The sequence below is a fragment of the Microbacterium capsulatum genome, assembly GCF_030865425.1.
GTDB classification, from domain to species: Bacteria; Actinomycetota; Actinomycetes; order Actinomycetales; family Microbacteriaceae; genus Microbacterium; species Microbacterium capsulatum.
The window spans coordinates 228016-458701 of the sequence record NZ_JAVFCB010000001.1 but is presented as its reverse complement, the minus strand read 5'-3'; the positions used below and the strand labels follow the sequence as shown (position 1 = coordinate 458701).

Below are 230686 nucleotides of genomic sequence, written 5' to 3'. Positions count from 1 at the left end.
CAGCCGCCGCAGGTCCAGCGAGACGACGGCGCGATGGCCGCCGCGTTCGGGGTCGAGGCCGCCGACGACGCTCGTGCCGCCCCCGAACGGGATCACCGCCAGGTCGTGCGCCGCGGCGACGCGGAGCACCTCGCTCACCTGGGCGTGGTCCGCCGGCAGCAGCACGGCGTCCGGCACGGTCTGCTCGGCGAGCCTGCGTCGCAGCAGGTCGGGCGTCGACCGTCCGCCGGCATGCCGCAGACGGGCATCGGCGTCGGTGCGCACCGCTTCGGCGCCCACGATCTCGCGAAGGGCGATCGCCGCCGCGTCGTCCAGCCCGACCGGCGCCACCCTCACCTCGTCGATCCGCGGCGCCGGAGCGGGGCGGGGAACCCTCCCGAGCAGCGCGGGGAGGAGAGCCCGGACCGCGATCGGCAGCGTGCGGGCGCGGGAGGGATCCCCCCACGCGTTCCAGCTCATCTCGCGCCCGGCATCCTCGCCGACGCTGTCCTTCAGGTCGCTCACGCGTTACAGTGTTACACATTATGGCAATACGTCAACCACTTGCGCCGGACCTGGAGCCCGCTCTGCGCTGGGACGCGACGCAGCGGCGTCTCCTCGACGCCGCCGAGGAGCTGATCCGCACCCGCGGGGTCCACGGCCTCACGATCGCCGAGCTCGCGCGGACAGCCGGGCTCAGCCGTCCGACCGTCTACCGCAGCTGGTCCGGCGCGGACGAGGTCGTGCGCGCGACGCTGCTGCGTCGGGTGCTGGTCCTGCTCGCCGCGGGCGACCAGGCGGCGGCCACGCGAGCGGACATCGTCGCCGAGGTGATGCGCTTCGCCGCCGCGCTCGGGGCGGATCCGCTGTTCGCCGCGCTTCTGGAGCGGGAGCCCGAGGTCTTCACCCGGTACATGCTGCAGCGCTTCGGCACGAGTCAGCGCGTGATCCTCTCGCACCTGTCGTCCGCGATCGCCGTCGCCCAGGCCGGCGGCTCGGTGCGGCAAGGGGCGTCGGACGAGATCGCCGTGATGCTCCTGCTCATCGCCCAGTCGGCGATCCTCTCGCACGGCACGGTGAGCGACCTGCTCGACCGCGCCGCCTGGACGCGCGAGCTCGCCGCCGCACTCGACGGGCATCTGCGGCCGTGACCGTCGTCCCGCGCCTGCCCATCGCCGCGCAGCGCCGCGCAGCCCTCGAACGCCTCGCCGAGGACGCCGTCGACGTGCTCGTCGTCGGCGGCGGGATCACCGGCGCGGGGGTCGCCCTCGACGCGGCCTCGCGGGGCCTGCGGGTGGCACTGATCGAGGCGGAGGACCTGGCCTTCGGCACGAGCCGGTGGAGCTCGAAGCTCGTGCACGGCGGCCTGCGCTACCTCGCCACCGGCGACATCGCGACCGCGCGGGAGAGCGCCGAGGAGCGACACCTCCTGATGACCGTGATCGCGCCGCACCTGATCCGCCCGCTCCCCCAGCTGCTGCCGTTCGGGCGCGGCGTGGATCTGCGTCAACGCGTCGGCGGGGCCGTCGGGATGGGCCTCGGAGATCTGCTGCGCCTGCGCGCGGGCACGAAGCGCTCTGTGCTCGCGCCGCCCCGCCTCGTGTCCCGGGCGACGGCACAGCGCCTCGTCCCGGCGCTGGATCCGCACGGGCTCCGCGGCGGGGTCCTCGGTGCGGACGGCCAGCTGATCGACGACGCGCGCCTCGTCGTGGCGGTGTGCCGCACCGCAGCCGGTCTGGGCGCGGACATCCTCACCCGGGTGCGGGCGCGGCGTCTGCACGGCACCGGCGCCGACGTGGAGGACGCACTGACCGGCGAACGGTTCGCCCTGCGCGCCGGCGTGGTCGTGAACGCGACGGGCGTGTGGGCCGGTTCGCTCGACGACCGGCTCCGGGTGCGTCCCAGCCGCGGCACGCACATCGTGCTCGACGCCGCCGCGCTGAGCAGCCCGCACGTCGCCCTGACCGTCCCGCACCCCGGGTCGCTCAGCCGGTTCGTGTTCGCCCTGCCGCAGCAGCTCGGGCGGGTCGTGGTCGGACTGACCGACGAGGATGCGCCAGGCCCCATCCCGCCCGTGCCCACGCCGGAGGAGTCCGAGATCGCCTTCCTGCTGCAGACGATCAGCCGCGTGCTGGCGCAGCCGGTCGCCCGCGACGCGGTGATCGGCGCGTACTCGGGGCTCCGTCCGCTCGTCGACGCGGGAGACGGGAGCTCCTCCGCCGACGTGTCCCGCCGTCACCTCGTGGCGCTCGCCGACGACGGGTTCGTGAGCGTGCTCGGGGGCAAGCTCACCACCTACCGGCGCATGGCTCAGGACGCGGTGGATCTCGCGGCGGCCCGCCTCGGCCGTCCTGTTCCGCCGAGCCGCACCGCGCGGCTCGGCCTGGTCGGCGCGATCGGGCGCTCGGACGACGCACCTGCCGCGATGCTCGCCCGGTTCGGCGTCGAGGCGCGCACCGTGCTGGCCGAGGCGCGCTGCGAAGCGCCGGCAGAACTCATCGCCCCCGGCCTCGACGTGCGACGCGCCGAGATCGAATTCGCAGTCCGCGCCGAGGGAGCGCTCACCGTCGGCGACGTGCTGGATCGGCGCACCCGCATCGGACTCGTCCCGGCGGACCGCGACCGGGCGGTGGAGGCCGTGCACGGGATCGTCGAGGGAGCACTCGCGGATCCCCTGTGACCGCGCCCGCGTGCTTTCCCTCGTGCGTCTGTCGCGCTATTATTTGAACATGTTCAGTTCTGCGGACGCGAAGGATCCCACCCCGCTGACCTCGAAGGCGGAGAAGACCAGGGCGCGGATCCGCGATGCCGCGTTGGCATCGTTCGTCGAGCGCGGCTACCCCGACACGACGATCCGGCTGATCGCGAAGGAGGCGGGCGTCTCCGTCGGCAACGCGTACTACTACTTCCCCTCCAAGGAGCACCTCGTGCAGGAGCTCTACGAGCAGGTGCAGATCGACCACGCCCACCGCGCCCGCCCGCGGCTGCAGCAGACGACCGGCCTCGTCGAGCGCCTCCGCGTGTTCTTCGACACCGGCCTCGAGGCGGTGGGCGAGTACCGCCGCGTCGCCCCCGGCTTCCTCAGCGCGATGGTCTCCCCCGATTCGCCGATCAACCCGCTGTCGGCCGAATCCTCCCCCGCACGGGAGATGACCGTCGGGCTGCTGCGCGACGTCGTCGAGGGATCCGGGCACCGGCTTCCCGAGGACATCGCCGAGCGGCTGCCGGACGCCCTCTTCCCCGCCTACCTCGCCCTCGTCCTGCGCTGGACCTACGACGAGTCCCCGGGCCAGGCGAAGACCGCCCGCCTCCTCGACACGGGGCTGCGCCTGTTCGCCGTCGCACTGCCGTTCCTGCGGGTGCCAGGGGTCCGCGGCGTCACGCGCGACCTGCTCGACCAGATCGCGGATGTGCGGCCATGAGCAGTCCGACGAACGCATCGCCGCGCACGTCCAAGGAACCGATGGCGTTCACCGAAGGCGAGTTCTGGTTCGGTGCGCTCGTGGCTTGGATTCTGGTTTTCCTTCTGCTGCCCGTCTGCCTCATGATCTCCTTGAGCCTGGGAGAGGTGCTGCCTCAGGGGACCTATGTGTCGTTCGCCGGATCAGGCCTTCCCAGCCTGTGCACGGCCGCAATCGGTCTCACCGCCATCGGCGCCGTGGTCAGCATCCCCGTGTTCGCGGTCTTCGTCCTCCCTGCGTGGGCGATCAACAAAGCACTCAGCCGGGTCCGCAGCCACGCGGCGCTCCTCGCGGTGAACACGCTGTTCGGAGTCGCGGTCGGTGCCGCCGGCGCCGTGGCCGGGTTTGCGTCGTTCGGCGCCTTCCTCCTCGCCCCCTCGTACTCGCGGTAGTCGTCGGCAGTGCCATCGCTTCGGGAGTGGCTTTTGCGCTTGCGTGGCAACTCGCTGCCGCCCGAGCGTTGTCTTCAGACCGCGGCCGCACCAGGAAGTGCGTCTTTCGTCTGCCGCCGACGCCGGAACCCAAGGATGCGCGATGAGCGCCACGACGGCTCGTTCTCCGCGGACCCCTCAGGAGCCGATGGCGTTCACCCGCCAGGAACGCAATCTGGGCGGTCTGTGGACCTGGCTCATCTTCCTGATCCTGCTCGAGCTGGTGTTCCTCATACCGCTCACTGTCGATCTCGTCACCCACGCACTTGCCTTCGCGCGCTCGGATGCGCAGTGAGGGCGGCGCTTGGGCCGCCCTCACCGGCGGCAGCATCCTACTGCTGCTCTGTTTCGCGCTTTTCGTCGCGGTGATCGGCGGCGCCGTCGCCGGAGTCGTGACGCTCCTGATGCTTCCCCTCGCAGGCTGGATCGGGCGGTCGATGAGGCGTGTGCACTCGCGGTGGGCACACGCGACCGTCTATCTGCTCCTCGGCAGCATCATCGGAGGTCTTGTGGGGTCGCTCAGAGGCGTCCTCAGTATCGGGGGCGATGGAGCCGTCACCGTTCTCGACATCGGCCTCCCCGCAGCGCTCACCGGAACGGCCGCAGCTGCCGGTTGGGTGATCGCGATACACCGGGCCCTGCGAACGGACCGGAAGCTCGCAACCGTCCGAAGCTGATCCTCAGTCGATGTGCACGAACTGCGCGCCGCGATCATGGAGGGCAGCGATCGCGGCGATGACGCCGTCGGCGGTGCCCGACCCGGGCTGGTTCATGTGGGCAAGCACGATATCGCCGCCGACCGCCTTGCCCACTTCGCGTGCGACCACTCGCGCGGGGAAGGTCGCTCCCCCATCACCGTTCACGGTGAAGCCCAGCGGAGTCTCGCCGAGGTCGTGCACGATGGACACCGCGACGTCGTCGTAATGCGCCGTGCCCGGGCGGAACCAGCGCGGGGCCCTGCCTGTGAGCGAACGGATCCGCTCGTGGTTCACCCAGACCTCGTCGACCGCCTCGGCGGCGGAGGACGTTCCGGGTATCCCGTAGGCGGCGCGCCCGCGCACGGACAGTGGGCGGTGGAGCGTCCCGTGATTGCCGATCTCGAACAGCGGCTCGGCGAAGAGCTTCCGGGCCACGACCGGGTTCGCGTCGATCCAGCGGCCGTTGAGGAACAGGGTCGCGGGGATCCGCTGCGCGATCAAAGCGGTGACCAGCTTCTCGTCGAAACCGGAGCCCGCGGGGCCGCCGCACGCATCGAAAGTGAGCGCGACGCGCGGATGTCCGTCCGCACTCGTCGGCGCATCGAGCGAACTACGGATCCCGGGCAGCTGCATCCCCCAGGCCCTTGGGTTCTGCGACGCATGTCGCTCGATCACGGCCTGGGCCGGCGACGAGGTCGCCGCCGCGCCGGTCGCGACCGGTGCGGCGGCCTCGGGGACGGACGCGACGGTGATCCGCGGCGTCGCAGTCGCAGTGGCGGTCGAGCCTGCCGGGCTGGCCGCGTCGGTCGACGATGCTCGCTCCGGCGACCTGGTTGCGCAGCCGCTCATCCCCACCGCCGCGGCCGCAAGCAGCAGTCCGCCGAAGGTGCGCCGCGTGAGGGGCCCGTCGGCTCGCGCCGAGTTCATCGTCGGCGGCGGTCTTCGATCTCGACGTCGTCCCGGCGTCCCGAGATGATGTCGATGGCTCCCGTGTGCAGCGGGGTCTCTCCGGCAGGACGCGCGATCGGCACGCGGGTGCCGAGCACCTGAGCAACGACGTCCTGCGCGATCTTGCCGGCGGTGAGTCCGGCGTCCTCGAGGATCTGCTCCCGCGTGGCGTGGTCGATGTACTCGTCCGGAAGGCCCAGCTCGTCGACGGCGGTGTCGATGCCCGCCTCGCGGAGCACCTGGCGCACCCGGGTGCCGACGCCGCCGACGCGGATCCCGTCTTCCAGGGTGATCACGAGGCGATGGCGGGCGGCGAGCTCCACGACCGACTCTTGCACCGGGATCACCCAGCGCGGATCGATCACGGTGGCGCCGATCCCCTGCGCCTTGAGCCGGTCGGCGACCTCGAGCGCGAGCGCCGCGAACGGGCCGATGCCGACGAGCAGCACGTCCTCGCCCTCCCCGCGGGAGAGCACATCCACGCCGTCCTGCAGCCTTTCGACCGCCGCGATCTCCGGCGTCACGCCCCCCTTGGGGAAGCGGATCACGGTGGGCGCGTCGTCGACGGCCACCGCCTCCTCCAGCTCCTCGCGCAGCCGCTCGCCGTCGCGGGGCGCGGCGATCCTGATGCCCGGAACGATCTGCAGCAGGGAGAGATCCCACAGGCCGTGGTGGCTCGGTCCATCCGGGCCGGTCACGCCGGCGCGGTCGAGCACGAAGGTCACGCCCGCCCGGTGCAGGCCGACGTCCATCAGCACCTGGTCGAACGCGCGCCCCATGAACGTGGCGTACAGCGCCACCACCGGGTGCAGGCCGCCGTAGGCGAGGCCCGCCGCCGCGGTCACGGCGTGCTGCTCCGCGATCCCGACGTCGTAGACCCGGTCCGGGAAGCGCTCCGCGAAGGGGGCGAGCCCGGTCGGCCGGAGCATCGCGGCGGTCATGGCGATGACGTTCGGCGTACGCGATCCCACGTCCAGCAGCGCGTCGGCGAACACGTCGGTCCAGCCCACACCCGCCGAGCCCAGGGCGCCGCCGGTCTTCGGGTCGATCTTTCCGACCGCGTGGAACTGGTCGGCCTCGTCGTCGAGCGCCGGCTGGTAGCCACGGCCCTTCTCGGTGATCACGTGCACGATCACGGGGGCGCCGAAGCCCTTCGCCAGCTGGAGCGTCTCGGTGAGCGCCTGGATGTCGTGTCCGTCGACCGGGCCGAGGTACTTGATGTCGAGGTTCGAGTACAGCTCCTCGTTGTTCGAGAAGCGCGAGAGGAACCCGTGCGTGCCGCCGCGGACGCCCCGGTAGAAGGCCCGTCCGACCGGGCCGAGCGCGCGGAAGAAGCGGTCCGAGGTCCGGTGCAGATCCCGGTAGACGCCCGCGGTGCGCACCCGGTTCATGTACCGGGCCATGCCGCCGATCGTCGGGGCGTAGGAGCGGCCGTTGTCGTTCACGACGATCACGAGGTTGCGCTCGTTGTCGTCGGAGATGTTGTTCAGCGCCTCCCAGGTCATGCCACCGGTGAGCGCACCGTCGCCGACGACGGCGACCACATGCCGGTCCGCGCGCCCGGTGGCGGTGAACGCCCGGGAGATGCCGTCCGCCCAGCTCAGCGAACTGGACGCGTGCGACGACTCCACGACGTCGTGCGCGCTCTCCTCGCGCTGCGGGTAGCCGGCGAGGCCCCCGCGCGAACGGAGCGCGGAGAAGTCCTGGCGCCCGGTGAGGAGCTTGTGCACGTAGGACTGATGGCCCGTGTCGAAGATGATCGGGTCGTCCGGCGAGGCGAACACCCGGTGCAGCGCGATCGTGAGTTCCACGACACCGAGGTTCGGGCCCAGGTGCCCGCCGGTGCGGGCGACGTTCTCGATCAGGAAGGCCCGGATCTCCGCGGCGAGCTGCGTGAGCTGCTCGGGCGAGAGCCGGTCGAGGTCGCGGGGACCCGAGATGCCGGGAAGGATCGCCACCGTGTCTGCCTCCTGAGGACGAATGGAGCGGCTGCGCCGAAAGCGCCACCGCATCGTTCCAGCGTACCCAGCATTGCCCTGGGGCCGCTGGAGATCCGCCGCATCTCGACCGATGCATGGCCGAGGTCTATGCTCGGGCTGCGCACCCACATGGTGAGCGGCGCCCGGCGTCCCGCATCTCACCATGAGCGAGAAGTCCCGCCCGCTCCTGACGCCTCCTGGGCGATCCTCCGCGATCGCCCGCGAGAGGACTGAAGTTGAACGCAGCAGCTCAGCCGTCCGGACCCTCCACGCGACGTCGCACGATCGGCATCGTCGCCGGCCTGGTGGTGGTCGTCTCCACCCTCGCCTGGTTCGCCCTGCGTCCGCCGAGCTCCTCCGCTCCTGCCCCCGCCGGGACCACGCCCGCGCCGGTCCGTGGTCCGCAGGCGGACGCCGTCGCCCGGGTCGTGCAGCAGGCGATGGCCTCGGATCATCTCAAGGCCGCGATCGTGCGTGTGACGATCGGCGGCAAGGTCGTGGCCATGCAGGCGTTCGGCGATTCGATGACCGGGGTCCCCGCGACCACCGACATGCACTTCCGCAACGGCGCCGTCGCGTTCGAGTACGTGTCGACCCTGCTGCTGGAGTACGTCGACGAGGGCAAGGTCCGCCTGGACGACACGGTCAACACGTGGATGCCGGATCTGCCGGAGGCGAAGACGGTCACGCTCAGGATGCTGACGAACCAGACCACGGGATACCCCGACTTCGAGACGGACCCCGGATGGACCGCGGCGTACAACGCCGACCCGTTCCACCAGTTCACGTTCGAGGAGCGTCTGAAGGACGCCTTCAACCGGCCGCTGCAGTTCGCTCCCGGCACGAACTGGAGCTACTCGCACACCAACTTCATGATCCTGGGCCACATCCTCTCCCAGATCGGCGGCGCCCCCCTCGATCGGCTGCTGCAGGAGAAGGTGCTCGGACCGATGGGGCTGACCCAGACCACCGCGTACGACACCGCGACCGTGCCGGAGCCCGCGCTGCACGCCTACAGCTCCGAGCGCCGGTCAGCGCTGGGGATCCCGCCCGGAATGTCCTTCACCGAGGAGTCCACGTACTGGAATCCGGTGTGGGGCACTCCGATCGGCGCGGCCGAGACCACCACGATCACCGACATGACCACCACGGCGGTGGCGGTCGGCACCGGCAAGCTGCTGTCCTCGAAGAGCTTCCATGCGATGACCGATTCCCACCTGATCGGGTTCGGCACGCGGATGCCGGCCTGCGGCGGCTCCTGCTTCCCCCAGTCGGACGCCTACAACTACGGGCTCGGTGTGGTGCTTTCCGGGTCCGGGCAGCTGCAGAACCCGCTGCTGAGCGGCTACAGCGCCACCGAGGCCTATCTGCCGTCCCAGAAGGTCGCGGTCGCGGTCGCCACCACCTTCCTTCCGGGCGCGTTCGATGTGAACGGCGACTACGACAACGCGAGCGACCGGCTGTTCCGTGAGATCGCCACCGCGCTCGTCCCCGATGACGCTCCCCCGTTCGGCCCGCCGAGGAAGAACTGAGCCGCGATCCCCATCGCATCGTCCGCGCGAGAATTCGCTCGAGTGCTGGTGCCCTCTGCGACACCTGCACGATTCGGCGACACCCGCACGAGCGGATCCGGGGTTCGATCCTTCAGGTGACGCACGGTCCTGCAGACGTCGCACCGGTCCGGCGTCGAACGCACGCCAAGGGGCCGGCTCCCCGAGGGAACCGGCCCCTGTAGGGCTGCGCGGGTCTCAGACCAGCGAACGCAGCACGTACTGCAGGATGCCGCCGTTGCGGTAGTAGTCGGCCTCTCCGGGGGTGTCGATGCGGACGACTGCGTCGAACTCGATCGGCTGCTTGCCCTCGGGCGAGAATTCGCTCGGGGTCGCGGTGACCTTGACCGTCTTCGGGGTGGTGCCGCTGTTCAGCTCCTCCAGGCCCGAGATCGAGACGATCTCGGTGCCGTCGAGGCCGAGCGACTCCCACGACTCGCCGGCCGGGAACTGCAGCGGGACGACGCCCATGCCGATGAGGTTCGAGCGGTGGATGCGCTCGAAGCTCTCGGTGATGACCGCCTTGACGCCGAGGAGGTTGGTGCCCTTCGCCGCCCAGTCGCGGGAGGATCCGGATCCGTACTCCTTGCCGCCGAAGATCACCAGCGGGGTGCCCTGCTCCTGGTAGTTCATCGACGCGTCGAAGATGTAGGCCTGCGGGCCGCCGGCCTGGGTGAAGTCGCGGGTGAAGCCGCCCTCGATCTGCTGCCCGTCGTTGACGGCCTTGACCAGCGTGTTCTTCAGGCGGATGTTCGCGAACGTGCCGCGGATCATGACCTCGTGGTTGCCGCGACGCGACCCGTAGGAGTTGAAGTCCTTCTGCGCGACGCCGTGATCGGTGAGGTACTGGGCGGCCGGGGTGCCCGCCTTGATGTTGCCTGCCGGGGAGATGTGGTCGGTGGTGACAGAGTCGCCCAGGGCCGCCAGCACGCGAGCGCCGGAGATGTCGGTGACGGGCGCCGGGGTGATCTCCATGCCGTCGAAGTACGGCGCCTTGCGCACGTAGGTCGAGTCGGCGTCCCACTCGAAGACCGGGCCGGTCGGGGTGGGCAGGCTCGTCCAGCGCTCGTCGCCGTCGAACACGGTGGCGTACTGCTTGATGAACTGGTCGCGCGAGATCGACGAGTCGACGATCTCCTGCACCTCGACCGGGTTCGGCCAGATGTCCTTCAGGAAGACGTCGTTGCCGTCCGCGTCCGTGCCGAGAGCGTCGGCGTCGAAGTCGAAGTTCATGGATCCGGCCAGCGCGTAGGCGACCACCAGCGGCGGGGAGGCCAGGTAGTTCATCTTCACGTCGGGGCTGATCCGGCCCTCGAAGTTGCGGTTGCCCGACAGCACCGCGGTGACGGCGAGGTCGTGCTCGTTGATCGCGGCGGAGACCTCGTCGATCAGCGGACCCGAGTTGCCGATGCAGATCGTGCAGCCGTAGCCGACCGTGAAGAAGCCGAGGTCCTCGAGATCCTTGTCCAGACCCGACTTCTCGTAGTAGTCGGTGACGACCTTGGATCCGGGGGCGAGCGTGGTCTTCACCCACGGCTTCTGCTTCAGGCCCTTGGCCAGCGCGTTGCGCGCGAGCAGGCCGGCGGCGATCATCACCGACGGGTTCGAGGTGTTGGTGCACGAGGTGATCGCGGCCAGGGTGACCGCGCCGTTGTCGAGCAGATACTTCTGCCCGTCCGGGGTCTTCACCTTGACCGGCTTGGACGCGACGTGCGGCGCACCGCTGGAGATGAGGATCTCCCCGGTGTGCGTGTGCTCGTCACCGGGCATGATGCCGGGGTCGGATGCCGGGAAGGATCCGAGCGCGTCGGCGTCGACGATGTCCTCCGAGGTGGACGGCGTCGCGTAGTTGACGATGTCCTTCTCGAACTGCGACTTCGCCTCGGACAGCAGGATACGGTCCTGCGGGCGCTTCGGGCCGGCGATCGACGGGACGACGGTGCCCAGGTCGAGCTCGAGGTACTCGCTGAAGCTCGGCTCGTTGTCGGCGTCGTGCCAGAGCGACTGCTGCTTGGCGTACGCCTCGACGAGGGCCACGGCCTGCTCGTCGCGGCCGGTCAGGCGCAGGTAGTCGAGGGTCACATCGTCGATCGGGAAGATCGCGGCGGTGGATCCGAACTCCGGCGACATGTTGCCGATGGTCGCGCGGTTGGCGAGCGGCACGGAGGCGACGCCGGCGCCGTAGAACTCGACGAACTTGCCGACCACGCCGTGCCGGCGGAGCATGTCGGTGATCGTGAGGACGACGTCGGTCGCGGTGACGCCGGCCGGGATCTCGCCGGTCAGCTTGAACCCGACGACGCGCGGGATGAGCATGGAGACGGGCTGGCCGAGCATGGCGGCCTCGGCCTCGATGCCGCCGACGCCCCAGCCCAGCACGCCCAGGCCGTTGACCATCGTGGTGTGCGAGTCGGTGCCGACGCAGGTGTCGGGGTAGGCGCGGAGCGTGCCGTCGACGGTGCGGTCGTAGATGACCTTCGCGAGGTGCTCGATGTTCACCTGGTGAACGATGCCGGTGCCCGGCGGGACGACCTTGAAGTCGTCGAACGCGGTCTGGCCCCAGCGCAGGAACTGGTAGCGCTCACCGTTGCGCTCGTACTCGATCTCGACGTTGCGCTCGATCGCGTCCGGGCGGCCGAACAGATCGGCGATGACGGAGTGGTCGATGACCATCTCGGCCGGGGACAGCGGGTTGATCTTGTTCGGGTCGCCGCCGAGGGCCGTCACGGCCTCGCGCATCGTGGCGAGGTCCACGATGCAGGGGACGCCGGTGAAGTCCTGCATGATCACGCGGGCCGGCGTGAACTGGATCTCCGTGTCGGGCTGCGCCGACGGATCCCAGGACCCGAGAGCCTCGATCTGCGCCTTCGTCACGTTCGCGCCGTCCTCGGTGCGAAGCAGGTTCTCCAGGAGGACCTTGAGACTGAAGGGGAGCTTCTCGTGACCGGCGACCGTGTCGATCCGGAAGATCTCGTAGTCGGTGCTGCCGACCGTCAGGGTGCTCTTGGCACCGAAGCTGTTCACCGTGGACACGAATCCGTCTCCTTCTGATCGGATGGAAGCGACAGGCGACTCCATCTTGCTCGGCCGCTCCTCGGTGCGGCCAGCAAGGCGAGCCTTACCAGTCTGCGCCACGGGAGGACCGAGCGAAAGGTGTCGATTTATCTTGATGTCGAGATAAATCTAGCACGGCTCAGGAGGCCGGATCGGCCTCCTCGGGGGGCGTGTCCTGTCGTGGATTCAGCCTCCGCGCGACGATCCAGGTGAGTGCGAGCAGAAGGGCGAAGAACGGAATCCCCATGAGCAGCTTGACCGTGCCGAGCGTCGTCACGTCACCGGCGAAGTAGAACGGGAGCTGCACGCCGAGTCGGGCGAGGAAGAGAGCCGCCCATGCGACCGAGAGCCAGAAATAGGTGCGGCGCTTATGCGGATCCTCGCGCCAAGCGAGTCCCTCGCCGGTCAAGAAGCCGACGACCACGCCGATCAGCGGCCAGCGCACGAGCGCCGAGATAAGGAAGGCAGCCCCGTAAGCGACGTTGGTGATGAAGCCGATGACGAATTGGTCCTCAGCGCGGCCTGTGAACAGTGGCAGTCCTGCGGCCACGACGGCGGCGATGAGACCCGACAGAGCCGCAACCGGAGGTGACTTCATCAGAAGCCGGATGAGGGTGAACACAGCAGCCAGCCCCACGGACAGCGCCAGGCCCAGCACGAGGTTCTTCGTCGCAGTGAACGTCACGATGAAGGCGAGCAGTGGAAGCGCAGTTTCGAGGATTCCTCGCCAGCCGCCGATGACCTTCCAGACCATCGCGCCCGTCGACAGCCCTGCGTCCGGGTCGATCCCCGCGCGCCGGGCCGCGGATCCCAGCGAGGCACCGATGGCTTCAGCGAATGTGGGAGTTGCCTCGTCCTGCGCAGCATCGGGAGCGGTTCCGGAGGCGGGCGGCGGAGCGTACTTCTCCGCCGGCGTCTCCCCCGGCAGGTCGGGAGCGCTCACGCGGTGCCGGGCGCCGCGGGCATCCGCAGCGGGATGAGGTCGCGCGGGGGCATCGGCGCGCCGCCACGGACGACCACGATCGACCGGAACAGGTCCTCGACCGCGGCGGCCGCCTCGGCGTTCGATGCCGCGGCTCCCCCGATCACGCCGCGCAGGAACCAGCGGGGCCCGTCCACGCCGACGAAGCGGGCCAGGCGCGTGACGGTGCCCTCCGCACCGGCGACGGCGGGGATCTCGGCGAGCAGCTCGGATCCGAGAGCGCCCTCGCGCTCCTCGACCCGGCCGCCCTGCTGGGTGATCTGCTCCTGGATCTGCGCGCGGGTCTCGTCCCAGAGGCCGGTCGAACGCGGGGCCGCGAACGGCTGCACCTGCAGCGTCGAGTCGGCGTAGTCGAGCCCGACCGCGACGATCCGCTGGGTCTGCTCCTCGACCTCGAGGCGCAGGTTGAGCCCCTCGCGGGGCAGGATCTTGATGGCGCCGAGGTCGATGTACGGGCGGACCGGGTTCGCCTCGCTCTCGTCGAACGGGCCGTCGGTCGCGCGGTCGTGGAGGCCCTCCTGGGTGTCTTCCTCGACGGCCTCGATCTCGGGCATGCTGTCGTCGCTCATGCGTTCTCCTCCGCGCCGACGGGTACGGCGCTCTGCGTCTGGTAGCCGGTGGATCCGAATCCGCCCGCACCCCGATCGCTCTCGTCGAGCGCGTCCACAGGGATGAACCGCGCTCGCGTGACGGGCATGACGATCAGCTGGGCGATCCGGTCACCGACCGCGACATCGTACGCCGCATTGCTGTCCGTGTTCAGAAGACTCACCTTGATCTCGCCGCGATAGCCGGCGTCGACCGTTCCCGGGGAGTTCACGATCGTGATGCCGTGCTTGGCTGCGAGGCCGCTGCGCGGGACGACGAACGCCGCGAAGCCGTCCGGGAGGGCGATCCGCACACCGGTGCCGACCAGCGCCCGCTGCCCGGGTTCCAGGCGCAGCGCCTCGGCGGAGACCAGGTCGGCCCCGGCGTCGCCGGGGTGGGCGTAGACGGGGATCTCGGGCGCGATAATGGGAACGTCCACGGATTCGGTCACGGAAAGAGGCTAATGCAGAACGCAGCAGGCGACAGCCGCCCCCGTTACCGTGAGCGGCTGGCTCCCAGCCTCTGGCTGTTCCTCGCGGCGGCCCTGGGCGGACCGATGCTGACGCTCGTGTTCGTGCCCGCCGGATCCGGCATCGCCCTCGTCATCGGCGCGGTCGCGACGATCGCGATCATCGCGCTGATGATCCTCGGGTCCCCGCGGGTGCAGGTCGACTCGCGAGTGCTGCGCGCCGGCCGCGCCTGGATCGATGCGTCCTGGCTCGGTGATCCCGAGGTGCGCACCGGCGACGACGCCCGTCAGGCGCGCGGACCGGGACTGCCCGCCCGCGGCTGGCATCTGATCCGTGGCGGCATCGACGGGATCGTGATCGTGCCGAACACGGATCCTGACGACCCGGCGCCCAGCTGGACCATCTCGTCCCGCACGCCGGACCGTCTCGCCGCAGCGATCAGCGCGGCCCGCGCCGAGGCGACCCGCGCCGCCTGATCCCGGCTGGTCCGAGTTCCGCCTACGAGACCGTGTCCCACTTTCTGCTGCCGAAACCCGGTTTCGGCAGCAGAAAGTGGGACACGGAGGCACGAGAAGTGGGACACGGTGGGGAGACCTGAGCACGACTCCGGTCGTCCCGGAGACGCAGAACGCGCCCGGAACCGTTCGGTCCGGGCGCGCGTCGCGCAAGGGGTCGTCAGGCCGCGCATTCCTTGCAGATCGGGCCTGCGGCGTCCTCGTGGTCGAGCTGCGAACGGTGCTTCACGAGGAAGCAGCTGACACAGGTGAACTCGTCCTCCTGCGGGGGCAGCACAACGACGTCGAGCTCGACGTCGGAGAGGTCGGCTCCCGGAAGGTCGAATCCGCCGGGGTTGTCCGAGTCCTCGACATCGATCGAGCCCGACATCTTGTCAGGGACGCGCTCCTTGAGAGCCTCGATGGACTCGCTCTCGTCTTCGCTCTTGCGCGGGGCGTCGTAATCGGTTGCCATGGGGTGGATCTCCACTTTCATCCTGCGAGTGGCGGGGCGCCGGGGGTGTTTCGGCGGGCGTTAGTTTGCACGACCCGCGTCCATTTCGCAAATGCCACTCGTTCGCGGTACCGAACTCACGGCACGCCCGCGCTATTCCCAGGTCAGCCTGCACGGCCGTGACACCATGATCGGACACCCATCTTGAGGGGCTGGAGCCATGGAACACGTCACGATCGTCGGCGCCGAAGACGACGTCCTCGTCCTCGCCACGGAGTCGGGAGCGCGCTTCGCGCTCCCGATCGACGAGGTGCTGCGCGCAGAACTGCGCCGTGCCAAGGCCAACCGCGAGGAGAAGTCGCCACCGCTGGCCGCGAGCCCGCGCGAGATCCAATCGCACATCCGTGCGGGCATGTCCGCCGCCGACGTCGCCGAGCTGCTCGGGGTCGGCCTCGAGGTCGTGCAGCGCTTCGAGAGCCCCGTGCTCGCCGAGCGCGAGCACGTCGTCGGGCAGGCGCTCGCCGTGCCCGTGCTCATCGGCAGCGAGGTCGAGCCCGACGCGCAGCCGACCTTCGGGGTCGCGATCCGCGCCAAGCTCGCGGACCTCGACGCGTCCGGGGAGCGCTGGGCGAGTTGGAAGGACGACTCCGGCTGGGTGATCAAGCTCGAGTTCTCGGCGAACGAGGTGGAGCACGACGCCCGCTGGAGCTTCGACCCGCGGCGCAGCGCTCTCGCCCCGGTCAACGCCGACGCCACGCAGCTGTCCCGGCAGGGGTCCCTCCCGGAGGGCCTGATCCCTCGGCTGCGCGCGCTCGACAAGGAGCGCCCCTCGCCGTACAAGGACGACACCCGCTTCGACTCGGGGGCGTTCGGCCCGCGTCTGGTGCCGCAGCCCGAGCCCGACGAGGACGACGGCGCCGCCGAGGCGGTCGAGCCGCGTTCCGCACGGCACCCGCAGTCGTCCTCGAACGCGCAGGAGGCGGCCACCCGCAGCGCCACGTTCGCCCCGACCACCCCGTCCGACACCGCCGACCTGCTCGAGGCGCTGCGCCGCCGGCGCGGTCAGCGCGAGGCCCGGCCGAGCGTCGAGGACGACTCCGACGAGTCGCGCCCGCTGGCGCTGTTCGAGGCGCTGGAGCCCGGTTACGAACCGGATCCGGCACCCGAGCCCGAAGACGCGCGTCCGTTCGCCGGCGAACAGGACGGCCCGACGCGCAAGCGCCGCCGGGAGATGCCGTCCTGGGACGAGATCGTCTTCGGCGCCCGCAGCGAGGACTGAGCGCCTCTCCCGGTCGTTGAGCGAGGACGCGCGCCAGCGCGACCGAGACGAAACGCGGTGAACTCGAGAGCAACCCCGGTTCCGTCTCGCCGAGACCCGCGCTGAGCGAGCGTCAGCGAGTCGAAGTGTCGCTCAACGACCGAGAGCCGCTCTCAGCGCGTGTACGCGCCGAACCGCAGCAGCGGCACGCGAAGCTCCTCCGGGGTGAGCGAGCCGTGCTGGCCGATCATGCCCTGGCTGCGCTGGTCATCGGCGGCGCCGTCGTACAGCGCCCAGACGCCGCGTGCCGGCACGATGAGGTCGCCGGCCCTCGCCGCCGCATCCGCGGTGACCTCGGTGCCGAACAGGCCGCCTCGCACGGCCTGATCCCGGGTGAGCACGTCGGCCGCGCCCTCGGTACCGCGGATCCACTCCGCCGCGACCTCGTCGACCCGCTCCGGCTCCTCGAGGTAGACGTGCAGCATGCGCGGCTCCCCCGCGATCGCCGAGACACCGCGCTGCATCGGACTGTTCTCGTCGACGATGAGGTGACGGGTCTTCGGCACGTCCACCATGCCGTGGTCGGCGGTGACGAGCATGCCGACGCCGGCCGGGAGCGACGACGGCATCGCCGCATCCACGTCCTCGAGCGCGGCGACCCAGTCGGCCGAGGCGACGCCGTGCTTGTGTCCCGCCTTGTCGGCCTCGGGCAGATAGCAGTAGATCAGGGCGCCCTCATGCTCCTCGGCGAGAGCGACGGCGAGGGCGACCCGGTCGGCGGCGGAGCGCGCCGAGTGGAACTCGGCGCCGCGCAGCGTCGCCGCGGAGAAGCCGCTGTGCGCGTACTCGGGCAGACCGACGGCGAAGGCCGGCCGCCCCTGCGCGATCGTGCGCTCGAACACCGTCGGCTCAGCCTGCCACGCGGAGGCGTCGACGCCCGCCTCCTCCCAGCCGGAGAGCTGGTTGACGAGCACCCCGCGCTGCGGATCACGGACGCGGTAGCCCACGAGGCCGTGCCGCCCCGGATCCGCCCCGGTGAGCAGGCTCGTGAGCGCCGACGCCGTCGTGGAGGGGAAGACGCTGGACAGCACGTCCCTCTTCGTCATCGCCGCGGACAGGCGCCGCGCGTGGCCGGCGTGCCCGCGGAGCTGGATCGCGCCGAGGCCGTCGACGACCGCGAGGATCGCCGAGCGGACCGGCGGCAGCGCCTCTCCCGTGCCGGCCAGAGAACCGAGCAGGTCGTGCGCCACCCCGGTGATGCTCCGGGAAGAGGGCGGGATCGCCGGTAGCATGAGGCTCACCGAGTCAGTCTCGCACAGGGACGGACCCGGATCCGGCGTCGAGAAACCCTCCGCCGCCTCCCGATGACCGCAGGAAGCCCATGCCCCGCACCACGCCGCCAGAGCCGATCGACGAGCGCATCCAGGACATCGATCTGTCGAGCGAGATGCAGGGCTCCTTCCTCGAGTACGCGTACTCGGTCATCTACTCGCGAGCCCTCCCGGACGCCCGCGACGGCCTGAAGCCGGTGCAGCGCCGGATCCTGTTCCAGATGGCGGAGATGGGCCTGCGCCCCGAGCGCGGGCACGTGAAGAGCGCCCGCGTGGTCGGCGATGTGATGGGCAAGCTGCACCCGCACGGCGATTCCGCGATCTACGACGCGCTCGTCCGCCTCGCGCAGCCGTTCTCGCTGCGCCTGCCCCTCGTCGACGGCCACGGCAACTTCGGCTCCCTCGACGACGGCCCGGCCGCCTCGCGATACACCGAGGCGCGGCTCGCCCCCGCCTCCCTCGCGCTCACGGAGAGCCTCGACGAGGACGTCGTCGACTTCGTGCCGAACTACGACGGCCAGTTCCAGCAGCCGTCCGTTCTGCCCGCCGCGTTCCCGAACCTGCTCGTGAACGGCGCGAGCGGCATCGCGGTCGGCATGGCCACGAACATGGCGCCGCACAACCTCATCGAGGTCGTCGCGGCGGCCACGCACCTGCTCGAGCACCCCGAGGCGACGACCGAGGAGCTGATGGAGTTCGTGCCCGGCCCCGACTTCCCCTCCGGCGGGATCGTGATGGGCCTGGACGGCGTGCGCGACGCGTACGCGAACGGACGCGGCGCGTTCAAGGTGCGCGGCAAGGTGTCCATCGAACCGCTCGGCCCCCGGCGCACCGGCATCGTCGTCACCGAACTGCCCTACATGGTGGGGCCGGAGCGCGTGATCGAGAAGATCCGCGACGCCGTGCAGGCGAAGAAGCTGCAGGGCATCAGCGACGTCAACGACCTCACCGACCGCAACCACGGCCTGCGGATCCAGATCGGCATCAAGAACGGCTTCGACCCGAACGCCGTGCTCGAGCAGCTGTACCGGCTCACCCCGCTGGAGGACTCCTTCAGCATCAACAACGTCGCCCTCGTCGACGGGCAGCCGCGCACGCTCGGGCTCAAGGAGCTGCTGAGCGTATACGTGCGGCACCGTCTCGAGGTCGTCACCCGGCGCAGCCGGTACCGCCTGGCCCGCCGCGAGGAGCGCCTGCACCTCGTCGAGGGCCTCCTCATCGCGATCCTCGACATCGACGAGGTCATCCAGGTCATCCGCTCCTCGGACGACTCCGAGCAGGCCCGCACCCGTCTGCAGAGCGTGTTCGACCTCAGCGAGCGGCAGGCCGAGTACATCCTCGAGCTGCGGCTGCGCCGCCTCACCAGATTCTCCCGGATCGAGCTCGAGACCGAGCGCGACCAGCTGCTCGCGGAGATCGCGAAGCTGCAGGAGCTGCTCGGCAGCGAGGCACTGCTGCGCGGCCAGGTGGCGAGCGAGCTCGACGCGGCGGCCGAGGCGTACGGCACGCCCCGCCGCACACTGCTGCTGAACGCGGCGCCGCCGAAGCCCCGCGCGACGAAGGGACCGGTCGACCTGCAGATCGCGGACGCGCCGACCGTGGTGGTGCTGTCCACCACCGGACGGGCCGTGCGCGTGGACCTGGAGCCGGGGCAGGAGCTCTCCCCCGCCGCCCGGCGCAGCAAGCACGACGCGATCCTGGCGACGCTCACGACGACGACGCGCACCGAGATCGGCGCGGTCACGTCCGCCGGCCGGGTGCTGCGGTTCACGGCGATGGATCTGCCGTCGGTGCCGTCCGCCTCGGTGCACCTCGCCGCCGGCGTGCCGCTGCGCGACTACATCGGCCTGCTCGACAAGAGCGAGCGGATCCTGACCCTGATCCGCTTCGACGACGACACCCCGGTCGCGCTCGGCACCCGCTCCGGCGTGGTCAAGCGCGTCGTGCCCTCGACGCTCGCCGTGCGCCCGGAGCTCGAGATCATCGGCATGAAGCCCGGCGACGCGGTCGTCGGCGCCGGCGCGGCCCCCGACGACGCCGAGCTCGTGTTCGTCACGAGCGACGCGCAGCTGCTGCACTTCGCCGCCTCCGGGGTGCGACCCCAGGGTGCGCCGGCCGGCGGCATGGCCGGCATCAAGCTCGGCGCCAAGGCCGAGGTCATCGCGTTCTCCGTGCTGGCCGCGGGCGACGACGCCATCGTCGTGACCGTCTCCGGTGCGACCGGGATGATCGCGGGGACCGACGCCGGCCGCGCCAAGGCCTCCCTGTTCACCGAGTTCCCCGGCAAGGGCCGCGCCACGGGCGGTGTGCGCGCGCACGCGTTCCTGAAGGGCGAGGATCGGCTGACGCTGGCCTGGGTCGGTGCGGAGCCGGCGCTCGCGGTCGGCCCCGACGGCTCGGCCAGGACCCTCCCCGAGACCGGTGCCAAGCGCGACGCCTCGGGCCAGCCGATCGACGGCGTGATCGGCTCCATCGGCGGCACGCTCGGGGCCTGACCCGGCCCGCCATCAGTCCTCGGTGCGGGCCGCCCCGAGGTCGGCGAGTCCCTCCGCCACGATGGCGGCCACGGTGCGGGCGTGCACGCCCTCGGGGTCCAGGTCGGGATCGAACACGGTGACCGCCGCTCCCCAGGCGTGCGGGGCGAGCGCGGCGAGCAGGCCCACGAGCTCGTCCGGGGCGAGGCCGCCCGGGTCGGGGCTGTCCACGGCCGGCATGTGGACCGGATCCAGCACATCCACGTCCACCTGGATCCAGTAGCCGCTCTCGAGTCCTTCGGTCGCACGCACCCGCGCGGCCGCCCGCGCCCCGCCGTGCAGGATCACGTCGTCGGCCGGCACCACGATCGGGATCAGCGCGCGCAGCTCCTCGACGTGCGGGTCGGCGTACCGGCAGCCGATGTGGGCCGTGCGCTCCGGCGCGAAGTACGGCGAGAGCCCGTCGATGTCCGACATCGCGGGCGAGTGCAGCCCGATCGCGGCCGCGAGGTCCTCACCGGCGACGCTGCCGATGCCGGCGCTGTTGCCGGGGTGACGGAAGTCGGTGTGCCCGTCGAGGTGCACCAGTCCCCCACCGCCGCTGACCCGCGTGGCGAGGCCGGCGCCGATCGCGAGACTGCAGTCGCCGCCGAGCACGAGCGGCACGTCGCCCGCGCGACGGATCTCCACCAGCCGGTGCGCGAGCCGCCGCGCGTGGTCGACGATCGCCGCCTCGTTGCGCACCCTGCCGGCCGGGCGGCGCCCGTCGTCGTCCACGTAGCGCCCCGGCAGCACGACGCCGCCGTCGAGGGCGCCGCGGGACTGCAGCAGGCGGTGCAGCCCTGCCTCGCGCAGGGCCTCCGGGGCCTTGCCCGCGCCGGGGACACCTCCGCGTACGGGCGGACGCAGGCCCAGGTTGGTCGGGGCGGAGACGACGGCGATCACCGTCTCAGTCTGTCAAGCGGCCGTGCCGTGCTCCGCAGACCCGCCCGGTGTGCGACGCATCCACACGTCGACGCCGTCCTCGTCCTCGGCCACGAAGCCGTGCCGCTCGTACAGCCGGCGCGCCGCCGATCCGACGAGCACCTGCAGCCGCAGCGGCCGCACCCCCTCGGCCTCGGCCAGCACGACCCGCAGCACGGCCGTGCCGATCCCGCGGCCCTGATGCACCGCGTCGAGGTAGAACATCTCGAGCCACAGCACCTCGTCGTCGGGACGCAGGGTGACGGTGCCGCCGACCACGCCGTCGATCAGGATCATCCGGGTGTGCGCGGTCGAGAAGTGCTCGATCACCCGCTCCCGGGACCGCTCCGGATCCCAGCCGACCAGCGGCTCCAGGTCCTGGCGCAGCACCCGCTCCTTGAGCGCGACGACCGCGTCGACGTCGTCCTCCGTCGCGGCGCGCAGCGCGATGCCCTCGGGGAGAGCGGTCATCACGCGTCGATGGCCTCGCGCGCGAGGCGGTCCGAGGAGTCGATGATGAACTCGCGACGCGGGGCGACCTCGTTGCCCATCAGCAGCTCGAACACCCGGCCCGCGGCCTCCGCGTCCTCCATCCGCACGCGGCGGAGCAGGCGGCCGGAGCGGTCCATGGTGGTGGAGGCGAGCTGCTCGGCGTCCATCTCGCCGAGGCCCTTGTAGCGCTGGATGGGCTCGTGCCAGCGCTTGTTCTGCTTGCGCAGCTTGGCCAGCAGCGCGTGCAGCTCCTGCTCGCTGTAGGTGTAGATGGTCTCGTTCGGCTTCGACCCGGGGTTCATCACGATGACGCGGTGCAGCGGCGGGACGGCGGCGAACACGCGCCCCTCCTCGATGAGCGGCCGCATGTACCGGAAGAACAGCGTCAGCAGCAGGGTGCGGATGTGCGCGCCGTCGACGTCGGCGTCGCTCATCAGGATGATCTTCCCGTAGCGCGCCGTGGAGATGTCGAAGGAGCGGCCGGATCCGGCGCCGATCACCTGGATGATCGACGCGCACTCGACGTTCGACAGCATGTCGCTGATCGACGCCTTCTGCACGTTGAGGATCTTGCCGCGGATCGGCAGGAGCGCCTGGTACTCGCTGACGCGGGCGTGCTTGGCCGTGCCGAGGGCCGAATCGCCCTCCACGATGAACAGCTCGGTCTGCGCGACGTCCGTGGACCGGCAGTCGACGAGCTTCGCGGGCAGCGACGACGACTCCAGCGCGTTCTTGCGGCGCTGGGTCTCCTTGTGCGCGCGGGCGGATACGCGTGCCTTCATCTCGGCGACGATCTTGTCGAGCAGCATCGACGCCTGGTTCTTGTCATCGCGCTTGGAGGATCCGAACCGCTCGGCGAGGGCCTTGCGGACCACCTGGGCGACGATCGTGCGCACGGCGGGCGTGCCGAGCACCTCCTTGGTCTGACCCTCGAACTGCGGCTCGGGCACGGTGACCGTGAGCACGGCGGTCAGGCCGGCGAGCACGTCGTCCTTCTCGAGCTTGTCGTTGCCCGCCTTGAGCCGGCGGGCGTTCTGCTCGACCTGGCTGCGCAGGGTCTTCAGCAGCTCCTGCTCGAAGCCCTGCTGATGGGTGCCGCCCTTGGGCGTGGAGATGATGTTGACGAACGAGCGCAACGAGGTCTCGTAGCCGGCGCCCCAGCGCAGCGCGATGTCGACCGCGCACTCGCGGTGCACCTCGGTGGCCTTCATGGATCCGTCCGCCTGCAGCACCGGCACGGTCTCGGTGAACCCGCCCGAGCCCTGCAGCCGCCACGTGTCGGTGACCGGCGCGTCGGTGGCGAGGTACTCGACGAACTCGCTGATCCCGCCCTCGTAGTGGTAGCTGGTCTCGTTCGCGGCCGGGGTGGCTCCGCCGTCGTCGCCCGCGAGCCCTGCCGGGCGCTCGTCGCGGACGAGGATCTCCAGGCCGGGGACGAGGAACGCCGTCTGCCGCGCCCGGGTCTCCAGGTCGGCGAGCTGGAACGCCGCGTCCTTGGTGAAGATCTGCCGGTCCGCCCAGTAGCGCACCCGCGTGCCGGTGACGCCCTTGGCGACCTTGCCGATGACGCGCAGCTCGCTGCGCTCCTCGAACGGGGTGAACGGCGCATCCGGCCGCGGAGTCCCCTTGTCGTCGAACAGGCCGGGCTCGCCGCGGTGGAAGGACATCGCGTAGGTTTTGCCGTCGCGGTCGACCTCGACGTCGAGACGCTCGGAGAGGGCGTTCACGACGGAGGCGCCGACGCCGTGCAGACCGCCCGACGCCGCGTAGGAGCCGCCGCCGAACTTCCCGCCGGCGTGCAGCTTGGTGTAGACCACCTCGACGCCGGTGAGCCCCGTGCGCGGCTCGACGTCGACGGGCACGCCGCGTCCGCGGTCGCGCACCTCGACGCTGCCGTCGACGTGCAGGACCACCTCGATGCGGGTGCCGTTGCCGGCCACGGCTTCGTCGACGGAGTTGTCGATGATCTCCCAGAGGCAGTGCATGAGGCCCGGCGATCCGTTCGAGCCGATGTACATGCCCGGGCGCTTGCGGACGGCTTCGAGCCCTTCGAGGACCTGGAGGTGATGGGCGGAGTACTCGGCTGTCACAATTCTCAATCGTATCGACGTCCGGATGCCGCCGATGGCCGACACTCCTAGCGCGGTCGGGACCTCCGGGCCCCGGATACGCGGTCAGCGAAACACGCGGAACTACGGGCATTACTCCCAGGTCCGCGTGGTTGTATAAAGCAGATGCAGTAAGCAAGAAACGAGCACTGGGGAGGCATCGAGATGAACGCGACGACTGAACGAGACAGCACCACCATCCCCCGCCTCACGGCGATGGATCGGTGCGACTCCTGCGGAGCCCAGGCGTACATCGCCGCCGTGGTCAACGGCTCCGAGCTGCTGTTCTGCGCGCACCACGGGCGCAAGTACGAGGAGAAGCTGCGCGCGGTGGCGACGAGCTGGCACGACGAGACGTCGCGACTCCTCGACTCCTGAGCACTTTCAGACAGGAACGCCCGGTGTCCTCGGACTCCGGGCGTTTTTCGTGGCCCGGGATCGCCGGACCGCGTGGGTGGGATACGGCCGTCAGACCTGCTCGCGGCGCACGTGCGCCGTGAGGCGGCAGAGGATCTCCTCGCCGACCGTTCCGATCGCCTCGGCCAGCGTCGTCGGCACGACATCGCCGGATCCGCCGCGGCCGAACAGCACGACCTCGTCGCCGACCGCCGCACCCTCCCAGGCCGCCACCCGGGCGGAGTCGGGATCGATCCGCCGCAGCGGACGAGCGCCGGCCGGAGTGCCGACCTCGACACGACCGGCGAGGATGCTGGGCAGGCCGTCGAAGGATCCGATGCCGACGACGACCTCGTCCCCCTCGATCCGCTCGACCATCGCCACGAGCTCGGCCGCCGGCGCGATCCCGGGCAGGTCGGGACCGTCGGCGGAGCGGATCCCGTAGCAGAACGCGCCGACCCGGACGAGAGTGCCGCGCAGCTCGGGCCGGGCCCAGGTCGCCGCCGACGCCGTGAGGTGCACGTACGGCAGTTCGGCGCCGAGCACCCGTGCCCGCTCCACCGCGGCGAGGAACCGGGCCTGCGCGTCGTCGTCCTCCGCGTCGCTGGCCTCGGCGAGGTGGCTCCAGGCACCGACCAGCACGACGCGCCCCTCGCCCTGCGCCCGGAGCGCGAGGGCGACGCCGTCGTCCCACTCGTCCGCGGCGAGGCCGTTGCGGTGCAGACCTGTGTCGACCTTCAGGTGGATCCGCGCGCGCACGCCCAAGGCTCCGGCGCGCTCGATGACGCGGCGGAGGTAATCCAGGGAGCCGACGCCCAGATCGACATCCGCGAGCAGCGCGTCGGCGATCTCCTCGTCGTCGGAGGTGACCCAGGCGAACAACCGGGTCTCGGCGCCGACCACCTCGCGCAGGCGCACGGCCGTGGGGATGTCGTAGGTGCCGATCCAGCCGACCCCCGCATCCGCGGCCACCTCCGCCGACCAGCGGGCGCCGAGCCCGTAGCCGTCGTCCTTCACGACCATCATCAGCTCGGCCGGTTCGACGCGCCGCGTCACGGCCGCGATGTTCGCGCGGAGCACGGCCTCATCGACCCGCAGCACGGGCCTCGTCATGCCTCCCATGCGCGCTCCGTCCGCCGGCCGACCACGGCGACGAGCTCCCCGACGCCCATCCCGGTGATCCGCGCCCAGTCCGCTGCCCCCGCCGCGAGCGGTCCCCGTCCGCCGAAGTAGGTGGCCTCGGCCCCCATCCGGACGTCCGCATCGCCGATGTCGACCACGCACACGTCCATGGCGATCCGACCCACGATCGGGTGCACGATCCCGTCGATCTCGACCGAGGCCGTGCTGCCGAGCGCCCGCACCACACCCTGCGCGTATCCGCCGGTGATCAGCGCGAGCCGGGAGTCCTCCGGGGCGCGGTGGATGTACCCGTACGAGACGCCGCCGCCGGCCGCGATGTCCTTCGTGGACAGCACTCGGCCGACCACCCGCATCACCGGGGCTCCGGGGAGGGATCCGTCGTCGTCGGGGAGGCCGTAGAGCAGGCGCGGATCCAGGTCGGGCTCGTCGGTCCAGGTCGCGGCGACGCCCTCGAGGGCGAGTGCCTGCGCCTCCGCGTCGCCGTCCACGCGCACGGCGCGCGCCCCGGCGGCCGTGACGGCCTGGGCGACCGCGAGCAGCCCATGGCCCCACGCGTCGCGGCGGAGATCGGCGATTCCGGCTCCACCCGCCTCGACCGCGCGGGCCGCACCCAGGGCGAGAGCCGACCGGGAGATGCACGAGCGCAGCATGGCGCTCCGCGTCCTCTCGCTCATGGTCTCCCCCGTCCTGCGTCGCTGGCGCCCGTCCGGCGCCGGCGGCGCCGAGAGCGGTCTCAGACCTTCATGTAGGTGAAGACCTCGTCGCCGACGCGGTCCTCGATCGCCTTGCGCGCTCCGGCCGCCAGCGCGTTCAGCGCGTCGTGCTCGGCGCCCGCGCGATAGGAGTGCCCGCGTCGCTCCGCCGCGATCCGGAGGATCTCGTCGCTCAGCTGCGGGTTCAGCGGAAGCACCGGGCCCTGCACGTTGGTCGCGAACACGTTGCGCACGCGGATGGTCTCGCCGGAGCCGGCGCCGCGAGGGAAGGATCCCTTGCCCGCGACGACGGTGCCGTAGACCTCCGCGCCCTCGCCGAGCGCCCACTCGGAGGCGTGGTCCTCGAAGCCGATGAGACGGCCGTGCACGGTGTCGGCGATGACGTAGCCGACGCGGCGCTCGCGCGTGCGCTCGACCCGCAGGGGCAGGATCCCGAGGCCGTCCAGCACCTCGCCGTCCAGCAGCGCGACACCGTCGGAGAGCAGCTCGGCGCCGGCGCCGACGGCCAGCACGGCCACCCCGGCGTCGATCGCGGCTGACAGCTCGTCGCGGCGGGCGCGCAGATCGTCCGCCACGATGCGCATCGCCGAGAGCGGCCCGTTGCCGAGGATCACGACATCCGCGTCGGCGGGAGTCGCGTCGCCGATGCCGACGTGCACGACCTCGACGGGGATGCCGGCGCGCTCGAGGCGGGTCTCCAGCGCGCGGACGTTGCCGCGGTCGCCGGTGACGCCGAGCTCCTGCGGGTACAACTGCACGATCTTGACGATCGCTCCCTGAGCCTGTCGAAGGGTCATCGGCGCGCCACCTCCTGATCGCCGTGGCCGAGGATCCGGCGGCCGATCATCATCAGCTCGTAGTTGACGAACCAGGTCTGCCGCCCCGTCGTGGTGTCGGGCAGGGAGCGCATGTACGCGACCGCCTTCTCCATGTCGGGCTCCACGAGTCCCATGGGGATGCCGGCGTGCTCGAGACGCAGGGCCAGCTGATAGGCCTTCTCCCCCGTCACGACGTCGACGTGGTCGATCCCGTCGAGATCCACGTCGTACAGCCAGGACACGTCCGGCGTTCCCTCGTCGATCGCCAGCAGCAGCCGCTCCGGGGCGCCGTCCAGGGCGTCCAGGTTCATCTGCATGCTGGGGGCGTTCTTGAACATGACGAACTCGACCTGCTCGCCCTGCGCGTCGTTCCGCAGCGGGATGACCTCGCCGCGACCGTACGCGGGCGCCATGTTCGCGAAGCCGCGTCCGGCGCTGGCCGCATCGAAGCCCGCGCCGAGCACCCGGGCCGCGACGGTCAGCGCCGCGGCGGCGTCGGCCGCGTAGTGCAGACCCTTGGCGGGCAGCGTGATCGGGACCGCGGATCCGTCCACCGTCACCGTGATCTCGCGCCCCGCGACCGCCACGACCTCGGCGAACGCGGGGTGCGCGATCGCGCCGGCCTCGCCGCTGCGGGTGTCGGTGGCGTTCGCGAGCCCGTGCGCGGACTCCGCGACGATCTCGGGGGCGACGCCGAAGAACGACACCGGCGCGATCATGCGTGACGCGTCGACCTTGCTCAGGTACGGGTCGTCCCGGTTGATTACGACGTGGTGGGTGGCGCGGGTGGAGGCCTCGAGCATCATGTCCGCGACGCGTTCGGTCTCGTAGAACCGGTACAGCTGGTCGACCTGCACGTTCAGCGACAGGATCACCGACGGCGAGAGCAGATCGGCGAGCTCGGACGCGTAGCCCTCGTCGACCTCGAGCACCGCCACATCGGCGCGCACCCGGCCGGTGAGGGTCGCGTCGGCCAGCAGCGCGCTGGTCACCCCCTGCGGCAGGTTCGCGCCGGTCGGGTTCGTGAACACGGTCAGCCCGTGCGCACGCAGCACCTCGCTGACCATGTGCGTGGTCGTGGTCTTGCCGTTCGAGCCGAGCACGAAGACCACGCCGTGGTCGAACTGACCGGCGAGCGTCGGCAGCAGCGAGGGCGAGAGCCTGTTGGTCAGGTATCCCGGGAACGCCGAGCCGCCGCCGCGGAGGCGCGTCGCGAAGCGCGCGAGCTTGCCCGCCGCCACGGGGAAGACGTACCGGAGACCTGCCTTGCGCGCCCGAGGAGTCCTCGGGTCACTCAAGATAGTCCCGCAGCGACTGCGAACGGCTCGGGTGCCGCAGCTTGGCCATGGTCTTCGACTCGATCTGGCGGATCCGCTCGCGGGTCACGCCGAAGGTGTCGCCGATCTGGTCCAGCGTCTTCGGCTGGCCGTCGCCGAGGCCGAAACGCATGCGGATCACGCCCGCCTCGCGCTCGGACAGGGAGTCCAGCAGCTGCTCGAGCTGACGCTGCAGCATCGTGAAGCCGACCGCGTCCGCGGGGACGACGGCCTCGGTGTCCTCGATCAGGTCGCCGAACTCGCTGTCGCCGTCCTCGCCGAGGGGGGTGTGCAGGGAGATCGGCTCACGGCCGTACTTCTGCACCTCGATGACCTTCTCGGGAGTCATGTCGAGCTCGCGGCTCAGCTCCTCCGGCGTGGGTTCGCGACCGAGGTCCTGCAGCATCTGCCGCTGCACGCGGGCGAGCTTGTTGATGACCTCGACCATGTGCACGGGGATGCGGATCGTGCGGGCCTGGTCGGCCATCGCGCGGGTGATCGCCTGACGGATCCACCACGTGGCGTACGTCGAGAACTTGAAGCCCTTGGTGTAGTCGAACTTCTCCACCGCGCGGATGAGACCGAGGTTGCCCTCCTGGATGAGGTCCAGGAACTGCATGCCGCGGCCGGTGTAGCGCTTGGCGAGGGAGACGACGAGGCGCAGGTTGGCGCCGAGCAGGTGGCTCTTGGCGCGCTGGCCGTCGCGGGCGACCCACTGCAGGTCGAGACCGAGCTGGCTGGTCTTCTCGGCCGCCGACATCGTGGACAGCTTCTCCTCGGCGAACAGACCGGCCTCGATCCGCATCGCGAGCTCGACCTCTTCGGCCGCGTTCAGCAGCGCGACCTTTCCGATCTGCTTCAGGTAGTCCTTGACCGGGTCGGCGGTGGCGCCGGTGATCTGGGTCGAGTAGACGGGGACGTCGTCCTCGTCGGTCGAGCTGATTCGGATCGCGCCGGTCGGCAGCGGCTCGGTGAAGACGGGCTTCGCGCCCTCCTCGTCGTCGGCGTCGTCGGCCGCGTCGGCCTCCTTCGCCGCCGCGTCCTCGGCGGCAGCCGCCTCGTCCTCGGGCTCTTCGTCCTTCTTGGCGCGGGACGAGGTCTTCTTCGCGGTGGCCTTGCTCGCCGCCGGCTTCTTCGCCGCGGGCTTCTTGGCGTCCTTCTCCTCGGCGGCGGCCGCCTCGGCGGCGACCTCCTCGGGTTCGGTCGCCGCGGTGTTCGTCCGGGTGTTCTTCTTCGTGGCAGTCGTCACGTCTCGCCTTTCAACGGGGAGCTGCGCGGGCCCCCCGGGACATTTCGGACACTAGTAAGACCCTTGTCAAGTCCGCATCCTCTCGGATGACCGCTTGACAACGGGTCGTGCAATAAGTATGTCACACTCCTGGGCTTCCGACTCCGAGGAAGCTGAACGACCCGATCCGGACGGAGGGGTCAGGTCAGACCGTTCTTGTCGTCGTCGCTGTTCGGGCGAGAGGCGAGGAACCGCTCCAGCTCGGCGGCGAGCTCGTCGGCGCTCGGCAGGGATCCCTCGTCGAACTGCCCCTGCTCGTCGCCCTCGACGTCGAGACCGGCCATGTACGCGTCATAGCGGTGCTCGAGCGTGCGCACCATCTGACCGAGCTCCTCATTGCCGGCGACCTGCTCGTCGACCCGCTCGAGGTAGCCGGCGCGCTGCTCGCGCAGCGAGTCGGTCAGCAGCACCAGGCCGGTGGCGGCCATCACCTTCTCCGCCGCGGTGAGCACGCCGTCCGGGTACTCCGTGTCGGCGAGGTAGTGCGGGATCAGCAGGACGAAGCTCGCGACGCTCCGCTCGCTCTGCACGAAGCGGAACTCGAGGAGGTGACCGGCGGTGCCGGGCACCTGCGTCCGCGGTCGCCACACCGAGTGCGCGGCGATGAGGTCGGCGCGGTTGCCGCTCACCGTGACCCCGATCGGGCGGGTGTGCGGCACCGGCATCGCGATCGAGTGCACCCAGGTGACCGTGGAGACCTCGTGCTCGGCCGCGAAGTCGAGGACCACGTCGGCGAAGGCGTTCCAGGCGAAGTCCGGCTCGTAGCCGGCCAGCAGCAGGAAGGGCCGGCCCAGCGCGTCGTGCGCCAGAGACAGCTCGAGCCGCGCGGGGCGCAGCTCGACGATGTGGTCCTGGTCGAAGGTGAGCACCGGGCGCCGGGCCCGATAGTCGAGGAGGACGTCGTTGTCGAAGACGATCAGCGGCTCCGGATCCGTCGTCTCCATGAGGTGGTCGATCAGACCGGACACCGCCGATCCCGCGTCGGTGAACCCGGTCAGCAGGATGACCAGTGGCAGGCCGGACGGCACGGCGCCGGTTCGGGCGACGTGTTCGTGGATCTCTCCGGAGATGGGCATACCCCCATGCTACGAGTCGGTCCCGCCGCACGGATCCGAAGAGCGCTGAAAGCGAACACGCGCCGCCGGGCGCGCCCCGCCGCGGATGCCCGCGAACCTAGGATGGGAGCCATGACGTCTCCTGCGCTCGAGCTCTCGACAGGCGCTCCGGCGGACGCGAACGCGGATGCGGTCGTGCTCGTCGTCGCCGGCTTCACCGACACCCCGGCCGATCTGGCTCCATTCCACTCCGTGCATACGGCGCTCACCGCGGTCGGCTTCACCGGCAAGGCCTGCGGCTTCTCGCGGATCCCGGCGCCCGAGGTCGCCGATGTCCCGGTCGCCGTGGTCAGCGCCGGATCCGCTCCGGATGCGGACGCGGTCCGCGAGGCGGTCGGCACCGCGCTGCGCACCCTCACCGGGTTCGAGCGCGTGTCGGTGCTCCTGGCCGACGCCGTCGCGCCGTTCGCCGCGGCCGCCGCGGAGGGAGCGCTGCTGGGCGGCTACCGCTTCGACGACTACCGCCTGTCGGAGCAGCCGCGCCGCGCCGCGACCGCGATCCTGCACGCCGAGATCTCCGACGCCGACGCGGAGCGCGCCCGCGTGCTGGCCGACGCCGTCGCCCTGACCCGCGACCTGGTGACCACCCCCGCCGAATGGCTCGGGCCGTCCGACCTCGCCGAGCAGGCGACCCGGGCCGTCGACGGCCTCGACGTCGCGGTCGAGATCCTCGACGAGAGCGCCCTCGCCGACGGCGGCTACGGCGGCATCCTCGGCGTCGGGCAGGGCTCGGCTCGTCCGCCGCGGCTCGTCCGCCTGGACTACTCCCCCGCTGACGCGGTCTCCCACGTCGCTCTGGTCGGCAAGGGCATCACCTTCGACACTGGTGGCCTCTCGCTCAAGCCGGCGGCGAGTATGGTCGGGATGAAGACCGACATGGCAGGCGCGGCGAGCATCCTCGCCGCCACCCGCGCGGTCGCCGCACTCGGTCTGCCGGTCCGGATGACGGCGTTCCTCTGCATCGCCGACAACATGCCGTCGGGCACCGCGATCCGGCCCGGCGACGTCCTCCGCCTGCTCGACGGCCAGACCGTCGAGGTCCTCAACACCGACGCGGAGGGCCGCCTGGTCCTCGGCGACGGCCTGGTCGCCGCGAGCCGGGAGAAGCCCGACGTCATCCTCGATGTGGCCACCCTGACCGGCGCGATCATCGTCGCCCTCGGCATGCGCCACACCGGCGTGTTCGGCGACGACGCGACCGTGCAGGAGGTGCTCGCAGCCGCCTCCGCGACCGGCGAGGCCGCGTGGCCGATGCCGCTTCCCGAGCACATGGAGGAGGAGCTGAAGTCCCCGATCGCCGACATGGTGAACGCGAAGATCGGCGACCCCGCGGGCGGATCGCTGTTCGCCGGCCTGTTCCTGCGCCGTTTCGTGGGCCGCACCTCGGACGAGAAGGACGCGCCGCGGATCCCCTGGGCGCACCTCGACATCGCCGGCTCGTCGGAGCACAAGGGCGCCCCCTACGGCTTCACCGACAAGGGCGCCACCGGTGCGATCGTGCGGACGCTGGTCGCGTTCGCCGAATCCCGCGCGAACGGATCCACCGCGAACGGAGTCCAGGCATGACCGCGCACACCTTCGACATCGTGATCCTCGGCGGCGGCAGCGGCGGCTATGCCGCGGCGCTGCGCGCGGCCGAGCTCGGCAAGACCGTCGCCCTGATCGAGAAGGACAAGGTCGGCGGCACCTGCCTGCACCGCGGCTGCATCCCGACCAAGGCGCTGCTGCACTCCGCCGAGGTCGCCGAGAACGTCCGCGACGCCGCGAAGTACGGCGTCGGCGCGGCGTTCGAGGGGATCGACCCGGCCGGCGTCCGCGCGTACCGCGAGGGCATCGTCGCGAAGAAGTACAAGGGCCTCGAGGGCCTGGTGAAGGCGCGCGGCATCACGGTCGTGCCCGGCACGGGTGTGCTGCAGGCGGACCGTACGGTCACCGTGGGCGAGGACGTGTACGCCGGTGCCGACGTGATCCTGGCGACGGGGTCGTACAGCCGCTCGCTGCCCGGTCTGGAGATCGGCGGGCGGATCCTCACCAGCGAGCAGGCGCTCGCGCTCGAGGAGGTCCCGCAGCGCGTCGTGATCCTCGGCGGCGGCGTGATCGGCGTCGAGTTCGCGAGCGTGTGGCGCTCGTTCGGCGCGGAGGTCACGATCGTCGAGGCGCTCGACCACCTCGCCCCGAATGAGGACATCGCGCTGAGCAAGGGCCTCGAGCGCGCGTTCCGCCGCCGCGGCATCGCGTATTCGCTCGGAGTGCGCTTCGCCGGCGCCACGCAGACCGCGGACGCCGTGACGGTGACGCTCGAGAACGGCACGACGTACGAGGCCGACTACCTGCTCGTCGCGGTCGGCCGCGGCCCCGCCACCGCGGGCACCGGATTCGAAGAGGCCGGGGTCGCGATGGACCGCGGCTTCGTGCTCACGGATCCCGAGCTGCGCACGAACGTGGAGCACGTATGGGCGGTGGGCGACATCGTGCCCGGCCTGCAGCTCGCGCACCGCGGCTTCCTGCAGGGTATCGCGGTCGCCGAGCGGATCGCGGGCCTGAGCCCCGCCGTCGTCCCGGACGCGCAGATCCCCCGGGTGACCTACTGCAGCCCCGAGGTCGCCTCCGTCGGCGTCACGGAGGCCGCCGCGATCGAGGAGCACGGGGCCGATGCCGTCGTTGCCTACGAGTACAACCTCGCAGGCAACGGCAAGAGCGAGATCATCGGCACCGGGGGCCTGGTCAAGGTCGTCCGGCAGAAGGACGGTCCGGTCCTGGGCGTGCACCTGCTCGGCGACCGCGTCGGCGAACTCATCACCGAGGGTCAGCTCGCCGTGAGCTGGGAGGCGCACCCGGAGGAGATCGCGCCGCTGATCCACGCGCACCCGACGCAGAGCGAGGCTCTCGGCGAGGCATTCCTCGCACTTTCCGGCAAGCCTCTTCACGCGATGTGAAATAAATATTGCGCATCGTGGAAATCAATGCTGGGTCAGACACCCACTTGCCCGCTAAGCTGAACACCATCACGTACTTCCTTAAGGAGACTCCGTCATGAGCACACCTGTGGTCCTTCCCGCCCTCGGCGAGAGCGTCACCGAGGGCACTGTGACCCGTTGGCTCAAGCAGGTCGGCGAGACCGTCCAGGCCGACGAGGGCCTGCTCGAGATCTCGACCGACAAGGTGGACACCGAGATCCCCTCGCCGATCAGCGGCGTGATCGAGGAGATCCTCGTCGCCGAGGACGAGACCGTCGAGATCGGCGCGATCCTCGCCCGCATCGGCGACGGCTCGGGCGCCGCGGCTCCGGCCGCTCCCGCTGCCGAGGCCGCCCCTGCTGCCGAGGCCGCCCCGGCCGCCGAGGCTCCGGCTCCTGCCGCCGAGGCTCCCGCCGCGCCGGCCGCCGCCACCACGAGCTCCGACGCGACCGAGGTGCGTCTCCCCGAGCTGGGCGAGAGCGTCACCGAGGGCACCGTCACGCGCTGGCTGAAGCAGGTCGGCGACGATGTGGCCGTCGACGAGCCGCTGCTGGAGATCTCGACCGACAAGGTGGACACGGAGATCCCGTCGCCGGTCGCCGGCGTCCTGCAGGAGATCGTCGCCGCGGAGGACGAGACCATCGCCGTCGGCGCGGTCCTCGCCCGCATCGGCAGCGGCGCCCCCGCCGCTCCGGCTGCCGCTCCCGCTGCTGCCCCGGCTCCCACGGCGACGCCCGCCCCGGCTGCTGCCCCCGCTCCGGTCGCCGCGCCCGCTCCGGTCGCCGCGCCCGCTCCGGTCGCCGCGCCCGCTCCGGTAGCTGCACCCGCCCCGGCCGCCGCTGCTCCGGCCGCCCCCGTCGCGGACTCCGGTTCGGACTCGCTGTACGTGACGCCGCTGGTGCGCCGTCTCGCCGCCGAGAAGGGCGTCGACCTCGCCTCCCTGACCGGCACCGGTGTCGGCGGACGCATCCGCAAGGAGGACGTCCTCACTGCCGCCGCCGCCCCGGCCGCTGCTGCTCCCGCCGCGGCCCCCGCCGCGCCGAAGCCCCGCGAGATCTCGGCGCTGCGCGGCACGACGCAGCCGATGTCGCGTCTGCGCAAGGTCCTCGCCGAGCGCGCTGTGGCGTCGATGCAGCAGACCGCTCAGCTGACCACGGTCGTCGAGGTCGATGTGACCCGCCTGTCCGACTACCGCGACAGCGTGAAGGGCTCGTTCCAGCAGAAGACCGGCGACAAGCTGTCGTTCCTGCCGTTCTTCGCCCTGGCCGCCGCCGAGGCGCTGCAGGAGTTCCCGGTCGTGAACGCGACGGTCGACGGCACCGACATCGTGTACCCCGCCACCGAGAACATCTCGATCGCGGTCGACACCGAACGCGGGCTGCTCACCCCGGTGCTGCGCGACGCGGGTTCGAAGAACATCGCGCAGATCGCGCACGAGATCGCCGATCTCGCCGCGCGCACCCGCGACAACAAGCTGAAGCCCGACGAGCTCGCCGGCGGCACGTTCACGCTGACCAACACCGGTTCGCGTGGCGCGCTGTTCGACACCCCCGTCGTGTTCCTGCCGCAGTCCGCGATCCTCGGCACCGGCACGGTCGTGAAGCGCCCCGGCGTGGTCACGGTCGACGGCCAGCAGGCGATCGCCGTGCGGTCCTACGTCTACCTCGCGCTGTCGTACGACCACCGCATCATCGACGGTGCGGACGCCGCACGATTCCTGTCGGCGGTCAAGGCCCGTCTCGAGTCGGCGGACTTCGCCGCGCAGCTCGGCGCCTGATCCAGGGTTCATGACGCCGGGGCTCCTGCCCCACCGGATGGCGGATCCGCGATGTCGTACACGTCGCGGATCCGCCATCCGTCGTCTCTGCGGATGATCACGATCATCTGCGCGCGGTCCTCGCCCGTGGTCCGCACCGCGGCGATGTCCCCGTAGTCCTCGATCAGCGTCGGAGCGGCGCCCGCACCGCGCACCGGTCGTACTGCAGAGGATCCGCCGTCCCAGACGCGGTCGCATCCGGGGGCGTGCCCGCCCTCGCACGTCCGGGCGGAGGCGATCAGCTCGGCGGCGGCCTTGAGCGGGTCCTGCTGCTTCGACGCGCCCGGCGTGCGTGCGGCGTCGCTCTGCGATGGCGGCATCGGCGCCGCCGCAGGGTCGGGCGATGCGGACTCCGAGCCTCCCGGCGTCGGTGCGGGCTTCGGACGCGCCGGCTCGGCCGTCGCCGAGGCCCCTCGTTCCAGGGCGTCGGCCGGCGGGGTCGCCGTCCCGGACGGCCACAGCGCTCCGGCGACGGCGATCACGGCGGCCGCTGTGACGGCGACGATCGCGGGCCCCGTCCAACGCTTCCGCGTGGTCACAGCAGGCGGGCGGGCGACGCGCGCGGCGGCACTGGGACCCGCCACCCGCAGGGTCGCGAGAGCAGCCAGGAGCCGGTCGATCCGCGCCCACCACGGCGGCCCGGAGGGCGGGAGGGATCGCACCCGCGGAAGCGCCACGCGTCGCGCCCCGCGCAGATCCCGCCGTCGCAGCGCCCGATCGGCCCGCCGCAGGGGCTCGGCGACCTGCAGCGCCGCGACCTGATCCATCTCGTCCGGCACGTGCAGCGGACGCGGCGCCGCGATCTCCAGCAGCTCCCGTTCCCACCGCTCGGCCTCCGCCTGCAGCCGGCGCGGTTCGTCGAACGCGGCGACCAGGCGGGCGAGCAGCCGGCTCAGAGCCCGATCCTCGGTCCGCTCCTCGAGCGCGCGGAGCAGCCGGGCGCTCGCGTCCAGCGGCGTCTCCCCTGCGCCCAGCACGAACATCGGCCGTGCCTCGTCGGTGAGCCACCACCGGCCGGTGAGGTCCGGATCGTCGCCCAGCTCGGCCAGACCGCGCAGCACGCTGACGGTGAGGGTGACCGCCTCGCCGTTCGCGATCGGACCGGCAGCGGTGCTCTGCGCGAGGAAGGCATCGCCGGTCCGCACGCACCAGGGCAGCAGCACATCCTGCCCGTCCTCGCGCAGCGCGAGATCGCGCGGCCCTGCGACGTGCTCCGCGCCCGCGAACCGCCAGCCGGGCCACCCGGCCAGGCCGGCCGCATCCGCGCGCACGCAGACGCCGTCGCCGACCGTGACGAGCTCCCCCGCGAAGGGCCCTTCCCCGTCGGCGAGGGCGCGGACGGTCCTGTGCGCGGCGGCGAACGCCGCGACTGTGCTGTGCTGGGTCATGGCCCCATCCCACGCCCGAGACCCTCACCTCGGGGACACCGGCCCGCAATCGGTGCAGAACGGACGGGGTCGCCCTCCGGTGCAGGACCACCACGAAACTCAGAGCGAGATCCCACCGACCAGAAGCGCCACAGGGACTCGCGTGCTCGCCGGACTCGGTAGGCTGGAAGGCATGGCAAAAACTCCTTCGACGCCCGAGAAGCGGCAGGGCCTCTTCTCGCAGCTGCGCTCGCTGTTCGGGTTCACGCGGGAGTACTACCCGTGGCTTCCCTGGGCTCAGATCGCGATCCTGATCGCCGGCGTCCTCGTCGGTCTCATCGTCGGCTACCTGATCCCCCCATTCCAGATCTGGAGCCTGGTGCTGTGGGGCATCACCGGTCTGCTGGCCGGCGTCCTCGGCGCGATGTTCCTCATGACGCGCCTCTCGACGACCGCCATGTACCGGAAGATCGACGGCATGCCGGGCGCTGCCGGACACGTGCTCAGCACCGCCCTCGGCCGCAACTGGCAGGGCTCCGACATGCCCGTGGGCGTCAACCCGAAGACGCAGGACGCCGTCTACCGCGCGATCGGCCGCGGCGGCATCGTCGTCGTCGCCGAGGGAGCCCGCGGTCGCCTCACCCGCCTCGTCAACGACGAGAAGACCAAGGCGCTGCGCGTCGCCCAGGGTGTGCCCGTGACCGTGCTCTACGTCGGGCACGGCGAGGGCGACATCTCGATCGACAAGCTCGCAGCCACGGTCAAGAAGCTGCCCAAGGCGATCGACAACGCCACGATGGCCGCCGTGATCAAGCGCATGGAGTCCGTGTCGCAGTCCCTCGCGTCGATGCCGATCCCGAAGGGCATCGATCCGCTCAAGGCCCGCGCCCCGCGTCCGCGCTGACCCGCACGCGCTCAGACACGAAGAAGCGGTCGGACTCCAGGGGTCCGACCGCTTCTTCGTGTCCGCGGGGCCGGTCAGGGTGCGTCCGGCCGCGCGTCCTTCGGGAGCTTGCGCACCTTCGCCCTGCGCCGGCGCCGCTCGGGGATCATCGAGCGCATCTCGTCGAGCTTGCCGAAGCAGAGCAGGCGGTCCTCGTCCTCGAGCACCACGTGCTTGCGGGGGTTCGGGATGACCGTCACGCCCCGATGCAGTGTGAGCACCGTGATGTCGCGGTCCCAGAGCCCGAGCTCGCCCAGCTGCTTGCCGACCTGCTCCGCACCCGCGTGGATGACGAGCTCGGCGACCCCGTAGCCGGTCGAGACGCTGAGGCGCTGGCGCACGTCGATCTCGGGGAAGTTCACCTGGTTCGCGATGTAGTCGATGATGGCGCCGGCGACGTCGAGCCCCGTGGCGGCCTCGATCCCCTGCAGGCCCGGCGAGGAGTTGACCTCCATCACGAGCGGCCCGTCCTCGCCCTCGAGCATGTCGACGCCGGCCACGCGCAGGCCCATGATCTGCGCCGCGCGCACCGCCGTCTGCTCGTACACCGGGTCGAGCGTGACGGCCTGGACGGTGCCGCCGCGGTGCACGTTCGAGCGGAACTCGTCGCCGTTCGCGACGCGGCGCATCGCCGCGACGACGCGGTCGCCGACGACGAGGGCCCGGATGTCGCGCCCCCGGCTCTCGGAGATGAACTTCTGGATCAGAACGTTCTGCTTCGTGGAGTGCAGCGTCTCGATGATCGCCTCGGCGACCTTGACCTGCGGGGCGAGGATCACGCCGATCCCCTGCGTGCCCTCGAGCAGCTTGATCACGACGGGCGCGCCGCCGACGCGCTCGATCGCCGGTCGCACGTCGAGCCGGTTCCGCACGAAGGCGGTCGGCGGCATGGCGATGTTGTGCCGGGACAGGATCTGGTTCGCGCGGAGCTTGTCGCGTGCGCTGGAGATGCCGTTCGCGGTGTTCGGCGTGTACACGTCCATCTGCTCGAACTGGCGGACCACGGCGGTGCCGAAATAGGTGATCGAGTTGCCGATCCGGGGCAGGATCGCGTCGTAATCGCTGAGCCGGCGGCCCCGGAAGTGCAGATCGGGTTCGTCCGACGTGAGATCGATCGCGAACCGCAGGGTGTTCAGCACCTTGACCTGGTGGCCGCGTTGGATCGCGGCGGCACGGAGGCGCTGGGTGGAGTACGACTGCGGGGCGCGCGAGAGCACGGCGAGCTTCACGGTGATTTCCTGCCAGGATGTGTGTGTGGACCGATCTCCCAATTCAAGCACCCTTATCGGGTGGCGCGAGTGGGTGACCCTCCCCGACGTCGGAATTCCGTGGATCAAGGCCAAGATCGACACCGGCGCCCGCAGCTCCTCCCTGCACGCGCAGCACATCCACGAGTTCGAGCGGGACGGGATCCCCTGGGTGCGCTTCGACGTGCGCCCGTGGCAGGGCGCGCACGAGTTCGTCCCCGTGGAGCTGCCGGTGTTCGACCGCCGCGACGTCCGCTCGTCGTCGGGACACGCGCAGAGCCGACTCGTCGTCCTCCTCGACCTGATCCTCGTCGGGAAGCGGATCACGGCGGAGGTCACGCTCAGCAACCGCAGCGAGATGGGGTTCCGGATGCTGATCGGCCGGGAGGCGCTGCGTCAGGGCTTCGCGATCGACCCCGCGCGCTCGTTCCTGGGCGGCAAGGCTCCGAAGACGTTCCGGCGGATCAACCGCGGCCACGAAGAGGTCTGAGGCGCGCGCAGCCACCCGCCGGCACGCGCCCCTGGCCACGGCATCCTCCGCCGTCTAGCGTGGAGGGATGACAGGCAGAGCGGAGACGTTCGTCGATGTCGAGGGCCTTCCCGTGCGGGTCTCGCATCCCGACAAGGTCGTCTTCCCCCGCGCCGGGATCACGAAGCTCGACATCGTCACGTACTACCTCGCGGTCGCGGACGGAGCGCTGCGCGGTGCCGGCGGCCGGCCGATGGTGCTCAAGCGCTTCGTCAAGGGCATCGACGCGGAGCCGTTCTTCCAGAAGCGCGTCGGAGCGCATCCGGACTACATCGGCACAGCGGTGCTCCACTACGCCTCTGGCCGGTCGGCAGAGGAGGCGGTCGTGACGGATGCCGCCGGTCTCGCGTGGGTCGCTAACCTCGGCTGCCTCGATCTCAACCCGCACGCGGTGCAGGCCTCCGACCTGGAGCACCCGGACGAGCTCCGCGTCGACCTCGACCCGATGCCCGGCGTGGACTGGTCGCAGCTCGTCGATGTCGCGTTCGTCGTGCGCGATGTGCTCGAAGACCACGGCCTCGCCGGGTGGCCGAAGACGAGCGGGTCCCGGGGGATCCACATCCTCACCCGGATCCGTCCCGAGGAGGATTTCGCCGCGGTCCGTCTCGCTGCGCAGACGGCGGCGCGGGAGGTCGAGAACCGCGCGCCGGGGCTCGCCACGGCCCGGTGGTGGAAGGAGGAGCGCGGCGAGAGCGTGTTCGTGGACTTCAACCAGAACGCCAAGGACCGGACCGTGGCCTCCGCCTACTCGATCCGACCGCTTCCGGATGCCCGCGTCTCCACCCCGCTCGGATGGGACGAGCTGCGGCTGCGCCGGCCCGAGGAGTTCACGATGCGGACGGTGCTCGCGCGGTACGCGGAGATCGGCGATCCGCATGCCGGGATCGACGCCTCGGTCGGATCGCTGTCCGGACTGCTCGCCCTCGCGGACGAACTCGGCCCGGCGGAGAAGCCTCCCCGCGGCTCGGACGGAACGGGCCGCCGCGTCTCGACGATGCCGCTGATCGAGATCGCCCGCACGAAGACGAAGCCCGAGTCCCTGGCGGCCGTGGAGACATGGCGCGGACAGCACCCGGAGGTCGCGGCGCTCCTGCAACCTGCGGACGTCCTGGTGGACGGCATGCGCGGCTCGAGCTCGCTCTGGTACCGCGTCCGGGTGAATCTGCAGCACGTTCCGGAGGAGGCTCGGCCCGCCCAGGAGCGGCTGATCGCGGACTACGATCCGTGGGCCGGGCGCGCCACCGACCCGCGGGGATGAGGAAGAGCGCTACGCGCGGATCAGAACGGTCCCGACCGCCTTGTCGTGCAGCCCGCGCTGATCCGCGTCGAAGACGACGGCCGGGATGACGAACACGAGCAGCAGGGTGCGCACGATGGGGCGCCAGAGCCCCACCCACGTGCCGTTCAGCATGACCAGGCGCATCCCGACGATGCGATGGCCGGGGCTGCCGCCGATCGTGGGGATGAACAGGATCTGCAGCACCGCGAACACGATCATCGGCGCGAACTGCGTGAGCCCCGCCTCCTTCGGCAGATCGAACTGACGGAACCCGAGGAACGCGCTCGCGATGATCGTCGCGGCGACGTAGTCGATCGCGAGGGCGGCGATCCGCCGGCCGATCCGTCCGATGCTGCCCGGCCCCGTCTGCGGGAGGCCGAGGCGTTCGCCGGGGAACTTCTGCGCGGGATCGGACATCCCTCCAGCCTAGGCGACCGGGCCGTTCGTCCCCTGCGCCGCACGCCCAGCGGATCCGCCCCGGCCCGTAACACGCCGGAAACATTCCAGACACGGCGACGTCATCCCTCCCCCGTAACCTGCTTGCAGGTCGCTCGACCGCACCCGTTCCCTCAGGAGTTCATGAATGTTCACCTCTCCCGCTGAAGTGCTCGCCTACATCCGCGACAACGACATCAAGTTCCTCGACATCCGGTTCACCGACCTCCCCGGCGTGCAGCAGCACTTCAACATCCCGGCGGCCACGGTCGACGAGGACTTCTTCGTGAACGGCCAGCTCTTCGACGGATCCTCGATCCGCGGCTTCGCGTCGATCCACGAGTCTGACATGCAGCTCATCCCGGACGTGACCACGGCCTACGTCGACCCGTTCCGCGAGGCGAGCACGCTCGTCATGGTGTTCGACATCTACAACCCGCGCACGGGCGAGATCTACAGCAAGGACCCGCGCCAGGTCGCCAAGAAGGCGGAGAAGTACCTCGCCTCGACCGGCATCGCGGACACCGCGTACTTCGCTCCCGAGGCCGAGTTCTACATCTTCGACGACGTGCGCTACTCGGTCACCGCCGGGGAGAGCTTCTACAAGGTCGACTCCGAGGAGGCCGCGTGGAACAGCGGTCGCGAGGAGGAGGGCGGTAACCTCGCCAACAAGACCCCGTTCAAGGGCGGCTACTTCCCCGTCGCGCCGGTGGACAAGACCGCCGACCTCCGCGACGACATGACGCTGCGCCTGATCGACGCGGGCTTCCACCTCGAGCGTTCGCACCACGAGGTCGGCACGGCCGGTCAGCAGGAGATCAACTACCGCTTCGACACCATGGTGCACGCGGCCGACGACATCCTGAAGTTCAAGTACATCATCAAGAACACGGCCGAGGCCTGGGGCAAGACGGTCACGTTCATGCCGAAGCCGCTGTACGGCGACAACGGCTCGGGCATGCACACCCATCAGTCGCTGTGGCTCGACGGCGAGCCGCTGTTCTTCGACGAGAACGGCTACGGCCAGCTCAGCGACATCGCCCGCTGGTACATCGGCGGCCTGCTCAAGCACGCCCACGCCGTGCTCGCCTTCACCAACCCCTCGCTGAACAGCTACCACCGTCTGGTGAAGCACTTCGAGGCCCCCGTGAACCTGGCGTACTCCGCCGGCAACCGCTCCGCGGCGATCCGCATCCCGCTGACCGGCTCGAACCCGAAGGCCAAGCGCATCGAGTTCCGCGTGCCGGATGCCTCGGGCAACCCGTACCTCGCCTTCGCCGCGCAGATGATGGCGGGCCTGGACGGCATCCGCAACCGCATCGAGCCGATGGAGCCGATCGACAAGGACCTCTACGAGCTCCCGCCGGAGGAGGCCAAGAACATCCCCCAGGTGCCGAACTCGCTCCTGGACTCGCTCGAGGCGCTCCGCAACGACCACGACTTCCTGCTCGAGGGCGGCGTGTTCACCGAGGAGCTCATCCAGACCTGGATCGACTACAAGTACAACAACGAGATCCTGCCGATGGCCCAGCGCCCGCACCCGTACGAGTACGAGCTGTACTACGGCGTCTGAACGGCCCCGGTTCACGCCGGCCTGAGACCACGGAGCCCCCGTCCTGCGTTCCCCCGAGCAGGACGGGGGCTCCGTCCCGTTCGGGCGGGACGGGCCGGCCGCCGTCGATGGCGGTCACGGCACGCACATCGTTCTCCCACCGGGCGCTCATCCGACCGATAGGGCGGGGACATCTTCGCTGTGCACACTCGATCGAGTCGCCTGGCGCATGCCGCGCGATCCGATCGGAAGGAACCCCCTCTATGAAGGTCAGCAAGCGCATCGGCTACACCGCGGCGACCGTGGCGGTCGCACTCGCCCTCGCCGGCGGGACTGCCGCCGTCGCCAGCGCCGCCACCCTGCCGAGCCCGTCTCCCAGCACCGGCAGCAGTGCGGGCCATGCCGGCACGCACCACGGCCGCACGGGCAAGGGCGACCGGCAGCACACGGCGCTCTCCGCCGATGAACTGGCGAAGGTCACCGCGGCCGTCACCGCGAAGGACCCGGGGGCCACGGTGAAGCGGTCGTGGAAGGACGCGGACGGCTCGTTCGACGTCGTCGTCACATCCGGTTCCACCCGGACCCGGTTCGAGGTGAGCGCGGACTACACGACGGTCACCGCTGACGCCGCCATGCCGCACCACCACCACGGCGGTCACGACGGCGGTCAGAAGTCCGGCGGATCGAACGACGCCGAGGGCTGAGCCGACGCGCAGGCCCTTCGGCCGAGCAGGACCCCGGTGCCCGCTCCCTTTCGGGGGCGGGCACCGTGCTGCCTCTCACCCGCCGAGCGGCGGTGAGCTGGGGATCGGAACCGGCTTGCCTCCCCGTCGTTCCAGGGCGTCCATGCGCGCCTTCGTCTCCGGGCTGGGAACGTACGGGTGCCAGTGCCTGGCCACCGCGCCCGCCCAGTCCGACCCATCCCCTGCGGCGCCCAGCGCCGGATCCACCGTGCTCATCTCAGGCACGCTAGATGCGCCGACGGTCGGAGGAAAGGGGCTTGACTTCCGGACGAGACCCGCTCAGCCGTAGAACAGCTTCTCGAAGTCGCGGCGGGCGCGGCGGGTCACGCCGAGGTAATCGTCCTCGAGGGCGCTCGCGGCGCGGTCGGGATAACCGAGGATCCGGCCGACGCCGTCGAGCTCGCGGACGTCGACCGGCAGGACATCCTTCGTCTGGCCGGTCAACAGGGTCATCGCGGAGCGCAGCCGGCTGGACAGCCGCCACGCCTCCTCCAGCCGCTCGCCTGCCGGCGCAGGCACGAACCCCGCTTCGACGGCCACGCTCAGAGCGCTCAAGGTCGAGGTCGTTCGCAGCGCCGGCACGGCGTGCGCGTGCTGCAGCTGCACGATCTGGATCAGCCACTCCACATCGCTGAGCGTTCCGGGGCCCAGCTTGAGGTGCCGGCGGGGATCAACGCCCTGCGGCAGCCGCTCCCCCTCCACCCGCGCCTTGATCCGCTTGATCTCGCGGAGCGACGCCAGATCGAGCGCTTCGGGGTAGCGGACGCCGTCCGCCAGCGTCATGAACCGGTCGATGAGCTTGTGGCTGCCGGCGACGCCACGCGCGCGCAGCAGCGCCTGCGCCTCCCACGACAGCGACCAGCGCTCGTAGTACGCGGCGTAGGCGTCGAAGCTGCGCACGAGCGGACCGTTGCGGCCTTCGGGGCGCAGGTCGGCGTCGAGATCGAGGGGCAGTCGGTGGTCGGCCAGGTGCTCCCTGAGCCCCGCGACGATACGCGCCGAGAGCTGCTGGGCGCGCTGCGGATCCACGCCGTTCGCGTCGTAGACGAACAGCACGTCCGCGTCGGATCCGAACCCGAGTTCCGCGCCGCCGAAGCGGCCCATCGCGATGACGGAGAAGTCGAGCGCGTCGTCCTCGGACGGCACGACGTCACGGCGGACCGCCCGCAGCGCGGCCTGGATCGTCGCCTCGGTGATCTCGGTGAGCGCGACGGCCACGTCGTCGATCGTGAGGACGTCGAGCACCGCTCCCATCGCCGCGCGCAGCAGCTCGCGGCGGCGCAGCGCCCGCACCGACCGCATCGCGTCGACGATCGTGTCGTGCCGGGTCTGGATCGCGCGCGCCTCCTCGTCGAGTGCCTGCCACGGGCGGGGCGTGAGCTGCTCGGTGCTCTCCAGCCAGGCGACGGACTCGGGGATCCACTCCATCAGCTCGCCGATGTACCGCGACGTGGACAGCACCCGGGTGAGCCGCTCGGCCGCGCCGGAGGAGTCGCGCAGCATCCGCAGGAACCACGGGGTGTCGCCGAGCCGCTCGCTGATCCGGCGGAACGCGACGAGCCCGTAGTCGGGATCCGTTCCGTCCGCGAACCAGCGCACCATGACCGGCATGAGGTGCTTCTGGATCGTGGTCTTGCGGCTGAGCCCGCTCGTGAGCGCGCCGATGTGGCGGAGCGCGCCGGCCGGATCCCGGAAGCCGATCGCGGCGAGGCGGTCGTGCGCCTGATCCGTCGAGAGCACCCGCTCCTCTTCGGGCAGCGATGCCACGGCGCTCAGCAGCGGCCGGTAGAACAGCCGGGTGTGCAGGTCGCGCACCTCTCGGCGCACGTCCTCCCAGACCTTCCAGATCCCGTCCGCCGTCTCGGCGAGCCCGGTCGCCCGGGCGAGGATGCGGCGGGCGTCGTCGTCCCTCGGCACGAGATGCGTGCGCTGCATCTCGCGCAGCTGCAGCCGGTGCTCGACGAGTCGGAGCACCCGGTAGTCGTGCGCGAACAGCCCCGCCTCGGCGCGGCCGATGTAGCCGCCGAAGACGAGAGCGTCGAGGGACTCGAGCGTCCCCTGCGTGCGGATGTCGGGATCCGTGAGCCCGTGCACGAGCTGCAGCAGCTGCACGGTGAACTCGATGTCGCGCAGGCCGCCCGGGCCGAGCTTGAGCTGGTACGGCACGTCGTCGGGGTCGATGTGCTCGGTGACGCGCTCGCGCATGCGCTGCACACTGCCGACGAAGTCCTCGCGCGCGGCGCTCGACCAGACCTTGGGCTGCACGGCCTCGATGTAGCGACGTCCGAGCGCAGCATCGCCGGCGATCGCGCGCGCCTTGAGCAGCGCCTGGAACTCCCAGCTCTTCGCCCACCGGTCGTAGTAGGCGACGTGCGAGGAGAGCGAGCGCACGAGTGCGCCCTGCTTGCCCTCGGGGCGCAGCGCGGCGTCGACCTCCCAGAGCGGCGGCTCGGCCTCGATCCCGGCCAGGCCGCGCATCGTCTCCCGGGCGAGCCGGGTCGCGATGTCGATCGCGCGCGCCTCGGGGAGGACCTCCTCGTCGGCGGTGCCTGCGACGAAGATGACGTCCACGTCGCTGACGTAGTTCAGCTCGCGCGCCCCGGTCTTGCCCATTCCGATGATGGCGAGTTCGGTGAGCGCGACCTCGCGTCGGGCGTCCGCGGATCCGCCGGCGACCACGGTGCGCGCGATCGCGAGCGAGGCCTCCAGCGCGGCCGACGCCGCGTCGGCCAGGGCCGCGGTCACGGCGTCGACGGCGGCGACCGGATCCGCGGCCGCGAGATCCCACGCCGCAATGCCGGCGATCGCCCGCCGATAGGCGACCCGCAACCCGATCCGCGCCTGGTCGTCGCCGGACCGCGCGAAGCCGTCCGCGGCGCCGATCGCCCGGAGGAGGTCGTCGCGGAGCTCGGCGGCGGCGGGCAGCGCCTCCCGATCCTCGGTGAGGACGTCGAGCTGTGCCGGACGGCGCTCGAAGAACCGGCCCAGGCCGGAGGACGCCCCGAACACCCGCCAGGCACGCGCCCGCGATCCCTCGCCCCGGAGCACGGCGATGAGCGCATCAGGATCCCGCCGGCCCACCCGGATGAGCCCGGCGAGGGCGGCGTCCGGATCCGCGCTTACCAGCCCCTCGACGAGGTCGGGCACCGGGATCCCGGTGAGCTCGGACAGCTCGCGCAGCCCCGCGGCGGCGCCGGACAGCCCGACGAAGCCGAGGCGCGCGAGCGCGGTCAGCGAGAGGGAATCGTCCGAGCGGGGCACTGCACCCCGATCAGAGCAGCTCGAGGTTGCTCTTGAGCTCGAACGGCGTCACCTGGCCGCGGTACGCCTCCCACTCCTTGCGCTTGTTCAGCAGCACGTAGTTGAAGACCTGCTCCCCGAGGGTCTCGGCGACGAGCTCCGACTCCTCCATGTACTCGAGGGCGTGGTCGAGGCTCGCCGGCAGCGGCGCGTAGCCCAGCGCACGGCGTTCGGCGTCGCTCAGCGACCACACGTTGTCCTCGGCCTCGGGCGGCAGCTCGTAGCCCTCCTCGATGCCCTTCAGACCCGCCGCGAGCATGAGCGCGTAGGCGAGATACGGGTTCGTCGCGGAGTCGAGCGCGCGGTACTCGATGCGCGTGGACTGGCCCTTGTTCGGCTTGTACATCGGCACCCGGATGAGTGCCGAGCGGTTGGCGTGCCCCCAGGTGACGAAGCTCGGCGCCTCGTCGCCGCCCCAGAGCCGTTTGTACGAGTTCACGAACTGGTTCGTGACCGCGGAGATCTCGTTCGCGTGCCGCAGCAGGCCGGCGATGAACTGCCGTCCGGTGCGCGAGATCTGGTACTTCGCGCCCTCTTCGAAGAACGCGTTCATGTCGCCCTCGAACAGGGACATGTGCGTGTGCATGCCGCTGCCGGGATGGTGGCTGAGCGGCTTCGGCATGAACGTCGCGTACACGCCCTGCTCGATCGCGACCTCCTTGATCACCGTGCGGAAGGTCATGATGTTGTCGGCGGTGGTCAGCGCGTCGGCGTAGCGCAGGTCGATCTCGTTCTGACCCGGCCCGCCCTCGTGATGGCTGTACTCGACCGAGATCCCGAGGTCCTCGAGCATACGCACCGAGCGACGACGGAAGTCGTGCGCAGTGCCGCCGGGGACGTTGTCGAAGTAGCCGGCGGAGTCCACCGGCACCGGCCCCTCCGGACCGTACTGCGACGACTTCAGCAGGTAGAACTCGATCTCGGGGTGCGTGTAGAACGTGAACCCGGCGTCCGCGGCCTTGGCGAGGGTCCGCTTGAGCACGTGCCGCGGGTCCGCGACCGCGGGGCGCCCGTCGGGCGTGGTCAGGTCGCAGAACATCCGGGCGGTCGGGTCGATCTCGCCGCGCCACGGCAGGATCTGGAAGGTCGTGGGATCCGGCTGGGCGAGCAGGTCGGACTCGAAGGTGCGGGTGAGGCCCTCGATCGCGGATCCGTCGAAGCCGATACCCTCCGCGAAGGCGCCCTCGACCTCGGCCGGCGCGATCGCCACGGACTTCAGCGTGCCGATGACGTCGGTGAACCAGAGCCGGACGAACTTGACGCCGCGCTCCTCGATCGTGCGCAGCACGAAGTCGCGCTGCTTGTCCATGCCGCTCAACCCTCGTCGCCCTTCGAACCCCAGTCGTCCTCGGCCGCATCCTCGTCGGCCCACGCCTTCGCGCGCTCCTGGAGCACCTCGGGCGCGCGGGCGGCCTCCTCGGCCGTGTCGAACGGCCCGATGCGATCGGGGGCCGGCGACTCGAAGCCGAACTCGACCTCACCGGTCGTGCTGTTGTACCAGTACTTGTTCTCGCCGGACATCGCGTCTCCTCCGCTGGGCCTGTCACGATCCTACTGTCGCGGCACCCTCTCGCTAGGCTGGGGCGCATGGCAAAAGCGATCGGTGTGGACATCGGCGGAACCGGCATCAAGGCCGGCCTCGTGAACCTCAAGCGCGGCACCCTGGAATCGGATCGGATCCGGATCCCGACCCCGGAGGGAGCGGCGCCCGCCGACGTCCTCGAGGCCGTCAAGGAGGTGCTCTCCACGCTGGGCGTGGCCGACTCCTCGCTGCCCCTGGGCGTCGCGTTCCCCGCCATCGTGAAGAACGGCAGGACGCTGTCCGCGGCCAACATCTCGAAGGACTGGATCGGCTTCGAGGCGGAGAAGTTCTTCGAGGACGGGCTCGGCCGCCAGATCACGTTCGTGAACGATGCCGACGCCGCCGGCATCGCCGAGGTGCGCCACGGCTCCGCGACGGATGCGAAGGGCCTGACCATCCTGACGACGCTCGGCACCGGCATCGGATCCGCGTTCCTGTACAACGGCGTGCTGCTGCCGAACACCGAGCTCGGCCACCTCTGGCGCGACCGGGACTCGTTCGAGAAATGGTGCGCGTACTCCGCGATGGAGCGGGAGAACCTGTCCTGGGAGGAGTGGACGGCGCGGCTGCAGGAGTACTACTCGCACGTCGAGTTCCTGTTCAGCCCCGACCTGTTCGTCGTCGGCGGCGGCGTCTCCAAGCACCCAGAGAAGTTCCTGCCGCTGCTGGACCTGAAGACCCCGATCGTCGCGGCCACGCACCGCAACTCGTCCGGCATCATCGGCGCGGCCTCGCTCGCCGCAGGCTGACGCCCGGAACGCCGAGAGGCCCGGCGCTGCTCTTCTGCAGCGCCGGGCCTCTTCGCGTGGATGAACGGGCCGGCCTGTACGCCGGGTTCTGTTCCGGGGCCGGAGCCCCATCGACGGTCATCTCTCTCGGCGACGCGTTGCCGCGCCGCTCCAGCGGCCTACCCGGGGACTCGGCGAGCCGCGTCATCATCCCCTGTCTGGCCTTGCTCCGGGCGAGGTTTACCTGGCGGGCCGCGTCACCACGGCCCCCGGTGGTCTCTTACACCACCCTTTCACCCTTACCCCATCGATCCCTCGACTCGCGAAGAAGCAACGGGGCGGTCTTCTCTCTGTGGCACTGTCTCGCGGATTGCTCCGGGTGGGTGTTACCCACCGCCCTGCCCTGTGGAGCCCGGACGTTCCTCGGTGCGGTCTCCCGCCACGCGACCGTCCGGCCGACCCGTTCGGATCCAGTCTACGAGGACTTGCCGGCGTCCTCGGCGATGCGCAGGTCCAGGGGGATGTCGATCTCGAAGCCGGGGAACAGCCGGCGGGTGGCGGCGTCGGCCGCGTCCTGCACCGCACTGGCGGCGTCCTCGGCGAGCTCGGCCGGGGTGTGCACGATGACCTCGTCGTGCAGGAAGAAGGCGAGGTGGGCGCGGCGGGCGAAGACCGGGCCCGACGCCTCGGCAGGGACCTTCGCCTCAGGGAGGGCGGACAGCCGATGCCGGATCTCGGCGAGCCAGAGCAGCGACCATTCGGCCGCCGTGCCCTGCACGACGAAGTTGCGGGTGAACCGACCCCGATCCCTCGCCCTGCTGCGCGCGAACCGCTCGTCGGATCCGTCCGCCTCGGGGTCGCTCGCGCGGGACTGCGCGGTCGTCCATGCCGCGTCGGGACGCGGCGAGCTGCGGCCGAGGAGCGTCGAGACGACACCGCCGTCCTCGCCGGTCTTCGCGGCGCCGTCGACGAGCGCCATCGCCCGCGGGAACACGCTGCGCAATCGTGGCCCGAGCATCCCGCTCGGCCCGGTCGTCGCGCCGTACATCGCGCCGAGCACGGCGTACTTCGCCTCCTCCCTGGTCTGCACCGCGCCGGAGCGCACCACGCCCTGATACAGGTCGGCACCGCGGGCCGCGCCCGCCATCGCGCCGTCTCGCGACATCGCAGCGAGCACGCGCGGCTCCAGCTGGGCGACGTCGGCGCAGACGAGCGCCCAGCCGTCGTCGGCGCGGACAGCGGGGCGCAGGCTCCGCGGGATCTGCAGGGCTCCCCCGCCGCTGGACGCCCAACGCCCGGTCACGACGCCTCCGGTCAGATAGATCGGCCGGAACCGCTCGTCGTGCACCCACTCGGCGAGCCAGCCCCAGCCGTTCGCGGCGAACAGCCGGGCCAGCTTCTTGTACGCGAGCAGCGGCTCCACCACGGGGTGCTCGATCTCGCGCAGCTCCCAGCGCGAGGTCGAATCCACGACGATCCCCGCGCGCCGCAGGGACTTCAGCAGCCGCGGCGGGCTGTCGGGATTGACCGACGGATCCTCGAGCGCCTCCGAGATCGTGGCCGCGAGCTCGGCCATCCGGATCGGCCTTCCACCGGCGGCGGGGCGCGGTCCGAGGGCCTCGACGAGCAGCCGCTGATGCACGGCGGTGCTCCACGGCAGCCCGGCCGCGGTCATCTCCTCCGCGATGAGCGCGCCCGTGGACTCGGCGGCGCAGAGCAGCGCCAGACGGCCGTCGGGAGCGCGCTCGAGAGCCTCGCGCTGGCGGGAGTGCTCGGCGAGCAGCTCCTCGATCTCGTCGGGGCGATCCGGGTCCGCCGACGCGGACACGTCGTGCAGGGAGAACAGCGCCGGCATCTTCACCGGGATCGACATCGGATCCACGCGGAGCCAGCGGGCCGAGGCGGGGATCGGCGCCGCGAGGCCGGCGGTGTCGCGCAGGATCGCGTGGCAGAGCAGCAGATCGTGCGCGCGGCGGATACGCACGCCCTCGGCGAGTAACGGCGGATAGACCTCGCGCAGGCTGCGGACCACCCAGCGCGGACGAGCGGTCCGCTCCCGCTCCGAGATGAATGCCGGCAGGGACGTTTCGGCGAGGTCCTCGCGAGCGACCTCCGCACCGCGGTCGTCGAGGAGCACGGCACACCACGCGCCCGCGGATCCGCCGCGCCCGAGCACGATCTCGTGCGGGGCGGCGGGGTCGGTCACGGCTTCGAACCTACGCGCCGCCTCCGACATCCGGCCACACGATGCCGCCCGCGTGTGTCGACTTGTCTCGCAGACGGGGCGGATGTCGAGGGCACCGGTTAGCGTGGAGAAACGGAGAGGAGCCCCCATGTCCGACGTATCGCCCTTCATCGCCCACAACGGCTTCGCCCTGCCCACCCAGGGTCTGGGCACGTACGGCCTGCGCGGCGAGGCCGGCGCCGACGCCGTGCGCAGCGGCATCGAGACCGGCTACCGGCTCATCGACACGGCCTTCAGCTACGAGAACGAGGGCGCGGTGGGCTGGGGCGTCTCCGGCGCTGCCGTCGACCGGGCCGAGCTCATCGTCACGACCAAGCTCCCCGGGCGCCACCACGCGCGGTACCGGGCGCTGGTCGCGATCGAGGAGAGCCGGTTCCGCCTCGGCGTCGACGCGATCGACCTGCTCCTCATCCACTGGCCCAACCCCGGCGTCGACCGGTACGTCGAGGCGTGGGCGGCGCTGGTCGAGGCGCGCGAGCGGGGGCTGGTCCGCCAGATCGGCGTGTCGAACTTCCTGCCGGAGCACCTCGAGCGGATCGAGGACGAGACCGGCGTGCGCCCCGTCGTGAACCAGATCGAGCTGCACCCGAGGTTCCCGCAGCAGGAGGCGCTCGACCACCACCGCGCGCAAGGGATCATCACCGAGGCGTGGAGTCCGCTGGGCAAGGCCGGCGAACTCCTCGGGGATCCCGCGATCGTCGAGGTCGCCGCGGCGCACGGGATCACGCCGGTACAGGCCGTGCTGGCGTGGCACGCGGCACGCGGGGTGGTCGCGATCCCGAAGGCGTCGTCGCCGGAGCATCAGGCGCTGAATCTGGCCGCCGCCCAGATCCGCCTCTCGGACGACGAGATCGCGGCGATCACCGCGCTCGGCCGCCGGGACGGACGGCTCTGGGGTGCGGATCCCCTCACGCACGAGGAGCTCTGAGGGACGGCCACGTCCCTTCGACGGGCTCAGAGACCGGATCGCAGGCACAGCAAGCGGGCTGTGGGAGCCTCAGGCCGGCTGAGGGACGTTGCTGGGGGTCAGCCCGGACTCCTCGGTGCGGATCAGGATGCAGCCGCACTCCGGGCAGGACACGACCTCGTCGGAGGCGGCCTGGCGGATCACGTTCAGATCGGTTCCGGAGAGCACCATGCGGCAGCCCTCGCACGTCGCGCGGCGCAGCAGCGCCGCACCCGCGGTGCGGCCGGCACGGCGCTGGTACTCGGTCATCAGCGACGGGGCGATCGAGTCGACCAGGGCGACCCGATCCCGTGCGAGCTGCTCGCCCTCGGTCGTCGCCGCGGCGATCAGAGCCTTGGCCTCCGCGGTCAGCCGGGTGCCCTCGGCGACCGTCTCATCGATGAGCGCCTGCTGCGCGTCGACGGCCGCCTGCGCGTCCTCGGCGCGTCCCATGAGCTCGAGCTCGGCGTCCTCCAGATCACTGATCCGCCGGCCCAGGCTCGTGATCTCCTGCTCGAGCGCGACCGCGTCCTTCGGGTTCTGCGTGGCCGCGAGCCGCTCGGCGTCGCGGTCGCGGCGCTGCGTCGCGAGCGCGACATCCGACTCCAGGCGCTTCAGCTCGGCCTGCACGTCATCGCGACTGCCGGACAGCGCGGTGAGCTCGCGCAGCTGCCCCTGACGGAGCGCGGCGAGCTCGTTGATCCGCTCCCCCTGCGCCGGATGCGTGCGGGCATGCTCGGACTGCGCGATGCGGCGATCGATGTCGGCGATGTCGAGAAGCACGATCTGGTGCGCGGGGTTGGCTTTCACGCGATCCAACCTACGCCAGCCGGGACCTCAGCGGCGTCCGGATCCGTGCCGCGCCGGGTCAGGAGACCACACCGTCGACGTAGTACCAGCGCCCGTCCTCGCGCACGAACCGGCTGAGCTCGCGGAGCACCCCGCGTCCGCCTGCGTCGCGGTGGATCGCCTCGAAGAGCACGGTCCCCGTGGAGTCGAACGGGCCGCCGCCCTCGCGGGCGAGCACGTCCAGGCGGAGCCAGCGCAGCTCGGGATCGATCTCGACCCGATCCGGGCGGGTCGACGCATGCCATGAGCCGAGCAGATGGGCCTCGTCGCCGAGCGCGAACGCCGTGTACCGGGAGCGCATCAGCCGCTCCGCCGTCGGCGCAGGGCGCCCGGCCAGGATCGGCCCGCAGCAGGCCTCGAGCACGTCCCCGCTGCCGCAGGGGCAGCGCTCCGGACGCGCCGGCGCGCCCATCAGACGCCCATCCGGCCGAGGGCCTCCTCCAGCCGGCCCACCGTGCCGTCCACGTCGGCGAGCTTGTCCAGGCCGAACAGGCCGATCCGGAGCGTCGAGAACGATGCGGGCTCCCCGCAGTGCAGCGGAACGCCGGCCGCGATCTGCAGGCCCTCCGCCGTGAAGCGGGCGCCGGAGCGCAGTCCGGGGTCGGTCGTGTGCACGACGGCGACGCTCGGCGAGGCGAAGCCGTCGGCCGCGACCGAGGGCAGCCCGTGCGCGGCGAGCACGGCGCGCACCTTCGTGCCGAGGTCCCACTGCGCGGCCCGGAGCGCCTCGAACCCGCGCTCGCGGGTCTCGGTCATCAGGGCGGCGTTGTGCTGCAGCGTGTCGGTGGGCATCGTCGCGTGATACGGCGAGCGGCCCTCGCGGTAGTCCTCGGAGATCTGCAGCCACTTGCCGAGGTCGACCGCGAAGCTCGACGAGGTACGGCTCACGACCGCCTCCCGGCCCGCGTCGCCGAGCATGACGAAGCCGGCGCCCGGCGATCCGCTCCAGCCCTTCTGCGGAGCGCTGAGCAGCACGTCGACGCCGAGTGCGGCCATGTCCACCCACAGCGCGCCGGAGGCGATCCCGTCGAGCACGAGCAGACCACCGACCTCGTGCACCGCGTCGGCGAGAGCGCGGACGTAGTCGTCCGGGAGCAGGATCCCCGCCGCCGTCTCCACGTGCGGAGCGAAGACGACCTCGCTGCGCTGGGCTCGGATCGCCGCCACGACCTCGTCGATCGGGGCGGGCGCCCAGGCCGCCTGCGGAGCGTCGTCGACGGGACGCGCGGTGCAGACGACGACGTTCTGCGCGATCGCCCCCATGTCCAGGATCTGCGACCAGCGGTACGAGAACAGCCCGTTGCGGACGACGAGGCAGCGCCGCCCCGTCGCCAGCTGGCGGGCGACGGCCTCCATCGCGTAGGTGCCGCCGCCGGGCACGATCGCCGTCGTGGACGCGCCGTACGCGGCACGCAGATCCGCCTGGATGCTCTGCATCACCCCGATGAAGCGCGCGGACATGTGATTGAGCGAGCGGTCGGTGAAGACCACCGAGTACTCCAGCAGGCCACCCGGATCGACGTCATCGTGCGGAAGCTTCATGGCACCAGCCTGGCATAAGCCGCACGAGGAAAAAGCGCTGCCGGGAGGGCGCCTGTCCGAACCACGGGACCCGGGAGACGCGGTGCGCCCAGAGAGACTCGAACTCCCGACCCCCTCGGTGTAAGCGAGGTGCTCTAACCAACTGAGCTATAGGCGCGCAGGTCCACCTTAGCCGGGCGCACGCGCGCGCCGAGCGGCGCTCAGCGCGAGTCTGCGACCCGGGTCACCCCCGGCCGGTCCGCGCCGACGGCCACCCGGTCCATTCCGAGCCGGCCCTTCGTCGCGACGATCACGATGATCGCCAGGATCCCGTAGCCGATGACGTTCGCGTAGTACGCGTTCAGCACGCCCGACGCGGTCATCGTGCCGAGCTGGGGGAACATCGGGAACAGCACGAAGTTCGGGAAGGCGTCCATCGCACTGTGGATCAGGATCGCGATGAGGATGCTGCCGCCGCTGCGGTTGCAGACCCACGTGTAGAACACGCTCACCGCGGTGATCCACACGGTGAACGCGACCATGTTCTGCCAGCTCGGCACCGTCCACTGTCCGCTGAACCAGATCGTCGCGTGCCAGACGCCCCAGAGCACTCCCAGCACGATCGTGCCGAGCAGCGGCCCGAACCGCGCCTGGATCCGCTCCTGGGCGAATCCGCGCCATCCCGGCTCCTCCCCCAGCGGCCCGCCGATGATCGTGACCGGCCAGACGAAGAACCAGACGTAGCCGACTGCGGTCGGCAGGGGGTCGATCGGGGTGAATGACACGACGACCCCCGGGATCGCGAGAGCGCCCAGCGTCGCGAACACCGGCAGCCCGAACAGCGCGAGGACGTACCAGCGCCCGCCGACGCGCCAGCGCACGAAGCGCCGGAAGAACCGCGCCACGCCGCCGCGCCCCTCGGTCACGGCCGTCACGACGACCGCGCCCAGGAACGGACCCGTGAACGTCGATGCGCCGACGATCACCATGTTGTCGAACGGCACCCGGTAATGCAGGACGCCCCACGCCTCATCCGAGAGGTTCCAGGGCAGCCAGACCAGCCACGACCCGAGGAAGGCGATCACGAAGTAGGAGATCAGCGGAGCGCGCCGGATCGCGCCGGAGAGACCGCGCGGAGAGGCCGGCGAGGGGGACGACGTCATCGGTGCTCCTGGTGCTCGTCCGGCGCGGTGACGGCACACTGGCGGGCGTCGTCGCCCATCAGGACCGCTGGAGCCGGACCCGGCGGCTGGGCATGAGCGTAGCAATCGGGACGCCGCCGCCACCACCGCTCGGCACCCGCGGATTGTGACTAGGCTGAGTCCGCGACCGTTGTGCGGAGTCGACAAGACTCCCCCGGGTCTTATCCCGTTTTCCTTGGCTGGACCAGCCAGATAGACGAAAGGCTCCCCGTGACCGTTCACGATCAGGATCCGTACTCGCAGGGCCCGCTCGACAGCGACCCGGAAGAGACCGGCGAGTGGCAGCAGTCGCTCGACGAGCTCGTCGATGCGAAGGGCCGCGGCCGCGGCCGCGAGATCATGCTGAACCTGCTCAAGCGCTCCAAGGAGCTGCACCTGGGCGTGCCGATGGTCCCGACGACGGACTACATCAACACGATCGCCCCGGAGAACGAGCCCGCCTTCCCGGGCGACGAGGAGCTCGAGCGCCGCTACCGGCACTGGATCCGCTGGAACGCCGCGATCACGGTGCACCGCGCGCAGCGCCCGGGCATCGGCGTCGGCGGCCACATCTCCACATACGCCTCCGCCGCGTCGCTGTACGAGGTCGGCCACAACCACTTCTTCCGGGGCCGCGACCACGCCTCCGGCGGAGACCAGATCTTCTACCAGGGCCACGCCTCCCCCGGCATGTACGCGCGCGCCTTCCTCGAGGGCCGTCTCACCGAGACGCAGCTCGACGCGTTCCGCCAGGAGAAGTCCGGCGCGCCGAACGGCCTGCCCTCCTACCCGCACCCGCGGATGATGCCGGAGTTCTGGCAGTTCCCGACCGTGTCGATGGGTCTCGGCCCGATCAACGCGATCTACCAGGCGATGACGAACAAGTACCTCGCCAACCGCGGCATCAAGGACGTCGCCGACTCGCACGTGTGGGCGTTCCTCGGCGACGGCGAGATGGACGAGGTCGAGTCGCGCGGTCAGCTCCAGGTCGCCGCCAACGAGGGCCTGGACAACCTCACCTTCGTGATCAACGCGAACCTGCAGCGCCTCGACGGCCCGGTGCGCGGCAACGGCAAGATCATCCAGGAGCTGGAGAGCTTCTTCCGCGGCGCGGGCTGGAACGTCATCAAGGTGGTCTGGGGCCGGGAGTGGGACGCGCTGCTCGCCCGCGACACCGAGGGCGCCCTGCTGAACCTCATGAACGTGACCCCGGACGGCGACTACCAGACGTACAAGTCGGAGAACGGCGCGTACGTGCGGGAGAACTTCTTCGGTCGCGACGAGCGCACCCTCGCCCTGGTCGAGGACTACTCCGACGACCAGATCTGGCACCTGCGCCGCGGCGGCCACGACTACCGGAAGGTGTACGCGGCCTATAAGGCGGCCATGGAGCACAAGGGCCAGCCGACCGTCATCATCGCGAAGACGGTCAAGGGCTACGGCCTCGGCCCGCACTTCGAGGCGCGAAACGCGACCCACCAGATGAAGAAGATGACGCTGGACGACCTCAAGCTGTTCCGCGACACCATGCACATCCCGATCTCGGACGCGCAGCTCGAGGCCGACCCGTACCGCCCGCCGTACTACCACCCGGGAGCGGGCGACGAGACGATCCAGTACATGCTGGAGCGCCGCCGCGACCTGGGCGGCTTCCTGCCCGAGCGGCGCACCACCCACGTCGGGCTGGAACTGCCGCAAGACAAGGACTACTCGGCGCCCAAGAAGGGATCCGGCAACCAGGAGATCGCCACGACCATGGCGTTCGTGCGCATGGTCAAGGACCTCATGCGCGTGAAGGGCTTCGGCGAGCGGGTCGTCCCGATCATCCCGGACGAGGCACGCACGTTCGGCATGGACGCCTACTTCCCGACGGCCAAGATCTACAACCCGAACGGTCAGAACTACACCTCGGTCGACCGGGAGCTGCTGCTCGCCTACAAGGAGAGCCCGCAGGGTCAGCTGATCCACGTCGGCATCAACGAGGCCGGGGCCACCGCGGCGTTCACCGCGACCGGCACCGCGTACTCGACGCACGGCCAGCCGCTCATCCCGATCTACATCTTCTACTCGATGTTCGGCTACCAGCGCACCGGCGACGCCTTCTGGGCCGCGGGCGACCAGATGACGCGCGGCTTCGTGATCGGCGCGACCGCCGGACGCACCACGCTGACCGGTGAGGGCACACAGCACGCGGACGGCCACTCGCCGCTGCTGGCCTCGACCAACCCGGCCACGCTCGTCTACGACGCGGCGTACGGCTACGAGGTCGCGCACATCGTGCAGTCCGGCGTCGAGCGGATGTACGGCGGCACGCACCCGGATCCGGACGTCATGTACTACCTGACCGTCTACAACGAGCCGATGCGCCAGCCGGCGGAGCCGGAGGACGTGGACGTCGACGGGATCGTGCGGGGTCTGCACCGGGTGTCGACGGGATCCGGGGAGGGCCACCGCGCTCAGCTGCTCGCCTCCGGCGTCGGCGTGCCGTGGGCGCTCGAGGCGCAGCAGCTGCTGCGCGACGACTGGGGCGTGTCCGCGGATGTGTGGTCGGTCACCTCCTGGAACGAGCTGCGCCGCGACGGCCTCGCCGCCGACGAGCACAACTTCCTGCACCCGGAGCAGGAGCCGCGCACCGCCTACCTGACCACCAAGCTGCAGGATGCAGAGGGCCCGTTCATCGCGACGAGCGACTACATGCACGCGGTGCAGGACCAGATCCGCCAGTGGATCCCCGGCCGGTACTACACGCTCGGCGCCGACGGCTTCGGCTTCGCCGACACCCGTGCCGCGGCTCGTCGCTTCTTCAAGATCGACGGCCCGTCGATGGTGGTCCGCACCCTGCAGGCCCTGGCCGACGAGGGCAGGATGGATCGCTCCGTCGTGGCCCAGGCGATCGCGAAGTACGACCTGTACAACGTGAAGGCGGGCGCCAGCGGAAACGCGGGCGGCGAGAGCTGACGCCGGCGTGACGTCCTCCGCGAAGAGACCGGCCGAGATGACCAAGCCGGAGACGCTGGCGTGGCTGCGCCGCATCTCCGGCGACCTGGCCACGGCCACCCTGCAGCGCCTCGAGGATTCGCTGCCGTGGTACGCCGAGATGCCGCCGGCCCGACGCTCCGCCGTCGGGCTGGTGGCCCAGGCCGGCATCACCTCGTTCATCCAGTGGTACGACGACCCGACATCGACGCCGTGGATCGCGGCCGACATCTTCGCGGCCGCGCCGCGGGAGCTGCTGCGCAGCGTGAGCCTGCAGCAGACCCTGCAGCTGATCCGGGTCACCGTCGCGGTGACCGAGGAGCGCGTGGCCGGCAAGAACGGCGAGCTGCGCGACGCGATCCTGCTGTACTCCCGCGACGTGGCCTTCGCCGCGGCCGACGTGTACGCGCGGGCGGCGGAGGCGCGGGGTCTGTGGGATGCGCGCCTCGAGGCGCTCGTGGTGGACTCGATCCTCACCGGCGAGGCTGACGAGGAGCTGCCCAGCCGGATCGCCGCGCTCGGCTGGCACGGCCACGGCGAGGTCTGCGTCATCGTCGGCACCACGCCGCCGCAGTTCGACGTCGATCAGGTCCGCCGCACCGCACGCAAACTCGCGGTCGACGTGCTGATCGGCGTGCAGGGATCGCGGCTCGTGCTCGTGGTCGGGCGCGCCAAGCTGGAGGGGCGCGAGGACGGCGGAGAGTCGGACGAGTTCTCCTTCACCGAGATCGCGCGCACGCTCGAGCCGTCGTTCGGGCCCGGGTACGTCGTCGTCGGCCCCGCCGTGGCGGCGCTCGTCGACGCGGGCCAGAGTGCCCGAGCGGCGCTCGCCGGGTTCGCGGTGGCGCGGTCGTGGCGCGGCGCGCCCCGGCCGGTGGATGCGGACGAGCTGCTCCCGGAGCGGGCCATCGCCGGCGACCCGCTGGCCAAGCAGACCCTCATCGAACGCGTGTTCCGCCCGCTGCACGACCACTCCACCGACCTCGTCACGACCCTGTGGAGCTACCTCGACAACGGCCGCTCGCTCGAGGCGACGGCGCGCGAGCTGTTCGTGCACCCGAACACGGTGCGGTACCGGCTGAAGCGGATCAGCGAAGTCATCGGCTGGGACGCGACGGGTCCGCGCGAGGCGTTCATCCTGCAGACGGCGCTCGTCCTCGGCACGATCGGCACGGCCGAGCCGGTGCGCCGGGGCCTGCGGCCCCGCCGTCCGCGCTGACGTCGGCCCGCTCCCGGAGCCTGTCGAAGGGTCGCAAGCATCCGCTCCGGCCCTTCGACACGCCCGGTACCGCACGATCTGTCACACTCGCACAACCGATCTTCGGATTCTTGTGAGGGTTGAGCCACCGGATCCGCCGGATCGTTGGCAGACTGGAGGAGTGATCGTCCTCGCGTGCCCTGGTCAGGGCTCTCAGACCCCTGGTTTCCTCTCCCCTTGGCTCGAGCTGGAGGGCGTCGCGGAGGATCTCGCCGCGTACTCCGAGGCCGCTGAGGTGGACCTCGTCCTGCACGGCACCGAGTCGGACGCCGACACGATCCGCGACACCCGGATCGCCCAGCCGCTGATCGTGGCCGCTTCGCTGGTCGCCGCCAAGGTCCTGCACGAGCGCGCAGGGCGCCAGGCCGACGGGATCGCCGGCCACTCCGTGGGCGAGTTGGCCGCGCTCGTCGGCGCGGACGTCGTGTCCGACCTGGACGCCATGCGCCTCGTCGGAATCCGCGGACGCGCGATGGCGGACGCCGCCGCGCAGACCCCGACCGGCATGAGCGCCGTGCTCGGCGGCGACGAGGAAGAGGTGCTCGCCCGCCTAGCCGAGCTCGAGCTGACCCCTGCGAACTACAACGGTGGCGGCCAGATCGTCGCGGCCGGGGCCCTCCCGGCCCTCGCCGAGCTCGCCGAGACCCCGGTCAAGGGATCCCGTGTCATGCCGCTCAAGGTCGCCGGCGCCTTCCACACGTCGTACATGGCCCCGGCCGTCCAGACGCTCCGCGCCGCCGTCGACGGCGTCGCCGCCGCCGACCCGACCGTCACCCTCTGGACCAACCGCGACGGTTCCGTCGTCACGTCCGGTGCCACCGCGCTCGACTACCTCGTCGCGCAGGTGTCCTCCCCGGTCCGCTGGGACCTGTGCATGGCCTCGTTCGCCGAGAACGGCATCACCGGCCTCATCGAGCTGACCCCTGCCGGAGCCCTCACCGGCCTCGCGAAGCGCGGACTGCGCGGCACGCCCGCCGTCGCCGTGAAGACCCCCGAAGACCTCGAAGCGGCCGTGGCGCTGCTGAACGGAGAAGCAGCATGACCACGCTCAAGCAGTCCACGGGCCCCGCGTACACGCGCATCTACTCGGTCGGCGCGGCCCGCGGCGAGAACGCGGTGCCGAACGACGACCTCATCGGCCCCATCGACTCGAGCGACGAGTGGATCCGCCAGCGCACCGGCATCATCACCCGCACCCGTGCGGTCGCCACCACGGACGCGATCGACCTCTCCACCTCCGCCGCGAAGGAGGCCGTCGAGAAGTCCGGCGTCGCCCCCTCCGACATCGACGTCGTCATCGTCGCCACGATCAGCAACCCCAAGCAGACCCCCTCGGTCGCCGCGATCGTCGCCGACCGGGTCGGCGCCAACCCCGCCGCCGCGTACGACATCAACGCCGCCTGCGCCGGCTACGCGTACGCGGTCGCCCAGGCCGACGCCCTCATCCGCGCCGGCGCCGCCCACCACGCCCTCGTGATCGGCGCGGAGAAGCTCTCCGACATCGTCGACCCGACCGACCGCAGCATCTCCTTCCTGCTCGGCGACGGCGCGGGCGCCGTCGTGATCGGCCCGAGCGACACCCCCGGCATCTCCGCCACCGTGTGGGGATCCGACGGCTCCAAGGCCGACGCGGTGGGCATGAACCACACCCTCACCGAGTTCCGCGACGGCGTGGCCCCGTGGCCGACGCTGCGCCAGGAGGGCCCGACCGTCTTCCGCTGGGCCGTCTGGGAGATGGCGAAGGTCGCGAAGCAGGCCCTCGAGCAGGCCGGCGTCGCGGCATCCGACCTCGCCGCGTTCATCCCGCACCAGGCCAACATGCGCATCGTGGACGAGTTCGCCAAGCAGCTGAAGCTGCCCGAGACGACCGTCATCGCCCGTGACATCGAGACCACCGGCAACACCTCGGCCGCGTCCATCCCGCTCGCCACGCACCGGCTGCTCCAGGAGCACCCGGAGCTCAGCGGAGGCCTCGCGCTGCAGATCGGCTTCGGCGCCGGTCTGGTCTTCGGCGCGCAGGTGGTCGTGCTGCCCTGACCGGGCGCGCCGTTCCCTAGACTGTTCACCGGTTCCGAAACAACCCCATAGAAAGAGGAAACCATGGCTTTCAGCAACGACGAGGTCCTCGCCGGCCTTGCAGAGCTCATCACCGACGAGACCGGCATCGACGCCTCGGAGGTCGCGCTGGAGAAGTCCTTCACCGACGATCTGGACATCGACTCGATCTCGATGATGACGATCGTCGTCAACGCCGAGGAGAAGTTCGGTGTCACCATCCCCGACGACGAGGTCAAGAACCTCAAGTCCGTCGGTGACGCCGTGAACTTCATCGTCGCCGGCCAGGAGTGACATCTGCGGATGCCACCCCCGGTCCCTGAGCCCGTCGAAGGGCGCGGGGCGTGGCATCCTCCTCTCCCCCACCCCATCCCTCAGAAGGAACCTGCATGACCAAGCGCATCGTCGTCACCGGCATCGGCGCCACATCCGCCCTGGGCGGCACCGCCCCGGAGAACTGGGCGAACCTGCTCGCCGGCGTCTCCGGCACGCACACGCTGACGCACGAGTGGATCGAGCAGTACCAGATCCCGGTGACGTTCGCCGCAGAGGCGTCCGTCCGCCCCGAGGAGGTCCTGCCGCGGCACGAGGCCAAGCGCCTCGACCCGTCCACCCAGTTCGCGCTGATCGCCGCCCGTGAGGCCTGGGAGGACGCCGGCGCCCCGGACATCGCCCCCGAGCGCCTCGGCATCGACTGGGCGACCGGCATCGGCGGCGTCTGGACCCTGCTGGATGCGTGGGACACGCTGCGCGAGAAGGGTCCGCGCCGCGTCATGCCGCTGACAGTCCCGATGCTCATGCCGAACGCCGGCGCGGGCAACCTCTCCCTGCACTTCAACGCCAAGGCCTTCGCCCGCACGGTGGTCTCCGCCTGCGCCTCCAGCACGGAGTCGATCGCGAACGCCTACGAGCACCTGCAGGACGGCCTGGCCGACGTCGTCATCGCCGGTGGCGCGGAGTCCGCGATCCACCCGATCACCATGGCCTCGTTCGCCTCCGCGCAGGCGCTCTCCCGGCGCAACGACGACCCGGAGCACGCCTCGCGCCCCGGCGCGATCGACCGCGACGGCTTCGTCATGGGCGAAGGCGGTGCGGCCCTGGTCCTGGAGACCGAGGAGCACGCCAAGGCCCGCGGAGCCAAGATCTACGCGTACCTCGTCGGCGGCGGCGTCTCGGCCGACTCGTACCACATCACCGGCAACGACCCGGAGGGCGCCGGCGCCGCCCGCGCCGTCGAGCAGGCCCTCGCCCAGGCCGGCGCGACCCCCGACCAGGTCACCCATATCAACGCGCACGCCACCTCGACCCCGGTCGGCGACCCGAACGAGTACGAGGCGCTGAAGCGCGTCTTCGGCTCCCGGATCGACGAGATCCCCGTGTCGGCGACCAAGGCGTCGACCGGTCACCTGCTCGGCGGCACCGGCGCGCTCGAGGCCGTGTACACGGTGCTCGCGCTGCGCGACCGCGTCGCCCCGCCGACGATCAACATGACCGAGCCGGATCCGGCCGTGCCGTTCAAGCTGTCCGGCGAGCCCCAGCCCCTCGGCGACGGCCCGCAGCTCGCGATCAGCAACTCCTTCGGGTTCGGCGGCCACAACGCCGTCGTCGCCTTCGCGGACTACCCGGGCTGATCCCGCCCGCACGAGTATCGCCCCGGTCGCTTCCTCATCGAAGCAGCCGGGGCGATTCTCGTGATGATGTTCAGTTTTTCTCCGGTTGTGGGCCGGGGATTCGCTGTCTCGGGTTCCGGGTCCCTGCTCTCCGACCCCCGATAGTGACGCCTCTCCGGCCCTCGTCCCTTCGTGTGACCCGGCCCTTCGACAGGCTCAGGGACCGGATCACACGAGTCCTCCGTCCTGCGACTACCCGACCTTGTGCAGCCACACGACGCGGGCGTCGTCGCTCGCGTGCCGGAACGGCTCCAGCTCGTCGTCCCAGGCGGTCCCCAGCGCGACGTCGAGTTCGCGCTGCAGTTCCGCCGCGCTGCCGGCGGAGATCTCCAGGGCGTAACGGATCCGGTCCTCGCCGATCACGATGTTGCCGGCGGCGTCGGTCTGCGCGTAGTGCACGCCGAGATCCGGCGTGTGCAGCCAGCGGCCGCCGTCGCTGCGCGGCGTGGGGTCCTCGGTGACCTCGAAGCGGAGGTGCTCCCAGCCGCGGATCGCGGTGGCGAGGACGGCACCGGTGCCGATGGGGCCGTCCCAGTAGAACTCGGCCCGGCGGGCACCGTCGAGGACGGGCTGCTCCGACCATTCGAAGTTGACGGCGCGCCCGATAGCGCGTCCGACCGCCCATTCCAGGTGCGGGCAGAGCGCGCGCGGTGCGGAGTGGATGTACACCACCCCGCGTGCTTGTGCTGTCGCCATGTTGTCTCCGTTTCATCAGGTGCGTCTTCCCCTACGACCTGATCCGCGAAGCACGGCGGTATGCGGTTATGCGCCCATTCTCACCGATACCCAGCGAAATCACAAGGATGTAACTCATTGCGAAACGGACACGGACCGGGTGGTCTCCGCCGGTCGGGGGGCGATGTCGGATCGCCCTGGCACGATGGATGTCGCTGTTCCTCCCGGCCTCGGCCCTCGAGAGCAGTCTTCCCCGCCCGCCCCGCTGACCAGGAGCCAGCCATGATGGGAACCTCCCACGCCATCAGCGGCGCCGCCGCCTGGGTGGCCGTCACCGCCACCGCCGTCCCCGCCCTGGGGATCCATCCGATGACCCCGTCGACGGTCGTCCTCGGCTCCCTCGTCGCGGCGGGGGCCGCGCTCCTGCCCGATGCCGACCACCACAACGCCACGATCGCGCACTCCCTCCCGGTCGCCGGGAGGGTCGTCGCCGGCACGGTCGGGCGACTCACCGGCGGCCACCGCCACGGGATGCATTCGCTGCTCGCCGTCGTCGGCATCGCCCTCGGCACCTATGCCCTGTCGTTCGTGCACTGGACGCCGCCCGGATGGGATCACGCCCTGCAGGTCGGATCCGCGGCCGCGGTCCTCGCGTGCACGACGTTCGCGACGAAGGTGCTGAGGCTCGCGAAGTCCTGGCGGCTCGCGTGGCTGATCGGCGCGCTCATGGCCGCCGCCGTGCTGCTCTGGGCGCCCGCCGAGTTCGACTGGCTGCCGCTCTGCATCGGCCTCGGCTTCCTCGTGCACCTGATCGGCGACGCCCTCACCATCGAAGGCGTCCCGTTCCTCTGGCCGCTCCGACCGAAGGCGCCCCGGCTCATCCAGGCGACCCCGATCATCCGGCACGTCTGGAAGCCGAACGGCTTCTTCGCCGTCCCGATCCTCGGCCACGCCGGATCCTGGCGGGAGTGGCTGCTCACACTGCCCCTCGCCGGGTACGCGCTCTGGGGCGTCGGCGCGTCCGTGGCGAGCCTGGTCGGGGGCTGAGCCCGCGGACACGAAGAGAGGGCCTGAGCCCGGTGCGAGACCGGGCTCAGGCCCTCGAAAGCGACGCGGAGGCTCAGGCCTCGCTCATCGCGATCTTCTCCTTCTGACCCTTGGCGGCGTAGTACGCGGCACGGGCGGCGTCACGACGCGCCTGCTCCTCGTAGCCGGCGTCCAGGATCGCCTGGTCGACGGCGTAGTTCTCCACGTCCTGGGTGCCGTTGTACTTCTCGATGTAGGCGTCGAGCTCGGGGCCCGAGGTCCACGAGGTGATGAGGCAGTAGCGCGGCTCGGTGCCGTTGTGGGTGGCGGCGTGCCAGAGGCGCTGGGTGTCGACGATCAGCTGCGCGCCGGCCGGGAGGGCGATGCGGTACTCGACGCTCGGGTCGGTGCGGTTCTCGCGCAGGACGAAGTAGCTGTCCTTGTCGTCGGTGAGGTTGAAGAAGCCGCGCACGACCCAGCCGGTGCCGTCCGGGTTGAGGCGGTTGTTGTCGTCCTGGTGCAGGTTGTAGAGGCACTCGCCGTACGGCGTGGGCTGCAGCTCGATGACCCGGCAGCGGCCGACGTTCGCGCCGGGCTCCTGCGCGCGACGCGTCAGGTTGGGGGCCTTGGAGGTCTGCGCGTCGATCCAGACGCCGTCCTTGTCCGTGCGCGGCGGCACGTGGTTCCAGAAGCCGTTGCACTCGATCTCGCCCTTGGCGGACGCGAGCGGGGCGAAGCGGGTGTCGCCCGACGACTTCCAGTCGTTGTACTCGATGTCGAGCCACTCCTTGGGGTCGAGCTCCTGGTTGTAGCTGTCGAGGACGACGAATCCCTTGTCCTCGAGCGCGGCGGACTTGATGTATGCCATGAGCGAGTCATGTCCTTTCATAAGGGGCCAGCACGTTTTAACAGGCCCTTCTTAGGCCAGCCTAACAGCGGGCCCTCGGCGCGCCCGGAGGAGCGGCCGTGAATATCGGCGCCCGCGTGGACCGCAAATAGACTGGATCACGCAGGGTCGATCCGAGGAGCAGCGCAGCAGCATGAGCAGGGCCACCAACGTCGAGGCAACCGCAGTCAGCACGATCGAGTGGCTCTCCAAGGACTCCACCACGATCGTGGTGCCGGTCTACCAGCGGCAGTACCGCTGGGACATCGGCGGGTGCGAGCAGCTGCTCACCGACATCCGCGCGGTCGCCGACGAGGACGACGCGCACCGGCACTTCATCGGCTCGATCCTCTCCGCCGAGGACGTCGCCCTCCGTGACGTCGACAGCGCCGACGCCGACCTCGTCCTCATCGACGGGCAGCAGCGCCTCACCACCCTGATGCTGCTCATCGCCGCGCTGCACCACTCGGTGCGGGAGTCGGATCCGGCCTTCGCCGCGGAGCTGCATCGGGTGCTCGTGCGTGCGGACGACCCCGACCGGACGAAGCTGCGACCGCACGACGCGTGGGCGCACCTGTTCGAGTCGGTCGTGCTCGACCGCCGCGGCGGCGAGGAGCGCGAGTCGCGGTTCGACGACAACTACGCCTTCTTCCGCTCGCAGGTGCACGCCGACGAGGCGCCGCGGATCTGGCGCGGGCTGCAGCGTCTCGAGCACGTGTCGATCACCCTCGACGCCGACGCCAACGCGCAGCAGATCTTCGAGAGCCTGAACTCGACCGGCGAGCCGCTGCGCGACCACGAGCTCATCCACAACTACGTGCTCATGGGGCTGTCCCACTCCGAGCAACGCCAGGTCGAGGAGGACTTCTGGCTGCCGATCGAGCGCAGCACGGGCGAGGCGATCGGCGCGTTCTGGCGGCACTTCCTCATCATGACGACGGGCCGCGAGGTCGCCGTCGCGGGCGAGCACGGCGTGTACAGCGCGTTCCGCCACGAGTTCCCCCGCCCCGACCTCGCGACCCTGCACGCGCAGGCGGAGGTGTGGCGCGAGTACTCCGACATCTACCGGGTGCTGCTGGATCCCTCGCAGGAGCCGGATCCCGAGATCCGCCGGCAGCTCGCCTACGTGAACACGTTCGGCAAGGCGACCTACCCGCTCGTGATGAGCGCCTACCGCGACCACCAGCTCGGCGTCATCGACAAGGACGAGCTGATCCGCACGCTCGAACGGATCCAGTCGCTCCTGCTGCGCCGCGCCGTCGTCGGCGTGCCGACGGACCGCCTGATCGCCCGGCTCTGCCGTGCCCGCAGCGAGGGGCCCGAGCAGCTGCTCAAGGCGTTCGCCCGGATCACCCCCTCCGACGAGCGGATCCGGGTCTCTCTCAAGTTCACCGACCTGCCGCACGCGCTGTACGTGCTCGGCCGGCTCGAGGGCCTGCAGGATCCGGACGGGTTCGACGTCGAGTACGTCGTCCCCCCGGCGCCGCACAACAACTGGTCGGGCGACGGTGTGCGGCTGTGGAGTGAGTACAGCGAGGACGAGCAGAACAGCCATCGCGCGCTCGCGTCCACCCTCGGCAATCTCGCCCTGATCGAGCAGCCGCTCGCGGAGCGCGTGTTCGGCGACTCCTTCCCCGCCAAGCGCGGCGACTACCGGCGCAGCGCGATCGCGGGGACGGCGGCGCTCGGCGAGCTCGAGTCCTGGGGCACCGCGGCGATCTCCCAGCGCACGGCCGCACTCACCGACGCCTTCCTGCGCATCTGGCAGCGCCCCGCCGTCACCGACATCGACGACGACGGCCTCACCCCGATCCTCGACGCGGTCCGCCGCCGCGGCTGGCCGTCCGGCTGGGAGCGCGAGTTCGACTACGTCGAGTACCGCGGGGAGCGCTGGGACGTGCCGGACGTGAAGTACCTGTTCAACCGGGTGTTCCGGCGCGGCTGGACCGACACCCGCGAGGCGCTGATGGCGTTCAACGCCCGCAACGGCGGTCCGATCTACGAGGAGACGGCGTGGAAGGGCCAGTGGGACGAGTTGGATGAGGACCACCACCTCTACATGGGCTGGGACTCGAAATACATGATGAGTGCGGTGCAGGGCCTCCTGGAGGAGTCGGGCCTTGCGACCGAGGTGTTCGTGAAGTACTCCTACATCGGGAATGTGATGTGATGACCGTGACTGCAGCCCCCGTGCGACGCCGCCGGGTGATGGACCTGACCCTCGAGGAGCACACGCTCACCGTGCCGCTGGTGTGGTCGGATCCGGCCGACACCCGCACGATCGACGTGTTCGCGTCGGTCGTGAGCCGAGAGGGCGGCGAGGACCTCCCGTACCTGGTGTTCCTGCAGGGCGGGCCGGGATCCGAGGCACCGCGCGCGATGCACGCGCCCGCCTCACCCGCCTGGCTGGATCAGGCGCTCGCGCACCACCGGGTCGTCATGATCGACCAGCGCGGCACCGGGCGCTCGACGCCGGTCGCGGACGGGATCCTGGAGCGCGGCGCCGCGGCCGTCGCCGAGCACCTCACCCACCTGCGCGCCGACTCGATCGTGCGCGACTGCGAGGCGCTGCGCGAGCACCTGGGCGCAGTGAGCTGGAACGTGCTCGGCCAGTCCTTCGGCGGCTTCACGACCCTCGCGTACCTCTCCACGGACGCCGCGTCGCTCGACCGCGTCTACATCACCGGGGGCCTCAGCACGCTCACCCGCACCCCGGACGACGTCTACGCGCTCTGCTACGACAAGATGCGCACCGAGTCGGAGCGCTACTACCGGCGCTTCCCGGAGCACCGCGACCGGATGCGCCGGCTCGTCGACCTCGCCGCGGTCGGCGGCATCACGCTGCCCGACGGCGAGGTCGTCTCGCCGTCGCGGATGCGCTCGGTCGGCTCGGCCCTGGGCACGAACGACGGCTGGCAGACCCTCTGGCAGCTGCTCGAGCGGGATCCCTCCACGAACGCGTTCCGCTACGACCTGCGCGACGCGATGCCGTTCGGCGGCCGCAACCCGCTGTACTTCGTGTTCCACGAGTCGAGCTACGCGAACGGCCACGCCACCCGCTGGTCCGCCGAGCGGGTCCTGCCCGCCGATTTCGCCGAGGACGTGACGCTGTTCACCGGCGAGCACATCCACAGCGAGTGGACCGAGACCGTGCCGGCGTTCCAGCCCTGGCGCGACGTCACGCTCGCCCTCGCGGAGCACGAGTGGCCCGTGATCTACGACCCGGCCGCGATCGCCGCATCCGGTGCCCGGGGCGCCGCAGCCGTCTACGTGAACGACGTCTACGTGCCGGTCGAGTACTCCCTGGAGACGGCCGCGCTCATGCCCGACGTGAAGCTCTGGATCACGAGCGAGCACGAGCACAACGGGCTGCGCTCCGGACCGGTGCTCGAGCGTCTCATCGACCTCGCGCACGACCGCCGGATCCGCTGACGCGTCCGGACCGCCTCCGCGGCCCGTCCGTCACGCGAGGCGGGCCGCGGCGTACTCCTCGGTGAGCTCGCGCCAGCGCGCCTCCCAGGACGGAGCGAATTCGCCGGCCGGCCAGCCGTCGGGATGCGGCCCGGCGCCCGTCGCGAGCGTGTGCGCGAGATCCTCGAAATGCGCCTGCCAGCCGGCCGCGTGATAGTGGACGTCGGGCTGCGGCAGGCCACGGTCCTCGACGACGAGCCGGGCACGATCGCCCTCCTCGGACAGCCAGACCTCGATCACGCCCTCCTCGTCCGTGCCGGGGAGCTGGGTGAGCAGGAGGTGCCGCGGCGCCTCGCAGATCTCGATCCGCAGCGTGCCGACCCAGGCGCTGGTGAACTCCGCCTCGATCATGCCGCCGACCCGCAGGTCGCCGGAGACCCGCGCGATCCAGCGCGACAGGCGATCCGGATCCGTGCACGCGTGCCAGAGGTCGTCGATGTCGGTGTCGTAGACGTCCTCGATGCGGACGGCGCCCCGGGTGTCGTCGAGCGCACGCATCGTCGCGATCATGCTCATGTCCTGTCCTTCTTCCCTCGTGCGATCTCGGTGTGGAGGGCGCCGAGGCGCTGGATCCACAGATCCCGATACGGGCCCAGCCAGTCGTCGAGGTCGATCAGCGCCTCCGGGTGGAGACGGTAGATGCGGTGCTGGGCGTCCTGCCGCACCTCGACCAGCCCGGCCTCGCGCAGCACCCGCAGATGGCGGGAGACGCCGGGTCGCGCGATCGGCAGCGCGTCGGCGAGTTCGCCCGCCGTCGCGTCGTGGTCGCGCAGGATTCCGAGCACGGCGCGCCGGCTCGGGTCGGCGAGAGCGTGCAGCACGGCGTCCATGAGGCGAATGTACCCTTACGGTTACGTAACCGCAAGGGTACATTCAATGCCGGTGGGGCGGGCGGGACTTGAACCCGCGATCGTTGGGTTATGAGCCCACTGCCTTGACCAGCTTGGCCACCGCCCCGGACTTCCGAGGATACCCAACGCGGTGGCGTGCGCCGGTCACGGCCTCCAGCGCAGCTCGATGATCTCGTGCGCGTCGCTGAGGTAGAACACGTTCTGGGTGCCCTCGTCGACCTCGACGAACGCGACCGGATCCCCGACGATCGGCGGCGCGCCGACCCGCGCGGCGATGTCGTTCACGTGCCACACCCCTCCGCTCCACCACAGCTCGTGCACCAGCTCGTCGGTGCCCGTGTAGAGCACATGCTGGGTGGCGACCGGCTGGAACAGCCCGGCCTCGAACGCGTATCCGGCGGGACTCGCGGTGGGGGACGGCACTGCCGCCCCCGTGGCCGCGGTCAGATCGTGGTCGTGCCACGCTCCCGCCAGCCACCACAGTTCATGCATGTGGTGGTCGATGCCGACGTAGACGACGTGCTGGCTGCCCTCACCGCGGAACACGTAGCCGGATACGGTCCCCGCGTCGCCCGATGCGGGCGCGCCCGTCTGCGCGGTGAGATCGCCCCAGTGCCAGCCCGAGGCGTCGTCCGCCCAGAACTCGAGGATGTGCCCGTCTCCCCCGCGCACGAGCACGTGCGCGGTCTTCTGGCCCTCGAACGAGTACCCGGTGGGGGCCGCGTCCGGGGCGCACGGCGGCGCACCCGTGAGCGCGGTGAGATCGAGGTCGTGCCAGCCGTTCCCGGCGTTGTTCAGCTCGTGGATGTGGCCGCCGTCGCGGGCCTGGTAGACGACGCGCTGCGCGCCGTCGTAGTACGTCTCGTATCCGTAGGGCTGGGAGAGCGCGAGCGGCGCGTGCGCCGCGTTCGTGAGGTCGTTCGCGTTCCAGCCGTCGTCCTCGGTGTACCAGAGCTCGTGCACGTGGCCGTCGAACAGCTGCCCCTGGTACACGACGTGCTGGGACCCCTGGTGCGCCCAGATGTACCCGTTCCCGTACGTCGCCGCGGCGGATCCGCCCGCCTCGGAGACGAGGTTCTTGACGCTCCAGTCGTCGCTCTCGCTGCAGTAGAGCTCGTAGAGCTGTCCGTCGCCGCCGGTCGTCGAGTCGTAGCCCTGGAAGACGACGTGCCGCGTGAACTGTGCGAACAGCCAGGCCGTCGGCTGGTAGACGGCGTGCGGCGCCCCCGAGGTCGCCGTCGTCAGGTTCTTCGTTTCCCATCCCATGCGCGCGCTCCGATCCTCCGGTCGTCGGCGTCGGAACGGGCGTCGGCGTTGGCCCCCACACTACGCGCGTCCGGGTCCCGGCGGGACGGCGGATCCGGCCGCCGAGATCCGTGCGATCGGCCCGTTCAGGCGGGCGCGGCCTCGCGGTGGGTCTCGGTGTGGCCGCGGTAGACGCGGGCGTTGCGGCGCAGCCCCTCGCGCTCCTCGGCGGTGAGCTCGCGGCGGACCTTGGCCGGCACGCCGGCCACGAGCGATCCGTCCGGGATCTCCATGCCCGAGAGCACAAGCGCTCCCCCGGCAATGAGGCATTCGGAGCCCACGACCGCACCGGACAGCACGACGGCGCCCATGCCGATCAGCGATCCGTCGCCGATCGTGCAGCCGTGCACGACCGCGTTGTGCCCGATCGACACGTCGTCGCCGATCACGACCGGGTGGCCCTCGTCGACGTGCACGGAGACGTTGTCCTGCGCGTTGCTACCCGATCCCACCGTGATCGTGTCGGAGTCGGCACGGAGCACGGCGTTGTACCAGACGCTGGAGCCCTCGCCGATGGTCACGGCGCCCACGACGCGCGCCCCGGCGGCGAGGAACGCCGTGGGGTCGATCGCGGGGGTGCGGCCGGGCAGGGACAGGATCGTGGCGTCGCTCATACCGCGACTCTATCCGGCCGGGTCAGCCGGCCAGACCCATCGCCTTCTTCAACGCGGCGGTGTACTGCGGGGCGAGCGTGTTCACGAACGTCACCGTGAGGTGATCCTGATCCCGGTAGATGTTCGCACCGCCGACGACCGTGCGGCAGATCGTCTTGTCGCAGTACACGTCGGTGAAGTCGAGCAGGGTGACGTCCTTCTGCCCGGCGGCCGCCTCGCGCAGCGGATCCTTCTCGGTGAGGAGGTCGGATCGGGCGCCGTCGCAGGAGCTCTGCGGCCGGGTGCGCAGGCACTTGTTCGGGTCGGTCTCCCAGACCGGGTTGTCGACGACCGTGACGACGGGCGTGCCGTTCGCGGTCTGCGTGGCCCAGGCGGCGCGGTAGCCCGCGATCGCGGCGGCATCGACCGACTCGTGCCCGTTCGCCGAGAACGGCGTCGTGGACAACGCCGCCGTGAAGATCACGTCGAAGTGCTTCTTCTGCAACTGCTCGGCGACTGCGGCCCGGTACTGCGTGCAGGCGTCGCCGAACGCGCCGCCCGTGGACAGCGGGGTCGTGCTCCACGGGCAGGCGCCCTTGAAGTACGTGGTGAGGTGCCAGCCCTCCCGCTCGGCGATGCCCTGGAACGTCGTGAGCAGCTGGAAGGCGTGGCTGTCGCCGATGAGTGCGACCTGCTTGGCCTTCGGGTCCTCGGATCCGAACTCGCACGAGACGGGGCGGGCGTCGTTCAGCTGCACGAAGCACTGGGTGTCGGCCGGCCTGTCCACCCCGGCGAACCCGGGTGCGGGCAGGATCCGGTCGGTGCTGGTGTCGGCGCAGGAGGCGTCCAGCACGACCGCCGCGCCGAAACAGGCGGGCGGGTTCGCGCGCAGCTGCGCGATGGCCTGCACGCCCTGGTCGTAGGTGGACGCGTTCGCGACCCATCCGCCGCCGGCGGCCCCGGCGACGATGACCATGGCGGCCAGCGCGGCCCAGAGCGACACCCGGGGGCGCCGCGCGGTGAGCGGCTTCCAGGTGCGCGCGGGGTCCTCGACGAGCCGCTTGGTGAGCCAGGCGAGCAGGAAGCAGATGCCGACGAGAGCGACGCGGTGGTAGATCGTCAGGCCCCAGAACGGCACCGAGGGCGCGATGATGATGAGCGGCCAGTGCCAGAGGTAGAGGCTGTAGGAGATGTCGCCGGTGAAGCGCATCGGGCGGACGGCGAGGATCCGGGTCGGGTACCACCAGCGCTGCGTGTTCGAGGCAGCGATCACGGCGCCCGCGGCGACCGTCGGGATCGCTGCCATGTAGCCGGGGAACGGGGTCTGCCCATCGAAGCGGTAGATGACGACGAGCAGCGTGATGATGCCGCCCCAGCCGAGGATGAAGCTGCCGATCGGGTTGTGGATCCGCAGTCGCGGCACGAGCGCGAGCAGCGCGCCCACCCCGAACTGCCACATCCGGCCGAAGGTGACGAAGTAGGCCGGCGCCGGGTTGGTCAGGGTGTACCAGACGCAGAATGCGAACGAGGCGACCGACACGACGGCGATGGCGATCGCCGCGGCGCGCAGCCGGGTGCCGCGGAAGTACTTCACTGCGATCCATGCCGCCAGCAGCATGATGAGCGGCCAGAGCACGTAGAACTGCTCCTCGAGCGACAGCGACCAGTAGTGCTGGACCATCGTCGGGTCGCCCGAGTGCGCCAGGTAGTCGGCCGAGTTGAACGCGAGGTACCAGTTCTCCACGTAGAAGGTGGAGGCGACGATCTCCTTCAGCTGAGCCGGCAGCTGCGACAGCGGCGAGAGGACCGGGACCGCGGCGACGATCGCGCAGAACAGCAGCACGAGCAGCGACGCCGGCAGGAGGCGCCGGGCACGGCGCGCCCAGAACTGGCCGAGCTTGACGGTTCCCGTCGAGGTCAGCTCCCGCGCGAGGTGCGCGGTGATCAGGAATCCGGAGATCACGAAGAAGATGTCGACACCCACGTACCCGCCGCTGAGCCGCCCGGGCCAGAAGTGGTAGAGCACGACGGCGAGCACGGCGATGGCGCGGAGGCCCTGCACGTGCGGGATGAAGTCCGCCCCGACCTTCGCCGTCGGCCTGGTCAGGGACCGGCGGAGATCTGCGCGGGAGGAGGTGCCTGCTGTTGCCACCTGACGACGGTATCCCGAATCCCTATCCTTTCCCGACCTCCACACGGTCCGAACCGCGGATCCGAGGCGCGGAGGGCGGTGCGACCGGGAACGATCAGCCGCTGTGGGTGACCCGTCCGCCGACCATGGTCGCCTGCACCGGCATGTCCCGCAGGGCCGCGGCGTCGGCGGTGTTCGGATCCGTTCCGCACAGCACCAGGTCGGCGACGCCCCCCGGGCGGATCCCGGCACCGCCGGTCGTGCCGTTGTGCGCGCTCGCGGCCAGGGCCGTACCGATGTCGAGGCGCTCCTCGGGGCGCCACGGGGCGCGGTCGTCATCGGTGCGGAACACGGCGGCCGCGATCGCGTGCCAGGGCTCGAGGGGCGCGACCGGGGCGTCGGATCCGAAGCGCAGCGTCGCGCCGGCGCCGTGCAGCGAGGCGAGCGGGTACGGGATCGCGGTCTGCTCCGCCCAGAGAGCGTCGGCCGCGTCGCGGTCGTCGAGGGCGTGCTGCGGCTGCACGCTCGCGGCGATGCCGAGCCGGGCGAAGCGGGCGAGGTCCCCGTGCCGCACGAGCTGGGCGTGCTCGATCGTGCCCTGCGCGCCGGTGGCAGTGAAGGCGTCCAGCGCGGCGGTGACGGCGACGTCTCCGATCGCGTGCAGCGCGATGCCGATGCCGGCGCCCGTCGCGCGCAGCAGCAGCTCCTGCAGCTCGGCGGGCGGGACCGTCAGCACGCCGTGGTTGTGCGGGTCGTCGGCGTAGCCGGCACCGGTGGCGGCGGTGCGAGTGCCGAGGGATCCGTCGGAGATGATCTTCAGCGGCCCCATCCGGACCAGCCCGAGGGCGTCACCGGCGAGCGTCTCCCCGGTGCGCAGCCCTTCGGCGATCGCCCTGTCCAGATCGAACGGGTAGACCGCGAACTCGACGCGGTGCGTGTCGAAGCCGTGCGCGATCCGCCGCGTCCAGGCCTCCGCGTTCCACGCCATGTCGAAATCGACGAGGCCGACGATGCCTCGGGCGGCGGCCCGCCGGGCGGCGTCCGCGACGGCGAGGTCGGCGACGACGGGATCCGCGGCGTTCAGGCGGCGGGAGATCTCGAAGGCGTCCTCCTCGCGGAGCACGCCGTCCGCGGGTGCGTGCAACCCCTCGCGGCGGAACGCGGCGGAGTTCATCCAGACGCTGTGCACGTCGGCGTTGATGAGGTAGGTCGGGATCTCTCCCGTGCGTTCGTCGAGGAGGGCGAGGTCGGGTCGGTCGGTCCAGCGGACGTCGCGGAAGCCGGTGCCGACGCGGCGCCCGTCGCCGAGCATGGGCGCACCGCTCATCCGCGCGGCGGCCTCGGCGGCGCTCGCGGCGTCGCCGAGGGGCTCGCGCTGCGCGGCCAGCGCCCACTGCACGGTGTGCACGTGGTGATCCCAGAGCCCGGGGATGAGCCAGGCGCCGTCGCCGTCCAGCACCTCGCCGCGCAGCGGAAGGGCGCCGGTCGGGGCGATGTCGGCGATCCGGCCGCCGTCGAGGACGACGTCGATCGGGCCGTCGGAGGCGAGGAGCCGCCGGTCGTCGGTCGCGATGCGCACGCCGCGGATCGCGGAGACCGCGCCGGAGCCCGTCACAGCGCCGTCGCCCGGGCGGCGAGGCGCGCGTCGTGGGCGCGCTGCATCTCGGCGGCGAGGGCCGGGTTGGCGTAGACGCCGTCGCCCCGCAGCTCGAGGATCACGTTCTCGATGACCTCGTCCGGCTTGTTCTGGCTGAGCTTGCGCTTGGCGGTGACCCGGGTCGGCGTGAGTCGGAAGCCGACCGTGCCGGCCTCCAGTCGGCGCACGAAGTCCTCGTCGTTCGGGGGCGCCCACATCCGGCGCGGATCGTCGAGCGCGCCCTCGAAGCGATCGACGAGGTGCTCCAGCACCCGCAGGTTCTCCTCGGCATCGAGCACCTCGGGAACGCCGGAGAGGTGCACCGCGACGTAGTTCCAGGTCGGCACGGCCGCGACATCGCCGTACCAGCCCGGCGACACATAGCCGTGCGGACCCTGGAAGACGACCAGCAGCTCCTGCTCGCCGAGACCGAGGACCCGGTCGTCCGGGCGGCCCACGTGCGCCACGATCGTGAGGTCGTCGCGCTCCGGATCCAGCAGCACCGCGTAGTGCGACGCGGTCATCCCGTTCTCGTCGCGGCCCACGAGCGTCGCCCACGGATTCGCCGCGATCACCCGGCGGAGCTCGTCGACGTCGGTCATGGCGAAGCTGGGGTTCTGGCGCATGAGTTCAGCTTAGGAGCGCCTGAACGCGCCGGGTCGTTGAGCGAGCACCGACGACGTCGGGGCGAGACGAAACGCGGTGACCACGCAGCGCATTCGTCTCGGTCGCCGCGCGCCCTCGCTCGGCGACCGAGGGACCGGGCCTCAGGCCTGGCAGCTCGGGCACCAGTAGAGCTTGCGGGCGCCGAGCTCCTCGAGCAGGATCGCGGTGCCGCACACCCGGCACGGCAGACCCGTGCGGTGATACACCCAGTGCCGGTCGTCGCGGTGCGCCATCGCGGCGCGGTACTCGTCGTGCGTGAGGTCGTCCATGGTCATCATCTGACCGGTCTCGACGCCGACGGCGAGCAGCCGCACCCAGTCGCGCCAGAGCTCTCGTACGACCTCCTCGGGCACGTCCTTGCCCGGCGTGTGCGGGTTGACCTTCGCCCGGAACAGCATCTCGGCCCGGTACACGTTGCCGATCCCGCTGACGACGGCCTGATCCATGAGCAGCAGGGCGATCGGGGTCGCCTTCCTGCGCACCGCGGTGACGAAGCGCCGCTCGCCCTCCGCGGGGTCGCCGACGAGCGGATCCGGCCCGAGCTTGGCCACCGTCGCGAGCATCTCGTCAGGGGTCTGCAGCACGCATGCGGTCGGGCCGCGCAGGTCGGCGCACGTGGCGTCGGTCATCAGGCGCAGCCGCACCTGCCCGACCACCGGCGGCGGCCACTCGGAGCCCTCGTCGGCGAGGCCCTTCGTCGCCTCGGACATGCGCACGTGCACACGGGTCTTCCGCGGCGCACCGATCGAGGACAGCGAGTTCTCCCCCGCCGTGTCCAGGATCGGGGCGTCCAGGTCGGTGCCGCGCTGGTTCGTCTGGCCCATCCGCCCGTTCGCCGACGCGATCGTCGGGTCGACGAGGATCTCGCCGGAGAAGTCCCAGGCGCCGTAGAGGCCGAGGTGCACGCGCAGCCACAGATCCCCCTCGGTCTCGAGGAACATCTGCTTGCCGACCGCCTGCACGCTCTCCACGGCGCGGCCATCGAGCAGGGCGGCGCCCTCGGCGAAGCGCCCCTGCGGGCTCGACGCGGCGACCGGCTTGCCGACGAAGTTGCGCGCGAACTGCCGTGCGATCCGGTGGACGGAATGGCCCTCGGGCATCAGGCGCGCGGGTCCGGGAGCAGGGAACCGGAGAGCTCGAAGTCCGCGATCTGGCCGATCCGGCGCACGTGCCGCACCTCGTTCGAGAACGGCGTCGCGATGAACCGGTCGATGAAGCCGGCGACCTCGTCGAAGGTGTGCTGGCGGGCGCCGATCGCGATGACGTTCGCGTCGTTGTGCTCGCGGGCGAGCTCGGCGGTCGCGATGCTCCACACCAGGGCGGCACGGATGCCCTCGACCTTGTTCGCCGCGATCTGCTCGCCGTTGCCGGAGCCCCCGAACACGACGCCGAGCGCCTCGACGCCGGCGCGCTGGTCGGCGATGGTCGCCTGCGCGGCGCGGATGCAGAAGGCCGGGTAGTCGTCCAGGGCGTCGTACTCGACAGGCCCGTGGTCGACGACCTCGTGCCCCGCCTCGGCGAGGTGGTGCTGCAGCTGCGTGGAGAACTCGAGACCGGCGTGATCGGTGGCGATGTGGATGCGCATGGCTCAATCCTACGGAGCGCCGTAGGCCCCCGCGGCCGGGTGACGGCGCCGGATCAGGGCGCGATGCCGGCGGCGGCCGGGCGGAAGCCGAGCCGCGCGTTCTCGCAGTCGCCCGGACGCGCCACGTCGTACCAGGGGCCGAGCGGGGTCACGTGCGGACGTTCGGCGGACGGGGTGCCGTGCAGGCGCTCCTCGACGAGGTCGACGAGGCCGGCGACGAACGCCGGGTGCGTGCCGGGGGTGGGCGTGCGGATCATCCGCAGGCCGGCCTCCTCGGCCGTCTCCTTCGCCTCGGTGTCGAGATCCCAGAGCACCTCCATGTGGTCGCTCACGAAGCCGAGCGGCACGATCACGACGGCTTTGATCCCGCGGCCGGGAAGGGAGGTGATGACGTCGTTGACGTCGGGCTCGAGCCACGGCTGTGAGGGCGGGCCCGAGCGGGACTGGTACACCAGCTCCCACGGCACCGTCCCGCCGCCCTCGACGGCGTCGCCGAGCCCGGCCATCACGTATTCCGCGACGGCGAGGTGCTGGGCGGCGTAGGCGCCGCCCTCGCCCCAGTCGCGGTCGCGCGGGCCGGACTTCTGCGCATCGCCGGTGGGGATCGAGTGCGTGGAGAAGAGCACGGCGATCTCGGCCGGGGCGATCCCCTCGGCCGTGAGCTCGCGCACGGCGGCCTGCACGCCTTCCTCGAACGGGGCGACGAAGCCGGGGTGATCGAAGAACAGGCGGACCTTGTCGGCGGTCACCGCGTCCTGCAGCCCCGCCTCCTCGATCGCGTTCACGATGTCCTCGCGGTACTGGCGGTCGCTCGAGTACGAGCTGTAGGCGCTCGTCGCCAGCACGAGCAGCGTGCGGTGCCCGTCGGCGGCCGCCTGCGCGAACGCCTCGTGCAGATACGGGCCCCAGTTGCGGTTGCCCCAGTACACGGGCAGAGCCAGGCCGCGCCGGTCGACCTCGGACTGCAGGGCCGTCTGCAGCTCGCGGTTCTGCGCATTGATCGGGCTCACGCCGCCGAAGTGACGGTAGTGGTGCGCGACCTCCTCCAGGCGCTCGTCGGGGATCCCCCGGCCGCGGGTGACGTTGCGCAGGAACGGGATGACGTCGTCCTGCCCCTCGGGGCCGCCGAAGCTCGCGAGCACGATCGCGTCATAGGCCACGGGGACCTCGACGTGCTCAGGACCGGAGGCGGCGGGGGCGGAGGCGTACAGGACGACGGGAACGGCAGGCGCTTCGTGGGCAGTCACTCCCCCATCCTGACGCCTTCCGCCTTTGCCTGCGCCCAGATGACGCCCCGGCCCGGTCGGTTTCGCATGCTGACCTGCTCAAAACAGCGCCAAGGGCGCTCTGGCGTAGGCTGGGACGGTTGCCGCCGGCGCCAGCAGCGCGGATCATTGCGGCCGAAACCCTCACCCCTGGGAGACCGAGCAGTGCCTGGAGAGAACCTCACCCGCAGCGAAGCGCAGGAGCGCCGCGCCGTCGTCGACACGCAGTCGTACGAGATCGCGCTCGACCTGACCAAGGGTGCGGAGGTGTTCGGATCCCGCAGCGTCGTGCGCTTCACGGCGAGCGAGGGAGCCTCGACCTTCATCGACCTGATCGCGCACGAGGTGCGCGAGATCACGCTCAACGGCGAGTCGATCGACCCGACCGCGGCGTTCGCGGAGTCGCGGATCGCCCTGGACGACCTCGCCGCGGAGAACGTGCTCGTCGTCGACGCCGACTGCCTCTACACGAACACCGGCGAGGGCCTGCACCGGTTCGTCGACCCGGTGGACGGCGAGGTCTACCTCTATTCGCAGTTCGAGGTCCCGGACTCGCGGCGCGTGTTCGCGGTGTTCGAGCAGCCCGACCTGAAGGCGACGTTCCAGTTCACGATCACCGCGCCCGCCGCGTGGAAGGTCGTCTCGAACTCCCCCACCCCCGAGCCGATCGTGCATGACGCGTCGAACGGATCCGGCGCCGACAAGCCCGCCGTCGCGACCTGGGGCTTCGAGGCCACGCCGCGGATCTCCTCCTACATCACGGCGATCATCGCCGGCCCCTACGAGGAGACGTTCTCCGAGCTGACCAGCGCCTCGGGCCGGGTCATCCCGCTCGGCGTCTACGGGCGCAAGAGCCTGTGGGAGTACCTGGACGCCGACTACATCTTCGACAAGACCCGCGAGGGCTTCGCCTACTACGAGGAGAAGTTCGGCGTCCCCTACCCGTTCGCGAAGTACGACCAGCTGTTCGTGCCGGAGTTCAACGCCGGGGCGATGGAGAACGCGGGCGCGGTGACCTTCACCGAGACCTACGTCTTCCGCAGCAAGGTCACCGACGCCGTCAAGGAGCGCCGCGTCGTCACGATCCTGCACGAACTCGCGCACATGTGGTTCGGCGACCTCGTCACGATGAAGTGGTGGAACGACCTCTGGCTGAACGAGTCGTTCGCCGAGTGGGCGTCGACCATCGCGACCGCCGAGGCCACCGAGTGGACCGAGGCGTGGACCACGTTCAACGCGATGGAGAAGACCTGGGCGTACCGCCAGGACCAGCTCCCCTCCACCCATCCCGTCGTCGCGGAGATCAACGACCTCGACGACGTGCAGGTGAACTTCGACGGCATCACCTATGCGAAGGGCGGATCCGTCCTGAAGCAGCTGGCCGCCTGGGTCGGCATCGAGGCGTTCTTCGCGGGCGTCTCCGAGTACTTCAAGAAGCACTCGTGGCAGAACACCGAGCTGGGCGACCTGCTCGTCGAGCTGGAGAAGACCAGCGGACGCGACCTCACCACGTGGTCGAAGAAGTGGCTGGAGACCGCGGGCGTGAACACTCTCGCCCCGGTCATCGCCGAGGCCGCCGACGGCACGATCTCGCGCTTCGCCGTCACCCAGACGGCGCCTGCGGACTACCCGACGATCCGGCCGCACCGCCTCGGCATCGGGTTCTACAACCTCGACGCCTCGGGTGCTCTCGTGCGCACGCACCAGGTCGAGGTCGACATCGACGGCGACCGCACCGAGGTCCCGCAGCTGCAGGGCCTGGCCCGACCCGACCTCGTGCTGCTGAACGACGAGGACCTCGCCTACGCGAAGATCCGCCTCGACGAGCGCTCGCTCGCGACCGCGGTCGCGCACCTCGCGGACATCAGCGACCCGCTGGCCCGCTCGCTCGTCTGGGGCGCCGCCTGGGACCAGACCCGCGACGCCGAGAGCGCCGCGAGCGACTACATCGACCTCGTGCTGGGCAACATCGGCCGTGAGACCGAGTCGACCACGGTGCGCACCACGCTCGGCCAGCTGCAGACCGCCGCCGCGCTCTACGTCACCCCCGAGCACCGTGACGCCGCGCGCACCCGGGTCGCCGACGGACTGTGGGCGCTCGCGCAGGGCGCGGAGGCAGGATCCGACAGCCAGCTGCAGTTCGTCACCGCGTTCGCGAACTCGGTCACGACGCCCGAGCACGCCGACATCGTGCGCCGCCTGCGCGACGGAGCGCTGACGCTCGACGGACTGACGATCGACACGGACCTGTCCTGGCAGCTGCTGGTCGGGCTCGCGGCCGTGCGCGCCGTCGACAGCGCCGCGATCGACGCCGCGCTCGAGGAGGACAACACCGCCAAGGGCGCCGAGTTCGCCGCGCAGGCCCGTGCCGCGCTGCCGACCGCCGAGGCCAAGCAGGCCGCCTGGTCGGCGCTCGTGGACCACGACGACCTGTCCAACACGATCGTCCGTTCGGCGACGCTCGGCTTCACCCATCCGGCGGGCGCCGCGCTGCTCGAGCCCTTCGTGCCGGTGTACTTCGACAGCCTGCTGAGCATCTGGGAGGGACGCACCTTCCAGGTCGCGAACTACCTGATCGTGGGCCTGTACCCGAAGCCGCTCGCGAACCGCGCTTTGCGCGACGCGACCCGCTCCTGGCTGTCGGCTCACCAGGATGCGGCCCCCGCGCTGCGTCGCCTGGTCTTCGAGAACCTCGCCGACGTCGAGCGCGCGCTCGCGGCGCAGGCCCTCGACGCGGAGTACCACGAGGTGCCGGCGCAGGCCTGACCTGCAGGACGCCCCCGCCGAAGGGCCGGTCGGATCGGATCCGTCCGGCCCTTCGTCGTCCCCGGGATCGGCGCAGCGCGGGCGGGCTCAGCGCCCGTGAAGGGGCGCCGAACTAGGATCGTCGGTGATGAACAGCATGCCCGTCGCGACCCCGGAGAAGGTGCTCACCCTCTGGGAGGAGACCCTCAAGAACCTCGTGGCCTTCGGCTGGAACATGCTCTGGTCCGCCGTCGCCATCGTCGCCTGCGCGCTGCTCGCGTACGTCCTGCGCTTCGTGATCCGCCGCGTGGTGCGGCGCATCGTCGCGGGCGCCAAGTCCAAGGCGAACGTCGACGACACCCAGGCGCTGGAGCGCTCGCCGCTCGCCGACATGCGTCTCGTGCAGCGCACCAGGACGCTCGGATCCATCCTGCAGAACATCGTCAACGTGATCCTCGTGGTCGTCGCGATCGTCCTCGTGATCCAGATCAACATCCCGAACCTGCTCGGCTCGCTGACCCTGCTCACCGCCGCGGTGGGCGCGGGCCTCGGCTTCGGCGCGCAGAACATCGTCAAGGACGTGCTGAACGGCATGTTCATCGTCGCCGAGGACCAGGTCGGCATCGGCGACGTCGTCGATCTGGGGCTCGCCACCGGTGTGGTCGAGTACGTCAGCGTGCGGATCACCCAGGTGCGCGACGTGAACGGCACGCTCTGGTACGTGCGCAACGGCGAGGTCACCCGGATCGGCAACATGTCGCAGGGCTGGGCGCGCGCGATCGTCGACCTCGGCGTTCCCGCCGACGCCGACCTGCCCGCCGTCGAGGAGGCGCTGCTCACGACCGCACAGGGGCTGGCCAAGGATCCGAAGTGGCGCACCCGGATCGTGGAGAAGCCCGAGCTCTGGGGGCTGGAGTCGATCGACGGCGACACCCTCGTGGTCCGACTCGTGATCAAGACCCGCGCGAACGCGATGGACGACGTGTCCCAGGAGCTCCGTGCCCGGCTGCGCATGACGATGCTCGACCTGGAGCTCGCCGTCCCGAGCATGACCTCGGCCGAGCTCGTCGGCCACGACGGCGCCCGACGTGTGCGCGGGGCGAATCCGCCGCGCACCCGGCCCACGCCGGTGACCGGCGTGCCCGCCGTGGCCGACCGCGGGTTCTGGAAGCGGAGGAAGACCGAGGAGCCGGCGCCGCCGGTCACCCCGCCGCCGCGCACCAAGCCCGCGCCCACGAATCCCCCCGCGCCGAAGAAGCGCCCGCACGCACCCGGAGACGGCGCCCCGCGCGACGGCGCACCCGGAGAGGAGCACCGATGAGCACCGCCGACGATGCGCCCGTCTCGTTCTACGACCAGGTGGGCGGCCACGAGATGTTCCAGCGCCTGGTCGACGCGTTCTACCGCGAGGTGGCGAAGGACCCCGTGCTCGCGGCGATGTACCCGGAGGAGGATCTCGGCCCGGCCGCGGACCGGCTGCGGATGTTCCTCGAGCAGTACTGGGGCGGGCCGACGACGTACGGCGAGCAGCGCGGGCACCCGCGGCTGCGGATGCGGCACGTGCCGTTCCACGTCGACCCCGACGCCCGCGACCGCTGGCTGCGGTGCATGCGCATCGCCGTGGACGAGGCTCGACTCTCCCCGATCCACGAGGCCACGCTCTGGGATTACCTGGAGCGCGCGGCGCACGCCATGGTCAACACGTTCGAGCCCCGCGGGATCGGCCCGGACGCCGGCGGCAGACCGATCCTGTAACGCACCCGCGACGAGAGCGACGGAGAGTTCATGGCGACGACGAAGACGCATGCGACCGATGTCCTGGTGATCGGCTGGGGCCTGTCCGGCCTCGTCGCCGCGGCGGAGGCGATCGCAGCCGGCAAGCGGGTCGTCATCGTGGATCAGGAGCCGCGCACGAACCTGGGCGGCCAGGCGTGGTGGTCGTTCGGCGGGCTGTTCCTCGTCGACTCTCCGGAGCAGCGTCTGATGGGCGTCCGCGACTCCTACGACCTCGCCCGGCAGGACTGGTTCGGCAGCGCCGGCTTCGACCGCGCGGAGGACGCCTGGCCGCGCCGGTGGGCGGAGGCGTACCTGCAGTTCGCCGCAGGCGAGAAGCGATCCTGGCTGCGCGAGCGCGGCGTCGGCTTCTTCCCCGTGGTCGGCTGGGCCGAACGCGGCGGCTACGGCGCCATCGGACCGGGCAACTCCGTGCCTCGGTTCCACGTCACCTGGGGCACCGGCCCCGGCATCGTGGCACCGTTCCAGGCCGCGGTCGAAGACGCCGAGAAGACCGGCCGGCTGACCGTGCTCCCCCGTCACCGCGTCACCGCGCTCGCCCTGCAGGACGGCGCCGTGACCGGCGCGCACGGCGAGGTCCTCGCCTCCTCGGCAGCCGGGCGCGGCGAGCCGAGCGGGCGCGACGCGATCGGATCCTTCGACATCACCGCCGGCGCGACGATCGTCACCTCGGGCGGGATCGGCGGCAATCACGACCTCGTCCGCGCCGCCTGGCCCGACCGGCTCGGCGCACCGCCGAGCGAGATGCTCACCGGCGTCCCGGCGTACGTCGACGGGTCGATGCAGGCCGTCGCCGCGGCCGCGGGCGCGCGCCTCATCAACGGCGACCGCATGTGGCACTACGTGGAGGGCATCCGGAACTGGGATCCGGTCTGGCCCGGCCACGGGATCCGGATCCTTCCCGGACCGTCCTCGCTCTGGCTGGACGCGACAGGACGGCGCCTGCCGGTGCCCCTCTACCCGGGCTTCGACACTCTCGGCACACTCGCGCACCTGCGCACGACCGGGCAGGACCACTCCTGGTTCGTGACGACCCGGCAGATCGTGGAGAAGGAGTTCGCCCTCTCCGGCAGCGAGCAGAACCCCGATCTGACCGGCAAGGACGTGCCGCTGCTCGTGCGCTCCCGTCTCGCCAAGGGGCCGACCGACCCGGTCCAGGCGTTCCTCGACCGCGGCGAGGACTTCCTCGTGGAGAAGGACCTGAACCGGCTGATCGCCCGCATGTGCGAGCTTCCCGGCGGCGAGGCACTGGACCCGGACCGGGTGCGCGACGAGGTCGTGGCCCGGGACCGCGAGATCGAGAACGACTTCACCAAGGACTCTCAGATCGCGATGCTGCGCTCGGCGCGCGCCTACCGGGGCGACCGGCTGATCCGCACCGCCGCCCCGCACCGGCTGCAGGATCCGTCTGCCGGGCCGATGATCGCCGTGCGGCTGCGGGTGATCACCCGCAAGTCGCTGGGCGGCGTGGAGACCGATCTCGACGGCCGGGCGCTCTCGGCGGACGGTTCGGCGGTGCCGGGGCTCTACGCGGCCGGCGAGGCGAGCGGCTTCGGCGGCGGCGGCGTGCACGGCTACCGCGCGCTCGAGGGCACGTTCCTCGGCGGCTGCCTGTTCTCCGGACGGCAGGCCGGGCGGGCGGCGGCCGCAGCGCTCTGAACCGCCCTGTCGTCCTCTGGACCCGCCCGGCTCCGGCGTGCCATGATCTCGGCCATGAACGCCGAGGAGCTGCGGGCGCGCCAGGCGCCGCTCAAGGAGCGATACAGGCAGGATCCGGTCAGTGCACGGGTCGTCTCCGATGCCCGCGGCGACTACCGCGATCCGGGGATCACCGCGACGATCGAGGGCTGGGCCGGCCCGGTGCGTGCCGGGCAGCACCCGGCGACCGGCGGCGACGGCGGCGACGCCTGCTCGGCCGATCTGCTGATGCAGGCGTTGCTCGGCTGCGTCGGCGTGACGTTCCGTGCGGTGACGACGGCGATGGGCGTCGCGGTGGACGACGTCGAGCTCGCCGCGGTGTGCACCTGGGATGCCCGGGGCACGCTGGGCGTCGACCGGGACGCACCGGTCGGCGTCGGGGACATCGCCGTGACGATCACGGTGGACAGCGATGCGGACGACGGCCGACTGGCACGGATCGCGGCCTCGACCGAGCGCTACTGCGTCGTCGGTCAGAGTCTGGCGTCGCCGCCCTCGATCACCGTGGTCCGGCGCGGCTGACGCAGCCGGCAGCGCACGGCGCGAGCGCTAGTTCGCGCCGCCGGTGGGGCGGACCGCGGTCAGCCCGACCGCCGCGGGCCCGCGGCTGAGCACGTGACCGCGGGCGAACGCGAGGCGCGTCCAGCGACCCGACACCGTGACGGGGACCTGCTCGGCCCCGGAGATGAAGCCGAAGGCGTGCGCGGCGAACGCGACGCCCCGGGGCAGCCCGCCGAGGTCCTCGTCCGGTTCCCCCCAGATCGCGGCGCGGAGCGCGCGCACCGCCTCTTCCCCCGCCCCCGAGGGCGAGCCGTGCGCGACAGCGGAGATGCCCCACTGCGCGCGCTGCGCGATGACGTCCGCCCCGAGCGACCCGGCCGGCGTCCAGCCCCCGCGCGGCGGCGCCACCCCCGCCCACGCGGGGCTGCGGCCGGTGTCCGGCAGCGCGAGCGCGACCGGGTCGTCGGTGGCGGTCAGCTCGTCGATCACGATGTCGCAGCGCAGCTCCGGGTCGGCCCGCAGGATCCGCATCGCGAGGATCGTCGGGGTGTTGTCGAACAGCCCCTGCGGCGCAAGGGCGGCCGCGGTCATCGCCAGGATCCCGCCGTCCGCCTGCAGCCGCACCCCCTCGTCGGAGGCGCGCGCGGCGCGCGAGACGAAGGTCAGCGCATCGCGCGCGGTGTCGGGGTCGGCGAGGATCAGCGGCGTGGGCACGCCCCTAAACTAGCAACCGGCGACCGCCGGTCTCGGCGAGGTTGCAGCACCGGAGAGGATCCCATGAGCTCGGATGACGACGCCCGCCGATCGGTCGAGATGCTGCTCGGGATCCTGGATCTCGACGCCTCGGACGCCCGGACGACGGAGGACATCTTCACCGGCTCCTCGCATCCGATGCCCACCGGGCGGATCTACGGCGGCCAGGTGCTCGGCCAGGCCCTCGTCGCCGCCGAGCGGACGCTCCCCGAAGGGCGCGTCGCGCACTCGATGCACGGCTACTTCCTGCGCCCGGGCGACGCGGCGCAGGGCCTGACCTTCGCGGTGGACCGGATCCACGACGGACGCTCGTTCTCCACCCGGCGCTGCCAGGCGTTCCAGAACGGCGTGCCGATCTTCTCGATGATCGCCTCGTTCCAGGACGAGAACCCCGGTATCGAGCACGCCTACCCGATGCCCGAGGGCGTGCCGGATCCGGAGATGCTGGCCACCGACGAGGAGCTCTCCGACGGGATCCATCCGCTCTCGAAGCGCATGCTCACGGAACGCCCCGTCGACATGCGGCACGTCGAGGGGCCGATCTACCGCGAGGCCGGGGCCGAGCGCGTCCCCCAGCAGGCGGTGTGGATGCGCATGCGCGCCGCCATCCCGGACGACCCGGCGCTGCACCGCGCCGCCCTCGCCTACCTCAGCGACATGACGATCCAGGAGTCGATCCTGCGGGCGCACGGGCTCAGCTGGGGCCTGCCCGGCCTCAAGGTCGCGAGCCTCGACCACGCCATGTGGTGGCACCGTCCGGGACGCGTGGACGACTGGCTGCTGTACGTGCAGGAGTCGACCAACGCGCGCGGCGGGCGCGGACTCGCGAGCGGCAGGATCTACGACCGCGACGGGGCCCTGATCGCGAGCGTCGCCCAGGAGATCACGATCCGGGTGCCGGAGGCCTGATCCGCCCGGTCCGTTCCCTGGGTCCACGCGCTCACGGACCGGAGCGGGGTCAGCGACGCGCGTAGACGATCGACGCGCCCGCGAACGGCGTCCAGGCCTCCCGCATCTCCGGAGTCAGACGCGTGGGGCGGCCGGACTCCGCGTCCACGAGGACCATCACCGCGGTCGAGCGGGCGTACAGCACCCGCTCCTCGAAGGACGGGTCGTTGAACACCTCGTAGCAGATCTCGAGGCTCGAGCCTCCGAGCTTGCCGAACCACATCTGCACCTCGAGCGGGTGCCGCTGGTAGGGCACCGGTGCGAGGTACTCGATCTCCTGCCGGGCGATGAGCGTGAGCACGCCCTGCTCGATCCCGGGTTCGAGCACGGCCGTGCTCGGCGCATGCTCCCCCTCGCCGGGACGCCAGAACGCCCGCACCCGCGCCTCCTCGAGCAGCTTCAGCATCGAGGTGTTGTTGACGTGGTTGTATGCGTCCAGGTCGCCCCAGCGCAGGTGGATCGGGATGTGCAGGCGCTCCCCGCCCCCGGATCCCTCGTTCGCGGAGGGCTCCGGGAGCACGTCGGGGCTCTCAGTCACGAGTGAGCCGGCGGTGCGTGGAGCGGTGCGGGTTCGCGGCGTCCGGGCCGAGGCGCTCGATCTTGTTCGCCTCGTAGGCCTCGAAGTTGCCCTCGAACCAGTACCACTGGTCGGGGTTCTCGTCAGTGCCCTCGTAGGCGAGGATGTGCGTCGCGATGCGGTCGAGGAACCACCGGTCGTGGGTGATCACCACGGCGCAGCCGGGGAACTCCAGCAGCGCGTTCTCGAGCGAGCTGAGGGTCTCGACGTCGAGGTCGTTGGTCGGCTCGTCGAGGAGCAGCAGGTTGCCGCCCTCCTTGAGGGTCAGCGCCAGGTTCAGACGGTTGCGCTCGCCGCCGGAAAGCACGCCGGCCTTCTTCTGCTGGTCCGGGCCCTTGAAGCCGAACTTGGAGACGTAGGCGCGGGAGGGGATCTCGGTCTTGCCGACGAGCATGATGTCCAGGCCGTCGGAGACGACCTCCCACAGCGTCTTGTCGGGGTCGATGTTCGCGCGGGACTGGTCGACGTAGCTGATCTTGACGGTCTCGCCGACCTTGAGGTCGCCGCCGTCGAGCGGCTCGAGGCCCACGATGGTCTTGAACAGCGTGGTCTTGCCGACGCCGTTCGGGCCGATCACGCCGACGATGCCGTTCGGCGGCAGGCTGAAGCTGAGGCCGTCGATGAGCGAACGGTCGTCGAAGCCCTTCTGCAGGTTCTTCGCCTCGATGACGACGTTGCCGAGGCGCGGGCCCGCGGGGATCTGGATCTCCTCGAAGTCGAGCTTCCTCGTGCGCTCCGCCTCCGCCGCCATCTCCTCGTAGCGGGCCAGACGCGCCTTCGACTTGGTCTGGCGGCCCTTGGCGCTCGAGCGCACCCACTCCAGCTCGTCCTTCAGGCGCTTCGCGAGCTTCGCGTCCTTCTTGCCCTGGATGTCCAGGCGCTCGGCCTTCTTCTCCAGATAGGTCGAGTAGTTGCCCTCGTAGCCGATCAGGCGGCCACGGTCGACCTCGGCGATCCACTCGGCCATGTTGTCGAGGAAGTACCGGTCGTGGGTGATCGCGATCACCGCGCCCTTGTACGCCTGCAGGTGCTTCTCGAGCCACAGCACGCTCTCGGCGTCGAGGTGGTTGGTCGGCTCGTCGAGGAGCAGCAGGTCGGGCTTCTGCAGCAGCAGCTTCGCGAGGGCGACGCGGCGCTTCTCGCCCCCGGACAGGTTGGTGACGGGGGCGTCGGCCGGCGGGGTGCGCAGTGCGTCCATGGCCTGGTCGAGCTGGGAGTCGAGGTCCCATCCGTCGGCCGCGTCGATCTCCTCCTGCAGCACGCCCATCTCGGCGAGCAGGGTGTCGAAGTCGGCGTCGGGGTCGGCCATCAGGCCGGAGATCTCGTGGAAGCGGTCGAGCTTGGCCTTGATGGCGACGCCCTCCTGGATGTTCTCCAGGACCGTCTTCGTCTCGTCGAGCTCGGGCTCCTGCATGAGGATGCCGACGCTGAATCCAGGGGTGAGTTTGGCCTCGCCGTTGGACGGCGTGTCCAGGCCCGCCATGATCTTCAGGATCGTCGACTTTCCTGCACCGTTCGGGCCGACCATGCCGATCTTCGCGCCGGGCAGGAACGCCATGGTGACGTCGTCGAGGATCAGCTTGTCGCCGACGGCCTTGCGGGCGCGGACCATGGAGTAGATGTATTCGGCCACGAGGGCGCTCCTTCTGTCGTGGTGACGACGATTGCGAACGGCTGCGGGTCGCACTCCGGGCTCTGGGCGCAGGAGGGACACTCCAGCCTACCTGCGCGGTCAGCCGCCGACGGGCGGCGTCCTGCCGACCAGGCACCGGCCGTTCGCGAGCTGCGGCAGGACAGCGGTGACGGGGGCGCCGGTCGAAGGCCCGACCTGGCCGACGAAGCACTGGGTCGCTCCCCAGCGCACCGAGAACTGGAAGCTCTCCGCAGGATTGTGCACCGTCGTCGTGTCGGCCGTCATCTGCATGTCCGCCTTGGCGAAGCCGGCGGACGCCAGCGCCTCGATGTAGGCCGGGGCCGATGCCCGGGCGTCCGACGCCCAGACGCGCGCGACGACCGCGGAGAAGAGCGGCAGGTTTTCCGCCGCGGACCCGTCCGGATGCAGCGTCGGGCCGGCTGTGCCTGCGGTCGGCGCGACGGTCGGCGTCGCTCCCGCCGAGGTGTCCGGCGGCGCGGGCGCCGTCGACGTGCAGCCGCTGAGCATGAGCATCGACGCTGCCGCGACGATCACCGGCACGCGCATCGACACACGACCGCGTCCCCCCGACGTTCTGACCCCCCGCACGCTCCGAGTCTAGAAGGTGCCCGTGACGGCCCGCCGGAGCGCCGGCTCAGTACGGCGTCGCCTGCTCGCCGGATGCGGCCCAGGCGTCGTCCGCTCCAGCGTCCGCGAGACCCGCCCCGACGGGCACCGAGGCCGCGCCGTCGGCGCCGGACGGATCCGCCCCCGTCTGCGGCTCGGGAACGCGCGCCGGGGAGACGCGCTGGAAGGTGCTCCTCCCCCAGCGCAGGTCGGCGCCGATGCTCTCGGCCTCGATCTCGACCGACATTCCGCGCTTGCCCTCCTTCGATTCCCACTCGCGCAGCTTCAGCCGGCCGGTGACGATCACGCTGTCGCCCTTGGACACCGAGGCCATCGCGTTCTCGGCGAGTCGCCGGTAGGCATGCACGGTGAACCAGTTCGTGTCGACGTCGACCCATTCGCCGGTCTTCGGATCCGGGCGGCGGTTGTTGCTCGCCAGCCGGAAGGTCAGGGTCTCGATGCCGGTCGCCGTGCGTCCGGGCTCGGGCGACGACGCCACGTTGCCCAGGACGGTGATGATGTCGGCCATGGCTGCTCTCCTCTGCGTTCGGCGGAACCGCGATCGGCTCCGCTCCTGCAGCCAGCGTCGGGCACGGGCCGGCCCCGCGGGAGCCATCCTCCGCAACCGGTGCGGAACGCGCCCGAAGGCGGCGTCGTGCAGGACGAACAGGCTGATCGGCGCGACAGGATCGGCTCAGTGCAGGAACATCAGCAGCACCGCGACCCCGATGAACAGCGATCCGAACACGAGGTTCAGGATCCGCTGCCCGCCGCTGCTCGCGGTGAGCCGCCGGAACGTCCGTGCGGCGGCCGCGAAGACGAACCACATCACGATGACGTCGACGACCATGACCGTGCCGATCAGCACCAGGTACTGCGGCCAGGGGTCGCGGTCCAGCCGGATGAACTGAGGCACGAAGGCGAGGAAGAACACGATCGCCTTCGGGTTCAGCAGGTTCACCCAGAAGCCGCGCCGCAGCATCGGCCAGCGTCCCTCAGCAGCCCGCGTGACGTCCTCCTCCGCGACGGCATCGGGCACCTTCGCGATGATCAGCCGGACCCCGAGGAAGACCAGGTATGCCGCGCCGAGGTAGCGGATCGTCTCGAACAGCCAGGGCAGCCGGGAGACGAGCAGCCCCACTCCGGCCGCGACGATCGCGACATGCACGACCAGCGCGAGCTGCTGCCCGATGATCCCCCACAGGGAGCGGCGCCAGCCCTCGTTCAGCGAGTTGGTCATGGTGTTGATCGCACCGGCGCCCGGCGTGAGGCTGATCACCACGCACGCGACGACGAGGGAGAGCCACACGGTCACAGTCACCAGCACAGTGTAGGGATTCCGCGAGCCCGGTCCGGACCGCGATGTCGGTGGTCGTCCCTATGTTCGATTCAGAAGGAGGGAACATGACCACGAACATCTCCCCCGCCCCGACCATCCGCTGGGCCGCGCCGGCGCTGAGTCGCGCCACCGAGACCCTCATGCCCGCCGGAGAGCGGCTGTGGCGCGTGCTCGACGCCCGCGGTGCGATCCGCGGGCACCTGCGGATCGTGCCGCACGATCTCGGCCTGCGCTACCGCGCGGAGCGCCTGCATCTGGGCACCGGCGCGTTCCGGATCGTCGGCGACTTCTGGAGCGCCGACGACGCGGTCGCCGCCCTTCGGCTGTGATCCGCGCCACGCGGATCCTTCCCCGAGTCCCGCGTTTCTTGGCGAATCCTTAGCCCGACCCCGGGAACATGGGTACCGGTGATCGCGCCGTCGTCGCGCGCGCCGCCTCCGGTGCCGCCACCGCGAGGACCCCGACGGATGAGGATCCCGAACATGGCAGAACTCCGACGCACCCGCACCCGGGCGCTGACCGGCATCGATCGACCGGCCCGCCGCCCCCTGGTGGCGGTGATCGTCGCGGTCGTCGGCGCCATCGTCGTGCTCGGGCTCGGCTTCGTGATGAAGCCGAGTCAGGCCGACCAGGGTCTGGTGGTCGCGCTCAACACGCTGCACACCGGCGTATGGGGCTCCTTCGCGAACGCGGTCTACCACGGGATCGAGCCCGTGCCCGCGGTCGCGATCACGCTCGTCATCGCCGCCGTCGTCTGGGCCGTGTCGCGGTCGCTGCGCACCGCGATCCTGTTCGGGCTGACCGTCGCGCTCACCTGGCTGCCGGTCGCCGCGGTCAAGATCGTGGTGAACCGCCCCCGTCCCGACGCGAGCCTGCTGAGCCACCCGTTCTCGCCGCTGCAGACCGACGGCTCGTTCCCGAGCGGCCACACCGCCTACGTCGTCGCGCTCGCGATCGCGTTCTGGTTCCTGCTCCGCGGCACCCGCTACGCGTGGGCGCCGATCGTGTTCGGCGTCGTCGCGACCGTCGCGATCGGCCTCGCCGTGGTGAGCGACGGGCTGCACTTCCCGACCGACGTGCTCGGGTCGATCATCTGGACGCTGACCACCGCCGCGGCGGTGCGGTGGATCGTCGTCGACCTGATCGCGGCCCGGATCGCGCCGAAGCGTCGCGCCGCCTGACCACCCGCGGGACGCGGCGTCCGGTGCATGGGAAGTGCCCCCTGCAGGATTCGAACCTGCGACCGGCGGATTAGAAGGCCGCTGCTCTTCCTCTGAGCTAAGGAGGCGTGTCCTTCCAGGCTAGCGCTATGCCCGCGCAGACGCGTCATTAGGATGGCTCCATGGTTTCTTCGTCCGAGAACGATCGGCTGGTCTGGATCGACTGTGAGATGACCGGACTCGATCTCTCGATCGATGAGCTCGTCGAGATCGCCGTCGTGATCACCGACTTCGAGCTGCGTCCGGTGGATCCCGGCTTCCAGGTGGTGATCCGCGCGAGCGAGGCCGCGCTCGCGCAGATGAACGATTTCGTCACGAACATGCACCGCACCTCGGGGCTGTTCGAGGAGATTCCCGAGGGCGTGTCGCTCGCCGAGGCGCAGGAGCAGACCCTCGCGTACATCCGCCGGTTCGTGCCGCAGGAGCGCAAGGCGCCGCTCGCCGGCAACACGATCGGCACCGATCGCATGTTCCTCGCGAAGTACATGCCGGAGGTCGACCAGTACCTGCACTACCGGAACGTCGACGTGTCCAGCATCAAGGAGCTCTCCCGGCGCTGGTACCCCCGCGTGTTCTTCCACGCTCCCGTGAAGGACGGCGGCCACCGCGCCCTCGCGGACATCCTGGAGTCGATCCGCGAGATGCAGTACTACCGTCGCGCGGTGTTCGTCGACGAGCCCGGCCCGACCAGCGACGACGCCCGCGGGATCGCCGAGACCGTCGTGTCGGAGTTCGCCTCCAACGTGTAATACACTGGTGAGGTTGCCCGCTCCGGCAGGCACATGGTGGGTATAGCTCAGTTGGTAGAGCACCTGGTTGTGGTCCAGGGGGTCGCGGGTTCAAGTCCCGTTACTCACCCAGAGAGCAGGGCCCGGACTCCTCGAGTCCGGGCCCTGCGTCGTTCCCGCGCAGCGCGCCGTCAGTGCGTGACCTTCCCCTGCACCTTGACCTTGCCGTTCGAGATGCTGACGATCGTGCCCGGCGCGGCCGGATCCTCGTTCGCCATCGTCGCGACCCAGACCCTGCCGTTGGCGCCCGTCGCGACGGACACCGCACCGGGCAGGGCGGCGAACGGCGACACCACTCCGCCGCGCAGCACCGACACCTGCCCGCCGAAGAGCTCCGTGACGTAGATCTCGCCGTTCTTGCCGATCGCGAGGTTCGTCGCGCCGAGGAACCCGGTGGCGACGCGCCCGGAGACGCCGGTGTTCGGATCGACCCGGTACACCGAGCCGCGGGCGCCGAGGGCCGCGCTCTCCGGTCCGCCGGGCAGCGTCGTGACGTACAGCATCCCGTCGGCGCCGACCTCCACGTCGGTGGGCACGGGCTCGAACGCATAGGTCACCCCCGCGACGCAGTCCGGCATGCCGAGCGCGGCGACGACCTCGGCGGTGATCTCGGCCGGCTGCGGCGGCAGCACGGCGAGCGTGCTCACGGTGCCGGCGTCGTCGACCGTGAGCAGCGCGTTGGCGCCCGCGTCCGCGACGATCCACCGCCCGTTCCAGCTCGCCACGTTGTACGCGTGCGAGTCGACCCCACCCGTGTACTGCGGCCCGAGCACCGCCTGCACGCACGGATCCGCGCTGGCGACCCCGTAGGTGTTGATCTGATCGGGGTTGTTCGCGCGCTCGAACGCGTGCGTGTCGGCGTACACCGTGGTGCCCTGCGGGGTGCGGATGTTCAGACCGCTGGCGGTGTTCGTGAAGGTGTCGAAATCCGTGTGGGTCGACGTGTAGGCGAGCCACTTGCCGCGCACCGCCACCCCGGCGACCCCGTCGACGCCGGTGACGACGGGGGTGATCGAGCCGTCCGGCTGCAGCTGCCCGACCGTGCCGGTGCCGCCGTCGGCGATCAGCACCCGGGGGCCGTCGACGGCGATGCTGAACGGCATCACGACGTCGCCCGACCACTGCTGCGGCGAAGGCGGACCGGATGCCGCCGACGCGAGCGTCGGAGCGGTGAGGACCAGCGCAGCGGCAGCACCTGCCGCGATGAGCGCACGCGAAACGCGGATGAGTGTCTCCGTCTCCCGGCGCGCCTCAGAACCGCGCCGTGATCAGCCGAACGGAGCTCCGCCCGCGTTCGGACGCCTGGATCGTCCCCAGCGGCGACCCAGCGTCACTCTCCTCCCTTTCCTGAACGTTTGCAATGCCCTGGCTGAGAATTCCTATGAATCGGTGAGCGGGCGACGCGGCGACGGATCCCCACCGAGACCCGTCGCCGTGCGCGGCTGCGCTCCCTCCCGGCGGATAGCATCGAGGGATGGGTTCGTTCGTGCGCAGGGCGACGACGGCCGACCTCGCCGAACTGGCGGGGATCGAGGAGGCCGCCGACACGGCCTTCGCGACCCTTCTCGGGCCGACCGGCTGGGGCCCGGCGCCGAGCGGCGCCGCACGCGCCGCGGAGGACGGGTACGTCCTCGTCGTCTCCGAGACCGAGGACGGCCCGCCGGTGGGGTTCGTGCACGTGCTCGAGCAGGACTGCATCGCCCACCTGGAGCAGGTGTCGGTGCTGCCCGCGCATGCGCGCCGCGGCCACGGACGCGCTCTCGTCGAGGAGGCGCTGGACGAGGCGGCCGACCGCGGACACGACACGGTCACCCTGCGCGCCTTCGCGGACGTGCCGTGGAACGCACCGTTCTACCGATCCGTGGGCTTCGAGACCGCGGACTCGCCCGACCTGCCGTTCTACCGCGCCCTGATCGAGGCCGAGCGGCGAGCCGGGCTCGACGCCCTCGGCCCGCGCGTACACATGTCCATCGACCTCCGCGAGGGCATGGAGATGGATCCGGACGCGTTCGAGCAACTCGTCGCCGACGAACTGGACCGCCTCCCCGACGACATGGTCGACGGTCTCGAGAACGTCGTGTTCGTCGTCGAGGACCGCCCCGAGGACGGCTCCCTGGACCTTCTGGGGCTGTACGACGGCCTGGCGGTGACGGAGCGCGGCAACTACGGCATGGGCGAGCTGCCCGACCGCATCGTCGTCTACCGCGAGCCGCACCTGGCGCAGTGCGCCGACGAGGCCGAGCTGCGCACGGAGGTGCACACGACGCTCGTGCACGAGATCGCGCACTACTACGGCATCGACGACGCACAGCTGCACGAGATGGGGTGGGCATGAGCATCCCCCTCCTCACCCCCGACGTCGACGAGCGCGTCGACCTGCAGGCGGCGCCCGCCGTGCCCTGGGAGCTCGTCGTCTGGGACGACCCGGTGAACCTCATGTCGTACGTGGTGCGCGTGTTCCGCACGTACTTCGGGTATCCGAAGGATCGCGCGACCCGGCTCATGCTCGCCGTGCACAACGAGGGGCACGCGGTCGTCGCCACCGGACCGCGGGAGACCATGGAGGTGCACGCGCAGGCCATGCACGACTACGGGCTGTGGGCGACCGTGCGCCGCGCGGGCGAGTGAGCCGACGATGACCGGATCCGGCATCCCGATCGTGGTGGCGCGGGTCGAGGGCGAGCACCTCGTCGCCCTGATCGACCAGTTCCTCGAGCTGCTCCGCGACACGGAGATCGGCGCCGACGCTGCGCTGGACCGCCTCACCCCCGCCGTGTACCCCGGGGATCCGGACGCCTCCGCGGCGTTCGCCGAGGCGACGAGCGCGGACCTGCTGGACCGGCGCGCGACGGACGCCCGGGTGGTGCGAGCGACGATCGCCCCGTTCCTCGACGGGGACGCCGAGACGATCGAGATCGTCGTCCCGACGGCCGAGGTGGACACGTGGCTGCGCACCCTCGCCGCGCTGCGGCTGATCATCGCAGCGCGTCTCGGCATCGAGACCGGCGAGGAGCACGATCCGGAGGACCCGCGCTTCGGCGTGTACGACTGGCTCGGCTACCGGCTGGACGTGCTCATCGCGGCCGCCGACGCCGCAGACGACGACTCCACGCCGTCGGGGCACTGAGTCGCCCGCGTCCGAACGCCGGGCATCACGGCACCGGGACGACGAGCGTGGCGAGGTCGATCGGGGTGTCCCGGCGGATATGCCGGGCCTCCTGCGCCGCCCACCGGTCCCAGTACGGCCGGAACAGGTCGCCGTCCCGGTCGAGCGCACGCCGCTTGCGGCTCGGCTCCGGCGACTCCATCCACACCCGCACGTCCGCGATCCGCGCGGCGCGCGGGGTGAGCGCGCCGCAGCCCTCGAGGATCACGCCGCGGGCGGGGTCGACGGCGTGGTTCTCGGCGTACTCCCCCGTCTCCCAGTCGTAGCGCTGCCAGGTTCCGACGAGGTCCCGGCCGTGCGGACGGAGGATCTGGTCGTAGGCGCGGTCGGATCCCGCGTCCATGCCATCCCACCCCGGATAGATCGAGTCGAGGGCGATCAGCTGAGGCGTCCCCCGCAGCGGCCACCGCTCAGCGAGCAGGCGCGCGAGCGTGGACTTGCCGGCGCCGCTGCGACCGTCGATCAGGACGACGGGGTTCGACGCCTCCACCGCGCGCACAGCCGCGTTGATCCGCACGACCGCCTCGTCGAGCGCCCGTGCGAACGGGTCGTCACTTCTTGAGGGCACGGATGATGCGGGAGAGGGCGCGGCCGGCGACCCAGACGAACGGGATGGCGACCGCAAGCAGCGAGACGATGTTGGGCTCGAAGCGCAGCCCCTCCTCGCGGCGCACGTACACGCCGAGCGGGATCGCGATGCCTCCGCCGCCGCCTCCGCTGGCGTCGCCGTCCGCGGATCCGACGTTCTTCGCGTCGAAGTCACCGCCGCCGAAGCCGGAGAGCGTCAGCGCGACCGGGGTGAACTGCGCGCCGTCCACCTCCTGGGTCTCGCCGTACGCGCTCTTCACGCCGAGCGAGGCGGCGTTCCGGCCAAGTTCCAGTGCGATGTTCGGCATGCGTCCACGCTAGCCCACGGCGCGGGCCGCGACCACCGGTGCCTGTCCGCCTCCGGCCGGGCAGCGCGGTGTCAGTCCAGGCCGTGCGCCCGCGGGTGCGGAGCGGAACCCCGGCCGTGCTGCGCACCGAGATGCCGGGCGCGGGTGATCATGCCGGATCCGAACCGGGCCTGCGCGCTGTCCAGGGCGCCCTCGACGCGACGCCACTCCGCGTCCTCGTCCCACAGCCCCAGCGCGCCGCCCGCCGGGGAGAGCCGCTCGGCGCGCACCCCGACGAGCCGGATGGGATCCTTGCGGTCGATCGCGTCGAACAGGCTTCGCGCGACGTCGCCGATCCGCTGCCCGACCGAGGTCGGTTCGGGCAGGGTCTGCGAGCGGTTGACCGTGGTGAAGTCGGCGAAGCGGATCTTGATCGCCACCGTGCCGGTCTCCCAGCCCGCCCGCCGGAGACGCCCGGCGACCCGGTCGGCCAGCCGCAGCAGCTCGGAGCGGAGCGCGTCCGGATCCGACACGTCGTGCTCGAACGTCTCCTCGTGCCCGACGCTCTTCTCCACCCGGCTGGTCTCGACGCTGCGCGGATCGCGCCCCTCCGCGAGGTCGCGCAGTCGCATCGCGAGCGCGGGGCCGACCGCGCGCTCGAGTGCCGAATCCGGCGTGGATCGGATGTCGCGGATCAGCCGGATGCCGCGGGACTCGAGCGACTCGGCGGTCTTCGGCCCGACGCCCCACATCGCCCGGACCGGCTTGTCGGCGAGGAAGCCGAGGGTGTCCGCCTCCGCGACGACGAGCAGCCCGTCGGGCTTGGCCATGGTCGAGGCCATCTTCGCGACGTGCTTGGTCGCCGCCGCACCCACGCTGCAGGTGATCCCGACCTCGTCGCGCACCCGCGCGCGGACCATCGCGCCGATCGTGGCGGGGCTCCCCCACAGCCGGCGCACGCCGCGCACGTCGAGGAAGGCCTCGTCGATCGACAGCGGCTCGACGAGCGGCGTGACCTGCTCGAAGATCGCCATCACCCGCTCGGACACCGCCCGGTACCTGGTGAAGTCGGGCGGGACGATCCGCGCCGTCGGGCACAGCCTGATCGCCTGCCCCACGGGCATGGCGGAGCGCACGCCGTACCGACGTGCCTCGTACGACGCGCTGGAGACCACCGAGCGGCCGTCGGGGGCGCCGATGATCAGCGGCAGCCCGCGCAGGGACGGGTCGTGCAGCACCTCGACCGCCGCGTAGAACGCGTCCATGTCGACGTGCAGGATCCCCGCGCCGGTGTCATCGGCCCCGGTCGCCGAGACGATCCGCCCGGATCCATCGCCTCGTCCCATGTCTCCCATTCTCGCCGAGGGCACCGACATCCGAAATTCTTGACCGGTCGGTCAGTCAGAGGGGTATATTGAGCATCGACCCCCATTCGGGAGCCATCTGACTACAAGGAGGATGAGTTCTATGAAGAGGTGGACACGCTGGCAGGACTGGGTGGCTATCGCCGCCGGACTGTACGCGGCCCTGGCGAGCATCTGGACGACACCCCGCATGGGTATGTCGATGTCCATGATGATCGTCCTGGGTGTCCTGATGATCGCCGCCGGGGTGTGGAGCCTGGCAGCTCCCGGTCTCGTGTCGATGGAGTGGATCCTCGCCGCGATCGGTGCGCTGCTGTTCATCTCCCCATGGATCGGCTCCTATGCCGGAGACGCAGGCCCCGCATGGACCTCGTGGATCTGCGGAGCCGTCTGCGCGGTCGCAGGGCTGTGGGCGCTCGTACCCGCCGAGAAGGCGCACAATGCGTCGCACGGCGGCCCGACGGCGGCACACGCCTGACCTGCACGGTCGCACACGGTGCGGGACGGTGGAAGACCACCGCCCCGCACTCTCCTGAGGAGTCACGATGACCGAGAACGCGGATCCGATCGGCACGCGCACGCGGATCCTCGATGCGGCGGAGGCCCTTTTCGCGCGTCACGGCTTCGACGGCACCTCCACGGCGCGGATCGCGCACGCGGCGGCGGTGCCGAAGGGGCTGCTCTTCTACTATTTCCCCGCCAAGCCCGACATCCTGGCGGCGCTGATCGACGAACGGCTCGGGACCGCCTCGCTCGATCCCGGAGCGCTCACCGTGCGCGGGGATCCGGTGCAGACGCTGCTGAACGTCGGCGAGCGGGTGCTGCGCGACCGGGCCGCCTCGGATGTGCTGCGCGAGATCATCTGGCACGAGTCGCACGTGCGACCCGAGGCCGCCGCCGCGCTGTCGCGCTACCGCCGGGCGCTGCACGACGCGGTCGAGCGCGCGCTGACCGCCTGTCTGCCGGCGGGGACGGATCGCGGCGCGGTGCGAGCCGCCGCCGATGCGTGGTCGGCGACGATCACGGCCCGTCCGCTCGAGCCCGGCGCGGCCGAGAGCGCGGGCGGGCAGAACCTCCTGCACGAGCCGGCCAGTCTGAGCGCGATCGCCCGTCTGCTGGGCGCGGGCCTTCAGGCGGCGTCCCTCAAGAGCGCGACGCCCTAGCGCCGCGCCCTCGAGAGCCGGGCCCTACTGCGCCGCGCGCTCGAGAATGAGTTCGCGGACGCGGGCCGCGTCGGCCTGGCCCTTCATCGCCTTCATGACGGCGCCGATGACCGCGCCGGCGGCCTGGACCTTGCCGTCCTTGATCTTGGCGAGCACGTCGGGCTGGGCGGCGAACGCGTCGTCGATCGCCGCGATGAGCGCGCCGTCGTCGGAGACCACCGCGAGGCCGCGGGCATCGACGACCTGCTGCGGGGTGCCCTCGCCGGCGATGACGCCCTCGAGCACCTGACGGGCGAGCTTGTCGGTGAGCGTGCCGGCGTCGACCAGGCTCTGCAGCGCAGCGACGTTCTCCGGGCTGATCAGCTCGGCCGCGTCGCGCTCCTCGGCGTTGGCGATGCGGGTGATCTCGCCGGTCCACCACTTGCGTGCGGCGGCGGCGGTCGAGCCCGCGGCGATGGTCGCGGCGACCTGGTCGAGCAGACCGCCGTTGCGGACGTCCTGGAACTCGAGGTCGGTGAAACCCCACTCGGCCTTCAGCCGGCGACGGCGCGCGATCGGCTGCTCGGGCAGCGCCGCGCGCAGCTCCTCGACGAGCTCGCGGGCCGGCTGCACGGGCAGCAGGTCGGGCTCCGGGAAGTAGCGGTAGTCGTCGGCGTCCGACTTCGGGCGCCCCGGCGAGGTGGTGCCGGTGTCCTCGTGCCAGTGCCGGGTCTCCTGCGTGATCGTGCCGCCGTCGGCGAGGATCGCGGCCTGGCGCTGGATCTCGTAACGCACGGCGCGCTCGACCGAGCGCATCGAGTTGACGTTCTTCGTCTCGGTGCGGGTGCCGAGCTTCTCCTGGCCGCGCGGGCGCAGCGACACGTTCGCGTCGCAGCGCAGGTTGCCGCGCTCCAGGCGCGCCTCGGAGATCCCGAGTCCGCGCACGATGTCGCGGATCGCGGCCACGTAGGCCTTCGCGATCTCGGGCGCGCGGTGCTCGGCGCCGAAGATCGGCTTGGTGACGATCTCGACGAGCGGGACGCCGGCGCGGTTGTAGTCGACGAGCGAGTACTCCGCGCCCTGGATCCGGCCTGTCGCGCCGCCCACGTGCGTGAGCTTGCCCGCGTCCTCCTCCATGTGCGCGCGCTCGATCGGGATCGTCACGAGCGTGCCGTCCTCGAGCTCGACCTCGACGGATCCCTCGAACGCGATCGGCTCGTCGTACTGCGAGATCTGATAGTTCTTGCCGAGGTCCGGGTAGAAGTAGTTCTTCCGGGCGAACCGGCAGGACTCGGCGATCGAGCAGCCGAGGGCGAGGCCGAGGCTGATCGAGGAGCGCACCGCGGTCGCGTTCACGACCGGCAGGGATCCGGGCAGACCCAGGTCGACGGGCGCGATGAGCGTGTTCGGCTCGGCGTCGTGGTTGCGCTCGTTCGCCGGGTTGGGCGCGTCCGAGAACATCTTGGTCTCGGTGTTCAGCTCGACGTGCACCTCGAAGCCGAGCACCGGCTCGAACAGTTCCAGGGCCTTGTCGTAGTCCATGAGCTTCGCGGCGGACATCAGCGGGTTCCTCCCAGCAGCGGAGCGCGGTCGAGCAGCGGCCCGCCCCACGCGTCGACGAGAACGGCCTCGAGGGCGGCGCCCACACGGTAGAGACGGGCGTCCTCGCGCGCGGGGGCGAGGAACTGGATGCCGACGGGCAGGCCGTCCTCCTCGGCAAGACCGGACGGGATCGAGATGCCCGGGACGCCGGCGAGGTTCGCCGGGATCGTGGTCAGGTCGTTCAGGTACATCTGCAGCGGGTCGCCGATCTTCTCGCCCAGCTTGAACGCCGTGGTCGGCGCCGACGGCGTGGCGATGACGTCGACCTGCGCGAACGCCGCGTCGAAGTCCTTCTGGATGAGCGTGCGGACCTTCTGCGCGCTGCCGTAGTAGGCGTCGTAGTACCCGGCCGAGAGGGCGTAGGTGCCGAGGATGATGCGGCGCTTCACCTCCGCGCCGAAGCCGACGTCGCGGGTGAGCGACATCACATCCTCGACCGTGCCTCCGCCGTCGGGCGTGACGCGCAGGCCGAACCGGACCGAGTCGAACTTCGCCAGGTTGCTGGACGCCTCGGCGGGCAGGATCAGGTAGTACGCGGCGACGCCGTACTCGAAGTGCGGGGCGGAGATCTCCACGATCTCGGCGCCCAGCTGCTCCATGCGCCCCAGCGCCTCGTGGAAGGACGCGGCCACTCCCGCCTGGAATCCGGAGTCGGGCAGCTCTTTGATCACGCCGACCTTGAGGCCCTTGAGGACCTCGCCCGTCGCGCCCTCGCGCGCGGCGGCGGCGAACGACGGCCATGCGTCGGGCAGAGAGGTCGAGTCCTTCGGGTCGTGCCCGCCGATGATGTCGTGCAGAAGCCCGGCGTCGAGCACGGTGCGCGTGACCGGGCCGACCTGGTCCAGGCTCGAGGCGAGGGCGATCGCGCCGTAGCGGCTGACGCCGCCGTACGTGGGCTTGATGCCGACGGTGCCCGTCACGTGCGCGGGCTGGCGGATCGATCCGCCGGTGTCGGAGCCGAGGGCCAGCGGCGCCTCGAACGCTGCCACGGCCGCGGCCGAGCCGCCGCCGGAGCCGCCCGGGATCCGGTCGAGGTCCCACGGGTTGTGCGTCGGGCCGTACGCGGAGTGCTCGGTGGAGGAGCCCATCGCGAACTCGTCCATGTTCGTCTTGCCGATGCCGATCAGGCCGGCGGCGCGGGAGCGCGCGACGACGGTGGCGTCGAACGGCGAGCGGTAGCCCTCGAGGATCTTGGAGCCGCTCGTGGAGGGCTGGTCGGTCGTGACCAGGACGTCCTTGATCGCCAGCGGGACGCCGGCGAGCTCGCCGAGGCTCTCCCCCGCGGCGCGACGGCGGTCGATGTCGGCCGCCGCGTCCAGCGCGTGCTCGTTCACGTGCAGGAACGCGTGCACGTCGCCGTCGACGGCGGCGATCCGGTCGAGGTGCGCCTGCGTCGCCTCGACGCTGGACACCTCGCCGCTCGCGAGCCTGGCGCCGAGTTCGGCGGCGGTCCAGCGGATGATCTCGCTCACTGCTCTTCTCCCAGGATCGCGGTCACGCGGAAACGGTCGCCGTCGGCGTCGGGCGCGTTCTGCAGCGCCTGCGCGGTGGTGAGGGTCTGCCCCACGACGTCCTCGCGGAACACGTTGTGCATCGCGATCGGGTGGCTCGTCGCGACCACGTCGGGCGTGGCCACCTCGGACACCTTGGCGATGTTGTCGACGATGGCGTCGAGCTGACCGGTCAGCTGCGTCACCTCGTCGTCGGAGAGCTGGATGCGCGCGAGCACGCCGAGATGGCGCACGAGATCGGGGGTGATTTCAGACACCCGCCCAGTCTAGTCAGCGGGCGGCGCCGCCCCCGGCGGGCGACGAGTGCGGGCATAGGCTGACCCTGTGACGACGTTCGTGCCTCCGCGCCCCTGGACCGCCAGCTACGCCGACGGTGTCCCCGAAGACCTGGCGCCGGTCTCCGGATCCCTGGTCGACATCGTCGAGGCCTCCGCGCGCGACTATCCGGACGCCCCCGCGCTGGAGTTCTTCGGCCGCACCACCTCGTACCGCGACCTGCAGTCCGCGATCGACCGCGCCGCCGCCGGGCTCGCCGCACTCGGTGTGCGCGCCGGGGATCCGGTCGCGATCGTGCTGCCGAACTGCCCGCAGCACATCGTCGCCTTCTACGCGGTGCTGCGCCTGGGCGCCGTCGTCGTCGAGCACAACCCTCTCTACACGCCGCGGGAGCTGCGCAAGCAGTTCGAGGACCACGGCGCGAAGCACGCGATCGTGTGGAACAACGTGGTGGCGACCGTGCAGGAGTTCCCCGCCGACCTCGCCGTGACGAACCTGATCTCGGTCGACGTCACCCGGGCGATGCCGGCGCTCACCCGGATCGCGCTGCGGCTGCCGATCGCGAAGGCGCGCGAGTCCCGCACCGCGCTCACCACCGCGGTCCACGGCACGACGACGTGGGAGACGGTCCTCGGCCATGCGCCTCTCCCCGCCGGCCACCCGCACCCGGCGTCGGACGACCTGGCGATCATCCAGTACACGTCCGGCACCACCGGCACCCCCAAGGGCGCCTCGCTCACGCACCGCAACCTGCTCGCCAACGCCGCGCAGGCGCAGGCGTGGGTGCCGTCGATCACGCGCGGCGACGGCTGCGTCGTGTACGCCGTGCTGCCGATGTTCCACGCCTACGGGCTCACGCTCTGCCTGACGTTCGCGATGTCGATGGGCGCCCGGCTCGTGCTGTTCCCGAAGTTCGATCCCGACCTCGTGCTCGACGTGGTGAGGAAGCGTCCGGCGACGTTCCTGCCGCTCGTGCCGCCGATCGCCGATCGGCTGCTGTCCGCGGCGAAGAGGAAGGGCGTGTCCCTCGCCGGCATCGAGATCGCGATCTCCGGCGCGATGGCGCTGCCGCACGAGCTCGTCGTGCCGTTCGAGGAGGCGACCGGCGGCTATCTGGTGGAGGGATACGGGCTCAGCGAGTGCTCCCCCGTGCTCATGGCCAACCCCGTCGCCGGGAACCGCGTGCCGGGCACCGTCGGCCTGCCCCTGCCGGGCACCGAGTGCCGCGTGGTGGATCCGGACGAGCCGACCACGGACGTCGAACCCGGGCAGCGCGGCGAGCTCGTCGTGCGCGGTCCGCAGGTGTTCTCCGGCTACTACGGCAAGCCCGAGGAGACCGAGGCGGTGTTCGTGGGCGGCTGGTTCCGCACCGGCGACATCGTCACGATCGACGAGGCCGGGTTCATCCGCATCGTCGACCGGATCAAGGAGCTCATCATCACCGGCGGCTTCAACGTCGCCCCCACCGAGGTCGAGGGCGCGCTCCGCCAGCACCCCGACGTCGTCGACGCCGCCGTCGTCGGTCTGCCCAGCGAGCACTCCGGGGAGGAGGTCGTCGCCGCGATCGTCGTGGATCCGGGCACGGACGTCGACGTCGAGGCGATCCGGGAGTTCGCCCGCGGGATCCTGACCCCGTACAAGGTGCCGCGCCGGATCTTCGTGGTCGACGAGCTGCCGAAATCGCTCATCGGGAAGGTGCTCCGCCGTCAGGTGAAGGACAGGCTCGTCGCGCTGACGTCGGGGAGCTGACGCGGCACTCGTTCGATGTGCGCACCTCGCTCGACTCCGGCCGAGGATCAAGCCGTTCGCGCGCTATGAACTGCGGTCTCCCAGCCCTGGGACGGTACTCTGAGTTGTGACCCGAGACGACGCGACGCCGACCGAGACCCCCATCGACCCCGTTGCGGAGGGCGGCGAAGCGGCCGAAACGGAAGCGCCTGCCGGACCCGGATTCGAGGAGCTCGGGATCACCGGGCCCGTTCTCGCCGCGATCAAGGCGCTCGGCTACGAGACCCCGTCGCCGATCCAGCGCGAGACGATCCCGCTGCTGCTCGGCGGCCGCGACGTGCTCGGCACCGCGCAGACCGGCACCGGCAAGACCGCGGCCTTCGCCCTGCCGATCCTGGAGAACCTGGACCTGCAGCAGCAGAAGCCGCAGGCGCTGGTGCTGGCCCCGACCCGCGAGCTCGCACTGCAGGTCGCCGAGGCGTTCGAGGCCTACGCCGCGCAGCTGCCCGGCGTGCACCTGCTGCCCGTGTACGGCGGTCAGGGCTACGGCGTGCAGCTGTCCGCGCTGCGCCGCGGCGTGCACATCGTCGTCGGCACGCCCGGCCGCATCATGGACCACCTCGCCAAAGGGACGCTCGACCTCTCCGAGCTGCGCAACCTCGTCCTCGACGAGGCCGACGAGATGCTGAAGATGGGCTTCGCGGAGGACGTGGAGCAGATCCTCGCACAGACCCCGGAGACCAAGCAGGTCGCGCTGTTCTCGGCCACCATGCCCGCCACGATCCGCCGGCTCGCGCAGCAGTACCTGCACGACCCCGAGGAGATCTCGGTCAAGGCGAAGACGACGACCAACGCGAACATCACGCAGCGCTACCTCGTCGTCTCGTACGCGCAGAAGGTGGATGCGCTCACCCGGATCCTCGAGGTGGAGAACTTCGAGGGCATGATCGTCTTCGTCCGTACGAAGAACGAGACCGAGACGCTCGCCGAGAAGCTCCGCGCCCGCGGGTACTCCGCCTCCGCGATCAACGGCGACATCCCGCAGCCGATGCGCGAGCGCACGGTCGGCCAGCTCAAGGACGGCAAGCTCGACATCCTCGTCGCCACCGACGTCGCCGCCCGCGGCCTGGACGTCGAGCGGATCAGCCACGTCGTGAACTTCGACATCCCCACCGACACCGAGTCGTACGTGCACCGGATCGGCCGCACCGGCCGCGCCGGCCGCTCGGGTGACGCGATCAGTTTCATCACGCCCCGCGAGCGCTACTTGCTCAAGCACATCGAACGGGCGACCCGTCAGCAGCCCGCTCAGATGCAGCTGCCGACCACCGAGGACGTGAACAGCACGCGCCTGACCCGCTTCGACGACGCGATCACCGCGGCGCTCGAGGAGACCGGCCGTATCGAGGGCTTCCGCGACATCATCGCGCACTACGTGCGCCACCACGACGTGCCGGAGGCCGATGTGGCCGCGGCCCTCGCCGTCGTCGCGCAGGGCGAGACGCCGCTGCTGCTCGATCCGGAGAACGACGCCCTGTCCGCCGCGGTCGCGGTCGACAACCGTCCGCCTCGCGCCGAGCGCACGGGAGGCCGCGACGGGCGGGACCGGGACGACCGCGGCGCGCGGCCCGAGCGACGCAGCCGCGGCGACTACGCGCCGTACCGGATCGAGGTCGGCCGGCGGCACCGCGTCGAGCCCCGCCAGATCGTGGGTGCGCTGGCGAACGAGGGCGGCCTCGGCCGTGACGACTTCGGCGCGATCACGATCCGCCCGGACTTCTCGATCGTCGAACTGCCGGCGAACATGGACCCGTCGGTCATCGACCGACTGCGCGACACCCGCATCTCCGGCCGCCTCATCGAGATCCGCCCCGACGGCGGTCGCCCCGGCCGCGCCCCGCGCCGCGACGACCGGGGTCGTGACGACCGGGGTCGTGACGACCGGGGTCGTGACGACCGGGGTCGTGACGACCGGGGATACGGTGACCGGCCGCGCCGGGACGACCGAGGGTACGGCGATCGGGGCTACGGTGACCGGGGCTATGGAGACCGCCCCCGCCGCGACGACCGCCCCCGGGACGACCGCCGCACGGACGACCGCCCGCCGCGCAAGCCGCGCCACAAGGACTGAGCCGGAGCGACCACGAGACCGCATCTCCGCGTCGAGACCGCAGACCGCAACCGCTGTCTCGAGCCGGAGATTCGGTCTCGCGGTCAGAAGGGCCGCATCGGACAGGGGCGGATCAAGCCGCGACGGTCGGCTTGGTCCGCACCGGGCCCATCCACGTCGCGATCAGCACCGCCGTGATCGCACCGGCCGCCATGATCGCGGCGAGCACGACGATCTGGAACCGCCCGGCGTCGAGCGGTGAGAGCCCGCCGAAGATCGCACCGACGAACGCGCCGGGCAGCACGACGAGCCCGGTCGTCCTGGTCTGGTCGATCGACGGGATCAGCGCCTCGCGCACCGCCCCGCGGGCCAGTTCGAGCGTCGATCGGCGCGGGGTCGCGCCGAGGGCGAGCCAGCCCTCGACCTCCTCCCAGCGGTCGGCCACCGAGGCCGTGAACCGGCGTCCGGCGAGGGTGGCGATGCTCATCGAGTTGCCGATCAGGATCGCCCCGATCGCGAGCAGGTAGCGCGGCGTCGGCTGCAGCGCTCCGGTGGCGAACACGGTACCGATCGAGACGACCGCGCCCGCGCCGATCGAGGTCGCCATCACCAGCACCGTGCGGCGGCCTCCCCCGGTGCGCCGGACGGCGACACCCGTCGCGATCCCGTACATCACCAGCAGCGCAACGCCGATCCACGCGGGCTGCGAGACGATGCCCGAGAGGATCACGCTGATCACGGCGAGCTGCACCGCCCCGCGCAGGATCGCCAGCGCCGGCGTCCACAGGCCCGGCACCCGGAAGATCGCGAGGGCCGTGGTCGCCACGGCGGCGAGCACGAGCACGCCGATCACGGTCGGCAGCAGATCGATCCCGCCCGTCATCGGCGTCTCCCCCGCTGCGGTCGCCCGGTCAGGCGTCCAGCGCGGCCGGTCCCTCGGTCACGAGGATGTGGAACTGGGCCGCGTCGAGGATCCGCACGCCCAACTCCTCCGCCTTCGCGAGCTTGGATCCGGCGCCGGGCCCTGCCGCGACGAAGTCGGTCTTCTTCGAGACGCTCGACGCCGCCTTGCCGCCGGCTTTGATGATCGCCTCCTGGGCGCCGTCGCGCGTGTAGCCGTCGAGCGAGCCGGTCGCGACGACGGTGAGCCCGTCGAGCACTCCGCCCTCGGCGACGGCCGCGCCGGGCCCGGGGTGGCCGGGCGTGGCCCACTGCACCCCGGCGTCGGTCCAGCGCTGCACGATCTCCTGGTGCCAGTCGACGTCGAACCAGTCGAGCAGCGAGTCGGCGATGATCCCGCCGACGCCCTCGACCGCGGCGAGCTCGTCACGGGTCGCTGAGCGGATCGCGTCGAGCGATCCGAACCACTGCGCGAGGGCGCGCGCGGCGACCGGGCCGACGTGCCGGATGTTCAGCGCGACGAGCAGACGCCACAGCTCTTTGCTCTTCGCCTTGTCCAGCTCGGCGAGCAGCTTCAGCGCCTGTGAGGAGGGCTGCGGCCCCCCGACGCCGTCCTTCTTCTCGGCGGCGGTCGGGTTGCGCCGGAACGGGGCGCGGGTCTTCACGATCCCGTCCTCGTCCTCCTTCGGCAGCCCGGTCTCGGCGTCGCGCACGACGACCTCGATCGGCACCAGCTGGTCGAGGGTCAGGGTGAACAGGCCCGCCTCGGTCTCCAGCGGCGGTACGGCGGGCATGCTCGGCTGGGTGAGAGCCGCGGCGGTCACCTCGCCCAGCGCCTCCACGTCCAGCGCCCCGCGGGATCCGATGTGCTCGACGCGACCGCGCACCTGCGCCGGGCAGGAGCGCGTGTTCGGGCACCGCAGGTCGATGTCGCCCTCCTTCGCCGGGGCGAGGATCGATCCGCACTCGGGGCAGCGTTCGGGCATGACGAACTCGCGCTCGGTGCCGTCGCGCCGCTCGACGACCGGGCCGAGCACCTCGGGGATGACGTCCCCGGCCTTGCGCAGCACGACCGTGTCGCCGATGAGCACGCCCTTGGCCTTGACGACGTCCTTGTTGTGCAGCGTGGCCTGCCGCACCACGCTGCCGGCGACGTGCGCGGGCGCCATCACCGCGAACGGGGTGGCCCGGCCGGTCCGCCCGACCGAGACGACGATGTCGAGCAGCGTCGTCTGCACCTCCTCCGGCGGGTACTTGTATGCGATCGCCCAGCGCGGCGCCCGGCTGGTCGCGCCGAGCTCGTCGTGCAGCTCGAGCTCGTCGACCTTGACGACGATGCCGTCCAGCTCGTGCTCGATGTCGTGCCGGTGCTCGCCGAAGTAGGCGACGAACTCGGCGACCTCGTCGATCGTCGCGCACACCTTCGTGTGCGGGCTGGTCGGCAGGCCCCACTCCGAGAGCAGGGCGTACACCTGGCTCTGCGCGGCGACCGGCGGCTCCGGCCAGGCCCCGACCCCGTGCACGTACAGCGCGAGGGAGTCGACGCGGAGCAGTCCCGCCTCGAGCTCCATGCCGCTCTTCTTGTCGATCTGCTGGCGCAGCCCGCCGCTGGCCGCGTTGCGCGGATTCGCGAAGGACGGGAACCGTCGGGCCGCGGCCGTGCGGGCCTTCTCCTCGTCGAACGGCTTCTTCGCCCCGCCCCGCGACTCCGAGCGCTCCCGTGCCTCGGCGTAGGCGCGCTCGCGGAAGGCGGCCTGTGCCGCGTTCAGCCGCTCGAACGCGGCCACCGGGATGAAGACCTCGCCGCGCACCTCGACGATCGCCGGGTGACCGGATCCGTCCAGTCGCTCGGGGATCCCGGCGACGCGCAGCGCGTTCTCGGTCACGATCTCGCCGACGCGGCCGTCCCCGCGCGTCGCGGCCGAGGTCAGCACACCGTGCTCGTAGCGGAGGTTGATCGCGAGCCCGTCGATCTTGAGCTCGGTGAGCCAGGCCACGTCGCGGCCGGCCGCCGCGCGCGTCTTCGCGGCCCACTCCCGCAGCTCGTCGAGGGAGAACACGTTGTCGAGGCTGAGCATGCGCTCGGCGTGCTCGATCGTGGCGAGGCCCGTCGCCTCCGCAGCGCCGACCATCTGGGTCGGCGAGTCCTGCCCCTGCAGTTCGGGATGCAGGCGCTCGAGCTCCTCCAGCCGGTGCATCCAGCCGTCGTAGGTGAAGTCGTCGACGACGGACGTGTCGCGCCCGTAATAGGCGTCCTTCGCCTCGAGGATGCGGGTGGTCAGATCCTCCGCCTCGGCGCGGGCGTCTTCCAGCGAGATGTTCTCCGGCACGTCGGCCAGTCTACGAGCGGGAGGGGACATTGTCCGGGCGCCGAGACGGGCGCCCCGCCCTTGCCCGGCGGGGCGCCCGTCGGCTCGGACGGCGTGGGGGTCAGTTCAGCGCCGCGAGGACGGCGAGGCTGTAGGCGACAGAGCCCGCCGCGGTCGGGTGCAGGAAATCGACCGGATCCGTGGCATCGGCGCCGAGCCACGGCGCACCGGATCCGCCGATCGCGTTCTCGCCGAAGGACACCCCCGCGAACCGCACGGAGGTGCCGGCGCCGGGCTGTGCCTGCACCGCGCCGGCCAGTTGCGCATCGAGGGCGTCGGTGCCCTGGTTGACGATCCCGGCCAGCGGGACGGCCGCGGCGTACGCGTCCGCGTACGGCCGTGGATACCCGGTGACCACGATCGTCGCCTGGGGCGCCTGCGCCCGCACGGCGGCGATCAGGCCTGCCATGGCCGGTCCGACCCCGGGGATGCGCCCCTGCGCGGCGGCGAGGGCCTGCCCGCACGCGGGCGCGGTGCCATCGGCGGCGCAGGCTGCGTACACCTGGTTGAGGTCGAGGTCGTTGGCGCCTGCGGTGATCGTCACCAGCGTCGTGCCGCGGTTGATCTGGGTCAGCTGGGTCGCGGCGACCTGACCGATCGTGGCGCCCGAGCAGGCCGGCTCGCGGAGCAGGTTGAGGCGCGGCATCCCACCCAGCAGAGCGGGATAGCCGAGCGTGCTGCGGTAGCAGCCGTCGAGGTACGATCCGGACCCCTGCCCGGCCGCATAGGAGTCGCCGAGGGCGACGTATCTCGCGACCGACTGCGGTTGTGCCGCAGCGGCCGATACGGCTCCCAGAGGGAGCGCCAGCAATGCGAGGCCGGCTGCCGCGAGGGCGAGCAGCCGGCGGCGCCGTGGAACACGGATCGGACTCATGGCCGCATCGTAGACCCGCGCCCCGACGCACGACAGGGGCCGCGCCGTCATCCCGCATGCATCCCGTTCGTCGTTCAGAGTCGGGCGATCGTGTCGATGTCGTCCCGGAACTCGGCGATCTCCTCGGCGGAGACCGTCGCACGCGTGCTGTCGAGGGCACGCGCGTAGTCGTCCGTGTGGAGCGTCGCGTCGTACGCGCCGTCCCGGAGGGCCCCGGCCAGAGCCTCCTGCGAGGCCCGCCGCGCCGCATACTCGATGTCGGCCGGGGTCAGCCCGTCGCTCGCCACGACGAGACGGTCGAGATCGACGCCGCCCGCCGACTCGGCGGGGATGTACCGCGCCCAGATCGCGCGGCGCGCGTCGGCATCCGGCAGGCCGATCGGGATCACGTAGTCGAACCGGCCGTGGCGCAGGAACGCGGCGTCGAGGGCGCGGATGAAGTTCGTCGCGCAGATGAGGATCCGCCCCTCACGGTCGCGGAAGTCGGCGACGAGCTTGAGCAGCTCGTTGGTCACCCCCTGCGTCGGCGAGGGAGGCGTGCCGCCGCGCCGCGAGGCGATCTCCTCCACCTCGTCGATGAACACGACCGCGTGCTCGAGCTCGTCGATCCTCTCGAACGAGGCTCGGAGTCCTCCGGCGAGCCCCGTGCCGCCGTCCGCCAGCCGGGAGGGGAACAGCTCGACGAACGGCCAGTCCAGCCGGGAGGCGACGGCCCGGGCGAACGTGGTCTTGCCGGTGCCGGGAGGGCCGAACAGCATGACCGCGCGCGGCGGCACCACCCCGAACCGCTCCGCGAGCTCCGGCCGCGCGAGCGGAGTCACCAGGCGCTCCTCGAGCAGCGTCTTCTCGTGCGTCATTCCTGCGACGCGGTCCCAGAGGTGCGGGGGCAGGATCCGTCCGCCGAGCGCCTTGAGCGACTCGAGCTCGCGACGCTGGATCGGCAGTGCCCGCTCCAGGTACCGCACGGAGTCGTGCACCTCGAACCCGTTCTCCGCGAACGCCTCCAGGCCCTTGGTCTCGGGGATCAGCACCGACAGCTTGGCCAGCCCGAGCGGCGCCATCCTCCGCTCCAGCGAGTGCAGCAGCGAAGCGCTCACCTCCGCGTCGACGTCATCGCCGGCGATCCCGAAGAACACGATCCAGCCCTGCGCGTGCGCCGCCCGACCGACCGCCGCGCCGACGAGCACGTCGCCCTGCACCGCGACCACGGCATGGTCCTGCTGGCACGACGCGATCACCTCGGCCAGGGAGTAGATCGGCCACTCGCTCCCGCTCGTGACCTGCCCCCAGAGCCGCACGATCTGGTCGAGGTCATCCCCGTGGAAATCGCGGACGTACGTCCTCGTCATGATGGCCCCTTCCGTCGCACCGAAGGCCCCATCATCACAGATCGCCCTTTCACGACGGGGCTGTGTGACATCCGCCCGGTCAGGCCCCGATCGGTGCGGCGGAGACCGTGCGGTCGATCGTGAACTGCCCGAGCACGCGGGTGCCGACGTAGAGCACGGCGCTCTGGCCGGGGGCGACGCCGTCGAGGGGCTGGTCCGGGACGACCCGCACGCCCGCTTCCGTGACGAAGGCGCGCGCCGGGACCGGATCGGCATGGGCGCGGATCTGCACCTCGCAGCCGAACTCCGCCTCGACCGGCGCGGACCCCGCCCAGGAGCGCCGCCCGCCCGAGATCTCGGCGATCGCGAGCGCCTCCTTCGGGCCGACCACGACCGTGTTCGACACCGGCCGGACCTCGAGGACGAACCGGGGCTTGCCGTCGGGCGCCGGCACGCCGAGGCGCAGACCGCGGCGCTGGCCCACCGTGAACGCGTGCGCGCCGTCGTGGGTGCCGACGACCGCACCCTCGCGGTCGACGATCCGGCCCTGCTCCGCGCCGACCTTCTCAGCCAGCCACCCCCGGGTGTCGCCGTCCGGGATGAAGCAGATGTCATGGCTGTCCGGCTTCTGCGCGACGCTCAGCCCGCGCTCGGCGGCCTCCGCGCGCACGAGGGCCTTGGACGGCGTGGATCCGAGCGGGAAGTACGTGTGCGCGAGCTGCCCGGCGTCGAGCACCCCGAGCACGTAGGACTGATCCTTCGCGGAGTCCGAGGCGCGGTGCAGCTCCAGACCGCCGGGCCCGTCGACGAGCGTGGCGTAATGCCCGGTGCAGACGGCGTCGAAGCCGAGCTCGAGGGCGCGCTCGAGCAGGGCCGCGAACTTGATCTTCTCGTTGCAGCGCAGGCACGGATTCGGGGTGCGTCCGGCGCGATACTCGGACACGAAGTCCTCGATGACGTCCTCACGGAACCGCTCGGAGAAGTCCCACACGTAGAACGGGATGCCGAGCAGGTCGGCGGCCCGGCGGGCGTCCATCGCGTCCTCGATCGTGCAGCAGCCGCGGCTGCCCGTGCGCAGCGTGCCGCCGGCCCGGGACAGGGCGAGGTGCACCCCGACCACGTCGTGGCCCGCCTCGACGGCGCGCGCGGCCGCAACGGCGGAGTCCACTCCCCCGCTCATCGCCGCCAGAACACGCATCCGTCAATGGTACGTCCCACCCGGTGAGCGAGCGCAGGGAGCGCGACGACGAGACGAAGGGCCTCACTCAACGGCTGTCGGAGCTCAACGACTGTCGGAGCGAACCGATCCGGTTGCGCGCCGGTAGGCGTCGCCGATCACGGCGAGCACGGCATCGACGTCCGCCGCCGTCGAGGTGCGCCCGAGCGTGAGCCGGACGGCGCTGCGCGCCTCGGCCTCGCTGCGCCCGAGCGCCTGCACCACGTGCGACGGCTCGGCGATCCCCGCCTGACAGGCCGATCCGGCGGACGCCGAGATCCCGGCCTGGTCGAGGAGGAAGAGCAGGCTCTCGCTGGGCGCCCCCGGGAAGAGCAGGTTCGCGTTCCCGGGCAGCCGGCCGGAGGGATCCGGATCCCCCAGCAGCACGGCCTCCGGCACCCGGGAGCGGATCCCGGCCACCAGAGAATCGCGGATCCCGGCGATCCGGACCGCCTCGGCCGCGCGCTCGGCCTCTGCGAGTTCGGCGGCGCGGGCGAGGGCGGCGGCCCCGGAGACATCCTGCGTGCCGGAGCGGAGCCCGCGCTGCTGCCCGCCGCCGTGCAGCAGGGGCGCGAGCCGGGCCGTCCGGGCGACGACGAGGGCGCCCGTTCCCGCGGGTGCGCCGATCTTGTGCCCGGCGACGCTGAGCGCGACCAGCCCGGCGCCGGCGGGGGCGTCGCCGCGCAGCGTCCGGAACGAGACCGGCAGATGCCCGAACGCGGCGACCGCGTCGAGATGCAGCGGCACGGCCGCGCGTGCGGCGACCGCGGACAGCGCCTCCGCGTCGTTGATGGTGCCGACCTCGTTGTTGGCGACGAGCGCGGTCGCCAGCGAGACGCCCTGGCTCGCGACCGCGTCGGCGAACCCGGACACGGGGATCCGTCCCACGCCGTCCAACGGCACGGCCACGACCCCGGCGCCCTCCGCGGCGAGGGCGGCCACGGTGTCCAGGGTGGCGTGATGCTCGCCGTCCGGGAGGACGACGGCGTCGAGCCCCTCCGCGCGCGAGCGCCACAGGCCCTGCACCGCGAGATTGACGGACTCCGTCCCGCCCGAGGTGAACACGACCTCGATCGGATCGGCGTCGAGCACGGCGGCCAGGCGCTCGCGGGACTCCTCGAGGATCCGGCGGGCCCGCTGCCCCGCCGCGTGGGTGGACGAGGCGTTCCCCGTCTCCGCGGCGACGCGCAGCCACTCCTCCGCGGCCTCGGGGCGCAGGTCGGTGGTGGCGGCGTGATCCAGATAGTGCACCCGTCCACTCTCGCACCGTCCGGGCCGTCGGGCGCACCGTCATACCGGCATCTCGGAGACCGCCGATCACGGACTGGGACGCGGTGGCACGGATCGCGGGACTCAGTGGCACGCGGTGCGCGCACCGCGCGTATTCTGTCGTGCATGTGCCCGCATGCGTCCGCCCTCGTCGTCCCCTCGGACGACGCGATCTGCTCCCTGTGCAGCCCTGCCTACGACAATCTCGGGGTGCGCGTGCACAACGGCGTCGGCACGCTCCGGGTCTGGTCGACGAACGCGACGGCGATCGAGCTCGTGGTCTTCGACGCCTCCGACACCGACTGGGCCATCGCCACCGTCCCCCTCTTCCCGGTCGGCGAGGACGTGTGGGAGGTGCGCTCCGAACTGCTCGTGCACGGCGCGCGCTACGCGATCCGGGTGACCGGTCCGAGCGGCGCCGGGAACTCCTTCGACCCCACGGCGAACCTGCTCGAGCCCTACTCCCGCGGCATCACCAAGGGCGGCGGGCCGAGCGACTGGCGCTCCGTCGTCGTGGACGGATCCTTCGACTGGGGCGGGGTGCACAAACCCCGCACGAAGTGGGACGACACGGTCGTCTACGAGGGGCATGTGAAGGGTCTCACCAAGCGTCACCCCGACGTGCCGCCGGCCCTGCACGGCACCTACGCCGGGCTCGCCCACCCGGCGATGATCGAGCACTTCCTCAGCCTCGGCATCACCGCGGTCGAGCTCCTCCCGGTGCACGCGTTCCTGTCCGAGCCGTTCCTGCGCCAGCGCGGTGTCGGCAACTACTGGGGGTACAACACCCTCGGCTTCTTCACGCCGCACGCCCCGTACGCCTCCCGCGATGCCCGCCGCGCGGGCGCCGACGCGGTGCTGCGCGAGTTCAAGGGCATGGTGCGTCTGCTGCATCAGGCCGGGATCGAGGTCATCCTCGACGTCGTCTACAACCACACCAGCGAAGGCGGCCCGGGAGACCCGCGGACCAGCCTGCGCGGCATCGACAACGCACGCTACTACCGGCAGCAGCCGGACGGCGCCTACATCGACACCACCGGCACCGGAAACACCCTCGACACCGCGGTGGACGCCGTCGGCCGGATGGTGCTCGACTCGCTGCGGTACTGGGCCGACGAGGTCCAGATCGACGGATTCCGCTTCGACCTCGCCACAGCTCTCGGCCGCGACGCCCGCCACGAGTTCACGCCCGAGCACCCGCTGCTCCAGGCGATCCGCACGGATCCGGCGCTACAGGGCACGAAGCTCATCGCCGAGCCGTGGGACGTCGGCATGGGCGGCTGGCAGACCGGGAACTTCGGCCCCGGCTGGCACGAATGGAACGACCGCTACCGCGACCGGGTGCGCAACTTCTGGCTCAGCGACATCGACTACGCCCGTCGCGCGTCGGTCGCGCCGGTCGGCATCGGCGGCTTCGCGACCCGGCTCGCCGGATCCTCGAACACGTTCTCCGAGGCGCGGGGACCGCTCGCGAGCATCAACTTCGTCACGGCGCACGACGGCTTCACGATGCGCGACCTGGTCTCGTACAACGTCAAGCACAACGAGGCCAACGGCGAGGACAACCGCGACGGCGCCGAGACGAACAGGGCGTTCAACCACGGCACCGAGGGCCCGACCGCGGACCCGGTGATCGAGGCGACGCGCCGCAAGGCGATGCGCAACCTGTTCGGCACGCTGCTGCTGTCGGCGGGGGTGCCGATGATCACCGCGGGCGACGAGACCGGCCGCACGCAGGACGGCAACAACAACGCCTACTGCATCGACTCGCCGCTGACCTGGCTGAACTGGGACCACGCCGACTGGCAGCTCGCCCTGCGCGCCCACGTCGCCCGGCTCACCCGCCTGCGCCGCGACAACCCCGCCCTGCGGCCGACCCACTACGCCCGCCTCGGGGAGGAGACCCGCGGCGCGAGCGACATGCTCTGGTTCGACCAGAACGGGCAGTCGATGTCGGTCGAGCGGTGGACCGACGGCGCCAACCGCACGCTGCAGTACCTGGCGGTCGCCGAGGAGGCCGAGTCGCACAATCGCGTGCTGCTCATCATCCACGGCACGGAGACCGCGATCGACGTGCACCTGCCCGCAGTGCCCGACGTCACCGGGTACGTGTCGCTCTGGTCGAGCGCCGACGAGCGCCCCACCGAGGTCGAGACGATGCACCGTCCGGGCGATGTGGTGGCCCTTCCCGGCACCTCGATGCGATTGTTCCGCGCCGAGTGACCTGCTGTTACCTCCACTGACGCCCAAGCGCGGTAGGTTCAGGGTGTGTCCGAACGAACTGCCGCCGAGTCCCGTGCCGATGCCCTTCGCAGCACCGCACGGATCCCCGTCCGCGCGCTGCCGGCCACCGATGCGGCGGACGCGCAGACGGGCCGGATCCCGCTCGCGGATCCGTCGCCCGCAGCGCCCGAGGGCTTCCACCCGAAGGCCTTCGCCGGCGAGGTCGTCCCGTTCCGGGTGGTCGCGTTCCGGGACGGACACGACCGGATCGGCGTGCACCTGCGTCTGCGCACCCCGAACCGGGAGGAGAGCCTGCACCGGCTCACCCCGCTGAACGACGGCACCGACCGCTGGCAGGTCGACGTGGCCCTCGACGAGACCCACGCCTGGACGTTCCGCTTCGAGGCGTTCGCCGACGAGTTCGCCACCTGGGCGCACGCCGCCGAGGTCAAGATCGCCGCGGGCGTGGACGTCGACCTGATGCGGGCGCTCGGCGCCGGGCTCCTCGCCCGCGCCGCGACCGACAAGAACCGTCCGAAGCCGGAGCGCAAGCGGCTCGCCGCGATCGCCGAGTCGCTCGCGGATCCGGCCGGATCCGCCGAGGACGCCCTCGCGATCGCGACGGATCCCGAACTCGCCGCCCTCCTCGCGGACCGCCCGATCGCCTCGCTCGACTCGGCCACGCCGTGGCAGACGATCCTCGTCGAGCGCACGCTCGCAGGAGCCGCCGCCTGGTACGAGTTCTTCCCCCGCTCCGAGGGGGCCACCCGCACCGAGGACGGCACGATCGCGAGCGGCACGTTCACCTCCGCCGCCGAGCGCCTCCCCGCCGTCGCCGGAATGGGCTTCGACGTGGTCTACCTGCCGCCGATCCATCCGATCGGCCGCGTGCACCGCAAGGGACCGAACAACACCCTCACCGCGGGGCCGGACGATCCGGGCTCACCGTGGGCGGTCGGCGCCGCCGAGGGCGGCCACGACGCCGTGCACCCCGATCTCGGCACCCTCGCCGATTTCCGCGCGTTCGTGAAGAAGGCGAACGGACTCGGCCTCGAGGTCGCGCTCGACCTTGCCCTGCAGGCCGCCCCCGACCACCCGTGGGTGGCCGCGCATCCGGACTGGTTCACCGAACTGCCCGACGGCACGATCGCCTACGCGGAGAACCCGCCGAAGAAGTACCAGGACATCTACCCGCTGAACTTCGACCGCGACCCGGTGGGCCTGTACACCGAGGTGCTGCGGATCGTGGAGCACTGGATCTCGCAGGGCGTGCGGATCTTCCGCGTGGACAACCCGCACACCAAGCCGCTGCGGTTCTGGGAGTGGCTGATCCGCACCGTGAACACGAAGCATCCGGACGTCGTGTTCCTCGCGGAGGCGTTCACCCGTCCCGCCCCGATGCGGGGCCTCGCGGCGGCCGGGTTCCAGCAGAGCTACAGCTACTTCACCTGGCGCAACACCAAGGCCGAGCTCGAGGAGTTCCTGCGGTCGGTGTCGTACGAGACCGCCGACTACATGCGCCCGAACCTGTTCGTGAACACCCCCGACATCCTCACCGAGTACCTGCAGTTCGGCGGCAGGGCCGCCTACCGGATCCGCGCCGCGATCGCCGCCACGGGAGCGCCGCTGTACGGCGTGTACGCCGGCTACGAGCTGTACGAGAACGTCGCGCGGCCCGGGTCCGAGGAGAACATCGACAACGAGAAGTACGAGTACAAGCTCCGCGACTGGGCGAAGGCGGAGGCGGAGGGTCGTTCCCTCGCGCCGTTCCTCACCCGGCTCAACGAGATCCGCCGCGCCCACCCGGCGCTCCGCCAGCTGCGGAACCTGCGGGTGCACTGGAGCGACGACGACGCGATCCTGGTGTTCTCGAAGCACCTGGACGCACCCTTCACCGGCACGGGCGTGAACGACACGATCATCGTGGTCGCCAACGTCGACCCGCACTCCGTGCGGCAGACGACCGTGCACCTCGACACCCTCGCGTGGGGCGTCGAGCCCGGAACGGAATACGAGGTCGAGGACCTCGTGACCGGATCCGCCTGGACCTGGGCGGATCACAACTTCGTGCGCCTGGACGCCTTCACGGAGCCGGTGCACATCCTCCACGTGAAGGGGCAGCGATGAACACTGCGATTGCGATCGACCCCGGCGTGCTCGAGGCCGTGGCCTCGGGTTCGTACCACGACCCGCACTCCGTGCTGGGGGCGCACCCCCAGCCGGATCAGGGCGGCAGACGGACCACGATCGTGCGGGCTCTGCGCCCGCTCGCGAAGACCGTCTCGGTTCTCGTGGAGGGCGGCGACGAGGTGCCCCTCACCCACCTCGCCGACGGGATCTGGGAGGGCGAAGTGAGCGGCCCGCTGGGCGGCTACAAGATCTTCGCGACGTACACGAACGCGCCGGACTGGATCGCGGACGATCCGTACCGGCACGCGCCGACGATCGGCGAGCTCGACCTGCATCTCATCCGCGAGGGCAGGCACGAGCGGCTCTGGGAGGCGCTCGGCGCGCACCCCCGGGTGATCGACGGCGACCGCGGCACCGCGTTCTCGGTGTGGGCGCCGCACGCCAAGGCGGTGCGCATCGTCGGCGACTTCAACGAGTGGGACGGCCGCCTCGACGCGATGCGCTCGATGGGCTCGAGCGGGGTGTGGGAGCTGTTCCTGCCCGGTGTCGACGTCGGCGCGCACTACAAGTACGAGATCCTCACCCGGCGCGGGGACTGGATCCTCAAGGCGGATCCGATGGCGCAGCTCGCGGAGAACCCGCCGGCGACCGCGTCGATCGTCACCCGCTCCGAGTACCACTGGGGCGACGGCGCCTGGATGACCCGCCGCGCGGCGACCCACGCGGTCGCGCAGCCGATGTCGGTGTACGAGGTGCACCTCGGATCCTGGCGGCCCGGTCTCAGCTACCGCGAGCTCGCCGACGACCTGATCGGGCACGTCACGGCGACCGGGTTCACGCACGTGGAGTTCATGCCGGTCGCGGAGCACCCGTTCGGCGGATCCTGGGGCTACCAGGTGTCCGGGTACTACGCCGCGACGCACCGCTACGGCGACCCGGACGACCTGCGCCACCTGATCGACCGGCTGCACCAGGCCGGGATCGGCGTGATCATCGACTGGGTGCCGGGGCACTTCCCCCGGGACTCCTTCGCGCTGGCGAAGTTCGACGGCGAGGCGGTCTACGAGCACCCGGACCCGCGCCGCGGCGAGCACAAGGACTGGGGCACGCTGATCTTCGACTACGGCCGCAACGAAGTGCGCAACTTCCTCGTCGCGAACGCGCTGTACTGGCTCGACCAGTTCCACGCGGACGGGCTGCGGGTCGACGCGGTCGCCTCGATGCTCTACCTCGACTACTCCCGCGAGGACGGCGAGTGGGAGCCGAACGTGCACGGCGGCCGGGAGAACCTGGAGGCGATCCGGTTCCTGCAGGAGGTCAATGCGACCGCCTACCGGAAGCACCCGGGCATCATGATGATCGCCGAGGAGTCCACCAGCTTCCCCGGCGTCACGGCGCCGACCGACCACGGCGGGCTCGGCTTCGGGTTCAAGTGGAACATGGGCTGGATGAACGACTCGCTCGTCTACATCGAGCGCGACCCGGTGCACCGCTCGCACCACCAGGGCGAGATGACGTTCTCGTTCGTGTACGCGTTCGGCGAGAACTACATCCTGCCGATCAGCCACGACGAGGTCGTGCACGGCAAGGGCAGCCTGCTCTCGAAGATGCCCGGCGACCACGCCGCCAAGCTCGCGAACGCGCGGGCGTATCTCGCCTACATGTGGGGCCACCCGGGGAAGAACCTGCTGTTCATGGGGCAGGAGTTCGGTCAGCTCTCCGAATGGTCGGTGGACCGGGGTCTGGACTGGTGGCTGCTCGAACAGCCCTCGCACCTGCAGCTGCAGGAGTTCATCGGCGCGATGAACCGCACCTACCGGGCGAACGCGCCGCTGTGGGAGCGGGACCACGACAGCTCGTCATTCACGCGGATCGGGGCGCCGGAGTGGGATCCGAACGTCGTCGCCTTCGTGCGCCGCGACGCGCACGGCGGGAACCTCGCGGTGATCAGCAACTTCTCCGGCACCACCCGTCACGGCGTGCCTCTGGACCTGCCGCTCGCGGGCGGCTGGACCGAGGTGCTGAACACCGACGCGACCGAGTTCGGCGGCTACGGCCAGGGCAATCTCGGACTGGTCTACGCGACCGACGTCGAGAACGCGGCACCGCGGGCCTCGCTCACGCTGCCCGCGCTGTCGACGATCTGGCTGCGCCACCAGCGCGACCCGCACATCCCGATCGTCAGCAAGGGCTGATCCTCCTCGCTGGTCGCGACACGCCCTCTTGCGGCGCCGGAGAACGCCGGGAGGCGCCCCCCCCCACCCGAATATGGCCGGGGGGGCCGCCCCCCGCGTTTGGGCGGCGCTGCGCCGGGGGTGCCGCGACCAGCGAACGAGGAATTCGGCCGCTTCCGAGACGATCTCCGCGGTGCCGACACTCTCAGGTGAGAGACACCGAACGGAGCCGGCATGGCACACGACACAGGCGACGCGGCGCTCGTCGCGCGGGCGGCGGCCGGGAGCGAGCACGCCTTCCGCACGCTGTACCGCGCGTACGCCCGACCCGTCTACTGGATCGCGCACGGGATCCTCGGCGACGCCAGTGACGCGGAGGACGTCACCCAGGAGACGTTCGTCGTCGCGTGGCGGAAGCTGCCCGCGCTCGAGCTCGCCGGGGAGTCGCTGCTGCCCTGGCTCGCGACGATCTGCCGCTTCCAGACGGCGAACCGGCTGCGCCGGCGCCGGCGGGACGGCGCGCACACCGCGCCGGATGCGGACGAGCGGATCCCGTCGACCGTCGACGTGGAGCAGCAGGTGATCGATGCGGAGCTGGCCCGCCGGATCGCGGAGGAGCTCGGCGGCATGAGCACCCTGGATCAGGAGATCTTCCGGCTGTGCGCGACCGAGGGCTACGGCTATCAGGCCGCGGCCCGGCAGCTCGGCGTGGGCCACGGCGTCGTCCGCAACCGTCTCTCCCGCGTGCGCACTCGCCTGCGCGGCGCAGTGACCGGAACGGAGACCGCATCATGAGCACGACCCCGATCGAGCTGCCGGACCTGTCCGACGAGACGATGGACCGCATCGAGCAGGCCGTGTTCGAGCAGATCGCCGAGGAGCGGGACGGCGCCCGGACCACGACACGGCGCCGCTCCCGCCGTCGCGGCTGGCTGGCCGCCGCCGGCGTCGCCGCAGCCTTCGTCGTCGGCGTGCTCGTCACCCCGTCGCTGCTGTCCGTGACCGGCGTCGGGTCTTCCGGATCCGCCGTGTCGTCCGCACCCACGGGCGTGTCCGCCCCGAAGTCGCTCGCCGGCACCGCCAAGGACTCCGGATCCTCCTCCTCCTCCTCGTCCGCCGTCGGGTCGGCGCCGTCCGCATCCACGGCGCAGCGCGACATCGTCCGCACCGGGTCCGCCACCCTGCAGGTCAAGGACGTGCGCGCCGCCGCCGACGCGCTCGGCGCCCTCGCCGAGAAGCACGGCGGCTACGTCGAGAGCCAGCAGATCGGCTCGTCCGTGCCGCCGATCGAGGGCGGCGTCACGCCGAACGGAATCGTGTCGCCGCTGCCGCAGACCGACGGCTGGGTGACGATGCGGATCCCCGCCGCCGACCTCACCACGGTCATGGACGCCCTGCGCACCGAGGGCACGGTCGTGTCGACCTCGCTCAGCAAGGACGACGTCACCGGCACGACCACCGACCTGCGGGCGCGGGTGGCATCGCTGACGACCTCGGTGCAGCGGCTCACCCAGCTGATGGCGCAGGCGTCATCGGTGGCCGACCTGCTCGCGGCGGAGACGGCACTCACCGACCGGCAGAGTCAGCTGCAGGGGGCCGAGCAGCAGCTCAAGGACCTCGAGTCCCAGGTCGCGATGTCGACCCTGCAGGTGTCGCTCGTCCGTGAGGCCCCGGCGGCGGCGAACCCGGCCGGGTTCGGCGACGGCGTCGCCGCGGGCTGGCACGGACTGATCGTGTCGCTGAACGCCCTCGTCATCGCCGTCGGGTTCCTGCTGCCGTGGCTGGCCGTGGCGCTCGTGATCGTGCTGCTCGTCTGGGGCGTGGTGCGGCTGCGCCGGGCCGGGAAGGCGCGGGGCGCGGGCGGGAAGGCGCCCGCCGAGGAGTGATCCGGGTCAGCCCTGCGGCAGTCGCGGCACCGCGTCGATGAGCGTGCGGGTGTACTCGTCCTGCGGACCCGCCAGCACGGTCGCCGTCGACCCCGACTCGACCACGCGCCCGCCCCGGAGCACCACGACGTCGGTGCACAGCTCGGCGACGATCGACAGGTCGTGCGACACCATCACCAGGGTCATGCCGTGCTCGGCCTGCAGCCGGGCCAGCAGCCGGACGACCTCGAGCCGCGTGGACAGGTCCAGCGCACTCACCGGCTCGTCCGCCAGCAGCACCCGGGGGCGGGTGATGAGCGCGCGCGCGATCGCGATGCGCTGCCGCTGGCCGCCGGAGAACTCGTGCGGGTAGCGCAGCAGCGCGTCCGCGTCGAGCTCGACGTCCTGCAGGGCGGACACGAGCTGCGTGCGGCGATCCGGCCGGTCGCCGGATCCCTCATCGTCGAGCCAGCGCAACGGCTCGGCGAGGATCGAGTCGACCCGCTGCCGCGGATCCAGCGACGCGAACGGATCCTGGTACACCGGCTGCACGGCGCGGCGGAACGCACGCACCGAGGCGCGAGCCCCGCTCGCCGGCGCCCGTCCCTCGAAGAGCACCTGACCGGCGGTGGGCCGCAGCAGGCCGAGCAGGAGGCCGAGGATCGTGGTCTTGCCGGATCCGGACTCGCCGACGAGGCCCAGGCTGCGGCCGGTGGCGATCTCGAACGACACGTCCTGCAGCGCCGCCGGGGCGGAGCGCCGGTAGCGGTGCGAGACGGCGTCCAGCGTGAACAGCGCGGTCATCGGGGCTCACCGTCCTCTCCTGCGGGGCCTTGTTCCGCTCCGCCGGCGCTCAGCCGGTCGAGCGCCGATTCCAGCAGGCGGGCGGCGGAGACCAGCCCGCGCGTGTACTCGTGCGCGGGGGCGGCCACCAGCCGCTGCATGTCGCCGGACTCGACGGCCTCGCCGCGGCGGAGGACGACGGCCTGATCGACGATCCCGGCCACCACGGCGAGGTCGTGCGAGACGAAGACGAGCGACATCCCGTGCCGGCGCACCGACTCGTCGAGGAGCTCGAGCACGGTGGCCTGGACGGTCACGTCGAGGGCGGTCGTGGGCTCGTCGGCGAGCAGCACATCCGGGCGGCAGGCCAGCGCCATCGCGATCGCAACGCGCTGCCGCTGCCCGCCGGACAGCTCGTAGGGGAACCGTTCGAGCAGGGACTCCGGATCGGGCAGCCGCACCTCGTGCGCGGCGTCCCGCACGGCCCGGCGGAGCGCGGCGCCCTGCAGGCCCCGGTGCCGGCGCAGCGGACCGGCGATCTGCCGGCCGACGCGCATGAGCGGATCGAGCGCGGAGGACGGATCCTGGAACACCGCGGCGATGCGCGCCCCGCGCACGCGCTGCAGCCTGCGCTCCGGCGCGCCGACGATCTCCGTGTCGCCGAGCCGGATGGACCCGCTCGCCCTCAGTCCGGGCGGGAGCAGGCCGAGCAGCGCGAGCCCGGTGAGGGTCTTGCCGGATCCGGACTCGCCGATCAGCCCGAGCCGCTCGCCGGGGGCGAGGTCGAGATCGACGCCGCGGACGAGTTCGGCGCCCGTGTCGGTGACGATGCGGAGTCCGCGCACCTGCAGGTCGGCGGCCATCAGCTCCTCCCCCGCCTCGTCGGATCGAACCGCTCCCGCAGGCCGTCGGCGACGGCGTTCGCGCCGAGCACGAGCAGCGCGATCACCGCGCCGGGGATGAGCGCGCCCCACGGCGAGGTGAGCACCGTGCCCTGCGCCTCCTGCAGCAGCCGCCCGAGCGACGAGTTGGGCGGCGGGACGCCGAGGCCGAGATACGACAGCGAAGCCTCGGCCATGATCGCGCCGCCGAAGAGAACGGCGAGGTTCACGACGAGCGCGGGCCAGATGTTCGGCAGCACGTGACGGGCGAGGATGCCGAGCGTGGGCGCCCCCGAGGTGCGCGCGGCGGTCACGAAGCTCCGCGACAGCACGCCCTTGACCAGGATCCGGCTGAAGCGCGACACGACCGCGGATCCGGCGATGCCGATCGCCACGATCGCGGTGTCCAGGCCGGGACCGCGGGCGGCGACGATGAGCATTGCGAGCAGCAGGGTCGGGAACGCGATCAGCACGTCCAGGAACGAGGAGACCGCGTCGTCGATCCAGCCGGGCAGCAGGGCCGCCGTGGTGCCGATGATGATCCCGATGAGAGCCGCCAGAGCCACGGATCCGATCCCGACGAGCATCGCGATCCGGGTGCCGGCGAGCACCTGGCTGAACAGGTCGCGTCCGAGCCGGTCGGTGCCGAACAGGTGCGCGCCTCCCGGAGGGGCCAACCGGCCTCCGGAGGTGTCGTCGAGCGGGAACGGCGTCCAGAACAAGGAGACGATCGCGGCTGCCGCGAGGGCCACGAGGAGCGCCACGCCGACGGTGAGCGTGACGTCGCGCCGCCCGATCCGCCCGCTCATGCGCCAGCCGCCCTGGCCGAAATGCTGCCGCGGAGCCGCGGGTCGACGAGGCGCTGCACGACGTCGGCGAGGAAGCCGATGAGCAGCACGAGCGCCGTCGTCACGACCAGCACGCCCTGGATGCTCGGGTAGTCGTGCTCCCCCACCGCCTTGACGAGCAGCGCGCCGAGGCCGGGCAGGGTGAACACCGACTCGACGACGACCGCGCCGAGCAGGGTCGAGGCGAGCTCCATGCCGAGGATAGAGATCACCGGCACGGCGGCGTTGCGCAGCCCGTGCGCGACGAACGCGCCCGTGCGGCTCTCGCCGAGGGCGCGCGCGGTGCGCAGGTAGTCGGAGTCGAGCACGTCGAGGGTCGCCGAGCGCACGTAACGCGCGAGCGAGGCGCTCATCACCACGACGATCGTGAGGATCGGCAGCGCGAGTGAGGTGAGCGCCGCGGCCGGATCCGCCCAGTCGTCCCGCGGGAAGCCGCCCGACGGGGCCAGCCGCAGAGTCAGCGCGAACAGCCACACCGCGAGCAGACCCACCCAGAACACCGGCACCGCGATGCCGAGCTGGGTGAACGCGCCCAGGAGCACGCCGTACCAGCGCCGCGCCCGGGTGGCGGCGACCACGCCGATCACGGCAGCCAGCAGCGTCGCGATCAGGAACGAGATCAGCGCGAGCGGCAGCGTCACGGCGAGCCGCTGGGCGATGTCGCCCGCCACCGGCGCTCCGGAGGTGAACGACGTGCCCAGATCGCCCCGGAGCATCCCGCCCAGCCAGGCGACCAGCTGCACGAGCACGGGCTTGTCGGATCCGACCTGCTCGCGCGCCGCCCGGATCTGCTCCGGCGTCGCGTTCAGCGAGATCAGCGCGTTCGCCGGATCCCCCGGCAGCACCCGCAGCAGCAGGAACACCACCAGCATGCCGACGACGAACGACAGCACGAGGAAGAAGAGGCGACGCACCAGATACCGGGTCACCGCGCTCCTCTCCTCCCGGTGCGCCTCCGGGCGCGGGTCACTGGGTCTTCTCGATGCCCGCCACGAAGAACTGGGAGTTCAGACCGTGGACAGGGTACCCCTTCACGGAGCTCGAGGACACGACGATCTGCGGGGCGAGGAACAGCCAGTCGCTGGCCGCGTCGTCCGCGATCTGCGTGTTGACCTTCTTCAGGATCGCGGTCTGCTCGTCGGTCGTGGTCGCCTGCTCGGCGTCGGCGACCCACTGCACCACCTGCGGGTTGTTGTAGCCCCAGTAGAAGTTCGGGTTGCCGTACCAGACCAGGTCGCGGTCGTTGACGTGCTCCTGGAGCGTCGCCGTGAAGGCCTTCTTCTGGAACACGTTCGTGTACCACTGGTCCTCGGTGATCGGGTTGATCGTGACGGTGACGCCGATCTTCGCGAGCTCCGACTTGATGAACTCGGCGGTCGCCGGGTGCGGGTCGTACGACGGGGTGTCGATCGTGAACGCGAGGTTCGACTGCCCCGCCTGGGCCAGCAGCGCCTTGGCGGCGGCGGGGTCGTACGGGTTCACCTTGGTGAGGTCCTCGTACCACGGGTCGGTCGGCGGCACCATGGATCCGATCAGCGTGCCGCGACCGGCCCAGATCGACTCGAGGAGCTTCTTGTTGTCGATCGCCTGGGTGATCGCCTTGCGCACGCGCTTGTCGTCGAACGGAGCGACCCTGTCGTTGAAGGCGAGCAGCTCCTTGACCGTGGAGGTGTTCTCGGAGACCGTGTACGCCTTGTTGCCGGTGAACTGCTTGAGCGCGTCGGGGCTCTGCACCTGGGTGACGATGTCGACGGCGTTCGTGAGCAGAGCGTTGGAGAGCGCGGAGGCGTCGGTGAAGTACGTGAAGACGACCTCCTTGCTCTTCGCGGCGGTGCCCCAGTAGCCCGGGAAGCGCTTGAGCGAGAGCGAGGTGCCGCGCTTGAACTGGTCGACCGTGTACGGGCCGGTGCCGTCCTCGGCGGTCTTCAGGTCCTTCGCGTCGGTGTTCACGATCCACACGTACGTGAGGTTGTACGGGAACGAGATGGACCGGGACTTCAGGTGGAACACGACGGTCTGCGGGTCCGGGGTGTCCACGCTCGCGACGACGGCGAGCTGCGACTTGCGGGCGGACTGCGAGCTGTCGGCCAGCACGCGCTCGAGCGACGACTTCACGTCGGCGCTGGTGAGCGCCTTGCCGGAGTGGAACTTCACCCCGGAGCGGATCTTGACCGTGTACGTGAGGCCGTCGGCGCTGACCTGGTAGTCCGTGGCGAGCCGCTTGACGACCTTGCCGTCGTCGGTGAGCTGGAACAGGCCCTCGTACACGTTGCCGTTGAGCGCCTCGGTCACGCCCTGGCCCCCCGCGTCCACGTTGGACAGGTTGCGCGGCGCGGCGAGCGAGCCGATCTGGATGGTGGCGTCGGTGTTCGCCTTGCCGCCGCCGGCGGTGGAGCCGGAGGAGCAGGCCGTCGCGAGCACGGCGACGACGGTGAGGGCGGCGGCGACGCCGGCGATCCGGGAGATCTTCATCAAGGGGTCCTCTGCAGGGCGTTTCGGTGGTGCGGGATCCGCCGGTGCGGGCGGATCGATGTCGGGGTTTCGGGTCAGTGCGCGTCCGGGAGCGGGATCCGCTCCCCCGCGGTCACCGGGGTCGCGATGCGGTTCGCGAGCGGGGGCAGCGGGCAGTTGTACTGGTCGGAGAAGCCGCAGGGCGGCACGAACGCGCGGTTGAAGTCGAGCACGACCTCGCGCGGACCGTCCGTGCGGCCGGAGTCGTCCTGCACGAACAGGAACCGTCCGGGGCCGTAGGTGCGCTGCGCCGGGTCCTCGCTGCGGTTGGTGGGGTCGCCGAAGACGAGCAGCAGCGTGCCGCCGTCGTCGAAGGCGTCCAGGTCGTAGTCCGTGCCGTCGATGGTCACCGCAAGGTCACCGGGGACGGGCAGCTCGCGGGTGAAGCCGTTGTCGCGCAGGTGCTCGTACGGCACGGCACGGCCGCCGTCGAGGGGCGTGAACGTGCCGGTGAGGCGCCAGGCCGGGTCGTAGGCGAACGTCTCGATGCCCTCGAACTCCTGGTTGCGGAGCGACGCCGAGTCCCAGAACCGCAGGCCGCGCTCGGGCTCGCCGGTGGTGAGGTGGCGGCGGGTGAGCTCGGTCACCACGACGGTGCTCGGCAGGCCCTCCGCCGCCTGGGCGGCCGTCGTCGTGTCGCCGGGCTCCAGCCAGCGCGTCTCGATCAGAGCGAGGTTGCCCTGCGGGGAGGTCACCGCGGCGAGCCGGTCGGCCTTCCACTGGGCGTGGGCCGCCTCGGCGGACACGTCGGACGTCGGGTTCTCGGGCATCTCACCAGGGTAGGTCGCAGCGGTCACATCCATGCGAACGCATGTCACCGGGCGTAGCATTCCCGCGGCGTGCGGCCGGGCGCGTCGGTCGATGTCCCCCGGGCATGACGAAAGCCCTCCGGATTCCGGAGGGCTTTCGTTCTCACTGTGACCCCAGCGGGATTCGAACCCGCGTTACCGCCGCGAGAGGGCGAAGGGGCGAAGGGGCGACGGGATTTGGTGCCCGTTTGCGCGCGGTCCCAGTAGATCCGTGGCGTTCGAGATCGCTGCGAGCCATCCAGATCACACGAGTTCTCATACATCTGTTGCCCCTCTGTTGCCACCTCGCCAGGCACTAGACAGGCCTCGCCACCCAATGTTCCTGACCACTCCGACTTCCCACAGCTGATGGTGGCGCCTGGGATCCGAGTCAAGGGCACTGCGCGTCGGTTCGCGTTGCAGCGAAGCTGCACCCTTGACGCGGACGCTCAGGGCGCAAGGCTGCTATGCGCGTGGAGTCGGAGGAACGGCGGTCTCGGAAAGACTCGACCAATGACTCACAGCACCGAGCTTGAATCGCTTGCGACTCGCTCCGGCACAATTGCCGGCGTATCCCAGAAAAACGGAAGATCCCGCATCACGACCACGCTGTCTAGAACGGCGGCCCCTTCAGGGAGCTGGTCAAAGAACGACGATTGAACACTGATCACGCGTCCCGGTTCCACCATCCAGTCGGTCGACGTCAACTCGAGTGGCTCCACTCCCCTACCGTCCCTCCGGGGTGACCAACCGACTGCGCCGTGTTCGTGGAATGAGGAGGCCTCTTCGACGGTCGAGAACAGGGAGCTGTTCCACGGGCCACCAAGCTCCACATCGACGGCAACTCGAATTCCGCGAGCGGACATGGCCACCCGGAACCGCGATGTCGTCTCGTCGAGCGTGAATCGCGCACGTTTCTGAACTCCGGGAAAGAGCCGGCCACCCGCTAGGACGGGCAGCAGCGATGAGCTGTGACGTTCCACGATGTACACGCCGCTTCGCGTGACGCCGTCTTCGTCCCACTCAACGGCAATCCGATGAGCGACGTTCTCGCTCCGTAACCCCAATCGAGGGCGAATCCAACCGGGTCGAACCGACTGGAGCCCGATCATACAGACGCCTGCAACAGCGCTGCCGTCCACGATCTGCGGACGGAACGGTTCTGGGATCAGGGTCTGAGCCACGTCTGGATTCACTCGGTAGCTAATGAGAAGACGACGACGTACCTGCGCACGAAGTGTCTTGAACCCGCTCATGCGGTCGCGCTTTTCGCATTGCGTGCCGACGGACTGGTCCTCTTTCGCACTTCACGCATCACAATCTGCTCCGGGCACACCGTCGAAAGGAAATCCCCGACCGACAGCGCCAACCGGTCCCCGACAAGGGAATACAGGATCCGATTCCCGTCACGGCGCTCGCTCACTAGGCCCGCGTTTCGAAGCACCCCGAGATGGCGAGAAATGGTGGGGCCGGATGTAGTGAACTTCGCGGCGATCTCGCCTGCCGCAAGCTCCCCACCCTTCAGGTCCTGGAGAATCTGCCGGCGCGTGGGGTGCGCAAGCGCCTCGAAGATGTCGCTGACACTTTCTTGCATGATTCGCACTCTAGCATCTGTGCTAAGTAGCTACACAGCCCATGGCTTGTCTCCGCAAGATACTCCGTGAGGAGACACCAAAGACGAGGATCGCCATCATCGCGATCACCGACACCGACACCGTTGTGGGGTGGCAATGAGCCGCGCGCAAATCGTTGGCCCGGCGCGCGCATCTAACCCTGCATCCTCCATCAGCAGCGGAACGCGACCCGCGAGCCTTGACCTCGCCCACCCCCGCACCCGCCGCCCGACCAGCCACCCGCGGAAGAACCCGACGGGCCTGAGCTCTACGGCACCGGACTCGACGCATCCGACGGCCTCTGGTCACGGGCCGGATGGATCGGCGAGCACTGACACGCCCGACCCCATCCACTCTTTTTGGCCGATAACCCGGTGACCCCCGCGCGTCGGTCGATGTCCCCGGGCATGACGAAAGCCCTCCGGATTCCGGAGGGCTTTCGTTCTCACTGTGACCCCAGCGGGATTCGAACCCGCGTTACCGCCGTGAGAGGGCGGCGTACTAGGCCGCTATACGATGGGGCCATTCCCGCGGAACTTTTCCGTCCCGCGACAACCGTTCAAGTATGACATGCGGCCGAACGCGCGCCAAATCGAGGCGAGTCCGTCACGACTCCCGGGTGTGTCGCGCCCCGGCGGGATTACCCTCGGACCATGCGCATCACCAAGCATGAGCACGCCTCGCTCCGCCTCGAGGCACACGGCCAGACGCTCCTCATCGACCCGGGCAGCTACACCCTGCCGCTGGACGGACTCGCGCATCTGGTCGGCATCGTGATCACCCACGAGCACGCCGATCACTGGACCCCGGAGCACCTGGACCGGATCCTCCGGGACGCCCCCGGCACGCCGATCCTCGCCCCCGAGGGAGTGGCGCGCGCCGCCTCGGGCTACGACATCACCGTGGTCGCGCCCGGAGACACCGTGCAGGTGGGCGACTTCTCGCTGCGATTCTTCGGCGGCCGGCACGCCGAGATCCATTCGTCCCTCCCGATCGTCGACAACGTCGGCGTCCTCGTCGACGACGAGTTCTACTACCCGGGCGACTCGTACGCGGTGCCCGAGGGCGTCGAGGTCGGAACGCTCGCGGCTCCGCTCGGCGCCCCCTGGCTGAAGATCGGCGAGGCGATGGACTACGTGCTCGCCGTCAAGCCCCGCCGCGCGTTCGGCACCCACGACATGACGCTGTCCGTGATCGGCGCGAACATGCACCGCGGGCGTCTGCAGTGGGCGACGGAGCAGAACGGCGGCGAGTTCTTCGAGCTGGCACCGGGCGACTCGATCGAGGTGTGAGCGTGGCGGACTCCCCCGCCACGCGCCGCCTCCTGCCCGACCCCACCCTGCGGATCCGTTTCCGGGATATGCGCGAGGACGACCTCGACGCGATGGCCGACCTGCTGGGCGATCCTGCTGTCATGGCGTTCTACCCCGCGCCGCTGTCGCGCGACGAGGCGCACGCCTGGATCGCGAACCAGCGCCGGCGCTACGAAGAGCACGGCCTCGGGCTGTGGGTCATCGAGAGTCTGGAGGGCGAGTTCCTCGGCGACTGCGGGGTGACCTGGCAGTCGTACAACGGGATCGCCGTGCGCGAGGTCGGGTACCACGTGCGCCCCGACAGACAGCGTGAGGGCCTCGCCACCGAGGCGGCTCTGGCCTGCCTCGACCTCGTCCGGCGGGAGTTCCCGTCGACGACGCTGACCGCGATCATCCATCCCGACAACACCGCGTCGCGCCGCGTGGCCGAGAAGCTCGGCATGACCCGCATCGCCGACGATCACGCGCATCCGTGGATCGTGCGGACCGTGATGGGGATGACGGTGTTCCCGCCTGCCGGAGCGCCGCTGCAGGTCTCGACGGCGAAGGTCGACATCACTCCGCCCGCGGGCTATCCCCTGGCGGGGTACGCGACGGAGGCTGAGCCGCGCCGTGCGGAGGGCACGAACGCACCGCTCCTGGCCCGATGCACGGTGCTCTGGGACGACGGCGTTCCCAAGGCCGTCGTCACAGCGGATGTGCTCGCGTTCGGACGGACGATCCATCGGCGGATCCGCGACCGGGTCGTCGAGCTCGGCATCGCCTCCGCGGACTTCGTCCTGAACGCCGGCCACACCCACAACGGTCCCGTGCTGATCGAGCGCCTCGAACCGTATGTCACATACGCCCTCACGGATCTCCGGGAGGTCGAGGAATACTCCGACCGGCTGGTGACCCGGATCGTCGCGCTGGTCCGGGACGCTCTGGGCGCCGCGCGGACGACGTGCACGCTCGACTGCCGTGTGTCCGAGGCGGACTTCGCGTTCAACCGAGTCGGTCTCGCCCACGCCGAGCGAGACGTGCCGGTCCTGGTCGCGCGCGCCCTGGACGGCGCCCCGCGCGCCGTCCTGTTCAGCTACGGCGCGCATCCCGTCGCCGGCGGACGGGGAGCTCTCTTCGATCCGGACTACCCGGGCGCCGCCGTCGACGAGATCGAGGCGACCCACCCGGGATGCTTCGCGCAGTTCGTCCTGGGGCCAGCCGGAGACCAGAACCCGGTGAAGACGGACGGCTACGCGCGGTCCGCCGCCTACGGGCGGAGCCTCGGGCGGGCGATCGCGGCCGAGATCCGGACGCCCGGGCGCCTTCTGAAGACTCCGATTTCGACGGTCCTGACCGAGGTGGACCTGCCCCTGGACGTCGTCGACGCACCGGGGGCGCGCGCGATGCTCAGGGCGGCGTTCCTGGCGCGCGAGGCATCGGGCGTGACGGCCTACGAACGACGGCACGGCGAGACGATGGCCCGGCTCGTCGACGATGCGTCCGAGCCGCTCGAGACGACGATCCCGCTCCCCGTGCAGCGCTGGCGGATCGACGGCGCTCCCGGCCTGAGCATGATCTTCTCGGGCGGCGAGGTCGTCTCGGGGTACGCGGAACGGCTCCGCGCGGAGCACGGCGGGACGGAGCGGCTCTGGTTCACCGCCTACGCGAACGAGGTTCCCGGCTACATCCCGAGCGACGAGATCCTTGCGCGCCCCTGTTATGAGGCGGGCTACCGCGCCGATCACCCCGACATCGCCGCGGAGTCGATGGCCGCCTACGGGCATCTCGCCCACTTCCTGACCAGGCTGCCCGGCACGAGCACGCGCGGCGTCGAGCAGGTCTACGGCGACGCGGTCCAGGCGCTCCTGTAGCCGCGAGCGGACGTCAGCCACCCGGGGCGGTGGCACCCGGCGACGGATTCTGCGGCGCCGGGGGTGCGACCCGAACCGCCGTCCGCCCCCGGGACACCGCGGCCACGGCGACCGAGGAGCAGACGATCGCGACGAGCGCGCCGAGCACGATCGCGGCGCCCTCGCCGGGCAGGAGCGCCTTCGTCTGCACCCCGAGGGCCACGGCCGCCACGGGAACACCGAGCTGGCCCGCGGAGGCCACGGTCTGCGCCCAGGGCAGTCCGACGACACGGGCGACGAGGTGGGCGGCGACGGCCGCGAGGCCGAGCACGACGCCGAGCAGGATCATCTGCGGGTGACTGAGGAGGTTGCGCAGATCGATCGAGGATCCGAGCCAGACGAAGAACAGCGGGCCGAAGAAGCCCTCGGTCATCCCGAACAGCTGATGCGCGAGCCGGCGCGGCTGGCCGACCGCCGACAGCACGAGACCGAGGGTGAAGCCGGCCATCATGACGGACACGTGCGTGAACTGCGCGATCGCGGCGAGTCCGAACAACGCGAGCAGACTGAAGCGCAGTTCGAGCGCGAACTTCCGCGACTCGGAGACGTGGTGCACCCTCCCCAGGCGCTCCTCACCGAAGCGTCGGAGCACGAGGGTGAGCGCGACGCCGATGACCGCGATGACGATGCCGCCCAGGGCGACCAACGGCACGCGCGAGGGCTGCATGACCAGCGGCAGCGCGACGATGCAGGCGACATCGGCGAGGGCGATCTGCGCGATGAGCTGCGCGGCGGAGTCGGCGGATATCCCGAGCGACTGCAGCATCGGCAGAACCAGCGCCGCCGAGGACGAGGCGATGAGCACGGCGTACACCGCGCCGTGCTCATTGCCGAACAGAGCGGCGACCGCGACGCCGAGCCCGACCGCGACGACCGCGACTGCTCCCGCACCCAGCGCGCCCCGGCCGACGGCCGCGCGGACCGTGCGATCGAGGATCGGGATGTGCGATCCGATCACCAGCATGATCAGCCCGAACCCGACCTCGGCGAGCAGGGTCAGCGTCGGCTCCGTGGAATCCACCCAGCCGAACCCCGACGCACCGACAACGAGGCCGGCGAGCAGTTCGCCGGCGATCACCGGCACGCGCCACGACGGGCGCGCCGACAGCAGCGGTCCCGTCAGCCCGACGAGCACGATGAGCGCGAGGGTCGCGAACGTCATGGCCACACTCTAGAACCGCGGCGCGGCGACGGGATCGACCGACGCGAGCGAGCCCGGGTCCTTCGACAGGATCGGGGACCGGCAGGCCCAGGGACCGACAGGATCGGGGACCGACCGGTTCAGGGACCGGCCGGTATCAGCCGAGCGACGGCTGGGCGGCCCGCACCCGGATCGCGCGCTGCTGGTGATCGCGCTGCTCCAGGATCAGACGCCGCAGGGCAGCAGGAGCCTCCGCGTGCGCGTCCAGCCACACGTCGACGAGCCCGGTCGACTCGGGGTCGGGGAACAGCCCGATCACGAGCCTCTTGGCGATCTCGATCGAGCGGTCCGCCCAGGCGGATCCGATCCGTTCGAAGTACTCCACGTCGAAGCGCTCGGTGAGGTCGCGCCTGGATCCCGCGCCGAACCCGGCGATCACGGCGTCGAGGTGGTCGTTCGTGAGGCTCGTATCGGTCCACGCGGCCCGCCAGTCCTCGGCGCGGCGCTCGGCGGTCGGCACGGACGAGGTCGCGGCGAGGGCCGCGGTCCTGCCGCTCGCGGTGTCGTCGCGGAGCTGCTCGGCGGCGATCTCATCCGGCCCGGCGTGCCCGGTGGTCACGAGAGCCGTGAGCAGCGCCCAGCGCAGGTCGGGGTCGAGCGGGAGCCCCTCGGGGCCGAACCCGGCGAGGAGTGCGGCAGCATCCGCATGCCTCGCGTCATCGAGCGACGCCGCGGCCGCGAAGGCGCGCGCCCAGAGCAGCTGCGCGTCGCCTCCGGCCTCGGCGCGCTGCAGAGACGACCAGGTCGCATCGAGCCACGCGGCACGGGCGGCGGTGCGCTCCGTGTCCGGCAGGTAGTGGGCGATCGCGAACGGGGCGTTCAGCAGTACGCCGTTCAGCAGCGCGCTGTCGGTCTCGCCCGGCGCGTGCGCCGCGACGATCTCCAGATAGCGGACCACCGCGAGCTCGCCGTCGCGGGTCGCGTTCCACAGTGCCGACCAGACCAGGCCGCGCGCGAGCGTGTCGGGCAGGGTCGACAGGGCGTGTTCGACCGCTCTCAGCGAGCGCTGGTCGAGGCGCACCTTGGCGTAGGTGAGGTCGCCGTCGTTGAGCAGCGTCAGGGCGGCGTCCGGCAGCTCCACCGGGGTGCGCTCGTCGGCGATGTCCACCGGGATCCGCTCGCGCAGCACGAGCGCAGCGTCCACGAGGTCGTAGAGCCCCACCTGCAGCACGTGCGACCGGGGATCGGTCTGCACGATCACGGCGCCGCCCTCGGCGTCCCGTTCGAGGCTGAGCGTGCTCATTCCCGTGGTCTGCAGCCAGGCGGCGGCCCAGGCGCGCATGTCCCGGCCGGACGCCTCCTCGAGCTCCACGAGCAGATCGTCGAGCGTCGTGTTGCCGTACGCGTGCCGGGCGAAGTACCGGCGGGCGCCATCGAAGAAGGCGTCCTCGCCGACGAACGCCACCAGCTGCTTGAGCACGGAGGCGCCCTTCGCATAGGTGATGCCGTCGAAGTTCAGCTTCGCCGCCTCGAGGTCCGGGATGTCGGCGACGATCGGGTGCGTGCTGGGCAGCTGGTCCTGCGTGTACGCCCACGCCTTGCGGCGGTTCGCGAAGGAGGCCCAGGCCTCGGTGAACTCGGTCGCGGCCGCGGAGGCGTGCGAACCCATGTAGTCCGCGAACGACTCCTTGAGCCACAGGTCGTCCCACCAGCGCATCGTGACGAGGTCGCCGAACCACATGTGCGCCATCTCGTGCAGGAGCGTGTTCGCCCGCGCCTGGTGCTGTGCGCGGGTCGCCGCGCCGCGGAAGATGTAGTTCTCGGTGAAGGTCACGAGGCCGGGGTTCTCCATCGCGCCGATGTTGTACTCGGGGACGAAGATCTGGTCGTACTTGCCCCACGGGTAGGGGAAGGCGAACGCGTCGGTGAAGAAGTCCAGGCCCTGCTTGGTGAGGGTGAAGATCTCGTCGGAGTCGAGGTGCGCGGCCAGCGATGCACGGCAGAACGCGGCCAGCGGCACGACCGTGTCGCCGCGGCGCCACTCCGACTCCGCCCGGTGGTACGGGCCGGCGGCGATGCAGGTGATGTAGCTCGACAGCGGCAGCGTCGGCGCGAACTCGACGGTCTGGGCGTCGCCCGCCGTGCTGATCCGGACGGCGGACTGGTTCGACAGCACCTGCCAGCCGGCCGGCGCGGTCACGACGACGGTGATCGCCGCCTTCATGTCGGGCTGCTCGAAGCACGGCATGAAACGGCGGGCGTCCGCGGGCTCGTCGTGCGTGTACAGGTAGGTCGCGCCGTCGACCGGGTCCACGAAGCGGTGCAGTCCCTCGCCCGAGCGGCTGTAGGCGCCGGTGGCGCGGATCACGACCGTGTTGCTGTCTGCGAGACCGTCCAGCAGGATCCGAGCGCCGTCGTAGCGGACGTCCTGCGGCACGCCGTTGAGCACGACATCGTGCACCGCCTCGCCGAGGAAGTCCACCCATGTGGCGGGTTCGGTCGCGTCGAACTCGAGCGTCGTCGTCACCGGGAACCCGGTGCGGGCGGCGTCCACGGATCCCGTGACGTCCAGCTCGAGACGGATCCGGTGCAGGGCGACGGCGGCGGATCGCGCGGCCGTCTCGGAGCGGGTGAGGTTCGCGGAGCTCATGGATCCATCGTTCCATGACCGCTGTCGCTCCCCGAGCGGAATCCGATCCGCCGCGCGTCGTCCACGGCCCGGATCCACCGTGTCCCACTTTCTGCTCGCGAGAAGCTCCCGGAGCAGCAGAAATCGGGACACGGTGGTGCAGAAAGTGGGACACGGTTCGGGCCGGAGCCGTGCCAGCATGGTGGCATGACCGAACAGACCGCGCCGTCCTCCGAGAAACTGCCGGAGCGCAGCCGGATCGTGCAGGAGCACGTGCGCGCGGCGGGGCTCGCCTCGCTCGTGCGGGAGCTCCCCGACTCCGCCCGCACCGCCGTCGAGGCCGCGGCCGCGCTCGGCTGCGAGGTCGGCGCGATCGGAAGCAGCCTGCTGTTCCTCGCCGACGGCGATCCGCTGCTGGTGATGACGAGCGGCCGGCACCGTGTGGACCTGGAGGTGCTCGCCGCCTCGGTCGGCGCCGTCGAGGTCGCGATGGCGCCCGTCTCGGTCGTGCGCGAGGTCACCGGGCAGGCGATCGGCGGGGTCGCGCCCGTGGGCCACCCGGCTCCGGTGCGCACGGTGGTCGACGTGGCGCTGCGCGACTACGACGTGGTCTGGACGGCGGGCGGCACTCCGCACACGGTCATGCCGATGACCTTCGACGAGCTCGTGGCGCTGACCGGCGCACCCGTCATCGCCGTCGCGGCGGACTGATCCCGCCACGACGGCCGGGGCCGCAGTGCGCCGGTCCAGGGGTCGTCCAGACTCGACGCCTAGCGTCGAAGGGGATGACTCAGAACCGGATCAGGATCACCTCCCTGGACGGACTCCGCGGTCTCGCCGCGGTGATCGTCCTCCTCCACCACACCTCGCTGGTCGCGCGGCCCTGGCTCGATCCAGCGGGATGGGCGGTTCTCACGCAGTCCCCGCTCACGCTGCTGCTGGCGGGATCCGAGGCCGTCCTCGTCTTCTTCGTGCTGTCCGGCGCCGTGGTCGCCCTTCCCGCCCTCCGGCCCGGGTTCTCGTGGTCGCGCTACTACCCCGCCCGCCTCGTCCGGCTGCACGTGCCGGTGATCGTCGCGCTCGGCGCGGCGACGCTGCTCATCCGGCTGATCCGCCGGGATCCGTCGACGATGCCGCAGGGCTCCTGGATGCAGGACGCGCAGGCCGCGAACGCGTCGGCGGGAGACCTGCTGTCGCAGATGTCGCTGCTGCGCGCGGGCTACCCGATCGACAACGTGCTGTGGTCGCTGCGCTGGGAGCTGTTCTTCTCGCTGCTGCTGCCGGTGTTCGTGTGGGTCGCGCTGCGGGTCCGTCGGGCCGCGCTGCCGATGGCGGCGCTGGCCGTCCTGGCCATGTTCGTGGGCCGCAGCACCGGGACCGCTGCGCTGACGTATCTCCCGGTGTTCCTGCTGGGCACCCTCATCGCCGCGCGGATGCCCGGGATCCGGGCGTTGGCGGAGCGCCCGCGGGTGCGTCGCCTCCTCCCCGGGATCGCTCTGCTGGCCGCCGTCATGCTCATCGCCGGCCGGCTGGCCGAGCCGCTGACCCGCGGCACGATCGCCGACGATCTGCTCTGGGCCCTGTCGGGCGTGGGGGCCGCCCTGCTCGTGCTGCTCGCGATCGCCTGGCCCGGCGGCCGGCGTCCCCTCGAGGCCCGTCCGATGCAGTGGCTGGGACGGGTCTCGTTCAGCCTCTACCTGGTGCACGCGCCGATCCTGGCCACGCTGGGCTACCTGTTGGGCGCGGAGCGGTGGTGGCTCGCCTGCCTCATCGGCGTGCCGCTCAGCATCGGCGCGGCCGCGGCGTTCCACGCGATCGTGGAGGCCCCCGCGCAGCAGGTCGCCCGCCGGTTCGGCGACGGCTGCGCCGCGGCGCTCGGCGCACTCCGGGAGCGCGTCACCGCGCCCGCACGGCCGAGCCCGGTCGAGGCCGGCAGCCGCTGAGCGCGAGCCCTGGCGGCCCGCCTAGACGGCGTGGCGACGGCGACGGTCGATCACGCCGTGCACCGCGCGCAGCACGGCACGGCTGAGGAAGCGCAGCCCGATGCCGCCCGCCCCGAACGCGCAGGCGATGAGCACCGCGCGCGGGTCGTGCAGGTCGACGTCGAACACGTGGGAGCCGAGCGGCGTGAGCACCACGGCGAGCATCGCCGCCACCATCGAGCCGACGAGGACGACCTTCCACAGCCGGTACGGCCGGGCCACGGTGATCAGCACGAAGAAGGCCACGATCACGAGCGCGAGAAACGCGGTCGACGACGTGATGACCCGATGCGCATGCCCGGTGCCGAACACCGCGCGCGCCGTGAGGTACGCCCCGTACGACGCCACCGCCGCGCCGATCCCGCCCGGCACCGCCGCGTCGAGCACGCGCCGCACGAAGCCGTCCTGCGCGCGCGCCGTGTTCGGCGCGAGAGCGAGGAAGAACGCGGGGATCCCGATCGTGAACCACGCGATGAGGGTGACGTGCCGCGGCAGGAACGGGAACGGCACCGCCGTCACCGCGACGAGCAGCGCGAGCAGGATCGAGTACAGGGTCTTGGTGAGGAACAGGGTCGCGACGCGTTCGATGTTGCCGATCACGCGCCGCCCCTCGGCGACGACGTGCGGCAGGGTCGCGAACGAGTTGTCCAGCAGCACGATGCGCGACACGGCCCGGGCGGCCGGGGATCCGGATCCCATCGCCACGCCCACGTCGGAGTCCTTGAGCGCGAGCACGTCGTTCACGCCGTCTCCGGTCATCGCGACGACCCGGCCGTCGCCCTGCAGCGCGTGCACCATCGCCCGCTTCTGCGACGGGGTGACCCGGCCGAACGCACTCGCGTCGCGGACCTGGACGTCGAAGTGCGCGGAGTCGGGATCGAGCGTGCGCGCGTCGACCGCGTCGCGCCCGTTGGGGACCCCCGCCTCCGCGGCGATCGCGCCGACCGCGGCGGGGTTGTCACCGGAGATGACCTTGATGTCCACGTTCTGCGCGGCGAAGTACGCGATCGCGCCGGGCGCCTCCTCGCGCAGGCGCTGGTCGAGGATCACGAGGGCGACCGCGGCGAGGCCGTCCGGCAGGCCGTCGCCCGGCGCCTCGGGATCGGGCATCGGAGCATCCGTGCGGGTCAAGGCCAGCACCCGGAGTCCCTCGGAGGCGAGGGCGTCGGAGCGGATGCGGGCGGGATCCCCCTCGGGCAGCAGCACGTCGGGGGCGCCGAGCACCCAGGATCCCTCGTCCGTCGTCTGCGCCGCGGCCCACTTGCGCACCGAGGAGAAGGCCACCGAGACGTCGACGGGCAGCGCCGGTTCCTGCCCGACGTGCTCGAGGATCGCGGTCATGCTGCTGTTCGGCTTGCCCTCCGCGCGGCCGATCGCCGCGAGAGCCCCTTCGACGCGGTCGTCGCCGCCCGGGAGGAGCTGCTCCACGGCGCTCACCCGCATGCCGTCCTCCGTGAGCGTGCCGGTCTTGTCCGTGCAGACGACGTCGACACGGGCCAGCTGCTCGATCGCGGGGAGGTCCTGCACGAGGCAATTGCGCCGGCCCAGGCGGACGACGCCGACCGCCATCGCCACGCTCGTGATGAGCACGAGCCCCTCCGGAACCATCGGCACGAGGGCCGCCACGAGCCCGCGGACGGCGTTGCGCCACTCCGCCGCATGCCCCCAGATCTGGTTCACGATCGTGAGGACGCCGACCGGGATGAGCGCCCAGGTCACGTACTTGAGGATCGTGTCGATCCCCGCACGCAGCTGCGACGCCGGCTTGCGGAACTGCGAGGCCTCCTTCGCGAGCTTGGCCGCGTAGGCGTGCTCGCCGACCGCGGTCGCGCGGAAGCTCGCGGATCCCGCCGACACGAAGCTGCCCGACAGCAGCGAATACCCGGCGCCGGCGAGCACCGGCTCGGACTCCCCCGTCAGCAGCGACTCGTCCACCTCGAGCCCGACCGCGTCCAGGACGTCGCCGTCGACCGGGATCTGATCCCCTGACGCGATGAGCACGACGTCGTCGAGCACGATCTCCTCGACCGGGATCTCGAGGATCCCCTCGGCGCGCTCGACGCGGGCCGGCGCCCTGCTCAGCACGGCGAGCCGGTCCAGCGTCCGCTTCGCGCGGACCTCCTGCACCATGCCGATCACGCTGTTCACCACGATCAGCAGTCCGAACAGCCCGTCGATGAGGTAGCCCGTGCCGAGGATCAGCAGGAACAGCACGAAGTAGATGGCGTTCACCCGGGTGAACGCGTTCGCCCGGAAGATCTCGCCGAAGCTGCGGCTGGTGTGCGAGTCGATCTCGTTCGTCTCGCCCCGGGCGACTCGCTCCGCGACCTGGGCGGCGGTGAGCGGCGCGGACGTCACGGCCTCGTCACGAGCCGTGCGATCGGACGGCGTCGCAGGTGCGGACATGCGTCAGACCGGCCGATCCGTCGCGATCCACGGCGCGGTGAACGCCCGCACCCGGGAGCCGTCGTCGTCGGCGAGCGAGACGCCGATGAAGGCCGTGGCGGCCTCGGAGCTCTGCCACCGGAACCGGGTCTCGTCGGACAGCGCAGCATCCGCGATCGCGGTGCCGGCGTCGGCGGCGGACTGGGCGTTCGCGAACGCGCCCGCAGTGCGGGACAGGTAGGCGTCGAACAGGGGCGAGTAGACGCCGGCGCCCTCCGGCCGCACCGCGTTGTGCACGAAGTCGCTCGCGACCGCGGCCGGTTCGATGATGCGCACGTGCACGCCGAAGTGCTCGGCGACACCGGCGAGCGACTGCATGAACCCCTCGACCGCGAACTTCGCGCCGCAGTACGCGTCTGCGAACGGCTGGCCGACGACGCCGCCCACGCTCGTCACCGTGAGGATGCACCCTCGCCCGCGCTCGCGCATGCCGGGCAGGACGAGCTTGGCGAGGTGCACCGGTGCGAGGTAGTTCACCTCGAGCTGGGCGCGGATCTGCTCCATCGTCAGCTGCTCGGCGGTGCCCACGCCGCCCTGGCCGGCGTTGTTCACGAGCACGTCGATGCGGCCGTGATCGGCGACGATCCCGTCGACGACGGCGGCAGCGGCCTCGTGGTCGACGACGTCGAGCGCACGCACCTCGAGCGCGACCCCTACCGCGTCCGCGGTCTCGCGGAGGCGGGCGGATCGGGACGTGTCGCGCATGGTCGCGACGACGTGCAGCCCGCGCCGCGCGAGCTCCACGGCGGCGTGCATCCCCATGCCCGACGACGTCCCGGTGACCAGCGCGATTTCCGTCATGCGCTCACGCTAACAGCGCCGACACCGAGCGCGCTGAGGAGAATCGGCGCCCTCCGATCACCGCCTCGAACCCGCACCGGGACGGCGCCTCAGACCGCGGCCCCGAGCGCCTTCCGGCAACGCTCCTGACGGAGCGCGGGCAGGTAGCAGAGCGCCCCGAAGATGCTGAACGCCCCGGCGACGACGGTCGCGGCGGCCGCCGAGGTCGCACCCGCGAACGCGGTGAGCACGAGCAGGCCGATGCTGTAGGCGCCGCCGGACACCATCGAATTGAGCGAGAGGACCGTGGCGCGGGTCGAGCGGTCGGCCTCCCGGTGCAGCAGCGACGAGTGCATCGGGCCGGCGGATCCGTGCACCAGATAGGTCAGTCCGTACGCGATCAGGATCCCGAGCACCCCGGAGGCCAGGCCCATCAGGACGACGAAGGATCCGTTCAGGATCCGGCTGAGGATCGCCGTCCAGGTCACCCCGATCGTCCGGCTCAGCCGGCCGGCGAGCAGGGATCCGACCGCGTAGAGGCCCCACGCCGCGGCGGAGGCGGGGCCGAACACGGCGGCCGCCGCATCCTCGCCGCCGAGGATGCCGGCGAGCTGCAGCGGGGTCAGCGTCTCGAAGCCGATCATCGCGACCGACCAGAACACCTCGACGAGCAGGAGGCCCGCCAGCACACGGGAGCCGAACACGCGCCGGGCCCCGTCGAGAACCGTGCGGGGCGTGTCGCGGAGCCCCGCCACGACCGCCGCGATCGCACCGCGTCGCGCGGAGCGGCGGGTCCGGCGCTCGCGGACGAGGGCGAAGACGAGCGCGGTGTAGACGGCGTAGAGCGTGATCGAGACGCACAGCGGCAGGATCAGCGCGGACTGGCCCGTGATCGGGTGCCAGGCGACCAGCAGTCCGCCGAGCAGGGCGCCGCAGGCGATCGCCGAGCCGAGGACCGTCCCGGCCCGGGCGAGAGGGTGGGCGACCTCCGCGGCCGGATCGTGCTCGTGCACGGCGTCGACGAACCACGCCTCGAGCGCCCCGGAGTCGAGCACCCGGAACAGGCCCTGCAGGAGCAGCGACACGGCGAACAGCGCGAAGGAGTCGGCGAGGAGGAACAGCACGCTCGCAGCGACCGCGAGGAATCCCGACGCGGCGAGGACGGGGCGCCGCCCGACGGAGTCTGCAAGCGCCCCCGTGGGCAGCTCGAGCGCGAGCGCGACGAAGCCCTGGATCGCGAGGATGGACCCGACCTCTGCGATCGTCAGGCCGCGCTCGAGCGGCAGGAGCACCGTCAGGCCGAGCGTCACCCCGACCGGCAGCCAGCGGAGGCCGGTCAGCACCAGCAGACGGCGCTGCGCGGCGGCGATCGCGATCACCGCGGTGGTGCCGGGAACAGCGCCTCCCACGGTGCGGGTGTCCACCCCGTCGGCGTTCATGACTGCTCCGGCGGGTCGAGGTCGATCGGGGTGCTCTGCATCGCCAGGTGCACGCGGCGCGCGGTCGGATCGCCCTCCCCGGCGCGACGGTACCTGACCAGGAGCGCGTCCAGCTCGGCCTGGAAGTCCGCCAGCTGTCCGGGAGTGACGGTCAGCAGCGCGTCGCTGAGACCCAGCCGGTCGACCCACGCCGCGGGCCAGGTCGCCTCCACGTCGAGCCAGCGCTCGGCGCGCGCGGCGAACTGCCGGACGTAGTCGCGACGCAGCCAGCCGAGCGCGGTCTGCGCGTCCTCGTCGTCGGCGAAGCCGGAGTTGGTCCAGGAGTGGTGGTCGGTGCTCGCCCGCCAGATCCGACGCTTCCCCGCGCCTTCCTCCGTGTCGGTGACGAGACCGACATCCTCCAGGGCCCGGAGGTGGTAGCTCGTCGCCCCCGTGTTCGTGCTCAGCGCCGCGGCCAGCTCCGTCGCGGTGGCCGGGCCGTGCAGGCGCAGCTCGCTGAGGATCCGGGAGCGGAGCGGGTGGGCGAGCACGCGCACCGCGCGTTCGTCGAGGCGCATGCCGACGGGGTGATCCGGGGTGTCCATGCCCCCACTTTTGCATGCATGACTTCTGTGCACAAGTAGTGTGCACAGAAGTCATGCATCTAGTTCGCGCCGAGCTTCGCGGCCAGCGCGCGGGGGCCGAGCTCGTGCAGCACGCCGTCGTGAAGTTCGAGCACGCGGTCGGCGCGGGTGAGCATGGCGGCGTCGTGGGTCGCCACGACCGCGGCGGTCCCGCGCTGGTGCACGAGCCCTGCGATGAGGTCCATGATCTGCGCACCGGTCTCGCTGTCGAGCTGCGCGGTGGGCTCGTCGGCGATCAGGACGGCCGGATCCATCACCAGGGCGCGGGCGATGCCGACGCGCTGCTGCTGCCCGCCGGAGAGCTCCGCGGGGCGCTGCCGGGCGTGCTCGGCCAGGCCGACCGCGTCCAGGGCGCGTCGCACCCGCTCCTCGCGGTCGGCGACCGGCACCCGGCGGATCCGCAGCGGCACCTCGACGTTCTCGCTCGCGGACAGCACAGGCAGCAGCCCCGAGGTCTGGAAGATCGAGGCGATCCGCTCCCCCAGCACGCCGCTCGCGTCCCCGCCGCCGGAGAGGTCGCGGTCGTCCAGGAGCACCCGCCCCTCGGTCGGCCGGTCGAGACCGCCGAGCATCGTGAGCAGGGTCGTCTTGCCGGATCCGGAGCGACCCGTGACGACGACGAGCTCCCCCGCCGACACCGCGAGATCGGCGTCGCGGACGGCGGTGACGTCCCCCGCGGGGGACGGAAAGACGCGGGTGACGCCCTCGGCGCGCAGCACCGCGGTCATGCGGAGTCTCCGCGCTCGGGGAGGACTTCCGTCTCGGCGGCGCCGGGGCGGGCGGACAACGGCGCGGACCCGTGCGCGGTCGTCCCCGACGCGACGCGCACGTGATCCTCCTCGAGCGTGAGCCGGACCCGATCGCGCAGTTCCAGCGCGCTGACGAACTCGCCCGGCAACTGCATCCGGCCGGCGCGGTCGAGGACTGCGAACTCCTGCGCGATCCGGATCGCGCGACCCTCTTCGTCGGTGTGGGTGCTGCGCAGCGTCTCGGTCGAGGTGCGTCCGTCGCGGATCCGCACCGTGCGGTCGACGTGCTCCGACACGGTCGCGTCGTGCGTGACGATGAGCGTCGTGACGCCGTGCTCGGTGTTCACGGACTGCATCGCGGCGAGCACGTCGGCGCTCGTGCGCTCGTCGAGTTCGCCGGTGGGCTCGTCGGCGAGGAGAACCCGCGGCTCGTTCGCGAGCGCCACCGCGATCGCCATGCGCTGCTTCTGCCCGCCGGAGAGCTGCGCCGGCTTCGACTCGGCGACGTCGGCCACGTCGAGCAGCTCGAGCAGCTCCTGCGCCCTGGCCGCGCGCGCCGCCCGCGGGACGACCCTGGCGACCCCGTGCGCCATCGCGATGTTCTCCCGCGCGGTCAGGTACGGCAGCAGGTTGCGGCCGGACTGCTGCCAGACGAACCCGACACTGCGGCGGCGGTACCGCAGCCGCTCGGCGTGGCCCATCGTGACGAGGTCGTGCCCGGCGACCCGCGCGCTGCCGGCGGTCGGCGCGTCGAGCCCGGCGAGGATCCCCAGCAGCGTGGACTTCCCGGATCCGGAGGCGCCGACGAGGGCGACCATCTCCCCGGGCTGCACTCGCAGGTCCAGTCCCTGCAGGGCCTGGACCTCGATGCCCTTGGCCGTGAAGATCCGCACGAGCCCCTCGCAGAGGATGTCCGGTTCGGTCATGCTGTCCCCCTTCGTCGTCATCGTTCGTCGTCATCCTTCGTCGTCCGCCACCCGGATCGCGTCGGCGCTGCGCAGCTGTGCGGCAGCCGTCGCCGAGAGCAGCACGGCGAGGGCGGTCACCAGCAGGAACCCGGCGACCACCGCGAGCAGCGCCGCACCGCCGAACGTCAGCTCGGGCGGGGCCTGACCCCCGGTGAAGCCGCGCAGGTCGAGCCCTCCGACGACGAGCCAGGCCGTCGCCGCGCCGGCGGCGACGCCGACCGGCAGCGACACGAGCATCCCCGGGCCCGCCTCCCAGGCGACCAGCGGCAGCTCTCCGCGCCGCGGGTACCCGATCGCGCGGAGCAGAGCCAGCAGCCGGGCGCGCGCCGCCGCTCCGAGCACGAGCGTCTGCACCACGGCCACGGCGAGCAGCAGGGCGACGACGCCGGTCGCGGCGGTGAGCGAGGCGGTGAGCGCGGCGGACGCGGGATCCGATGCCGCGTCGGCGATGATCCGCCCGGCGGTGACCGTGGTGGTGCCCGCGCCGAGCGCGGCGCCGAGCGCCCGGGCGACGACGGTCGGATCGTGCCCGTGGGCGACGGAGACGAACAGCCTGGAGCCAGACGACGACGTCACGCCGATCCGGGCGAGGTTCGCACGATCGACGATCACCCACTTCTCCGCCGTGCCGAACGGCACCGCCTGCGCGGTCCGGGCGACGATCCGCACCTTCCGCCCGTTCACCGTCAGAGCGTCGCCGAACTGGTCGAGCAGCTGCGCGGAGGCGACCACGGGGATCGCGCCGCCGCCCGGAGAGGCGAGCTCCGCCGGCATCGGCAGAGCGCCGTCGAAGCCCTGCTGCACGCGGACGAACGCGGCCCGGTCCACGGCGTAGATGCGCACGCGGCCGGTTCCCGTCGAGGACGCCGCCTGACCGATCGCGTCGGCGTCCAGCGTGGCGACCGCCCGCACGCCGGCGACGGCGCGGGCGATCGCCGTCTGGTCGTCGGGCGAGTACGGCAGGGTGACGGCGATGTCCGCCCCCGTGCTCTCCCTGGCGCTGCGGGCGATGCCGTCGGACACCGTCGCCGAGAAGCTCAGCGAGAACACCGCCACCGCGATGCCGATCACGGCGGCGAGGGCGGGCGCCGTGCGCAGGGTCGCATCGCGGAGCGCCCTCGCCGGGCCGAGCAGCGCGATCAGGCCGGTGCGGCGCGCGGACGAGCGGTGCAGGGCGTCGAGCAGCGGCGGGAGCAGCCGCAGGACGAGGACCGTGCCCGCACCGCCGACGAGCAGCGGTACGGCGAGCAGAAGGGGGTCGACGGCGACGTCGCCGGCTCCCCGGCCGCGCAGGACCGCGCCCAACGCGACGGCCAATGCGACGATGACGATCTCGATGACGGCGCGGCGCCAGCGCGCGGTGAGCGGCACCGTTCCGCTCCCGCGCTCGGCGCGGCGCAGCCCGGCGAGCACGGTGAGCGGCGCCGTGCAGACGGGAACGAGGACGAGGAGCGCGGCGATCAGGACGGCGAGCGGATCCGGTCCGTTCCGCACCGCCAGGATCCCGGCGAGCAGGCCGATCGCCGCCCCGATCAGGCCGAGCAGCAGGCTCTCGCCGCCGAAGAGCACGGCGAGCTGCACGAGCGAGGCCCCGCGTGCGCGCAGGAGGGCGGCCGCTCGGCGGCGCCGCATCGCGAGCTGACGGCCGGCCAGCGCGAGGACCACGACGGCCACCGCGAGCGGCCCCACCGCCGCCACCGCGAGGACCGCGGTCAGCGACCCCCCGCGGGCGACGCCGCGGTCGAGCGCGTCCGCGACCGGTGTCGCGTAGATGAGGCCGCGGTCGAAGAAGCCGCCCGTGGGGGTGCCGAGGTGCACGGCGGTCGCCATCATCAGCCGCAGCTGGCGCGACACCGTCGCGACGTTGCCGGCGTCGATCGCCGCCGCGTCCAGGGGGATCCACGAGAACGTCGACGTCTGGCCCGCCATGTCGCCGAGCAGCCCCGCCTCGCCGGGCGCGAGGAAGGCCACCGCGTCCAGGATCCTGTCGCCCATCGGCGTCAGCTCGACGATCGGCTCGAGCGCGCCGGGCATCATCGTCCAGTCGGCACTCTCCGTGCCGTCGGGCGCCACCAGGCCGGTGAGGGTCACCGTGAGGCCCTCGCGCCGGCGGCTCTCGCCGACCTTCCAGTCCAGCGTCTTCGCGGCGGCGTCGACCATCACGACGCCGACGCCCTGCGCCGGATCGGTCGGCTGCGGGTACGCGCCCTGCACGAGCCGGCTGCGCCGCTCCAGACCCGGATCCATCAGGAGCTGGACCTTGTTGGCCGGCGTCCTCCGGTCGCCGACGAGGCCGGTCCCGCCGAACGTGCCGACCACGCGCGGCGTCCCGAGCGCGCTCCGCAGCGGTTCGGGCTGCGCATCGCGCGCGGCGGCCGCGGCGGCGAGGGGCGCCGCCCAGGCGTCCGCGGTCGCAGCGGAGGTGTGTTCCTGCACCGGCATCCCTGCCTGCGCCCCCGCCAAAGGCCGGCCGGCCTCGGGGATCACGTCGATCTGATGCTGCACGGTCGCGGTGCGGGCCTGGTCGACCAGCGGCGGCACGAGCAGTCCGGCCAGGGTCATCGCCGCGAGCGCCAGCACCAGGAACGCGGACAGCAGCGGCACCGTCCGCATCGTGCGGGCGACGACGACGCCCAGGCCGGGGGCCGGGAGCGCCCGGGTCATGCGCCGCTCCCCCACATCACCGGCAGCACGACCGCGGTCACCACGGCGCCGGCGGCCGCACCACCGAGCACGGCGAAGACGGCCACGCCGAGGACCTCTCCCGCTCGCGCCGCCCGCTGCCGCGCCGGAGCCAGGCCGAGCGATCGCAGCACGCGACGCTCCTCGGTCCGCCGCGCGCGGTCCGAAGCGGTCGCGGCGACGAAGCCGAGCACGCCGAGAAGGGCGGCAGCCGCGGATCCGATCCCGAGCAGGACCGTGGAGGTGGCGGTGACGGGCGCGACGCTCACCGTGTCGGGCGTGAGGATCCGCACCGGCGCGGACGCGCGGCTGCGCACGACGGCGGCGACGGCCGCGGGGTCGTCGGTCGAGACCCACAGCTCGTTCGCCGGCCCGTCTCCCGCGGCGTGATCGCCGAGCGCGACGCGGGTCGCGGCGAGGTCCGCGAGGATCCCGGGCACGGCGCCGATCCCCGGGATGTCGGGGAGGATCGCGACGACGGTCGATACCAGCGCCGCGCCGTCGGGCTGGAGCGTGGCCGTGAACCGGGTGCCCACGGCGGCGCCGAGGCGGTCCGCCAGCGACGCCGTGATCGCCACCGGGAAGGTGCGGTCGCGCGGCGCGGAGAGCACGCGCACCACCGCGGCCGGCACCGGCAGGGCCGCCGGGTCCGCCGCGACGAAGCCGATCGTGTCGGCGCCGACGACCGCGTCGCGCTGCAGGACGTCGCTCGCCCGGGACACGGACGGGAGCGCGCCCGCGTCGCCGGCGGTGAGCGGGGCGTCGTGCTGCCCGTCGACGGCGACGCGCACGTCCAGCCCGAGGGCGGCGCGGGCCGCGGCGCGGTCGGCGGCGGCCGCGAGCGGACCGGCGCCGAGTGCGAGCGTGGCCGATCCGGCAGCGAGGGCGAGGCAGAGGATCGCGACGGCGGTGAGCCCGGCGCGGCGCGCGATCTGCCGCAGCGGCAGCACCGGCACGATCCCGCGCCCGCCGCGGGCGGCCCGTTCGGCGATCGCGGCGGCGAGCACGGCGAGGAGCGGCACCGCGAGGGCGCAGGCGAGCAGGCTCGCGGCGCCGGATGCGGACGCGACCGGATCCGCGGACCCGTCCGGCGCGAGCACCCCGCCCTGCGCGAACAGCTGCCACACCGCGAACCCGGCGATCAGCGCGAGGACGACGAGCGGGAGCAACAGCACGCAGAGGAGCGGGCGTCCCGCATCGGAGCGGACCCGGTGCGCCGGATCGGAGGCGCGCAGCGCGCAGACCGCCGCGATCCCCGCGGCCACGACCACGGTCAGCGCCGCCGCGCCGAGGGTTCCGGCACCGGGCGGCGCGACGGGGCGCAGCGCGAGGATCGCGAGCACGGCGCCGGCGATCGTGACGACCGCCGTCTCCGCGGCGGCGTGCCCGGCGATCCCGAACGCCGACGCCCCTCGTGCCCGCCGCAGCCCGAGCTCCTCCCGGCGCACGCCGGCGAGGGCGGCGAGGATGACGGCGAGTGCCACCGCGCCCAGGGCGACGATGATCGCCGAGGGCACGATGAGGGTGCCCCGGGCCACGGTCACCGCAGCGGTCAGCCGGTCGAGCAGGTCGCCGAACGCCCCGCCGACGCGGGTGCTGGAGCGGTTGTCGGGGTCGACCTTCGCCGGGAGCTGCGCGAGCGCCGCCAGCCCGTTCCGGTACGCGTCCAGGGTGGTGGCGGACAGCGCGGTCGGGCGGATCGTCCAGGTCGTGGTCGGCGTGGTGCCCAGCCGGGCCATGTCCTGGTCCGTGACGAGCACGGGCCCGGCGGCGCCGTTCGAGTCCCCTGATCCGACCGCGGGATCGCCCGCCCAGGCCGGGTCGGCCGGATCCTTCGCGGTCCAGATGCCGACGACCGTCACCGTGACGTCCCCGCCGGACGCCGCGGCGTCGAGCCGGATCCGGTCGCCGAGGCGCCAGCCGCGCCGCTGAGCCGCCGCGGACAGCACCGACGCCTCACCCGGTCCGGACGGCCACGCGCCCTCCTTCAGCGTGCCGCGGCCGGTCACGGCGTCGCCGCCGATCGCCTGGACGGCGTCGGGGTTGCCGACCGAGATCTCGCTGACCGCGAGCCGGGACACCGCGACGGGGACGCCGGGGAAGGCCTCCGCGATCGCCGACCGCACCCGGCGGTCCTGCGCACCCCGATCCTGCGCGTCGATCGCGATGACCTCCGCAGCGCGCGTGCCGGGCTCGGCGACGTCGGCGATCCGGCGCACACCCTCGTCGACGAGCCGGGCGGACAGCCCCTCCATCCCGCCGACACCGAGCACGACGATGAGCGCCGCGAACAGCACGAGCAGGAGGCGCGTGGCCTGCTGCCCCGCCCGTCTCACCGCAAACGTCATCGATATCGCCCGAACCGCGTCCCGTCGACCCGGGTCGTCCTCGACCGGCGCGGGTGCGCTCATCCCCATCCTGGACGGCCGCACCCGAGCGCGCAACGACCCCGCGCGCGCGTCGGCTCAGTCGATCGCGACCGTCTCATCGCCCGCGGGCACGCCGTTGGCGGCTGCGGGCACGCGCCGTTCGAGCACGAGCGCGAGCGCGCACACACCGAGAGATCCCGCCACCATGGCGCCGATGAACCAGCCCTGCCGGCCTTCGCCGAGCAGGAGACCTGCTGCGATCGGGCCCGCGATCGCCCCGCCCTGGAAGGCTGCGGCGTTGATCGCGTTGTACCGGCCGCGGTTCCGGTCGGAGGCGAGGTCGTTATAGATCGCGGGCACGGTGGGCTGCAGCATCGTCTCCCCGAAAGCGAACACGCCCATGAACGCGAGCACGCCGATCGCGGCGGCCAGCGAGTCGGGCAGCAGACCGGTGAGCCCGAGCAGCACCCAGGACGTCGCCCAGATGAGCGCCATCACCTGCATCACGCGGGTGCGGCGGCGACCCGTGATGAGCTTCAGCACGGCGAACTGCAGCAGCACGATGACGGCGGTGTTCACGGCGAACGAGAAGCCGATGACCTGCGTGGACACGCCGGACACCTGCCGGGCGTACGCGGGGAACCCGGCCTCCATCTGGCCGTAGCCGATGAACACCGCGACGAACGTGAGCAGCGTGAGCGAGAGCACCGCAGGCCGGCGCAGGATCTGCCGGTACCCGTCGACGGGCGCGTCGGGCGCCTCCGGATCCGCATGCGTGCGGATGTGCCGGAGCGGGCCGAGGAGCAGGGCCATCGGAACCACGGCGCTCGCGGCATCGGCGAGGAAGATCGCGGTGAACGTGACCGGCTGGTGCACGTCGACGAAGAAGCCGCCGATGATGCCGCCGACGCCGATCCCGAGGTTCACCAGCGCGAAGTTCACGCCGAAGTACTGCTGGCGCAGCTCGCCGTCGACGACCGTCGCGATGAGCGCGTTGAAGCCCGGCCAGGACACCCCGAAGTTCACGCCGACGAGCACGAGCGCGACGGCGGCGACGACCGGCGAGGCGGCGAACGCGAGCAGCGTGCAGCCCGCGATCATCGCGACGAGGCCGGCGAGCAGCACCCGCCGCGCGCCGTAACGGTCGATGAGGGTGCCGCCCGGGCCGGTCACGACGAGGCCGGTGACCGCGATGATGCTCATCAGCGCGCCGGCGAGACCGAGATCGAAACCGCGCACCTCGTGCAGGTAGATGATCGTGAACGGCAGCGTCAGGCCGCGGCCCAGGGTCTGGATCGCCGCCGTGGACAGCAGCCACCGCCCCTCGGTCGGGAGGGCCGCCCAGAACGTTCGCATGCCGGTCACCGGAACAGTCTGCCGGAGGCCGCCGACATCCGGATCCGGCTCTGCCTGCAGCAGCGGGGGCCGCGGATCAGCGCACCGCGGCGGTCACCCGGCTGAGCGCCTGGGCGAGGTCGCCGATCAGGTCCTCGACGTCCTCCAGACCGATCGAGATCCGCACGATGTCGGCGCCCGGGCGCGCCGCGGCCGCGACCGGACGGTGCGTGAGGGCCGCCGGGTGCTGCACGAGGGAGTCGACGCCGCCGAGCGACACGGCGTGCGTGAACAGCTGCACGGATCCGGTGAGCGCCTCGGCGGCTGCGTAGCCGTCGCGGAGCCGGATGGCGATCATCGCGCCGCCGCCGCGCATCTGCCGCGGGATCAGCCCGCGGTGATCGCCGATGCCCGGGTAGAACACCTCCGCGACCTCGGGCTGCTGCGCGAGCCAGGCCACGACCCGCTCGGCGGACTGCTGCTGCCGCTCGATCCGGATCGGCAGGGTCGCGAGCCCGCGGTGCAGCAGGTACGCGCCGAGCGGGTGCAGCAGGGCGCCCGTGATCGCGCGGACCCGGCGCAGCGCCTGCGCGGTCTCCTCGGAGCAGGCGATGACGCCGGCGATCACGTCGCCGTGTCCGCCGATGTACTTCGTCGCGCTGTGCAGCGACAGCGCGGCCCCGAGGTCGAGCGGGTTCTGCAGCAGCGGCGTGGCGAAGGTGTTGTCGACGAGCACCGGCACCTCGCCCGCCTGGGCGACCACGCCGGCGATGTCCACGAGATCGAGCGTCGGGTTGGCCGGCGTCTCCAGCACCACGAGCCCGGTGTCGGGGCGGAGGTGCGCGTGCACCTCATCCTCGGCGCAGAAGGTCACCTCGGCGCCGAGCAGACCGGAGTCGAGGAGGTGGTCGGTGCCCCCGTAGAGCGGGCGGACCGCGACGACGTGCTTCAGCCCCTTCGCGGTCGTGTGCGACAGGATCGCCGCGGTCATCGCGGCCATGCCGCTGGAGAAGGCGACGGCGGCCTCGGCGTGCTCGAGCTCGGCGAGGCCCTCCTCGAAGCGCGCCACGGTCGGGTTCCACAGCCGGGCGTAGACGTTGCCGCCGTCCGGGAGCGGGTGCCCGCCGTTCGCCATCGACTCGTACGAGTCGCCGCCGTGCTGGATGTCGGGCAGCGGGTTGGTCGAGGAGAGGTCGATCGGCGCGGCGTGGACGCCGAGGGCGGCGAGGTCGGCGCGGCCGGCGTGGACGGCGACGGTGTCGGGATGCAGAGGCTGATCGAGCATGCATCCAGGATCCCTCTGCGCGCAGAAGAATACCAGTGTGATTGTTCCCTGAATGATCTTCGGATGCGATCCTTGTCAGGAGCGCAATCAAATGCGCCGGGAAGGAGCGGATCTTGACCGCAGAGCAGAGCGCCGCCGTCGATCCCCTCGACCTGCGGATCCTCGCCGCCCTGGCCGAGCGCCCCGACGCGTCGATCAAGGAGCTGGCGGAGGCGCTGGCGATCCCCGCGTCGACCTGCGCGTTCCGGATGCGTTCGCTGCGCTCCCGCGGGGTGATCCTCGGCATGCGACTGGAGATCGACCCTGCGGCTCTCGGCCGGCCGCTGCAGGCGGTGATCCGGGTGCGCCTCGGCAACCACAGCAAGAGCCGGGTGGAGGCGCTCTTCGACGCGCTCGAACGCACGGCGGGCGTGCTGCAGGTGTTCCACATCGCCGGGGCCGACGACTTCCTCGTGCACGTGGCGGTCGCCGACGCGGCCGCCCTGCGCGACATCGTGCTGGAGCGGATCACCGTGCACGACGTGGTGCGGGCCACCGAGACGCAGCTCGTCTTCGAGCGCCGCGAGGGCGTGGGCGCGCTCCCCCGCGGCTGACGCCGAGGGCACTCCGGCCGACGACCGCGCCCGGCGACGCGGACCGCCGCGAGCCGCCCGTCAGCGCGGGGTCGCCCCCTCCAGGATCCGGGCGATCGCGTCGTATCCCTTGGCCCGCGCGTTGTCGAGCGCGGTGCGGCCGTTGCGATCCCTGATCCCCGGGTCCGCGCCGTGCGCGACGAGGATGCGCACGATCTCCTGGTGCGCAGGACCGCCGTCGCCGAGCAGCACGGCCTCCTGCAGCGCGGTCCAGCCGAGGCTGTTCACCTCGTTCAGGTCGACGCCGGCCGTCACGACCCGCGCGATGTAGTCGACATGGCCGCGCTCGGCGGCGGGGTGGACGGAGGTGCCGCCGTAGCGGTTCGGGATCGACAGGTCGGGCCGACCGGGCAGCAGCGCATCGAGCATCGCCACGCTGCCGGTCACCCCGGTCATGAGCCACGGCGTGTCCTTGCGGTAGTCGAGGGCGTTCACGTCGGCCCCCATCGCCACGAGCAGCTGCGCGACCGCGACCCGGTCCTGCATCACGGCGTGCATGAGCGGCGTGCGCTGCAGCTGCCTGTCGCGCACCTCCAGGTCGGCCCCGGCCCTGATCGCGATCGCGGCGGCGTCGGCATCTCCCGACTCGGCGGCGGCGAGAAGCGCGGCGTCCGGATCCGCGGGTCGGGGGGCGTCCTGCGCCGCGCGGAGGATCTTCGCGGATCCGCGCAGACCCCGCTGCTCGGCCATCTGCAGCGGCGTGAGGCGCTCGCGCACAGACGCCCGGGTGAACTCGACGCCGCCCGCGATGAGCGCACGGATCGTGGTCGCGTAGTCCTGGTCGTCCTTGCCGAACCAGACCGCCTCGTGGATCGCCTGGTACCCGATCCGGTTCACGTGGTCGCGGTCGATGCCCGCCTGCAGCAGCGCGCCGATGATGTACCCGTGCCCTCGTTCGGCGGCGCGGATGAGCCCGGTGCCGTTCCAGCTGTCCTTGTCGTCCACGCTCGCGCCGTGCGCCAGGGTCATCCGGAGCAGGTCGAGGTGACCCTCGCTCGTCGCGACGAGGTACGCCGACTGCTGGGTGTCGTCCTTCGCATTCACGTCGGCGCCCTGCGCCACGAGTGCGGTCGCCCGCGGCACGTCGTCCGCCCAGGCCGCGTCACGCAGATCCTGGTCGAGGCCCGCCGGGGAGACGCTTACGCGGGCGCTCGCGGCGGACGGGGTCGGCGTGGCGGCGGACGGGCTCGGCGCGGCATCGGTGCTCATGGGGGCGACGGTACACGCGGCGAGCACCGCGGCGAGCGCGGCGAGGGACGCGAGAGCGACGATCGGACGACGGACGGGCATGGGACCTCCTGACGGGACGGTCCCAGTCTCCGCGGCGGGCAGAGGCCGCCGCATCGTCCGATCGGCTATTCCCGCGGGCGGGACGCTCCGCGGAATCCGTCGACGGCGAGGATCGCCAGCGCGACCGCGAGCAGGCCGTAGACGACGAGGTCGGGCAGGTGCACCTTCTCGCCGAGGAGCAGCGCGACGACGAACAGCAGGACGGGCTCGACGTAGCTGAGCAGCCCGAACAGCGGCAGACCGAGCAGCCGTGACGCCCCGAGATAGGCCGACATGGCGAGTGCCCCGGCGAAGCCCGCGGCGATCTCGGCGACCACCCCGAGGGGCGTCGAGGCGCCGGGGGTGACCAGCACGAAGGTCACCGCCACCGGGAGCAGCAGCGTCGTCTCCGCGCCGAACGTCGCGGGCAGGTCGAGGCCCGCGTGCCGGCGGACGGTGAAGTAGATCGCGTAGACGATGCAGATCCCGAACGCGACCCACGAGACGGTGCCCGCGAGCGCGACCTTCACGACCACGGCGACCGTGGCGATCGAGACCGCGACCCACTGCAACCGGCTGACGTGCTCGCGGAACAGCAGCCGCCCGACGAGCACGAGCGCGATCGGCAGCAGCAGGTAGCCGAGCGACGCGTCGAGCCCGTAGCCGTGCCGGGGCGCCCACGCGAACAGCCACATCTGCGCACCGACCATCACGGTCATCGCGACCAGGACCGGCCACCGCCACCAGGCCGAGGTGAGCACGCCCCAGAGCAGCGCGAGCGCCTCCCGGCCGGAGCGGGTCGCGAGCGCTGCCGCGTAGCAGAGAAGGGTGACGATCATCCGCCAGCCGAACTGCGACTCCGCCGAGGCGTCGACGACGCCGTACAGGTAGAAGATGGCGCCGAACAGCACGCTCGCGACCAGTGAGCTGACGACGCCCGCTGCGCCCTGCGACTTCGGCATCCGACCGCCTTTCACAGGAACATTACCGGTCGCGACAGGCCCGTCCTGACTCGATGTCGCGCTCCCGGGGCGCGTCCGGCCGACCCGTGGCGTTACGGCACGATGACGAGCTTGCCCCGCGTGTGCCCGGTCATGCTCGCCCGGAACGCGTCGGCGACGCGGTCGAGCGGGAACGTCTGCGCCACCTCGACCCGGAGCTGCCCGCCTGCGGCGAGTTCGGCGAGACGGGCGGTCTCGGATCCGTCCGGGCGCACCCAGATCCAGCGTCCGCCGTGCTCGACGACGGAGGCGTCGGCGACGGAGGCATGACGTCCGCCGTCCCGGAGGACGGCGAGGGTGGTGTCGAGCTGACCGCCCACGAAGTCCGCGACCGCGTCGACAGGACCGTCCGCCAGCGCCCGCACCCGGTCGACGAGGCCGTCGCCGTAGCCCACCGGCACGGCGCCGAGGTCGCGGAGGTAGGCGTGGTTTCGCTCGGACGCGGTGCCGATCACGCGGGCTCCCCGCGCGACCGCGATCTGCACCGCGAGGCTGCCGACCCCGCCCGCCGCGCCGTGCACGAGCACCGTGCGGTCGCCCAGCTCGCCCAGCGCGTCGATCGTGCGCAGGGCCGTGCCCCCGGCGAGCGGGAGCCCGGCCGCCTCCTCCCAGGTCAGCGCCGCGGGCCTGCGCGCGACGGCGTGCACCGGGACCGAGACCCGCTCGGCGAACGTCCCCGCGCCGAGCACGTCCTTGCGCGCGTACGCCATCACCTCGTCGCCGATCGCGAACTCGGGGGTGTCCGGGCCGAGCCCGACGACGACGCCGGCCACGTCCCAGCCCGGGATGACCGGGAACTGCACGTCCATGAGCCGGTCGAGGTACCCCGCCATGAGCTTCCAGTCGACGGGGTTCACGCCGGCGGCCCGCACCTCGATGAGAACGGATCCGGGAAAGAGCTTCGGGTCCGGCACGTCCCGCACGACGATGTCGCCGGGGTCGGTGCTGTACTGGTCGTAGACGGCGGCGCGCATGGTTCCTCCTCGGAGCGGTCCCTCCATCCTCCCCCGGCGCGGCGGACTACCGGCCGTTGCGTCGCAGAGTCGCGAGAGCGGCGACCGTCGTGTACCCGCGCCACTCGAGCGCGGCCGCCGCGGAGTGGCTGGTGAAGTCGACGGCCCACCCGCCGTCGGCGAGCTGGGTGCGCTCGAGCCGGTCGAGCTCGGCGGCCACCGCCCGCGGATCCAGGATCGCCCGCACCGGACGGGCCGGAGCGGAGAGCACGTGCACCGCCTCGCCGGGAGCGCCGCCGGCGACGGGCAGCGCGCCGTCCCGGGGCAGGAATCGGGCGAGCCTCCCGATCAGCTCCCCCGCCTCCGCGTGCGTCTCGGCGGTCTCATCGAGGAAGGCGAGCGCGAACGAGAGGACGTAGGCGAAGGGCTCCTCGTCGATCTCGCGGATCGCGTCGAAGCAGTACCGGGTCGCCGTCTGCAGCCAGGGATGGGCGCGGATCGCCTCGTCCCCCCGCGCGGCGCGGTGCGCCTGGGCGGCCACGGCGGCCGTGATCTGCAGCGACGACACCGCCGGGTCGGCCTGCGTCCAGAACGGCGCGCACCCGGCCGGATCCGCGATCGGCAGCGCGAACGGCAGACCGCCGTCGGGGAGCGTCACCGCGCCCAGCCAGTCCAGCAGCGCGGTCGCGTGCGGGGAGGTCGCCGGTCCGGCGTCGGCGAGCGCCTCGAGCGCGTGCAGCGCCGCCGCGGGCTGACTCTCCGGGGCCCGGAGGTCCGGCTCCAGCCCCCAGCCGTAGCCGCCGTCGGCGTTGCGGTACGCGTCCAGTCCCCGCACGATCGCGTGCCGGGCCGCGTCGTCGTCGTGGATCAGCGCCTCGAAGCGGCGACGGTCGAGGATCCGCGCGTGCGCGGCCAGGAAGGACGCGGCACGGTCCAGGTCGGTCATCGGTGCTCCCTCGCTCACGGATGTCCTCCATTCTCGACGCGGCTGCCGCCCGTGTCATGCGCGGGGATCGGCGTGCCAGGGTCACTGCAGCCGCAGCTCCTCCGGTTCCAGCACGAGATCGATCAGGGCGCCGTGGCGCAGCACGATCATCTCCATCCGACGGCCGATCGCCCCCTCGACCATGACCCGCTGCAGCCCGGTCGGATCGAAGATCGCCGTCCCGTCGATGGAGAGCACGATGTCCCCCGGCAGCGCGCCGGCCCTCGCCGCGGGGCTCCCCGTGACCGTCGACATGACCTGCATGCCCGTCCTGGATCCGACCTTCGCCGCGGCCTCGGGCGTGAGCGGCACCTTCGCCCCCGCCACGCCGAGCCAGGCCCGGCGCACCCGGCCGGCCGTGGCGAGCGTGTCGATGATCGCGAGGGTCGTCGCGTTGATCGGCACGGCGAGCCCGAGCCCGACGCCCGCGACCGCCGTGTTCACGCCGACCAGGCGGCCGGCGCTGTCGGCGAGCGCTCCCCCGCTGTTGCCGGGGTTCAGCGCGGCGTCGGTCTGGATCACCTCGTCGATCACCCGGCCGGATGCGGTCGGCAGCGAGCGGCCCAGCGCCGAGACGATGCCGGCGGTAACGCTGCCGGCGAGCCCTCGCGGATTGCCCAGCGCGACCACGAGCTGGCCCACGCGCAGGCGTGCGGCGTCGCCGAGCGGCACCGGATCCGGCGTCGGCCCGTGCGCCCGAAGCACGGCGAGGTCGGACAGCACGTCGGATCCGACGACATCCGCGTCGACCGCAGTGCCGTCGGCGAACGCGAGGCCGACCCCGCGGGCCCCCGCGACGACGTGCGCGCTCGTGAGGAGGATCCGGTCGCGGATGACCGAGGCGCTCCCGGCGCCGGCGCCGTCGACCGTGCGCACGCTCACCGCGGCGACGGCGGGCAGCACCATCTCCGCCACGCGCACGACCGTCGCCGAGTAGGCGTCGAGGGCCTCACCGTCGTCCATGCCAGCAGTCTCCGCCCGCCGGAGCACCGGATGGCGGTCGTTCGCCGAGGGCTGACCGCGGGCTCCGGCGACCCCGATCGTCAGTCCGCCGCACGCCGGTCGGCGGTGAGCGTCGCCGCGTCGCGCAGCAGTTGCGCGGCCACGAGGTCGTACGCCTCGAAGGAGCGTTCGGCGCGGGAGATCGCGACCGCGCCCTCGGTGGCCGCGAGCAGCTGGGCTGCGAGGGCGGCGGCGGACGCGGGATCCGCTCCGCCATCGCGCAGGAGGCGAGCGAGCAGCGCGCGCCAGTCACGGAAGAGCACGCCCGCCTTCGCACGCAGCTCGCCCGGGCCTGCCGACGTCGTGACGGCGAGCAGGGAGCAGCCGACGGCGAAGTCCGTCAGCTCGAGTCCGCGTCGCCATCCGTCGAGGAACGCCTGCACGACGATCACGGGATCCTGCCCCGACAGCGTCCCGAGCCGGTCGAAGGTCCGGGCGATCTGCACGTCGAGCGCCGCGGCGATCAGCTCATCCTTGCCGCCTGGGAAGTGGTGGTAGATGGATCCACGGGGCGCACCCGACCGGGCGAGCACCTCCGTGAACGACGTCGCCTGGTACCCGTCCTCGGCGAGGATCCGGATCGCGGCGTCGATCATCGCCGCCCGGGCATCCGACGGCACGGGTCAGGATCCCTGGAGCTTCGCGATCTCCGCCCGAGCCGCCTGCACGAGCTCCGCATTGGTGTGCGCGGTGCCCCACAGGCCCCAGCCGCCTTCGACAGCCTCGGTGAGCATCACCCAGGTTCGCTCGGCCAGCGTCGGGTCCCCCGCCGCGTCCGCGACCGCCTGCGTCAGCTGCGCGACCACGGCGAGCTGCTTGTCCCGGTCCAGCGCTCCGGAGTTGGTGAGCACCTGGACGCGGACGCGGTCGCTGTCCCCGTCCACGTTGCGGATCGCGCCCGCCGGAAGCTCGTGCACGAACGCGGCGGTGTTCTTCCGGAACATCGGGATGTCCGGCACCTGCTCGACACGCATCACGATCTCGGCGAGACGCTGCGCGAGCGCCTGCGGATCGGCGAACGTTCCCTCGGTGACGTACAGATCGATCATCGGCATGGCGAACTCCTTTGGTCTATGACGCTCGTCATAATATGACGATCGTCATAGTCAGGCAATCCCCCTCGTGCCGGCCCGAGGCTCGAGAACGCGGCCCCGACGTCAGTCCCGCGGCGAGCGCGACACGACTCACTCCGCCGCGAGTCCGTCCCACTGCCGCCGCAGCGCCTCCGTCAGCTCCGCGACCTGCGCCAGCTGGTCCGGCGTGAGGGCGTCGACGAAGAGCTCGCGCACGGCACGGAAGTGCGGCACGGATCCGGCCCGGAACGCCTCCGCCCCCTGCGGCGTGATCCGCACGTCGACGCCACGCGGATCCTCGGCGGCGTCGCGGGCGACGAGGCCGCGCCTCTCCATCCGCCCCAGGTGGTGCGAGAGCCGGCTGCGCTCCCAGCCGATCAGCGCCGCGAGCTCCGCGGAGCGCAGCGTGCGCCCTTCGGCCTCGCTCAGCGCGAGCAGCACCTGGTAGTCGCCGTCGGAGAGACCCGACTCGCTCTGCAGACGCGCCGCCAGGCGTCCGCGCAGTTCGTTCGAGGTCTCGATGAAACCGCGCCAGATCCTCAGCTGCTCCCGTGTGAGGCGGGAACGCCCCGCTCTCTCGGCCATCCGCCACCCCGATCGCCCGTCCCGCACCGGCGGGAATTGATACGTCAACTCTAACGTTGTCCGGCTATTGACACATCAATCCGGATCGACCGGGTGCACGGAAGGGCGCAGCGATGACTGCTCAGACGGAGAACTTCGAGTTCGGGCTGAACTCGTTCGGAGACGTGGCCACCGACGGCGACCGCGTGATGACCGACGCCGAGTCGGTGCGACTGCTCGTCGAGGAGGCGCAGCTGGCCGAATCGGTGGGGCTCGACATCTTCAGCGTCGGCGAGCACTACAAGGAGGACTCGGTCGATTCCGCCACGCCCGTCGTGCTCGCGGCGGCCGCGCAGGCGACGTCCGTGATCCGGCTCGGAACGTCCGTCACGGTGCTCTCGACGCAGGATCCGGTGCGCCTCTATCAGCAGTTCGCCACGGCGGACGCGATCTCCCGGGGCCGCACCGAGCTCATCCTCGGAAGGGCGTCGGCGATCGAGTCGTTCCCGCTGTTCGGCTACGACATCGCGGAGTACGAGGAGATCTTCGAGGAGAAGCTCGACCTGTTCCTGCGGCTCATGCGCGAGGACCGGGTGACCTGGGAGGGCAAGTACCGCACACCGCTCGAGAACGTGCGCCTGCACCCGCGCATGCCGGAGGGCGGGATCCCCGCCTGGATCGGGATCGGCGGCAGCCCGGACTCCGTCGTGCGTGCCGCCCAGCACGGGCTCCCCCTGATGATGGCGATCATCGGCGGCCAGCCGCAGCGCTTCGCCGGGCACGCCGAGCTGTACCTGCGGGCGCTGGCGAAGTTCGGGCGCCCGGAGCTGCCGATCGCGCAGCACTCCCTCGGCCTCGTGGCCGACACCGACGACGAGGCGAAGAACGTGCACTGGAAGCACTGGCAGCCGGTCGTCACCGCGATCAGCAAGGAGCGCGGCTTCTACCCGCCGACGGCGGCGCGCTACGCCGAGGAGGTGGACACCGGCGCGCTGTACGTCGGCTCCCCCGAGACGGTCGCGCAGAAGATCGCCGGCATCGTCCGCGACAACCACCTGTCCCGCTTCGACCTCAAATACGACCTGACCCACCTGCCCCGCGACGTGCGCGAGCACAGCATCCGCCTCTTCGGCGAGCGGGTCGCCCCGCGCGTGCGCGAACTGCTCGAGGAGGATCCGGGCAGCTGGTACCTCACCCGCCGGCCCGTCGCGCGGATCACCGCCGACGGCAAGGCCGTGCACGCCTGATCCCCGCGTCACCTCTGGAGCACATCATGAACGAGACCATCCGCACCATCGGGATCCTCGGCGCCGGCAAGGTCGGCACCGTGCTCACCCGTCTCGCGCTCGCGGCCGGGTACCGGGTGCTGATCTCCGGATCCGCGGATCCGGACCGGATCGCCCTGACGATCGAGGTGCTCGTCCCCGGGGCCGTCGCGGTGCGGCCCGAGGAGGCCGCGCGCGATGCCGACCTCGTCATCCTCGCGCTGCCGCTCGGCAAGCACCGCCGCCTCCCCGTCGCAGAGCTGGACGGCAAGCTCGTGATCGACGCCATGAACTACTGGTGGGAGACGGACGGGATCCGCGACGACCTGAACGATCCGCGCACCTCGACGAGCGAGATCGTGCAGGAGTTCCTCGCCGGCGCCCGCGTCGTGAAGGGGCTGAATCACATGGGCTATCACGACCTCGAGGAGGAGGCGCGGTCCGCCGGCGCCCCGGGACGCAAGGCGATCGCCGTCGCGGGAGACGACCCGGCCGACGTCGCCCGGGTCTCCGCGGTGATCGACGCCCTGGGGTTCGACCCGATCGATGCGGGTCCGCTCGCCGCGGGTGTCGTCCTCCAGCCCGGCAACCCGACCTTCGGCGCGGATCTGCCCGCCGACGAGCTGCGCGCGCTCATCGACGCCGCGGCCTCCGCCCGCGGCGTGACCGCACCCGGACGCTGATCGGCCCCCCGCTGAGCGGCGCCGGCCCGCGCACACCGCGGAGGCGCCTACTGGCCCTCGCGCTGGGCGGCCGCGCGGATCCGCCCGACCAGCGCCCGCGCGACGGTGCGCACGGCATCGCGCGTCTTCAGGATGACCTGGTCGGGGTGGGCCACGATCCACGGCGTGCGGGTCACGACGATCGAGGCGTGCGGCGCCCCGCGAACCGAGCGAGCCCGCGGCGCGGGCTATAGTCGGCACCGGCGGAGCCGACGCTCCGCCGCCGCCCAAGGAGATCGGATGACCTGGTTCTACCGCCTCGACGTCATCGATGGGCCGCTCCCCTACACGGTGTGGGGCCTCACCATCGTCGGCGTCGTGGCGCTGCTCATCCGACGTCCCACCCCGGCCTGGCTGTGGCGCGTGGTGATCGCGATCGCCGTCGGCGCCGGCGCGGGCCTGGCCACCATCGGCATCTCCAACGCCACCGACGCGTTCGGTGTGCAGCTGCCGGACGCGTGCTGGTACTGGGTGCCGGCCGGCTTCGCGGGCGCCCTGTTCGGCGTCGCCTCGCTGTGGGAGCGCGGCATCTGGCGCAAGGCCGTCGCCGTGCTCGTGGTGATCCTCTCCCTGATCTCCACGACCTTCGGGGTGAACGCGGCCTTCGGCATCGACACGACCGTGGGCGCGATGTTCGGCGTCTCCACCCAGGACGACATCCACCACCTGCCGAAGCCCGCGCCGTCGCCGACGCAGACGGCGAGCGGGCCCCTCTACCAGACCTGGAATCCGCCCGCCGACATGCCGAAGACGAGCATCGTCGCCCAGCTCGGCGGGGACAAGAAGATCCCGTCCACCGCCGGATTCGTGCCGCGCAACGCCGCGATCTACCTGCCCCCGGCCGCGCAGGTCGAGAACGCACCGCGGCTCCCGCTCGTCGTGATGATGATGGGCTATCCGGGCGCCCCGGATCCGAGCTTCATCGCATCGGCCCTCGACGCCCTGGCGGCGAAGAACAGGGGCCTCGCGCCGATCGTGATCGTCGCCGACCAGCTCGGGAACGAGAAGCAGGATCCGGTGTGCGTCGACTCCGCCAAGTACGGCGGCGTCTCGACCTACGTCAACACCGACATCCCCGCCTACGCGACGAAGCACCTGAACGTCCTGCTCGACCACAAGTACTGGACGATCATGGGCTACTCGAACGGCGGCGCGTGCGCGTTCACCTTCGCCACCCACCACCCCGAGCTCTGGGGGAACCTGGTCGCGATCTCGCCGGACGAGTACCCCGGGGCGGAGTGGCGGAGCGAGGCGATCAAGACCCTGTTCGGCGGCGACACCGCCGCGTTCGACGCGAACAGGCCCGCGGCCGGGATCGCCGCGCACCCGGGAGCGTTCGCGGGTCACCTGGCCGTGTTCACCGTCGGCGAGAAGGATCCGGGATTCCTCCCCGGCGTGCAGAAGAACTCCGAACTCGCCCAGGCGGCCGGCTTCGCGACGACCTTCTACGTGGTGCCGGGCGCCGACCACGTGGTCTCGGCTCTCACCGGCGGGATCCCGTATGCGATGGAGCTGCTGTACAAACACCTGGGTTTGTCGGCACCCTGATCAGAAGCCGACGACGACCGCCCTCGACACCGTTCGCACGCAGAGAGAGCCGCAGATGACCAGCACCGATCCCGTCCCCGACTCGGCACCCGCGCAGCACGCCCCCGCCGATCCCGCCCCGCCGTCGATGCCTCGCCGCCTCCGAGCGGTCGCGGCCTATGCCAGGGCGAACCCGTTCAGCGTCGCCCTCGCCCTGATCACGCTCGCCGGCGGCCTCGTCTTCGGGACGTTCTGGGGCCGGTTCCCGCAGGAGCTCGCCGCGGGCCTGGTCACCACGGGCCGGCTCGCGTACGGGTGGACACCGGTCACCGCGCTCCTGCTCGTGGACTCGCTGATCAGCGGGATCCTGGTGATCCTGCTCACCCTGACCGTCGGCGCCTACGCCGAGCGGCGCCTCGGCACCGTGCGCGCGATCGTGCTCTTCCTGGTCACGGGCATCGTCGCGATCCTGCTCGGCGTCGGTCTGCAGGCGCTCCTGGTCGCCTGGGGGTCGGACTGGGCCGACCTGGCGAGCCTCGACCTGGTCCTGGACCCGTCCCTCGGGGTCGTGGGCATGATCATGGCGGCGAGCGCGCTGGCCCCGACCCTGTGGCAGCGCCGGATCCGCGTCATCGGCTTCACGCTGCTGCTCATGTTCGCGCTCTACGCGGGCGACAGCGACAGCGTCTTCCGTCTCATCTCCGGCGTGCTCGGCCTGCTGGCGGGTGCCGCCATCTCCCGCGGAGCCGTGCTCGCCGCGTGGCACCGCAGCTCCTTCCGCGAGGTCCGCACGATCGTGGCCGCGATCGTGGCCGCCACCGGCCTCGGCCCGATCATCGTGCTGATCTCCGGATCCGTCGCCGCTCCCCTCAGCGCGGTCGTCGCCGGATTCGCCCCGATCACCGAGACCGAGGTGCCGAAGTCCTGCAATGACGACTTCACCGCGGAGTGCCTGAAGCAGGCGGACGCGATCCTCACCGCGGGCCCCGGTCCGTTCCTGGTCAGCCTCGTCCCGCTGCTGCTGGCCCTCCTCGCAGCCTGGGGGCTGCGCCGCGGACGCCGGGCGGCGTGGATCCTCGCGATCGTCGTGAACGCCGCGATCGCGGTGCTGACCGGCGGCGTGCTCGGCGTGACCGAGCTGCTCCAGGCGAAGACCCGCGACCTGCTCCGCTTCGAGGAGGCCGTCGCGATCGTACTCGCGACCCTCGTCCCGCTCCTGGTCGTGATGCTGCTACTCCTGACCCGTCATCGCTTCCGGGTCAGGGCACCGCGCGGTGCGGCCCTGCAGTTCCTCGTCACGATCGCCGGCGCCTGGATCGTGCTGGCCGCCGCGTACGTCACGATCGGGCTCATGGACGGCGAGAACTACATGGACGGGCGCCCGACGATCGGCGGCCTGGTCGGCGACATCCTGCGCCCGTTCGTGCCCGCCGGCTTCCTGCCGCCCGTGACCGAGGAGGCGATCCCCGTCGACGGCGTCGCCCTGGTCGTGTACCAGTGGGTCGGCGTGCTGTTCTGGGCGGTGTTCATCCTCGCCACCGTGCGGCTGTACCGCGCGACGGGCGTCGAACGCGACGCCGACGCCGAGACGCGGTTCCGCGCCCTCCTCACCACCGGCGGCGGCGGCACGCTCGGATTCATGGGCACCTGGCCCGGCAACGGCTACTGGTTCACCCCGGACGGCGAGGGCGCCGTCGCCTACCGCGTCATCAACGGGATCGCGCTGACGATGTCGGATCCCGTCTGCGCCGCGGGCGCGGAACGGGAGACCATCGAGGGCTTCGTGCACCACTGCGAGTCGCAGGGGTGGTCCGCCTGCTTCTACAGTTTCCACGAGCGCTACCTGCCCATCTTCCAGTCGTTCGGCTGGCAGTACATGTCGGTCGGCGAGGAGACCGTGCTCGACCTGCCGGGGCTCGAGCTGACCGGCAAGGCCTGGCAGAAGGTGCGCCAGCCGCTCAACCGCGGCCAGCGCGAAGGCATCACGACGCTGTGGTCGACGTGGCACGACCTTCCCCCGAAGTACACGGCGCAGATCGTCGCGGTGAGCGAGGAGTGGGTCGCGAACAAGAAGCTCCCGGAGATGGGCTTCACCCTCGGCGGCACCGAGGAGCTGAAGGATCCGGACGTCGGCATCTTCCTCGCGATCAACCAGGAGGGCACGATCGAGGCGACGACGAGCTGGCTGCCGAGCTGGACCGACGGCCGGATCACCGGCTGGACGATCGACTTCATGCGCCGTGGCGACGGATCCATGCCCGGGATCATGGAGTTCGTCATCGCGTCGGCCGCGCTGCACATGAAGGAGCAGGGCGCCGAGGTGCTCAGCCTGTCGGGGGCGCCGCTCGCGACGAAACCCGGCGAGCGGCCCGCGGATCCCACGGTCATGGACCGCCTGCTGTCCTGGCTCGGCGAGATGCTGGAGCCGGCGTACGGGTTCACCTCCCTGTTCCGTTTCAAGAGCAAGTTCAACCCTCGCTACGAGACGATCTACATGGCGTACGCGGACCCGGCGCAGCTCGGCACGATCGGGATGGCGATCGGCAACGCGTACCTCCCTCAGGCGACGCCGAAGGAGTACCTCGCCCTCGTGCAGACGATCACGAACCGGGGCGACGCCCGCTGAGGGTCCGACGCGCCGCGACGCGGCGATCCGGGTGTTTCACAGGAAAGCCCCCGTACTATTACGGATCGATAACACTCTCCGCCGCCCGAGGAGCCGATCATCAGTTCGCGAACACCCGATACCGCGTCCATTGCTGCCCAGAATGCAGATCTCGTCCCCGCGACCCTCGCCGCTCCGTCGGCTCCGAGTCGCCGAGACCTGCGACGCGAACGGGAGCAGTTGAACGCGGAGACGGAGCTCGGCGGAGCTCGGACCACTCCTCTCGTCCTCGATGCGGCGAGCACTCCCGTGATGGTGGCAGCGCAGGCGGCGCTCCCCCTCGCGGTCGAGCCGGCCGCTCCCACGGTCGCGGATCTCCCCCTCTTCGCGGAGACGCCCCGGGTCGCAGAGGCCCCGGTCGTCCCCATGACCGAGACCCGGGTCCCGTCCTCGACCACCGAGGTCCCGACCACCGCGTCGACCGACGACTCGCACACCCGACCGGCGACGGCCCGGGGACGCGGTCGCACCCCGTCCAAGCGGCGTTCCACCGCGACCCGTCCGAACGCCCGCGCCCCCCGCCCGAACGCCGGGCAGCGCCGCGTCCTCGGCCGGGTCGGTCGCACGGGCGGCACGGTCCTCGCCATCACTGCACTGGTCTGCGGCACGACCCTGCCCGCCATGGCGCTGGTGAACGCGAACGGCGCGCACGCGTCCGCCACCAACGCGTCCGCGGACATCCGGGCCCAGTCCTTCACCGCGGGCAAGGGCATCCTCCCCGAGGTGCACGTCAACGGCACCTACACCGCGACCACCCCGACCGAGCTGCAGGCCATGCAGGCCGCGACGGCCGCCGCCCAGCGCACCGGCGTCGCCTCGATCGCGAAGCCCGGCCAGGTCATCTACCCCATGTCCGCCGGCTCCTACACGCTCACCGACGGGTTCGGCGCAGCGCGCACCGGTCGTACGCACATGGGCCAGGACTTCGCCGCCTCGATCGGCACCCCGATCTACGCCGCCGCCGACGGCTGCGTCTCGATGTCGCAGGACAGCTACGGCGGGTACGGCGTGACCGTGCAGCTCGAGCACCCGGCCCTGAGCGGCCGCCAGTCGGTCTCGACCCTCTACGGGCACATGGACTACGGCAGCCGCGCCGTCAAGGTCGGCGAGTGCGTCACGGCCGGTCAGTTCCTCGGCCGCGTCGGCAACACCGGCTACACCGTCGGCTCGTGCCTGCACTTCGAGGTGCACCTCAACGACTCGCCGATCGACCCGCTCTCCTGGCTCGAGGCGAACGTCTTCTGACTCGGACGCGCTCCATACGCGACAGGCCCCCGCTCCGGCGGGGGCTTTCGCGTGTCCGGGACGGCTATCCGGCCAGGCCGTGCCGCGCGCTCACCGCGTCGACGATGTGCTCGGCGATCGCCATCGACGACGTCGCGCCCGGTGACGGCGCATTGCGGACGTGGGTGACCCGCCCGTCGTGTGCGATGGCGAAGTCGTCGACGAGCCGTCCGGAGGCGTCCATCGCCTGCGCGCGGATGCCGCGGGTGAGCCTGGTCGCCTGCGCACCCTCGAGCGCGGGCACGTACTTCTGCGCCTCCCGGAGGAAGAACCGCTTCGACAGCACCGTGCGCGCCTCGCGGACCGCGCTCGGGGCGTTGTGCGCCGCGAACCGCCAGAACGCGCCGCTGCCCAGGGCCTCGCCGAGATCCCGCAGGTCCAGGCCGAGGCCGCGGTACCCCTCGCGGGAGAGCGACAGGAACGCGTTCGGGCCGACGGTCGTCTCGCCGTCGAAGCGCCTGGTCAGGTGCACGCCGAGGAACGGGTACATCGGATCCGGCACCGGATACACGAGCCCGGACAGCACGTCGCGATAGGCGGGCTCGAGCAGGAAGTACTGCCCGAAGAACGGCACGACCTCGGGATCGCGCGCGCCGCCCGAGCGCCGGGCGATCCGGTCGGACTGGGCACCGGCGCAGACGACGACCTGATCGGCGCGCACCTCGCCCAGGGAGGTGTGGAGCACGACGCCGTCGGAGCGGTCCTCGAGACGGTGCACCTCGCAGCCGAACCGGATCCGCCCCCCATCGGCGACCACGTCATCGATCAGCGCCGCGGTGATGGCCGCGTAGTCGACGATCGCGGTGCTCGGCGAGTGCAGGGCGGCGATGCCCGTCGCGTGGGGCTCGATCTCCCGGATCTCCTCGGCGCCGATCATCCTGGCGCCGGGAACGCCGTTCGCGACCGCGCGGTCGAAGATGTCCTCCAGGCGCCGCTCCTCGGCGTCGTCGAGCGCGACGACGAGCTTGCCGCACTCGATGTACGGCAGCTCCTTCTCCGCGCAGAGGGCGCGGATGAGCCCGACGCCGCGCCGGCACAGCCGCGCCTTCAGGCCGCCGGGCTCGTAGTAGAGCCCGGCGTGCACGACGCCGGAGTTGTGCCCCGTCTGGTGCTGCGCGACCCGCAGCTCCTTCTCCAGGACGACCACCTCGGCGTCCGGGAAGCGCCGGGACAGCTCGCGGGCGGTCGCGGCGCCGATGATCCCTGCGCCGACGACCGCGAAGGTTCGTTTCGCCGTCACGGTCCCATTCTGGCCCGCGCCGGGTCGGCACCGATGCGCGGGCCGGGTCACGCGATCGATGCCGCCTCGCCACGCGCCGAAACTTTTGATGTTGCTGAGCGTCCCGGCGGCTCACGGTCGAAGGAAATTAGACTGACGTCGCGATCGCCGCATCGGGCGGGCGGTCACCCCCAGGGACGAGGTGGACCATGCTCCGGCGCATGACGGCAACCCTTTCAGCCTCCCTCATCGCCGCGGCGGTGCTGTGGCCTGTCGCCGCCGATGCGCGGACGACGCCGTCCGATCCCGGGGCGGACGTGCCGACGGTCGCGCACAAGCCCCGCATCCCGCACGGCGGCGACCTGCCGGGCAATGCGGGGTGGGCGTCGACCAACTGGTCCGGCTACGCCGAGACGGGCTCGAACTTCACCTCCATCACCGGTCGATGGACGGTGCCCGCCGTCTCCCCGACGCGCGGTTCGTCGTATTCGTCGAACTGGATCGGGATCGACGGGTACAACAACTCGAACCTGATCCAGACGGGGACCGAGTCCGACTACGTGAACGGCACCGCGTACTACGCGGCGTGGTGGGAGATCCTCCCGGCGAACGAGACCCGGATCTCCATGCCGGTCAATCCGGGCGACGTGATGACCGCGTCGATCGCGCAGACGTCCGGCACCACGTGGACGATCACGATCGCGGACACCACGACCACGCAGTCGTTCACCACGACGCAGACCTACACGGGGCCGCGGACGTCGGCGGAATGGATCGAGGAGGCGCCGACCGTCAACAACAAGGTCGCGCAGCTGGCGCACTTCGGGCCCACGGCGTTCGATCCCGGGACGGTCGACGGGCACTCTGCGAACCTCGTCCCGTCCGAGGCGGGCGTCATGATCCAGAACCGGCGTCAGGTGTCCACGCCGTCGGTGCCGGATGTCGACGGCGACGGCTTCGGTGTGGCCTACGGCCCGACCGCTCCGGCCGCACCGGCGAGCTGACCCCCGTCCCTTCCGCGGGGACGGGCGACCGTGTCAGTGGTGTGCGTGCGGATCGGTGAGCCGAAGGTCCACCGCCAGGTCGTGACCGTGCCCGGCGCCGTGCAGCCCCGCATCGGTGAACGCGAGCCCTGGCGTGACGAGGGCGGCGACGAGGACGGCGCACACGGCCATCCCCGCCGCGCGTGAGCGGGAGGATCGGGCGGATTCCTCCCCGCCGGCCGCGCCACTCCCCTGCGCCATCCGGGCGCGCGCCGCGATCGATCCGCCGGTGATCGCAAGCGCGGAGCCGGCGGCGACGGCGAGCGGTGAGGCTCCCGCGCCCAGCGCTCCGGCTCCCAGCGCGACGGCGATGATCGCCGCGACGGCGGCGCCCCGCCGGAGGACGATCCGGCCGGCACGGAGCACGGCCGCTCCCCAGCCGAGCTCCGCGGCGCCGAGCGCGAGCGTCCCCGCGAGCACCACGACGGCCGGCCATCCGTGCCTCCCTCCGACCACGGATGCGCCGACCGCCAGGTGGATCAGACCCGCTCCCCAGGCGAACAGAGCGGGCCAGGTGCGGATCATGGTGTCAGGCCATCGCCCCGCGCGGCGCCTGCCGCTCGACCCCGAGCCCGACCGCGAGCAGCAGCAGGGCGCTCGCAAGGTGCAGGAAATGGTCGACCGTGTTCAGCGCCAGGATGTTGGCCGCGGTGCCCACCAGGAAGAACCCGGCGATGCCCAGCAGCAGGTAGGCCGCCCCGACGACGGTGTTGACCCCCTTCGCGGCCCTGGTCGAGAGGAGTCCCGCGATCAGCAGCGCGGCGCCGATCAGCAGGTGCGCCACGTTGTGCAGCGGGTTGACCATGAAGATCCCGAGCAGCATCCCGCCCTGGGTGGCCAGGAAGGAGACTCCTCCGGTGACGGCGAAGCCGAGGGCTCCGACCGCGATGTAGACGGCGCCGAAGATGACGGCGACCAGTCGGTTCGGTGACGAACTCATTGTTCCTCCTCGAGTGCGGCCGAGTGCCGCTTCCCCACTTCTTCGGAGCCCGGCGCGGATCGGATGGGACGGATGCGGCATGCTGGAGGCATGGTCATCGACGGCGCCGAGGTCGGGGAGCACGACGATGCTCCGATCGACCACGTCGCCGTCGCCCTCGCCCGCATCGCGGACGGCGACGAGGCCGCCTTCGCGCGGCTCTACGACACGCTCTCCCCCCGCGTCTTCGCCCTGATCGTCCGCGTGCTCGTCGATCGGGCGCAGAGCGAGGAGGTGCTGCAGGAGGTGTTCCTGGAGATCTGGCAAACCGCGAGCCGCTTCGCTCCGAAGAAGGGACAGGGGCGGACGTGGGTCCTCACGATCGCGCATCGTCGCGCGATCGACCGGGTGCGGTCGGCGCAGGCGAGCAGCGACCGCGACGCGAGGGCGGGCCGGCGGGAGCTGGCCGCACACGCCGCGGGGACGGACGAGGTGGTGGAGTCGAGGATCGAGGCGGAGCGGGTCGCCGCCGCGCTCTCGCGGCTCCCGGACGCGCAGCGCGAGGCGCTGACGCTCGCCTACTACGGCGGCTACACGCAGACCGAGATCTCCGCGCTCACCCGGGCGCCGCTCGGAACGGTCAAGACACGGATGCGGGACGGCCTGAGCAGGCTGCGGCAGGAGCTGGAGGGGGCGCGATGAACGAGACCGAGTTCGCCAAGCTCTCCGCCGGCCACGCGCTCGGCGCGCTGAGCGCCGCGGACGAGCACGCGTTCGACGCCGCGCGCGCCGGCCGTCCCGACCGGGAGCGCCTGGTCGCGGAGGATCTCGCCGCGGCCGCCCGGCTCGGCGAGGTGGGTGAGCTGACTCCACCGGCTCGGGTCCGCGACGACCTGCTGCGCCGCATCGCCGACACGCCGCAGACGGCCGCAGGGGTCGAAGGTCCGGCCACGGCGCCCGCAGCCGCAGACGTCGTCCGGCCGACGGCGCGACCGGCGCACGTCCGCCGCCGCCGGCGCGCCTGGTACGCACTGGCCGCGGCGATCGTGATCCTCGCCGCGGTCGCGATCGGCTCGACGGTCGTGCCGCAGCTGCTCCGGCCGCCGGCGGTCGTCGCACTCGAGACGATCGAGGCCGCCCCCGACGCGCAGAAGGCCACGGCAGCGGTCTCCGGCGGCTCCCCGGCGACGCTGCACTGGGCCGTGTCGACCGGCAAGGCGGTGCTCGTCGCCGAGCGGCTGCCCGCGATCCCCGCCGACCGCACGTTCGAGCTCTGGTACCTCCGCGACGGCAGGCCGATCGCCGCCGGCACCTTCACCGCCTCGACCGGCACGACGACCGCGCTCCTGCGTCCGGGGATGCGACCGGGCGACGTGATCGCCGTCACCGTCGAGGACAGCGGCGGGTCGGCCTCGGGCGCCCCGACCACGCAGCCGATCGTGGCGATCCCGACGAACTGACGGAAGCGGCGACGGCGGCGAGCCGAACGTTCACCTCGCGGTGGTTGCCACCGATATCCCGGCATGATTTCATCGGACCTCATGACAGATGAAACACATCTCCACCGCCATGCCGACGCCCCGGAACCCCGGTGGTGCTCGTGCGCCGTCCCCGACGACGTGGACCTCCAGCGACGCTCCGGCCTGAACCGACGAGGTTTCCTCACCGGCGTCACCGCGGCCGGCGCCCTCGCCGCGGCCGGCTGGGTCGCGATCCCCGAGCAGGCGTCGGCCGCCGTCGGCGGCGTCGGGAAGTCCGTCACGATCACGGTCATGGGCACGTCCGACATCCACTCGCACGCGGTCAACTGGGACTACTACAAGGACGCCGCCTACGCCGACAAGGCCGGCAACGTCGTGGGCCTGGCCCGGGTGTCGAGCGTCGTGAACCAGATCCGAGCGGACCGCGGACGCGAGCGTACCCTGCTCTTCGACGCGGGCGACACGATCCAGGGCACCCCGCTGGGCTTCTACTACGCGACGGTCGACCCGATCACGAAGAGCGGCGCGATCCACCCGATGGCGGCGCAGATGAACGCGATCGGCTACGACGCCGTCGCGCTCGGCAACCACGAGTTCAACTACGGCCTCGACTTCCTCGACGCGTGGATCGCGCAGATGACGGCGCCGGTGCTGGGGGCGAACGCCGTCCGCGCCGGGACCACCGTCCCCGCCTACACGCCGTACACCATCAAGACGCTCCACATCCCCGGGTACAAGCCGATCCGCGTCGGCGTGCTCGGCCTGACCAACCCCGGCATCGTGATCTGGGACAAGGTCCACGTGAGCGGCAAGGTCGAGGTGCTCGACATCGTCGAGACCGCGAGGCGCTGGGTGCCGGTCATCCGCGACCAGGGCGTCGACGTGCTCGTCGTGAGCGTGCACTCGGGCGACAGCGGCACGTCCTCCTACGGCGACGCGCTGCCGAACGAGAACGCCGCCGGCCTCCTCGCGGAGCAGGTGCCCGGAATCGACGCGATCCTGTTCGGCCACGCCCACAAGGACATCCCGCAGCGCTTCGTCACGAACACGCAGACCGGGCAGCAGGTCGTGCTCAGCGAGCCGATGTGCTGGGGTCAGCGCCTCAGCGTGTTCGACATCGAGCTGCAGCAGGTCAGGGGCCAGTGGACCGTCGTCTCCAAGAAGGCGACGAACGTGAACACGAACACCGTGCAGGACGATCCGGCCCTCGTCGCCCTCGTGCAGGCGCAGCACGACGCCGTCGTCGGGTACGTGAACAAGCCGGTCGCGACGTCGACCGAGGAGCTCTCGGCGGCCGAGTCGTGCTGGAAGGACACCGCGATCCTCGACTACATCAACAAGGTGCAGGTCGACACGGTCGCGAAGGCCATCGCCGGGACCGCCGAGGCGGCCCTGCCGATCGTGTCGATCGCCGCGCCGTTCAACCCCCAGGCGACCTTCCCGGCAGGCGAGGTGACGATCCGCGACGTCGCCGGGCTCTACATCTACGACAACACCCTCCTGGCCTCCGTGCTCACCGGCGCGCAGATCAAGGACTACCTGGAGTACTCGGCGAAGTACTTCCAGCAGGTCCCGCCGTCCGCTCCGGTGGATCCGGCCGGCTGGACCAACGCGATGAGCACGCCCGACTACAACTACGACCAGTTCTCCGGTGTGACGTACGACGTGGACATCTCGCAGCCGCAGGGCTCTCGGATCCTGAACCTGTCGTGGCAGGGGGCTCCGGTCGATCCGACGCAGCGGTTCGTCGTCGCGGTGAACAACTACCGCCAGTCGGGCGGCGGCGGCTTCCCGCACATCGCCACCGCACCGGTCGTCTACAACGCGCAGGTCGCGATCCGCGAGGCGATCGTCGCGTACGCGTCGGCGGCGGGCGTCATCGATCCGAAGGACTTCCACGTCGTGAACTGGCGGCTGGTGCGCGCGGGCGTCCCCGTGTTCTGAGCCGCCGTCCCGCTCCTCGCCGACCGGACGAGACCCGTCCGGTGGCTCGGGCCGGCCGTGCCGGACGACGGATCCGGCGACCGGCCCGGGCCGATGCGGGATGATGAAGATCCCGTATCCGGAGACGAGGAGCAGAGCATGGGCGACGACATCGTGCAGGGCTGGGCGGCCGCCCGGGCCGAGGAACTCCCGGAGGCCGACGTCGACCAGCCGTTCGGGCCGGAGGTCGACGTTTTCCGGGTGCGCGGGAAGATGTTCATGGCGCTCTCGCGTTCGACGGGCGAGCCGATCGTGACGCTCAAGGCATCCCCGCCCGACGCCGAGGCCTTGCGCTCGTCCTTCCCCGCGATCATCCCGGGCTATCACATGAACAAGAAGCACTGGGTGACGCTCCGCTCGGACGGTTCCCTCCCGCAGGATCTCGTCGAGGAGCTCGTGACCGAGGCCTACCGCCTCGTGGTCGCATCGCTGCCGAAAGCCCAGCGCCCCGTCGATCCGGAGGTCTTCGGGCGGATCTGATCCGCAGCGCCGGATGTATCAGGGCGACCTGTCCTCGCTCTTTGTCATCGCTGAGTCCCAGCGCGACGAGAGTCAGGGTGGTCACGATGAACGAGCTGTTCCGCTTCCTGGTCATGCGTCCGGCGGATCTGCCGGCCGACACCGACGTGCACACGCTCAGCGCGCATGCCGTCGACACGGGCGCCGGCGCGCCCGCACTCCGGCGTTCGGCGAAGGCGTTCCTGCAGTCCGACGCCGTGGTGCGATCCGTCACCGACGACCCGCTCGGCGTCGCCGCCCGGGCCGTCGCCGCTGCCCTGGGGGCCGACCCCAGGAGCAATGCCGACGCCGCGGCCGCGATCCAGTCCGCGACGGGAAGCTCCGCGACGTCCCTCGCGACCGGATCCGGGTTCACCCCGTACCGGCAGCGGGTCGAGGACACGCTGATCGCCGCGAAAGCCCTCTCCGACTCGTCCGGGACCGACGCCCGCGCCCTGGCGCTGGTCGCACAGGGCCTCGACGCGATCGCACGGACCGCGGCCGGCGACGCGGAGATCGCCCTGCGCCCGCTCGTCATGCCCGTCGCCCTGCCGACGCCCGACGGCACCCGCCCGACCCCGGAACCGCCGTCCACCGGCCAGGGCGGCACTGAGCCGCCGCCCGACGAGACCAGGACGCGCGCCGAGATCGACCGGCTCGACCGGGCGATCGCCGCGCTCAAGGGCGTCCCGGCCACGGGCTTCGCCGCCGAGACCCGCGTGATCCCGTCCCGCCCGCAGGCGCGCCCGGCCCGCGCGACGGCCGACACCGCGGAGCGTGCGCGCGCGACCACGTCCCGGACCGGCGGCGAGAGCTCCGGATCCATCACCCCGCGGATCCCGTGGGCGCTCGACGCCGCGGCGATCCAGGGGCTGCCGGCGACGGTCCGCAGCACCCTGCGCGCGCTCGCGCTGGATGTCGCCAACACGCCGCTGCCGGTCATGCTGCGGACTCTCGACGACCAGCGCGGGGCGCTCCTGGCGACTCTGAAGGTGCCGATCTCCGAGGTGGCCGCCGTGTCGCTCGTGGGCAGCGCGCTCGTGCAGGCCTCCGGGGCCGCCGACCTCGTCGGCTCCCCCGCCGCCGGCATGCCGACCGGTCACGGATCCATCCGTCCTGTCGGCGTCGGCGACCTGCTGCTCGTGAAGGAGCACGTCCTGCGATACGAGGGCGGCGAGCTCGCGCACGTGGAGAACGTGCTGAAGTCCGAGCACCTCGACCGGGAGACCCGGCGCCTGGAGCGCACCGAGACCACGATCCTCACCGAGCAGGAGACGACCAAGGAGGAGGAGCGCGACACGCAGTCGACCGACCGCTTCTCGCTGAGCCGCGAGACCAGCTCGACGATCAAGGACGACACCCAGTTCAAGGCCGGGCTGTCGGTCGACGCGAAGTACGGCCCGTTCGTCGAGGTCAAGGCGAACGCCGACTTCGCCACGAACCACTCCTCGGAGGAGTCCACGAAGCAGGCGTCCGAGTTCAGCAAGGACGTCGTCGCCCGGTCCGTCAGCAAGGTCGTCGACCGGGTGCTCGAGCGCCGCACCACCACGACGCTGGAGGAGTTCGAGGAGACGTACTCGCACGGCTTCGACAACAGCGCGGGCACGGGCAACATCTCCGGCGTCTACCAGTGGGTCGACAAGGTGCTGCAGGCGCAGGTCTACAACTACGGCAAGCGCATGCTCTTCGACGTCACGCTGCCCGAGCCGGGCACAGCCTTCATCGTCGCGCAGACCAAGGGCAAGCTCGAGGGGCAGACCTTCACGGCGCCGGTGCCGTTCACGCTCACCCCGACGCAGGTCACCGAGGGCAACTACGCGTTCTGGGCGCACCAGTACGACGTCACCGGGATCGAGGCGCCGCCGCCGCCGGTCAAGACGTTCAGCAAGGCGTTCGACGGCACGGTCCCGCAGGATCCGTACGAGTTCAGCAAGTCGGCGGACATCGCGATCGACGACGGCTACCAGGCGAAGTACGCCCTGTGGACGGCGGCATGGAACGTCTACGGCGGCGCGGAGTGGTACCTGCTCATCGGAAACAACGCGCTCGACGTCTTCACCGACGCGACCTACATCGACATGGCCGGGGAGGTCGGATCCGTGTCGGTCGCGACCTTCGGCTGGAAGCTGCGCGACTTCGCCGCGACCGTGGAGATCTTCTGCGAACGCACCGCCCGCGCGATGACCGCCTGGCAGCTGAAGACGCACGCGGCACTCACCCAGGGCTACCTCGCGAAGCAGCAGGCCTACCAGTCGCAGCTGGACGAGGCGGCCGCCGCGGCGGGGGTCGTGATCTCCGGCCAGAACCCGATGTGGAACTCCCGGATCGTGACGACAGAGCTGCGCAAGCAGTGCCTCACGCTGCTGACGGCGCAGCAGTTCGACGCGTTCGGCGCGCTCGAGACCTCCGCCGAGGGGTACCCGCAGCCGGCCCTGGCGCGCAGCGAGCAGCAGATGCCGTACGTGCGCTTCTTCGAGCAGGCCTTCGAGTGGGAGCACATCGTCTACTTCTTCTACCCGTACTTCTGGGGATGGAAGCCGGCCTGGTCGCACCGGATGCTGCTCGACGACGTCGACACCGAGTTCGCCGACTTCCTCCGCGCCGGTGCGGGTCGGGTCGTGTTCCCGGTCCGGCCCGGCTTCGAGGCCGCGGTCGTGCACTACCTGGAGACCGGGGAGATCTGGAACGGCGGCCCGGCACCGGACATCTCGAGCTCGCTCTACGTGCCGATCGTCAAGGAGATCCAGGAGGCCACCGGAGCCCCCGGCGACGAGGTGCCCGTGGGAGACCCGTGGCTCGTCCGGCTCCCGACGACGCTGGCCAAGCTGCGGCCGGACGACGCGCTGCCGACCTGGACCAAGGTCGGCGAGGAGTGGCAGCCGTCCAACTGAGGCCGTCCCATCCGGGGAACGGACGCACGAGGACGACCGGCAGGAGGGCGAGGGATGCGCAACTACATCATCATGGCCGGCGCGGACTGGGAGTTCCAGGGCGTCGACTTCCAGGTGCTGGCCACGAACCGCCGCAAGTACCTCACCCGGCAGAACACCGCGAAGGCGGATCTGCGGTTCCTCATGATGGACGTCCGCGCCGGTCAGGTCACCCGGATCGACGTGACCTACCCCGGCGGGACGAAGACCGAGGCGGCGAGTGTCGTCACCACGTTCGGGCCCGTCAGCCGCTCCAGCATCGGCACGTTCACCGACTCCGCGGGGGTGAGCCGCACCGGGTTCAAGCCGGGCCAGTTCAGCGTCATGTCGATCACAGACCTGTATGCGGCGGTCCGCGACATCGGGCAGAACGCGCCGGGCACGCTGCAGGAGGTGAGCTTCTTCGGGCACGGCTGGATGGGCGGCCTCATCCTCGTGAACAGCTTCGATGACCGCTCCCCCGTCGTGCCGGTCCCCTCCACGGGCGGGGCGCCGACGACCGTCGTCGCGACCCTCGGGCCGACGCAGCGGGACCCGGACGACAAGGACTCGCGCGGGCAGTACGACTTCGTCGCGCCCACGCAGGACGCGGCGGCACTCGCGCTGTTCAAGGCGGCCTTCGCGACGGACGGGTTCTCCTGGCTCTGGGGTTGCGCGTTCCCCCGGGTGATCCACCACGCGATGTGGGCGATGGAGGGCACCAAGGGCTACGCGACGAGCGGCACCGGCGACGACACCGTGCTGACGCTCGACCGTGTCGTGAAGGAGGACGTCGACTACATCGAGGGGTTCCTGCTGCCGATCCTGAAGACCCCGTTCCCGTCGCGCTCGACCATCACGACCAAGTTCAAGTTCCTCAAGTACGTCTTCTGCGCGGCCAACGCCTCCGCCTTCGCCGCCCAGCTGGCGACGGCGACCGGCAGGCCGGTGCGCGCGGCGCTGCTCGGGACGTACGCGGAGTACGACGACCCGCCCGACATGATGCACGTGCACACCGGCTTCACCGCGCACGTCGCGTTCTACAAGAACTACGTCGGGATGACGATGGATCCGGAGGGCAGAGGGTACGGGGTGTACCCGCCGGGCCTGACCTGCACGGCGCCGACCGTGCCGTGAGGACCGCTCTGTGACGACGCGCTTTCTGTTCCGGCGGCGCTGCGGCTAGAGTGAACGCCGTTCAGCTGAACGGTGTTCAGGCGATGGTGCGGAGGAGACGGGCGATGGATGATGCGCGGCGTTCTCGCTCGTCGGACACTACCGCGATCTCCGGGGGGTCGTCTCCGATGGCCGGCTCGGCGGGACGGTCGTGATCGTCCCCGTCCGCGGCGACGACACGGGACTGCTGGAGCGGCTGCGCGTCCTGCGCACGGCGGAGCAGGTCCCGCTGGTCGGCGACGACCGCTGGCCGCAGGCGCAGTGGGATGCGGTCAGGGCGGTCGCCGCCACGACGGCGACGCCACCCGGCGCCGCCTGGGCGACCCTGACCTCCGGCAGCAGCGGTGCGCCCCGGATCGTCCTGCGCACGGCGGAGTCGTGGGCGGCGTCGTTCGCCGCGGTGGCCCGTCTGCTGGACGCCGGCCCGGACGACGCCGTGCTGCTCCCCGCCCCGCCGTCGGCCTCGCTGACCCTGTTCTCCCTCGCCCACGCGCTCGACGGCGGCCCCCGCCCGCTGCTGGACCCGGCGGACCGTGCGGACGCGACCTGCCTGCACGGAACGCCGCAGGCGCTGCGCTCGGTGCTGGACGCCGGCCCCCTGCCGCGGCTGCGCGCCGCCCTCGTCGGCGGATCCCATCTCGACGACGCGCTGCGGACACGGGCCGAGGAGGCCGGGATCCGCGTGGCGGCGTACTACGGCGCGGCGGAGCTGTCCTTCGTCGCGGTCGACGAGGGCGACGGCCTCCGCGCGTTCCCCGGGGCGGAGCTGACAGTGCGGGACGGCGAGCTCTGGGTGCGGTCCCCGTTCGTCGCGCTCGGCTACGCGGGCAGCGACGGTCCGCTGCGCCGTGACGGCGAGTGGGCGACGGTCGGCGACCGCGCCGAGCTCGTCGACGGCCGGCTGCGGCTGCTCGGCCGGGCGGACGACGCGATCCTCAGCGCGTCGGCGACGATCGTCCCCGAGGAGGTCGAGGCCGTGATCCGCTCCGTGCCGGGTGTCCGCGACGTCGTCGTCTTCGGCCTGCCGCAGCCCCGCGTGGGCGCCCTGGTCGCGGCCTTCGTGGAACTGGACGGCCCCCCGCCGGTCGGCCTGCGCACCGCGGTCGCCGCGCAGCTCGCGCCCGCGCATCGTCCGCGGCAGTGGTTCGCCGGTGAGCTCCCCCGCACCGCCGGCGGCAAGCCCGCCCGCGCCGAGGCCGTCCGCCGCGCGGTGGCCGGAGAGGTGGACCGCCTTGTCCTCTGACCCCGTGATCATCGCCGCTCGGCGCACCCCGATCGGCACCCGTGGCCGGGCCCTCGCCGATCTGGGCGTCGCCGAGCTCGCCGCTCCGGTCATCCGCGCGGCCCTCGCCGACGGAGAGGCCGCGCTCGGCTCGCCCGTGACCGTGGCCGACGTCCTGCTCGGCAATTGCATGGGCCCCGGCGGCAACCCCGGGCGGCTCGCGGCGCTCGCCGCGGGCCTGGGTCCGCTCGTCCCGGGCGGCACCGTCGACCGGCAGTGCGGCAGCGGACTGGCAGCGATCCTCGACGCCGCGGCCGCCGTGCGTGCGGGCGACGGCCGCATGCGCATCGCAGGCGGGGTCGAGAGCCCCTCGACGGCGCCGGTGCGCTCCCAGGGCGGCGTGCCCTACGACCGCGCCCCGTTCGCCCCGCACGGGTTCCCCGACCCCGGGATGACACGCGCGGCGGAGGATCTCGCCGCGCACGACGGCATCGCCCGCGACCGGCAGGACGCGCACGCCGCGCGCAGCCACGCCCGCGCCAGAGCTGCCCGCGACGCCGGCCGGTTCGACGCCGAACTGGTGCCGTCGGCCGGTCTCGCGTACGACGACGCGATCGGCGCCGCCGAGAAGCTGCTCCCCCGGCTCACACCGCTCTTCCCCGCCGGCACCCTCACCGCGGGCACGGCCACGCGCATCGGGGACGGCGCCGCCGCCGTCCTCGTCGCGCCCGCCGGCACGGCACCCGGCCTGGCGATCCGCTCCGCCGCCGTGATCGGCTGCGACCCCGCTCTGCCGGGCATCGGCGCGGCACCCGCCGTGCAGGAGGCGCTCTCCCGGGCCGGCGCGAGCACCGCGGATGTCGCGGCGTTCGAGATCGTCGAGGCCTTCGCCGCGCAGAGCCTCGCCGTGCTCGACCGGCTCGGGATCGCGGACGACGATCCCCGGGTCTGCGCGGACGGCGGCGCGCTCGCCCTCGGTCACCCGTGGGGAGCGAGCGGGGCGGTCGCCGTCGTGCGGCTCTTCAGCCGTCTCGTGCGCGGCGACGCCCCGGCGGGGACGCTCGGCGTGGCGGCGGCGTCCGTCGGCGGCGGCCTGGGTGTGGCGGCGCTGCTCGAGGTCGTGCGGTGACCGAGACCCGCCTCCGGACCGCCGGACTCAGCTCGTGATCGTCGACCGCGTTCCGGCGCCGATCTTGACGAGCGCGTCCTCGCGCCAGACCTCCAGGTGGCGCTCGTACAGCGCCACGAGGCTGTCCAGGTCCGCTGCGGTCATCGCATCCAGGATCTCCTGATGATCGCGGATGCTCTCGTTCACGCTCCCCTGGTCCGGGGTGTGCGTCCGCGAGATCCGGAGGTTCACCGGGTGCTCGGTGAGGGAGTCGATCATCTTGATCAGGATGCTGTTGCCGCACGGCTCGAACAGGAGCTCGTGGAACCGGACGTTCAGTTCGAAGCGCTTGGCGAGGTCGGCCGGGTCGACGACGGACATGTCGGCGATGACCGTGTTCAACCGCGCGAGTGACGACGCGTTGTGCCGGCCGCACGCGAGGCGGAGAGCCAGAAGCTCCAGGTTCAGCCGCACCTGGTAGAGCTCGACGACGTCGTCGGCGGTGGGCTCGTTGATCAGGAAGCCGATCCCGGGAAGCGGTGAGACGAGACCCTCGTACGTCAACTGGTTCAGAGCTGCCCGCACCGGCGTGCGGGAGACACCCAACGCGCTGGCGAGATCCTCCTGGCGCAGCTGCTCCTCCGCCAGTTCACCCGCCACCAGAGCATCACGGATCGCGGCGTAGACGCGATCGACAAGGGAACGGCCGTCACGACTGGTCTTCGGCAGTGGTTGCACCGTGGGTTCCTTTCTGGCCTGGCGTCCCATTCGGGGTGTGGGTGGAACGCCGTCTCACGGATCCATTGGATCCGGTCCAGAGTGTATCGCAGCGCCGATCGCTTCGACCCTTGTCGCCGACGTCGGCATTTCGTGGTCGTTCAGAACGCCGAGCGCGCGTCCTGCAGCACCTGTCCCGTGCGGAGCAGCAGGCGGTCGGATCCCGCCCTCCCGATGAGCTGGAACCCGACGGAGCGACCGGACGGGTCGTGACCCACCGGTACGCTCACGGCCGGCAGGCCGAGCAGATTGGCCACCTCGGTGAACGCCCCGAAGGGAGCCAGGTCCCTGTCCAGGTCCAGCTCGGCGAGGGGCTTGGTGAGAACGGGCGCGGTGGGGCCGGCGAAGAAGTCGACGCCCTTCTCGTCGAACTGCCGCTCGAGCGCTCCCCGGACGACCTCGCGCAGCTCGTGGGCTTCGGCCAGTTCCGCGGCCGTGATCGCGGCGCCCGCCTCGAGCCGCTGCACCCCGCGGGGCGGGTAGAGCGACGGATCCGTGCGGTAGAGACCCTCGTGGGCGATCCACGTCTCGTGGCCGATGATCGTCAGGAAGGCCGGGCTGACCAGATCCAGCTCGGCGATCTCCAGTTCGACGATCTCAGCGCCCGCTCGTTCCAGCTCCGCCAGGGAGGAGGTCGCGACCCTCTCCACGTCCTCCTCCGATCCCGACCAGTAGCGGCGGATGACCCCGACGCGGCGCGGTGGCCGGGGCCCCGAGGACTCGGCCCCGTCTCGGGTTCCGGTCGCGGAGAGGACATCGAGCAGGATGCGGGCGTCATCGCACGTCCGGGTGATGACGCCGAGATCGCTCACCGACGTCGAGCCGGGGATGACCCCCGTGGTGGGGATCGCTCCGCGGCCGGCTTTGAACCCGACCACGCCGTTCAGTGCTGCCGGGATGCGCAGCGAGCCGCCCGCGTCGGTGCCCAGCGCCGCGAGGGAACTGCCCAGCGCGACGGAGACCCCTCCCCCCGCCGTCGATCCGCCGGGGAACCATGCCGGATCCAGCGCGTTCCTCGTCGGCGGCGGGCAGATGCCCCACCCGAAGCGGTTGGTCTCGTGCTTGCCCACGAGGACTGCGCCGGCCATCCGCAGTCGTCGCACCGAGCCCGCCCTGTCCGGGCCGCTGCCGTCGTCCAGAGCGTAGGGAGCGCCGGCGGTGGTGGGCATGCCGGAGGTCTGGATCAGGTCCTTGACGCCGATCGGAATGCCGTCCAGCGGGCCGGCCGGCAGGCGGCGACGGCGTCGCTCGTCGACGTCGTGCGCCTGGGCCCGTGCACCGTCGGCGTCGACATGGACGTAGGCGTGATGCACGGGCTCGGTGTCCCGGATCCGCTGGAGCACCTGCTCGGTGACGTCGGTGGCCGTGCGCCGTCCACCGAGCAGGTCGGCGAGGGTCGACGCGATCGTGGGCAGGGTCTCACTCATGGACGGAGAGGCTTTCGGCATGGATGGAGAGGTACTCCGTGACGGGGTTCCGGGTGGTGATCAGGCCGTTGCGGCGCAGGGCCCCCTCCCACCGCAGGATCTGATCCATGCGGACGTCGGCGGAGTCGGGCCAGAGGTTCAGTTCCAGGTACCGTTCCAGGATCTGGACGAGTCGCGCCCGGGTGTACCGGGGGAAGCGATGACCGATGACGTCGGCGATGTCGGACGCGCTGTGACCGAGCATCCAGCGCTGCGCCTCGCCGAGTCCTCGTCGGAACGCGATCAGGTCCTCGGAGCGTGCCGCAGCCACCTCGGCGGACGTGCTGTAGATGCTCCAGGGCAGTGCACCCGCACCGTCGGCGACCGTCGCCGCGCACCGGAGGCGGTCATCCAGTGCGGCCTCCGCATCGATGAACAGGTAGTCGCCGACGCCCCTGACGAACTCTTCGACGGCGTCCGCTGCGGTGAAACCGATGATCAGCTGCATGTCGCCGGTGGTGAGGTCGTGCCGGTGCAGGGCCTCCTGGAAGGCGGCCCAGGCGGTGGGCGCCTCCCCCGGGTAGAGGACGATGGATCGCCTCCTCAGATCCGCCCACCGGAATGTCGCGTCGTCTTCGCGACGGGACATCAGGACGTTGCGCGTCTGCTGATTGCTCTGCGCCACGATGTGCGTGTCCGTCCCGGTCTCGTGCATCCGCAGGGCGTACACCAGGCTGCCCAGGACGAGGTCGGCGGATCCGAGTCGCACGGTGTCCACCACCCCCGCGACGCCGGCGGGATGCGGCACGAACTCCAGGGCGAGGCCCTGATCCTCGAAGAATCCGAGTTCCGCCCCCACGTACTGCGGCGTGTAGGCGAGGTCGTGCGCGCACGCGATCCGCAGCTTCTTCTTCTTCTCAGCTTCCATGGATGCCGGCCCTTTCCGTGAACAGTTCGGTGACATGATCGCCGATCTTCGCCTCGTCGCCGAGGGGCCGGATGCGGATCCCGTGACCGGGCGTGCCGACGATCGAGGTGCCGTCGAAGACCTCGGTCCCCCGGACGAACGTCTTCACGGGAGCTCCGGTCGCCTCGAAGCCGTCCCAGAGCAGGGCCGCATCCCGGCCCGCCGACTGGAAGTCGGCGTGGTCGATGACGCTGCGACGGGTGAGGTCGACCAGGACCAGATCCGCATCGGCCCCGACGCGGATCTCCCCCTTGCGCGGATACAGGCCGAAGGTCTTGGCCGCGCGGCGCGACATGACCTCGGCGAGCTCGACCAGCGTGAGCCTGCCCTGATTCACCGCGGTCAGCATGACCCGGCCGGCGGCGTCGAGGCCGCAGGCGCCCGAGGGCGCATCCCAGATGCGGGTCCAGCCCGGGTCCTTCTCCGAGACCAGGTACGGCGAGTGGTCGGTCCCGACGAAGTCGATCGTGCCGTCCAGCAGCCCCTCCCAGAGGGCGGCCTGGTGCCAGGCGGTGCGCAGCGGCGGATTGATCTTCCCGTACGGGCCGACCCTGGCCAGGTCGTCCTCGGTGAGCAGGAGGTGGTGCGGGCAGGCTTCGGCCGTGACCTGCTGTCCTTCGGCCTTCGCCGCGCGGATCCGCGCGACCGCTCCGGCGGTGCTGACATGGGCGAAACTGACGCGGGCGCCGGTGGCCCTGCCCAGCAGGAGTGCGCGCTGTACGGCCTCCTCCTCGGCGAAAGGAGGCCGTGACAGCGCATGCGCCAACGGGTCGTTCCGCCCGGCCCGCCGCAGCTCCTCGCCGAGGAGAGCGCAGACGGAGTCGTTCTCGGCGTGGATGACCGAGGGCAGACCGGTCGCGGCGACCGCGCGCAGGACCTGGAACAGGGCCGCGTCGTCCGGCGCGCACATGTCGATGGATCCCGGCAGGTCATCGAAGGCGGGTTCCATGAAGGTCTTGTAGCCCACCACCCCGTTCTCGGCGAGCTCGGCGATGCGGTCCAGGTTCCCGGCGCCGGCGCAGCCGTAGAGCGCGTAGTCGACGTAGGCGGAGGGCGCGATCAGCCTGTCCTTTGCGGCCAGGGTCTGCGCCGACGACGTCGGGGGGATGTCGCAGGGCATGTCCAGCACGGTGGTGATGCCGCTGCTGGCAGCGGCACGCGTGCCCGCGCCGAACGTCTCCTTGTGCCCGTATCCCGGCTCGCGCAGATGCACATGCGTGTCGATCAGGCCAGGAAGGACCACGAGTCCCGCCGCCTCGATGACCCGGTCGGCGGCCCGCGGATCGAGGGAGCCGAGCGCGACGATGTGCGCGCCGCGCACGCCGATGTCCATGTTCTGCACACCGGACGGCGTGACGACCCGGCCGCCGCGGATCACGAGATCGAACCGCTGCTCCGGGGCGGTCATGGACGCGCTCCCTGACCGACGCCCGCCCAGGACGCGGCAGGCCGGTAGAACAGCCGGTCGAATCGGTCCGCGTCGTCGCCCGTGAGGCCGTCGAGGTGCGCCGCGGCCTCAACGTCGAGCAGCACGGCGCCGCGATCCTCGACGCCACGCCCGGCCAGCAGGTCCGAGCCGTGCGCGGACAGTTCCGCGGACCGGGCGAGTCCGCGGACGAAGGGCTCCGGGAGGGCGGCCAGCCAGCGGCGGATCACCCGTCCCCGCACCCGCGGGACCAGGTCGCCGAACAGCCGCACCGCGGAGATCCCGCCGTCGGGGTGGATCCGGACGCGGACCCGTGCCGCCTCGACGTACTCCGTGATCGGGAACGCATGGCGCTGGTCGCTCAGAAGCCTGGTCCTGGGCATCAGGGGACGCCACTCCGACTCGACGTCACCGGAGGCGCCTTCCGGGAGGTACTCGGCGCTGAACGCGTCGGCCGCGTTGCCCCCGAAGTGCGTCGTGTCGATCTCGATCGCCGACAGGCAGGCGACGTCGGCGAGGCCGATGACGATCTCGTCGTGACCGGCGCCACGACGACGTCCTGTCTCCCAGCCTTCGCCGATGCTCGCGGCGGTGCGCGGCATCAGCACGTTGGTGGGCGGCATGAACGCCGTGGACGAGCTGACGACGTGTCCGCCGGCGGGCACGGAGGCGAGATCCATGCTGGGCCGCACGCGACGGGGGTCCAGAACCACTTCGCCGTACGCGCGCAGCCGGGACACGCCCCCGTCGGGCAGCAGCCTCAGCAGCAGATGCGTCGCGATCAGGCCGTCCTCGGACGGGAGCACGTTGTACTGATCGGGCCCGCACGCGCTGCGGGACACCAGGGTCCGGCGCGGACTATTCAGGACCTCGTCGGAGGTCGGGTATCCGTCGACGGCGAACGACTCGAGCTCCACCGCCACGGGGACGTTGCCGTGGAAGTGCGCGGTGTCGGCGATGACCTCGTGCACGATGCCCGGAGCCCCCAGACGGACCAGCGCCCATTCCTCCTCGGGAGTGTGACGGCGGGTCTCCCAGCCGTCGTACACCGTTCCGCGCGGGCCGGGCCTGCTGCGGTCCGGAGCCACCGATTCGCTGTCCTTGACCAGGTGCTCCGCCGCACCGAAGTGCTCGTCCGTGGTGGCCATGACGCTGGCCCCGAGGCGCTTGGAGGCCAGGTTCAGCCTCGTCTCCACACCGCTCATGCTGCGTTCACCGCGGCCGTGCACACGATCTCGACCAGGACGTCGTCGCCCAGGTCGGCGACGGCGAGAGTGGCCCGTGCGGGCAGATGATCCGCTTCCAGCCACTGCTTCCAGACCGCGTCGATCGCGGGCTTGTCGGCGAAGTCGGCGACGAAGATCGTGGCGCTGAGCAGGTTCCGGCTGGTCGATCCGTGCGATTCCAGGAGGGCGTCGATCTTCTCCGCGATCTGGGTCATCTGGCCTGCGGCGTCGAGTGTCCAGTCGTCGGCGACGACCCCGCCGAGGTGGAGGACGCCGGCATGCTCGACGACACGATGCATGATCGGGGTGGGAACGCGACGGGTGATCGTGAGACTCATTTCAGATTTCCTTCTGGAACGGGATGGGGAGGGGGATGCGGATCCAGCGCCGGCTCGGTCAGCGGGCAGGCGATGCCCGGGTGGCGATGCGGAAGCCGTCGTGGATCCAGGTCGGGGCTCCCCCGGCGTCGGGCCGGAGGAAGTGGAGTTCCGAGCCGTCATCCGCCACGAAGCTGCCTTCGTGCACGGGGCGGTACTCGGTGCAGGTCGGTGAGGGCGCGTCGGTGATCCCGAAGAAGCCGAACTGATCGGACATGGTGCCCGTCTCGGTCATGACGAGCCGGTCCCCGACGCGCTGGGCGCTGTGGAGCGAGTTCAGCCGACGGAACACCCCGGAGTACTGCGGGCCGACGCCGGCGATGCTCCCGTCCGGCGCCGGCGGCGGGGTCCGTCGGATGCCGGTGAACTCGGCGACCAGCGCCTCGGCGGCACGGGAGGCGAAGGCCGACCCCCACGCCGCGTTGCTGCAGACGGTGACGACGAGATCCTCGTCCGGAACGACGCGGACGGCGGCGGCCTGGGACGGGCTCTGGCCGTCGTGGCCGAGCATCGTGCGGCCGTCGACGGTCGGGAACACGGCGTGGCCCAGTCCCCATGCCTCGTACTTCCAGCCCGGCACCTCCGTGAGCGTCTCCTGCATGAGCGTCGTCGTCTCCGTGGACAGGGGCCGCCCCGCCGCCCCGTGAGACAGCCCGGCGTATGCCCGGACGGTCCGCGCCAGGTCGTGCGCGGAGACGGTGATGCCGCCGCCGGAGGCGAGCCCGCGTGCCGTCGCCCATCGTCGCGCGGGCCGGTAGCCGGCCGGGGACACCGGATCCCGGAGCTGCCCGAGGGCGACGGGACCCAGCAGCGCGCGTTCCGGAAGGACGGACAGGGTCTCCAGCGCGAGGGGGGCGCAGACGAGATCCTCGACCGCGTCCTCCCAGTCCCGTCCGAGAAGGCGCTCCACGAGGTACCCGGCCAGCACGTATCCGTTGTTCGTGTACGAGAAGATCTCACCCGGTGCGTGGATCAGAGGAACGTCCGCGACGGCCGTGACGGTCAGGCGCCGGGCGCTCTGCCCGCGGCCGAGATCGGTCCAGTACTGGCTCTCGAACCCGCTGCGGTGGTGCAGGAGGTCCTGCACCCTGATCTCGGCGATGCGTCCGTCGACAGAGTGCCGGAGGCCGGGCACGAGGTCCACGACCTCGTCTTCGAGGCGCAGCAGGCCGCGCTCCACGCACGCCATCAGCGTCATGGCCGTCACCATCTTGGTCACGGACCCGATCTGGAATCCCGTCTCCGTGGTCGTCACCCACCCCGCCTGGGGGTTCGCCCAGCCGGTGACGACGTCGATCGCCGCGCCGGCGTGGAGAACCGTGCAGGCCGCACCGGGGATGCCGGCCTCCTGGGCGAGGCCGGCGACGATCTGGGTGACGTCGTTCGCGTCCGGCATGTCGCGCACCTCCTTCGGGTGTGATGAGGGGGCCGGCGGCGGGGTGCGCCGCCGGCCCCGATGGCTCAGGACATGGGCTCGTTGACCGTGACCTTCGGCATCAGGTGGTCACCCATCTCGTACTTGTCGAAGAGCTTCTTGAACGTGCCGTCGTCGATGAGCTTCTGAGCGGCGGCGGCGAGGGCCTTGGCGAGCTCCGTCTCGCTCTTCAGAGTCTGAGCGCCGCCCACCTGGGGGCTCCAGCCGAAGGGCAGGCTGGCGGGCGCCGTGATGAGCTGGAGGGCACCCGGGTTCGCGGCGATGAGCGGCTTCGCGATGTCAGCGCCGCCGATCTGGACCTGCGCCTCGCCGCTCTTCAGCGCCAGCAGCGCGGCCGAGGTCGACGGATACGTCTTCACCTCCACGGGACGCTTGCCGGCGGCCTGGCACGGCCCCTGCAGCTTGTCGATCAGCGCCCCGAAGACGTCGCCGGTCTGACGCGCCACGATGTGGCCGCAGAGGTCGTCCATCCCGGTGATGTGCTGCGGGTTCCCGGCCTGGACGAGCAGCGCGTTGCCCTGTTCGCTGTAGTTGACCGAGTTGATCATCTCCTCGCGTGCTTTGCTGTCGCTCATGCTGGAGGTGATCACGTCGTACTTGCCGGCCTGCACCGCCGGGATCAGCCCGTCGAACGACAGCGAGGTGATGCTGTACGGGACGCCCAGGACCGCGGCCATGGCCTGACCGGTGTCGATGTCGAGGCCGACGAGCTTGTTGTTGCTGTCGAGGGTCTCCCACGGCGCGTACGGGGCGGAGGTCGCGAAGCGCAGACCTTCCTGGTACTTCTTCGGGAGCATCGCGGCGATCTTGGCGTCCTTGGTCACCGTGATGTCGCCGATCTTGACGGCGCCGCCACTGCTGCTTCCCGCGTCGGCCGCGGCGGATCCGGCGCTGGATCCTCCGCAGCCGGTCAGTGCCAAGCTCACCGCGATGACGGATGCGCCGATCGCTGCGAGCTTCATGTTCTTTCCACTCATAATGACTCCTGAACTGGTGGTTTACGTGCTGGGTTGAGGTGATTTCCGGGCATGGGGGTAGCGCGGAAGGAGCCCGGGGGTATGGGCTCGGTGGACGTGGTGGTGGATTCAGAGGACCTTCGTCAGGAAGTCCCGGGTGCGTTCGTGCTTCGGGTTGACGAGCATCTCGCGCGGGAGGCCGTCCTCGACGACGACGCCGTCGTCCATGAAGATGCTCCGGTCGCAGACCTCTCGGGCGAATCCGATCTCGTGGGTGACCACGATCATGGTCATGCCGTCACTGGCGAGCTCCTTCATGACCGCCAGGACGTCCCCGACGAGTTCCGGATCGAGTGCGCTGGTGGGCTCGTCGAAGAGCATCAGATCCGGGTCCATGGCGAGAGCCCGTGCGATGGCGACCCGCTGCTGCTGCCCACCCGACAGCTGGGACGGGTACATGTCGGCCTTGGCCTTCAGTCCGACCCGGTCGAGGAGCTGCTCCGCCTTCTGACGCGCCTGACCCTTGGACTGCTTCAGGACCTTGATCGGCGCCTCCGAGATGTTCTCGATCGCGGTCATGTGCGCGAACAGGTTGAATCGCTGGAAGACCATGCCGATGTTGCGCCGTCGCCCCGCAGTCTCCTTCGGACTCAGTTCGTGCAGCTTGCCGCCGGCCATCTTGTAGCCGACCGGCAGACCGTCGACGGCGAGCACGCCCCCGTCGATCGTCTCGAGGTGGTTGATGCAGCGCAGGAACGTGCTCTTGCCGGAGCCGCTCGGACCGAGCAGGGCGACGACTTCACCCCGGTGCACGTTCAGGGAGATGCCGTGCAGCACCTCGTGGCTGCCGAAGGACTTCTTGACGTTGCGAGCCTCGACGATCAGATCGGTCATGACGTCGCTCCCTTCAGCCTCTTGGCGTGACGGCGGTGGTGCCAGGCGACGATGGACCGCCACGAGGGGCTCCTCTGGGCCGTGACCCCGCGGCCGTAGCGGCGTTCCAGCCACGCCTGCGGGAAGGACAGCAGGGTGATCAGGATCAGGTACCAGATGCTGCCCACCAGCAGCAGCGGGATCACCTTGAAGTTCTGCGAGTAGACGGTCTGGAGCCGGGTCATCAGATCGGCTCCGGCGATCACGGAGACCAAGGAGGTCAGCTTGACCATGTTGATCGTCTCGTTGCCCAGCGGCGGAACGATCACGCGCATGGCCTGGGGAAGCACGATGCGGCGCATGGTCAGCCCCGGCGACATCGCCAGGGAGTGGGCGGCTTCGATCTGGCCGCGGTCGATGGCCAGCATGCCGCCGCGGACGATCTCGGCGCAGTACGCCATCTCGCTGAGGCCCAGGGCGAGGATCGCCGCCGTCGTCCCGCCGATGACATCCGAGGTCCGTGCGGAGAACAGCACGATGTCGGTGAACGGAATCCCGATCGTGATGTGGGCGTACAGCGCTCCCAGGTATGCCCAGAAGATGAGCTGCACCAGGACCGGGACCGCGCGGAACGCCCAGACGTACAGCCGGGACATCGTGGCGAGGACCACGTTCCCGGACAGACGCATGACCGCCAGCACCATGCCGCCCGCAAGACCCAGGACCATCGACACCACGGTCAGCGCCAACGTCACGCCGAGACCGCTGAGGGTCAGCGGGTCGAACAGGTACTTCACGATCGTCGGGAGGTCCACGTTCGGGTTCGTGGCCAGGGATCTCAGTGCCAGGAACACGATGAGCACCAGCACGATCGCGGCGGCCCACTGCCAGGGGTGCTTGCGCCGCACGACCTCGATTTCCGAATCCAGGCTGGAAAGGTCGACCCGATCAGCGCCATCGCTGGTCGGTGCCACCAAATCCGGCGGCCTGGGCGCCGTCTTCTGCGTATCCATCGCTCTCCCGAACGTCATTGAACGAGTGTGGTCGTGGTTCGAACCTCATCCTGCAGGTTCTGGATCCACTGTATCTACTGGATCCAGAGATGCATAGAGCGAACTCGGCCGTGTTACGAACATTGCTTGACGGGCGAGCGAAGCCGCAGATCCCCAGGAGCGCGGCTCCTTCGCCCCCATGGCCACGGGTCGATGCGGTTCCTTCGGGCCGGAGCACGCGGTTCGCCCACAGCGCCGAGTAGCCTCGCACCATGACCCCCATCCCGCCGACTCCCGAGACGGTCTGGGCGCCGCTCTCGGCAGCCGAGATCGCCGACACGCTCCGACGCTCCCCCGCCCGGTGGTGGATCTCCGGAGGCGTGGCTCTGGACCGCTGGCTGGGCCGAGACATCCGCGCCCGCGCCAACATCGACATCAGCACGACCACGAGCGGGCTCGCCGAGATCGTGACCCTCTTCCCGTCGCGTTACAGCGCCTGGCTCGCCGACCGTGGGACCTTCATCCGGGTCGAGGACGCCGCGGAGGGCGACGACCTGCACCCGGTCCTCATCCACGACGACGCCCGGGGTGCGTGGGTGCTGCAGGTGAATGTGGAGGACGGCACCGACCGCGCCTGGGTGTACAAGCGGGACCCGCGTCTTCAGCTGCCCTGGGATCGCGCCGTGCTCGACATCGACGGCATCCCCACCGGCGCTCCGGAAGTGCAGCTCGTATGGAAGGCACTGCGCCCGCGCCCCGAGGACGAGCTCGACAAGGACGCGGTGCTTCCGGGGCTCTCCGACGAGGCGCGCTCCTGGTGGGAGCGCGCGATCCTGACCATCCACCCGCATTCGACGTGGTCCATCCACGTGCGCAGCCCCTTCGCGCCCGCGAAGGCGAGCTGGAACCGATCGCGGCACTGACGCCGCGATCGCGTCCTGCGCTCAGTGCGCGGCGCCCCGGTACTCCCCCGCTGCGACGGCGTCGAAGACCACGGATCGGAACCATCGCTGCGCCGGCGACAGGCCGGCGTCGTTGCGCGTGTAGAGCGACACCGGCGTGCTTTCGCCGGGCCAGGGCAGGTCTGCGATGCGGAGCCCGGGGAACCACCCGCTGAAGACTTCGGCGACGTGACGCGGCAGCAGGACGACCAGATCCGTCGCCTCGAGCACGGCGGGCACCGTGGCGTACTCCTCCACGGTCAGCGACACCTGTCCCATCAGCCCGTGCTCAGTCAGCGCCTGCACCGGGAAGACGTGGCCTCCGCGCGCCGAGACGCGCACGAAGCGCCGCCCCGCGAACATGTCGGGGCCCGTCGCCGGCAAGGGGTGCGCCCCCGAGGAGAGCGCGACGTACTCCACCGCGCGGACCAGAGTGCGCCACAGCCGCGGCGTTCCGATCAGCGAGACCGTCATCGCCAGGTCGATCGTGCCGCGCACCAGCGACTCCTCGACCTCGTCCGCGTCCAGACGCTTGACCTGAAGATGAGGGTTCGCGCCCTCACGGGCGAGCCTCGCCATGATGGGCGGCAGGAACGTCTGCTCGCCGATCGACGTCAGCCCCAGTGTCAGCTCCCCCGTGAAGCCCGTGGGCTCGAAGTGCTCCGACCCACCCACGGTCTCGTCGATCTGGGCGAGCGCGGCATGCAGCGGGCCGAACAGTTGGACCGCACGGCCGGTGGGCACCATGTCCCGGCCCTCCCGCCGGAACAGCTCATCGCCGAACTGCGCACGCAACCGGCGCAGGGTGTAGCTCACGGTGGGCTGCGTGACATGCAGCCGGTCCGCGGTGGCGGTCACGCTGCGCAGCTCGTAGAGCGTCACGAACGTCCGCAGCTGGTTCAGATCGGCAAGAGGCATGCATTGATCCCATCTATGTGACAACGACTGAACATCTATTGGATTATATGAAACCCGCGGCTTAGAGTCGGCGTCAAGAGCAGCCCGCGGTCACGGACGATCGCGGCCGAGAGGGACAAGGACGAACGCGGTGATCATCGACATCCACGGCCACTACACCACCGCCCCGGCGCAGCTGGGAGCCTGGCGTGACCTGCAGATCGCCTTCGCGAACGGATCCGGCGAAGCACCGGATCCGGCGGCCCTGCGCATCGACGACGATGAGATCCGCGAGACCATCGAGGCCAACCAGCTCCGGCTGATGGACGACCGCGGCAGCGACGTCACCGTGTTCAGCCCTCGCGCGTCGTTCATGGCCCATCACATCGGCGATCTGGCCGTGAGCAGGACCTGGGCACGGATCTGCAACGACCTGTGCGCCCGGGTCGGCGCGCTCTTCCCCGACCGCTTCCTTCCCGGCGCGATGCTGCCGCAGTCGCCCGGCGCGGCGCCCTCTACCGCCGTCGGCGAACTGACCCGCGCGGTCGAAGAGCTCGGCGCGGTCGCCGTGAACCTCAACCCGGATCCGTCCGGAGGACTCTGGACCGCCCCGGCGCTCACGGACCGTTCCTGGTATCCGATCTACGAGAAGCTCGTCGAGTACGAGATCCCGGCGATGGTGCACGTGTCGACCTCGTGCAAGCCGGTGTTCCACACCACGGGCGATCACTACCTGAACGCCGACACCACCGCGTTCATGCAGCTGCTCAAGGGCGACCTGTTCCGGGACTTCCCCGACCTGAAGCTGGTGATCCCGCACGGCGGCGGCGCCGTGCCGTACCACTGGGGACGGTTCCGCGGCCTCGCGATGGCGCTCGGCAAGCCCGAGCTCGAGGAGCACCTGCTGCGCAACGTGTTCTTCGACACCTGCGTCTACCACCAGCCCGGCGTCGACCTGTTGACGAACGTGATACCGACTGAGAACATCCTGTTCGCGAGCGAGATGATCGGCGCGGTCCGCGACATCGACCCTCGCACCGGGCACCACTTCGACGACACCAGGCGATACGTCGACGCGACACCGAATCTCGATGACGCGCAGCGGACCCAGGTCTTCGAGGCCAACGCGCGCCGTGTCTATCCCCGTCTCGACCGCGCGCTGACCGCCCGCGGCCTCTGACCCGAAAGGAGCGACCATGCGACTGAACGACCTCGGCATCGTCCGCACGAACATCGAACGCCCGGATCCGGCCGCCATCGCCGCGCTGAGCCGGTTCGGCGTCGCCACCATCCACGAGGCGATGGGGCGCGTCGGCCTGCTGCGGCCCTACATCCGCCCCGCCTACCCGGGCGCCCGCCTCTGCGGCCCGGCGGTCACCGTGCTGCTGCAGCCCGGCGACAACTGGATGTTCCACGTCGCCGCCGAGCAGGTGCAGGACGGCGACGTGCTCATCGCCGGCTGCACGACCGAGAGCGAGGACGGCTTCTTCGGCGAACTTCTGGCCACCTCGCTGCGTTCCCGCGGCTGCGCCGGATTGGTCATCGACGGCGGCGTCCGCGATGTCGCCGACCTCGAGGACATGGACTTCCCGGTCTTCTCCCGCGCGATCAACGCCAAGGGAACGGTCAAGGCGACCCTCGGATCCGTGAACATCCCGGTCGTCGTCGCGAACGCCCTCGTCAACCCCGGCGACGTCGTCGTCGCAGACGTGGACGGGGTCGTGGTCGTCCCCCGCGAACGGGCAGGAGCCGTGGCGGAGGCGGCGCAGAAGCGCGAGGACAACGAAGAGGGCAAGCGCCAGAAGTTCCGCGACGGCGTGCTCGGACTCGACTTGTACGGCATGCGGGAACCGCTCGCGGCCTCCGGCCTGGAATACGTGGAGGACTGAGATGGCGCACGGCGATACCACCGGCGGATTCGAGAAGTCCCCCGGCTGGCTGGACTGGTACGACGGCCCGAGCACGCCCGTGTTCCGGCTGCCCGAGGGCGCGGTCGACGCGCACTGCCACGTGTTCGGCCCGGGCGCCGATTTCCCGTACGCCCCCGAGCGCAAATACACCCCGTGCGACGCCTCCGCGGAGCAGCTCTTCGCGCTGCGGGACCACCTCGGCTTCGATCGCAACGTGATCGTGCAGGCCACCTGCCACGGCGCCGACAACCGGGCGCTCGTCGACGCGCTGCGGCGCAGCGGCGGCCGCGCGCGCGGCGTCGCCACCGTCCGCCGCGACGTCACCGCCGAGCAGCTGGCCGAACTCCACGAGGCGGGCGTGCGGGGCGTGCGGTTCAACTTCGTCAAGCGTCTCGTCGACCGCGTCCCGACGGATTCGCTCGAGGAGATCGTCGCGAAGATCGCCCCGCTCGGCTGGCATGTCGTCATCTACTTCGAAGCCGAGGATCTGCCGGAACTCTACGACTTCTTCTCCGCCATCCCGACCGACGTCGTGGTCGATCACATGGGCCGGCCGGATGTGACCAAGGATCCGGATGGCGAGGACTTCGGCCTGTTCCTCCGGTTCATGCGGGAGAACCCGAACGTGTGGACCAAGGTGTCCTGCCCCGAGCGCCTGTCCGCGACCGGCCCTCGCGCTCTCGACGGTGAGCAGCACGCGTACGCCGACGTCGTGCCGTTCGCCCGACGCGTCGTCGAGGAGTTCGGCGATCGCGTCCTCTGGGGGACCGACTGGCCCCACCCCAACCTCAAAGACCACATGCCCGACGACGGGCTGCTGGTCGACTACATCCCGCAGATCGCGCCGACCCCCGAACTGCAGCGCAAGCTGCTGGTCGACAACCCCGACCGCCTGTACTGGGCTGATCAGAAGCAGGCCGAACAGAAGCAGGCCGATCGGAAGCAGACCGATCGGAAGCAGACCGATCGGGCCGGCGAACGCATCACCGAAGGAGCATGACCATGGCACTCGACAAGCCGTACAAGGATGTCCCCGGCACCACGATCTTCGACGCCGAGCAGGCCCGCAAGGGCTACCACCTCAACCAGTTCTGCATGTCGCTCATGAAGCCGGAGAACCGCGAGCGGTTCCTCGCCGACCAGGAGGCCTATCTCGACGAGTGGCCCCTGAACCCCCGGCAGCGCCAGGCCGTGCTCGACCTCGATCTGAACACCTGCATCGAGGAGGGCGGCAACATCTACTTCCTCTCGAAGATCGGCGCCACGCACGGGCTGAGCTTCCAGCAGATGGCCGGATCCATGACCGGCATGAGCGAGGCCGCCTACCGCGACATGATGGTCGGCGGCGGGCGCCGTCCCGAGGGCAACCGCCTGAAGGACCTCGACGGCTGGACGGCTCCGGTGCCCGGCGAGAAGGCCGAGACCATGCGCCAGAACGCGCCGGCCCGGTACACGTCTGCGCTGTTCACCTCGCACGTGCCCGCGATCGGCGCGGCGATGGACCTCGGCAAGACCGAGGAGCCGTACTGGAAGAAGGTGTTCGACGGGTACCGGTGGACCAGGGCGTGGGCCAAGGAGAACAAGCCCGACGTGGTGATCCTCGTCTACAACGACCACGCGACGGCGTTCGACTCCTCGATCATCCCGACGTTCGTGCTCGGCACCGGATCCGACTACCCCGTCGCCGACGAGGGCTACGGTCCGCGCCCGGTGCCCGACGTCAAGGGCTACCCGGAGCTCGCCGCGCACATCGCGCAGTCGGTGATCCAGGACGACTTCGATCTCACGCTGGTCAACGAGATGGTCGTGGACCACGGTCTGACGGTGCCGCTCTCGCTCGTCTACGGCGAGCTCGGGCCCGACGAGGAGTGGCCGGTGCGGGTCATCCCGCTCGCCGTGAACGTCGTGCAGTACCCGGTTCCGTCCGGACGACGCTGCTACGAACTGGGCCGCGCCCTGCGCCGAGCGCTGGACAAGTGGGACGGCCCCGAGCTGAACGTGCAGATCTGGGGCACCGGCGGCATGAGCCATCAGCTGCAGGGGCCCCGCGCGGGTCTCATCAACGAGGAGTGGGACAACGCGTTCCTGGACCACCTGATCGCGGACCCCCTCGGCCTGACCGAGTGGCAGCACATGGAGTACGTCGACGAGGCCGGATCCGAGGGCATCGAGCTCGTCGACTGGCTGATCGCCCGCGGCGCGATGGACGATCAGTTCGGGGGCGGCGCCCCCGAGACCGACCATCGGTTCTACCACGTGCCCGCCTCGAACACCGCGGTCGGCCATCTGGTGCTGACCAACCCCGTCCCCGTCCCGAAGGACGCCACGGCCGAGGACCCGGCCGAAGTCCCCGTTGCCGGCCCCGTCCCCGCGACGGCCTGACCCCCACATCCAGGAGAAACCATGAGCGACCCTGTCCGCGTGGCCGTCGTCGGCGCCGCCGGCGCCTTCGGCATGAAGCACCTCGACGGCCTGGCGAACATCCCCGACGCCGAAGTCACCGTCGTCAGCGGAACACGGCCTGAGCCGACCCGAGCCGTCGCCGAGAAGTACGGCGTGCCGCACGCCGTGCTCGGGCTGGAGGAGGTGCTGGAACGCGATGACGTGGATGCGGTGATCCTGGCGACGCCGACCCAGCAGCACGCCGCGCAGGCCCAGGCGGTGCTCGCCGCAGGCAAGCACGTGCAGGTGGAGATCCCGCTCGCGGACTCCCTCCCCGAGGCGGAGGCGACGCTGGCCGTCGCGGAGGCGACGAACCGCGTCGCGATGGTCGGGCACACGCGCCGGTTCAATCCGTCGCACCAGTACGTGCACAACCGGATCGCGGCCGGCGAGTTCGCCGTGCAGCAGATGGACGTGCAGACGTACTTCTTCCGGCGCAGCAACACCAACGCCAAGGGCGAGGCGCGCTCGTGGACCGACCATCTGCTCTGGCACCACGCCGCGCACACGGTCGATCTGTTCGCATATCAGGCCGGACGGATCGTGCAGGCCAACGCCATCCAGGGGCCGATCCATCCGCAACTGGGCATCGCGATGGACATGTCGATCCAGCTCAAGAGCGAGACAGGCGCGATCTGCACGCTCTCGCTGTCGTTCAACAACGACGGGCCGTTCGGCACGTTCTTCCGCTACATCGGGGATACCGAGACGTATCTCGCCCGCTACGACGATCTCTACACCGGCCGGGACGAGCAGATCGACGTGTCGGACGTTGCCGTCAGCATGAACGGAATCGAACTGCAGGACCGGGAGTTCATCTCCGCGATCCGCGACGGACGCGAGCCCAACTCGTCGTTCCGGCTGGTCTCCGACTGCTACCGAGTCCTCGGAGCCCTGGAGGAGCAGCTCGCGTGAACCTTCCGCGTATCGGGCTCGGCTGCATGTCGCTGAGCCACGCCTACGGCACGCCGCCCGCGGAGGAGGACGGCCTGCGGCTGCTGCGGGCCGCGCTCGATGACGGGGTCGGAATGCTCGACACCGCGACGCTGTACGGCGGCGGCCGGAACGAGACTCTCGTCGGCCGCGCACTCCGCGGACGGCGCGACGAGGTCGTGCTCGCCAGCAAGGGCGGCATGGCGATCGTCGACGGCGTGAAGCGGATCGACGGACGGCCCGAGACCCTTCGCGCGCAGGTCGACGCATCGCTCGTCCGGCTCGGGGTGGAGCGCATCGATCTCTACTACCTGCACCGCTGGGACCGTGCCGTGCCGATCGGCGAGAGCGTCGGCGCGCTGGCCGCGCTGGTCACAGCGGGCAAGATCGGTGCGATCGGACTCTCGGAGGTGTCGGTCGCCCGGCTGCGCGAAGCGCTCGACGTCGCCCCCATCGCAGCCGTGCAGAACGAGTATTCGCTGTGGAGCCGCAACCCCGAACTCGGCATGCTCGAGGCCACCCGCACCGCAGGGATCGCCCTGGTCGCGTTCTCGCCCGTCGCACGCGGGTTCCTGGGCGGCGTCGTGCAGGATCCGGATGCATTCGCGCCGAACGACATCCGCCGCGCGATGCCCCGGTTCCGCCCCGACCATTGGCCCGTCAACGCCGCCCTGCTGCCCGCCTGGCGAGACCTCGCGGCCGAGGCCGGCTGCACGCCGGCGCAACTCGCTCTCGCGTGGGTGCTCTCCCGCGGGCAGCACGTGGTGCCCATCCCCGGTACGACCCGCATCGACCATCTGCGCGAGAACCAGGCCGCCGTCGGGCTCGCCGTGGATGCGGCGCTGCTCGACCGCGCAGGCACACTGATCGACACCGCCACGGTCTCCGGACCCCGGTACGCGGACGGCCCGGCGGCCGAGGTCGATGCCGAGACCTTCGAGGACGCCGCATGAAGGCGATCTCGTCCATGGCCACCCGGCACCTGCTCGGCGACCTGTTCGCCGCGGCGGGCGACGCGGGGCTCCCGCATGTCGAACTCACCGCGGTGGGCGGGGTGGACGCCGCCGAGCGGGTGGCCGCAGGAGCGCCGTTCGATCTCGTGATCCTCGCCGACGACGCCCTCAGGCGGCTCGCCGCGGACGGCCACATCGTCGCGGGCACCGTGGCCCCCCTCGTGCTGTCGCAGGTGGCCGTCGCGGTCCCCTCCGAGAGCGTCGCGTCCGCCGGCCGACCCGAGGGCGCAGCCTTCGCCGACGCCGACGAACTCCGCGCAGCCCTGCGCGCCGTGGACCGGATCGGGTACTCCACAGGCCCGAGCGGCACCGCGCTGGTGCGCATGATCACGGCGTGGGGGCTTGCGGAGGAGCTCGGCCCCCGTCTCGTGCAGGCCCGCCCCGGGGTGCCGGTCGCGACGCTGCTCGCCCATGGTGAGGCCGAGATCGGCTTCCAACAGCTCAGCGAGCTGGTCGGGCAGCCCGGGGTGCGCATCCTCGGCGTCCTTCCCGACGACGCCGCGATCGACACCGTGTTCGCGGGCGCGGTGACGACGACCTCGACCGATCCACCGGGCGCCCGCGCCCTCCTCGCGTTCCTGTCCTCCGCCGAGGCCGCAGCCCTCGCGTCGACCCACAGCTTCACCCCGGTCTGACCGCCGCAGGGTCTTCGGCCGCGTCCGCTCCCTCCTCTGCACCCGCCCCCTGACAAGGAGACATCATGTCCACCATCCGTACCCGGGTCGCCATCATCGGTGCCGGCCCCGCTGGGCTGTTCCTCTCGCACCTGCTGCACCGTGCGGGGATCGAATCGGTCGTCGTCGACGCCCGCTCCCGCGACGCGGTCGAGAACACGATCCGGGCAGGGATCCTCGAGCACGGCACGGTGGACGCGCTCGTGGAGTCGGGGGCGTCGACGCGCGTGCTCACGGAGGGGCTGCGCCACGACGGCATCGAGCTCCGCGTCGATGGCGAAGGGCATCGCATCGACTTCGCGGACCTCGTGGGCCGCAGCGTCTTCCTGTACCCCCAGCACGAGGTGCTCCGCGACCTGATCGCGACGCGTCTGGCCGAGGGGCAGGATCTGCGGTTCGAGGTGACCGCGCTACGGATCGAAGAGCCGGATTCCGCGACACCGCGCGTCGTCGTCCACGACACGACGGGCGTCGAGCAGGTGATCGAGGCCGACTTCGTCGTCGGGGCCGACGGCTCGCACAGCGTCGCCCGCGCTGCGTTGAGCGGCGCCAGAAGCGGGTACTTCCGCGAGTACCCGTTCGCCTGGTTCGGGATCCTGTGCGAGGCGCCGCCCAGCGCACCAGAACTGATCTACAGCACCTCACCCGGTGGGTTCGCGCTGATCAGCCAGCGGAGTGCGTCGGTTCAGCGGATGTACTTCCAGTGCGATCCCGCCGTCGACCCGGCGTCGTTGTCCGAGGAGCGGATCTGGGCGGAGCTCCGGTCACGGGTGCCCGGGGCGGATCTGATCGAAGGACCGATCTTCCAGCGGGACGTGCTGCGGTTCCGCAGCTTCGTGGCACACGATCTGCGCCGCGGCCGGGTCGCCCTCGTCGGCGACGCGGCGCACACCGTGCCGCCCACCGGCGCCAAGGGCATGAACCTCGCCATCGCCGACGTGCTGATCCTCGAGAGGGCGCTGCGCGCGCTGCTGCTCGAGAACGACCCCCGTCTCATCGACGACTACGCCGAAACCGTGCTGCGACGCATCTGGAAGGCTCAGCACTTCTCCTGGTGGATGACCAGCATGCTGCACGTCGCGCCGGACGCCACCGAGTTCGACCGCCTCCGCCGGCTCGGCGAGCTGCGGTCGGTCGTGGAGTCTCGCGCCGGTCGCACCTATCTCGCCGAGGCGTACACGGGATGGCCGCTGACGGACTGATCCGGGAAGACGAAGGCGAGGAGTCATTTCCCACGGAACGGCGGAGGGGCTTCGAAGGGTTTGACCTCTCCCTCTGCCGAGGGGTTTCGGAGGGGTTGGCCCCTCGCCCCACCCGGGAACGACAGAGGCTCGGATCACTGATTTTCCTCAGTGTTTCCGGGCCTTCTCTGTTGACTGGGGTACCTGGACTCGAACCAAGAACAACTGAAAGCTCCTGGCGATACGTCTTGACCCGCGCGAGAACCGTATTCCCTAGTAGATCAGCCGATTGCTTGTCCTCATGATACTCGTTGCCACCGGTTGAAACGCCTTCATACGCGCCCTGGGGACGAAAAGTACCCCGAAGAATACCCGACGTCCGTCTCACGATCGCCCCCTTGACCCCCAGGCATCCCAATGACTCGGATCTGGCCAAGAACCGCATAGTTCCGTGGATCAGATCATGCGCATCACGTCACGAGATGCACGGTTTGCAAGATTCTGGTCCCCTTCTGGTCCCCATCATCGACTGGTCCAAAGAAGGCCCAAGAGATACTTCGAGAGACGGCCCGCGATTGCCGAGGCTGCGACCCATCGGAGAGCGTCGTGACCAGGTCAAGGATTCAGCTCTGTGAAATCAAGGGAGCAGCGCCCGGCTCTCCGACATCAATACCAAATGCTTGCTCTTCAGGATATGAAGTGCTAAATCCCGAGTCCACGACGGCGGGCTTCAGCACGTTGATCCTCCTGAAGGGCACTGCTCTCGTACCCGTCAGCCAAACGTCTGAGAAGCGCGGCCGTTCGATCGTCGGCAGCTAGGGCAGCAGCTTGCTCTCGGTACTTTGTGGCGAGTTCGCGCTCGGCGACGCCGCCAGCCAGGCTTCGCCACCCCACGCCTCGGTCGTTGTAGATGCCGCGCCCTATGCCTTGCTCAAGCGCTTCAATGCGGAGGTCGTTGACGAGCCGGCGGATTGCTGTTGGTGGCCACTTGCCGTCGCCCGGATCATTGCCTGCGTGGCTCAAAAGCTCTCCGACGGCCCCCCAGGCGAGCGCCTTCTTCTGGTCGTCCCAATCGGCGATGAGCGTTGACACTTCGTCGGACCAACCTCTGAGTACCGACTCGTCAATTGATCCCGAATCCTGCCCACCGGGAATTGTTCTCCATGATCGAAGAACCGTCCAGCCGCGCGACGCGAGCTCGCCGTGTCGGCCCATGAGCGCCTCGAGCACCTCGACGAAACGTGCTGGCGACGCCGCCATCGAGCGGTGCAACTCAAGCTGTCGATGGTCGTTGAGCGCTGGGAGGAACGCCCACTCAAGAAGGATGAGGCGGTCCTGCACGGATGCGTCGTCCTGCAGTCTCATGGTTAGCCGGTCGATCGAATCTCCCTCGGCCTTCGTACTTCCAGCCTGACCCGCCAGAAGGCTCTCCAGGGCATCAGCGATGACCTCGTTCGCCACTCCCTCGCCCTGGAGGTCCAGGGTTGTGACTGCCAACCCGGCCTGCCCACGCTCGACGAGAGTTCGCGCGATCGCCTCGGTTGTGGGCGCATCTGCCTGCACAGACCACGGGTTGAATCCTGCCCAGAATGCTGCTTGGACTTCCTCGGTCTCCTGTCGGAGCTTTTCGATTGCACTTTCGATCGCCAAGAACTGGAAAAGATGTGCTCTCGTCTTTGCGTTTAGGTTGGGCGTGGCGACTAGTAGACGGACGGGCAAGTCAGCATCGTCCCTGGCACGCCGGGCGAGGTAACTCAGGGCAAACCTTGATCGAGCCGGTCCGGCACCGAGCAACGCCTCAAGGGTCGTGTCACCCAGCGGAGTTCCTCGAGAAGCGAGTGCCCAGGTCAGAGTGCTAACGTCGGGGAGCTGCTCGGCGAACTCGAGAACCGACTCGAAACCCAAGCCCGACTCAATTTCGTCGATGGCGGCTACCCGCAGTCGCTGCACTTCGGCGGTCTGCGCGGCCCAATCTTCCCCTCGCGGGAAATCAATCAGCCGCGGGTACCCCGTGTGGAACAGCCATTCGTTCTTGCGTCGGGGATCAGTCGGGGTCAAGTCGTCCAAAAGTGCTCGGAGCCGCAACAGATACTCAGCGGGTAGCGACCAGTCGGCATGGTCGAACTCTGTGTGGTCGGCGATCACACTTCTCAGCGCTTCGTACGGCGCCTGCTTCTCCGCGTCGGACCATCCCGCCAGCAGTTGGGCCAGCCGTCCGAGGACAAGCGTCCGCCCGTCCGAGTTGAGTTGCGGAAGCCATCCGATCGCGGCCTTGGCATGGTCCGAGCTGGTTGTTCTAGGCAGTAGCACCGACACGAGCTCAAACCTTCGATCTGCCAACTCCTCAGACGTGATGCCGGTCGGTCGGGGGCCCCACTTACGATAGCGCGGTCCGGGTTCGATGACTCCGAAACCGTCGTCGTCCACAAAGCTAGCGATGGCGTCCCAGCTCGCGCCGCCGTCGCGGTCAAGCAGCTCGGTAACTACAGCAAGTCTTTGGTCCCACGGAACGGACGTGTTCCACGTTGCCGGTGAAAGTGCCTTTCGGAGAGATTCAAGAGGCCGATTCGACCACGACCCGCCTGGATCAATCGCGTGAAGTCGAAGCAATACCGACGCCACCCGAGGAAGCGCGGCGGTCGACCATGAAAGGACATCGGCGGCGTGCACCAACTCGAGATGGGGCGAGGAAGGCCCAAAAGTCACCACCCCACGTTCGCGCGAGTCCGTAAAGATCTGTTCGGGTGGCATTGCGGCCACGGCGTCTAGATAGTCAAGAACGGCGTCCGGTGCCGCTTCGGCAAGAAGCGAGAGCGAGAACGGTCGTCCTACAAGAGCGGAGACTTCAAGCGGTTGAGCAGGAAGACCGAGTGCGTTGCGCACCACTCGAGCTGCGCTCGCGGAGGTCTTTGTTGCGGCGCCGGCGACATCTTCGTCTGCGCCCATGAGTGCCAGGACCATGCCGATGCCATCGGCGATGTCTCGCGAGTGCCGAGGCCTTATGCCTTGCATCTGCGCCCGGATGCGTTCCGTGCCATCCAGTTCGGCCAACGGGTCTGCGGTTCCCAACACGGTCGAAACCGCAGACTCAAAAGCTGCGAGGTCCTCGTCTGTGATCGAACGTGACAGCAATCGCCAGGTGTCCGTCGGGCTAACCAAGTATCGATGCGCTTCAAACTCCGCGGTGGGTCGACCTTCATTCTTCAGAATCGATGCCCACGTCCCTGATGCATCAGCATCCTCTCCCCCGAGGAGCGCGGCGACAAATAGTCGATCACCTTCGAATCCAGCATTCCAGCGAGCGATGAGCGCAAGTCGTCTCTCTCGCGCGTCTAGATCACGTCCTGCCCAGGAAGGCGTGAACAACGCCGGCTGAATAGCAAGCTCTCGGCGCAGGGTGGTGATGTCTCGACGTGCCAAGTAGCCCAATTCGTATGCCCGATGGAACTCGACTCCCTGCGTTTCCAACGCCTTTGCGGCGCCCTCGCTGTCGATCGCCGGAATCTCGAGGCTGGACATGTGGGCAGGATGCGTGAACACAAGGACGTGCGCCAGCGAGTTGTTGGGTATTGCGGTAAGCCAGGAAGCGTGCGGGATCAGTGCCACGAGTGGACGTCCGGAGCTGAGCGCGGCGACGAACGCCGCCTCCTGTTCGAAAATGACCAGGCGTGCTGCGAGCGTCGAGGAGCGATCGTCATCAAGCGCGCGTTGTGCCACCGCGGCAAACGTCGCCACCGCCGCCTCCCACTGCAAACCATCGCCACCAAAGCTGGTAATCCCGGGGCTTGCTGAATGGTCCGCTATCTGATCAACGAGCTCCTCGCGACCAGCAAGCAACACGGCAGCATCGAGCGAGACGTTTGTAGTTTCGAGCCAGCGGTTCCACCACGCGGACCAGTGGATCTGACCGACTATCGGGATTCCCATGATCGACCGCATCCACGCCGAGGTGCCGGGCGCGATCGCGAGCCAACTGACGAGGCTTTCCACATTCAGCCCACGAACGGACTTCCAGATTCCATCGTTCGTATGCTTGTCGAACTCCTTACGCTTCGTCCACTTCTGCGTTGAGACAGCACGGTAGTGCACGTCCTTCCTGAGCATTCCCAAGGGGCCATCGGTCCGCTTGAGGTAGTCGGACTCTGCCTTTCCCTGGGCACCTGTCTGCACTGATGTTTCCCAGACCGACACGCCCTTGGGCACATAGAGCGATTCACCGTGGGCCTCTACGACGAGGTCGAACCCACCGGTGTTCACCCCCGTCCCCGCGGGAGCGTCAAGAAAGACGACCTCCTCACCCGTCTCGACAATCAGTCGCGCGATCAACTCGGGAAGAACACCGTCGGAGTCGATTGCTTCGATGCTCCAACGAAGAATGTCATCGCGAGAGATGGACTCCCATGTCATCTGTCCTCCTTGGCGTCTGTGCACAAGACAGGCTACTGGCCTCGCTTGCTCGACGAGCGCGAACGAGTTTGTATCGGGCGCGACCGATTTCCACATCCGCAAGCGCCACTTCGGGACCCGGCAGCAACGCAATGGCGACCTCACCGCGAGCCCGAGGAACCCGCCGACGACCGCGGTCACCGTCCCCACCAACTACACCGGTCGACGAGACCGCTACCATAACGCGGGCAGCCGATTCGCGGCCCCAAACCCGGGAGCGGCTCGCCTCAGGCACCGAGTTCGACGATCCGCTCCGCGCCTAGCCTGCACACCGCGCACGGAGGGACTAGGTCAGCTTCTCGAAGCGCTCCTTGATGCGACTTCCTCCCCGACGTTCCGGCGGGCAGGCAGCCAGCCAGCGACTTAGCACCGCGATTTCATCGTCACGCCGCCCGAGTTTGCGATAGATGATCGCAGCCTGTTCGGTGTACCACGGCGCAGGTTCCCGGCCTTCACGCGCGGCCTCGGCCCCCTGGATCGCCGCGGTGCACAGCACCAGCGCGTCCTCGAGCCGGCCCTCGCGCTTGAGTTGCTTGATGGGCTCGACCAACTGCAAGTAGTGCACGCCATTGACCATGCCTCCCGCGAAGGACTGCGCCCGCGAGCCACCTCCTGCCAGCGCATCAGCCACCATCTTGTCGATACCGGCCTGGTGCTCTGCAACCTTCGCACCCGGCGACAGCGCCGGACGATTGAACTCCGTCCACTGCCACTCTGGCTCGCCCTCAGCCAGCCATACCCACGCCTCAGCCCGCAGACCCTTCGGCAGCATCTCCGTGAAGATCTGTACTTGAGCGGTGCGAGCGCCGTCCGCCGAGAGATCAACGTACCGGGCGAGATACCCGGGGAGGTAGCCGATCTTCTCCCCTTCGACGTGAACCGCGACGGCCATGGGGTCCGCTGGATTGTCCGGCTCTCGCTGCAGCGTTCCCGCCGTCTCGAGGTATCCGCCGACGTCGATCCCATGTCTCTCGGCGAGACGCATCACGGCCTCTCTCGCGAACGTGGTCGTCCCGGTCAGCTTGACGAGATCCTCCTCACCACCGAAGGAGTAGCTGATCTCGACACGCGGCCCCTGTGATGCCCGCGGCGGCTCTGGTGCCGAAACCAAGACGGTACTTGAATTGGCCTGCGCCTCGTCATCCCTACCGAAGAGCCGCTTGAGAAATCCCATCCCCCGATACTCCCAGAGCTACCATCACAACGAGACGGCCCCCGTCACGCAGGCGCAGCCGTCAATTTCGTTCGCGAGCACAAAAACTATGTCGTTCGCCGTCGCTAGTCTTTCCCCGTGACCACCCCAGCAGCGACCTTCGACGCACACGTTCCAACGACCTGGACGCGTACTGAACTCGAGGCAGCCGGATACGAGGGCTTTGCAACCTTCGAGGAGCTTCAGCAGCACGGGGCAACGAAGAGTCCTGGCATCTATGTGGTCCTCCGCTCCCCCGCGACGCCTCCGGTGTTCCTCACCGAAGCGAAGCCGGGCGGAGCAAAGACTTCACCGCGCCAGTTGAGCGGTTACAAGCGGAGTGGATCGGTGGCGCTGAGGTGATCTACATCGGTCTCGCGACTCACGGATCCCGTCGCGACGGCGTTCACCGACGGCTCAAGCAGTACCGGCGCACCGGCGCTGGCACGGCTGACACGCACGGCGGGGGCGTGTGGATCTTCCAACTGGAAGATGCGGCCAACTTGATCGTGTGCTGGCGAGCGGCCGACGACGAATCCGACGCGTTTGTCGCTGCGCTGGAGCATCACCTCATCGCAGACTTCGCCGCACGCCCGGAACACGGCCGACGCCCGTTCGCGAATCGAAAGGACTAGCCAGCTCCGCGGTCCAGAATTAGTGTCCGCGACCGCCGCTAGCCTTGAAATGTGAAGAAGAAGCCAGACCCCGACGCGGAGAACCGCGCACGCTGGGCTCGTGTCCGCCTGCTCAACGAGGAGCTCGACCGCCTGGGCACGGATGCCGCTGAGCGCACATCGAGCGTCACGAATAAGGCTTCATTCCTCGCCGTGTCCGCGGGCGTCCTGGTCGCTGCGGCAACGGCACAGCTCTGGAAAGTCGTACCGCTCTTCGGCGTGATGTCGCTGGCGCTGGCCTGTGTCGCGCTGGCGTGCGCAGCGGTTGCGCTCCGGCCAGCGAAGCGGATCGCTGTGCAAGCCCGACGCCTGGTCGATCGACACCTCGATTGTGGGCACACGGCCGCCCAGGTTGAAGTCGAGCTCGTCGAAGACAAAGCGACCGTACTTGCCGCGCGCGAAGATGATCTGGCCGCGCGCGCTCAGTGGGTCTGGGTGGGATTCGCGGCGCTTGCAGTCGCAGCGATCTCGCTTTCAATCGTCTTCAGTATCGAAGTTCTTAGAGGATGACTCGCATGGGAAGACCGGATTACGAAGACAGCATCGCTCGGAGTAGCGGCGATGCCGATTCCAGTGGTGAGACAAACGTTGGATACGCCTATTTCGGCCAGGGCTCGTCGATCGGGCGCGTAACCGAGGCCGCCCGAGGCAGCAACCTCAGAGAAGTAGTGGCTACACGAATGGAGAGCGACAATGAGCCGGCCTGACTACGAGGAGTCAACCAGCGGCGGAGGCAACAGCAACGAGGCGCCGTCGTCTCCGGGCGGAGGCAACATCGGCTGGTCCCAGAACACCCAGCCACCTGGAGAGCTGCAGATCCGGTAGGCGCGGGTGTCCGCGTATCGCAGAATCATCTCGGCGGTGCGCGGACACACCCGGCGAGGCGAGCCTTTGCCCAGCGCCTATCGCTCGACGCGGACGGCGAGTCCTGCCCTCACAAGCTCGTCGATCGCCGCAGCGATATCATCCGGGTCCTCGTAGGCCTCGTCGTAGTGATTGACGGGTTGGCACCCTGCTCAGTGAGCAGCAGCGTGAACAGTCCCTTGGCGATCAGGGAGCGGTTCGGGTCGCTCAACACCCGATCGGGGACGACGAGGTCTGCGAGGTTGTCGTACACAGGCCTGACGCCATTGGATACGATCCAATCGTCGGGTGCTGCCATCGGCTATCTCCAGACGTCGCGCATCAGATTGTTGAAAAAGGCATCACCTCCGGACGGTCGGGGCGACTCCTCCTGGTGCGGGGGGCAGCGCGGTTGCATCGAGGTAGGCCAGTACCCGATCAAAGTGGGTGTCTTTGCTATTGATGCGGAGGCCTTCGGCCCTGAGCAGATCCAGGAAGCGCTCCTTGCGACGGGCTTGCAGCGTTCGCCATAGTCCGTTCCAGGCGTTCTCGTCATCGGCGAGCAGCTGCGGCTCAGGCGGCGCGACGCGGGCGTCCATCATGCCTACGAGAAGTGCCCGACTCTCGTCGCTCGCCGGCACCATGTGTTCCGCCGTCTTCGCATGGTGGCAGTCGAGGCAGAGCAACTGCAGGTTGTCCGCATCGTCCGCGCTTCCTGCGATGTGGTCGACCTCGACGCCAGGTTTGCCGCATTGCTGGCAGCGTCCGTTGTCGCGTAGGCGGATCTCCGCACGGAGTCGCGGCGTGAGGTTGCGGCCGAGAGAGCGATAACCGCCGACTAGCAGGAACGCGTTCTTGGTCTGGACAGCGAGTTGAACGTCCGGGTCGTGAATGCGTCCGTCGCGGAAGACTCGGCGCAGGTATCGAACCTGCGCCGCAATCTCCTGACACCAGGTCGAGCAGTACAGGCCCTGCGCATCCAGCGGAAGGGCGGTGAGACAGTTCGCGCAGTGGTCATCGATGAAATACCGGCTGTGCGGTACTTCGACGACGAATGGTGATTCCATATCGTCACCGTAGCCCGAAGGGACGTCGGTATGTGTTCGGGATCCGGCGCTACGCTTCCACCCGTGACCAAGAACCCCCAGCAACTGAATCAGCAGCAGGTCGACGTCCTGAGGTGGGTCCGGGACGGATGTCCCGACGGCGTCTACACCAAGGGCTGGGAGCACCGCATCATGGCTCGTGCCCTCGAACGCCGCGGACTGGTCAGTATCGGCGGGCGCGGCCCAACCTGGGTGGCGTCCATCACCACGGCCGGACGAGCCTGGCTTGACTCGCCACCGACCGAGGCCGAGATGGTCCCAGAAGACTCCGAAGCCGACCGCCTCATCGTCGACGTCATTGAGGCCGGCGGTACGCTCCCGATCAGCGCCGCCGATGCGGAGGCGAAGCCGTGGGACAAACTGGTGCGGCTCAGCTTGAAATCGCCGAAGCGCCCCCACGGCAAGAAGCTCACCATCACTCGAGTCGGCGGCTGGTACGGCAAAGAGCAGCAGATCTCGTTCACGGAGCGATTCGAGGACTACGTCACCACGACTCCGGTGCCGGTGTCTGAGCGCGTGGGAAAGTATCACCCGGTCGTCAAGCAGTACCTCGCCGACAAGCACTGGCAGTACGTCAGCAAGGAGTACCTGCCACGGGCAGGGCGCATTCTGCAGGCGGTCGCCGCAGAGGCCGAACGTCGCGGCATGGGCGTGATCGAGCCGAGCAAGGCGAAGAAGAACCAGGGGCAGCCGCAGTACAAGCGCGTGACCGGGCACCTCTGGCTCAAGACGGCCTCCGGCGAGTACTCGATCGAGATCAAGGAGATCCCCGGCAAGGGCGGCGCCAAGCGCGGGTACTACGGCGACTATCCGAAGAGCACGCCGCGATGGATCAACCAACGCCAGACAGACTTCATCAGCACGGGACGTTTTGAGCTGATCCTCGACGGGCCGCGCACGCCCTACCAGGGCGAGCATTTCCGGGACTCGGGCAGCACCACCGTCGAGCACAAGTTGCCTGGCCTCTTCGCCCGACTCGACACCTACGCTCTGGAAGCCGAATGGGCCGAGAAGGAGCGTATCCGAGAGAAGGCGGGGCGCCAGCGGCAGTGGGAAGCGGCCATGATCAAGGCTAGGTCGGAGTATGCGCAGGCGGCCCGCTGGGTGCACTTCACGACCCTGGCGAAGGAGAGCGAGAAGCTTCGGAGATATCGAGACTTCCTGGCTGCCGCGACCGAAGCTGCTTCAGCCCTTCCCTCCGAAGCGCAGACAGCCACCGCCGACTATCTGAGCGAGATCCGCTCGATCATCGACGGACGAGACCCTATGGCAACACCGAGTCTGATACTCCCTGAGGTGTCAGAGCCGACACTTGAGCAGCTGAAGCCGTTCCTCGGCAGATGGAGTCCATACGGCGCCGAGGCCTGAGATCCCGTTAGCACGCAGGCCCTGTTGACGTCGTGTTCCCAGCAGCGCCAGTCCACGTCCAGCGAGATGTCGCTCATCAACTTTGTCGCGACGAACACGCACAAGGGCTGCTGCACCGTGTGACGTCGGAGAACCGGGATGATTGTGGGATGCCTCTCGTGATGTCCCGAGTTAACCGGTTCGACTACGAATCCGGGTACGACTATTCCTGGGATGCAACGCCGGGGCCTGATGAACGAGACTATGCGATCTACTCAGTTGCCGAGGACGGCGTCCCTGTGGCTCGTGCGCTCGTCAATACCAAGCCCCTGCTTCTCGTCGGATACACAGCGCCACCAGAGCTATTGACGACTGAACTTGACTATTTCGAGGTACACAAGAGCCACCGAGGCCGCGGCGTTGGTGGACGCGTAACGCAAGCTCTGACAGCCGCCCACGGCCGGTTGCACGCTCTGTCTTCGCCGGATGCAGTTGGTTTCTACCGCTCCATCGGCTGGTCAGAATATCTCCATGAGAGCGGTCGTTCACTCAGCCAGGCGGAGCTGTTCGTTGGCCCCTGATGGTAGGCACGGGCGCGCACCCAGCGGGCACGAGATGAACCAATAATGCGCGGCTCGTCAGTTTCCTGGTCCGGTTGAAGTTGATGTGTTGGGCGCAACCGCAGTGTTCGAGAGATCCGTGCTGCCCGGGATCTAGACCACCCTGGGGTTATAGGCCAATCTGGCCTATAGCCCGGATCCGGTCTCCCCCATCAGGAAACGACAGAGGCCCGGATCACTGATTTTCCTCAGTGTTTCCGGGCCTTCTCTGTTGGCTGGGGTACCTGGACTCGAACCAAGAACAACTGAACCAGAATCAGCCGTGTTGCCAATTACACCATACCCCAAGGGCGGAACCGGAGCCCCGCACCGAGGTTCAAGCTTACCCGAGCGCGGGCCGGAACGCCAAAACGGCCGGCCGGCCCGCACTCCCGGGCGCGTCGCGGGCTCATCCACCACTATGGGGGTGCACCCGGCCGGTTTGGGGCACAGTCTGCCGGGAAAGGTGGTCGAACCGCGCCCCGAAACGCCGAACCGCGCCCCAAACCCAACGGTGTGGAGCGCGGTCCGCCACAACTCAGACCTGCAGGGCCGCCAGGGCTCGCAGGCGGCGCAGCGTCTCGTCCTTGCCGAGCAGCTCCATCGATTCGAACAACGGCGGCGACACCTTGCGGCCGGTCAGGGCGACGCGGGGCGGGCCGTAGGCGACACGCGGCTTGAGGCCGAGACCGTCGACCAGGGCCGCGGCCAGGGCGTCCTGGATCACCGTCGGCGTGAACGTCTCCAGCGGCTCCAGCGCGGTCGCGCAGGCCTCGAGCACCTCGGCGGCGTTCTCCGGCAGACCCTTGAGCGCGTCGGCCTCGTACGAGACCTCGGATGCGAAGAGGAAGCCGAGCATGCCGGGCGTCTCGCCGAGCAGCTGCACGCGCTCCTGCACGAGGGGAGCTGCGCGGAACGCGAGCACGATCTGCTCGTGCGTCGGCTCGCCGTCGAAGACGTCGGCGGCGGCGAGGTACGGCAGGATCCGCTCGGCGAAGTCCTTCGGCTCGAGCGTGCGGATGTGGTCGCCGTTGATCGACTCGGCCTTCTTCTGGTCGAAGCGGGCGGGGTTCGGGTTGACGTTGACGATGTCGAACGCCGCGGTGAACTCCTCGAGGGAGAACACGTCGCGGTCGGGGCCGATCGACCAGCCGAGCAGGGCGAGGTAGTTCAGCAGGCCCTCGTGGATGAAGCCGCGCTCGCGATGCAGGAACAGGTCGGCCTGCGGGTCGCGCTTGGACAGCTTCTTGTTGCCGGTCTCCCCCAGCACGAGCGGCATGTGCGCGAAGCGCGGCACGAACGTCGTCACGCCGGCGTCGATGAGGGCGCCGTAGAGGGCGAGCTGGCGCGCGGTGGACGGCATCAGGTCCTCGCCGCGGAGCACGTGCGTGATCCCCATCAGCGCGTCGTCGACCGGGTTCACCAGCGTGTACAGCGGGGCGCCGTTCGGGCGCACGACGACGAAGTCGGGGAAGGATCCGGCCGGGAAGGTCACCTCGCCGCGGATCAGGTCGACGTACGTGACGTCCTCGTCCGGCACGCGCAGGCGCAGCGCGGGCTGACGGCCCTCCGCGCGGAACGCGGCCCGCTGCTCCTCGGTGAGGTCGCGGTCGAAGTTGTCGTAGCCGAGCTGCTTGGCACGGCCGTTCGCCTCGTTGCGGGCGTCGATCTCCTCGGCCGTGGAGTAGCTCTCGTACACGGATCCGGCGGCCTTGAGCTTCTCGATCACCTCGAGGTAGATGTCGCCGCGCTGGGACTGCCGGTACGGGCCGTGCGGGCCGCCGACCTCGACACCCTCGTCCCAGTCGATCTCGAGCCAGGTCAGCGCGTCGACGAGCTGGCGGAAGCTCTCCTCGCTGTCGCGGGCGGCGTCGGTGTCCTCGATGCGGAACACGAGCTTGCCGCCGGTGTGCCGGGCGTAGGCCCAGTTGTACAGCGCGGTGCGGACCATGCCGACATGCGGCAGGCCGGTCGGCGAGGGGCAGAAGCGGACGCGGACGTCGGCACCGGACGCAGTCGTGGTGCGGGGATCGGGAGTAGCCATAGCCCTTCAATCCTAGTTCGGCGGCCGGCCCACCCCCGGACGCGGGACCGACGGTTCGAGGAGCGCGAAGTGTCGTCAGAACGCCCGCGGAACGACGCTGTGCGCTCCTCGCGATGGCGCCGGGGCAGAGTCCGGGGGCGGGCGGCACCGGCCACCCGCCCCCGGACCGTCGACTCACTGCGCGACGAGCTGGGCGACGTACCCCGGAACCATGGGCGAGCCCCATCCGGTGGTCAGGTCGTATCCGGTCGTCGTCGGGTAGCCCGGGATCACATTCGGCGTCAGAGATCCGTCGGCTGCCAGCGCCCACATGCGGTTGCTGTCCAGCATCCCGCTCGGCGTCGTGCCGTACTTCTGCGGCACGATGTCGTTGAACGCCACGGACTTGTCGAACGAAGAGCTGTAGATCGCGTTGTTCAGATTGCCGATCGGCCCCTTGCCCGCGGCCGCTCGCGCCTGGTTCGCGATCGCGGTCGCCGCTGCCGCCTGCGGCGAGGCCGCCGAGGTGCCGCCGAAGACGCCCCACGCCGCGGGACCCTGGGTGCTCGGGAAGTAGGTGTGGAAGACGAGCACGCCGCCGTTCACCGCCGCGTTCCAGGACAGATCCGGCACACCGCGCTGGGAGCCGACGATCCCCGAGACGCCGTCCTGGAAGGCCGGACGCGAGTAAATCGTGGACAGGCCGCCGCCCGTGCCGATCTGGAAGCCGCCCTCGTTCCACACCGCCTCGGTGTTGCCGCCGACGTTCCAGCCCCAGTATGCGGGATTGCGGGCCCCGCTCGGGAGGAAGGGCACGTCCTGAGTCGGGTTCCAGGTCCAGCCGTCCTGCACCTGCGTGCCACCGACCGAGGTCACGAACGGCGAGACGTTCGGATAGCTCACCTCGGGCGTCGAGCCGACGGTCGTGCTGCGGTGCACGTTGATGAATCCAGTGGATCCGTTGTCGCCCGAGGACGACAAGAACGTGTCGCCCTTCGCGAGTCCGCGCTGGAACGTCTGGTCGAACTTCGTGAACTGCGACTTCGCGGCCGCGGTGGATCCGAAGGTCTGCTCATCGGTCCCGAACGACATCGAGAACACCGTCCCGGACGGGTACTTGTCGATCGCCCCGTCGATGGCCTTCATCAGATTGGGCAGGCCCTGCACGCCCTGGGTCTCGGCGGGCGGGGTGGCCAGCAGCACGATGTGCGCCTTCGGCGCCATCGCGTACGCCCACTGCACGTCGAGGTTCGCCTCGCCGGCCCAGCTCGCGGCGGCGTTCGGGCCGGACTGCCCTACGCCATTGCCGGTCGGGTTCGTGTAGTCGGGCATGCCCAGCGGCGCGACCGACTCGAAGTCCGGCTTCGGGCCGCCGAACGTCTGCGCGAAGAAGTTCAGGTCGTTCGCCGCGGTCGGGCTGCCGTACGCATCGACGAGCACGATCGTCTGACCGGCGCCGTCGTTGCTCGTCGCCAGGGGGCCGAGACCGTAGTGCGCACGCAGCTGGTCGGGCGTGTAGCAGTGGATCGTCTTGGAGACTCGCCCGTCCGGTGCAGGCCGGGTGCACGCGATTGAGCCCGGGCCCGCGTCGGCCGCGGACGTGAACGCGGAGTCCGGCGCCTGCGCCGCATAGGGCACCACGGTTCCCGCGGCCGGTGGCGGTGACGACACCGGTGAGAGCGCGAGCGCTGTCGCGCCGGCCATCGCGGAGACGCCGAGTGCGGCGAAGAGGGTCCTTGTTCGTGACATGCCAACCTCCTTGTTGACGGATCACCCGGACCACCGGATCAGCGGGCCGGGACCGTGGACGACGCTAGCATCGCGATCAGCTCCCACACAGGAGGATTCAGCCGGTTCATAAGGAGCCGAGACCGTGGCTCCACCCGATATTCCGGATGCCGCTGCTGAACGTGTTGCAGAGGCCGCCGCAGCCTGCGCTCAGCGCTTCCCGAGCGGGGAGAGCAGAACGATCGCGATGACCACGACGAGCGCGGCGATCGCGAGCCCCGCGTAGGAGAACGCACCGAGGATGAAACCGGCGAGCACCGCACCGCCCGCCGCGGACAGGCTCATCAGCGAGTCGCTGCGGCCCTGGCGGCGCGTGCGCAGCGCCGGAGCGGACGCCTCGGTGAGCAGCGCGGCACCGGCGACCGTGGCGGCGCTCCAGCCCAGGCCGAGCAGGATGAGCGCGACCATGACGCCCCAGGCGGTCTCCCCCGCGAGCATCGCGAAGCACATCGCCGCGACGAGCAGCGCCTGCCCGAGCAGCACGGTGCGCAGCCGTCCCCAGCGGTCGGCGAGGATCCCGAACACCGGCGACAGCCCGTACATGCCGGCCACGTGCATCGCGATCGTGACCCCGACCAGGACCGTGACGTTCATCTCCACCGCGGCGGTCGACATGCCGCTCATGCCGCTCATCGCCATGTGCGAGAGGTGCACCGGCGTCATCGCCATGACCGAGGCCATGGTCACGTGCGAGCCGGCGATCGCGAAGATCGCGTAGCGGGCCGCGATCGGGCGATCCACCCGCTCGACGCCGGCGGTGAAGGATCCGGTCTCCGGCAGCGTGCGGGAGACGAGCAGCGGATCCGGGCGCAGCGCGATCAGATAGAGCGCGAACGCGGCGACCTGCGCGACGAGCGAGAACAGGTACGAGCCGGTGTGCACCGGCATCCCGATCGCGTGCCCGATGCGCTCCCCCGGGCCGAGCAGGAGGGGACCCGCGACTCCGCCGATCGTCGTCGCCCAGACCACGATCGAGAGGTCGCGGCCGCGGTGCTCGGGCAGGGCGAGGTCGGTCGCGGCGAACCGGGACTGCAGGTTGCCGGCATTGCCCATGCCGATGAGGATGATGCCGAGGAGCAGGATCGGGAACACCCGGATCGCGGCGGCGGAGATCACGATCGCGATACCGACGAGCGCCATCGCATTGCCCACCGTCAGCGAGAATCGACGACCGAACCGGCTGGCGAAGCGGGCCAGCGGGATCGCCGCGAGGGCGGCGCCGAGGGTGACCGAGGCCGTCGCGAGACCCGACAGCGCGTCGTTGCCGGAGATGTCGGCGGCGAGCAGCGCGCCGAGCGAGACAGTCGCACCGAACGCGATCCCGCCGAGCACCTGGCCCAGGGAGAGGATCCCGACGGTGCGCCGCTGAATGGCGAGTCGGTCGACCGCGGTGAGCGCGGAGGCGCTCATGGGGCCGGGACCGCGTCCCGCACGGAGTTGCGGAGCGTGCCGATCCCGGCGATCTCCACCTCGATCGCGTCGCCGGCCTGGAACGGCCCCACGCCCGCGGGCGTGCCCGTCATGATGACGTCGCCCGGCAGCAGCGTGAACACGGCGCTGGCGTAGGCGATGATGTCGGCGACGGAGTGGATCATGTCGCTGAGCGGGGCCTGCTGGCGCACCTCGCCGTTCACGCGGGTGGTCAGCGACGCGGCGTCGAGGTCGAGGTCGGTCTCGATCCACGGCCCGAGCGGGCAGAACGTGTCGAAGCCCTTCGCGCGGGACCACTGCCCGTCCTTGCGCTGCAGGTCGCGTGCCGTGACGTCGTTGCCGACGGTGTACCCGAAGACGTAGTCGTGCGCGTTCTCGGCGAGCACGTTCTTCGCGATCCGGCCGATCACGACGACCAGCTCGCCCTCGTGCTCGGTGCGCTCGGACAGCGCGGTCGGGCGCACGATCGCGTCGCCCGGGCCGATCACGGCCGTGTTCGGCTTGAGGAACAGCAGCGGCTCGGCGGGGGCCTCGCCGCCCATCTCGGCGGCGTGGTCGTGGTAGTTCTTGCCGACGCAGACGACCTTCGAGCGCGGGATCACCGGGGCGAGCAGGGCGGCGTCGGCGAGCGGCACGCGCTCCCCCGTCGTCTCATACCCGGCGAACATCGGATCCCCGGCCAGCACGACGAGCTCGTCGTCGTCGAGGATGCCGAACTTGATGCCGTCGTTGTGGCTGAACCGCGCGATCTTCACGCGTCCCAGCCTAGCCACGACCCGTGGTCGTCGAGCGAGCGCAGCGAGACGAAACGCGGCGCGTCACGGAAGGCGTTTCGTCTCGGTCGGCTCCGCCGTCTCGCTCAACGACCGGTCTCGGGCGACCGTCAGGAGTGCTCGGCCTTGTTGCCGCCGGCCTCGAGCACGTCGCCGGCGGGCAGCTCCTGGTGACCGCCGAACTGCAGCCGCATCGCGGAGAGCACCTGGTTCGCGAAACGGTCCTCGTCGCGCGAGGCGAACCGCTCGAACAGCGACGCGGCGAGCACCGGCACGGGCACGCCCACGTCCACCGCCGCCTTGACGGTCCAGCGGCCCTCGCCCGAGTCGGAGACCCGGCCCGCGAGACCCTCGAGCGTCGGGTTGGCCTGCAGTGCGGCCGCGGTGAGGTCCAGCAGCCAGGACGAGATGACGGATCCGCGGCGCCAGAGCTCGGCGACCTTCGGAGTGTCGATGTCGAACTGGTAGAACTCCGGCTCCTCGAGCGGGGCGACCTCGGCGGAGTGCTCCGCCTCGCGGATCCCGGCGTCGGCGTTCTCGAGCAGGTTGAGGCCCTCGGCGAGGGCCGCCATGATGCCGTACTCGATGCCGTTGTGCACCATCTTCACGAAGTGTCCGGCGCCGGAGGGGCCGCAGTGCAGGAAGCCGAGCTCCTCGGGCGCGAGCGCCCCCGCGCGGCCGGGCGTGCGCTCGATCTCGCCGACGCCCGGGGCCACGGTCTCCAGGATCGGCGTGATCGTCGCGACGGCCTCGTCCGGGCCGCCGACCATGAGGCAGTAGCCGCGCTCGAGGCCGAACACGCCGCCGCTCGTGCCGACGTCGACGTAGTTCAGGCCCTTCTCGCGCAGCGCCTTGGCCCGGCGCACGTCGTCGCGGTAGTTCGAGTTGCCGCCGTCGATGAGGATGTCGCCGGGCTGGAGCACGGCGGAGAGCTCGTCGACGACGCGGCCGGTGAGCCCGGCCGGGATCATCAGCCACACCACGCGCGGCCCGTCGAGCTTGGCGGCCAGGTCGGCGTAGTCGGTCGCGCCGATCGCCCCTTCCGCCACGAGCGCCGCGACGGCATCGGGGTTGACGTCGTAGACGACGCACTCGTGCCCTCCGCGCATCAGGCGGCGCACGATGTTGGCGCCCATCCGTCCGAGTCCGACCATGGCGAGCTTCATCGAAAGGATCCTCTCCTCTGCGGCGTCCGCAGTCCGTGCGCCGCCTCGGCGGCCGGTGGGCCGCCGAGGCCGGCGGCATCGGGGTGGGGCGGGTCAGGCGTCCAGGCGGACGAGCCAGCCGTGCGTGTCCTCGCGGCGGCCGTACTGGATGTCGGTGAGCTCCTCGCGCAGCGACATGGCCAGCTCGGTCGACTCCGGGCCCTCGTGCACGATCTCGAAGTCCTCGGCCATCAGCTTTCCGATCGGCACGACCACAGCGGCGGTGCCGCACGCGAAGGCGCCGATGATCTCGCCGGAGGCGGCGCCTTCGCGCCACTCGTTGATCGAGAGCTTGCGCTGCTCGACGGTCAGGCCGCGGTCCTTCGCGAGCTCGAGGATCGACGCGAGGGTGATGCCCTCGAGGATCGAGTCGGACTCGGGGGTGATCAGGCGGCCGTCGCGCGTGACGAGGACGACGTTCATGCCGCCGAGCTCCTCGATGTACTCGCCGTCGAGGAAGAGCACCTGCTGGCAGCCCTTCTCGTAGGCCTCCGCCTGCGGCAGCAGGCTCGAGGCGTAGTTGCCTCCGGTCTTCGCGGCGCCCGTGCCGCCGTGGCCGGCACGCGCGTAGTTCGTGGACAGCCAGATGCTCACCGGGGCGACGCCGGTCGGGAAGTACGGTCCGGCCGGGCTGGCGATGAGGTAGTAGGCGACCTTCTTCGCGGCGCGGACGCCGAGGAAGGCCTCCTTGGCGAACATGAACGGCCGCAGGTACAGGCTCTCCTCGGCGTTGCTGGGCACCCAGGCCGAGTCGACCGCGAGGAGCTGCTTGAGCGACTCGATGAACAGCTCGGTGGGCAGCTCGGGCAGGGCGAGGCGGCGCGCGGAGCGCTGCAGGCGGGCCGCGTTCCGGTCGGGGCGGAAGGTCCACACCGAGCCGTCGGCGTGACGGTACGCCTTGAGCCCCTCGAAGATCTCCTGCGAGTAGTGCAGCACGGCGGCCGCGGGGTCGAGCTGGATCGGGCCGTAGGGCGAGACGCGGGGGCGGTGCCAGCCGCCCTTGTCCGACCAGCACAGGTCGACCATGTGGTCGGTGAAGTGCACGCCGAAGCCGGGGCTCTGCAGGATCTCCGCGCGCTCGGCGTCGGAGGCGGCGTCCTCGTTGCGGGTGATCCGCCAGATGAGGCCGGAGGGGGACGGTGCCTGAAGGGGAAGTCCGATGGTCATGATTCGTGTCCTGACAGGTCGAAGGGGGGCGGCGCCTGCGCCGACTCCCAGGTTACGCCTGGAGCCGGGCGATGATCGCCGCGCCGGTCTGTGCGGTGGTGCGGGCGCCGGCCCGGGAGGCGATGTCCTCCTCGACCGCGCGCTGCACGCGCGCGGCCTCGTCGCGCAGCCCCAGGTGGTCCAGGAGCAGGGCGACGGAGAGGATCGCCGCGGTCGGGTCGGCCTTCTGCTGACCCGCGATGTCGGGTGCCGAGCCGTGCACCGGCTCGAACATCGACGGGAACGCGCCGTCGGGGTTGATGTTGCCCGAGGCGGCGAGGCCGATGCCACCGGTGACGGCGCCGGCCAGATCCGTGAGGATGTCCCCGAAGAGGTTGTCGGTGACGATCACGTCGAAGCGCGAAGGGTGGGTGACCAGGAAGATCGTGGCCGCGTCGACGTGCAGGTAGTCTACGGCCACGCCGGGGTGCTCCTCGGCCACCTGGTCGACGATGCGCTTCCAGATGGATCCGGCGTGGACGAGCACGTTGGTCTTGTGCACGAGGGTGAGCTTCTGCCGGCGGCGCTCGGCCAGATCGAACGCGTAGCGGACGACGCGCTCCACGCCGAAGGCCGTGTTCACGCTGGTCTCGTTGGCGACCTCGTGCGGGGTTCCCTTGCGGATCGTGCCGCCGTTGCCGACGTACGGGCCCTCGGTGCCCTCGCGGACCACGACGAAGTCGATGTCGCCCGGGTCCGCGAGCGGGCCGGGGGCACCCGGATACAGCTTGGAAGGGCGCAGGTTGACGTAGTGGTCGAGCTCGAAACGCAGCTTGAGCAGCAGCCCCCGCTCGATGTTCGCGTCCTTCAGGCGCACATCGCCCGGCTGCCCGCCGACCGCGCCGAGCAGGATCGCGTCGTGCGCCCGGATCGCGTCGAGGTCCTCGTCGGAGAGCGTGTCGCCGGTCTCGAGGTAGCGCGCGGCGCCGAGCGAGAAGCGGGTCTTCTCGAACGTCACGTCACTGCCCGCGGTGACCGCGTCGAGCACGTTCTCCGCCTCCGCGACGACCTCGGGACCGATGCCGTCACCGGGGATGACGGCCAGCTTCACGACGCGGGACATGGCGCTCCTTCACGGATCGTTGGGTGGAGGATCCCAGGCTATCGGGCCCGGAGGATCCTCCCGTCCCGGATGACCGCACGATGACCGCGTCTGCGCGGATCCGGATCCGGCGGATCCGACCGCCCACCCCTGCTCGCTGGTCGCCGGACCCCCCGCTGCGGGCGCCCGAGAGGCCGGGGGGCCCCCCCCGCCCGCGGCCCCCGGATGCGGCGTGTCGCGACCAGCGAACGGAAAGGGGTCCCGGACGTGGAACCCGGAAGGGGCGGTCGGGCGGGGCTGTCAGCGGCCGAGCCGGCGGCCGAGGGTGAGGGCGGCGACCGTCGCGGCGCCGATCACGAGCACCCCGCCGATCAGCGACGTCGCCATCACGCCCGTGCCGAACGCGTCGGCCGCGGCCTGCTGCAGGGCCTGGCCGGTCGCGGCCGGGAGCCCCTCGGCGACCGAGAACGCTCCGGCCAGGGTCTCCTGTGCGCGCTGCGCCGCCGCGGCAGGAACGCCGTCCGGGACGACGAGCGAGTTCCGGTAGAACGCGGTGATGATTCCGCCGAGGATCGTCGTGCCGAGCACAGCGCCCAGCTCGTACGCCGTCTCCGACACGGCGCTCGCGGCGCCCGCCTTCTCCGGCGGCGCGGCCGTGACGATCAGCTCGTTCGAGACGGTCTCCGCCGCGCCGATGCCGATGCCGAGCAGCACGAACGCGACGATGAGCGGGGCCACGCCGTGCGCGTGCGTCGTGAACGCCACGGTCAGGTAGCCCGCGAGCGAGAACACGAGGGCGGCCGGCACCAGGACTTCGGGCCGGACCCGGCGCGCGATCGGCACGACGACCAGCCCCGAGACGATCATCATGCCCATGCCGGGGATCAGCGCGAGCCCTGCCTCGATCGGGCTGAGCCCGAGCACGAGCTGCAGGTGCTGCGACACGTAGTACAGGAAGCCGACGAGCGCGATGACGCTGAGCAGGTTCACCAGGATCGCGCCGCTGAACATCCCGCGGCGGAACAGCGCCATGTCGAGCATCGGGGTCTCCGCGCGCAGCTGCCGGCGCACGAACAGGATCCCCATCCCGACACCGAGGACGAACAGGATCGCCACGACCGGCGTGACCCCGTCCACCGCGAACTCCTTGATCGCGTAGACGACCGGCGCCATCGCGGCCATCGACAGCACGATGCTGAGCGGATCGATCCTGCCCGGGTCCGGGTCCCGGCTCTCCGGCACGAGGATCGGCGCGAGGATGAGCAGCGGGATCAGCACCGGCACGGCGAGCAGGAACACGGAGCCCCAGGAGAAGTGCTCGAGCAGGAATCCGCCGACGATCGGACCGAGCGCGGATCCGGCAGAGAACGCGGACGCCCACACGGCGATGGCGAGCCGGCGCTGCTCGCGGTTCACGAACACCGACCGCAGCAGCGACAGCGTCGACGGCATGAGCATGGCGCCGAAGAGGCCGAGCAGGGCGCGCGCGGCGATGAGCAGCCCCGCGGTCGGCGCGAACGCCGCGAGCGCGGAGACGAGGGCGAAGCCGGTCGCGCCGATCAGCAGCAGACGGCGCCGGCCCAGGCGGTCGCCGAGCGTGCCCATCGTGACGAGGAGCCCGGCGAGCACGAGCGGATAGACGTCGATGATCCACAGCTGCTCGACGCCGCTGGGGCTGAGCGCGGTGGAGATCTCGGGGAGGGCAAAGGAGAGCACCGTGTTGTCGACGGAGACGAGCAGCACGGGCAGCATGAGCACGACCAGCGCCGCCCAGCCGCGTGCGCCGACGCGGGGGCCATCGGTCTCCGTCAGGGAGATCGTCGCGGTGGTGGGCATGGAGCACCTCTCAGTTCCGAATAACTTAACCGTCCAGATGGTATAGTAACAGACATGGCCCGACCCCCGCATGCCCGTGAGCGCGTCCTCGACGCCTTCGAGGCCCTGCTGCTCACCGACGGCGAGCGCGCCGCGACCCTCGACGCCGTCGCCCGCGCGGCCGGCGTCTCCAAGGGGGGTCTGCTCTACCACTTCGGTTCGAAGGAGGAGCTGGCCGCGGCGCTCCTCGCCCGGCTCGCTGCGCTCGTCGACGGGGATCTGGCCGCGATGGCCGAAGCGAGGACCGGGCCGGTCGAGTACTACCTGCGCACCTCGGTCATGCAGGACGATCCGCTCGACCGCGCGATCATCGCGGTGTCCCGGCTCGCCCAGGGCGGCAGTCGGGCGGCCGCCGATGCGCTGCACCTCATGCGGCAGCGTTCCTCCGACGCGATCCGTCCCGCCGTGCGCGATCAGGCGGCCCTCGACCTGGTGATGCTGCTCAGCGACGGCCTGTTCTTCAACAACGCCGTGGACTCGGACGGATCCGACGCCGTCGTCCCCTCCGGCGCGGCGCTGGACGACCTCGTCGCCCTGGTGCTGCAGGCCACGCGGGCATAGCCGCCGGAGCGGGTCAGGCCTCGTGCTGCTCGCCTGCCGCGATCAGGCGGCGCTCGAGGTGGCGGCGGATCGCGGCGTCCTCGGTCCGGTCGATCGATGCACGGAAGTCCTCCCGCGCACCCCGCGCATCCCCGGCGCGCAGGCCGAGCTCGGCCCGCACCGCGAACGCCTGGGCCGCGAGCGGCCCGGTGAACAGCGCCTCGTCGGCGTCCAGCTCGAGGCGCACCCCCAGGGCGTCGTGCCCGTCCGCGTATCCGCGCGCGACGATGCGCGCGAGCCGCGCCGAGGGCGAAGGCCACTGGGCGACCAGCCCGTCGTAGAGCAGCACGATCGAGGGCCAGTCCGTGGCGTCCCAGTCCGCGGCGATCGCGTGCAGCCCGGCGATGCCCGCCTGCAGCGCGAAGCGCCCTGGACTGTCCCGCGGCGAACCGCCGCGCAGCGCTCGGGTCGCGAGCCCCTCCCCCTCGGCGATGAGCGCCCGATCCCACAGCGTCCGGTCGGCCTCGGCGAGGGCGACGAGCTCGCCGGCCGGATCCACCCGGGACGGATGCCGCGCCTCGGTGAGCAGCAGCAGGGCCAGCAACCCGCACGCCTCGGCATCGTCACCGGCGACGCGCTGCGCGTCCCTGGCCAGCTCGACCGCGTCACCGCAGAGCCGACGGCTGTCCGTGCCCGTGGGCGCCGCGTAACCGGTCGTGTACAGCAGCGCGATGACCGAGAGGGCGTCGCCGAGCCGGGCCGTCACCTGGCGCGCGTCGGTCATCTGGAACCGGATCTCGGAGTCGTGCAGGCGCTTCTTCGCGCGGGTGAGCCGGGCCGCCATCGTGGCCTCCGACACGAGCAGCATCGCGGCGACGTCGTGCGTGGGGATCCCGCACACGAAGCGCAGGGCGAGCGCGAGCCGGGTCTCCTCGGCGAGCTCGGGGTGGCACACCGTGAGGATCAGCTCGAGCCGCTCGTCCCCCGTGAACGCGAACTCGGCGATCCGATCGGCGGACGCGGGCGCCGCGTCGGCGGCGAGCACCGGCAGCGCCTTGGCGGCGGTGCGGGCGCGGCGGATGCTGTCGACCGCGATCCGCCGGGCCGCGGTGGTGATCCAGGCGGCCGGATTCGCGGGGGCGCGGCCCGCGTGCTCCTCGGCGATCGCACGGACGAACGCCTCCTGCACGGCGTCCTCCGCGAGCTGCAGATCGCCGGTGTAAGCGGTCACCGCGCCGAGGATGCGTCCCGCGTCCTGGCGGAACGCATCCTCGATCCGGGCAGCCATGGAACGGGCTCCGATCAGCCCATCGCCGGCTTGCCGTCGGACATGTCGAGCACCGGATGCACGTCGAGCCAGCCACCGGTGGGCACAAGCGCGGCGAGCTCCCGGGCCTGCGCCGGGGAGTCCGCGGTGAAGACGTAGAAGCCGGTGACGACCTCCCGCGTCTCCCCGAACGGCCCGTCGGTGAAGACCGGCCCGTCCGCGGAGGGGCGGATCCGGAACGCCTCGGACTGAGGACGCAGCGGGACCCCGGCCGTGATCCGGTGACCCGCGGCCTCGACCGCGGCCTGGAACGCCTTGTGCCCCTCGAGGTCGGCCTCGATCTGGGCGGCGGGAAGCTTGGTCGGGTCCCACTCGGGCTCGTGGATGATGATCATGTACTCGTCGGACATGGTGTCTCCTTCGTCGTGCGGGCGGGATGCCCGTGAGGTGTCGAACACCGATACGACGTGGAGAGCCCACCGAAATCGACAACCCGCGCAGATTCTCTCAAATGAATCGCGCCACGGGCAGATCCCCGATCCGGGCCCCCTGACGCCGAGAGCACGCGCCGCGCCGGATCCGGCCCGATCACAGGGCGGACTCGGCGACAGCGCGTGCTCTCGGCGGAGCCGGGCCGGAGCCCGGACGGGACTCAGACCTCGGTCAGCTCGATCTGGCGGAACAGGTCGGCGTCGATCGCCTCGCGCACCTCGTCGAGGAGCTCCTCGGGGATCGGCGAGTCGAGCGTCAGCACGGACAGCGCCTGGCCGCCCGCGGTCTCGCGCGCGATCTGCATGCCGGCGATGTTGATGCCGGCGTCGCCGAAGCGCTGGCCGTAGACCGCGACGATGCCGGGGCGGTCGGTGTACAGCATCACGACGTGGTGCTTCTCGATCGGCAGCTCGACGGCGTGCTCGTTGATCGCGACGAGCTTCTCGATCTGCTTCGGGCCGGTCAGGGTGCCGGAGACGGAGAGCTGGGTGCCGTCGGAGAGCGCACCGCGCAGCGTGATGACGTTGCGGTACTCGTCGCTGACGTCGTCCTGCACGAGGCGCACGGCGACGCCGCGCTGCTCGGCGAGCAGCGGCGCGTTCACATACGACACGGTCTCGCTGACGATCGGGGTGAACACGCCCTTGAGGGCCGCGAGGCGCAGCACGCTGACGTCGTAGCCGTTGAGCTCGCCGTGCACCTCGACGTCGAGGCTCGTGAGCGACGACTGCGCGAGGGCGGAGAAGATCTGGCCGAGCTTCTCGGTGAGCGGGATGCCGGGGCGCACGTACGGGTCGATCACGCCGCCGGCGACGTTGACCGCGTCCGGGACGAGGTCGCCGCCGAGCGCGAGGCGCACCGAGCGGGCGACGGACACGCCGGCCTTCTCCTGAGCCTCGTCGGTGGACGCGCCGAGGTGCGGGGTGACCACGACGTTCGGCAGGGCGACCAGCGCGCGGGCCGAGCTGTCCTCGACGGGCGGCTCGGAGGTGAAGACGTCGAGGCCGGCACCGGCGATCTCGCCGTTCACCAGTGCCTCGTGCAGAGCGGCCTCGTCGATCAGGCCGCCGCGGGCGACGTTGACGACGTACGCGGTCGGCTTCATGGCCTTGAACTGCTCGGCGCCGATCATGCCGGTGGTCTCCGGCGTCTTCGGCATGTGGATCGTGAGGAAGTCGCTCTCCGCGACGAGTTCCTCGAGGCTGAGCAGCTGCACGCCGAGCTGCTGCGCACGGGCGCTGGTGACGTAGGGGTCGTAGGCGACGACGCGCATGTCGAACGCGGCGAGGCGCGCGGCGACCAGGGCGCCGATCCGGCCGAGGCCGACGATGCCGACCGTCTTCTCGAAGAGCTCCGCGCCGGTGTAGGAGCTGCGCTTCCACTCCCCCGCCGACAGCGAGGCGTGCGCGGCCGGGATCCGGCGGGCGAGGCTCAGCACGTGTCCGACCGTGAGCTCGGCGGCCGAGACGATGTTCGACGTCGGCGCGTTCACGACCATGACGCCGGCCGCGGTGGCGGCCTTGATGTCGACGTTGTCCAGGCCGACACCGGCGCGCGCGACGACCTTCAGGACCGGGGCGTGCGAGAGCGCCTCGGCGTCGATCTTCGTCGCGGAGCGGATCAGCACGGCGTCGGCGTCGGCGAGGGCGGCGAACAGCGCCTCGCGGTCGGTGCCGTCGACGGAGCGGATGTCGAAGTCGGGGCCCAGCGCGTCCACCGTGGCGGGAGAGAGCGTCTCCGCGAGCAGGACGACGGGCTTCTTGGCGGACGGGTTCACGGCATTCTCGGGCACAGAGAGATCCTTCGGGGCAGGAGGAAGGGGAACCGATGCGCCGCACCGTCGGGGCGCGAGGGTGCGAACACTCTACCCGAGGCCGCGACGCGCGCCGTGCCGTGTGACGGCGCGCGTCAGCGGACCCCGCGCCGTCAGTGCGCCCCGGGCAGGAGCGTCCGGATCGAGTAGCCGACGACGTCCAGCCAGAACACTGCGACGAGGCCCAGCCCGGCGAGCAGCACGATCGCGAGCACCGCGATGCTGCGCCGGCGGGTGATCGCGACGGCGATCGCGTAGACCGCCGCGGGGAGCACGATCGCGAGGATCAGCGCCACCCACGTCGTCGCCGAGATCGCCAGGCCCGCAAGCGGGATCAGGTAGGCGATTGCGTTCCAGATCGCGTAGGCGTAGAGCAGGCCGGCCACGCCGAGAAGCGAGTAGAACAGCCACCGCGGCCGACGCGGATCCACCACCGGCGTCCCGGTGGTCTCGCTCGTCCCGCCGCTCATGCGCCCACCGTCCCGAACATCACGAAGGGCCAGGGCACCAGCAGCGCCGCCCCGG

General features: G+C 71.0%; 205 protein-coding genes, 6 tRNA genes, 1 other RNA gene and 1 pseudogene (2 of these 213 running past the window's edge). 87 read left to right on the top strand and 126 right to left on the bottom strand.

All coding sequences use genetic code 11. The features are described 5' to 3' along the window. Positions 1-504, bottom strand: partial view of an FAD-binding oxidoreductase gene (locus tag RBR11_RS02170; RefSeq protein ID WP_308487646.1) — the beginning only. It extends 1137 nt beyond the left edge of the window; the window shows 504 of its 1641 coding nt (coding positions 1-504); the start codon lies at positions 502-504; its stop codon lies off the left edge, out of view. Positions 505-524: 20 nt separating this feature from the next. On the opposite strand from RBR11_RS02170, the gene RBR11_RS02165 reads away from it, so the two are divergent. From RBR11_RS02165 to RBR11_RS02140, 6 genes are all read left to right on the top strand, one after another. Continuing rightward, the gene (locus tag RBR11_RS02165) at positions 525-1130 is read left to right on the top strand and encodes a TetR/AcrR family transcriptional regulator (RefSeq protein WP_308487645.1); all 606 of its coding nucleotides are present in this window, start codon (positions 525-527) and stop codon (positions 1128-1130) included. Further along, positions 1127-2659 carry a glycerol-3-phosphate dehydrogenase/oxidase gene (locus RBR11_RS02160; RefSeq protein ID WP_308487644.1) on the top strand — a complete coding sequence of 511 codons (1533 nt, stop codon included), beginning with the start codon at positions 1127-1129 and terminating at the stop codon, positions 2657-2659. The genes RBR11_RS02165 and RBR11_RS02160 overlap by 4 nt, the downstream gene beginning before the upstream one ends. Positions 2660-2708: 49 nt before the next feature. Further along, positions 2709-3401: a TetR/AcrR family transcriptional regulator gene (locus RBR11_RS02155; protein ID WP_308487643.1), complete on the top strand. Its 693-nt coding sequence runs from the start codon at positions 2709-2711 to the stop codon at positions 3399-3401. Next, complete coding sequence (locus RBR11_RS02150) at positions 3398-3832, top strand: hypothetical protein (RefSeq protein WP_308487642.1); 435 nt, start codon at positions 3398-3400, stop codon at positions 3830-3832. The genes RBR11_RS02155 and RBR11_RS02150 overlap by 4 nt, the downstream gene beginning before the upstream one ends. Positions 3833-3974: 142 nt before the next feature. Continuing rightward, a complete protein-coding gene (locus RBR11_RS02145; RefSeq protein WP_308487641.1) occupies positions 3975-4166 on the top strand; it encodes a hypothetical protein in 192 nt (63 codons plus the stop codon). Beyond that, a complete protein-coding gene (locus RBR11_RS02140) occupies positions 4156-4548 on the top strand; it encodes a hypothetical protein (protein WP_308487640.1) in 393 nt (130 codons plus the stop codon). The genes RBR11_RS02145 and RBR11_RS02140 overlap by 11 nt, the downstream gene beginning before the upstream one ends. Before the next feature lie 3 nt (positions 4549-4551). On the opposite strand, the gene RBR11_RS02135 is transcribed toward RBR11_RS02140, so the two are convergent. Both RBR11_RS02135 and dxs read right to left on the bottom strand, forming a co-directional pair. Then, on the bottom strand, positions 4552-5496 hold the full coding sequence (locus RBR11_RS02135) for a polysaccharide deacetylase family protein (protein WP_308487639.1): 945 nt from the start codon (positions 5494-5496) through the stop codon (positions 4552-4554). Beyond that, entirely contained in the window at positions 5493-7475 is a 1983-nt protein-coding gene (gene dxs, locus RBR11_RS02130) for a 1-deoxy-D-xylulose-5-phosphate synthase (protein WP_308487638.1), read from the bottom strand. The genes RBR11_RS02135 and dxs overlap by 4 nt, the downstream gene beginning before the upstream one ends. Positions 7476-7732: 257 nt before the next feature. Between dxs and RBR11_RS02125 the strand changes: the two genes are divergently transcribed. Then, positions 7733-9028, top strand: a complete 1296-nt coding sequence (locus RBR11_RS02125) for a serine hydrolase domain-containing protein (protein ID WP_308487637.1) — start codon at positions 7733-7735, stop codon at positions 9026-9028. 216 nt (positions 9029-9244) lie between these two features. Here RBR11_RS02125 and RBR11_RS02120 read toward each other — a convergent pair whose 3' ends face one another. From RBR11_RS02120 to dut, 4 genes are all read right to left on the bottom strand, one after another. Continuing rightward, positions 9245-12079, bottom strand: a complete 2835-nt coding sequence (locus tag RBR11_RS02120) for an aconitate hydratase (protein ID WP_308487636.1) — start codon at positions 12077-12079, stop codon at positions 9245-9247. A 160-nt stretch (positions 12080-12239) separates the two neighbouring features. Then, a complete protein-coding gene (locus tag RBR11_RS02115) occupies positions 12240-13043 on the bottom strand; it encodes a DUF3159 domain-containing protein (protein ID WP_308487635.1) in 804 nt (267 codons plus the stop codon). Continuing rightward, positions 13040-13636, bottom strand: coding sequence for a DUF3710 domain-containing protein (locus RBR11_RS02110; protein ID WP_308487795.1), 597 nt, complete (start codon positions 13634-13636; stop codon positions 13040-13042). Before RBR11_RS02110 ends, RBR11_RS02115 begins: the two co-directional genes overlap by 4 nt. 11 nt (positions 13637-13647) lie before the next feature. Then, positions 13648-14121 (bottom strand): dUTP diphosphatase, encoded by a 474-nt coding sequence (gene dut, locus RBR11_RS02105; protein WP_308487634.1) that lies wholly within the window; start codon positions 14119-14121, stop codon positions 13648-13650. 12 nt (positions 14122-14133) lie between these two features. Between dut and RBR11_RS02100 the strand changes: the two genes are divergently transcribed. Beyond that, complete coding sequence (locus tag RBR11_RS02100; protein ID WP_308487633.1) at positions 14134-14616, top strand: DUF3093 domain-containing protein; 483 nt, start codon at positions 14134-14136, stop codon at positions 14614-14616. A gap of 199 nt (positions 14617-14815) precedes the next feature. Here RBR11_RS02100 and RBR11_RS02095 read toward each other — a convergent pair whose 3' ends face one another. Continuing rightward, positions 14816-15109 carry a DUF4193 domain-containing protein gene (locus RBR11_RS02095; protein WP_308487632.1) on the bottom strand — a complete coding sequence of 98 codons (294 nt, stop codon included), beginning with the start codon at positions 15107-15109 and terminating at the stop codon, positions 14816-14818. A 199-nt stretch (positions 15110-15308) separates the two neighbouring features. Between RBR11_RS02095 and sepH the strand changes: the two genes are divergently transcribed. Then, positions 15309-16367 carry a septation protein SepH gene (gene sepH / locus RBR11_RS02090; protein ID WP_308487631.1) on the top strand — a complete coding sequence of 353 codons (1059 nt, stop codon included), beginning with the start codon at positions 15309-15311 and terminating at the stop codon, positions 16365-16367. Positions 16368-16519: 152 nt separating this feature from the next. On the opposite strand, the gene RBR11_RS02085 is transcribed toward sepH, so the two are convergent. Continuing rightward, positions 16520-17638 (bottom strand): alkaline phosphatase family protein, encoded by a 1119-nt coding sequence (locus tag RBR11_RS02085; protein WP_308487794.1) that lies wholly within the window; start codon positions 17636-17638, stop codon positions 16520-16522. Between the two features lie 89 nt (positions 17639-17727). On the opposite strand from RBR11_RS02085, the gene RBR11_RS02080 reads away from it, so the two are divergent. Then, positions 17728-20172, top strand: a complete 2445-nt coding sequence (locus RBR11_RS02080) for a DNA gyrase/topoisomerase IV subunit A (RefSeq protein ID WP_308487630.1) — start codon at positions 17728-17730, stop codon at positions 20170-20172. 12 nt (positions 20173-20184) lie between these two features. Here RBR11_RS02080 and RBR11_RS02075 read toward each other — a convergent pair whose 3' ends face one another. Genes RBR11_RS02075 through RBR11_RS02065 form a run of 3 tightly spaced genes read right to left on the bottom strand, consistent with a single transcriptional unit; the run spans position 20185 to position 23696 of the window. Continuing rightward, a complete protein-coding gene (locus tag RBR11_RS02075) occupies positions 20185-21096 on the bottom strand; it encodes an arginase family protein (protein WP_308487629.1) in 912 nt (303 codons plus the stop codon). A gap of 12 nt (positions 21097-21108) precedes the next feature. Continuing rightward, positions 21109-21585, bottom strand: coding sequence for a GNAT family N-acetyltransferase (locus tag RBR11_RS02070; RefSeq protein WP_308487628.1), 477 nt, complete (start codon positions 21583-21585; stop codon positions 21109-21111). Beyond that, the gene (locus RBR11_RS02065) at positions 21585-23696 is read right to left on the bottom strand and encodes a DNA gyrase/topoisomerase IV subunit B (RefSeq protein WP_308487627.1); all 2112 of its coding nucleotides are present in this window, start codon (positions 23694-23696) and stop codon (positions 21585-21587) included. The genes RBR11_RS02070 and RBR11_RS02065 overlap by 1 nt, the downstream gene beginning before the upstream one ends. 183 nt (positions 23697-23879) lie before the next feature. On the opposite strand from RBR11_RS02065, the gene RBR11_RS02060 reads away from it, so the two are divergent. Continuing rightward, entirely contained in the window at positions 23880-24092 is a 213-nt protein-coding gene (locus RBR11_RS02060) for a DUF7455 domain-containing protein (protein WP_308487626.1), read from the top strand. 90 nt (positions 24093-24182) lie between these two features. Here RBR11_RS02060 and RBR11_RS02055 read toward each other — a convergent pair whose 3' ends face one another. From RBR11_RS02055 to RBR11_RS02030, 6 genes are all read right to left on the bottom strand, one after another. Beyond that, on the bottom strand, positions 24183-25223 hold the full coding sequence (locus RBR11_RS02055; RefSeq protein WP_308487625.1) for an alanine racemase: 1041 nt from the start codon (positions 25221-25223) through the stop codon (positions 24183-24185). After that, positions 25220-25927 (bottom strand): alanine racemase C-terminal domain-containing protein, encoded by a 708-nt coding sequence (locus RBR11_RS02050; RefSeq protein ID WP_308487624.1) that lies wholly within the window; start codon positions 25925-25927, stop codon positions 25220-25222. The genes RBR11_RS02055 and RBR11_RS02050 overlap by 4 nt, the downstream gene beginning before the upstream one ends. 59 nt (positions 25928-25986) lie before the next feature. Then, positions 25987-26763 carry a type 1 glutamine amidotransferase gene (locus RBR11_RS02045; RefSeq protein ID WP_308487623.1) on the bottom strand — a complete coding sequence of 259 codons (777 nt, stop codon included), beginning with the start codon at positions 26761-26763 and terminating at the stop codon, positions 25987-25989. After that, the gene (locus tag RBR11_RS02040) at positions 26760-28025 is read right to left on the bottom strand and encodes a MurT ligase domain-containing protein (RefSeq protein WP_308487622.1); all 1266 of its coding nucleotides are present in this window, start codon (positions 28023-28025) and stop codon (positions 26760-26762) included. Before RBR11_RS02040 ends, RBR11_RS02045 begins: the two co-directional genes overlap by 4 nt. A 49-nt stretch (positions 28026-28074) precedes the next feature. Beyond that, positions 28075-29349, bottom strand: a complete 1275-nt coding sequence (locus RBR11_RS02035; protein ID WP_308487621.1) for an RNA polymerase sigma factor — start codon at positions 29347-29349, stop codon at positions 28075-28077. Positions 29350-29528: 179 nt separating this feature from the next. Then, positions 29529-30464, bottom strand: coding sequence for a proteasome assembly chaperone family protein (locus tag RBR11_RS02030; RefSeq protein ID WP_308487620.1), 936 nt, complete (start codon positions 30462-30464; stop codon positions 29529-29531). 111 nt (positions 30465-30575) lie between these two features. Between RBR11_RS02030 and RBR11_RS02025 the strand changes: the two genes are divergently transcribed. From RBR11_RS02025 to sucB, 3 genes are all read left to right on the top strand, one after another. After that, positions 30576-32069 (top strand): leucyl aminopeptidase, encoded by a 1494-nt coding sequence (locus RBR11_RS02025; protein ID WP_308487619.1) that lies wholly within the window; start codon positions 30576-30578, stop codon positions 32067-32069. Then, positions 32066-33439 (top strand): dihydrolipoyl dehydrogenase, encoded by a 1374-nt coding sequence (lpdA, locus tag RBR11_RS02020; RefSeq protein ID WP_308487618.1) that lies wholly within the window; start codon positions 32066-32068, stop codon positions 33437-33439. The genes RBR11_RS02025 and lpdA overlap by 4 nt, the downstream gene beginning before the upstream one ends. Before the next feature lie 97 nt (positions 33440-33536). Next, on the top strand, positions 33537-35237 hold the full coding sequence (gene sucB, locus RBR11_RS02015) for a 2-oxoglutarate dehydrogenase, E2 component, dihydrolipoamide succinyltransferase (RefSeq protein ID WP_308487617.1): 1701 nt from the start codon (positions 33537-33539) through the stop codon (positions 35235-35237). Between the two features lie 8 nt (positions 35238-35245). On the opposite strand, the gene RBR11_RS02010 is transcribed toward sucB, so the two are convergent. Continuing rightward, positions 35246-36664: a hypothetical protein gene (locus tag RBR11_RS02010; protein ID WP_308487615.1), complete on the bottom strand. Its 1419-nt coding sequence runs from the start codon at positions 36662-36664 to the stop codon at positions 35246-35248. A gap of 172 nt (positions 36665-36836) precedes the next feature. Here RBR11_RS02010 and RBR11_RS02005 point away from each other — a divergent pair, with 172 nt between their 5' ends. Further along, a complete protein-coding gene (locus RBR11_RS02005; RefSeq protein WP_308487614.1) occupies positions 36837-37547 on the top strand; it encodes a DUF4191 domain-containing protein in 711 nt (236 codons plus the stop codon). Positions 37548-37621: 74 nt separating this feature from the next. Here the strand turns inward: RBR11_RS02005 and RBR11_RS02000 are convergent, their stop codons facing one another. Next, positions 37622-38815: a RimK family alpha-L-glutamate ligase gene (locus tag RBR11_RS02000; RefSeq protein WP_308487613.1), complete on the bottom strand. Its 1194-nt coding sequence runs from the start codon at positions 38813-38815 to the stop codon at positions 37622-37624. A gap of 1 nt (position 38816) precedes the next feature. Between RBR11_RS02000 and RBR11_RS01995 the strand changes: the two genes are divergently transcribed. Together RBR11_RS01995 and RBR11_RS01990 are read left to right on the top strand one after the other, a co-directional pair. Next, positions 38817-39323 carry an ATP-dependent zinc protease family protein gene (locus tag RBR11_RS01995; RefSeq protein ID WP_474100269.1) on the top strand — a complete coding sequence of 169 codons (507 nt, stop codon included), beginning with the start codon at positions 38817-38819 and terminating at the stop codon, positions 39321-39323. A 67-nt stretch (positions 39324-39390) separates the two neighbouring features. Then, positions 39391-40620 carry a DNA polymerase domain-containing protein gene (locus RBR11_RS01990; protein WP_308487610.1) on the top strand — a complete coding sequence of 410 codons (1230 nt, stop codon included), beginning with the start codon at positions 39391-39393 and terminating at the stop codon, positions 40618-40620. A 9-nt stretch (positions 40621-40629) separates the two neighbouring features. Here the strand turns inward: RBR11_RS01990 and RBR11_RS01985 are convergent, their stop codons facing one another. Continuing rightward, positions 40630-41058, bottom strand: coding sequence for an RDD family protein (locus tag RBR11_RS01985; protein ID WP_308487609.1), 429 nt, complete (start codon positions 41056-41058; stop codon positions 40630-40632). Positions 41059-41224: 166 nt separating this feature from the next. Here RBR11_RS01985 and glnA point away from each other — a divergent pair, with 166 nt between their 5' ends. Both glnA and RBR11_RS01975 read left to right on the top strand, forming a co-directional pair. Beyond that, entirely contained in the window at positions 41225-42649 is a 1425-nt protein-coding gene (gene glnA, locus RBR11_RS01980) for a type I glutamate--ammonia ligase (RefSeq protein WP_308487608.1), read from the top strand. 242 nt (positions 42650-42891) lie between these two features. Beyond that, complete coding sequence (locus tag RBR11_RS01975) at positions 42892-43332, top strand: hypothetical protein (protein WP_308487607.1); 441 nt, start codon at positions 42892-42894, stop codon at positions 43330-43332. A gap of 75 nt (positions 43333-43407) precedes the next feature. Here RBR11_RS01975 and RBR11_RS01970 read toward each other — a convergent pair whose 3' ends face one another. The 4 genes from RBR11_RS01970 to RBR11_RS01955 form a co-directional block, all read right to left on the bottom strand. After that, a complete protein-coding gene (locus tag RBR11_RS01970) occupies positions 43408-43587 on the bottom strand; it encodes a hypothetical protein (RefSeq protein WP_308487606.1) in 180 nt (59 codons plus the stop codon). Positions 43588-43650: 63 nt separating this feature from the next. Beyond that, complete coding sequence (locus tag RBR11_RS01965) at positions 43651-46632, bottom strand: bifunctional [glutamine synthetase] adenylyltransferase/[glutamine synthetase]-adenylyl-L-tyrosine phosphorylase (protein ID WP_308487605.1); 2982 nt, start codon at positions 46630-46632, stop codon at positions 43651-43653. 10 nt (positions 46633-46642) lie between these two features. Beyond that, entirely contained in the window at positions 46643-47980 is a 1338-nt protein-coding gene (locus RBR11_RS01960) for a glutamine synthetase family protein (RefSeq protein WP_308487604.1), read from the bottom strand. 5 nt (positions 47981-47985) lie between these two features. After that, positions 47986-48192 (bottom strand): SPOR domain-containing protein, encoded by a 207-nt coding sequence (locus tag RBR11_RS01955; RefSeq protein WP_308487603.1) that lies wholly within the window; start codon positions 48190-48192, stop codon positions 47986-47988. A gap of 66 nt (positions 48193-48258) precedes the next feature. Here RBR11_RS01955 and ppgK point away from each other — a divergent pair, with 66 nt between their 5' ends. Then, positions 48259-49002: a polyphosphate--glucose phosphotransferase gene (ppgK, locus tag RBR11_RS01950; RefSeq protein WP_308487602.1), complete on the top strand. Its 744-nt coding sequence runs from the start codon at positions 48259-48261 to the stop codon at positions 49000-49002. Positions 49003-49063: 61 nt separating this feature from the next. Here ppgK and rnpB read toward each other — a convergent pair. Together rnpB and RBR11_RS01940 are read right to left on the bottom strand one after the other, a co-directional pair. Next, positions 49064-49444: RNase P RNA component class A (rnpB, locus tag RBR11_RS01945), an RNA gene on the bottom strand. Between the two features lie 12 nt (positions 49445-49456). Beyond that, positions 49457-51217, bottom strand: coding sequence for a bifunctional 3'-5' exonuclease/DNA polymerase (locus tag RBR11_RS01940; protein ID WP_308487601.1), 1761 nt, complete (start codon positions 51215-51217; stop codon positions 49457-49459). Positions 51218-51314: 97 nt separating this feature from the next. Here RBR11_RS01940 and RBR11_RS01935 point away from each other — a divergent pair, with 97 nt between their 5' ends. Then, a complete protein-coding gene (locus RBR11_RS01935) occupies positions 51315-52154 on the top strand; it encodes an aldo/keto reductase (RefSeq protein WP_308487599.1) in 840 nt (279 codons plus the stop codon). A gap of 69 nt (positions 52155-52223) precedes the next feature. Here RBR11_RS01935 and RBR11_RS01930 read toward each other — a convergent pair whose 3' ends face one another. The 5 genes from RBR11_RS01930 to RBR11_RS01910 form a co-directional block, all read right to left on the bottom strand. After that, entirely contained in the window at positions 52224-52982 is a 759-nt protein-coding gene (locus RBR11_RS01930; RefSeq protein ID WP_308487598.1) for a zinc ribbon domain-containing protein, read from the bottom strand. A gap of 58 nt (positions 52983-53040) precedes the next feature. Continuing rightward, positions 53041-53433, bottom strand: a complete 393-nt coding sequence (locus RBR11_RS01925) for a YchJ family protein (RefSeq protein ID WP_308487597.1) — start codon at positions 53431-53433, stop codon at positions 53041-53043. Next, complete coding sequence (locus RBR11_RS01920) at positions 53433-54563, bottom strand: aminotransferase class V-fold PLP-dependent enzyme (RefSeq protein WP_308487596.1); 1131 nt, start codon at positions 54561-54563, stop codon at positions 53433-53435. The genes RBR11_RS01925 and RBR11_RS01920 overlap by 1 nt, the downstream gene beginning before the upstream one ends. Positions 54564-54646: 83 nt before the next feature. Further along, positions 54647-54720 (bottom strand) — tRNA-Val (locus RBR11_RS01915). A 43-nt stretch (positions 54721-54763) separates the two neighbouring features. Beyond that, positions 54764-55705 carry a CPBP family intramembrane glutamic endopeptidase gene (locus tag RBR11_RS01910; RefSeq protein ID WP_308487594.1) on the bottom strand — a complete coding sequence of 314 codons (942 nt, stop codon included), beginning with the start codon at positions 55703-55705 and terminating at the stop codon, positions 54764-54766. A 249-nt stretch (positions 55706-55954) separates the two neighbouring features. On the opposite strand from RBR11_RS01910, the gene aceE reads away from it, so the two are divergent. The 6 genes from aceE to RBR11_RS01880 all read left to right on the top strand — a co-directional run bounded on the left by aceE (position 55955) and on the right by RBR11_RS01880 (position 63643). After that, positions 55955-58681 (top strand): pyruvate dehydrogenase (acetyl-transferring), homodimeric type, encoded by a 2727-nt coding sequence (aceE, locus tag RBR11_RS01905; protein ID WP_308487593.1) that lies wholly within the window; start codon positions 55955-55957, stop codon positions 58679-58681. Positions 58682-58718: 37 nt separating this feature from the next. Then, positions 58719-59918 carry a PucR family transcriptional regulator gene (locus RBR11_RS01900; RefSeq protein ID WP_308487592.1) on the top strand — a complete coding sequence of 400 codons (1200 nt, stop codon included), beginning with the start codon at positions 58719-58721 and terminating at the stop codon, positions 59916-59918. Between the two features lie 160 nt (positions 59919-60078). After that, complete coding sequence (locus RBR11_RS01895; protein WP_308487591.1) at positions 60079-60999, top strand: ACP S-malonyltransferase; 921 nt, start codon at positions 60079-60081, stop codon at positions 60997-60999. Next, entirely contained in the window at positions 60996-61994 is a 999-nt protein-coding gene (locus RBR11_RS01890) for a beta-ketoacyl-ACP synthase III (protein ID WP_308487590.1), read from the top strand. The genes RBR11_RS01895 and RBR11_RS01890 overlap by 4 nt, the downstream gene beginning before the upstream one ends. Positions 61995-62057: 63 nt before the next feature. After that, the gene (locus RBR11_RS01885) at positions 62058-62306 is read left to right on the top strand and encodes an acyl carrier protein (RefSeq protein ID WP_308487589.1); all 249 of its coding nucleotides are present in this window, start codon (positions 62058-62060) and stop codon (positions 62304-62306) included. Positions 62307-62401: 95 nt separating this feature from the next. Continuing rightward, complete coding sequence (locus RBR11_RS01880; protein WP_308487588.1) at positions 62402-63643, top strand: beta-ketoacyl-[acyl-carrier-protein] synthase family protein; 1242 nt, start codon at positions 62402-62404, stop codon at positions 63641-63643. 231 nt (positions 63644-63874) lie between these two features. On the opposite strand, the gene RBR11_RS01875 is transcribed toward RBR11_RS01880, so the two are convergent. Continuing rightward, positions 63875-64378, bottom strand: a complete 504-nt coding sequence (locus RBR11_RS01875) for a DUF3145 domain-containing protein (protein ID WP_308487587.1) — start codon at positions 64376-64378, stop codon at positions 63875-63877. A gap of 261 nt (positions 64379-64639) precedes the next feature. Between RBR11_RS01875 and RBR11_RS01870 the strand changes: the two genes are divergently transcribed. Beyond that, positions 64640-65404, top strand: a complete 765-nt coding sequence (locus RBR11_RS01870) for a metal-dependent hydrolase (RefSeq protein WP_308487586.1) — start codon at positions 64640-64642, stop codon at positions 65402-65404. A 73-nt stretch (positions 65405-65477) separates the two neighbouring features. Here RBR11_RS01870 and RBR11_RS01865 read toward each other — a convergent pair whose 3' ends face one another. Further along, entirely contained in the window at positions 65478-66251 is a 774-nt protein-coding gene (locus RBR11_RS01865; RefSeq protein WP_308487585.1) for a hypothetical protein, read from the bottom strand. A 172-nt stretch (positions 66252-66423) separates the two neighbouring features. On the opposite strand from RBR11_RS01865, the gene RBR11_RS01860 reads away from it, so the two are divergent. Next, the gene (locus RBR11_RS01860; RefSeq protein ID WP_308487584.1) at positions 66424-68439 is read left to right on the top strand and encodes a DUF262 domain-containing protein; all 2016 of its coding nucleotides are present in this window, start codon (positions 66424-66426) and stop codon (positions 68437-68439) included. Beyond that, positions 68439-69701 (top strand): alpha/beta fold hydrolase, encoded by a 1263-nt coding sequence (locus RBR11_RS01855; RefSeq protein ID WP_308487583.1) that lies wholly within the window; start codon positions 68439-68441, stop codon positions 69699-69701. The genes RBR11_RS01860 and RBR11_RS01855 overlap by 1 nt, the downstream gene beginning before the upstream one ends. Positions 69702-69731: 30 nt before the next feature. Here the strand turns inward: RBR11_RS01855 and RBR11_RS01850 are convergent, their stop codons facing one another. The 11 genes from RBR11_RS01850 to RBR11_RS01800 all read right to left on the bottom strand — a co-directional run bounded on the left by RBR11_RS01850 (position 69732) and on the right by RBR11_RS01800 (position 79754). Beyond that, the gene (locus RBR11_RS01850; RefSeq protein WP_308487582.1) at positions 69732-70256 is read right to left on the bottom strand and encodes an SRPBCC domain-containing protein; all 525 of its coding nucleotides are present in this window, start codon (positions 70254-70256) and stop codon (positions 69732-69734) included. Beyond that, on the bottom strand, positions 70253-70570 hold the full coding sequence (locus tag RBR11_RS01845) for an ArsR/SmtB family transcription factor (protein WP_308487581.1): 318 nt from the start codon (positions 70568-70570) through the stop codon (positions 70253-70255). Before RBR11_RS01845 ends, RBR11_RS01850 begins: the two co-directional genes overlap by 4 nt. 53 nt (positions 70571-70623) lie before the next feature. Next, positions 70624-70697 (bottom strand) — tRNA-Ile (locus RBR11_RS01840). 38 nt (positions 70698-70735) lie between these two features. Beyond that, entirely contained in the window at positions 70736-71857 is a 1122-nt protein-coding gene (locus tag RBR11_RS01835) for a hypothetical protein (protein WP_308487580.1), read from the bottom strand. A gap of 125 nt (positions 71858-71982) precedes the next feature. Further along, positions 71983-72510 (bottom strand): gamma carbonic anhydrase family protein, encoded by a 528-nt coding sequence (locus tag RBR11_RS01830; RefSeq protein WP_308487579.1) that lies wholly within the window; start codon positions 72508-72510, stop codon positions 71983-71985. A 22-nt stretch (positions 72511-72532) separates the two neighbouring features. Beyond that, the gene (locus RBR11_RS01825) at positions 72533-74641 is read right to left on the bottom strand and encodes an acyltransferase family protein (RefSeq protein ID WP_308487578.1); all 2109 of its coding nucleotides are present in this window, start codon (positions 74639-74641) and stop codon (positions 72533-72535) included. Positions 74642-74735: 94 nt separating this feature from the next. Next, positions 74736-76235, bottom strand: coding sequence for an amidohydrolase (locus RBR11_RS01820; RefSeq protein WP_373889755.1), 1500 nt, complete (start codon positions 76233-76235; stop codon positions 74736-74738). Continuing rightward, complete coding sequence (locus tag RBR11_RS01815) at positions 76232-76882, bottom strand: FMN-binding negative transcriptional regulator (RefSeq protein WP_308487577.1); 651 nt, start codon at positions 76880-76882, stop codon at positions 76232-76234. Before RBR11_RS01815 ends, RBR11_RS01820 begins: the two co-directional genes overlap by 4 nt. 141 nt (positions 76883-77023) lie before the next feature. After that, positions 77024-78022, bottom strand: coding sequence for an Fpg/Nei family DNA glycosylase (locus RBR11_RS01810; protein ID WP_308487576.1), 999 nt, complete (start codon positions 78020-78022; stop codon positions 77024-77026). Beyond that, the gene (locus tag RBR11_RS01805; protein WP_308487575.1) at positions 78022-78507 is read right to left on the bottom strand and encodes a ribose-5-phosphate isomerase; all 486 of its coding nucleotides are present in this window, start codon (positions 78505-78507) and stop codon (positions 78022-78024) included. Before RBR11_RS01805 ends, RBR11_RS01810 begins: the two co-directional genes overlap by 1 nt. A 53-nt stretch (positions 78508-78560) precedes the next feature. Further along, positions 78561-79754, bottom strand: a complete 1194-nt coding sequence (locus RBR11_RS01800; RefSeq protein WP_373889754.1) for a ferrochelatase — start codon at positions 79752-79754, stop codon at positions 78561-78563. A 183-nt stretch (positions 79755-79937) separates the two neighbouring features. Between RBR11_RS01800 and pepN (RBR11_RS01795) the strand changes: the two genes are divergently transcribed. The 5 genes from pepN (RBR11_RS01795) to RBR11_RS01775 all read left to right on the top strand — a co-directional run bounded on the left by pepN (RBR11_RS01795) (position 79938) and on the right by RBR11_RS01775 (position 86531). Then, positions 79938-82538: an aminopeptidase N gene (gene pepN / locus RBR11_RS01795; protein ID WP_308487574.1), complete on the top strand. Its 2601-nt coding sequence runs from the start codon at positions 79938-79940 to the stop codon at positions 82536-82538. A gap of 127 nt (positions 82539-82665) precedes the next feature. Further along, positions 82666-83838: a mechanosensitive ion channel family protein gene (locus tag RBR11_RS01790; protein ID WP_373889753.1), complete on the top strand. Its 1173-nt coding sequence runs from the start codon at positions 82666-82668 to the stop codon at positions 83836-83838. Beyond that, positions 83835-84272, top strand: coding sequence for a globin (locus RBR11_RS01785; protein ID WP_308487573.1), 438 nt, complete (start codon positions 83835-83837; stop codon positions 84270-84272). Before RBR11_RS01790 ends, RBR11_RS01785 begins: the two co-directional genes overlap by 4 nt. A 30-nt stretch (positions 84273-84302) precedes the next feature. Beyond that, on the top strand, positions 84303-85970 hold the full coding sequence (locus tag RBR11_RS01780) for an FAD-binding dehydrogenase (RefSeq protein WP_308487572.1): 1668 nt from the start codon (positions 84303-84305) through the stop codon (positions 85968-85970). Positions 85971-86024: 54 nt separating this feature from the next. Then, positions 86025-86531: an OsmC family protein gene (locus RBR11_RS01775; protein ID WP_308487571.1), complete on the top strand. Its 507-nt coding sequence runs from the start codon at positions 86025-86027 to the stop codon at positions 86529-86531. Positions 86532-86558: 27 nt separating this feature from the next. On the opposite strand, the gene RBR11_RS01770 is transcribed toward RBR11_RS01775, so the two are convergent. Continuing rightward, entirely contained in the window at positions 86559-87224 is a 666-nt protein-coding gene (locus tag RBR11_RS01770; RefSeq protein ID WP_308487570.1) for a DUF8185 domain-containing protein, read from the bottom strand. Between the two features lie 63 nt (positions 87225-87287). Here RBR11_RS01770 and RBR11_RS01765 point away from each other — a divergent pair, with 63 nt between their 5' ends. Next, the gene (locus tag RBR11_RS01765; protein ID WP_308487569.1) at positions 87288-88172 is read left to right on the top strand and encodes an acyl-CoA thioesterase; all 885 of its coding nucleotides are present in this window, start codon (positions 87288-87290) and stop codon (positions 88170-88172) included. A 49-nt stretch (positions 88173-88221) separates the two neighbouring features. Here the strand turns inward: RBR11_RS01765 and RBR11_RS01760 are convergent, their stop codons facing one another. The 5 genes from RBR11_RS01760 to RBR11_RS01740 form a co-directional block, all read right to left on the bottom strand. After that, positions 88222-88749, bottom strand: a complete 528-nt coding sequence (locus tag RBR11_RS01760; protein ID WP_373889751.1) for an acyl-CoA thioesterase — start codon at positions 88747-88749, stop codon at positions 88222-88224. After that, positions 88742-90421: an energy-dependent translational throttle protein EttA gene (gene ettA / locus RBR11_RS01755; RefSeq protein WP_308487568.1), complete on the bottom strand. Its 1680-nt coding sequence runs from the start codon at positions 90419-90421 to the stop codon at positions 88742-88744. The genes RBR11_RS01760 and ettA overlap by 8 nt, the downstream gene beginning before the upstream one ends. A 99-nt stretch (positions 90422-90520) precedes the next feature. Further along, complete coding sequence (locus RBR11_RS01750; RefSeq protein WP_308487567.1) at positions 90521-91030, bottom strand: DUF6993 domain-containing protein; 510 nt, start codon at positions 91028-91030, stop codon at positions 90521-90523. Between the two features lie 46 nt (positions 91031-91076). Continuing rightward, positions 91077-91577, bottom strand: a complete 501-nt coding sequence (locus RBR11_RS01745; protein ID WP_308487566.1) for a single-stranded DNA-binding protein — start codon at positions 91575-91577, stop codon at positions 91077-91079. Between the two features lie 165 nt (positions 91578-91742). Further along, a complete protein-coding gene (locus tag RBR11_RS01740; RefSeq protein ID WP_308487565.1) occupies positions 91743-92369 on the bottom strand; it encodes a LysE family transporter in 627 nt (208 codons plus the stop codon). An 83-nt stretch (positions 92370-92452) separates the two neighbouring features. On the opposite strand from RBR11_RS01740, the gene RBR11_RS01735 reads away from it, so the two are divergent. Then, on the top strand, positions 92453-92716 hold the full coding sequence (locus tag RBR11_RS01735; protein ID WP_308487564.1) for a hypothetical protein: 264 nt from the start codon (positions 92453-92455) through the stop codon (positions 92714-92716). Positions 92717-92869: 153 nt separating this feature from the next. Beyond that, positions 92870-93568: a phosphatase PAP2 family protein gene (locus RBR11_RS01730; protein ID WP_308487563.1), complete on the top strand. Its 699-nt coding sequence runs from the start codon at positions 92870-92872 to the stop codon at positions 93566-93568. Positions 93569-93603: 35 nt separating this feature from the next. Here the strand turns inward: RBR11_RS01730 and RBR11_RS01725 are convergent. Then, positions 93604-93675 (bottom strand) — tRNA-Arg (locus tag RBR11_RS01725). A 54-nt stretch (positions 93676-93729) separates the two neighbouring features. On the opposite strand from RBR11_RS01725, the gene orn reads away from it, so the two are divergent. Together orn and RBR11_RS01715 are read left to right on the top strand one after the other, a co-directional pair. Then, on the top strand, positions 93730-94356 hold the full coding sequence (gene orn / locus RBR11_RS01720; RefSeq protein ID WP_308487562.1) for an oligoribonuclease: 627 nt from the start codon (positions 93730-93732) through the stop codon (positions 94354-94356). 36 nt (positions 94357-94392) lie between these two features. Then, positions 94393-94465, top strand: a tRNA-His gene (locus tag RBR11_RS01715). A 61-nt stretch (positions 94466-94526) separates the two neighbouring features. Here the strand turns inward: RBR11_RS01715 and RBR11_RS01710 are convergent. After that, on the bottom strand, positions 94527-95498 hold the full coding sequence (locus RBR11_RS01710) for a ScyD/ScyE family protein (RefSeq protein ID WP_308487561.1): 972 nt from the start codon (positions 95496-95498) through the stop codon (positions 94527-94529). Positions 95499-95869: 371 nt separating this feature from the next. Between RBR11_RS01710 and RBR11_RS01705 the strand changes: the two are divergent. The 4 genes and pseudogenes from RBR11_RS01705 to RBR11_RS01690 all read left to right on the top strand — a co-directional run. Then, positions 95870-96268: pseudogene (locus RBR11_RS01705) on the top strand (GNAT family N-acetyltransferase); the annotation flags it as partial. Between the two features lie 114 nt (positions 96269-96382). Next, on the top strand, positions 96383-96730 hold the full coding sequence (locus RBR11_RS01700) for a metallopeptidase family protein (RefSeq protein ID WP_308487789.1): 348 nt from the start codon (positions 96383-96385) through the stop codon (positions 96728-96730). After that, on the top strand, positions 96727-97023 hold the full coding sequence (clpS, locus tag RBR11_RS01695; protein WP_308487560.1) for an ATP-dependent Clp protease adapter ClpS: 297 nt from the start codon (positions 96727-96729) through the stop codon (positions 97021-97023). Before RBR11_RS01700 ends, clpS begins: the two co-directional genes overlap by 4 nt. Positions 97024-97030: 7 nt before the next feature. After that, positions 97031-97522: a DUF2017 family protein gene (locus RBR11_RS01690; RefSeq protein ID WP_308487559.1), complete on the top strand. Its 492-nt coding sequence runs from the start codon at positions 97031-97033 to the stop codon at positions 97520-97522. A gap of 25 nt (positions 97523-97547) precedes the next feature. Here the strand turns inward: RBR11_RS01690 and RBR11_RS01685 are convergent, their stop codons facing one another. The 3 genes from RBR11_RS01685 to dinB all read right to left on the bottom strand — a co-directional run bounded on the left by RBR11_RS01685 (position 97548) and on the right by dinB (position 99782). Beyond that, entirely contained in the window at positions 97548-98129 is a 582-nt protein-coding gene (locus RBR11_RS01685) for a nucleoside/nucleotide kinase family protein (protein ID WP_308487558.1), read from the bottom strand. Then, complete coding sequence (locus RBR11_RS01680; protein WP_308487557.1) at positions 98113-98457, bottom strand: hypothetical protein; 345 nt, start codon at positions 98455-98457, stop codon at positions 98113-98115. The genes RBR11_RS01685 and RBR11_RS01680 overlap by 17 nt, the downstream gene beginning before the upstream one ends. A gap of 71 nt (positions 98458-98528) precedes the next feature. Next, complete coding sequence (gene dinB / locus RBR11_RS01675) at positions 98529-99782, bottom strand: DNA polymerase IV (RefSeq protein ID WP_308487556.1); 1254 nt, start codon at positions 99780-99782, stop codon at positions 98529-98531. Between the two features lie 121 nt (positions 99783-99903). Here dinB and RBR11_RS01670 point away from each other — a divergent pair, with 121 nt between their 5' ends. After that, the gene (locus tag RBR11_RS01670) at positions 99904-100278 is read left to right on the top strand and encodes an SPW repeat protein (protein WP_308487554.1); all 375 of its coding nucleotides are present in this window, start codon (positions 99904-99906) and stop codon (positions 100276-100278) included. 67 nt (positions 100279-100345) lie between these two features. Then, a complete protein-coding gene (locus tag RBR11_RS01665) occupies positions 100346-100963 on the top strand; it encodes a TetR/AcrR family transcriptional regulator (RefSeq protein ID WP_308487553.1) in 618 nt (205 codons plus the stop codon). Between the two features lie 24 nt (positions 100964-100987). Here the strand turns inward: RBR11_RS01665 and gatB are convergent, their stop codons facing one another. Genes gatB through gatC form a run of 3 tightly spaced genes read right to left on the bottom strand, consistent with a single transcriptional unit; the run spans position 100988 to position 104312 of the window. Beyond that, positions 100988-102502 carry an Asp-tRNA(Asn)/Glu-tRNA(Gln) amidotransferase subunit GatB gene (gatB, locus tag RBR11_RS01660; protein ID WP_308487552.1) on the bottom strand — a complete coding sequence of 505 codons (1515 nt, stop codon included), beginning with the start codon at positions 102500-102502 and terminating at the stop codon, positions 100988-100990. Further along, positions 102502-104016: an Asp-tRNA(Asn)/Glu-tRNA(Gln) amidotransferase subunit GatA gene (gene gatA / locus RBR11_RS01655; RefSeq protein ID WP_308487551.1), complete on the bottom strand. Its 1515-nt coding sequence runs from the start codon at positions 104014-104016 to the stop codon at positions 102502-102504. Before gatA ends, gatB begins: the two co-directional genes overlap by 1 nt. Beyond that, the gene (gene gatC / locus RBR11_RS01650) at positions 104013-104312 is read right to left on the bottom strand and encodes an Asp-tRNA(Asn)/Glu-tRNA(Gln) amidotransferase subunit GatC (protein WP_091735313.1); all 300 of its coding nucleotides are present in this window, start codon (positions 104310-104312) and stop codon (positions 104013-104015) included. Before gatC ends, gatA begins: the two co-directional genes overlap by 4 nt. 67 nt (positions 104313-104379) lie before the next feature. Here gatC and RBR11_RS01645 point away from each other — a divergent pair, with 67 nt between their 5' ends. Together RBR11_RS01645 and RBR11_RS01640 are read left to right on the top strand one after the other, a co-directional pair. Continuing rightward, entirely contained in the window at positions 104380-106080 is a 1701-nt protein-coding gene (locus RBR11_RS01645; RefSeq protein ID WP_308487550.1) for a long-chain-fatty-acid--CoA ligase, read from the top strand. A gap of 142 nt (positions 106081-106222) precedes the next feature. Continuing rightward, positions 106223-108190 (top strand): DEAD/DEAH box helicase, encoded by a 1968-nt coding sequence (locus tag RBR11_RS01640; RefSeq protein ID WP_308487788.1) that lies wholly within the window; start codon positions 106223-106225, stop codon positions 108188-108190. 112 nt (positions 108191-108302) lie between these two features. On the opposite strand, the gene RBR11_RS01635 is transcribed toward RBR11_RS01640, so the two are convergent. From RBR11_RS01635 to RBR11_RS01610, 6 genes are all read right to left on the bottom strand, one after another. Continuing rightward, entirely contained in the window at positions 108303-109052 is a 750-nt protein-coding gene (locus RBR11_RS01635; RefSeq protein ID WP_308487549.1) for an ABC transporter permease, read from the bottom strand. 28 nt (positions 109053-109080) lie between these two features. Beyond that, positions 109081-111429, bottom strand: coding sequence for an NAD-dependent DNA ligase LigA (ligA, locus tag RBR11_RS01630; RefSeq protein ID WP_308487548.1), 2349 nt, complete (start codon positions 111427-111429; stop codon positions 109081-109083). 70 nt (positions 111430-111499) lie between these two features. Then, the gene (locus tag RBR11_RS01625) at positions 111500-112312 is read right to left on the bottom strand and encodes an SGNH/GDSL hydrolase family protein (RefSeq protein WP_308487547.1); all 813 of its coding nucleotides are present in this window, start codon (positions 112310-112312) and stop codon (positions 111500-111502) included. A 74-nt stretch (positions 112313-112386) separates the two neighbouring features. Beyond that, positions 112387-113661, bottom strand: coding sequence for an ATP-binding protein (locus tag RBR11_RS01620; protein ID WP_308487546.1), 1275 nt, complete (start codon positions 113659-113661; stop codon positions 112387-112389). Between the two features lie 79 nt (positions 113662-113740). Next, a complete protein-coding gene (gene mnmA / locus RBR11_RS01615; RefSeq protein ID WP_308487545.1) occupies positions 113741-114838 on the bottom strand; it encodes a tRNA 2-thiouridine(34) synthase MnmA in 1098 nt (365 codons plus the stop codon). 84 nt (positions 114839-114922) lie between these two features. Further along, the gene (locus RBR11_RS01610) at positions 114923-116107 is read right to left on the bottom strand and encodes a cysteine desulfurase family protein (protein WP_308487544.1); all 1185 of its coding nucleotides are present in this window, start codon (positions 116105-116107) and stop codon (positions 114923-114925) included. Positions 116108-116251: 144 nt separating this feature from the next. On the opposite strand from RBR11_RS01610, the gene glgX reads away from it, so the two are divergent. The 5 genes from glgX to RBR11_RS01585 all read left to right on the top strand — a co-directional run bounded on the left by glgX (position 116252) and on the right by RBR11_RS01585 (position 124538). Continuing rightward, positions 116252-118348: a glycogen debranching protein GlgX gene (glgX, locus tag RBR11_RS01605; protein ID WP_308487543.1), complete on the top strand. Its 2097-nt coding sequence runs from the start codon at positions 116252-116254 to the stop codon at positions 118346-118348. A gap of 45 nt (positions 118349-118393) precedes the next feature. Continuing rightward, positions 118394-120475, top strand: a complete 2082-nt coding sequence (locus RBR11_RS01600; RefSeq protein WP_373889750.1) for an alpha-1,4-glucan--maltose-1-phosphate maltosyltransferase — start codon at positions 118394-118396, stop codon at positions 120473-120475. Further along, positions 120472-122673, top strand: coding sequence for a 1,4-alpha-glucan branching protein GlgB (gene glgB / locus RBR11_RS01595; protein ID WP_308487542.1), 2202 nt, complete (start codon positions 120472-120474; stop codon positions 122671-122673). Before RBR11_RS01600 ends, glgB begins: the two co-directional genes overlap by 4 nt. A gap of 213 nt (positions 122674-122886) precedes the next feature. Continuing rightward, positions 122887-123447 carry an RNA polymerase sigma factor gene (locus RBR11_RS01590; protein WP_308487541.1) on the top strand — a complete coding sequence of 187 codons (561 nt, stop codon included), beginning with the start codon at positions 122887-122889 and terminating at the stop codon, positions 123445-123447. Further along, positions 123444-124538, top strand: coding sequence for a DUF4349 domain-containing protein (locus tag RBR11_RS01585; protein WP_308487540.1), 1095 nt, complete (start codon positions 123444-123446; stop codon positions 124536-124538). Before RBR11_RS01590 ends, RBR11_RS01585 begins: the two co-directional genes overlap by 4 nt. Positions 124539-124544: 6 nt before the next feature. Here the strand turns inward: RBR11_RS01585 and RBR11_RS01580 are convergent, their stop codons facing one another. From RBR11_RS01580 to RBR11_RS01540, 9 genes are all read right to left on the bottom strand, one after another. Then, positions 124545-125321 (bottom strand): ABC transporter ATP-binding protein, encoded by a 777-nt coding sequence (locus tag RBR11_RS01580; RefSeq protein WP_308487539.1) that lies wholly within the window; start codon positions 125319-125321, stop codon positions 124545-124547. Next, positions 125318-126163, bottom strand: coding sequence for an ABC transporter ATP-binding protein (locus RBR11_RS01575; RefSeq protein ID WP_308487538.1), 846 nt, complete (start codon positions 126161-126163; stop codon positions 125318-125320). The genes RBR11_RS01580 and RBR11_RS01575 overlap by 4 nt, the downstream gene beginning before the upstream one ends. After that, the gene (locus RBR11_RS01570) at positions 126163-126990 is read right to left on the bottom strand and encodes an ABC transporter permease (RefSeq protein ID WP_308487537.1); all 828 of its coding nucleotides are present in this window, start codon (positions 126988-126990) and stop codon (positions 126163-126165) included. Before RBR11_RS01570 ends, RBR11_RS01575 begins: the two co-directional genes overlap by 1 nt. Further along, complete coding sequence (locus RBR11_RS01565; protein WP_308487536.1) at positions 126987-127958, bottom strand: ABC transporter permease; 972 nt, start codon at positions 127956-127958, stop codon at positions 126987-126989. Before RBR11_RS01565 ends, RBR11_RS01570 begins: the two co-directional genes overlap by 4 nt. A 37-nt stretch (positions 127959-127995) precedes the next feature. Continuing rightward, the gene (locus tag RBR11_RS01560) at positions 127996-129501 is read right to left on the bottom strand and encodes an ABC transporter substrate-binding protein (RefSeq protein WP_308487535.1); all 1506 of its coding nucleotides are present in this window, start codon (positions 129499-129501) and stop codon (positions 127996-127998) included. A gap of 74 nt (positions 129502-129575) precedes the next feature. After that, positions 129576-130310: a DUF1684 domain-containing protein gene (locus tag RBR11_RS01555; RefSeq protein WP_308487534.1), complete on the bottom strand. Its 735-nt coding sequence runs from the start codon at positions 130308-130310 to the stop codon at positions 129576-129578. Positions 130311-130846: 536 nt separating this feature from the next. Beyond that, complete coding sequence (locus RBR11_RS01550; protein WP_308487533.1) at positions 130847-131584, bottom strand: DUF2071 domain-containing protein; 738 nt, start codon at positions 131582-131584, stop codon at positions 130847-130849. Further along, a complete protein-coding gene (locus tag RBR11_RS01545; RefSeq protein ID WP_308487531.1) occupies positions 131581-131922 on the bottom strand; it encodes a metalloregulator ArsR/SmtB family transcription factor in 342 nt (113 codons plus the stop codon). The genes RBR11_RS01550 and RBR11_RS01545 overlap by 4 nt, the downstream gene beginning before the upstream one ends. Before the next feature lie 470 nt (positions 131923-132392). After that, positions 132393-132465 (bottom strand) — tRNA-Glu (locus tag RBR11_RS01540). A gap of 129 nt (positions 132466-132594) precedes the next feature. On the opposite strand from RBR11_RS01540, the gene RBR11_RS01535 reads away from it, so the two are divergent. Both RBR11_RS01535 and RBR11_RS01530 read left to right on the top strand, forming a co-directional pair. After that, complete coding sequence (locus RBR11_RS01535; protein ID WP_308487530.1) at positions 132595-133233, top strand: MBL fold metallo-hydrolase; 639 nt, start codon at positions 132595-132597, stop codon at positions 133231-133233. Between the two features lie 2 nt (positions 133234-133235). Next, the gene (locus RBR11_RS01530; RefSeq protein WP_308487529.1) at positions 133236-135107 is read left to right on the top strand and encodes a GNAT family N-acetyltransferase; all 1872 of its coding nucleotides are present in this window, start codon (positions 133236-133238) and stop codon (positions 135105-135107) included. A 13-nt stretch (positions 135108-135120) separates the two neighbouring features. Here RBR11_RS01530 and RBR11_RS01525 read toward each other — a convergent pair whose 3' ends face one another. Together RBR11_RS01525 and pepN (RBR11_RS01520) are read right to left on the bottom strand one after the other, a co-directional pair. Next, the gene (locus RBR11_RS01525) at positions 135121-136308 is read right to left on the bottom strand and encodes a cation:proton antiporter (RefSeq protein ID WP_308487528.1); all 1188 of its coding nucleotides are present in this window, start codon (positions 136306-136308) and stop codon (positions 135121-135123) included. A gap of 136 nt (positions 136309-136444) precedes the next feature. After that, the gene (gene pepN / locus RBR11_RS01520) at positions 136445-138937 is read right to left on the bottom strand and encodes an aminopeptidase N (protein ID WP_308487527.1); all 2493 of its coding nucleotides are present in this window, start codon (positions 138935-138937) and stop codon (positions 136445-136447) included. A 186-nt stretch (positions 138938-139123) separates the two neighbouring features. Here pepN (RBR11_RS01520) and RBR11_RS01515 point away from each other — a divergent pair, with 186 nt between their 5' ends. Together RBR11_RS01515 and RBR11_RS01510 are read left to right on the top strand one after the other, a co-directional pair. Continuing rightward, positions 139124-139627: a YbaK/EbsC family protein gene (locus tag RBR11_RS01515; protein ID WP_308487526.1), complete on the top strand. Its 504-nt coding sequence runs from the start codon at positions 139124-139126 to the stop codon at positions 139625-139627. 74 nt (positions 139628-139701) lie between these two features. Then, entirely contained in the window at positions 139702-140859 is a 1158-nt protein-coding gene (locus tag RBR11_RS01510; protein ID WP_308487525.1) for an acyltransferase family protein, read from the top strand. A 21-nt stretch (positions 140860-140880) separates the two neighbouring features. On the opposite strand, the gene RBR11_RS01505 is transcribed toward RBR11_RS01510, so the two are convergent. The 10 genes from RBR11_RS01505 to RBR11_RS01460 all read right to left on the bottom strand — a co-directional run bounded on the left by RBR11_RS01505 (position 140881) and on the right by RBR11_RS01460 (position 155573). After that, positions 140881-143304: an HAD-IC family P-type ATPase gene (locus RBR11_RS01505; protein ID WP_308487524.1), complete on the bottom strand. Its 2424-nt coding sequence runs from the start codon at positions 143302-143304 to the stop codon at positions 140881-140883. A gap of 3 nt (positions 143305-143307) precedes the next feature. Next, positions 143308-144144, bottom strand: coding sequence for an SDR family NAD(P)-dependent oxidoreductase (locus RBR11_RS01500; protein ID WP_308487523.1), 837 nt, complete (start codon positions 144142-144144; stop codon positions 143308-143310). 89 nt (positions 144145-144233) lie between these two features. Then, positions 144234-145562, bottom strand: coding sequence for an MFS transporter (locus tag RBR11_RS01495; protein WP_308487522.1), 1329 nt, complete (start codon positions 145560-145562; stop codon positions 144234-144236). Then, positions 145559-146146 carry an ArsR/SmtB family transcription factor gene (locus RBR11_RS01490; protein WP_308487521.1) on the bottom strand — a complete coding sequence of 196 codons (588 nt, stop codon included), beginning with the start codon at positions 146144-146146 and terminating at the stop codon, positions 145559-145561. The genes RBR11_RS01495 and RBR11_RS01490 overlap by 4 nt, the downstream gene beginning before the upstream one ends. A 59-nt stretch (positions 146147-146205) precedes the next feature. After that, complete coding sequence (locus tag RBR11_RS01485) at positions 146206-146913, bottom strand: ABC transporter ATP-binding protein (protein ID WP_308487520.1); 708 nt, start codon at positions 146911-146913, stop codon at positions 146206-146208. Continuing rightward, positions 146910-147860, bottom strand: coding sequence for an ABC transporter ATP-binding protein (locus RBR11_RS01480; protein WP_308487519.1), 951 nt, complete (start codon positions 147858-147860; stop codon positions 146910-146912). The genes RBR11_RS01485 and RBR11_RS01480 overlap by 4 nt, the downstream gene beginning before the upstream one ends. 30 nt (positions 147861-147890) lie before the next feature. After that, on the bottom strand, positions 147891-150566 hold the full coding sequence (locus tag RBR11_RS01475) for an FtsX-like permease family protein (protein ID WP_308487518.1): 2676 nt from the start codon (positions 150564-150566) through the stop codon (positions 147891-147893). Continuing rightward, on the bottom strand, positions 150563-152932 hold the full coding sequence (locus RBR11_RS01470) for a hypothetical protein (RefSeq protein ID WP_308487517.1): 2370 nt from the start codon (positions 152930-152932) through the stop codon (positions 150563-150565). Before RBR11_RS01470 ends, RBR11_RS01475 begins: the two co-directional genes overlap by 4 nt. A gap of 117 nt (positions 152933-153049) precedes the next feature. After that, complete coding sequence (locus RBR11_RS01465; RefSeq protein ID WP_308487786.1) at positions 153050-154309, bottom strand: MFS transporter; 1260 nt, start codon at positions 154307-154309, stop codon at positions 153050-153052. A 76-nt stretch (positions 154310-154385) separates the two neighbouring features. Then, positions 154386-155573 carry a trans-sulfuration enzyme family protein gene (locus RBR11_RS01460; protein WP_308487516.1) on the bottom strand — a complete coding sequence of 396 codons (1188 nt, stop codon included), beginning with the start codon at positions 155571-155573 and terminating at the stop codon, positions 154386-154388. 113 nt (positions 155574-155686) lie between these two features. Between RBR11_RS01460 and RBR11_RS01455 the strand changes: the two genes are divergently transcribed. Beyond that, positions 155687-156166, top strand: coding sequence for an Lrp/AsnC family transcriptional regulator (locus RBR11_RS01455; protein ID WP_308487515.1), 480 nt, complete (start codon positions 155687-155689; stop codon positions 156164-156166). A 60-nt stretch (positions 156167-156226) separates the two neighbouring features. On the opposite strand, the gene RBR11_RS01450 is transcribed toward RBR11_RS01455, so the two are convergent. The 8 genes from RBR11_RS01450 to RBR11_RS01415 form a co-directional block, all read right to left on the bottom strand. Then, on the bottom strand, positions 156227-157495 hold the full coding sequence (locus tag RBR11_RS01450; protein ID WP_308487514.1) for an ankyrin repeat domain-containing protein: 1269 nt from the start codon (positions 157493-157495) through the stop codon (positions 156227-156229). 65 nt (positions 157496-157560) lie between these two features. Next, complete coding sequence (rarD, locus tag RBR11_RS01445; protein ID WP_308487513.1) at positions 157561-158436, bottom strand: EamA family transporter RarD; 876 nt, start codon at positions 158434-158436, stop codon at positions 157561-157563. Positions 158437-158528: 92 nt separating this feature from the next. After that, entirely contained in the window at positions 158529-159449 is a 921-nt protein-coding gene (locus RBR11_RS01440; protein ID WP_308487512.1) for an NADP-dependent oxidoreductase, read from the bottom strand. A gap of 46 nt (positions 159450-159495) precedes the next feature. Then, positions 159496-160374, bottom strand: coding sequence for a hypothetical protein (locus RBR11_RS01435; protein ID WP_308487511.1), 879 nt, complete (start codon positions 160372-160374; stop codon positions 159496-159498). 81 nt (positions 160375-160455) lie between these two features. Beyond that, on the bottom strand, positions 160456-161376 hold the full coding sequence (locus RBR11_RS01430) for a S1C family serine protease (RefSeq protein ID WP_308487510.1): 921 nt from the start codon (positions 161374-161376) through the stop codon (positions 160456-160458). An 80-nt stretch (positions 161377-161456) separates the two neighbouring features. Then, on the bottom strand, positions 161457-162035 hold the full coding sequence (locus tag RBR11_RS01425; RefSeq protein WP_308487509.1) for a TetR/AcrR family transcriptional regulator: 579 nt from the start codon (positions 162033-162035) through the stop codon (positions 161457-161459). Between the two features lie 3 nt (positions 162036-162038). Further along, positions 162039-162470, bottom strand: a complete 432-nt coding sequence (locus tag RBR11_RS01420) for a tautomerase family protein (protein ID WP_308487508.1) — start codon at positions 162468-162470, stop codon at positions 162039-162041. Positions 162471-162599: 129 nt separating this feature from the next. After that, on the bottom strand, positions 162600-163073 hold the full coding sequence (locus RBR11_RS01415; RefSeq protein ID WP_308487507.1) for a MarR family winged helix-turn-helix transcriptional regulator: 474 nt from the start codon (positions 163071-163073) through the stop codon (positions 162600-162602). Positions 163074-163186: 113 nt separating this feature from the next. Here RBR11_RS01415 and RBR11_RS01410 point away from each other — a divergent pair, with 113 nt between their 5' ends. Beyond that, positions 163187-164299, top strand: coding sequence for an LLM class flavin-dependent oxidoreductase (locus RBR11_RS01410; RefSeq protein ID WP_308487506.1), 1113 nt, complete (start codon positions 163187-163189; stop codon positions 164297-164299). A 26-nt stretch (positions 164300-164325) separates the two neighbouring features. Then, positions 164326-165000 carry an NADPH-dependent F420 reductase gene (locus RBR11_RS01405; RefSeq protein ID WP_308487505.1) on the top strand — a complete coding sequence of 225 codons (675 nt, stop codon included), beginning with the start codon at positions 164326-164328 and terminating at the stop codon, positions 164998-165000. A gap of 47 nt (positions 165001-165047) precedes the next feature. On the opposite strand, the gene RBR11_RS01400 is transcribed toward RBR11_RS01405, so the two are convergent. Further along, complete coding sequence (locus RBR11_RS01400; RefSeq protein ID WP_308487504.1) at positions 165048-165176, bottom strand: hypothetical protein; 129 nt, start codon at positions 165174-165176, stop codon at positions 165048-165050. Between the two features lie 103 nt (positions 165177-165279). Between RBR11_RS01400 and RBR11_RS01395 the strand changes: the two genes are divergently transcribed. The 3 genes from RBR11_RS01395 (at position 165280) to RBR11_RS01385 (ending at position 170476) form a co-directional block, all read left to right on the top strand. Then, on the top strand, positions 165280-166587 hold the full coding sequence (locus RBR11_RS01395) for an alpha/beta hydrolase (protein ID WP_308487503.1): 1308 nt from the start codon (positions 165280-165282) through the stop codon (positions 166585-166587). Between the two features lie 55 nt (positions 166588-166642). Then, entirely contained in the window at positions 166643-169192 is a 2550-nt protein-coding gene (locus RBR11_RS01390; RefSeq protein ID WP_308487502.1) for a bifunctional lysylphosphatidylglycerol flippase/synthetase MprF, read from the top strand. Between the two features lie 291 nt (positions 169193-169483). Then, positions 169484-170476: a M23 family metallopeptidase gene (locus tag RBR11_RS01385; protein ID WP_308487501.1), complete on the top strand. Its 993-nt coding sequence runs from the start codon at positions 169484-169486 to the stop codon at positions 170474-170476. Positions 170477-170540: 64 nt separating this feature from the next. Here RBR11_RS01385 and lhgO read toward each other — a convergent pair whose 3' ends face one another. Beyond that, positions 170541-171755, bottom strand: a complete 1215-nt coding sequence (gene lhgO / locus RBR11_RS01380) for an L-2-hydroxyglutarate oxidase (RefSeq protein WP_308487500.1) — start codon at positions 171753-171755, stop codon at positions 170541-170543. Positions 171756-171955: 200 nt separating this feature from the next. Between lhgO and RBR11_RS01375 the strand changes: the two genes are divergently transcribed. Next, on the top strand, positions 171956-172738 hold the full coding sequence (locus RBR11_RS01375; protein WP_308487499.1) for a G1 family glutamic endopeptidase: 783 nt from the start codon (positions 171956-171958) through the stop codon (positions 172736-172738). Between the two features lie 33 nt (positions 172739-172771). On the opposite strand, the gene RBR11_RS01370 is transcribed toward RBR11_RS01375, so the two are convergent. Both RBR11_RS01370 and RBR11_RS01365 read right to left on the bottom strand, forming a co-directional pair. Continuing rightward, complete coding sequence (locus RBR11_RS01370) at positions 172772-173302, bottom strand: hypothetical protein (protein ID WP_308487498.1); 531 nt, start codon at positions 173300-173302, stop codon at positions 172772-172774. 4 nt (positions 173303-173306) lie between these two features. Continuing rightward, on the bottom strand, positions 173307-173717 hold the full coding sequence (locus RBR11_RS01365) for a DUF4383 domain-containing protein (RefSeq protein WP_308487497.1): 411 nt from the start codon (positions 173715-173717) through the stop codon (positions 173307-173309). Between the two features lie 90 nt (positions 173718-173807). Between RBR11_RS01365 and sigK the strand changes: the two genes are divergently transcribed. The 8 genes from sigK (at position 173808) to RBR11_RS01325 (ending at position 184094) form a co-directional block, all read left to right on the top strand. Continuing rightward, positions 173808-174398: an ECF RNA polymerase sigma factor SigK gene (sigK, locus tag RBR11_RS01360; RefSeq protein WP_308487785.1), complete on the top strand. Its 591-nt coding sequence runs from the start codon at positions 173808-173810 to the stop codon at positions 174396-174398. Continuing rightward, complete coding sequence (locus RBR11_RS01355; RefSeq protein ID WP_308487496.1) at positions 174395-175156, top strand: anti-sigma factor; 762 nt, start codon at positions 174395-174397, stop codon at positions 175154-175156. Before sigK ends, RBR11_RS01355 begins: the two co-directional genes overlap by 4 nt. A gap of 159 nt (positions 175157-175315) precedes the next feature. Beyond that, entirely contained in the window at positions 175316-177121 is a 1806-nt protein-coding gene (locus RBR11_RS01350; RefSeq protein ID WP_308487495.1) for a bifunctional metallophosphatase/5'-nucleotidase, read from the top strand. A gap of 138 nt (positions 177122-177259) precedes the next feature. Next, on the top strand, positions 177260-177640 hold the full coding sequence (locus tag RBR11_RS01345) for an MmcQ/YjbR family DNA-binding protein (RefSeq protein WP_308487494.1): 381 nt from the start codon (positions 177260-177262) through the stop codon (positions 177638-177640). A gap of 86 nt (positions 177641-177726) precedes the next feature. Next, a complete protein-coding gene (locus RBR11_RS01340; RefSeq protein ID WP_308487493.1) occupies positions 177727-180549 on the top strand; it encodes a serine/threonine-protein kinase in 2823 nt (940 codons plus the stop codon). Positions 180550-180603: 54 nt separating this feature from the next. Beyond that, positions 180604-181704, top strand: coding sequence for a hypothetical protein (locus RBR11_RS01335; RefSeq protein WP_308487492.1), 1101 nt, complete (start codon positions 180604-180606; stop codon positions 181702-181704). Between the two features lie 190 nt (positions 181705-181894). Next, positions 181895-182986 (top strand): class I adenylate-forming enzyme family protein, encoded by a 1092-nt coding sequence (locus RBR11_RS01330; protein WP_308487491.1) that lies wholly within the window; start codon positions 181895-181897, stop codon positions 182984-182986. Next, entirely contained in the window at positions 182976-184094 is a 1119-nt protein-coding gene (locus RBR11_RS01325; RefSeq protein WP_308487490.1) for a thiolase family protein, read from the top strand. The genes RBR11_RS01330 and RBR11_RS01325 overlap by 11 nt, the downstream gene beginning before the upstream one ends. Positions 184095-184121: 27 nt before the next feature. On the opposite strand, the gene RBR11_RS01320 is transcribed toward RBR11_RS01325, so the two are convergent. From RBR11_RS01320 to RBR11_RS01275, 10 genes are all read right to left on the bottom strand, one after another. Then, a complete protein-coding gene (locus RBR11_RS01320; RefSeq protein WP_308487489.1) occupies positions 184122-184811 on the bottom strand; it encodes a GntR family transcriptional regulator in 690 nt (229 codons plus the stop codon). A 140-nt stretch (positions 184812-184951) separates the two neighbouring features. Next, positions 184952-186277 (bottom strand): amidase, encoded by a 1326-nt coding sequence (locus RBR11_RS01315; protein ID WP_308487488.1) that lies wholly within the window; start codon positions 186275-186277, stop codon positions 184952-184954. Then, complete coding sequence (locus RBR11_RS01310; protein ID WP_308487487.1) at positions 186270-187184, bottom strand: ABC transporter substrate-binding protein; 915 nt, start codon at positions 187182-187184, stop codon at positions 186270-186272. The genes RBR11_RS01315 and RBR11_RS01310 overlap by 8 nt, the downstream gene beginning before the upstream one ends. Further along, the gene (allB, locus tag RBR11_RS01305; protein WP_308487486.1) at positions 187174-188631 is read right to left on the bottom strand and encodes an allantoinase AllB; all 1458 of its coding nucleotides are present in this window, start codon (positions 188629-188631) and stop codon (positions 187174-187176) included. Before allB ends, RBR11_RS01310 begins: the two co-directional genes overlap by 11 nt. Further along, positions 188628-189845, bottom strand: a complete 1218-nt coding sequence (locus tag RBR11_RS01300) for a hypothetical protein (RefSeq protein ID WP_308487485.1) — start codon at positions 189843-189845, stop codon at positions 188628-188630. Before RBR11_RS01300 ends, allB begins: the two co-directional genes overlap by 4 nt. Before the next feature lie 5 nt (positions 189846-189850). Then, entirely contained in the window at positions 189851-190213 is a 363-nt protein-coding gene (locus RBR11_RS01295; RefSeq protein WP_308487484.1) for a RidA family protein, read from the bottom strand. Positions 190214-190271: 58 nt separating this feature from the next. Beyond that, the gene (locus RBR11_RS01290; protein ID WP_308487483.1) at positions 190272-191648 is read right to left on the bottom strand and encodes a serine hydrolase domain-containing protein; all 1377 of its coding nucleotides are present in this window, start codon (positions 191646-191648) and stop codon (positions 190272-190274) included. A 65-nt stretch (positions 191649-191713) separates the two neighbouring features. After that, positions 191714-192664 carry a transporter substrate-binding domain-containing protein gene (locus RBR11_RS01285; RefSeq protein WP_308487482.1) on the bottom strand — a complete coding sequence of 317 codons (951 nt, stop codon included), beginning with the start codon at positions 192662-192664 and terminating at the stop codon, positions 191714-191716. Positions 192665-192772: 108 nt separating this feature from the next. Further along, positions 192773-193537, bottom strand: a complete 765-nt coding sequence (locus tag RBR11_RS01280) for an amino acid ABC transporter ATP-binding protein (protein ID WP_308487481.1) — start codon at positions 193535-193537, stop codon at positions 192773-192775. Next, positions 193534-194424 (bottom strand): amino acid ABC transporter permease, encoded by an 891-nt coding sequence (locus RBR11_RS01275; RefSeq protein WP_308487480.1) that lies wholly within the window; start codon positions 194422-194424, stop codon positions 193534-193536. Before RBR11_RS01275 ends, RBR11_RS01280 begins: the two co-directional genes overlap by 4 nt. A 356-nt stretch (positions 194425-194780) precedes the next feature. Between RBR11_RS01275 and RBR11_RS01270 the strand changes: the two genes are divergently transcribed. Then, positions 194781-195431: a nucleotidyltransferase domain-containing protein gene (locus RBR11_RS01270; RefSeq protein ID WP_308487479.1), complete on the top strand. Its 651-nt coding sequence runs from the start codon at positions 194781-194783 to the stop codon at positions 195429-195431. 21 nt (positions 195432-195452) lie between these two features. Here RBR11_RS01270 and RBR11_RS01265 read toward each other — a convergent pair whose 3' ends face one another. Continuing rightward, positions 195453-196367 carry a LysR substrate-binding domain-containing protein gene (locus RBR11_RS01265; RefSeq protein WP_308487478.1) on the bottom strand — a complete coding sequence of 305 codons (915 nt, stop codon included), beginning with the start codon at positions 196365-196367 and terminating at the stop codon, positions 195453-195455. A gap of 130 nt (positions 196368-196497) precedes the next feature. Between RBR11_RS01265 and RBR11_RS01260 the strand changes: the two genes are divergently transcribed. The 8 genes from RBR11_RS01260 to RBR11_RS01225 all read left to right on the top strand — a co-directional run bounded on the left by RBR11_RS01260 (position 196498) and on the right by RBR11_RS01225 (position 204520). Next, positions 196498-197526: an amidohydrolase family protein gene (locus RBR11_RS01260; protein WP_308487477.1), complete on the top strand. Its 1029-nt coding sequence runs from the start codon at positions 196498-196500 to the stop codon at positions 197524-197526. 16 nt (positions 197527-197542) lie between these two features. Then, the gene (gene ligK, locus RBR11_RS01255; protein ID WP_308487476.1) at positions 197543-198235 is read left to right on the top strand and encodes a 4-carboxy-4-hydroxy-2-oxoadipate aldolase/oxaloacetate decarboxylase; all 693 of its coding nucleotides are present in this window, start codon (positions 197543-197545) and stop codon (positions 198233-198235) included. Position 198236: 1 nt separating this feature from the next. Next, positions 198237-199256 carry an amidohydrolase family protein gene (locus RBR11_RS01250; protein ID WP_308487475.1) on the top strand — a complete coding sequence of 340 codons (1020 nt, stop codon included), beginning with the start codon at positions 198237-198239 and terminating at the stop codon, positions 199254-199256. Positions 199257-199258: 2 nt separating this feature from the next. Continuing rightward, positions 199259-200638: a protocatechuate 4,5-dioxygenase subunit alpha/beta gene (locus RBR11_RS01245; protein ID WP_308487474.1), complete on the top strand. Its 1380-nt coding sequence runs from the start codon at positions 199259-199261 to the stop codon at positions 200636-200638. Positions 200639-200659: 21 nt separating this feature from the next. Next, on the top strand, positions 200660-201613 hold the full coding sequence (locus tag RBR11_RS01240; RefSeq protein WP_308487473.1) for a Gfo/Idh/MocA family oxidoreductase: 954 nt from the start codon (positions 200660-200662) through the stop codon (positions 201611-201613). Then, positions 201610-202584: an aldo/keto reductase gene (locus RBR11_RS01235; RefSeq protein WP_308487472.1), complete on the top strand. Its 975-nt coding sequence runs from the start codon at positions 201610-201612 to the stop codon at positions 202582-202584. Before RBR11_RS01240 ends, RBR11_RS01235 begins: the two co-directional genes overlap by 4 nt. Then, complete coding sequence (locus RBR11_RS01230) at positions 202581-203279, top strand: substrate-binding domain-containing protein (RefSeq protein ID WP_308487471.1); 699 nt, start codon at positions 202581-202583, stop codon at positions 203277-203279. The genes RBR11_RS01235 and RBR11_RS01230 overlap by 4 nt, the downstream gene beginning before the upstream one ends. A gap of 65 nt (positions 203280-203344) precedes the next feature. After that, entirely contained in the window at positions 203345-204520 is a 1176-nt protein-coding gene (locus RBR11_RS01225; protein WP_308487470.1) for a 4-hydroxybenzoate 3-monooxygenase, read from the top strand. Positions 204521-205201: 681 nt separating this feature from the next. Here the strand turns inward: RBR11_RS01225 and RBR11_RS01220 are convergent. Both RBR11_RS01220 and RBR11_RS01215 read right to left on the bottom strand, forming a co-directional pair. Next, the gene (locus tag RBR11_RS01220; protein WP_308487469.1) at positions 205202-208906 is read right to left on the bottom strand and encodes a hypothetical protein; all 3705 of its coding nucleotides are present in this window, start codon (positions 208904-208906) and stop codon (positions 205202-205204) included. A gap of 325 nt (positions 208907-209231) precedes the next feature. After that, on the bottom strand, positions 209232-210119 hold the full coding sequence (locus RBR11_RS01215) for an HIRAN domain-containing protein (RefSeq protein ID WP_308487468.1): 888 nt from the start codon (positions 210117-210119) through the stop codon (positions 209232-209234). A gap of 117 nt (positions 210120-210236) precedes the next feature. Between RBR11_RS01215 and RBR11_RS01210 the strand changes: the two genes are divergently transcribed. The 3 genes from RBR11_RS01210 to RBR11_RS01200 are packed head-to-tail and all read left to right on the top strand — an operon-like array spanning position 210237 to position 211321. Beyond that, positions 210237-210500 carry a hypothetical protein gene (locus tag RBR11_RS01210; protein WP_308487467.1) on the top strand — a complete coding sequence of 88 codons (264 nt, stop codon included), beginning with the start codon at positions 210237-210239 and terminating at the stop codon, positions 210498-210500. After that, a complete protein-coding gene (locus tag RBR11_RS01205; protein ID WP_308487466.1) occupies positions 210497-210772 on the top strand; it encodes a hypothetical protein in 276 nt (91 codons plus the stop codon). The genes RBR11_RS01210 and RBR11_RS01205 overlap by 4 nt, the downstream gene beginning before the upstream one ends. 51 nt (positions 210773-210823) lie before the next feature. Continuing rightward, positions 210824-211321: a hypothetical protein gene (locus tag RBR11_RS01200; protein ID WP_308487465.1), complete on the top strand. Its 498-nt coding sequence runs from the start codon at positions 210824-210826 to the stop codon at positions 211319-211321. A 695-nt stretch (positions 211322-212016) separates the two neighbouring features. Here the strand turns inward: RBR11_RS01200 and RBR11_RS01195 are convergent. Next, the gene (locus tag RBR11_RS01195; RefSeq protein WP_308487464.1) at positions 212017-212721 is read right to left on the bottom strand and encodes an HNH endonuclease; all 705 of its coding nucleotides are present in this window, start codon (positions 212719-212721) and stop codon (positions 212017-212019) included. A gap of 63 nt (positions 212722-212784) precedes the next feature. On the opposite strand from RBR11_RS01195, the gene RBR11_RS01190 reads away from it, so the two are divergent. Together RBR11_RS01190 and RBR11_RS01185 are read left to right on the top strand one after the other, a co-directional pair. Next, entirely contained in the window at positions 212785-214128 is a 1344-nt protein-coding gene (locus RBR11_RS01190; RefSeq protein WP_308487463.1) for a hypothetical protein, read from the top strand. 149 nt (positions 214129-214277) lie between these two features. Further along, the gene (locus RBR11_RS01185; RefSeq protein ID WP_308487462.1) at positions 214278-214688 is read left to right on the top strand and encodes a GNAT family N-acetyltransferase; all 411 of its coding nucleotides are present in this window, start codon (positions 214278-214280) and stop codon (positions 214686-214688) included. Positions 214689-214939: 251 nt separating this feature from the next. On the opposite strand, the gene RBR11_RS01180 is transcribed toward RBR11_RS01185, so the two are convergent. The 9 genes from RBR11_RS01180 to RBR11_RS01140 form a co-directional block, all read right to left on the bottom strand. Then, positions 214940-215014, bottom strand: a tRNA-Gln gene (locus RBR11_RS01180). Between the two features lie 230 nt (positions 215015-215244). Beyond that, on the bottom strand, positions 215245-216750 hold the full coding sequence (gltX, locus tag RBR11_RS01175; protein ID WP_308487461.1) for a glutamate--tRNA ligase: 1506 nt from the start codon (positions 216748-216750) through the stop codon (positions 215245-215247). Between the two features lie 174 nt (positions 216751-216924). Beyond that, positions 216925-218478 carry a S53 family peptidase gene (locus tag RBR11_RS01170; RefSeq protein ID WP_308487460.1) on the bottom strand — a complete coding sequence of 518 codons (1554 nt, stop codon included), beginning with the start codon at positions 218476-218478 and terminating at the stop codon, positions 216925-216927. Positions 218479-218667: 189 nt separating this feature from the next. Beyond that, positions 218668-219927, bottom strand: coding sequence for an MFS transporter (locus RBR11_RS01165; RefSeq protein ID WP_308487459.1), 1260 nt, complete (start codon positions 219925-219927; stop codon positions 218668-218670). Then, on the bottom strand, positions 219924-220703 hold the full coding sequence (locus tag RBR11_RS01160) for a fumarylacetoacetate hydrolase family protein (protein WP_308487458.1): 780 nt from the start codon (positions 220701-220703) through the stop codon (positions 219924-219926). The genes RBR11_RS01165 and RBR11_RS01160 overlap by 4 nt, the downstream gene beginning before the upstream one ends. Positions 220704-220831: 128 nt before the next feature. Further along, the gene (gene gnd / locus RBR11_RS01155) at positions 220832-221887 is read right to left on the bottom strand and encodes a phosphogluconate dehydrogenase (NAD(+)-dependent, decarboxylating) (RefSeq protein ID WP_308487457.1); all 1056 of its coding nucleotides are present in this window, start codon (positions 221885-221887) and stop codon (positions 220832-220834) included. Between the two features lie 93 nt (positions 221888-221980). Further along, positions 221981-223093 carry a branched-chain amino acid aminotransferase gene (locus RBR11_RS01150; protein WP_308487456.1) on the bottom strand — a complete coding sequence of 371 codons (1113 nt, stop codon included), beginning with the start codon at positions 223091-223093 and terminating at the stop codon, positions 221981-221983. A gap of 52 nt (positions 223094-223145) precedes the next feature. Beyond that, positions 223146-224195, bottom strand: coding sequence for a 3-isopropylmalate dehydrogenase (locus RBR11_RS01145; protein WP_308487455.1), 1050 nt, complete (start codon positions 224193-224195; stop codon positions 223146-223148). A gap of 279 nt (positions 224196-224474) precedes the next feature. Next, positions 224475-226010 (bottom strand): MFS transporter, encoded by a 1536-nt coding sequence (locus RBR11_RS01140; protein WP_308487454.1) that lies wholly within the window; start codon positions 226008-226010, stop codon positions 224475-224477. Between the two features lie 54 nt (positions 226011-226064). Between RBR11_RS01140 and RBR11_RS01135 the strand changes: the two genes are divergently transcribed. Beyond that, a complete protein-coding gene (locus RBR11_RS01135) occupies positions 226065-226610 on the top strand; it encodes a TetR/AcrR family transcriptional regulator (RefSeq protein ID WP_308487453.1) in 546 nt (181 codons plus the stop codon). A 13-nt stretch (positions 226611-226623) separates the two neighbouring features. Here the strand turns inward: RBR11_RS01135 and RBR11_RS01130 are convergent, their stop codons facing one another. From RBR11_RS01130 to RBR11_RS01110, 5 genes are all read right to left on the bottom strand, one after another. After that, positions 226624-227877, bottom strand: coding sequence for an RNA polymerase sigma factor (locus RBR11_RS01130; protein WP_308487452.1), 1254 nt, complete (start codon positions 227875-227877; stop codon positions 226624-226626). A gap of 14 nt (positions 227878-227891) precedes the next feature. Further along, positions 227892-228266 carry a YciI family protein gene (locus RBR11_RS01125; protein ID WP_308487451.1) on the bottom strand — a complete coding sequence of 125 codons (375 nt, stop codon included), beginning with the start codon at positions 228264-228266 and terminating at the stop codon, positions 227892-227894. A 242-nt stretch (positions 228267-228508) separates the two neighbouring features. Beyond that, positions 228509-230140, bottom strand: coding sequence for a phosphoglycerate dehydrogenase (gene serA / locus RBR11_RS01120; RefSeq protein ID WP_308487450.1), 1632 nt, complete (start codon positions 230138-230140; stop codon positions 228509-228511). Positions 230141-230274: 134 nt separating this feature from the next. Further along, positions 230275-230631, bottom strand: coding sequence for a hypothetical protein (locus RBR11_RS01115; protein WP_308487449.1), 357 nt, complete (start codon positions 230629-230631; stop codon positions 230275-230277). Next, positions 230628-230686, bottom strand: partial view of a hypothetical protein gene (locus RBR11_RS01110; protein WP_308487448.1) — the end only. 433 nt of this gene lie beyond the right edge of the window; only the last 59 of its 492 coding nucleotides appear in the window; its start codon lies off the right edge, out of view — the gene reads right to left on this strand; it ends in the stop codon at positions 230628-230630. Before RBR11_RS01110 ends, RBR11_RS01115 begins: the two co-directional genes overlap by 4 nt.

Bases quoted from the DNA above. Each gene is read 5' to 3' on its own strand.
- RBR11_RS02165 (WP_308487645.1), top strand. From the start codon at position 525: ATGGCAATACGTCAACCACTTGCGCCGGACCTGGAGCCCGCTCTGCGC.
- RBR11_RS02155 (WP_308487643.1), top strand. From the start codon at position 2,709: ATGTTCAGTTCTGCGGACGCGAAGGATCCCACCCCGCTGACCTCGAAG.
- RBR11_RS02150 (WP_308487642.1), top strand. From the start codon at position 3,398: ATGAGCAGTCCGACGAACGCATCGCCGCGCACGTCCAAGGAACCGATG.
- RBR11_RS02145 (WP_308487641.1), top strand. From the start codon at position 3,975: ATGAGCGCCACGACGGCTCGTTCTCCGCGGACCCCTCAGGAGCCGATG.
- RBR11_RS02140 (WP_308487640.1), top strand. From the start codon at position 4,156: ATGCGCAGTGAGGGCGGCGCTTGGGCCGCCCTCACCGGCGGCAGCATC.
- RBR11_RS02135 (WP_308487639.1), bottom strand. From the start codon at position 5,496: ATGAACTCGGCGCGAGCCGACGGGCCCCTCACGCGGCGCACCTTCGGC.
- RBR11_RS02110 (WP_308487795.1), bottom strand. From the start codon at position 13,636: ATGCCCGAGATCGAGGCCGTCGAGGAAGACACCCAGGAGGGCCTCCAC.
- RBR11_RS02100 (WP_308487633.1), top strand. From the start codon at position 14,134: ATGCAGAACGCAGCAGGCGACAGCCGCCCCCGTTACCGTGAGCGGCTG.
- RBR11_RS02095 (WP_308487632.1), bottom strand. From the start codon at position 15,109: ATGGCAACCGATTACGACGCCCCGCGCAAGAGCGAAGACGAGAGCGAG.
- sepH (WP_308487631.1), top strand. From the start codon at position 15,309: ATGGAACACGTCACGATCGTCGGCGCCGAAGACGACGTCCTCGTCCTC.
- RBR11_RS02085 (WP_308487794.1), bottom strand. From the start codon at position 17,638: ATGCTACCGGCGATCCCGCCCTCTTCCCGGAGCATCACCGGGGTGGCG.
- RBR11_RS02080 (WP_308487630.1), top strand. From the start codon at position 17,728: ATGCCCCGCACCACGCCGCCAGAGCCGATCGACGAGCGCATCCAGGAC.
- RBR11_RS02070 (WP_308487628.1), bottom strand. From the start codon at position 21,585: ATGACCGCTCTCCCCGAGGGCATCGCGCTGCGCGCCGCGACGGAGGAC.
- RBR11_RS02060 (WP_308487626.1), top strand. From the start codon at position 23,880: ATGAACGCGACGACTGAACGAGACAGCACCACCATCCCCCGCCTCACG.
- RBR11_RS02055 (WP_308487625.1), bottom strand. From the start codon at position 25,223: ATGACGAGGCCCGTGCTGCGGGTCGATGAGGCCGTGCTCCGCGCGAAC.
- RBR11_RS02050 (WP_308487624.1), bottom strand. From the start codon at position 25,927: ATGAGCGAGAGGACGCGGAGCGCCATGCTGCGCTCGTGCATCTCCCGG.
- RBR11_RS02045 (WP_308487623.1), bottom strand. From the start codon at position 26,763: ATGACCCTTCGACAGGCTCAGGGAGCGATCGTCAAGATCGTGCAGTTG.
- RBR11_RS02030 (WP_308487620.1), bottom strand. From the start codon at position 30,464: ATGCCCATCTCCGGAGAGATCCACGAACACGTCGCCCGAACCGGCGCC.
- RBR11_RS02025 (WP_308487619.1), top strand. From the start codon at position 30,576: ATGACGTCTCCTGCGCTCGAGCTCTCGACAGGCGCTCCGGCGGACGCG.
- lpdA (WP_308487618.1), top strand. From the start codon at position 32,066: ATGACCGCGCACACCTTCGACATCGTGATCCTCGGCGGCGGCAGCGGC.
- sucB (WP_308487617.1), top strand. From the start codon at position 33,537: ATGAGCACACCTGTGGTCCTTCCCGCCCTCGGCGAGAGCGTCACCGAG.
- RBR11_RS02010 (WP_308487615.1), bottom strand. From the start codon at position 36,664: ATGACCCAGCACAGCACAGTCGCGGCGTTCGCCGCCGCGCACAGGACC.
- RBR11_RS02005 (WP_308487614.1), top strand. From the start codon at position 36,837: ATGGCAAAAACTCCTTCGACGCCCGAGAAGCGGCAGGGCCTCTTCTCG.
- RBR11_RS01990 (WP_308487610.1), top strand. From the start codon at position 39,391: ATGACAGGCAGAGCGGAGACGTTCGTCGATGTCGAGGGCCTTCCCGTG.
- RBR11_RS01985 (WP_308487609.1), bottom strand. From the start codon at position 41,058: ATGTCCGATCCCGCGCAGAAGTTCCCCGGCGAACGCCTCGGCCTCCCG.
- glnA (WP_308487608.1), top strand. From the start codon at position 41,225: ATGTTCACCTCTCCCGCTGAAGTGCTCGCCTACATCCGCGACAACGAC.
- RBR11_RS01975 (WP_308487607.1), top strand. From the start codon at position 42,892: ATGAAGGTCAGCAAGCGCATCGGCTACACCGCGGCGACCGTGGCGGTC.
- RBR11_RS01970 (WP_308487606.1), bottom strand. From the start codon at position 43,587: ATGAGCACGGTGGATCCGGCGCTGGGCGCCGCAGGGGATGGGTCGGAC.
- RBR11_RS01960 (WP_308487604.1), bottom strand. From the start codon at position 47,980: ATGGACAAGCAGCGCGACTTCGTGCTGCGCACGATCGAGGAGCGCGGC.
- RBR11_RS01955 (WP_308487603.1), bottom strand. From the start codon at position 48,192: ATGTCCGGCGAGAACAAGTACTGGTACAACAGCACGACCGGTGAGGTC.
- ppgK (WP_308487602.1), top strand. From the start codon at position 48,259: ATGGCAAAAGCGATCGGTGTGGACATCGGCGGAACCGGCATCAAGGCC.
- RBR11_RS01940 (WP_308487601.1), bottom strand. From the start codon at position 51,217: ATGTCGGAGGCGGCGCGTAGGTTCGAAGCCGTGACCGACCCCGCCGCC.
- RBR11_RS01935 (WP_308487599.1), top strand. From the start codon at position 51,315: ATGTCCGACGTATCGCCCTTCATCGCCCACAACGGCTTCGCCCTGCCC.
- RBR11_RS01925 (WP_308487597.1), bottom strand. From the start codon at position 53,433: ATGGGCGCGCCGGCGCGTCCGGAGCGCTGCCCCTGCGGCAGCGGGGAC.
- RBR11_RS01920 (WP_308487596.1), bottom strand. From the start codon at position 54,563: ATGAAGCTTCCGCACGATGACGTCGATCCGGGTGGCCTGCTGGAGTAC.
- RBR11_RS01910 (WP_308487594.1), bottom strand. From the start codon at position 55,705: ATGACGTCGTCCCCCTCGCCGGCCTCTCCGCGCGGTCTCTCCGGCGCG.
- RBR11_RS01900 (WP_308487592.1), top strand. From the start codon at position 58,719: ATGACCAAGCCGGAGACGCTGGCGTGGCTGCGCCGCATCTCCGGCGAC.
- RBR11_RS01890 (WP_308487590.1), top strand. From the start codon at position 60,996: ATGACCACGCTCAAGCAGTCCACGGGCCCCGCGTACACGCGCATCTAC.
- RBR11_RS01885 (WP_308487589.1), top strand. From the start codon at position 62,058: ATGGCTTTCAGCAACGACGAGGTCCTCGCCGGCCTTGCAGAGCTCATC.
- RBR11_RS01880 (WP_308487588.1), top strand. From the start codon at position 62,402: ATGACCAAGCGCATCGTCGTCACCGGCATCGGCGCCACATCCGCCCTG.
- RBR11_RS01875 (WP_308487587.1), bottom strand. From the start codon at position 64,378: ATGGCGACAGCACAAGCACGCGGGGTGGTGTACATCCACTCCGCACCG.
- RBR11_RS01870 (WP_308487586.1), top strand. From the start codon at position 64,640: ATGATGGGAACCTCCCACGCCATCAGCGGCGCCGCCGCCTGGGTGGCC.
- RBR11_RS01865 (WP_308487585.1), bottom strand. From the start codon at position 66,251: ATGGCATACATCAAGTCCGCCGCGCTCGAGGACAAGGGATTCGTCGTC.
- RBR11_RS01860 (WP_308487584.1), top strand. From the start codon at position 66,424: ATGAGCAGGGCCACCAACGTCGAGGCAACCGCAGTCAGCACGATCGAG.
- RBR11_RS01855 (WP_308487583.1), top strand. From the start codon at position 68,439: ATGACCGTGACTGCAGCCCCCGTGCGACGCCGCCGGGTGATGGACCTG.
- RBR11_RS01850 (WP_308487582.1), bottom strand. From the start codon at position 70,256: ATGAGCATGATCGCGACGATGCGTGCGCTCGACGACACCCGGGGCGCC.
- RBR11_RS01845 (WP_308487581.1), bottom strand. From the start codon at position 70,570: ATGGACGCCGTGCTGCACGCTCTCGCCGACCCGAGCCGGCGCGCCGTG.
- RBR11_RS01835 (WP_308487580.1), bottom strand. From the start codon at position 71,857: ATGGGATGGGAAACGAAGAACCTGACGACGGCGACCTCGGGGGCGCCG.
- RBR11_RS01830 (WP_308487579.1), bottom strand. From the start codon at position 72,510: ATGAGCGACGCCACGATCCTGTCCCTGCCCGGCCGCACCCCCGCGATC.
- RBR11_RS01815 (WP_308487577.1), bottom strand. From the start codon at position 76,882: ATGCGCCAGAACCCCAGCTTCGCCATGACCGACGTCGACGAGCTCCGC.
- RBR11_RS01810 (WP_308487576.1), bottom strand. From the start codon at position 78,022: ATGCCCGAGGGCCATTCCGTCCACCGGATCGCACGGCAGTTCGCGCGC.
- RBR11_RS01805 (WP_308487575.1), bottom strand. From the start codon at position 78,507: ATGCGCATCCACATCGCCACCGATCACGCCGGTCTCGAGTTCTCCACG.
- RBR11_RS01790 (WP_373889753.1), top strand. From the start codon at position 82,666: ATGAACAGCATGCCCGTCGCGACCCCGGAGAAGGTGCTCACCCTCTGG.
- RBR11_RS01785 (WP_308487573.1), top strand. From the start codon at position 83,835: ATGAGCACCGCCGACGATGCGCCCGTCTCGTTCTACGACCAGGTGGGC.
- RBR11_RS01780 (WP_308487572.1), top strand. From the start codon at position 84,303: ATGGCGACGACGAAGACGCATGCGACCGATGTCCTGGTGATCGGCTGG.
- RBR11_RS01775 (WP_308487571.1), top strand. From the start codon at position 86,025: ATGAACGCCGAGGAGCTGCGGGCGCGCCAGGCGCCGCTCAAGGAGCGA.
- RBR11_RS01765 (WP_308487569.1), top strand. From the start codon at position 87,288: ATGAGCTCGGATGACGACGCCCGCCGATCGGTCGAGATGCTGCTCGGG.
- RBR11_RS01745 (WP_308487566.1), bottom strand. From the start codon at position 91,577: ATGGCCGACATCATCACCGTCCTGGGCAACGTGGCGTCGTCGCCCGAG.
- RBR11_RS01735 (WP_308487564.1), top strand. From the start codon at position 92,453: ATGACCACGAACATCTCCCCCGCCCCGACCATCCGCTGGGCCGCGCCG.
- RBR11_RS01730 (WP_308487563.1), top strand. From the start codon at position 92,870: ATGGCAGAACTCCGACGCACCCGCACCCGGGCGCTGACCGGCATCGAT.
- orn (WP_308487562.1), top strand. From the start codon at position 93,730: ATGGTTTCTTCGTCCGAGAACGATCGGCTGGTCTGGATCGACTGTGAG.
- RBR11_RS01710 (WP_308487561.1), bottom strand. From the start codon at position 95,498: ATGCCGTTCAGCATCGCCGTCGACGGCCCCCGGGTGCTGATCGCCGAC.
- RBR11_RS01700 (WP_308487789.1), top strand. From the start codon at position 96,383: ATGGAGATGGATCCGGACGCGTTCGAGCAACTCGTCGCCGACGAACTG.
- clpS (WP_308487560.1), top strand. From the start codon at position 96,727: ATGAGCATCCCCCTCCTCACCCCCGACGTCGACGAGCGCGTCGACCTG.
- RBR11_RS01690 (WP_308487559.1), top strand. From the start codon at position 97,031: ATGACCGGATCCGGCATCCCGATCGTGGTGGCGCGGGTCGAGGGCGAG.
- RBR11_RS01680 (WP_308487557.1), bottom strand. From the start codon at position 98,457: ATGCCGAACATCGCACTGGAACTTGGCCGGAACGCCGCCTCGCTCGGC.
- dinB (WP_308487556.1), bottom strand. From the start codon at position 99,782: ATGGGACGAGGCGATGGATCCGGGCGGATCGTCTCGGCGACCGGGGCC.
- RBR11_RS01670 (WP_308487554.1), top strand. From the start codon at position 99,904: ATGAAGAGGTGGACACGCTGGCAGGACTGGGTGGCTATCGCCGCCGGA.
- RBR11_RS01665 (WP_308487553.1), top strand. From the start codon at position 100,346: ATGACCGAGAACGCGGATCCGATCGGCACGCGCACGCGGATCCTCGAT.
- gatB (WP_308487552.1), bottom strand. From the start codon at position 102,502: ATGTCCGCCGCGAAGCTCATGGACTACGACAAGGCCCTGGAACTGTTC.
- RBR11_RS01635 (WP_308487549.1), bottom strand. From the start codon at position 109,052: ATGACGGGCGGGATCGATCTGCTGCCGACCGTGATCGGCGTGCTCGTG.
- ligA (WP_308487548.1), bottom strand. From the start codon at position 111,429: ATGTCCCCTCCCGCTCGTAGACTGGCCGACGTGCCGGAGAACATCTCG.
- RBR11_RS01625 (WP_308487547.1), bottom strand. From the start codon at position 112,312: ATGAGTCCGATCCGTGTTCCACGGCGCCGCCGGCTGCTCGCCCTCGCG.
- RBR11_RS01620 (WP_308487546.1), bottom strand. From the start codon at position 113,661: ATGACGAGGACGTACGTCCGCGATTTCCACGGGGATGACCTCGACCAG.
- mnmA (WP_308487545.1), bottom strand. From the start codon at position 114,838: ATGCGTGTTCTGGCGGCGATGAGCGGGGGAGTGGACTCCGCCGTTGCG.
- glgX (WP_308487543.1), top strand. From the start codon at position 116,252: ATGTGCCCGCATGCGTCCGCCCTCGTCGTCCCCTCGGACGACGCGATC.
- glgB (WP_308487542.1), top strand. From the start codon at position 120,472: ATGAACACTGCGATTGCGATCGACCCCGGCGTGCTCGAGGCCGTGGCC.
- RBR11_RS01590 (WP_308487541.1), top strand. From the start codon at position 122,887: ATGGCACACGACACAGGCGACGCGGCGCTCGTCGCGCGGGCGGCGGCC.
- RBR11_RS01585 (WP_308487540.1), top strand. From the start codon at position 123,444: ATGAGCACGACCCCGATCGAGCTGCCGGACCTGTCCGACGAGACGATG.
- RBR11_RS01580 (WP_308487539.1), bottom strand. From the start codon at position 125,321: ATGACCGCGCTGTTCACGCTGGACGCCGTCTCGCACCGCTACCGGCGC.
- RBR11_RS01575 (WP_308487538.1), bottom strand. From the start codon at position 126,163: ATGGCCGCCGACCTGCAGGTGCGCGGACTCCGCATCGTCACCGACACG.
- RBR11_RS01570 (WP_308487537.1), bottom strand. From the start codon at position 126,990: ATGAGCGGGCGGATCGGGCGGCGCGACGTCACGCTCACCGTCGGCGTG.
- RBR11_RS01560 (WP_308487535.1), bottom strand. From the start codon at position 129,501: ATGAAGATCTCCCGGATCGCCGGCGTCGCCGCCGCCCTCACCGTCGTC.
- RBR11_RS01555 (WP_308487534.1), bottom strand. From the start codon at position 130,310: ATGCCCGAGAACCCGACGTCCGACGTGTCCGCCGAGGCGGCCCACGCC.
- RBR11_RS01550 (WP_308487533.1), bottom strand. From the start codon at position 131,584: ATGAGCGGGTTCAAGACACTTCGTGCGCAGGTACGTCGTCGTCTTCTC.
- RBR11_RS01545 (WP_308487531.1), bottom strand. From the start codon at position 131,922: ATGCAAGAAAGTGTCAGCGACATCTTCGAGGCGCTTGCGCACCCCACG.
- RBR11_RS01535 (WP_308487530.1), top strand. From the start codon at position 132,595: ATGCGCATCACCAAGCATGAGCACGCCTCGCTCCGCCTCGAGGCACAC.
- RBR11_RS01525 (WP_308487528.1), bottom strand. From the start codon at position 136,308: ATGACGTTCGCGACCCTCGCGCTCATCGTGCTCGTCGGGCTGACGGGA.
- pepN (WP_308487527.1), bottom strand. From the start codon at position 138,937: ATGAGCTCCGCGAACCTCACCCGCTCCGAGACGGCCGCGCGATCCGCC.
- RBR11_RS01515 (WP_308487526.1), top strand. From the start codon at position 139,124: ATGACCGAACAGACCGCGCCGTCCTCCGAGAAACTGCCGGAGCGCAGC.
- RBR11_RS01510 (WP_308487525.1), top strand. From the start codon at position 139,702: ATGACTCAGAACCGGATCAGGATCACCTCCCTGGACGGACTCCGCGGT.
- RBR11_RS01505 (WP_308487524.1), bottom strand. From the start codon at position 143,304: ATGTCCGCACCTGCGACGCCGTCCGATCGCACGGCTCGTGACGAGGCC.
- RBR11_RS01500 (WP_308487523.1), bottom strand. From the start codon at position 144,144: ATGACGGAAATCGCGCTGGTCACCGGGACGTCGTCGGGCATGGGGATG.
- RBR11_RS01495 (WP_308487522.1), bottom strand. From the start codon at position 145,562: ATGAACGCCGACGGGGTGGACACCCGCACCGTGGGAGGCGCTGTTCCC.
- RBR11_RS01490 (WP_308487521.1), bottom strand. From the start codon at position 146,146: ATGGACACCCCGGATCACCCCGTCGGCATGCGCCTCGACGAACGCGCG.
- RBR11_RS01485 (WP_308487520.1), bottom strand. From the start codon at position 146,913: ATGACCGCGGTGCTGCGCGCCGAGGGCGTCACCCGCGTCTTTCCGTCC.
- RBR11_RS01480 (WP_308487519.1), bottom strand. From the start codon at position 147,860: ATGACCGAACCGGACATCCTCTGCGAGGGGCTCGTGCGGATCTTCACG.
- RBR11_RS01475 (WP_308487518.1), bottom strand. From the start codon at position 150,566: ATGACCCGGGCGCTCCCGGCCCCCGGCCTGGGCGTCGTCGTCGCCCGC.
- RBR11_RS01470 (WP_308487517.1), bottom strand. From the start codon at position 152,932: ATGACGTTTGCGGTGAGACGGGCGGGGCAGCAGGCCACGCGCCTCCTG.
- RBR11_RS01465 (WP_308487786.1), bottom strand. From the start codon at position 154,309: ATGCGAACGTTCTGGGCGGCCCTCCCGACCGAGGGGCGGTGGCTGCTG.
- RBR11_RS01460 (WP_308487516.1), bottom strand. From the start codon at position 155,573: ATGCTCGATCAGCCTCTGCATCCCGACACCGTCGCCGTCCACGCCGGC.
- RBR11_RS01450 (WP_308487514.1), bottom strand. From the start codon at position 157,495: ATGCCCGTCCGTCGTCCGATCGTCGCTCTCGCGTCCCTCGCCGCGCTC.
- rarD (WP_308487513.1), bottom strand. From the start codon at position 158,436: ATGCCGAAGTCGCAGGGCGCAGCGGGCGTCGTCAGCTCACTGGTCGCG.
- RBR11_RS01440 (WP_308487512.1), bottom strand. From the start codon at position 159,449: ATGCGCGCCGCCGTCTACGACCAGTACAGCACCGACCCCGGCGACATC.
- RBR11_RS01435 (WP_308487511.1), bottom strand. From the start codon at position 160,374: ATGACCGACCTGGACCGTGCCGCGTCCTTCCTGGCCGCGCACGCGCGG.
- RBR11_RS01430 (WP_308487510.1), bottom strand. From the start codon at position 161,376: ATGGACGACGGTGAGGCCCTCGACGCCTACTCGGCGACGGTCGTGCGC.
- RBR11_RS01420 (WP_308487508.1), bottom strand. From the start codon at position 162,470: ATGCCGATGATCGATCTGTACGTCACCGAGGGAACGTTCGCCGATCCG.
- RBR11_RS01415 (WP_308487507.1), bottom strand. From the start codon at position 163,073: ATGGCCGAGAGAGCGGGGCGTTCCCGCCTCACACGGGAGCAGCTGAGG.
- RBR11_RS01410 (WP_308487506.1), top strand. From the start codon at position 163,187: ATGACTGCTCAGACGGAGAACTTCGAGTTCGGGCTGAACTCGTTCGGA.
- RBR11_RS01405 (WP_308487505.1), top strand. From the start codon at position 164,326: ATGAACGAGACCATCCGCACCATCGGGATCCTCGGCGCCGGCAAGGTC.
- RBR11_RS01395 (WP_308487503.1), top strand. From the start codon at position 165,280: ATGACCTGGTTCTACCGCCTCGACGTCATCGATGGGCCGCTCCCCTAC.
- RBR11_RS01390 (WP_308487502.1), top strand. From the start codon at position 166,643: ATGACCAGCACCGATCCCGTCCCCGACTCGGCACCCGCGCAGCACGCC.
- RBR11_RS01385 (WP_308487501.1), top strand. From the start codon at position 169,484: ATGGTGGCAGCGCAGGCGGCGCTCCCCCTCGCGGTCGAGCCGGCCGCT.
- RBR11_RS01375 (WP_308487499.1), top strand. From the start codon at position 171,956: ATGACGGCAACCCTTTCAGCCTCCCTCATCGCCGCGGCGGTGCTGTGG.
- RBR11_RS01370 (WP_308487498.1), bottom strand. From the start codon at position 173,302: ATGATCCGCACCTGGCCCGCTCTGTTCGCCTGGGGAGCGGGTCTGATC.
- RBR11_RS01365 (WP_308487497.1), bottom strand. From the start codon at position 173,717: ATGAGTTCGTCACCGAACCGACTGGTCGCCGTCATCTTCGGCGCCGTC.
- sigK (WP_308487785.1), top strand. From the start codon at position 173,808: ATGGTCATCGACGGCGCCGAGGTCGGGGAGCACGACGATGCTCCGATC.
- RBR11_RS01355 (WP_308487496.1), top strand. From the start codon at position 174,395: ATGAACGAGACCGAGTTCGCCAAGCTCTCCGCCGGCCACGCGCTCGGC.
- RBR11_RS01345 (WP_308487494.1), top strand. From the start codon at position 177,260: ATGGGCGACGACATCGTGCAGGGCTGGGCGGCCGCCCGGGCCGAGGAA.
- RBR11_RS01340 (WP_308487493.1), top strand. From the start codon at position 177,727: ATGAACGAGCTGTTCCGCTTCCTGGTCATGCGTCCGGCGGATCTGCCG.
- RBR11_RS01335 (WP_308487492.1), top strand. From the start codon at position 180,604: ATGCGCAACTACATCATCATGGCCGGCGCGGACTGGGAGTTCCAGGGC.
- RBR11_RS01315 (WP_308487488.1), bottom strand. From the start codon at position 186,277: ATGAGTGAGACCCTGCCCACGATCGCGTCGACCCTCGCCGACCTGCTC.
- RBR11_RS01310 (WP_308487487.1), bottom strand. From the start codon at position 187,184: ATGGAAGCTGAGAAGAAGAAGAAGCTGCGGATCGCGTGCGCGCACGAC.
- allB (WP_308487486.1), bottom strand. From the start codon at position 188,631: ATGACCGCCCCGGAGCAGCGGTTCGATCTCGTGATCCGCGGCGGCCGG.
- RBR11_RS01295 (WP_308487484.1), bottom strand. From the start codon at position 190,213: ATGAGTCTCACGATCACCCGTCGCGTTCCCACCCCGATCATGCATCGT.
- RBR11_RS01290 (WP_308487483.1), bottom strand. From the start codon at position 191,648: ATGCCGGACGCGAACGACGTCACCCAGATCGTCGCCGGCCTCGCCCAG.
- RBR11_RS01285 (WP_308487482.1), bottom strand. From the start codon at position 192,664: ATGAGTGGAAAGAACATGAAGCTCGCAGCGATCGGCGCATCCGTCATC.
- RBR11_RS01280 (WP_308487481.1), bottom strand. From the start codon at position 193,537: ATGACCGATCTGATCGTCGAGGCTCGCAACGTCAAGAAGTCCTTCGGC.
- RBR11_RS01270 (WP_308487479.1), top strand. From the start codon at position 194,781: ATGACCCCCATCCCGCCGACTCCCGAGACGGTCTGGGCGCCGCTCTCG.
- RBR11_RS01265 (WP_308487478.1), bottom strand. From the start codon at position 196,367: ATGCCTCTTGCCGATCTGAACCAGCTGCGGACGTTCGTGACGCTCTAC.
- ligK (WP_308487476.1), top strand. From the start codon at position 197,543: ATGCGACTGAACGACCTCGGCATCGTCCGCACGAACATCGAACGCCCG.
- RBR11_RS01250 (WP_308487475.1), top strand. From the start codon at position 198,237: ATGGCGCACGGCGATACCACCGGCGGATTCGAGAAGTCCCCCGGCTGG.
- RBR11_RS01245 (WP_308487474.1), top strand. From the start codon at position 199,259: ATGGCACTCGACAAGCCGTACAAGGATGTCCCCGGCACCACGATCTTC.
- RBR11_RS01240 (WP_308487473.1), top strand. From the start codon at position 200,660: ATGAGCGACCCTGTCCGCGTGGCCGTCGTCGGCGCCGCCGGCGCCTTC.
- RBR11_RS01230 (WP_308487471.1), top strand. From the start codon at position 202,581: ATGAAGGCGATCTCGTCCATGGCCACCCGGCACCTGCTCGGCGACCTG.
- RBR11_RS01225 (WP_308487470.1), top strand. From the start codon at position 203,345: ATGTCCACCATCCGTACCCGGGTCGCCATCATCGGTGCCGGCCCCGCT.
- RBR11_RS01220 (WP_308487469.1), bottom strand. From the start codon at position 208,906: ATGACATGGGAGTCCATCTCTCGCGATGACATTCTTCGTTGGAGCATC.
- RBR11_RS01215 (WP_308487468.1), bottom strand. From the start codon at position 210,119: ATGGGATTTCTCAAGCGGCTCTTCGGTAGGGATGACGAGGCGCAGGCC.
- RBR11_RS01195 (WP_308487464.1), bottom strand. From the start codon at position 212,721: ATGGAATCACCATTCGTCGTCGAAGTACCGCACAGCCGGTATTTCATC.
- RBR11_RS01185 (WP_308487462.1), top strand. From the start codon at position 214,278: ATGCCTCTCGTGATGTCCCGAGTTAACCGGTTCGACTACGAATCCGGG.
- gltX (WP_308487461.1), bottom strand. From the start codon at position 216,750: ATGGCTACTCCCGATCCCCGCACCACGACTGCGTCCGGTGCCGACGTC.
- RBR11_RS01170 (WP_308487460.1), bottom strand. From the start codon at position 218,478: ATGTCACGAACAAGGACCCTCTTCGCCGCACTCGGCGTCTCCGCGATG.
- RBR11_RS01165 (WP_308487459.1), bottom strand. From the start codon at position 219,927: ATGAGCGCCTCCGCGCTCACCGCGGTCGACCGACTCGCCATTCAGCGG.
- gnd (WP_308487457.1), bottom strand. From the start codon at position 221,887: ATGAAGCTCGCCATGGTCGGACTCGGACGGATGGGCGCCAACATCGTG.
- RBR11_RS01150 (WP_308487456.1), bottom strand. From the start codon at position 223,093: ATGACCATCGGACTTCCCCTTCAGGCACCGTCCCCCTCCGGCCTCATC.
- RBR11_RS01145 (WP_308487455.1), bottom strand. From the start codon at position 224,195: ATGTCCCGCGTCGTGAAGCTGGCCGTCATCCCCGGTGACGGCATCGGT.
- RBR11_RS01140 (WP_308487454.1), bottom strand. From the start codon at position 226,010: ATGCCCACCACCGCGACGATCTCCCTGACGGAGACCGATGGCCCCCGC.
- RBR11_RS01135 (WP_308487453.1), top strand. From the start codon at position 226,065: ATGGCCCGACCCCCGCATGCCCGTGAGCGCGTCCTCGACGCCTTCGAG.
- RBR11_RS01130 (WP_308487452.1), bottom strand. From the start codon at position 227,877: ATGGCTGCCCGGATCGAGGATGCGTTCCGCCAGGACGCGGGACGCATC.
- RBR11_RS01125 (WP_308487451.1), bottom strand. From the start codon at position 228,266: ATGTCCGACGAGTACATGATCATCATCCACGAGCCCGAGTGGGACCCG.
- RBR11_RS01115 (WP_308487449.1), bottom strand. From the start codon at position 230,631: ATGAGCGGCGGGACGAGCGAGACCACCGGGACGCCGGTGGTGGATCCG.